This is a genomic window from Streptomyces sp. NPDC037290, assembly GCF_055603245.1.
Genome location: NZ_JBVJVZ010000009.1, coordinates 1 through 183,650 on the forward strand (window position 1 = coordinate 1; position 183,650 = coordinate 183,650).

Genomic DNA, 183,650 nt, shown 5'->3' on the forward strand with positions numbered 1-183,650 from the left:
GGTGCAGTCGAGCGCCGAGGTTGCCGAGTTTCGACATGGCTCAGGCCTCCTTCGGGTCGACAGAGCCGGCGGGACCGGCGGGACGGCGGGTGCGCCGCAGCGGCGGCTTGGCACCCAGGCTCTTGGGGTCGAGGCCGGACCACTTGTGGCCGTTCGCGAAGAACGGGCGGCGGGCGAGCAGCGTCATCAGCGGCTTGGTGAAGAAGAAGACGACGACCACGTCGAGCACGGTGGTCAGGCCGAGCGTGAACGCGAAGCCCTGGACCTTGCCGACCGTCACGATGAACAGCACGGCTGCGGCGAGGAACGACACGAAGTCGGAGACCAGGATGGTGCGCCGGGCGCGCGGCCAGGCCCGCTCCACGGCGGGGCGCAGCGAGCGGCCCTCGCGGATCTCGTCCCGGATGCGTTCGAAGTACACGATGAACGAGTCCGCGGTGATACCGATGGCCACGATGGCACCGCAGACGGCCGGCAGGTTCAGCGCGAAGTGGATGGCCGGGCCGAGCAGCGACATGATCACGTAGGTGAGGATCGCCGAGACCAGCAGCGAGGCCATCGCGACGACCGACAGACCGCGGTAGTAGACGACCAGGTAGATCACGACCAGGGCCAGGCCGATCGCGCCCGCGAGCAGACCGGCGTGCAGCTGCTCACCGCCGAGCGCGGCGGTGACGGTGGTGACGGACTGCTCCTGGAAGGACAGCGGCAGGGCGCCGTACGACAGCATGTTGGCCAGGTTCTGGGCGTCCTGCTGGGTGAAGCTGCCGGAGATCTCGGCCTGGCCGCCGGTGATCGCGTTCTGTACGAACGGGCTGGAGACGACCTCGCCGTCGAGGACGATGCCGAACTCGTTCTGCGGGCTCTGGTTCTTCGCCAGCTCGCCGGTGACGTCCGCGAACTTCTTGGCGCCGCTGGAGGTGAAGGTCATCTGGACCTGCCAGCCGGAGCCGTTCTGGGTGTCGAAGACGGCCTGCGCCTTCTTCACCTCGGTGCCGTCGACGGCGGCCGGGCCGAGCACGTACTTGTACCAGACCTTCTTGATCTGGCCGCAGGCGACCGTGGCGTCGCCGGGCTTGGCGGCGCCTCCGACCTTGGCCCGCGCGGCGGGGCTGGTGCAGTCCAGGGCCGCGTACTGGGCCTGGATCTTGGCGGCCGCGGCGTTGCCGGCGGCGGACCCGGACGGCGTGGCCGACGGCTTGGGGCTGCCGCTGGAGGACGCGCTCGGCGAGGGAGTGGAGCCGGCCTTCAGCGCGTCGCTGAAGGCGCGGCCCCGGGAGGTCGCCGAGCCCGTGGGGGACGGGGATCCCGAGGAGGTGGAGGACGCCTTCTCCTTGGAGGAGGCGCTGGAGGAGGGGCTCGTGCTCGGGTTCGGCGAGGAGCTGCCGCTGGAGGAGGCGCTCGGCGACGGGCTCTTCCCTGCGGGGACGCTGGGCTCGCTGGCCAGGACCGGGCGGAAGTACAGCTTGGCGGTGGTGCCGACCTGCTGCTGGGCCTCCTTGGAGTTGGTGCCCTTGGGGATGTTGACGATGATGTTGTCGTTCCCCTGGGTCTGCACCTCCGCCTCGGAGACACCGAGGCCGTTGACACGGCGGTTCATGATGTCGACCGCGGTGGCCATGTTGGCCGGATTGATCGCGGACCCCTGGTCGGCCTTCGCCTTGAGCGTGATGCTCGTGCCACCGGCGAGGTCGATGCCGAGACGCGGAGTCTTGTTCCCGGAGAGGAACATGCCTCCGGTGAGCGCCACGATGGCGATCAGGATGAGGGCCAGCGAGCGCCCTGGCTTGCTCTGGGCGCTCGCGCTCCGGCCCCTCTTAGGTGCTGCCACCTTCTCGTACTCCCTCTCGGGCCGCCCCACGCCGGTCGGGCGCGGTCGGCCATGACATGTGTCGGGCTGTTCCGTGCGGGAAACAGACGCCCGGTGGTGCGCGGGGCGTGATTATGCCGCCCAGCGCACCACCGGGGCGCGACTACTTCGCGTCGGAGTCGCCTTCGGTCTTCTTAGGCTCGTCCTCCGCCTTGGCCTCGGCGGCCTCGGCCGCGTCGGTGTCGTCCTCGGCAGCGTCCTTCTTACCGAGGTCGACGGCCTTGTCGTCGGAGGCGGCGGCAGCGGGCGAGTCGGACTCGTCGGTCTCGGTGAGGGAGGAGGCGTCGTCCGGGACGATGTCGGCGTCGGACTTCAGGTCGTGCTCGATGCCGTGGACGATGCGGTTGTACTCGTCGTCGGTGAGGACGGCGCCGATCGCGTTCTTGGCGAAGAGGAGGTCGACGCCCGGGCCGGCGTCGAGGAGGACCGTGTCCTCGTTGACCTCCTTGACCGTCGCGTACATCCCCCCGATCGTGCGGACACCGGAGCCGGGCTGCATCTCGTTCCGCATGTTGGCAGCCTGCTGCTGCTTCTTCTTGGCCGAGCGCGTCATCAGGAACATGGCCGCGATGAGCACGATGAAGGGGAGAAGGGTAAAGGCATTCACGGGACGGAATTTCCTTCGCGCGACCGCGACGGAGAGCGGCCTGTTGACGGGGGTGTGGTCGGCGCCGCCCGCAAGGGCGGCATCGGCGGAGTCTAAGCGAGTCCGCGTGCATGGAACAACGCTCAGCATGGCACCTGGGTTCCTGCTGGTGCCAATGCCTTGGCCGTCCCGTCCCCATCATGGCGCCGTCAGGTCCCGAACAGGTCCTGTTGTCCGTTCCCCCCGGTCGCCGAGCGGGGCGGGGTCAGGCCGAGGTGCGCCCAGGCGGCCGGCGTGGCGACCCGGCCGCGCGGGGTGCGGGCGAGCAGGCCCTCCCGGACGAGGAAGGGTTCGGCGACCTCCTCGACGGTCTCCCGCTCCTCCCCCACCGCGACGGCGAGCGTGGACAGGCCGACCGGACCGCCGCCGAAGAGCTTCAGCAGGGCCTGCAGGACGGCGCGGTCGAGGCGGTCGAGGCCGCGCGCGTCGACCTCGTAGACGGCGAGGGCCGCCGCGGCGATCTCGCGGGTGATCAGGCCGTCCGCCTTGACTTGGGCGTAGTCGCGGACGCGGCGCAGCAGGCGGTTGGCGATGCGGGGCGTGCCCCGGGAGCGGCCGGCGATCTCGGCGGCGCCGTCCGGGTCGATCTCGACGTCCAGCAGGTTCGCCGAGCGGTGGACGACCCGCTCCAGTTCGTGCGGTTCGTAGAACTCCATGTGCGCGGTGAAGCCGAAGCGGTCGCGCAGCGGGGGCGGCAGCAGGCCCGCGCGTGTGGTCGCGCCGACCAGGGTGAAGGGGGGCAGCTCCAGCGGGATGGCGGTGGCGCCGGGCCCCTTGCCGACGATGACGTCGACGCGGAAGTCCTCCATCGCCATGTACAGCATCTCCTCGGCGGGCCGGGACATGCGGTGGATCTCGTCGAGGAACAGCACCTCGCCCTCCTGCAGCGAGGAGAGGATCGCGGCGAGGTCGCCGGCGTGCTGGATGGCGGGGCCGGAGGTGATGCGGATGGGGGCGCCCATCTCGGCCGCGATGATCATCGACAGGGTCGTCTTGCCGAGGCCGGGCGCGCCGGAGAGCAGCACATGGTCGGCGGTGGCGCCACGCGCGCGTGCGGCCCGCAGGACGAGGTCGAGCTGTTCGCGGACCTTCTCCTGGCCGATGAACTCACCCAGGTCCTTGGGGCGCAGGGCGGCCTCGACGGCCTGATCCTCACGGTCGGCGACAGATCCCACCAGCCGCTCGGAGGCGGGGGTGCCGGTCGTGTCGTCGTCCCAGTTCATGTGGTGTGCCTCGATCGTCGTGGGGTCAGCGGGCGCGGTTCAGGGTCTGCAGGGCGGCCTTCAGCAGCTGTCCCACCTGCGGGGTGCCGCCCGCAGCCTCGGCCTGCGGCGTCACGGCGGCGACGGCCTCGTCGGCCTCGCGGGTGGCGTAGCCGAGGCCGATGAGGGCGGCGTGCAGCTGGTCGCGCCAGCCCTGGGTGACCGGGGCGCCGGCCGCGGGGGCGCCGACGGGTTCGCCGAGCCGGTCCTTCAGCTCCAGGAGCAGCTTCTGGGCGCCCTTCTTGCCGATGCCGGGCACGGCGGTGAGGGCCTTCTCGTCACTGGTGGCGACGGCGCGGCGCAGCGCGTCCGGGGTGTGCACGGCGAGCATGGCCTGGGCCAGGCGGGGGCCGACGCCGCTCGCGGTCTGCAGCAGCTCGAAGACCTGGCGCTCGTCGTCGTCGGCGAAGCCGTACAGGGTGAGGGAGTCCTCGCGGACGACGAGGGAGGTGTGCAGCTTGGCGGGCCGGCCCGTGCGGAGCGTGGACAGTGTGTTCGGCGTGCACTGGACGGCCATGCCGACACCGCCGACCTCGACGACCGCGGCGTCGGGGGCGAGCGCGGCGACCGTGCCGCTGACGAAGGCGATCATGCCGTACGGCCTTTCGTTGCGTTGACGGTGTGGCGGGCGACCGCCTGCTGGAGCCGGTTCTGGGCGGGGGCGCGCCAGATGTGGCAGATGGCGAGCGCGAGGGCGTCGGCGGCGTCGGCCGGCCTGGGCGGCGCGGAGAGCCTGAGCAGCCGGGTGACCATGGCGCCGACCTGCGCCTTGTCGGCACGGCCGCTGCCGGTGACGGCCGCCTTGACCTCGCTCGGGGTGTGCAGGGCGACCGGGATGCCGCGCCGGGCGGCGCACAGCATGGCGACGGCGCTGGCCTGGGCGGTGCCCATCACCGTGCGCACGTTGTGCTGGCTGAAGACGCGCTCCACGGCCACGATCTCGGGCCGGTGCTCGTCCAGCCACTGTTCGAGGCCCTGCTCGACGGCGAGGAGGCGGTGGCTGAGATCGGCGTCCACGGGTGTGCGGACGACACCGACCCCGAGCATGGTGAGCGGCCGGCCCGCGACCCCCTCGACCACGCCGACGCCACACCGGGTCAGCCCCGGGTCCACCCCCAGTACACGCACCGCGCCCCTCCCTCCGCCGACTCGCTCAGCTGTTTGTGCAGGCTATCGGTTGCCACTGACAACGCCGTGCACCGGCGCCCGGGACGGCGACGGGCCGACGGGGGTGTCCCGTCGGCCCGTGAGAACCTGCGAAGCCCGCGGCGTTACGCGTCGACCTTCTCCATGATCTCGTCGCTCACGTCGAAGTTGGCGAAGACGTTCTGCACGTCGTCGCTGTCCTCGAGCGCGTCGATCAGCTTGAAGATCTTCTTCGCGCCCTCCTCGTCCAGCTCGACCTGGACGGACGGCACGAAGCTGGACTCGGCGGAGTCGTAGTCGATGCCGGCCTCCTGGAGGGCGGTGCGGACCGCGACCAGGTCGGTGGCCTCGCTGATCACCTCGAAGGTCTCGCCGAGGTCGTTGACCTCCTCGGCGCCCGCGTCCAGGACGGCACCCAGGACGTCGTCCTCGGACAGCTCGCCCTTGGGGACGATGACGACGCCCTTGCGGCTGAACATGTACGACACCGAGCCCGGGTCGGCCATGTTGCCGCCGTTGCGCGTCATGGCGACGCGGACGTCGGAGGCGGCGCGGTTGCGGTTGTCGGTGAGGCACTCGATGAGCACCGCGACGCCGTTGGGGCCGTAGCCCTCGTACATGATCGTCTCGTAGTCGGCGCCGCCGGCCTCGAGGCCGCCGCCGCGCTTGATCGCGGAGTCGATGTTCTTGTTCGGGACCGACTGCTTCTTGGCCTTCTGGACGGCGTCGTAGAGCGTCGGGTTGCCGTCGAGGTCCACGCCGCCCATGCGCGCCGCGACCTCGATGTTCTTGATGAGCTTCGCGAAGAGCTTGCCGCGCTTGGCGTCGATCACGGCCTTCTTGTGCTTCGTCGTGGCCCATTTAGAGTGGCCGGACATCTGCCTGTCTCCTTCGCGTAACCCATCTCTGCAACGAACTCCAGAGATCCTACAAGGACTCCGGTGTCCGGTTGGCGCGCACCATGTCGACGAACAGGGAGTGCACGCGGTGGTCGCCGGTCAGTTCCGGGTGGAACGACGTGGCGAGCGCGTTGCCCTGGCGGACGGCGACGATGTGGCCGTCGTGCTCGGCGAGCACCTCGGCCCCGGCGCCGACGGACTCCACCCAGGGGGCGCGGATGAAGACGCCCTCCACAGGATCGCCCGGGACGCCCTGCACGTCGACCGCGGCCTCGAAGGACTCGTTCTGGCGGCCGAAGGCGTTGCGGCGCACGATCATGTCGATGCCGCCGATCGTCTCCTGGCCCGAGCGCGGGTCGAGGATCTTGTCGGCGAGCATGATCATGCCGGCGCAGGTGCCGTAGACGGGCATGCCCTCGCGCACGCGCGCGCGGAGGGGCTCCATCACGCCGAAGAGGACCGCCAGCTTGGAGATGGTGGTGGACTCGCCGCCGGGCAGCACGAGGCCGTCGACCTCGGCGAGTTCCTCGGGGCGCCGCACCGGCCTGGCCACGGCGTCGGCCGCGGCCAGGGCGATGAGGTGCTCCCGTACGTCGCCCTGGAGGGCCAGGACGCCTATGACAGGAGTGTTCATGGGGTGGTGTACCTGTGAGCCTGTGGTTACCAGCCGCGGTTCGCGTAGCGCTCGGCCTCGGGCAGGGTGTCGCAGTTGATGCCGACCATGGCCTCGCCGAGGTTGCGCGACGCGTCCGCGATGATCTTCGGGTCGTCGTAGAAGGTGGTGGCCTTCACGATGGCGGCGGCGCGCTTGGCCGGGTCGCCGGACTTGAAGATGCCGGAGCCGACGAACACGCCCTCGGCGCCGAGCTGGCGCATCAGGGCCGCGTCGGCCGGGGTGGCCACGCCGCCGGCGGAGAAGAGGACCACCGGGAGCTTGCCCAGCTCGGCGACCTCCTTGACCAGCTCGTACGGGGCGCGCAGCTCCTTGGCGGCGGCGTACAGCTCGTGGTTGTCGAAGCCGCGCAGCCTGGCGATCTCGTTCTTGATCTGGCGCAGGTGGCGGACGGCCTCCACGACGTTGCCGGTGCCGGCCTCGCCCTTGGAGCGGATCATCGCGGCGCCCTCGGCGATGCGGCGCAGGGCCTCGCCCAGGTTGGTGGCACCACACACGAACGGGGTGGTGAAGGCCCACTTGTCGGAGTGGTTGACCTCGTCGGCGGGGGTGAGGACCTCGGACTCGTCGATGTAGTCGACGCCGAGGGACTGCAGGACCTGGGCCTCGACGAAGTGGCCGATGCGGGACTTGGCCATGACCGGGATGGAGACGGCATCGATGATGCCCTCGATCATGTCCGGGTCCGACATACGGGCCACGCCGCCGTCCTTGCGGATGTCGGCCGGGACCCGCTCCAGGGCCATGACGGCGACGGCGCCCGCGTCCTCGGCGATCTTCGCCTGCTCCGGCGTGACGACGTCCATGATCACGCCGCCCTTGAGCTGCTCGGCCATGCCGCGCTTCACGCGGGCGGTGCCGGTCTCGGGAGCCTGGTTCTCAATGGTGGACACGGGTGACCTCACTGAAGTGAAAGAGGGTTTCTGCTCCGCCGAGGAAACGCGAGTGGACCAGGCCACAGCAAGGGCCAATGGCAAGCCGGTGGATCCTTTTCGCCGGGGAAGGGTCCTCCGGGAGTCAGGAGGCGCGTCGGGAGGCGAGTCAGGCGGCCCGCTCCACGAGGGCCGCGGGCGGCTCGTCGTCCATCTCGAAGGCCAGCGGGAAGGGGGCGTGACCGGCCAGCCGGAACCAGCGGACCTTGCGGTGTTCGCGGAGCCTGCGGGCCGCTCCCACGGCGTCGTTGTGGAAACGGCGGGCCATCGGGACCCGGCGGACGGCCTCGGCCAGCTCATGGGCCGCCTCCTCACCGCCCGGGGCCTCGCGCACGGCCTCCACCTGGGCCGGGTCCGCGAAGACCGCGCGCAGCGCCTGGCTCAGCTCGCTCTCGGCGACCTCCCGCTGCTCCTCCTCGGCCTGCCGGGCCGCGTGTGCGGCCTCGTACAGCACGATCGAGGCGGCCGGGTCCAGCACTCCCGAGGTGGCGAGTTCCTGTGCGACGGAGGCCCGGCGCAGCAGCTGCGCGTCGAGCGCGGCCCGTGCGGCGTCCATCCGCACGTGCAGCCGGTCCAGCCGCCCGGCCGTCCAGCTCAGGTAGACGCCGATCGCGACGAGTGCGACGAGGATCCAGATGAGGGTTGCGGTCACGCCGGAAGGCTATCGGCTGGGCGAAGGCGTCCCGCACGGCGATCCCGTGGGGCTCCGCGGCCTCCCGCCCGGTCCGGCGCCCCTCGATGGCTCCGCGTGGTGTCCGCTGCCAGGGCCCGCGCCGCGGCCGGTCTTCCGCGCGGGTGCTCCCGGGACGGCCCACTCCGGCGGAACGCACCGCTTACGCGATTCCCCCCGGCCGAGCACTCCGCGCGCACCTCGGCCGCGCGCACCTCGGCCCGGGCTCCGGCCCCGGGCACCCCTGTGCGGGCGCCACGGCACCGGCGCGACGTCGGTCGCCCTGCGCGTGGGTCGGTCCGCTGTCGACCCGGCCGCCGGTCAGAACCCGCGTGCGCCGGTCCCGCGAGCGTGGCACGGCCGGCGCCCACAGCCCTGCGGCGCCGACCCGACCGCGCGTGTCCGGCCTCAGTCCCGCGCCAGCCCGAACCGCGCCCGCAGCCCCGTCGTCCGCTCGTCCTCCGCGACGGCCGCCGCGCCGGCCGTCACCGTCTCGTAGACGGACAGGATGTCCGCGCCGACCGTCGACCAGTCGAACCGCCGCACGTGCGTGCTCCCCCGCTCGCGCAGTTCGGCGCGCCGCTCCGGGTCCTCCAGCAGCCGTACGGCCGCCTCGGCGAGCGCGTCGGCGTCCTCGTTGGCGAAGACCTCGCCGGCCTCGCCCTGGTCCAGGACCTGGACGAAGGCGTCCAGGTCGGAGGCGAGCACGGGCGCCCCCGCCGACATCGCCTCGACCAGGATGATGCCGAAGCTCTCGCCGCCGGTGTTGGGCGCGACGTACAGGTCGACGCTGCGCAGGAAGCGCGCCTTGTCCTCGTCGCTGATCATGCCGAGGAACTCGACCCGGGAGCGGAGCTCCCGGGGCAGGTCCTCGACGGCCGCCTCCTCGTCACCGCGGCCCGCGACCAGCAGGCGGGCCTGCGGACGGGCGGCGAGGATCTTCGGCAGGGCCTTCATCAGCACCGGCAGGCCCTTGCGGGGCTCGTCGATACGGCCGATGAACCCGACGGTGTCGCCCTGCCACTGCGGCCTGGGCTCGGCCTTGGCGAAGAAGTCGACATCGACGCCGTTGGGGATGACCACCGCGTCCCCGCCGAGGTGCTCGACCAGGGTGCGGCGGGCGTACTCGCTGACCGCGATCCGGGCGCTGATCTTCTCCAGGGCCGCCTGCAGGATGGAGTACGCGGCGATCATCGCGCGCGAACGCGGGTTGGACGTGTGGAAGGTGGCCACGATCGGGCCGGAGGCCGCCCAGCAGGTCAGCAGGCCCAGCGAGGGCGAGGTCGGCTCGTGGATGTGGACCACGTCGAAGGCGCCGTCGTGCAGCCAGCGCCGTACCCGCGCCGCCGACAGGAAGCCGAAGTTCAGCCGGGCCACCGAGCCGTTGTACGGCACCGGCACGGCGCGGCCCGCCGAGACGACGTACGGCGGCAGCGGGGTGTCGTCGTCGGCGGGGGCGAGGACCGAGACGTCGTGGCCGAGGCGGAGGAAGTACTCGGCGAGGTCGCGGATGTGGAACTGGACGCCGCCGGGCACGTCCCAGGAGTACGGGCAGACGATCCCGATTCTCACGAGGGTCCCTTCGCGGGGTCGAGGTCGGCGAGCCACAGCCGCTGGAGCATGTGCCAGTCCTCCGGATGGTCGGCGATCCCGGTGGCGAAGGCGTCGGCCAGCGCCTGTGTCATGACAGACGTCTTCTCGGCCCGGGTACCTGACTCTGGTACCTCGATCGGGGGGTGCACACGGCCCTGCATGACGGGCGAGGCGTCGTACCAGAGCGTGACCGGGAGCAGCAGCGCGCCCGTCTGCTGGGCGAGCAGGGCCGGCCCCGCGGGCATCCGGGCGGTCTCGCCGAAGAAGTCGACCTCGACGCCGGAGGCGGACAGGTCCCGGTCGGCGACCAGGCAGACCAGGCCGCCGTCGCGCAGCCGCCGGGCCAGGGTGCCGAAGGCGGAGCCGCCGCTGTGCGGCAGGACCTCCATGCCCAGGCCCTCGCGGTAGGCGACGAAACGGTCGTACAGCGTCTCGGGCTTCAGCCGCTCGGCGACCGTGGTGAACGGTGTCTCCAGCTTGGTGGTGACCCAGGCGCCGGCCAGGTCCCAGTTGGCGAGGTGCGGCAGGGCGAGGATCACGCCGTTGCCCGCGGCGAGGCCGTCGGTCAGGAAGTGGATGTCCTTGGGGTCGAACCCGGACTTCACGCGTTCGGCGCTCCAGGCCGGGAGCCGGAAGGACTCCATCCAGTAGCGCAGGTACGAGCGCATGCCCGCGCGGGAGAGTTCGGCGAGGCGCTCCGCGGTGGCGTCGGGCAGCACGCGCGCGTAGTTCGACTCCAGGCGCCGCACCCCCTTGCCGCGCCGCTTCCAGGCGAGGTCGGCGATGCTCTGCCCGAGGCGGACCGCGACGGGCTCGGGCAGCTTCTTGACGGTGCTCCAGCCGGCGCCGTAGAGGGCGTCGGTGAGCCGTTCGGCGGCGCTCACTGCGCGGCCTCGGCGTTCTGCTGGGCCGCCGCCTCGGCCTCGGCGGACTCGCGGCGGACCGTGACGACCCGCTGGATCAGCGTGACGAGGCTACCGACGGCGACGATCCACAAGGCGATCGGCAGCAGCCACTGGATGCCCGGCACACCGAACGTGTGCAGGCCGGAGAAACCGGCCGCGACCAGCGAGATCACCAGCCGCTCGGCGCGTTCGACGAGGCCGTTGACGGCGACCGGCAGGCCGATGGACTCGCCGCGCGCCTTGGTGTACGACACCACCTGGCCGCTGGCCAGGCAGAAGATCGAGACCGCGCACAGGACGTTGTTGTGCCCGTTGCCCGCGTACCAGAGCGCGAAGCCGCCGAAGATCGCGCCGTCGGCGACCCGGTCGAGCGTGGAGTCCAGGAAGGCGCCCCAGCGGCTGGTGCGGCCCAGCTGGCGGGCCATGTTGCCGTCGACCAGGTCGGAGAAGACGAACAGGGTGATCACGACCGTGCCCCAGAAGAACTCGCCCCGGGGGTAGAAGACCAGCGCTCCCGCGACCACACCGGCCGTGCCGATGAGCGTGACCGTGTCGGGGCTCACGCCCCGGCGGATGAGAAACGCGGCGAACGGCGTGAGGACACGCGTGAAGAATGCACGCGCGTACTTGTTCAGCATGGCCTTCCCGACGGTCGGTGTCGCCGCGGCCCTGGTGGCCTCCGGCTGGCCCATCGTAGCCACGCGTGCGCGTGCGTGACGGGCGGGCACCCGCAGCCCGTGAAGCGAACCGGCGCACGCCGCCACGCGCGGGCGCGCGGGACGTGATCGGCGTTCCCGGCTGTCGTTCGTATGGACGCAACGTGACGGGAGTGGAAAGCTCGAATAACCGCGGGCGTCGCCGGAGCCGCCAGTGCACGCGGGTCCCGCGTGTCCGCGCCCACAGTGACCTCACCGTGCACGGGAGGCAGGATCATGGGCGACAAGACTCAGACACACCACCCCGGGGCCGCCGGCAGGGCTCTGGAGGCCGACCAGCCCGCGTCCGTACGGAACGTGGTGCTGGTCGGCCACTCCGGTTCGGGCAAGACGACTCTGGTGGAGGCCCTCGCGCTGACCGCGGGGGCGGTGAACCGGGCGGGCCGCAAGGAGGACGGCGGCACCGTCTCGGACTACGACGAGATCGAGCACCGGCAGCAGCGCTCCGTACAGCTCTCCCTGGTGCCGGTCGAATGGGACAGCATCAAGATCAACCTGCTCGACACCCCCGGGTACGCCGACTTCGTCGGAGAGCTCAGGGCCGGTCTGCGCGCCGCGGACGCGGCCCTGTTCGTCGTCTCCGCCTCGGACGGCGTCGACGGATCGACCCGCATGGTCTGGGAGGAGTGCGCGGCCGTCGGCATGCCGCGCGCGATCGTGATCACGCACCTGGAGGCCGCGCGCGCGGACTTCGAGGAGATGACCCGGATCTGCGCGGAGGCCTTCGGCGGCGACGACCCCGACGCCGTGCTGCCGCTGTACCTGCCACTGCGCGGCCCCGAGGGCCCCGACGGGCACGCGCCCGTGACCGGACTGGTCGGGCTGCTGTCGCAGAAGCTGTTCGACTACTCGACCGGGGAGCGCAAGGAGTCCGAGCCCGGCGAGGACCAGCTGCCGGACATCGAGGAGGCCCGCAACCGGCTCATCGAGGGGATCATCGCCGAGAGCGAGGACGAGACCCTCATGGACCGCTATCTCGGCGGCGAGCAGGTCGACGTCAAGACGCTGATCCAGGACCTGGAGCGGGCCGTCGCCCGCGGCTCCTTCTTCCCCGTCCTGGCCGCCGCCCCCGCCGCCGAGGGCGCCAGACACGGGCTCGGCACGGTGGAACTGCTGGAGCTGGTCACCGGCGGGTTCCCGACCCCGTTCGAACACCCGCTGCCCGACGTCACGACCATCGGCGGAAAGCCGCGCGAGCTGAAACCGTGCGACACCGCAGGTCCGCTCGTCGCCGAGGTCGTCAAGACGTCCTCGGACCCCTATGTCGGCCGGGTCTCCCTGGTCCGGGTCTTCTCCGGCACCCTGCGCCCCGACCAGACGGTGCACGTCTCGGGGCACGGGCTGGCCGACCGCGGCCACGAGGACCACGACGTCGACGAGAAGGTCGGCGCCCTGTCCATGCCGTTCGGCAAACAGCAGCGTCCGGTGACGCACGCCGTCGCCGGTGACCTGGTGTGCGTGGCCAAGCTCGGGCGGGCCGAGACCGGGGACACGCTCTCCGCGAAGGACGATCCGCTGCTGATGGAGCCCTGGCGGATGCCCGACCCGCTGCTGCCGCTCGCCATCCAGGCACACAGCAAGGCCGACGAGGACAAGCTCTCGCAGGGCCTATCCCGGCTGGTGGCCGAGGACCCCACGATGCGCCTGGAGCAGAACCAGGACACCCACCAGGTGGTCCTGTGGTGCCTGGGCGAGGCGCACGCGGACGTCGCCCTGGAACGGCTGCGCAGCCGCTACGGCGTCCAGGTCGACGTCGTCCCGCACAAGGTATCCCTGCGGGAGACGTTCGCGCACAGGGCCACCGGGCGCGGGCGGCACGTGAAGCAGTCCGGCGGGCACGGGCAGTACGCCATCTGCGAGATCGAGGTGGAGCCCCTGCCGGGCGGCTCGGGCATCGAGTTCGTGGACAAGGTGGTCGGCGGCGCCGTACCGCGCCAGTTCATCCCGTCCGTGGAGAAGGGCGTGCGGGCGCAGGCCGCCAAGGGCGTCGCCGCCGGGTATCCGCTCGTGGACGTACGGGTCACGCTGCTGGACGGCAAGGCGCACTCGGTGGACTCCTCCGACGCCGCCTTCCAGACCGCGGGCGCGCTGGCGCTGCGCGAGGCCGCGGCGGACACGAGGATCCATCTGCTGGAGCCGGTGGCCGAGGTGTCCGTCCTGGTCGGCGACGACTACGTGGGCGCCGTCATGAGTGATCTGTCCAGCCGGCGCGGCCGGGTGCTGGGCACCGAGCAGGTGGGCTCCGGGCGCACCCTGATCAAGGCGGAGGTACCCGAGTTCGAGATCGGCCGGTACGCGGTCGACCTGCGCTCGCTGTCGCACGGCACGGCCCGTTTCGACCGCTCCTACGCCCGGCACGAGCCGATGCCGCCGCAGATCGCCGAGCGGATCCGTGAACAGGCGGGCGACAACCCGTAGCTGACGGAGGGTCACCGGGCGCACAACCCGGCGCACGGGCGGGCGGCTTCGGCCGTCCGCCCGCGCACTGTCGGTGCCGGCGGATACGCTGATCACAACGAGGGCCTGTTCAACAGGTGTGCGGAGCGAGGAAGTCGGGAAGTCCGCAGAAGACGCCGGCGGCGATGGGGGCGGGAATGTCGTTGGGAACGGAGTGGGACGGGCCCCAGGTGCCCGTCTCGGGCGACGGGAGTCAGGCGGCGACCTCCGCGCTGGCCTCCGCGGCATACCGGGACAGCCCGATCGAGGAGATCAAGAAAGCCGACAACGAATGGCACCAGTCGACCGTCAAGGCCGGCAGGATCGGGCTGCTCAGGCCCAATCTCGGTGAGGCCTTCTCCCGGGCCGTGGTCGCCCGGATGCTCGCTCCCGGCCGCAAGCCGCTCATCCAGTCCTTCGGCTCCGAGCCCCAGTTCGTGGTCGAGCACTGCCTCGCGGCCAACAACATCCGCCGGGAGCGCGACAACCGCCTGACCGCCGTGACAGTTCTGTGCGGGGTGCTCTTCCTGCCCGGGCTGCTCGTCTGGCTGCTCGTCTTCCAGCTGCGCACGTTCGTGGCCAAGCGTGACGACAGGCGGGCCGGGACGCTCGCCACCGTGCTGCTCCTCGGTGTGGGTGTGCTGGCCGCGCTGTTCCTGCTCAAGATGCCGTTCAGCGGATTCTGGGCGTGGTACGCACGGGCCTGCGTGGTCCTTCCCGTGCTCGGCTGGGTCTGGGCCAAGCGGATCTGCGACCGCACGGCGAGGGACCTGCGGGACCGCTGGGGCGGGCTGCTGTCGGGTACCAGCGTCGGTGCCAAGGTCCCCGAGGCCGTGCCCCGGGGACCGAACCAGACGGCGGCGGAGGAGCTGCGTCAGTCGCTGGCCCGGCTCAGCGCCGAGCAGCAGTCCAACTCGGTCTTCTACGCCGGTCCCAAGGGCATACTCGGCATGGGCACCCGCTGGGGTTCCTGGCAGCTCGCCGAGGATCTGGTGGCCGCCGACCCGACCCGGGAGATCCACCCCTTCCGCAGCTGGGACGTCATACGCGCGATCCACGACCAGCTCGCCCTGCTGGAGCGCGGCCCGCTGAACACCGGCGGCTTCCCGAAGCCGTCGATACGGCACTGGATCGTCACCCCGATCGGCGAGAAGGCCGCGGAGGTCGCCCGGCCCGGCGGCACCGACGTCGAGGCCTTCCAGGTGAAGCCGCACGCGATACAGGAGATCTGCAACAAGCAGCAGTTCGGCAGCGGCGACCGGCACTACCTGGGCGTGCAGTGGACGCTGTGGGACGGGCAGCTGGTCCTCACCATGCTGATCACGGTGACGGTGCTGCACGAGACGCTGCGGATCGAGGTCACCGGGCACGCGCTGGGCCCGGTGAACCCGCTGTTCACCTCCAAGCCGGAGCCGCCGAGCAAGGAGGTCGCCAAGTCCCTCAAGCCCTGGGAGACCCGGAAGGTGATGCTGCCGCTGGTCACCACGGACGAGGTGGTGCGGCTCGCCGCGCGGGCCCCGCTGACCTGGTACCCGCCGCTGCTCAACTGGCTCGGCGGCTCGCTGGTCCTGCCGGAGCCGTTCGGTCTGCGGCACGCCTGGGCCGACCAGCCGTGGCGGCACCGCTTCATGGCCGACGACGCGCTGCGCGCGGCCACGCCGGTGCTGCGGGTGGTGCACTCGGCGGCGCTCAGGGTGCTGGAGGAGAACGGCGTGAACACGGAGAAGTTCGGCACGCGGTCGGGCATCCTCAGCGGTCTGGTGCAGGACCCGACGCCGAGGAAGGCCGACCTCTACGACGCGTGAGCGGTGCCCTCGGCGGAGGGCACCCCCGGAGGACCTACGCCGGCCACGCCTCCGCCAGCATCTTCCTGGTGTCGGCCAGGAGCTGCGGCAGCACCTTCGTGTGGCCCACGACCGGCATGAAGTTCGTGTCGCCGCCCCAGCGCGGGACGATGTGCTGGTGGAGGTGGGCGGCGATACCGGCGCCCGCGACCGTGCCCTGGTTCATGCCGATGTTGAAGCCGTGCGCGCCGGAGGCGGTGCGCAGGGCGGTCATCGCCTGCTTGGTCAGCTCCGCCAGCTCGGCGGTCTCCGGTCCGGTCAGCCCGGTGTAGTCGGCGACGTGCCGGTAGGGCACGGTCATCAGGTGGCCGCCGTTGTACGGGTAGAGGTTGAGGACGGCGTACACGTGCTCACCGCGCCGGACGATCAGTCCGTCCTCGTCGGACTTGGCCGGTATCGAGCAGAAGGGACAGCCGTCGTCGGCCCCCGGACCGGTGGGCTTGTTCTCGCCCTGGATGTACGCCATCCGGTGGGGCGTCCACAGGCGCTGGAACGCGTCCTGCGTCCCCACTCCGATCTGCTGCTCCGGCTCACTCGTCATGCTAGGCAGCATATGGCTTCGCCCGTTCGCGACGTGTCGCCGGGGCAGCGGGAAAGGGAGCACCGGCCAAGCTTGGGCGGTGGACGACGACAGCCGTACGCGGCGCTGGAAACGCTGGGAGGGACGCGCCGCGCTGCCGCTCGGCATCGCGTCGCTGGTCTACCTCGCCGGCTACGCGACGCATGTGCTGGTGCGGGGGCTGCCCCTGGCCGTGGACGACGTCCTGCGCGCGATCATCGGGGCCGCCTGGGCGGTGTTCGTCGTCGACTACGCGGTGCACTGGCGGCTGAGCGGCCGTGGGCTCGGCTTCGTGACCCGGCACTGGCTGGACACACTCGTCATGCTGCTGCCGTTGCTGTGGCCGGTGCGCATCGTGCGGCTGTACGACGTGCTCCGGCGGCGGCGCGGCGGGCCCCGCCTCGCGTTGCACGCGCGCGTGATGCTCTACGCCGGCCTGTCCACGGCGCTGCTCGGTTTCTCCGGCGCCCTCGCGGTGTACCAGGCGGAGCGTGGCGCGCCCCACGCCACGATCCGGACGTTCGGTGACTCGGTCTGGTGGACCTGCGCCACCCTGACGACGGTCGGCTACGGCGACGTGACCCCGGTGACAGCCCTGGGCCGGGTCATCGCGGTGGGGATGATGGCCTGCGGTCTCGCGCTGCTCGGCGTGATCACCGGCTCGTTCTCCTCGCTGCTGCTGCAGCGGTTCGCCCGGGGCACGGACGAGGAAGGGCCCCCGGAGGGCTGATGCCCGGGGGCCCTTCGGGCTGGTGCGGGTCAGACCTGGGTCCGCTCCTCCACCACCTTGGCGATCTTCGCGATGGCCTCGTCGACCGGAATGCCGTTCTCCTGGGAGCCGTCGCGGTAGCGGAAGGAGACCGAGCCGTTCGACATGTCCTCGTCGCCCGCGATGACCATGAAGGGCACCTTCTGCTTCTGGGCGTTGCGGATCTTCTTCTGCATACGGTCCGAGGAGGAGTCCACCTCGACGCGCAGGCCCTTCTTCCGGGCCGCCGCCGCGAACTTCTCCAGGTACTCCACGTGCGCGTCGCCGATCGGGATGCCGAGCGCCTGCACGGGGGCCAGCCACGCCGGGAAGGCACCCGCGTAGTGCTCGAGCAGCACCGCGAAGAAGCGCTCGATGGAGCCGAACAGCGCGCGGTGGATCATGACCGGGCGCTGCTTGGAGCCGTCCGGGCCGGTGTACTCCAGGTTGAAGCGCTCGGGCAGGTTGAAGTCGAGCTGGATGGTCGACATCTGCCAGGTCCGGCCGATCGCGTCCTTGGCCTGGACGGAGATCTTCGGGCCGTAGAAGGCGGCGCCGCCCGGGTCGGGCACGAGGGGCAGGCCCTGCTTCTCGGCGACCTGACGCAGGGTCTCGGTCGCCTCCTCCCAGACCTCGTCGGAGCCGACGAACTTCTCCGGGTCCTTGGTGGACAGCTCCAGGTAGAAGTCGGTCAGGCCGTAGTCGCGCAGCAGGCCGAGGACGAAGGTGAGCGTCTTGTCCAGTTCCTCGGACATCTGCTCACGGGTGCAGTAGATGTGCGCGTCGTCCTGCGTGAAGCCTCGGGCGCGGGTCAGGCCGTGCACGACGCCCGACTTCTCGTACCGGTACACGGTCCCGAACTCGAAGAGGCGCAGCGGCAGTTCGCGGTAGGAGCGGCCACGCGCGTCGAAGATCAGGTTGTGCATCGGGCAGTTCATGGGCTTGAGGTAGTAGTCCACGCCCTCGTCGAGCTGCATGGGCGGGTACATGCCCTCGGCGTACCAGTCCAGGTGCCCGGACGTCTCGAAGAGCTTCCCCTTCGTGGCGTGCGGGGTGTAGACGAACTCGTAGCCCTCTTCCTCGTGGCGGCGGCGCGAGTAGTCCTCCATGACCCGGCGGACGATGCCGCCCTTGGGGTGGAACACGGCGAGGCCGGAGCCGATCTGCTCCGGGATGGAGAAGAGGTCCAGCTCGCTGCCGAGCTTGCGGTGGTCGCGCTTCTCGGCCTCGGCGAGGAAGTCCAGGTACGCCTTCAGCTCGTCCTTGGAGGGCCAGGCGGTGCCGTAGATGCGCTGCAGCATCGGGTTCTTCTCGCTGCCGCGCCAGTAGGCGGCCGCGTTGCGCATCAGCTTGAACGCCGGGATGAGGCGGGTGGAGGGCAGGTGCGGACCGCGGCAGAGGTCCTTCCAGCACAGCTCGCCGGTCTTGGCGTCCAGGTTGTCGTAGATCGTCAGCTCGCCGGCGCCGACCTCGACGTCCGCGCCGTCGTCGTGGGAGGCCGAGCCCTTGAGGCCGATCAGCTCCAGCTTGTACGGCTCGGCGGCCAGCTCCTCGCGGGCGGCCTCGTCGGTGACGACACGGCGGGAGAAGCGCTGGCCCCGCTTCTGGATCTCCTGCATCTTCTTCTCGATGGCCTTGAGATCCTCGGGCGTGAACGGCTTCTCGACGTCGAAGTCGTAGTAGAAGCCGTCCTTGACGGGCGGGCCGATGCCCAGCTTGGCCTCGGGGAACAGCTCCTGCACGGCCTGCGCCATGACGTGCGCGGTGGAGTGGCGCAGGATGTTGAGGCCGTCCTCGGACGAGATCTCGACGCCCTCGACCTCGTCACCGTCGGCCGGTTCGTACGCGAGGTCCTTCAGCTCGCCGCCCACGCGCGCCGCGATGATCGAGCGCTCGCCCGCGAAGAGGTCGGCGGCCGTAGTGCCCGTCGTCACCACGCGTTCTTCCCGCTCGGAATCGCGTTGGATGATCACACGGACGTCTGACACCGGTCTCTCCTGACTGAAGGTGGGGTGCGGCGCCATACCAGGAGCGCGCGCACAGGCGATCGTACCGACCCGACGGCACCGACCGCGAAACGGTCACCCTCAGTCCGCTTCCCCTTACTCCCCCGTCCCCTTCCTCCCGCTCCCTCAGTCGCCCTCCCCGTAGGACTCCCCGCAGGCCTCCTCGAAGAAGTCGAGGTTCTCCTGGAGGGCCTTCATCAGCCGGTCGCGCTCGGCGTCGTCCACCTGCACGGGTACGATCCCGGAGGCGCCGGTGAGCCGGCGGAAGCCGCCCCGGCGTTCCAGCCTGCCGTGCACGCGCACCGGCAGTCCGACAAGGTGGGCGTGGCCGGCGATGTGGTAGTCCTCCTCGTCCAGGGTGACGCGGACGTGCGGCACCTCGGCGCCCGCGAGGACGCGCAGCCGTACCGTGCCCTCGCCGCCGGGCCCGGAGCGGCGCATACGGACGACGGCTCCGGTGATACGGACGGGGACGGAGGGCTCCTCGCGCACATAGCGGGCGGCGGCCTCGCGCAGGACGGGCAGGTCTCCGGGCGAGAACTCGACGGGTTCAGCGGAGGGGGCGCAGCCCTCGGGGACGCCCGCGCCGGGTGCCCAGGCGACGGCGATCCGGGCGCCCTCGGTGCCCCTCACCAGCGCGGCCAGCGCCTCGGTCAGTTCGCGGCTGACCCCGGCCTCGACCGCGCCGTCGAAGGCGTCCATGCCGCCGGTGGCCCGCTGGTAGTCGATGGCCTCGCGGGCGGCGTACAGGGCCTGGTGCAGGCGGACGGCGAGGGGGCGGCCGGTGGGCACGGGCACGAACGCGGTGAGGTGGCGGTCCTCGGCCGCGGGGCCGACGAGGACCTCCTCCAGCAGTGCGCCGGCGGCGCGCCGGTGGCGGGCGCCGTAGTAACCGGCACGCGCGCGTGTGGCGAGCGCGGCGGCGAGGAGCATCTGCCGGGCGGCGCCGCGCAGTTGCTCGTCGGCCGTCCAGGGCGCGGCGCCGACGGGTCCGCTCGGGGTGTCCCGCCACCAGCGGATCTCGTCGCTGGGCACGGCGAGGGAGATCAGCACCTCGCGCGCGGTGGGGGTGTCGCTGCGGGCGAGGGCGTCGAGGGCCTCGCCGAGCAGGTCGTCGCTGTCCGGGAAGGCCCGGTTCTCCGGCACGAGGAGGCTGGTCCCGCCGCCGCCCGGGCCGGGCGGGGTCCAGCGGCCGTACCGGCCCGCCGCTCCCCCGCGGCGCTGCCAGCCGTGCCGGTGCAGCAGGGCGCCGAGCACCGCGGGATCGACCTCGGCGGGCTCCGGGGGCCGGTTCCAGGGCAGGTCGTCGGGATGCGGCCGGGCCTGGCGCGGCAGTTCCTCGTACGGACGGCTCCTCATGGCCTGCCTCCCGTCCCGACCCGCGTCATGATCTCGCAGAGCGCCCGGTCGTCGAAGATGCGCGAGGTCGGGATCCGCACGGTGGTCCGGTGCCGGCCGGTGATGGAGTGGCCGGCCAGGTTGACCCAGTAGCAGCAGTGCCTGAGGTCGAGCCGGTCGTGACTGGCGCGCAGCCAGTCGTCCTGCGAGCGCGGGACGAGCATGACGACCAGGATCTTGTGCACCGAGACGGGTGTGCGGGCGAGCTTGCGCAGGTGGTCGTTGTCGAGGGTGAAGGAGAACGAACGCCCCGGGGGGTTGGGTGCGACCTGGTACGTGGCCTTCAGCTGCACCTTGATCGTGACCTCGTCGTCGACGGTGTGTCCGGGCGCGCTGTGGCTGACGTGCCAGTCGATGCCGTTGTCCGGGAAGGGCTGGGACAGCGAGCAGCCGGCCGCGGCGGCGACCACGTGCAGATAGCCGACCTGCAGTGTCTCCATGCAGGCGGTGGTGGCGAGCGTGCCGCGGAGGGGGCCCGTGCGATCGGGCAGCAGCCCGCTCCGCTCGGGCTGCGCAATGGCCATGACCAACAGCCTTCCAAGCCAAGAGTTTCCCCGTTGAGGGCCGCTGAACTGCAAAGACCCGTACTCCTGTTGTCTCCTTGCGGCGTACGGCGCAAACGGCCCGGGTATCACCAAACGGGCAGAAGACGGAACGTCACCTGCCGCAGGTGAACGAGGAGTTGGGTTGGGATGACGTACTGGTACGAGGGGCCGCTGGCCGCCTTCGACACGGAGACGACGGGCGTGGACGTCGAGACCGACCGGATCGTGTCGGCCGCCGTCGTCGTCCAGGACGCGCCGGGCACCCGGCCCCGGGTCACCCGCTGGCTGGTGAACCCGGGTGTCCCGGTGCCCGAGGAGGCCACGGCGGTGCACGGGCTGACGGAGGAGCACCTGCAGCGCAACGGCCGCTGGCCGGCGCCGGTGATGTACGAGATAGCCGAGCAGCTGGCGGAGCACGCGGCGATGGGCCGCCCGCTGGTGGTGATGAACGCGCCGTTCGATCTGACGCTGCTGGACCGGGAGTTGCGCCGGCACCGGGCGTCCTCACTGGACCGCTGGTTCGAGGCGACGCCGCTGCGGGTGCTGGACCCGCGGGTGCTGGACAAGCACCTGGACCGGTACCGCAAGGGCCGTCGCACGCTGACCGACCTGTGCGCGCACTACGAGGTGACGCTGCAGGGCGCGCACGACGCGGCGGCGGACGCGCTGGCCGCCCTGGACGTCGTACGGGCGCTGGGCCGCCGTTTCGCGACCCGGCTCGAGCGCCTGACCCCCGCCGAACTGCACACGCTCCAGGCCAACTGGCACGCGGCGCAGGCACGCGGTCTTCAGGCGTGGTTCGCGCGCAGCGGCTCGGAGGAGATCGTCAGCACGGACTGGCCACTCAGGCCGGAGCTGCCGGCCGCGGCGTAAGGGCGGGGCGGGGTGCGACGTCAAAAGAGCCGGTCCGCTGGTGCGGACCGGCCCTTTCCCGGTGGGCGATACTGGGTTCGAACCAGTGACCTCTTCGGTGTGAACGAAGCGCTCTCCCACTGAGCTAATCGCCCGGGAACGCACTGAACAATACAGGTCCCGGCGCCCTTCGTTCAAACCGCTTCCAGGTACCGCAGCAGTCCGCGCCGTCCGGACCGCATCATCAGCCGGTGGTTGGCGCGGAAGAGCGGGCGGCCGGGCAGGGCGAGCCGGCGGAGCAGCGGCTTGCGCACGTCCACTTCCTGGTCGTAGCGGGCCAGGGTGCCGGAACCGGCGGCCGTGACCGTCCAGCGCGCCCGGCCCTCGATGTCACCGGACAGGGTGACCTCCAGCACACCCGCCCCGGGGTCGTGGCGGGTCCGGCGTGCGGTGAAGGTCATGTCGTACGGCAGGACGGACCGGATGGTGAGGACGCCGGTCGTCTCGTCCAGCCGGCTCACCGACCGCACCTGCGGCCACCAGCGGGGATAGTCCTCGGGCCGTTCCAGGACCGCGTACACGGCGGTGGGCGGCGCGGGCAGGGACCACAGGCTGCGGAAGCGGTAGTGGGTCCAGTCCATGGTGCGAGTCTGCCGTGCGGGGGCACCCACACGTGCATACATCTGAGTACGCGTACTCATGTGCCGTGCCGCGCGCCCGGGCAGACTCGGGGGGGCGAGCGCCGCCGCCCGTGCGACGGCGCTCCCCCAGCTCGGCCTGCACGGCGGCGTAGGCGTCGGACGGTGAAGTCGTCCACACGGCGGTAGCCGTCGGCCCACCACCCCGTCAGGTCGGCCCGGTCGAAGCCGAGTCCGTCCCTGGTGAAGAAGGCCCTGCCGTTCTGGCGGAGGTAGAGGTCGTGGTCGTCCCAGGTCCAGCCCCGTGCGGCTCGACGCCGGCCTTCCGGAACACCTTCTTGTCGACGACGAGCGCCATGGTGTGGGAACCGACGGGAATTCCGAGCTGTTTTCCGTCGACCTCGCCGGCCCTTCGTCACGCCGTCCCGGAAGTGATCCGGGGTCAGATTGCCTGCTCGCACCTGGGACTTGAGGTCGAGATGAATTCCTCGCTTGTCGTACTTCCGGAGAAAGGTGACGGCATTTTGGAAAACATCCGGGGGATTTCCGCCGGCGGCCCGGGTCTGGAAGTCCGTCTTCACCTTGATCTTCGGGTACTTCTTCCCGAAGAGGGCGATGGTCTGGTTGATCCTCTTGGCCCGCTCCTCGACATCCCACCATGAGTAACGGATCGTCACGGTCCCGTCCCCGGAGTCGTTTCAAGTAAGCGCTTGCTGGCACCAGTTACGGCGGGACCGGGGGCGGGCTGTACACACCCGGCAGACCCACGGCTCCGAACACGTCGGGCCTGCAGAGCGGGGGCGGCGGCGATCGCGGCGCCCCGGTCGTGGCCGACGACCCCCGCGGACTCCCCCCGGAGGGGCACGGCGCGGTATCCGGCGGCCCCGGGCTTGCTCCGCCCGGCTGCGTGCCATGGCATGACGGTCGCCGCGGCGATGTTCGTGCGTCCGGTCCGCTGCCCACGAGGCTTGTCGCCGGTGCCGCGAAGCGCGCCTGAGCGGACGCCCGCGCCACAGACTCGGAGCCGGGCGGTAGCCCCGAGCCGCTTCGGACACCGGGGGCGCCTGAGACCCGCACAGCGGGATCGCCTCGCATCGGGACCACAGGGCCAGAACCCCCGCCCCCGACCCCGCATACGCCGACGGCCCACCTGCTGGTCTGCAGGTGGGCCGTTGGGCCGGGTGGGCGATACTGGGTTCGAACCAGTGACCTCTTCGGTGTGAACGAAGCGCTCTCCCACTGAGCTAATCGCCCGGGCGCAGGAAGAACATTACCCCATGTCAGGGCGTGCTTCCGACCAGGCCCGGCGGCGGAGCCGGATCACTGATCCTCGATCTTCCACGGCATGACGAGGCCGAACCTCCACACGTAGGACCCCACCAGCGCGGCCACGACCACCAGGCCGATCGCGGTCAGCGTGATGTTGCGGCGGCGCACCCTGGGGTCGAGGGCCCGTTGGGCCGCCTCGGTGACCTTGCGTTTGGTCCAGCGGAGCACGAGCTGCGCCCAGACGAACTCGGTCGCCCAGATCGCCATGCCGCCGAAGATCACCACCCAGCCGGGGCCCGGCAGCGGCAGCATGACGATCCCGGCGACGACGACCGCCAGGCCGATCACGAAGACGCCCACCTGCCAGCTCAGGTGCAGCAACCGGCGGGCCTTGACGAATTCCGGCGCCCGGGAGCCGAGCCCGCCGTCCTCACGCCCGGGTTCCTGCCCGGCTTCCCGATGATCCGCCTTCGCCTTGTCCCCTGCCACGGCGACCTCGCCCGGCTCGTCACTCCCCGTATTCATACAGACAAACCCTACCGGAGTGAATCCAGTCACCGGAATGGACGTAGGTCTCGTACGAGTTCTCGGCCGGAAGAGTTACGTAAAGGCACGCAAAACCCTCAGAGGGGTTTACAACGGCACCGTAGGTGGCATGTCGATTTCGCCGACGTGCGAATCCCCGAGCGCACACTGAGCGAAAGGCCCTGGCGCTTATGAACACCACGGTCAGCTGCGAGCTGCACCTGCGCCTCGTTGTGTCGAGCGAGTCCTCCCTGCCTGTCCCCGCAGGCCTGCGGTACGACACGGCCGACCCCTACGCCGTGCACGCCACCTTCCACACCGGAGCCGAGGAGACCGTCGAGTGGGTGTTCGCCCGCGACCTCCTCGCCGAGGGGCTTCACCGGCCCACCGGCACCGGCGACGTCCGCGTCTGGCCCTCCCGCAGTCATGGCCAGGGCGTCGTGTGCATCGCCCTGAGCTCCCCGGAGGGGGAGGCCCTGCTCGAGGCCCCGGCGCGGGCCCTGGAGTCCTTCCTGAAGCGAACCGACGCCGCCGTGCCGCCCGGCACGGAACACCGGCACTTCGATCTGGATCAGGAGCTCTCGCACATCCTGGCGGAGAGCTAGGTCGCGGCCCTCGAAAGCAGCCCGGCGCCGTCCACTCGGGGAGACGGCTCGGGCCAAGACAACCGCATACGGCACAGGCCGGCGCCGTCACCGTGAGCGACACACGGGACGGCGTCGGCCTGTGCGCGTGCGCCACGCCGCGGGAACCGGCGCGGGCACGGCGGCGTTCCACGGGCAAGCGACTCGGGCGCGGGACGGTGCGGCGGCACGGGTTGTCGCTACCATCGGCCAGCATCGGCGGGCGTCCGCCCGACCCCCAGGCCAGGGAGCAAAACGTGCTGATCACCCACGACACCCGGTGCGCCCTCGACACCGTGGTCGATCTGGTGAACACCGTGCCGGAGGACGACGCGGCGGCCGACGGACTGCCCAATGTCCCGGCTCTCGCGGATTTCGTACGAAACCACGAGATCAGCGATGTCGGCGTGCTGTCGGAGTTCGACCTCTCGGCGGTGCGCAGGGTCCGGGGGCGCTTCGCGGCGATCTTCGCCGCCCCGGACGCCCGCTCCGCCGCGGGGCTGATCAACGAGCTGGTCGCGGCTGCGGGGACCACTCCGCGCCTGACGGACCACGACGGCTACGACTGGCATGTGCACTACTTCGCCCCCGGCGCCTCCGTGGCCGACCATCTCGCCGCCGACTGCGGGATGGCGCTCGCCTTCTTCGTGGTGGCCGGCGAGCAGGAGCGGCTGCGACGCTGCGAGGCACCGGACTGCCGGCGCGCCTTCGTCGACCTCTCCCGCAACCGCTCACGCCGCTACTGCGACAGCCGCACCTGCGGCAACCGGCTGCACGTGGCCGCCTACCGCGCCCGGCGCAAGGAAGCGACGGGGTGATCGCCCGGGAGACGCCGTGGCGGTTCCTGCCGTGGGCCGGGTGCGGGTCCGCCCCTGGGCTCGGGGCGACGTCGGTCCCGGCGGGTGGCGCCGGGACGGACGCGTACGGCTCACAGCAACAGCAGGTCGTGCAGCGCAGCCATGAGGAGCAGACACCCGATCACCGCAAGGAAGATCATCAGCGGTGGCTGGGATAGGGCGAAGAGGCACCCGCGCGGCTCGTCCTTCGGCGGCGCGGCCTCGCTCTCTGTGTCCAGCATCTCGCGCCGATGATGGCGCAGAACAGATCCCCTGTGCGATCAACACGCTCGTCGTATGCGGGAGTTGCCGCATTCCGCGCCGTCTCGTCCGACTTGATTCGGCTTGTGAACGGTTCCGGACCTCCATGCGACACTCTGTGTCGTTTCAGCGCGAGGGCAGCTGCGGGGTCGTAGCCACCCCGCAGCCGGGTCCCGTCGTCATATGCCGTGCTTCTTGAGGATGGCCTCGATGTCGCTGAGGTCGTCGGCGGAGCTGGTGGCGCGCGGGGCGGTGGCGGACCCGGTCGCGGGCCGGGTGCCCGCGCCCAACGAGGGCACGGAGGCCCCCGGAGCCACCACCTCGACCCCGTCGCCCCGGGCCGCTCTGCGCTCGGCGCGGGTGCCGCCGCGGCGGCGTTCGACCGCCCGGCTGCCCGCGAACAGGAGCCAGGCCGCGCCCAGCACACCGAAGCCCGCCCAGGCGGTGGGGCTGAAGGCGGTGTCGGCGAGCCAGCCGACGACCCCGGTCATCACCAGGCCGACCGGCACCAGCGAACAGGCCGCGATGCGGGCCGCCGTGAGGAAGCGCTTGCGGTAGGCCGTGACCACCGCGATGCCCAGGCCCGCCGCGGACACGGCGGAGCAGACGGTCTCGGCAATCATCCGGTCCTCCTGGCGGCTGGGTCGGGTGGAAGGCGCAGTTCTCGGATGCGGCACGCCGGCACGGCACGCCGCCCACGTCCCCTCCATCCTGCACCGCCTCGTCCTCGCGACGCCACGCTCGCGCGGGACATCAGGGACATCTCCGGGTCGCCTCCTCCTGGGGTGCCGGTGCGGCCCCCGCACCTGCCACCCGGGCCAGGACGGCCGTACCGTCCCGATTGGGTCACCCGCGTCCGGCCTGGAAGACTGGTCGTCATGAGCGACTCCTCCCCCGCAGGCACCGACGCCCTCGTTCTGGACGTCTGGTGCGAACTGCAGTGCCCCGACTGCCGCACCGCCCTGGACGACGTCCGCGCCCTGCGCGCCCGCTACGGCGACCGGCTGGAGCTGCGGCTGCGGCACTTCCCGCTGGAGAAGCACAAGCACGCCTTCGCCGCCGCACAGGCCGCCGAGGAGGCGTGGGAGCAGGGCAAGGGGTGGCCGTACGTGGAGGCGGTGCTGGCGCGGGTCGAGGAGCTGGACCGCAAGGGCGAATCCTTCCTGGTCGAGGTCGCCCGTGAACTCGGGCTCGACGCCGAGGAGTTCGACACCGCGCTGATCGACGGCCGGCACATCCTGATCGTGGACGCCGACCAGGCCGAGGGCAAGGCCATCGGTGTGACCGGCACCCCGACGTACGTCATCGGCGGCGAACGCCTCGACGGCGGCAAGAGCCAGGAGGGGCTGCGCGGGCGCGTCGAGGAGATCGCCGACCGGCTTCTGGGCGAGCAGGACGCCTGAGCCCCCGGGGCCCCTGGCCCTACAGCAGGGACTTGGCGAGGGAGCGTTCCGTGGTCTCGTAACCGAGCGACTCGTACAGCCGCTCGGCCGGGGTGTTGCCCGCGAACACATTGAGACCGAGGACCGGCCGGCCGGCCTCGATCGCCTGGCGCTCGGCGAGCAGCATGAGCGCGCGACCGTGGCCCCGGCCGCGGTGGGCCGGGTCGGCCGCGACGTCGAAGACGAAGGCCTCGCCGTCCCGCAGGGCCACCCACAGGGTGCCCACCCGGACCCCTTCGTGCTCCAGGACGCTGAAGCGCATGCCGTCGGTGCTGAGCCCGTGCGGCAGCAGTCGTTCGTGGTCGCTGCGGGACTTGGCGTGGGCCGCGTCCTCGGGGAGGCCGCGCTCGATCCACATGCGTGCGTACTGCTCGCGCTCGTACTCCTGCCAGGCGTCGAAATCCGCCTGGGTCATGGGTCGCGCGCTGCTGCCCGGCGGCAGCTCGGGCGGGGCGGTACCGAGGCGTTTCTCCATGTTGCGGTTGCGCAGGGTGTAGCCCAGGGCGCCGAAGAGCCGCAGGGCGATGTCGGCGGAGGCGGGGACGCGGATCTCGATCTGGGCGCAGCCCCAGCCGCGCGCCACCTCCTCGGCGGCGAGCGCGGCCACCGTGCCCCGGCCGCGCCGCCGGTCGGGCTCGGCGATCCACAGATCGATGACGCGGGCCGCCGAGTCGCCGAGGGACGGCGAGGTGCCGAGGTGGATCTCGCCCACGGGGCGGCTGTTCACGCACACCTGGTAGCGGCGGGAACGGGTGCCGTCGGCGTTGCGCTGGAGCGGCTCGACCGGCCGCAGGGTCGTGGTCATCACAGGTGTTCTACCCGCAGCCGACCACCCAGTCAGCCCGTTTTACGGCGCGCCCCGCCTCAGTCCCGGGCTCGGACCTCGCTCAGGGGTCCAGGTCCTGTCCGGACCGCTCGTCGAAGATCCGCATGGCCTTGGCGGTGACCGGGCCGGGGGTGCGGGGCAGCTCGCGCTCGTCGACCCGGTGCACGGCCTGGACGTCCCGCAGGGTCGAGGTGAGGAAGACCTCGTCCGCGCGCTGCAGCACGTCCAGCGGCAGGTCGGTCTCCTTGGCGGCCGTCCACTCGACGGCCAGTGCGCGGGTGATGCCGGCGAGGCAGCCGGAGGCGACCGGCGGGGTGTGGATCTCGCCGTCCAGGACGACGAAGACGTTCGACCCGGTGCCCTCGCAGAGCTGTCCGACCGTGTTGCCGAACAGCGCTTCCGAGGCACCGCGTTCATGGGCGCGGGCGAGCGCGACGACGTTCTCGGCGTACGAGGTGGTCTTCAGGCCGGTCAGCGCGCCGCGCTCGTTGCGGCTCCACGGGACGGTGATCACGGCGGTGGTGTCCGGGCGGCGGGTGGTCTCGCCGAGGGCGACGACCAGGGTCGGGCCGTGCTCGCCGCGGTCGGAACCGAGCGGGCCGTGGCCCCCGGTGTAGGTGATCCGCAGCCGGCCGAGCGGCATCGGGTTCGCCTCCAGGACGGCCGCGCAGGCCTCCCGCACCTCGTCCTCGTCGGGGTCGGGCAGACCGAGGCCCCGGGCCGAGCGGGTCAGCCGGTCCACGTGCCGGGTGAGCGCGAACGGCTTCCCGTGGACCGCCTTCACCGTCTCGAAGACGCCGTCTCCGACCGTGAGCCCGTGGTCGAAGACCGAAACGCGGGCGGACTCGACGTCCCGCAGCCCGCCGTCCAGCCAGATCCTCATGAGTACACGCCTCCACTTGCCTCGTACGCCCCCGACGCCACCGCGAGCAGCCGGGACGCCTTCAGCTCGGTCTCCCGCCACTCGCCCTCGGGGTCCGATCCCCAGGTGATGCCGGCGCCGGTGCCGAACCGCAGCACCGCCGTACCGTCGTCGGGGCGGTCGATCCAGAAGGTGCGGATGCCCACGGCCAGCTCGCCCACGCCCCGGTCGGCGTCGACCCAGCCGATGCCGCCGCAGTACGGCCCGCGCGGGGCGGTCTCCAGGGCCTCGATGATCCGCAGGGCGCTCGACTTCGGTGCGCCGGTCACCGAGCCGGGCGGGAAGGCCGCCGTGAGGAGGTCCGGCCAGCCGGCCGCGTCCCGCAGCTCGCCGCGGACGGTGGAGACCAGGTGGACCAGGCCCGGGTGCTTCTCGACGGCGCACAGGTCCGGGACGGTCACGCTCCCGGTCGTACAGACCCGCCCGAGGTCGTTGCGGACCAGGTCCACGATCATCACGTTCTCGGCGTAGTCCTTCTCCAGGAGGTCCGCCTCCGTGCGGCCGGTGCCCTTGATGGGCCCCGACTCCACGACCCGGCCGTCCCGGCGCAGGAACAGCTCGGGTGAGGCGGTGGCGATCTCCACGCCGTGTTCCGGCAGCCGGACCGTCCCGGCGTACGGCGCCGGGTTGCCGCGAGCCAGCAGGGCGGTCAGGGCGTCGACGTCGGCGTCCCGGGCCACCGGCGCGCTGAGCACCCGGCAGAGATTGGCCTGGTAGACCTCGCCGGCCGCTATGTGCGCGCGGATCCGGCGGACGGCCGCCGTGTACGCGGCCCGGTCCAGGGACGAGGTCCAGTCCTCCACCGCCGGGCCCCGCCAGCCGCCCGGCGCCGGCGCGGGAACGGGCCGCTCGCGTACGTCCGCGAAGCGGGCGCAGGTCAGCCGGCCCTCGAAGTCCGCGCAGACGGCCCAGAAGCCGGTGGCGTCCAGGGCGGCGGGATCGCTGGTGACGTCGAGGAGGCCGGTGGCGACGCGGTCGCCGAAGCGGGCCAGAGCAGGGAGCCGGGAAGCGTGGTGGAGCACGTGGTCGAGTCTAGGGCGGGTGTCCGGGAGGTGGCCCGGGGATGACCCTGAGGGGGCCTGACCACGTCGTCCGCCGGAGCCACCGCAGCACGCTGCGCAAACGCGTTTTTGTACTGGCCCGGGAATCCGCTAGAGTTCAACACGTCGCCGGGACGCGGAAGCGGACCGAAACGACAAGCGGACGTAGCTCAGTTGGTAGAGCGCAACCTTGCCAAGGTTGAGGTCGCGAGTTCGAGCCTCGTCGTCCGCTCGAAGGAAGAAGGGGTCCTCCCGATCCCCTACACTCCTGGTGGAGTGGCCGAGAGGCGAGGCAACGGCCTGCAAAGCCGTCTACACGGGTTCAAATCCCGTCTCCACCTCCAAGGACGATTAGCTCAGCGGGAGAGCGCTTCCCTGACACGGAAGAGGTCACTGGTTCAATCCCAGTATCGTCCACTGGATCTTCTCGCAAGATCCACGGGTCTTCTCGAAGATCCCCACCCGCGCGATTAGCTCAGCGGGAGAGCGCTTCCCTGACACGGAAGAGGTCACTGGTTCAATCCCAGTATCGCGCACCGACTGTGACCCTCGGTTCACGGTCCGCGGACGATTAGCTCAGCGGGAGAGCGCTTCCCTGACACGGAAGAGGTCACTGGTTCAATCCCAGTATCGTCCACACAGCAGGGAGCCCCCGGCCGTCTCGTACGGCCGGGGGCTTCTTCGTGCCCCGGTGGGCTCAGCTGGAGAAGAGCATGTGGGCCCAGCTCTTGTGGCCGTGGTGGCCGTAGTACCCGTGGCCACCGTGATGGCCACCGTGGTGGCCGCCGTGCGGGGCGCCCCAGGCGGGCGCGGACGGGGCCGGGTACGCCTGCGGGGCGGCGGGCGGGGCCGGCGGGACGGGCTTGGACCACTGGGACTCCAGCTGGGTCAGTGCCTCCAGCTCGCCGTAGTCCAGGAAGATGCCCCGGCAGCCGCTGCACTGCTCGATCTGTACGCCGCTGCGGTTGTAGGTGTTCATCGGGGCGTGGCACTTCGGACAGTGCATGGTCGGCTCAACTCCTCGCCGGTCGGTCCTGCTTCGTGGTTCCCCAGGACAGACTCCGTCCGGCCCCGGTCGGTTGCAGCCTAGTCCGTGTCCGTGTCCGTGTCTGCGGGCGTCAACTGGTGTGGAATCGGGGCCATTCGGGCACATGCGTCGACGACCGCCTCTTCCACCTCGTCCAGCGGACGGCCGGCCGCGAGCGCCTTGGCGAGGGCGAGGGCGGCCGTCTGCACGGTCAGCGCGCGGGCCGGGACGTCCAGGGCGGCCCAGGGGTCGCCGGCCGCGGGTACGGCCGGCCCGCCGGAGCGCCGGTACGCGCCGAGGAAGCGGGCCCAGGCGTCGGGCGGGAGGAGGCCGCAGGCGTACCAGGCGGCCGGGCGGGCGAGGTCCCAGGCGGGGACGCCCGTCCCCAGGTCGTCGACGTCGATCAGCCGCCAGCGGCCGTCCGGGGCCGGGTGGCGGACGAGCTGGCCGAGATGCAGGTCGCCGTGGCAGAGGGCGGGGGTGCCGGGCATGGGTGCCTCGGCGCGGGCCCAGGCGGGGAGGGCGGCCCAGGCGGCGAGGACCGGACCGGCCGCGGGGTGGGGCTCGGCCCGCAGGGCCGTGTGCAGCCGGGCGACGGCGCGGGCCGCTTTGACGGGGCCGCGCATCGGAGGCAGCCCGTCGGGCGGGGCCGTGCGGTGCAGGCGGGCGAGGAGCGTGGCGGTGGCCTCCCAGGGGGCGGCGTCCGGGTCCTCGGGGTCCACGGGGGCGCCGTACGGCCAGAAGGTCACCAGGCGGTCCTGCAAGGGGGCCGGGGCCGGGGTGAGCGGGGCGAGGAGGACGTCCGGGAGCCGGGCGGCCACGGCGAGGCGGAGGGCCAGCTCGGTGGGATCGGTACCGGGGGCGTGGGCCTTCGCGACGACGTCGGCGTGCCGTACGACGGTGGCGTCGGGGCGCTCGGCGAGGGGGGCGGCGGGGCGGCCGCAGGCACACGGGGCTCCACCGGCGTCCGGGTGGGCGGCGGCTGCGGCCTTCGCGGTGAGCGCGGGGAGGAGGGTCACGGGGGCCTCGGTGGTCGGGGTGTCCGGGTGAGCGTACGCGGGTCGGGTGGGGCGCTTCCCGGGTACGGTGTGCCGTGCCGGGGGCCGATGCCGGGCGGGCGCCGCCTCAGGTGGGCGAGACCCGTCAGCCGACGGCACCGCAGCTCCCCGGGCGCGCCGGGATCGCGCGACCAGCCACGCCCGCACCCCGCGCTCCGGGACATGCCGCAGATCCGCGTTCCCGCCGTACAAACGGCGCATGCCGGCGCAGCTCCCCAGCTGCGCCGGCATTTGTGCCGTCCGCCGCACCCCCGTCCCCACGGGGTTTCCTGGATGGATGTCCCCGCCCGGACCGCTCTTCCGGGCCTGGGGTCGCCGCTCAGCGCCCCAGCATCGCACCCACGGACGACGCCTGTGTGGCCACCGTCTCCCAGCCGTCGAAGACGAGCAGGAGCAGGGCCGCCAGGGGAAGGGCCATGAGCGTCGCCACCAAGGGGTGGCGGCGGCCCGTCCGGCGTGCTGCGAACGCCGGGCGTCGCGGTGCCGTGTGGGCCATGGTCCCTCTCCTGACCTGTGGTTGTCGTCGGCAGCGGCGGGTGTCTGACCTCGGGGGACGAGTGCTGCACCCGCCGCTTGACCTCAAATCTAGGCGTGGGGCGTGCGCCGGGCGTCATGCCCTCGTACCGATTGCCGGGCCTCCCGGAGGATGAGCCATGACCGGGGAAGTACTCCCCTGGGTGGAGACGCGGGTCCGGGTCTCGGGGTCTTCCCGGAGGGGGCGTCCACTGTGTCCGGTCATTTCCGACGCGTCCAGCGGGCGAAAGGAGTGACTTCGATCACTTTGGCCGGGCGTGGGAGGTGTGGTGGCTGCGGGGCGCGTTCCGTCCCGCGGCCGGGCCCCGTGTGGACCCCACGTGTCCGTCGGGCGGGGGCGCGGCTCGGCATCTCCTGCCCACCGGGACCCTCAACGCCCGTGCGTCCGAGCCCGGTTGAGGACGGGTACTGCTCAAGGCCCCCGCATGCGCCGACTTCCTGACCGCGTATCACCTCGCGCCGGCGGCCGGCACAATCCGTCGGCGCCGGAGGGCGCGGCCTCTGCGCGCAGGCGGCCGTGGAAACGTAAGCTGTGCCACGTCACAGGGACCGGGCAGCGGGGATGAACATGGCGATGATGCGCCTGAGGCGCGAGGACCCGCGCGTCGTCGGCTCGTTCAGGCTTCACCGACGGCTCGGCGCGGGCGGGATGGGCGTGGTCTACCTCGGCTCCGACAAGAAGGGGCAGCGGGTCGCCCTGAAGGTGATCCGGCCCGATCTCGCGGAGGATCAGGAGTTCCGGTCGCGGTTCGCCCGTGAGGTCTCGGCGGCCCGGCGGATCAGGGGTGGCTGCACGGCCCGGCTGGTCGCCGCGGACCTTGAGGCGGAGCGGCCCTGGTTCGCCACGCAGTACGTCCCCGGTCCCTCCCTGCACGACAAGGTCGCCGACGAGGGCCCGCTCGGCGCGGCCGACGCCGCGGCGATCGGCGCGGCGCTGTCCGAGGGGCTGGTCGCCGTGCACGAGGCCGGTGTCGTCCACCGTGACCTCAAGCCCTCCAACATCCTGCTGTCCCCCAAGGGGCCGCGGATCATCGACTTCGGCATCGCCTGGGCCACCGGGGCCTCCACCCTCACGCACGTCGGTACGGCGGTCGGCTCCCCCGGCTTCCTCGCGCCCGAGCAGGTGCGCGGTGCGGCCGTCACCCCGGCGACGGACGTGTTCTCGCTGGGCGCGACCCTCGCCTACGCCTCCACCGGAGACTCGCCCTTCGGGCAGGGAAGTTCCGAGGTGATGCTGTACCGGGTCGTGCACGAGGAACCGCACCTGCACGGCGTACCGGACGCGCTCGCCCCACTGGTCCGGGCCTGCCTGGCGAAGGACCCCGACGAGCGGCCCAGCACGCTGCAGCTGTCGCTGCGGCTGAAGGAAATCGCCGCGCGTGAGGCACAGGGTGTGGCCGAGGTACGGCCGCCCGCGCCACGCGCCGCGGAGGCGGACCGGCCCACCGGGCGGCTCGTCGACACCTACCCCGAGCAGCAGCGCACCCAGCGGCGCACGTCGCCCGGCACGCCGGTGCCGCGCGGCGGCGCCCCCTCCCGGGCCGGTGCACCGGCGCGGGGCGGGGCGGCCCCGCGACCCGGCAGCGCTGCGGGTGCCCCCGCCCGGGCGGGCTCGGCGCGCCCGACCCCGCCGCCGCGCGGCGGCCGGCGCTCGGGCGGCGGAAGCCGTCCCGCTCCGCGCAACGGTTCCGGGCGGCCCGCGCAGCGGACGACGGGCGGCGGGCGGCGGCTGGCCAACCCCCGGCTGCTGCGCCAGCGGCTGTTCGTGTTCGTGGTGGTGACGCTGCTCGTGGCGCTCGGCATCGCGGTGGCGCAGGGCTGCCAGGGTCCGGCACGCGGGCTCGGCGACGACAGCGGCCGGCAGCAGCACGCGCAGCCGGACTACCGGCCGACGGGCGCCGACCGGCCGACGCCCGACCAGCCCGAGTCGACGCTGAGCCACGACTTCGGAAACTGACGGGACCGGCGGTCCGCCCACCAGGAAACGGCCCGCCCTTCAGGAGGCGGCGGGGACTCCGGCCGGCACGCTGCAGCTGTCGCTGCGTCGGAACGCGGCCTGGCTCTCGGGAGGCGGGAGATCAGGGCTGGGGGCGGCCGCCGGCCACCGCGTAGAAGGCGACCGCCGCGGCCGCGCCCACGTTGAGGGAGTCGACGCCGTGGGACATCGGGATGCGAACCCACTCGTCGGCGGCGACCAGGGCCTGGGTGGACAGTCCGTCGCCCTCGGCACCGAGCATCAGGGCCACCCGGTCCATCGTGTGCGGGGCGGCCTCGTCGAGGGAGCGGGCCTTGTCGTCCGGGGTGAGCGCGAGCAGGGTGAAGCCGGCCTCGCGCACCTGGTCCAGGCCCTTCGGCCAGGTCTCCAGACGGGCGTACGGCACCGAGAACACCGCGCCCATGGACACCTTGACGCTGCGCCGGTACAGCGGGTCGGCGCAGTCGGGCGACAACAGGACCGCGTCCATGCCGAGCGCGGCCGCCGAGCGGAAGATCGCACCGATGTTGGTGTGGTCGTTGACCGACTCCATGACCACGACCCGGCGGGCCGAGCGGAGCAGCTCGGCGGCCGTCGGCAGCGGCTTGCGCTGCATGGAGGCGAGCGCGCCGCGGTGCACGTGGTACCCGGTGACCTGCTCGGCGAGTTCGGGGCTCACGGCGTAGACCGGCGCGGGGAGTTCGTCGATGACGTCGCGCATGACGTCGATCCACTTGGCCGAGAGCAGCATGGAGCGCATCTCGTAGCCCGCGTCCTTGGCCCTGCGGATGACCTTCTCGCCCTCGGCGATGAACAGGCCCTCGGCCGGCTCGCGCTTGCGGCGCAGTTCGACGTCGGTCAGGCCCGTGTAGTCGCGCAGGCGCGGGTCGTCGGGATCCTCAACGGTGATGAGATCGGCCACAGGGTGATACTGCCTTCTCCTGGGTGTGCTGCCAACGGCTCGGAAGGGGTTGTGTTACCCCGGGTTACGCGTGATCAAGAGCCGGCCATCACTCCGTGGGCGCCGGGCCGACCTTCACGACCTCGCCGATGACGATGACCGCCGGGGGCTTCACGTCCTCGGCGCGTACCGTCTCGGCGACCGTGGCGAGCGTGGCGTCGACACGCCGCTGCGCGGCCGTCGTACCCTCCTGGACCAGCGCGACGGGGGTCTGCGGCGACCTGCCGTGCGCGACGAGCGTCTCGGCGATCTTCCCGATCTTGTCGACGCCCATGAGGACCACGAGCGTGCCGGTCAGCTTGGCGAGGGACGGCCAGTCCACCAGGGAACGCTCGTCGTCAGGGGCCACATGGCCGCTGACGACGGTGAACTCATGGGCGACCCCGCGGTGGGTGACCGGGATGCCGGCCGCGCCCGGAACCGAGATCGAGCTGGAGATGCCGGGCACCACCGTGCAGGCGATGCCCGCCTCGGCGAGGGCCTGCAGCTCCTCCATGCCACGGCCGAAGACGTAGGGGTCGCCGCCCTTGAGCCGGACGACCGACTTGCCCTGCTTGGCGTGCTCGATGAGCGCGTTGTTGATGGCCTCCTGGGCCATGAAACGGCCGTACGGGATCTTCGCCGCGTCGATCACCTCGACGTGCGGCGGGAGTTCGGCGAGCAGGTCGCGCGGGCCGAGCCGGTCGGCGATGACGACGTCCGCCTCGGCGAGCAGCCGACGGCCGCGGACGGTGATCAGGTCGGGGTCGCCGGGGCCGCCGCCGACCAGGGCGACGCCGGGGGTGCGGGTGCGATGGTGGCGCGCGACCAGAGTGCCGTCGCGCAGGCCCTCGACCACCGCGTCGCGGATGGCGGCGGTGTGCCGGGGGTCGCGACCGCGCGCGTCCGTGGTGAGTACGGCGACGGTGACGCCCTCGCTGTGACCGGTCGCGGGGGTCCAGGCCGTGGCCCGGTCGGCGTCGTCCGAGCGGACGCACCAGACGCGGTTCCGCTCCGCTTCGGCGGAGGCGGCGGTGTTGGCGCCGGGGTCACTGGTGGCGATCAGGGCGTACCAGGCCTCGGCGAGGTCGCCTTCGGCGTACGGCCGCCGCTCCCACGTGATCTCGCCCGCGTCCGCCATGGCCTCCACGGAGGGGGTGGCCTCCGGGGACACGAGAACGACGTCCGCGCCCGCCGCGATCAGGGCCGGGAGGCGGCGCTGGGCCACCTGCCCGCCGCCGAGGACGACCACGCGGCGGCCGGAGAGGCGGAGGCCTACGGGGTAGGCGGGGTGTTCGGCCATGAGGGGCGGCTCCTGTGTGGGCGGCGGTGCGATAGCCCTGACGTGCGGATTTTAGGCGGCGCGGGGTGTTGGCGGAGCAGGTGTCCAGTGGATGGGCGTCGTGGCCGGGTGCGGGCCGCGGGCGGTTGTGCCCACCCGTTCCGCCTGGGGGCACCTCCCAGGCCCTTGAGGCACTGGGGGCGGAACGCCCGCCCGCAAACGCGGCACACCGGCGAGGGGGCCCGGCACTGTCGTCCCGGAACCCCCTCTCCCGGCGGCTACTTCTCGGTCACCCCCGCCGAGTCGAACGTCGCCACCTCGTGCATCGCCCGCGCCGTGCTCTGCACCAGCGGAAGCGCCAGCAGCGCGCCGGTGCCCTCGCCCAGGCGCAGGTCGAGGTCGACCAGCGGGCGCAGGCCCAGCTTGTTGAGGGCGGCCACGTGCCCCGGCTCGGCGCTGCGGTGACCGGCGATGCAGGCCGCGAGGACCTCGGGGGCGATGGCGCGGGCCACGAGGGCCGCGGCTCCGGCGCTGACGCCGTCCAGGATCACCGGCGTACGCAGCGACGCACCGCCCAGGAGCAGGCCGACCATGGCCGCGTGCTCGAAACCGCCGATCGCGGCGAGAACGCCGATGGGGTCGGCCGGGTCCGGCTGGTGGAGGTCGAGGGCGCGGCGGACGACCTCGGTCTTGCGGGCCAGGGTCTCGTCGTTGATGCCCGTGCCGCGGCCGGTCACCTCCGCCGGGTCGGCGCCGGTGAAGACGGAGATCAGCGCGGCGGACGCGGTGGTGTTGGCGATGCCCATCTCACCGGTGAGCAGGGCCTTGTTACCGGCCGCCACCAGGTCGCGGGCGGTCTCGATGCCCACCTCGATGGCCGCCTTGCACTCCTCGCGGGTCATCGCGGGGCCGGTGGTCATGTCGGACGTACCGCCGCGGATCTTGCGGGGCAGCAGGCCGGGGGTGGCGGGCAGGTCGGCGGCCACGCCCACGTCCACGACGCACACCTCGGCACCGACCTGGTTCGCGAAGGCGTTGCAGACCGCTCCCCCGCCGAGGAAGTTGGCCACCATCTGGGCGGTGACCTCCTGCGGCCAGGGGGTGACGCCCTGGGCGTGCACGCCGTGGTCGCCGGCGAAGATGGCGACGGCTGCGGGCTCCGGGATCGGCGGCGGGCACTGCCGGGACAGCCCGGACAGCTGCGCGGAGATGATCTCCAGCATGCCGAGCGCGCCGGCCGGCTTGGTCATGCGCTTCTGGCGCTCCCAGGCCTCACCGAGGGCCTTGGCGTCGAGCGGGCGGATCTGTGCGACGGTCTCGGCAAGCAGGTCGTGGGGTTCCTCTCCGGGCAGGGCGCGGCGGCCGTACGTCTCCTCGTGCACCACCCAGGACAGGGGGCGTCGCTTGGACCAGCCGGCCTGCATCAGCTCCGGCTCGTCCGGGAACTCGTCGACGTACCCGACACACAGGTAGGCGACGACCTCCAGGTGCTCGGGCAGACCGAGCGCGCGGACCATCTCCCGCTCGTCGAAGAAGCTGACCCAGCCGACGCCGAGGCCTTCGGCGCGGGCGGCGAGCCAGAGGTTCTCCACCGCGAGCGCCGAGGAGTAGGGCGCCATCTGCGGCTGGGTGTGACGGCCGAGGGTGTGCCGGCCGCCGCGGGTGGGGTCTGCGGTGACGACGATGTTGACCGGGGTGTCGAGGATGGCCTCGATCTTCAGTTCCTTGAACTGCTTGGCCCGGCCCTTCGGCAGCGACTTGGCGTAGGCCTCGCGCTGGCGCATCGCCAGTTCGTGCATCGTCCGCCGGGTGTCGGCGGAGCGGATGACGACGAAGTCCCAGGGCTGCGAGTGGCCCACGGAGGGCGCCGTGTGGGCGGCCTCCAGGACGCGCAGCAGCACCTCGTGCGGGATGGGGTCGCTGCGGAAGCCGTTGCGGATGTCGCGGCGCTCGCGCATGACCTTCAGGACGGCGTCACGCTCGGCGTCGGCGTAGCCGGGCGCGGCGGGGCCGGTGGAACGTGCTGCTTCGGCCATCTCGGCCGTGCCCTCTTCTTCCTGGTCGTCTGCAGCGGTCGGCAGGTCCGCCGCGCTCTGTGCGACATCGCGGGCCGGCTCCGCGTCCGACGCCGGTACCTGGGCCGGCTCGCCCTCGCGCGGCGCCGGCACCATGGCCACCGGCTCCGGTGCGCCCCCCAGGGGAAGGACCAGGGGCTGCGGCGGGGTCGGCGCCAGGTGCGGGGTGGTGGGCACCTGGCCCTCGACCGGCACGAACTGCCCGAGCGGCTGCTCCGGGTGCGCCTCCGGCAGGGCGTCGGACGGCAGCGGTCCGCCCTGCCCGGCCTGCTCGGTGGGGGCCGTCGGCCCGGGCGCCACCGGCTGCACGACGGAACCGTCGACGGGGTCGGCCGGCGCGGAGGCGGCCTCGGCGGGCTGGGTCTGCGGGCCGGCGGGTGCGCCGGGCCCGGTGGCGGGGGCCACCGCGGCGGCGGCCTGGGGGGCGGCGTCCTGGCCGGCCGGCCCGGGCTGGGCCTGCGCGGCGACGGCGCCCTCGGCCTGCGGCACGACAGCGGCCGGGGCCTGCGGGGTGCCGGGCACGGCCGCTGCGCCGGGCGTGGCGGGCTCGGTCAGCTGGGGGCCCTGGGCCGGGTAGGTCTGCGGCTCGGGTGCGTCCGCGCCGGCCGGCGCCGGTACGGCGTCCTCGCCGGGAGAGGCAGCGGGAGCCTCGGCAGCCGGCGCCTGCGCCGCGGGGGCCGGGATACCGGTCTCGGGCGTCGGCTCGGGGTTCGCGACGACCGCGGGAGCGGGGGCCGGTTCGGCCGCGGCGGCGGGCGCGGGCTGTGCGACGGCAGGGGGCTGGGCCTCCACCGGACCGAACTGCGGCTCCGCCGCGGCGGGCTGAGCCTCCGTCGGGCCGGACCGGGGCTCCCCGGCGACGGGACCGTTCGAGTCGGGCTGCGCGGGAGCCGGGGACTGGGCCGGAACGGCCTGCGGAGCGACCTGCGCCATGTCCGACGCCTCCGCCGCAGGAAGGGTGTTCACACTCTCAGCGGCACCGTCGGCGGCCGGCGCCTCCTGCACCTGCGGCACACCCCCGCCCTCGCCCGGCTGTACGGCCTCCGGCAGCTGAGCGACCTCAGTCGGCTGCACGGCCTCCGGCAGCTGAGCGACCTCGGACGGCTGTAGGGCCTCCGACGGCTGAGCGACCTCAGTCGGCTGCACGGCCTCCGACGGCTGTACGGCCCCCGGCGGCTGAGCGGCCCCGGACGGCGGTACCGCCTCGCCCGGCTGCTCCCCCTCGGCCACGTGAGCCACCTCAGGGGCCTGGACCTCTGCCTCCTGGACGGGGACGGCACCCTGTTCGGCGGGATGCGCGGGCGCCTCCTGCACGGGAGCGGTCCGAGCCGCGGCCACGTCCGCCTCCTCGGCGGGGGCCGGCGTGGGCTCGGCAACGGCCGGTCCGGGCTCCGCCACGGGAACCTCGGCCACGGGCACCCCGTCACCGGCGACGCCGGTCCCGGCGGCATGACCGCTGTCCACGGCGGCCGTACCGTCGACGGGCTGCGCACCCTGTCCGTCCTCGGCAGAGACCTGGTGAGCACCCTCCGGCCCGGGAGCCGTGTACACCCCGTCGTGGCCGTGCACGGGCTGTACGCCGTCGTGGCCGTACACCACCGGCGCGGTGTCCGGTGCCTGGGCGGCCGCCTGGTCGGCGAGGCGGGCGACGGCGGCCTGGGCGGCGCCGGCCGGTTCGGCCTGGGCGGTGGTGTCCGAGGCAGCGGCGGCAGGGTCAACCGTTTCGGCAGCCGGGGCCTCCGTGCCGTCCTGGGCCACGGCGGGGGCGGCGGGTGCGGCGCCCCAGGGGGCCGCGCTCTGCGGGGCCATGTCGTGCAGCGGCTGCGCGTCGAGGTACTCGGGGCCGGGCGCGGGGGGACCCGGCTGCCGTACCGGCGCGCCGGCCGGGCCGCGGTCGGCGAGGGAGCGGACCGGGCTGGCGGCGGCGTTGGGGATCGGCGGGCCGAGGTGCAGCGGGCGGCGCGGCGTCTGCTGCGCGGCCGACTGCTCCTGCGGGGCCGAGAGGATGGGCGACGGCGGCACGGAGGCCGGGGCCGGGTTCGGCAGGCGGACGCCGCTGAGGTCGACGGAGCCGCTGTCCCGGCCGGCCGTCTCGTGCGGACCCGGCTCGTGGACGGCCTCGAGGACCGGTTCCGGGGCGGGTGGCGGCACCTCGTTGCCCCACGCGCCCTGGGCACCCGGCAGCAGCAGGTCTTCGTCCTCGGAGAGGTAGGTGTACGCACCGTGCGCGGCAACGCCCGGCTGCTCCACCATGCCTGCGCTCTCCGGCTGCCCCTCGGCCGGGACCTGGCCGGTGTCGGTCATGCGTACCCCTCGCCCATCGGTTAGTGCTCCTACGACCAGCTCACCCGGAACGGCGCACCGACCGCCCGTAGTGAAGAACGAGCGTCCGTGCCCAGCGGCACGAACGACCCGCCGGAAAAGGCGACAAAGCCATTCAGTGGCATTGTCCCGGCCGTTCCGCCGTCGCGACAGCATGATCCGCGACAGCCCGCTGTGGACTGCGCCACGTTGCGCGTCCTCCGGTTCCGCAGTACCACACCCAGCCCAAAACGGGCGCGCTTTCCGGACATTGACGAACGAAGTTCCGGGCCGCCCGGTGTGGCACAACGATCGGCCAGCCTACCGCGCGCGGTACGACAAAGGGATCACGGGGCGCGGTCGGGGAGGATGCCGCTGAGCAGGAACGCGACGTTCCGCTCGGTCTCGGTCCAGGCGCGGGTGTCGAGTTCGACGGACTGCACCAGGGCGCACTCGACGCGGTAGCCGTGCTCGGTCAGGTCGCGGCCGACCAGTTCGGCCGCGTCGCGGGTCGCCGCGTGCGTGACGATGCGCTGCGGACGCCGGTCGGCGACCGCCGAGACGACGGCCGCTCCCCCGCCGCCGACCCGGACGACGTCCGGCTCGGGGAGGTTCTCCAGGATGTGCGGGGCGGTGCCCTGGACCACTTGGAGCTGGACGCCGAACCGGCGCGCGGCCGTCTCGGTCCGGGCGCAGGCCCGCGGGTCCCGGTCGACGGCGATGACGGCCGCCCCGGCGCGCGCGGCCTCGGCGGCGAACGCGCCGGATCCGCAGCCGATGTCCCAGACGAGGTCGCCGACACGGGGGCCGAGGCGGGCCAGTTGGGCGGCGCGCAGCAGTTCCGTCTCGCCCTCGCCGAGGCCGCCGCCGCGCCCGTCGCCGTAGGTCTCGTCGGGTTGCACCCAGCCGCGCGGTCCGGCGCCCGGGTCGCGTCCGGCTGTCCAGCCTCCGCCCTCCCCCGCGCCGGCCGGGCCGGCCGGGCCGCCGATGACGATGACGACGTTGGGGTCGCGCCAGGTGTGGTCGGCGGCCTTGTCGGAGGTGACGACGGTGACCTGCTCGCGTTCGGTGCCCAGCTCCTCGCAGATGACGAACGTCCGGTGCACACCCTCCAGCAGCAGCCCCAGCTCGGCGGGGCCCGCGCCCGGTGCCGTGAGCACGGCGACCTTCGTGTGGGCGCGGCAGACGTTCACGGCCCGGCGCAGGGTGCGCGGGTGGGCGACGACCACCTGGGCGTCGTCCCAGGGCATGCCGGCGCGGGCGAAGGCGGCGGCCACGGAGGAGACGGCCGGGACGACCTCGACCTCCAGGCCGAACTCCGGTGCGCGCAGGGTGCGTACGACGCCGAAGAATCCGGGGTCGCCGTCGGCGAACACCACCGCGGTGCCGCGGTGGGCGGCGATCCGGCGGGCGGCGAGCGCGACGCTGCCCAGACGGACGCGTTCGGCGGCGGGCGGGACCTCGGGCAACGCCAGGTGGTGGGCGGCGCCCGCCACGAGCGTGGCGGCGCCGAGGGCGGCGCGTGCCGCCGCGGTCAGCGGCGAGCCGTCCCAACCGATCACCGTGACCCGGTCGGCCATCGTCGTCTCTCCAGGTCTTCGCAGGTCGTCAGGCGGATGGGCCCTTGTGCGGACTCCGTGAGGGTACCTGGTGACGCGGGAGGGCTCAGTTCCAGTCCGGGTACGACGTGAAACCTTGCGTGTCGGCCAGCTGCTCGCCGGCCCCGGCCAGGTCCTCCGGCAGCAGGCTCCAGACGATGACATCGGTGCGGACGTCCGCCCACGTGCCCTCGCCCGTCCTGCTGCGCGCTATCCAGGCGCCGCGCAGGACGCCCTCGCTGATGCAGCCGATCTTCTGGGCGACCTGCTGGGAGGCGGTGTTGTCGGCGGCGGTGCGCAGTTCGAGGCGCTCGAACCTCTGGTCGCGGAAGAGCCACTGGGCGGTGGCGAGCGCCGCCTCGGAGGCATAGCCCTCGCCGCGGGCCCAGGGAGCGATGACGTAGGCGATCTCACTGGAACGGACGCGCCAGTTGGTGTTCTGCAGGTGCACGATGCCGACCAGGCGCTGGGTGAGGAACTCGTCGACCGCGAAGACGATGCCGCGGCCCTCGGCCCGCTCGGCGGGGGCGAGCTCGGTGATCCACTGCCGGGCGTCGGCCTCGGTGTAGGGCTGGGGGGCGGAGGTCCAGGTGGTGACCAGTTCGTCGTTCATCATGTCGGCGAAGGCCTCGATGTCGGACTCCTCGAAGGGGCGCAGGACCAACCGCTCCGTGCTGATGGAGACGTTGGGAAAGGTGCCAGTCATGCGCCGCTCCGTAACTTCGGAAAAACCTTCAGGGCCTGCTGAACTGCCCAGCATGCAGCATGAAACCACCCAGCCGCACGAGGGGGTCCACCCCGGGTGATGGAGTGGACCCCGTGCGTCGCGAATCGCGGTGGGTGTCAGAAGGACGCGATGACAGAGCCCTGGTACTTGTCCTCGATGAACTTCTTGACCTCGGGCGAGACGAGCAGCTTGGCGAGCTTCTTGACCCGCGGGTCCTTCTCGTTGCCCTTCTTCACGGCGAGGAAGTTGGCGTACGGGTTGTCCTTGGCGGACTCCAGGACGAGCGCCTGCTTGGCGGGCTTGAGACCGGCGGAGATGGCGTAGTTGCCGTTCACGACGGCGGCGTCCACGTCGTCCAGGGAGCGCGGGGTCTGGGCCGCCTCGACCTCCTTGAACCTGAGGTTCCTGGGGTTCTTGGCGATGTCCTGCGGGGTGGCTTCGTTGCCGGCGCCGGCCTTGAGGGTGATGAGCCCGCGTGCGGCGAGCAGCTTCAGCGCGCGGGCCTCGTTGACGGCGTCGTTCGGGACGGCGATGGTCGCACCGCTCTTCAGGGCGTCGGCCTTCTTGACCTTGTGGGAGTACAGGCCGAGCGGCTCCAGGTGCACCGTGACGACGGGCACGATGTGGGTGCCGCGCTTCTTGTTGAAGTCGTCCAGGTACGGCTGGTTCTGGAAGTAGTTGGCGTCCACCGAGCCGTCCTCGGTCGCCGTGTTCGGCGTGATGTAGTCGGTGAACTCCTTGACCTCCAGGTCGAGCCCCGCCTTCTTCGCCAGGTTCTTCTTGACGAAGTCCAGGATCTCGGCGTGCGGGGTCGGGCTCGCGGCGACGACCAGCGGGCCGCTGTAGTCGGCGGAGGAGGAGTCCTTGCCGGAGCCGCAGGCGGTCAGCCCGAAGGTGAGGGCTCCGGCGGCGAGGACGGCGGTGGTGAGCTTGGCGGTGTTACGCACGAAAAGTGCCTTTCCTTAAGGGTGGTGCGACCCCGTGTATGGGTGAACGGGGAGTTCGGGGGTGCCGTACGGAACGGTGTTACGCGACCTTGCCGACGTCGGCGGCGGCGGGCTCCGTGGCCTTCAGCAGGCGGAGCTTCGGCGCCGGGCCGGAGCGGCCGCCGCGGCTGTGCAGGGAGCGGGCCGCGAGGTCGCCGGCGAACTGGATCAGGGAGATCACGACGGCGAGGATCGCGACGGTGATCCACATGAGCTCGGTCTCGAAGCGCTGGTAGCCGTAGCGGACGGCGAGGTCGCCGAGGCCGCCGCCGCCGACCGTGCCGGCCATGGCGGAGTAGCCGATGAGCGCGATGATCGTGGTGGTGGTGCTGGCGATCAGGGAGGGCAGGGCCTCGGGGACGAGGACCTTGCGGACGATCGTCCAGGTGTTGCCGCCCATGGACTGCACGGCCTCGACGAGACCGTTGTCCACTTCGCGGACGGCCGTCTCGACCAGCCGGGCGAAGAACGGGATGCCGCCGATGGCGAGCGGCACGATCGCGGCGGTCGTACCGATCGTCGTCCCGGTGACCCAGCGCGTGAAGCTCATCAGCGCGACCATCAGGATGATGAACGGCATGGACCGGCCGACGTTCACGATCTGGCCGGTCACCTTGTTGGCGAGGAGGTTCTGCAGCAGACCGCCCCGGTCCGTGAGGACGAGGAGGAGGCCGAGCGGAAGGCCGGCGGCGACGGCGATCAGGGTGGACCAGAGCACCATCTGGAAGGTCTCGGTACACGCCTGCGACAGCAGCGGCTGCATCTCGGACCAGGTCACTTGGCACCTTCCTTCACCAGCAGGGCCTCCTGGCCCACCACGTCGATCTGCAGTCCCCGTTCACGCAGGAAACCGATCGGCACCACGTTGTCCTCGTAGCGGCCGGGCAGTTCGATGCGCATGCGGCCGATCTGGAGGCCGCCGACGGTGTCGATGGCGGCGCCGAGGATCGAGATGTCGACGTTGTAGGTGCGCGCGAGCTGCGAGATGACCGGCTGGGTGGCGGCCTCGCCGTGGAAGGTGACGTCGAGGACGGTGCGGTCGGCGTCCGTGCGCTCACCGCTCACCGGGAACAGCGCGGCGGCCAGCTCGGAGCCCGGGGTGGCCAGCAGCTCGCTGACCGTGCCGGACTCCACGATCCGGCCCCTGTCCATGAGGGCGGCGGAGTCGCAGACCGCCTTCACGACGTCCATCTCGTGCGTGATGAGCAGGACGGTCAGGCCGAGCTGCCGGTTCAGGTCGCGCAGCAGCTGGAGGATGGACCGGGTCGTCTCGGGGTCGAGGGCGCTGGTGGCCTCGTCGGAGAGCAGGACCTTGGGGTCGCCGGCGAGGGCGCGGGCGATGCCGACGCGCTGCTTCTGTCCGCCGGAGAGCTGGGCGGGGTAGGCCTTGGCCTTGTCGGCGAGGCCGACCAGGTCGAGCAGCTCGGCCGCCTTGCGGGAGCGCTCCTTGCCGGACGTGCCGAGGATCTCCAGCGGCAGTTCGACGTTGTCCTGCACGGTCCGCGAGGACAGCAGGTTGAAGTGCTGGAAGACCATGCCGATGCGGCTGCGCGCCCGGCGCAGTTCCCTGCCGGCGCGGGGGCCGCGGCCGGCGAGGGCGGTGAGGTCCTGTCCGGCGACGGTCACGGTGCCGGAGGTGGGGCGCTCCAGCAGGTTGACGCAGCGGATGAGGGAGGACTTTCCGGCGCCGGACTGGCCGATGACGCCGTAGACCTCGCCTTCGCGTACGTGGAGATCGACGCCGTCGAGGGCTGTTACCTCACGGCCGCGGGAGCGGTAGACCTTGGTCAGGCCCGAGGTGGTGATCACAGGATTTCCGTCACTGTCGAGTGCGCGGGCGTGGGTGTGCCCGGGCACGGGTGCATGCGGTTCAGGCATGGGGAGTGGAGTTACGTCTCGTACGGGATGCGGCGCACGGACATGCCACGGCTCTCGCTTCGGGGCGCGAGGCTCAGCTGATGCGGGGGCCCTCTAGCAGGCGCACATTCGACACATCAGGCGACACATACAACGAGCACCGGGCGTCATGGTCGCCTCGGTCGCAAGGGTGCGGCAGCTCGTCGTGGTCATGCGATCAGTAAACCAGACGTACGGTCCTGACCGGCCGCCGCTGTCCGGATGGTGGACAGCGGCGGACAGTGCCGGGCGGTGCCTCAGCGGCGGACGGAGATCTCCACGCCCCCGTCGGTGACCAGTGCCGACAAGGCCGACAGGTCCCTCACCACCAGGTCGGCGTCCAGCTCCTCGGCGCGGTGGGTTGTGGCCAACACCACCGTGGTCATTCCGGCGGCGCGGCCCGCCTGGAGCCCGGCCGGGGCGTCCTCGAAGACGACACAGTGGGCCGGGTCGACGCCGAGCTGCCGGGCGGCGAGCAGGTAGGGCTCGGGGTCGGGCTTGCCGCGCGTGATGTCGTCGGCGGCGATCAGCGTCTTGGGCAGGATGCCGACGGCGTCCAGCCGGGCCTCGGCGAGCCGCCGGGTGGCGGAGGTGACGACGGCCCAGAGGTCGGCGGGCAGCGAGTCCAGGAAGTCCCGCGTGCCGGGCAGCAGCCGCACACCGCCATGGGGCACGTCGTCCACCTCCAGCTGCTCGACCCGGGCGACCGCCTCCGGCACCAGGCCGGCGGGCAGCAGGTCGGCGACTATCTCGACGGCGGGCCGGCCGTGCAGCGCCACGCGCCCGAACTCCTCGGCGGTGATCCCGTACTCCCGGGCCCAGCGGGTCCAGCAGCGCTCGACGGAGTCGAGGGAGGAGACGAGGGTGCCGTCGTTGTCGAACAGGAGGGCGTGCGCGTGGATCGTCATACCCCGACCCTACGACGTGGTCTAGACCCTCCGGTCCACGGGCGGGGTCGGCGGCCGGGGCCCGATTCCGCCGTAATAAGGTCACCGCATGCTCAATGCCCTGACGCTGGCGACCGGGGTCGCCGCGCTGTTGCTCGCCGCCTGGTGCGGCTGGGCCGCCTATCGCGACCAGCCGACCAAGGACTGGCACTTCATCGGCATGGCCGTGGTGTCGCTGCTGGCCGTGGTCCAGCTGGTGGTCGGGATCGTGCAGCTGGCGCGGGGCGAGAAGCCGGAGCAGGGCACGACGATCTTCGTGGCGTATCTGCTGGGCGCGTTCGCGTGCGTTCCGGCGGCGGGGTTCATGTCACTGGCCGAGCGGACCCGCTGGGGCTCGGTGACGGTGGCGGCCGGCGGTGTGGTGCTGGCCGTGCTGGAGGTGCGGCTCTATGACATCTGGGGAGGCTGAGGTGACGGCGGTGGAGGAGAAGCCGGCCCGGTTGATCAGCGGGCCGGGCATGCTGCTCGTCTGGTTCTACGGCGTGATGGTGGTCGGGGCGGTGTCGAGGTCGGCGTACCAGATCTCGACGGAGTTCGGCCGGGCGCCGCTCGCCTATGCGCTGTCGGCGGTGGCGGGCGTGGTGTACGGGTTCATCACGTACACGCTGATCCGGGGCGGGGAGGCCGCCCGGCGGGCCGCACTGGTGTGCTGCGCCGCCGAGCTCGCGGGCGTGCTGATCGTCGGTACGTGGACCCTGGTCGACCGCTCGGCCTTCCCCGACGCAACCGTGTGGTCGTACTACGGCGCGGGGTACGTCTTCATTCCGGTGCTGCTGCCGGTGTCCGCGATGTACTGGCTGCGGAAGGCGCGCAACACCGTCAGGCCGTAGCCGCGTACGTCCCCGTCTGCTTCTCCAGGATGATCAGCTCCACTCCGTCGTCGCCCCTGGAGCGGCCCACCGTTTCGTAGCCGGAGCGGCGGTACAGGCGGAGGTTGCCCTCGCTGCGGTGGCCGGTGAAGAGACGGAACCTGGTGGCGCCCCGCTCCTCGGCCAACGCCGCTTCGGCGGCGCGCAGCAGACGTGCTCCTATGCCGTGGCCCTGGAGGCGCGGGTGGACGCAGAGCTTGCCGATGGCTGCCGTGCCGTCCTCGGTGATCTTGCCGCGCACCGAGCCGACCACCTCGTCGCCGAGCCGGGCGACGAAGACGCAGTCGGAGACGACCTCCTCGCGGACGGAGTCCAGGGTTTGGACCAGCGGGTCGATGCGGTAGTTGCCGTACAGCGCCGCCTCGCTCTGGAAGCACAGGTACTGGAGCCTGAAGATCTGCTCCGCGTCCTGCTCGGTCGCCACCGAGATGGTCACGCTCATGCCCATGTGCGCATGCCTCCCGCTCACCTGATCACCTGTCGTCCCCCACTCCTATCCCCGCGCTTCACGGGAAGCAACCTCCGGCGTGAGCAATCGGCGCAGACAACCAAGACATCTGGAGCGTTCCGGGCCAAGGCTGCCCTGTGAGATACCCAACTCCCCCGCGATTTCCCGGTATGTCAGGTCCTTCGGCGAGAGCAGGGCCTCGATGAGCCGGGGGCAGCGGCCGGGCAGCCGGCGCACCGCGTCGCGCAGGGCGTGGTACCGGGCGGCCGTGAGGACGTACTGCTCGGGGTCGGTGCGGGCGTCGTCGGCCGGCTCGGTGCCGTACGGCCGTTCCCGGCGGCTGGTGCGGCGGCTGCGGCGGGCCTCGGCACGGACGGCCTTGCGCAGCCAGCCCTGCGGGTCCGGCGGCGGCCCGTCGGTCTCCAGGCGTTCCAGCAGGCGGAGCCAGACGGCCTGTTCCAGGTCGCCGGGCTCGCTCCCGGCGGCATATGCCTCGGCCGAGGCCTCGGCGGTGAGCAGCGGGTGCAGGGCGGCCACCAAGTCGTACGTCATATGCGGAACGACGTACCGCCCCGGGAGCAGGTTTCCGGGGCGGCACACAGACACCCGAACGGGTGCGGGAAGGACCGGTCGTTGACCGGGTCAGCCCGCGAGGAAGTCGGCGCGGGCGAGCAGCGCGGTATCGGCGTTGTCGGTGAAGACGCCGTCGATGCCGGTCGTGAAGTACGTCTTGAAGGCGCCGAAGGAGTCGCCGTAGGCGTCCGGCGCGCTGCCCCTGCGGTACTCGGCCGGGAGGAAGGGGTTCTCGTTGCGCATGGTGTAGGGGTGCAGGATCAGGCCCACCCGGTGCGCGTCGGCTACCAGGGTGCTCGGCTTGCCGAGGGTGCCGTCCGCGTTCTTGGGGATGACCAGGTCCAGGGTCGGGCCGATGCCCTGCGCGTAGCCGGCGATCTCCCGCAGGCCCTTGGGCGTGATCAGGTCGGCGACCGTGCGGGGGTCGCCCGAGGCGACGAAGTCGTAGGGGCGGCTGTCGGCCGTGGACAGCAGCACGACGAGCGGGTTGTCGACCAGCTGGTTCAGCTTCTGGATGCTGGTGGGTTCGAAGGACTGCAGGATGACAGGCGAGTTCCGGCCGTCCTTGCCGTACTTGCGCAGCAGCTTCGCGACCCGTTCCTCCAGGCCGAGGCCGAGCCGCCGGAAGTACGTCGGGTGCTTGGTCTCGGGGTAGACGAAGACCTGCTTGCCCCGCTTGCGGGTCTGCTCGTCCTGCCACTTCAGGACCTCTTCGAACGTGGGGATCTCCCAGCGCCCGTTGTAGAGGGTGTTGTGCGGCCGGTTGGCCGGGATGCGTTCGATCGCGCGCAGCGTCTTCAGCTCGGCGAGCGTGAAGTCCTCGGTGAACCAGCCGGTGGTGGAGACGCCGTCGACGACCTTGGTGGTCTTGCGGCCGGCGAACTCGGGGTGCGAGGCGACGTCCGTGGTGCCGCCGATCTCCGGTTCGTGCCGGCAGACGAGATGGCCGTCCCTGGTCGGCACCAGGTCCCCGGCCTCGACCACGTCGGCGCCCAGGTCCAGGGCCAGTTCGTACGAGCCGAAGGTGTGCTCGGGGCGGTAGCCGCTCGCACCCCGGTGGCCGATGATCGTGGGCACCGGCAGGCCCTTCAGCCCCCGGGCCCCCTGCCCGGCCGTCCGCGTCCCGGCGGCCTCGGCCACGCCCGGCAGCCCGAGGGCCGCCCCGCCCGCCCCGAACACCGCCGCGCCGAGGATCGCCCGCCGTCCGGTGCCCTGCGTCGTCTCGTTCGCCTGGTCGCTGCCCATCAGCGCCCTCCTGCCGTCCGTTCGTGAGTGCGAGCCGATCGTAGGGGCGTGGACATGACCGAAGGGAGTCCTGAGCCGGAACGGGTGGGTGATGCGCGATGTCCGGCGGGGGACGGCTCGTGACGGGCCGTCGCGGTGGGACGCCAGGGGACAGGCGTCCCACGCGATCTCCGTCACATCGTCTCCGGGAGGTTACGGCCCGTCCCCGGTACGTCACCGCAGGTAAACCCGCGTCAACTCTTCGTAAGACCTCGGTGAACCGGGCGTCCCCGATGTGCGCTCGCCCCGGGGCCGCGAGTAATGTCCTCACCTGCACAGACTCATATCGACCCCTCGGCATCGGAGGACCCGTTGTCCCGCTTCGCGCTCATCAAGGCAGTGCTCGGACCGATCATGCGCCTGATGTTCCGCCCACAGGTGGAAGGCGTGGAGCACATCCCGGGGGACGGCCCGGTCATTCTGGCCGGCAATCACCTCACGTTCATCGACTCGATCGTGCTGCCGGTGGTCACCAAGCGTCAGGTGTTCTTCATCGGCAAGGACGAGTACGTCACCGGCAAGGGCGTCAAGGGACGGCTGATGGCCTGGTTCTTCACGGGCGTCGGCATGATCCCGGTGGACCGGGACGGCGCGAGCGGCGGTGTGGCCGCGCTGATGACCGGGCGGCGCATCCTGGAGGAGGGGAAGATCTTCGGGATCTACCCCGAGGGCACCCGCTCGCCCGACGGCCGGCTGTACCGGGGGCGCACCGGGATCGCACGACTGACGCTGATGACCGGTGCGCCGGTGGTTCCCTTCGCGATGATCGGCACGGACAAGCTGCAGCCGGGCGGCCGGGGCATCCCGCGGCCCGGCCGGGTCACCGTCCGGTTCGGCGAGGCCATGGAGTTCTCGCGGTACGAGGGGATGGACCGGGACCGGTATGTGCTGCGGGCCGTGACCGACTCCGTGATGGCGGAGGTCATGCGGCTGTCCGGGCAGGAGTACGTGGACATGTACGCCACGAAGGCGAAGGCCGCCTGACACCCTCCCGTTCGGCCGGCTCGGCGTAGACGTCCGTCCGCCAGATGGAATCTGTGGCCGACACAGCGGACATTCGGCCGTATGCGTTGGTTATATGAGCACACAACATGTCTGATTCAGACATGTACAAACCTTCTCGGCGTACTCTGCTCCGCACTTCGATCGCCGCGGCCGGCGCGGGAATCCTGGCAGCCTGCACCGAATCCGGTGACGAGCCCAGCTCCGGCCCGCAACGCGCGAGCGGCACAGGGAAGTTCGTCCCGGCCGGGCCCAAGGGGTACGTCAACCCGTCGGATCCGGAGGTCCTCGCGGCCGAGCGCGAACGCGGGTCAGGTCCCGTGCGCAGCTTCAGGTTCACCGCTGAGGAGGTGAAACTGGAGCTGGGCGGGCGGTCCGTCCGGACCTGGGCCTACAACGAGGGGGTACCGGGCCCGCTGGTGCGTGTCGCCGCCGGCGACGTGCTCGACCTGACGCTCGCCAACCGGCTGCCCGTCACGACCACACTGCACTCCCACGGGGTGCGGCTGCGCTGCGACATGGACGGCGTTCCCGACCTGACCCAGCAGGCCATCAGCCCCGGGGCCGACTTCGGCTACCGCTTCACCGCCAAGCATCCGGGCACGTACCTGCTGCACTCACACGTCGGACTGCAGCCCGACCGCGCTCTGTACGCGCCGCTCATCGTCGACGACCCGAAGGAGTCCCTCTCCTACGACAAGGAGTGGGTCGTGGTCCTGGACGACTGGCTCGACGGCGTGGACGGCTCCACCCCCGAACAGGTCCTGAGCCAGCTCAAGCCCGGCGGCTCCATGGACATGGGGGGCATGGCCATGGGAAGCATGGACAAGAGCACCATGGACAAGGGAAACATGCCCATGGGTCCCGGCCACGGCAGTCCGGGCCCGGGCCTGCCGGCCGGGGTGCACCCGTCGCCGTCCAGGAAGTCCACGGGGCCCTCCCGGGTGCTGCGCAACTCCCACAGCCGCATCCTCCACGGCGAGGGCGGCAGCGTCGCGTACCCCTACTACCTGGCGAACGGACGCCTGCCCACCAGTCCCTCGGTGTTCCGCTGCCGCCCGGGTGACCGGATCCGGCTGCGCCTGATCAACGCCGGTTCCGAGACCGCCTTCCGGGTCGCGCTGGGGGACCACAGGATGACCGTCACACACACCGACGGCTACCCCGTGGAGCACAAGAAGACGGACGCCCTGCTCATCGGCATGGCGGAACGGTACGACGTGCTGGTCACCGCCCGGGACGGCGTCTTTCCCCTGGTCGCGGTCCCCGAAGGCAAGAAGGGCAGGGCCCTCGCCGTCCTGCGCACCGACAAGGGGAGCAAGGCCCTTCCCCCGGCCGACGTCAGCCCGGACGAACTGGACGGGGTGACCGTCCCCGCGCACCGCCTCGTGCCGCACGGCTCCGTGGCCCTGGACGACCGTGATCCCGACCGCGAGATGCGCATCAGGATCACGGGCAGCATGGCGAAGTTCGACTGGGGCTTCGACCACCAGGCCTACTCCGAGCGGCAGCGCCACCCCGTCCACGCCGGTGAACGGGTGCGGCTCACCCTCATCAACGCCACCGACATGTGGCATCCGATGCATCTGCACGGGCACACCTTCGCGCTGGCCGGTCTGGGCTCCGTGGGCGCGCGCAAGGACACCGCCATCGTGCTGCCGCACCGGAAGCTGGTCGTCGATTTCGACGCCGACAATCCCGGCCTGTGGATGCTGCACTGTCACAACCAGTACCACTCGGAGAGCGGGATGATGACGGTGCTCGGCTACAAGCGGTGATGTCCGGGGCCGCCCCTGGGCGGTCGGCTCACCCGGCGCTTTCCAGTCGCTGGCCCCTCAGCAGGAACCACGCCGCCGCTGCCGTCACCAGCAGGACCGCTGCTCCCGCGCCCGAGGCCAGTTGGAGGCCGTGGACGAACGAGGCGCGGGCCGCGTCGAGCATCTGTTCCGCGGCGTGCGGCGGCATGTGCGCCGACGCCTCCGTCGCCGCGCCCAGTGACTCGTGGGCCGCGGCAGGGGTGCCGGCCGGGCCGGCGAAGTCGCGGTAGACACCCGTCACGATGGAGCCCAGCAGGGCGATGCCGAGAGCCGCGCCGAGTTCGTACGCCGTCTCGGAGACCGCCGAGGCGGCGCCCGCCTGGTCCTTGGGGACGCTGGAGAGGATGACGTCCGCGGTGACCGTGAAGGAGAAGCCCGCGCCGATGCCCACGACCAGGAGAGCGGCGCCGAGGGCCGGGTAACCGGTGGACCGGCCGAGCGTCGTCAGCGCGGCCAGCGCCAGGCCGACGGCCGCCAGACCGCCCGACACCACCGCCCGTACCGAGAAGCGGCGGGGCGCGCGGCCCGCGACGAGGCCGGCCGCCACCGCGCCGACGGCGGCGGGCAGTTCGGCGAGGCCCGCCTCGAACGGGCGCCTGCCCTGGACGAGTTGCAGGTACTGGGAGAGGAAGAACACCAGGCCGGACATGCCGAGCACGGTCAGCAGGTCGGCGAGGACCGCCCCGCTGAAGCCGCGGCGCCTGAACAGCCGCATGTCCAGCAGCGGGGCCGGCATGGTGAGCTGACGGTGGACGAAGCCGTAGAGCGCGGCGGCGCCCAGCAGACCCGCGGCGAGCGTGGCCGGGGTGAGGCCGTGGGTGGCGACCTCCTTGACCGCGTAGACGACGGCGATCATGCCGACCAGCGACAGGACGACGCTGATCAGGTCCCAGGGGCCGGGATTCGGGTTGCGGGACTCGGGCAGGGTGCGGATGCCGACCAGGACCAGCACCGCCATCACGGGCAGGTTGATCAGGAAGACCGAGCCCCACCAGAAGTGTTCGAGGAGGAAGCCGCCGGTGATCGGGCCGACGGCCGTGCCGGCGGAGGCCGTCGCGCCCCAGATGCCGACGGCGAGGCTGCGCTCGCGCGCGTCGTGGAAGATGTTGCGGATCAGGGCGAGGGTCGCGGGCATCAGGGTCGCGCCCGCGACACCGAGCAGGGCCCGCGCCAGGATCATCAGTTCGGGAGTCGTCGCGTAGGCGTTCAGGACGGACAGCGCGCCGAACGCCGTGGCGCCACCGAGCAGGATCCGCTTGCGGCCGATGCGGTCGCCGAGGCTGCCCATGGAGACCAGCAGACCGGCGATGACGAAGGAGTAGACGTCACCGATCCACAGGAGCTGGGTGCCGGAGGGGTCCAGGTCTTCGCTGATGTACGGGGTGGCCAGACCGAGGACGGTGGCATCGACGGCCACCAGCAGCACGGCCAGGACGAGGACGGAGAGCGCGAGCCAGCGGCCCGGGCGCGTCACCGCCTCCGTCGTCGCGGCCGGCTGCAGGGTGCTGGTCATGATTCCTCTCTTCGCAGAGCACCGCCGAGCAACAGCTCGGCGATCATGGTCGGGAAGTCGCGGGCGGCCACGCGGCCGTCCAGGGTGGCCCAGGCGCCCGAGGCGATCAGGCCGTACAGCGCCTCGGTGAGCCAGACCGGGGTGAGGTCGATACGGAACTCGCCGGTCTGTTGTCCGCGCTGGAACAGGGCGCCGATCCGGGCGTCGAGCCGCTGCCAGCCGTCGTGCTGCCGCTCGCCCTCCCACAGCTGGTTCTCGCCGTAGAGGAAGGCGAGCAGCCCGGCGGCCGGCTGGATCTCCCGGAGGAGCCGGCGTACGGCGTCGGCCGCCGCCCCCTCCTCCGGCCGGGCCCGGTCCAGCGCGGCGTCGCACTCGGCGATGCCGAGCGACTCCAGGGCCCGTACGAGCGCGTCCCGGCCGGCGAAGTGGCGGTGCAGCGTGGCCCGGCTGATCCCGGCGGCCTTGGCGACCTCGTCCATGGTCGCGGTGGAACGGCGGGTCAGCAGGGCGGCGGCGCTGCGCAGCACCTGGTCACGGTCGAGAGCCATGAGACAAGGGTAACCCAAGTGAGACACTTATGTCTCACAAGGGGCATGAGTGACTCATCGTCGCTGCCCAGCGCGATGCGCGTCAGTGCCAGGGCAGCTGCCCGCGCCGCTCCCAGTAGGCCCGCGGCTCCTCCGCCAGCGCGGCGAGACGGGTCAGCTGGTCGGCGTCGAAGTCGACGGCGGGAGCGTGGAGGTTGGAGACCAGCTGGGTGACGGTCGCGGCGCCGGAGAGGACGACGGTGACCCAGGGCCGGCGCAGGATCCAGGCGAGGGCCACGGCGTCGCAGCCGAGGGAGGTCTGCTCGGCGACGGCCCGCAGCGCCTCCGGTGCGTGCGGCGCGGCCAGCCGGCCGTTGGCCATGCCCTCCTTCACGATCACCGTGAGCCCGGCGTCGTGCGCCTCGGCGAGTGCGGGTGCCGCCGAGGTCTCCAGCACGTTGTACGTCGACTGGACGGTACGGAACAGCGGCTCGCCGTCGACGGTCACGGCGAGCGCGGCGCGTACGGCGTCGGCCTGGGCGGGGCCGCTGGTGGAGAAGCCGATGGTCAGGCCCTGGGCGGCGGCCTCGGCGAGCCGTGCGTGCAGGTCCTTGTCGGTGAGCGCCGGACTGTCCGGGGTCACCGAGTGGATCTGGTAGAGGTCGAGCCGGTCGCCGAGCAGCGCGTCGGTCTCGGCGCGCTGCCGCTCGTACGTGGCGAGGCTGTGGTCCTTGACCTCGTGCTGTTCGGCGTCGGTGGTCCAGCCGGCGGTGTAGGTGTAGCCCCATTTGCTGCCGACGACCACGTCGTCGACGTCGGGGCGGGCGTTCAGCCAGTCGGCGAGGAACTCCTCCGAACGCCCGTAGGAGCGGGCCACGTCGAAGTACCGCACACCCTGGGCGTAGGCGGCGTCGAGGAGTTCGTGTGTGCGCTCCCGGAGGGAGCCGACGGTGCGCTCGGCCGGGAGGTCGTCCTCGCGGCCGAGGTTGATGTAGCCCGGCCGGCCCACCGCGGCCAGTCCGAGTCCGATGTGCGCGGTGGGCGTGGTCGCGGTGGCCAGACGGCTGAACGGCATGCGGACTCCCTGCACGATCGGCGGACCGGGAACCCGCACCAATCTACCGGCGCCCCCTGGATTCAGCCCGTGCTGACGCAGCGCGGCACGAAGGAGGGGTCGGCAGGTCCCTTCCTGTTCAGGGCGTTGAGCACCCACTGTTCGACCAGCGGTGACTTCGGCGCCTGGTCGTGCTCGGTGGTGTCGAGCGGGCAGCGGTCCTGGAGCAGCACGTTGGTCACATAGGAGGCGGGGCCGTCCAGGAAGGCGCTGGTGTACGGGAGCACGACCTCGTCGTGCGTGGTGGCGATCACCGTGTAGTCGGGGCCGGCCGGGGCCTCCGGATCGGAGTTGAGCTTCTTCAGGAAGTCGGACCCGGCGGTCTGGTCGACGCAGGAGGGGCAGACCGTGGCGCCGGCCGCCAGCGCCAAGGGGTTGGAGGTGCCGTGGTTGGAGGGGACGATGCCGACGAGGTCGTCGACCTTGGTCGCGCCACCGAGGAACTTGACGTAGTAGCGGGGCATCGTGCCGCCCTGGCTGTGGCCGACGATGTCGACCTTCCTGGCGCCGGTCGCACCGAGCACCGCGTTCACGAAGTCACGCAGCTCCGCCGCCGAGTCGGCGACCGGGGCGGTCTCCAGGTCGCCGTACTCGAACGAGAAGACGCAGTAGCCGGCGTCGGCGAGCGCGGGTGACAGGGTCAGCCAGTTCTCGTACGAGGTCTTGAACGTGCCGTTCACGAGAACGACGGGCTGCGGGTGGGCCGAGTCCGCCTTGCACGACCAGTTGCCGGCACCCGGTGGCGGGGTGTCGGCCGCGCCGGCGGGGGCCGTGATCCCGAGGGCGCAGAGTGCGGCCACCGCGGTGACGGCGAGAAGGCGGGCGGTTCGTCTGGTTCGTCCTCGGCGCATGACGTCCCTTTCATGCTCGGCGGTGATCGACCGACGTTCGGCAATGCCGACCGGGTAACCGGAATGGTTACCTCCGAGTAGGGACAGGTCAAGGTTTCGGCCACTGACCGAATCCCATCTGTTATCGAACGGTCCGGACAGCGAGAAGGGCCCGGACGAGGTGTCCGGGCCCTTCGGCCTGTCGCGCCGCCCGCGGTCTGAGGCCTGTCCGGCGGATCAGGCCGGCTCCGGGCAACGGCGCCGGGTCGGCGCAGGCGAGCGGGGCGTGGTGCGTCCATCTGCAAGGCGGAGGAGGGCGCCGACGCGGAGCGTCGGGGCCGACGACAACGCCGCAGATGGGCGTGCCATGCCCCGCGACTCCGGCATGATCCGCCGGACAGGCCCTAGCCCTGCTTGGCCGTCGCCCAGGCGTGCTGTGCCGCGACGTCCGCCTTGACCTCCGCGAGCTGGACGGCGACCGCGCTCGGGGCCGTGCCGCCGCGGCCGTTGCGGGAGGCGAGGGCGCCCGGGACGTTGAGGACCGTGCGTACCTCGGGCGTGAGGTGGGCGGAGATCTTCGCGAACTGCTCGTCCGTGAGGTCGTCCAGTTCCTTGCCCTCGGCCTCGGCGACCTTCACGCACTCCCCCGCGACCTCGTGCGCCACGCGGAACGGCACGCCCTGCTTGACCAGCCACTCGGCGATGTCGGTGGCGAGCGAGAAGCCGGCCGGGGCCAGCTCCTCCATGCGCTCGCGGTGGACCGTGAGCGTCGCGATCATGCCAGTGAACGCCGGGAGCAGGATCTCCAGCTGGTCGCAGGAGTCGAAGACCGGCTCCTTGTCCTCCTGGAGGTCGCGGTTGTAGGCGAGGGGCAGGGCCTTCAGCGTCGCCATCAGACCCGTCAGGTTGCCGATCAGACGGCCGGACTTGCCGCGGGCCAGCTCGGCGATGTCCGGGTTCTTCTTCTGCGGCATGATCGACGAACCCGTGGAGAACGCGTCGTGCAGGGTCACGAAGGAGAACTCCTTCGTGTTCCAGATGATGATCTCCTCGGCGATCCGGGAGATGTTCACGCCGATCATGGCGGTGATGAAGGTGAACTCGGCGACGAAGTCACGGGAGGCCGTGCCGTCGATGGAGTTGCCGACGCTGCCGTGCTCGAAGCCGAGGTCCTGCGCGACGGCCTCCGGGTCCAGGCCCAGGGAGGAGCCGGCGAGGGCCCCGGAGCCGTACGGCGACACGGCCGTCCGCTCGTCCCACTGGCGCAGGCGCTCCGCGTCCCGGGACAGGGCCTGCACATGGGCGAGGACGTGGTGGGCGAAGAGGACCGGCTGCGCGTGCTGGAGGTGGGTGCGGCCGGGCATCGCGACGTCCGGGTGGGCCTCGGCGAGGCCGATCAGGGCATCCTGGAGCCCGGCGATCAGGCCGCCGATCGTCCGGGCGTGGTCCCTGAGGTACATCCGGAAGAGGGTCGCCACCTGGTCGTTCCTGGACCGGCCGGCACGCAGCTTGCCGCCGAGGTCGGGGCCGAGGCGCTCCAGCAGGCCACGCTCCAGGGCGGTGTGCACGTCCTCGTCGGCGATGGTTCCGACGAAGGCGCCGGACGCGACGTCGGCCTCGAGCTGGTCGAGCCCGGCGATCATGCGGGTCAGCTCGTCCTCGGTGAGCAGCCCCGCCTTGTGCAGGACGCGCGCGTGGGCACGCGAGCCGGCGATGTCGTAGGGCGCGAGCCGCCAGTCGAAGTGGACGGACGCGGACAGCTTGGCCAGGGCCTCGGCGGGACCGTCGGCGAAACGGGCGCCCCAGAGCCGTACGTCACCGCTGTTGCTGCTCACTTGCGCTGCTCCTAGGGAGGGTGTGGGTGTGGGAACCGTACGCACCGTACTCACGCGAGGTCGCGCCTGGCGGCGATCTTCGACGACAGGCTGTAGATGTCGATGAAGCCCTTGGCGGCGGACTGGTCGAAGGTGTCGCCGGTGTCGTACGTGGCGAGGTCGAAGTCGTAGAGCGACTCCTGCGAGCGGCGGCCGGTGACGACCGCGCGACCGGCGTGCAGGGTCATCCGGATGTCGCCGGACACATGCCGACTGGCCTCGTCGACGAAGCCGTCGAGGGCGCGCTTGAGCGGGGAGAACCACTGGCCGTCGTAGACGAGTTCGCCCCAGCGCTGCTCGACCTGCCGCTTGTAGCGGGCGAGTTCGCGCTCGACGGTGACGTTCTCCAGCTCCTGGTGGGCGGTGATCAGTGCGATCGCGCCCGGGGCCTCGTACACCTCGCGGGACTTGATGCCGACGAGGCGGTCCTCGACCATGTCGATCCGGCCGATGCCCTGGGCGCCGGCGCGGTCGTTGAGCTGCTCGATGGCCTGCAGGACGGTGACGGGCCTGCCGTCGATCGCGACCGGGACGCCCTCCTCGAAGGTGATGACCACCTCGTCGGGCTCGTGCGGCGCGGCCGGGTCGGCGGTGTACTCGTAGACGTCCTCGATCGGGGCGTTCCAGATGTCCTCCAGGAAGCCCGTCTCGACGGCGCGTCCGAAGACGTTCTGGTCGATGGAGTACGGGGACTTCCTGGTGGTGGCGATCGGGAGCTGCCTGGCCTCGCAGAAGGCGATCGCCTTGTCCCGGGTCATCGCGTAGTCCCGGACGGGGGCGATGCACCGCAGGTGGGGGGCGAGAGCGGCGATACCGGCCTCGAAGCGGACCTGGTCGTTGCCCTTGCCGGTGCAGCCGTGGGCGACGGTGGTGGCGCCGTGCCTCTTCGCGGCGGCGGCCAGGTGCTTGACGATCACGGGCCGGGACAGGGCCGAAACCAGCGGGTAGCGGTCCATGTAGAGGGCGTTGGCCTTGATCGCCGGGAGGCAGTACTCCTCGGCGAACTCGTCCCTGGCGTCGGCCACCTCGGCGTCGACGGCACCGCAGGCGAGGGCGCGCTTGCGGATGACGTCCAGGTCCTCGCCGCCCTGGCCGACGTCCACCGCGACGGCGATGACCTCGGCGCCCGTCTCCTCCGCGATCCAGCCGATGGCGACGGAGGTGTCCAGACCGCCCGAATAGGCGAGTGCGACGCGCTCGGTCACGGGTTTCTCCTCACACTGCACGTGCTGTCATGCATGAGTATGCAGAACTCTGCATGATTCGTCAATGAAGGGGGAGGTGAACGGATGAAACCGCTTTCCCGTACTCATCTCCGAACGCAGGCGCCGCGTTGTCCAGACGTCGACCCGATCCGAGTGAGGCATCCGTATGTCCAGGGCTCTTCCGAAGTACGACAAGCGTCGCGTGGCGCTCATCGGCGGTGCCGCCGCCGTGCTGCTGTCCGGCGCGGTGATCGCCGGCACGGCCCTCGCCGGGACACCGGCCAAGAGCGACGGCGTCGCTCAGGCCCGCACCCTGGCGAGCCCCGGCACGATCAGCTGCCCGGACGTCGCCTCCAGGCTGCCCGCCGTCCCCGCCTCCGCCAGGGCCGAGGTCGACCGCAACCTCACCCTCCTCCAGACCCAGATCCAGGAAGCCGACAAGCGTCTGCGAAACACCGTCGGCCAGGGCGGACCCAACTTCGTCAACAACGCCATCCTCGGACCCCTCAAGGACAAACGCGCCTCCACCCTCGACCGCATCGCCCTCGCCATCGGCCGAACCACCACCAAGCCCACCGGACTCGGCTCCCTGGCCGCCTGCACCCTGAACACGAGCGGTGCCGGCGTGGCGGGCGGCGGTGCCGGCACACCGAGCACGGCCGCGGCCCAGCAGTCGGGCACCGCCCCGACGGCGGGGGCCGGCAGCACCGGCGGGCACACCGGCGTGGGCAGGATCAGCTGCCCGGACGTCGCCTCCAGGCTGCCCGCCGTCCCCGCCTCCGCCAGGGCCGAGGTCGACCGCAACCTCACCCTCCTCCAGACCCAGATCCAGGAAGCCGACAAGCGTCTGCGAAACACCGTCGGCCAGGGCGGACCCAACTTCGTCAACAACGCCATCCTCGGACCCCTCAAGGACAAACGCGCCTCCACCCTCGACCGCATCGCCCTCGCCATCGGCCGAACCACCACCAAGCCCACCGGACTCGCCTCCCTGGCCGCCTGCACCCTGAACACGAGCGGTGCCGGCGTGGCGGGCGGCGGTGCCGGCACACCGAGCACGGCCGCGGCCCAGCAGTCGGGCACCGCCCCGACGGCGGGGGCCGGCAGCACCGGCGGGCACACCGGCGTGGGCACGATCAGCTGCCCGGACGTCGCCTCCAGGCTGCCCGCCGTCCCCGCCTCCGCCAGGGCCGAGGTCGACCGCAACCTCACCCTCCTCCAGACCCAGATCCAGGAAGCCGACAAGCGTCTGCGAAACACCGTCGGCCAGGGCGGACCCAACTTCGTCAACAACGCCATCCTCGGACCCCTCAAGGACAAACGCGCCTCCACCCTCGACCGCATCGCCCTCGCCATCGGCCGCACCACCACCAAGCCCACCGGACTCGCCTCCCTGGCCGCCTGCACCCTCACCAAGTGACGTGACACGTGGCCGTGGCCGCCCCGACGAGCACCGGCGGGGCGGCCACGGCAGTTCCTCGGACAGGCGAACGAGTTGCGTCGATAATCGCTGGCCATGGGAAAGACCTATGAACGCATCGACGGCAGGCTCCGGACGTTCATCGAGGAGCAGCCCCTCTTCTTCACCGCGACCGCCCCGCTGTCCGGCGACGGCACGGTCAACCTCTCCCCCAAAGGCCTCAAGGGCTCCTTCGCCGTCATCGACGAACTGACCGTGGCATACCTGGACTTCGCCGGGTCCAATGCCGAGACGGTCGCGCACCTCAGGGAGAACGGCCGGATCACCCTGATGTGGTGCGCCTTCCAGGGGCCGCCGAACATCGTGCGCGTGCACGGCCGGGGCGAGCCTGTCTTTCGCGACGACCCGCGCTTCAAGGAGCTGCTCATCCACTTCCCGGAAATCGACCCGCGCCCGCACGGGCTGCGCGCGGTCATCGTCGTGCACGCGGAACGGGTCCGGGACACCTGCGGGTACGCCGTCCCCTACATGGCGTACGAGGACGAACGTGATCTGCACGGAAGGCGTTTCGCGCGGGAGGACGACGCCTCGCTGAGCGCGTACTTCGAGAAGAAGGAGCACATCGCGACGAGCCTGGACGGACTACCCGGGCTGCCGTTGCCGCTCCCTCCGTCTACCGTCTGAGCCATGCGCCCCAGTGCCGTGCTCGCCCTCGTGTCCGCGTCCGCGTTCGCCCTGCTCGGCCTCACGCCGGGCACCGGGTCCGAGCCGCTGCCCGCGCGGATGGCGGACACCGGTGGTGGCAGCCAGCTGATCACGGCTCAGGCACCGGACACCGGCTCGACGTCGGGGACGCTGACCTGGTGGGACCTGAAGGACGGACAGTGGGTCGAGGCGGGCTCCGCACCGGCACGGTTCGGGGCGAACGGGCTGGTGGAGGGCACCGCCCGCACCCAGGGGACGGATACGACGCCGACCGGGTTGTACGGCCTTCCGTTCGGCTTCGGCACCAAGGCGGCGCCGAGCGGGACGAGCGTCGAGTACCGCCCGGTGAAGGACAGCTCGTGGTGGTGCCAGGACAACGACTCCACGTCGTACAACCGCTGGGTGGATCCGTTGCCGGCCGACTGCCGGGCGTCGGAGTCCGAGCACCTCGTCTCCTACTCCACGCAGTACGCGTACGCGCTCGTGATCGGGTTCAACTACGACCAGCCCGTGCGGGGGCGCGGCGCCGGCATCTTCCTGCATGTCAACGGGAGTGCGGCCACCGCCGGTTGTGTCTCGGTGCCAGAGGACGCGATGGAGCGGATCCTGCGGTGGGTGGAGCCGGGGAAGCGGCCGCACATGGCCATGGGGACCGTGGACGGAGTCACCGCGCTCACCCGGTACTGACGCCCGCGCGGCGCAGCCGCCCGCAGGCCCGGCCCTGCGCGCCTTCAGGTCGGCAGGCGGACCGTGAACCGCGTGGAACCCGGTCTGCTCGCCATGTCCACGCTCCCCCCGTGTGCCTCCACCACCGCCGCCACGATCGACAGGCCCAGGCCCGCCCCGCCCCCGGGGGCGTCCGCTCGGCGGCGGTGTTCCGCCCGGGTGAAGCGTTCGAAGACGTCGGGCCGGACGGCCTCGGGGACGCCGGGGCCGTCGTCGTGGACGGAGAGGAGGGCCGAGTCGGGGCCGGTCTCCAGGGTGACCGTGACCTTGGTGCCCACGGGTGTGTGCACACGCGCGTTGGCCAGCAGGTTGGCCAGCACCTGGTGGAGGCGGTGGGCGTCGCCCGGGACCGTCACCGGGTCCTCGGGCAGGTCCAGGGCCCAGTGGTGGTCGGTGCCGGTGGCGCGGGCGTCGGTGACTGCGTCCAGGACCAGGTGGGTCAGGTCGACCGGCTGCCGCTCCAGCGGGCGGCCCGCGTCGAGCCGGGCCAGCAGCAGGAGGTCGTCGACCATCTCGCCCATACGGGCGGACTCGGCCGTGATGCGCTGCAGCGCGCGGGTCACCTCCGGTGGTACCGGACCCGGATGCAGCAGGGCCAGTTCGGCGTGGCCGCGCACGGAGGCGACCGGGGTGCGCAGCTCGTGGCTGGCGTCGGCGGCGAAGCGGCGCAGCCGCTCCTCGCTCGCGTGCCGCTTGGTCAGCGCGCCCTCGACATGGCCGAGCATGCGGTTGAAGGCGGCGGCCATCTGGCCGACCTCGCCGTGCGGGTCGGGTTCCGGGGCCCGGGGCGGCAGCGCCACCTCGCCGCTGGCCAGCGGGAGCTCGCTGACCCGGCCGGCGGTGGCGGCGACCCGGCTGAGCGGCCGCAGCGACCAGCGCACCCAGAAGGCCCCGGCCACGCCGGTCACCACCAGCGCCAGGCCGAAGACGCTCGCGGCGACCAGCTCCAGCCGGTGGACGGTCGCCTGGACCGGCTCCAGCGGCAGGCCGACGATCAGCACGTCCCCGTCCCGGCCGGCGGAGGCGATGACGCGGTAGTCGTCCAGGGCGGAGAGTTCGACGGTGTGGGGCCGGCCGTCGACCGGTACCCGGGCCAGGCGTTCGCCGTCCCGTGCCGTCAGGTCGACGCCCAGGTCGGCGGACGGGTCGCCGCCCCGGATGAGGCCCTTGTTGGTGACCGTGCCGTTCAGCAGGCGCGCGCCGAAGGTGCCGGTGGCCATCCGGCGGGTGTCGCCGTGCTCGTCGCCGTCGTGGTCGTCGGGCAGTGTGCCGTTGTGTTCCAGGCTCTCCGGGAACCGGGTGCCGACCTGGGCGAGCTGCTCGTCCAGGCGCTGGGTGAGGAAGCCGTTCAGCTCGACGACCGCCGCCAGGCCCACCGCCGCGCAGCTGACCGCCAGCAGCACCACCAGACCGGCGGTGAGGCGGGCGCGCAGGGTGCGGGGGCGGGGCAGCCGGGACAGGCGGGCACGGAGGTTAGGGCGGGTCACCTGGTCACCGGTTTCAGGATGTAGCCGGCTCCGCGCACCGTGTGGATCATGGGCTCACGGCCCGCGTCGACCTTCTTGCGCAGATAGGAGATGTACAGCTCCACGACATGGGCCCGGCCGCCGAAGTCGTACGACCACACCCGGTCGAGAATCTGCGCCTTGCTGAGCACGCGGCGGGGGTTGCGCATGAGGAAGCGGAGGAGTTCGAACTCCGTCGGGGAGAGTTCGATCAGTTCGCCGGCCCGGGTGACCTCGCGGGCCTCCTCGTCCATCACCAGGTCGCCCACCGTCAGGCGTGGGCCCTCCTCCTGCTGCCGGGCCATGCCGGCGCGGCGCAGCAGGCCGCGCAGCCGGGCCACGACCTCTTCCAGGCTGAAGGGCTTGGTGACGTAGTCGTCGCCGCCCGCCGTGATGCCCGCGATCCGGTCCTCGACCGCGTCCCGGGCCGTGAGGAAGAGCACACAGACGTCCGGACTCACCTCGCGCAGGCGGCGCAGCACGGCGAAGCCGTCGGTGTCCGGGAGCATCACGTCCAGGACGACGGCGTCGGGCAGCAGCCCCCGCGCGGTGGTCAGGGCCGAGGCGCCGTCGCCGGCCGCGCGCACCTGCCAGCCCTCGTAGCGCAGGGCGCCGGTGAGCACCTCCGCGAGGTCGGGGTCGTCGTCGACGACGAGGACGCGCAGCGGGGTGCCGTCGGGTCGGGTGAGGGCCGGGCGGCCGGAACGGGTGGTGTTCATCGCGCCTACCAGCATCACCCAGGTGGCGGGGTGGGACGTACCGCCCGCCCTCTGAGTTTTCTCTGAGTGCGCTCTCCCGTCCGCTGAACGCCGGCTGAGGACCACCTCTGAGTCCGCTCTGAAAGTGCCTGGTCAGAAGGTCGCTCAGAGGTCGCTCAGAGCTTCGCCCCGCACAGTGGCCCGGTACGGCCGACGAAGGGACAGCGAGTGATGACCACTGTGGATGCGCGGCGGGCGGCCTCGCCCGTGCCCGTGACCGCACGGCGCTCCCCCGCGGGGCCCGTGCTGGCCGTGCTGTGGGCCGGGGCGGCGGCCGTGGTCGCGCTCTGGTGGGCGGACACCGGCTCCGTGGTCGCTGCGGCGGGCTGGCTGACCGGAGCCGGGCGGATCGCCGGGCTGCTGTGCGGGTACACCTGCGCGGTGCTCGTCGGCCTGATGGCGCGGGTGCCGCTGCTGGAGAGGCGGATCGGCTCGGACCGGGTGGCCCGCTGGCACGCGATGGCGGGCCGGTACACGGTCTGCCTGCTCGTCGCCCACGTCGTGCTGATCCTCGCCGGGTACGCGGCCCAGGACCGGGCCCCGCTGTGGCACGAGACGGTGACGGTCGTCCTGGACTACCCGGACATGCTCAAGGCCACCGCCGGCACGGTGGTCCTCTTCGCGGTCGGCATCACCTCGGCCCGGGCCGTGCGCCGCCGGACCAGCCACGAGTTCTGGTACTACGTCCACCTGCTGACGTACGCGGCCGTCTTCCTGGCCTTCTTCCACCAGCTGACGCTGGGGAACGAGTTCCACGGCAAGCCGGTCGCGACCGGCGTCTGGTACGCCCTGTACCTGGGGGTCGCGGCCCTGGTGCTGTGGTACCGGATCCTCGCCCCCGTGCGGCTCAACCGACGCCACCAGTTGCGTGTGGACTCGGTGCACAAGGAGGCACCCGGTGTGCACTCGGTCGTCGTGCACGGCCGGCACCTCGACGAACTCGGCGCGCTGCCGGGCCAGTTCTTCCGCTGGCGGTTCCTCGGCGAGGGCCTGGGCCGGACGTCGACGCCGTACTCCCTGTCGGCACCGCCGCGCCCGGACCGCCTGCGCATCACGGTCAAGGCGCTCGGCGACCACAGCGCGGCCGTCGCCCGGCTGCGGCCGGGCACCCGGGTGTGGGCGGAGGGCCCGTACGGCGCGCTGACCGCCGACCGGGCCACCGGCCGGCGCTCCCTGCTGATCGCGGCCGGCGTCGGGGTCACCCCGCTGCGCGCGCTGTTCGAGACGCTGCCCGGCGAGGTCGCCCTGCTGTACCGGGCGCGCGGCGTCGAGGACCTGGCCCTGGGCGGCGAGCTGGAGGCGATCGCCCGCCGGCGTGGCGCGCAGGTGCTGTACGCGCTGAACGGTCCCCGGGGCGAGCGCCCGTCGCTCACCGCTCAGTCGCTGCGCGCGACCTTCCCGGGGCTGCGGGACCACGATGTCTACCTGTGCGGGCCGCACGGGTTCGCGCGGGACGTGTACGAGGCGCTCCGGGCGGCCGGGGTGCCGGACCGCCGTATCCACCACGAGTCGTTCGAACTGTGAGGCAGTACACGTGCACGCACTGAAGAAGAACCGCCCGCTCCGTCGCGTGGTGCTGGCGAGCGCCGCGACCGTCTCCACGATGGTGCTGCTGCTGTCGCTGAAGCCGCACACGAGCCCGGGGCTGGCCTCCGCCGACACCAACTCGCCTGTGGCGTCGAGCGGTTCGGCCGCCCCGAACGGCTCCGCCGCGGCCCCGGAGAAGAGCGTCGGCAAGACCGTCACCGGCGGCACCGTCCAGACCCGCTGGGGCCCGGTCCAGGTGCGCGCGACGATCGAGAGCGGGAAGCTGACGGACGTGACGGCGCTGCAGTACCCGCAGGACAACCCGCGCGACCAGGAGATCAACAGCTACGCCCTGCCCCAGCTGCGGCGCGAGGCGCTCGCCGCGCAGAGCGCGGACATCGACACGGTGTCGGGCGCCACGTACACCAGCACCGGGTACAAGCAGTCCCTCCAGTCGGCGCTCGACTCCGCAGGACGGTGAGGCGGGCCTCTGAACACTCAGCGCATGCGGCACGTATCTGTGGGCCAACGGTCAAGTCCCGACGGAGGAACCGTGACCACCACGCTCGCAGGCGGACGTGCCGCCCGCCGACAGACGATGCGCCGCATCCGCCCGCGCCGCAGCCCGGCCGTTCCGCTGCTGCTCGCCGTCTGGGCGGGTGCGGCGGCCGTGCTGTGGCTCTGGTGGCACAACACGCCGTCCATCGCCGACGACAACAGCAGGATCCTCAACGCGGGCCGTATCACAGGCCTGCTGGCCGGCTATCTGATGGCGCTGGTCGTGCTGCAGATGGCGCGCGTACCGGCGCTGGAGCGGCGGGTCGGCTCCGACCGGGTGGCCCGCTGGCACGCGATGAGCGGCCGCTACACGCTGTGCCTGATCGTGGCGCACGTGTTCCTCACCATGTGGGGGTACGCGCTCCAGGCGGGCAAGTCGCTCGGCGACATCGTGCAGCAGACCATCGACTCCATCAACCAGCTGCCCGACATGGGCAAGGCGGCCATCGGCACCGGCCTGTTCGTGCTCATCGGGCTGTCGTCCATCGGCGGGATCCGCCGCCGGATGCCGTACGACACCTGGTACCACGTCCATCTGATGACGTACGCGGCGGTGTTCCTGACGTTCTGGCACCAGATCACCACCGGCAACGACTTCGCGGTCGAGCCCGCCGCCAAGACCTTCTGGTACGGCCTGTACGGCGCGGTCACCGCGCTGGTCCTCTGGTACCGGATCATCACCCCGGTCCGGCTGAACCTGCGGCACCGGATGCGCGTGGAGGCGGTCATCGAGGAGACGCCGGGCATCGTGTCGGTGCTGATCGGCGGGCGGAGGCTGCACCGGATGGGCGCGGAGGCGGGGCAGTTCTTCCGCTGGCGGTTCCTCGCCCCCGGGATGCGCTTCAGCTCGCACCCGTACTCGCTGTCGGCGGCACCCCGCCCGGACATGCTGCGGATCACGGTGAAGGCGATCGGTGACCACAGCGCCCGGCTGCGGGAGCTGTCGCCGGGCACCCGGGTGTGGGCGGAGGGCCCGTACGGGGCGATGACCGCGCAGCGCCGCAGCCGGGGCAAGGTGCTGCTCGTCGCGGGCGGGGTCGGCATCACGCCGATGCGCGCCCTGTTCGAGACGCTGCCAGGCGCGGCCGGTGACATCACCCTGCTCTACCGCGCCAACAGCACCCAGGACCTGGCGCTGTGGGACGAGCTGGCGAAGATCGCCGACGAGCGGGGCGCCCGGCTGATGTACGCGGTGAACAGCCCGGAGGGCGAGCGGCCGGACATCTCCGCGGAGAACCTCCAGCGCAAGATCCCGGACATCGACCGGCACGACGTGTTCATGTGCGGCCCGGCCGGGTTCGCGCAGTCGGTGTACGAGGCACTGCGCGGCGCGGGGGTCCCCGCCCGCCGCATCCACCACGAGTCGTTCGAGATGTGAGCAGGAGCTGCGAAGCGATGAGGAAGAGTCACCCGATCCGGCGGGTCGTCCTGGCCACGGCCGCCACCGTGTCCGGTGTCGTACTGCTGCTGTCGCTGAAGCTGGCCTCCGATCCGGCCTCGGCGTCGGCGGTGGGCGCGGCGCCGTCGCAGGGCGCGGCGGCACAGCAGTCACCGCAGGGCGGCACCCAGGGCGGCGCACAGGCCTCCACCGGCTCCGGCACGGTGACCGGCGACGCGACGCAGACGCAGTACGGGACCGTGCAGGTACGGCTGACCGTCGCCGGCGGCAAGGTCACCCGGGCGGAGGCGGTCCAGGCGCCCAAGGGCGGCCTCAGCGACCAGAAGACCGCCCTGGCCGTGCCCAAGCTCAACCAGGAGGCCGTCGCGGCGCAGAGCGCGCAGATCGACTCGGTGTCGGGGGCGACGTACACGAGCGCGGGGTACAAGAAGTCGCTGCAGTCCGCGCTGGACAAGGTGAAGTCGGCGCCGTCGTCGCACACCGGATCCTCGGGGGCCGCGCAGGCGCGCACCGTCACCGGGAAGGTCGCGCAGACCCAGTACGGTCCCGTCCAGGTGCGCGTCACCGTCGCCGGCGGCAAGGTCACCCAGGCGGCGGCGGTACAGGCGCCCAAGGGCGGCCTCAGCGACCAGAAGACGGCCATGGCGGTCCCGAAGCTCAACCAGGAGGCCGTGGCGGCCGGGAACGCGGACATCGACGCCGTCTCCGGCGCCACCTACACCAGCACCGGTTACAAGCAGTCGCTGCAGTCCGCGCTGGACCAGGCCGGTGGCTGACACGATGACCGGGCCGGCCGAGGCTCCCGCCGCGGTGCGTCATGCGGAGGAGGTCATGGGGACCGTCTTCTCCTTCGACGTCCGCGGCGGGGATCCGCGTGCGGTACGGGAGGCGCTCGCCGCGGCGGTCGCCTCACTGCACCGGGCGGACGCGGTCTTCAGCACCTACCGGGAGGACAGCGAGATCTCGCGGCTGGCCCGCGGTGAGCTGACCGTGGCGCGGTGCGCGCCCGAGGTGGCCGAGGTGCTGGACCTCGCGGCGGAGGCGGAACGGACGAGCGACGGCTGGTTCAGCCCGCGCTACCGGGGCGCGCTGGATCCCACCGGCATCGTCAAGGGCTGGGCGGCGGAGCGGGCCGCGCGGCTGCTGGCGGCGGTGGCGGGGGTGCGCGGGGTCAGCGTGAACGGGGGCGGGGACGTGCAGCTTCTGGGCGCGCCGGAGCCGCACCGGCCGTGGCGTGTGGGCGTGTCCGATCCGTTGCGCCCGGGCGGTCTCGCGGCGGTGATCTCGGCCGCGGGAACGGACGAACTGTCGGTGGCGACGTCCGGCACGGCCGAGCGCGGCGCGCACATCGTGGACCCGCGCACGGGCCGGCCGGCGGTCACGGACCTGGTGTCCGTGACGGTGGTGGGACCGCGGCTGACCTGGGTGGACTGCTGGGCCACGGCGGCGTTCGCGATGGGTTCGCGGGCGGGCCTGGCGTGGCTGGAGTCGCTGCCGGACGTCGAGGCCCTGCTGATCACGGCCGGGGACGAGGTGCGGTGCACCGGGGGGCTGGCCGCACGCCTGGGTTGAAGAACGAACTTTTTTCCCGAAACGGCCATCCCGTGTCCGCTCTGGCACGTATCCCATGTGCAGCAGATTTCCGGGAGGAACGTAATGGCTATCTTCAGCAGTCTCATGCCGGCCATGCGCCGCGGCCACGGCCATGACGACGACTCGTCGGGGCATGGGGACGACCACGATCACGGACACGGTCACGACCACGACCACGGACATGACCACGGCCACGACCACGGCGGCCACGACCACGGCGGACACGGCGGACACGGCGGCTACTGATCGCAACCAGAGGCTGAGCGGACCGGGAACCGGAGGACCCGGTCCGCTCAGCCGAACCCCGAGGAACGCATCCCATGGCGCACGTGCTGCGGCGTCTGCTGGCGGTGGGCGAGGGCTCCGACGCCGTCGTCGCGGCCGCACCCGCTCTCTCGCCGCGTGAGGTGTTCCGGCGGTTCTGGCCCTACACACGCGGCGGCCGCCGCTGGCTCGTACCCCTCCTGCTCTTCAGCCTGTTCGGCCCGGCCGTCGACGCCGCCGAGATCTGGCTGTTCAAGTCCGTCGTGGACGGCGTGCTCGTCCCCCGCGACCTGCGGCCGCTGGAGTGGATCGCACCGGCCTACCTGGGGCTCATCCTCTGCTCCGGGGTGCTGGGGTTCGCCGACGACGTGACGTCCACCTGGGTCGGCGAGCGCTTCCTGCTGTCGCTGCGCTGCGATGTGTTCCGGCACGTCCAGGGGCTGTCGCTCGGCTTCTTCGAGCGCCGGCGGCTCGGGGACGTGCTGTCCCGCGTGACGGGGGACGTCGACGCGGTCGAGACGTTCCTGCTCTCCGGGGTGGCGGACGTCCTCTACTACGTCATCTGCCTCGGGGTCTATCTGGGCCTGCTGTTCTATCTGCGCTGGGACCTGACCCTGCTCGCCCTCGCCATCGTGCCGCTGTTCTGGGCCGCCGCCCGGCACTTCTCGCGGCTGATCAAGGCGGCGTCGCGGGAGCGCAGGCGCCGCAGCGGCTCGCTCAGCGCGGTCGCCGAGGAGGCGCTCGGCAACGTCGCCCTGGTGCAGGCGTACAACCGGCAGGGCTGGGAGGCGCGCCGGTTCGAGCGGGAGGGCGTCGGCAGGTTCCGGGCGGCGATGGCCTCGGCGCGGATCCGGGCCGTGTACGCGCCCGTCGTCGAGATCATCGAGGTGACCGGCGGCCTCGCGGTGATGGGGCTCGGCACCTGGAAGCTGGCCCAGGGTCAGCTGACGCTGGGCGGACTGCTGGTCTTCCTGGCGCTGATCGGCAAGCTCTACGGCCCCGTCCACGGCCTGTCCGGCCTCGGCACCAGCCTCTACGCGGCCTCCGCGTCGGCCGAACGGATCATCGAGCTGCTGGACCAGCGGCCGCAGGTGGCTGATCCACCGGGCGCCCCGCGGATCGGCCGGGCGCGGGGCGAGGTGCGGTTCGACGGCGTCTCGTTCCGCTATCCCGGCACCGCCTCGTGGGCGCTGTCGGACGTCTCCTTCCACGTGGCGCCCGGCGAGACCCTGGCGCTGGTCGGGGCGAGCGGGGCAGGCAAGTCCACGGTCGCCAAACTCCAGTTGCGCTTCTACGACCCCGACCGGGGCGCCGTCCTGCTCGACGGAACCGACCTGCGGGAGCTGCGTCCGACCGACGTGCGGGAGAACACCGCCGTGGTGCTCCAGGAGACGCTCGTCTTCCACGGCACCGTGCGGGAGAACATCGCCTACGGCCGGCCGGAGGCGAGCGAGGCGGACATCGTCGCGGCGGCGCGGGCCGCCGACGCCCACGAGTTCATCGAGCGGCTCCCGGAGGGCTACGACACGCTGGTCGGCCAGCGCGGCAGGACGCTGTCCGGCGGCCAGTGCCAGCGTCTGGCGATCGCCCGCGCGATGATCAGGGACGCGCCCGTGCTGCTGCTGGACGAGCCGACCACGGGGCTCGACGCCCGGTCCGGTCTGCGGATCATGGATCCGCTGCGCCGGCTCATGGCCGGGCGGACCACCGTCGTCATCTCGCACAACCTGCTGACCGTCCGCGACGCCACGCGCATCGTGGTGCTCGACCACGGGCGGGTCGTGGAGCACGGCGCCCATGCCGATCTGCTGCGCGTCGAGGGGACGTACGCCCGGCTGCACCGGCTCAGTGCGGGCGCGGTGCTGTCATGAGCGGTCCCGCCCTGGTGCCGGGCACGCAGCCGGCGCCGGGGTACGAGATCCTCGCGCACCTGGCCCGCACCGGCTGGCAGGACGTCTACGACGCCTGGAGCGAGGAACGGGCCTGCCGCTGTGTGATCAAGGTGGTGCGGCCGGACCGGCGGGACGAGGCGTGGCTGGGCGAGCGCCTGCTGCGCGAGGGCCGGTGGCTGCGGGAGTTCAGCCATCCCCATCTGGTCCGGGGCTACGACGTCTTCGTGTCACCGGAGCCGCTCGTCGTGCTGGAGACGCTGACCGGTGAGACGCTGTCCCACCTCATGGACCGGTTGCGGCGCCGCCCGGCCGCGGCGGACGTGGCGCTGCTCGGTGTGCAGCTGTGTTCCGCGACCCACTACCTGCACCGCCGGGGCCTGCTGCACCTGGACCTCAAGCCGTCCAACGTGGTGGTGGAGCGCGGCCATGCGAAGGTGCTCGACCTGAGCCTCGCGCGACCGCCCGGCCCGGCGCCCCCGGGACTGGGCACGCGCCGCTATCTGGCCCCGGAGCAGGGCCGTGGCGGTCCGCTCACGGCCGCCGCCGACGTGTGGGGCATCGGCGTCACGTTGTTCGAGGTCGCGTGCGGCGATGTGCCGTTCGGCCGCGGCGGGACCGGGTCCGGGAACGAGGGCGGGGCGGAGGACGGCGCCCCCGGCGGCCCGGACGACCGGTATCCGCAGACCGAGCGGACGGCCCCGCCGGTCGGCTCCCGGCGCCGGCTGCCGCCGGCCCTCGCCGCCGCCGTCGACGCCTGCCTGCGGACCGACCCGGCGTCCCGGCCCGCGCTCGCCGAACTCGCCGCCTCCCTGGCGGCGACGCTGCCCCCGGCACGCCGTCCGTGAACCGGGCGGGCCGTGTCTCAGGTGCCCTGCGGCTCGACCACCTGGCCCTTCTCCAGATCGGCCGTGGCGAGGACGGTGCCGTCGGGAGACGTCAGCCGGGCGCGCAGGACGGCCGAGAGGTCGCCGGGAGCCCCCACGCCCCAGTCGCCGCGGCCGGCGCGCACGGAGAAGTTCCCGATGTGGACCATGCTGCCGTCCGAACGCTCCAGAAGACAGGCGACCGTTCCGGTGTAGGAGCTGCGGCGCCCGGCGAGATCGACGGACATGAAGATCCAGCCGGGGCTTCCGGGGTGGGCGTAGATCTCGCCGACCGACCGGCCGCTGGCCGCGATCATGTCACCCATCAGCATGGGCTCGGACGTGATGGCGGGCGCGGTCGCCGTGACCTCCTGGACGGCGGTGCCGACCGCCCAGCCGGCGAATCCGACGGCGACCGCGAGCGTGGTGGCGACCGCCGCGAGCCGCAGCCGGGCGCGGCGGGCACGGCCACGGAAGTTCCGGGGCGAACGGCCGGACGCGCGTACGGGTCCGGGGCCCTCCTGCGCCGTCGCCTGCTGGGCCAGCCTGCGCGCCACCCGCGCCTCGAAGCCGGGAGGCGGGTCGCTGCCCGGCAGCAGGCCGATCAGCCGGTCGCCGACGAGGGTGAGTTGCCGGACGTACTCCCGGCAGTCCGCGCACCGGTCCAGATGGGCGACCGCCTCGGCCCGCTCGCTGCCGCACAGCACACCCAGCGCGAGCTCGGCGCCGATCTCCCGCAGCTTCTCGCAGTTCGGGTCACTGGACATGGTCGCCTCGCTGCGGAGACGCGAGGGTGGTGCGCAGTTTCGCCATCGCGGCCCTGACCCGGGTCTTGGCGGTGCCCAGCGGGATCCCCTCCCGCTCGGCGATCTGATGGGCCGTCAGTCCGTAGATACCCGCCATCACCAGTGCCCGAGCCTGTTCCCGTGGCAGCTGTGCCACGGCAGTGCGCAGCTGGGAGGAGGCCTCGTCGGCCAGGGCCCACCGCTCGGGGGTCTCGGTGACGACGTCGAGGAGGGCGTCGAGGTCCTCGGACGCCATCGGCTCGGTGCGCCGGGCGCGGACGGCGTCGACGGCCAGGTTGTGCGCGATGGTCGTCAGCCAGGTGGCGACCGAGCCCCGGCGCGAGTCGTAGATCTGGGCATGCCGCCACGCCCGCTCGAACGTCAGCTGGGCGACGTCCTCGGCGAGTTGCTGATCACGCGTGACCGCCATGGCGACTCCGAAGACCCGGTGCTGGAACCTCCGCACGAAAACCACCGCGAGTTCCGGATCACCGGTGGCCAGCCCGGACAGCAGAGCCTCGTCCGGGAGGCGGCTCACGGGGAACCGGAATCCCGACACACCTCTGTATACGGTCGAGGGCCGCCACGGGATTGCCCGCCCGCTTTCCCGCCCGCCTTCCCGCCCGCCGCGGAAGATCACATTCCCATTCTGCGCCGACCGGCAGGCCGCCGCATGCGGGGTCAGTGACCGTTCTGCGCCAGCCGCAGCAGATGGTCCGCCAGGGCCTGTCCCCCGGCCGGGTCCCGGCTGATCAGCAGCAGCGTGTCATCGCCGGCGATGGTGCCCAGGATGTCGTGCAGCTCGGCCTGGTCGATGGCGGAGGCCAGGAACTGGGCGGCACCCGGCGGGGTGCGCAGGACCACCAGGTTGGCGGAGGCCTCGGCGGAGATCAGCAGTTCCTGGGACAGGCGCCGCATCCGCTCCTCCTTCGCCGACTCGCCCAGCGGAGCGCGCGGGGTGCGGAAACCGCCCTCGCTCGGCACCGCGTAGATCAGCTCGCCGTCGGTGTTGCGGATCTTCACCGCGTTCAGCTCGTCGAGGTCGCGGGAGAGCGTCGCCTGGGTGACGCTCAGCCCGTCGTCGGCGAGCAGCTTGGCCAGCTGGCTCTGCGAGCGCACCGCCTGCCGGTTGAGGATGTCCACGATCCGGCGGTGCCGAGCGGTACGGGTCTGCGGCACGGCCGGTCCGGCACCCGCCTGCTCGTGGTCCTGCGCCTGGCTCATCGTCGTCTCATTCTCCGGATCGTCCGACCCCATCCACTGGGTTCGCTGCGTCGAGGATTCCGGGCAGCGCCTGGAGGAAGGCACCCGCCTCGTCGTCGCGGAGGTTCAACGGCGGCATGAGCCGTACGACGTCGGGGGCGGGCGCGTTCACCAGGAACCCGGCCTCCTGGGCCGCCTGCTGCACCTGCTGCGCGCGCGGCCCGGTGAGCACGATACCCAGGAGCAGCCCGGCGCCCCGCACATAATCGATCAACGGGTGGCCAAGGCCCTCGATTCCCTCCCGCAGCTTCTCGCTCTGCCGCTTGACGTTCTCGAGCAGTCCCTCGTTCGCGATGGTGTCGAGGACGGCGAGTCCGGCGGCGCAGGCGACCGGGTTGCCGCCGAAGGTGGTGCCGTGCTGACCGGGCTGGAGCAGTTCGGCGGCCCGGCCGAAGGCCACGGTGGCGCCGAGCGGCAGTCCGCCGCCGAGCTGCTTGGCGAGCGTGACGACATCGGGCAGGACGCCCTCGTGGGCCTGGTACTCGAACCAGGTGCCGGTGCGGCCGACACCGGTCTGCACCTCGTCCAGCACCAGCAGGGCGCCGGTGGCGGCGGTGATGGCGCGGGCGGCCTTCAGATAGCCGGCCGGCGGCACGACGACGCCGTTCTCGCCCTGGACCGGCTCGATGATCACCAGGGTGGTCTCCTCGGTGACCGCCGCCGCCAGTGCCTGGGCGTCGCCGTAGGGCACGTGGGTGACGTCGCCGGGCAGCGGCCGGAACGGGTCCTGCTTGGCGGGCTGGCCGGTGAGCGCGAGGGCGCCCATGGTGCGGCCGTGGAAGCCACCGGTGGTGGCGACCAGGTGGGTGCGCCCGGTGAGCCGGCCGATCTTGAAGGCGGCCTCGTTCGCCTCGGCGCCGGAGTTGCAGAAGAAGACGCGGCCCTCCCGTCCGAAGAGCTGGAGCAGCCGCTCGGCGAGGGCGACCGTGGGTTCGGCCATGAAGAAGTTGGAGATGTGGCCGAGGGACGCGATCTGCTCGCTGACGGCCGCCACGATCGCCGGGTGGGCGTGACCGAGGGCGTTGGTCGCGATACCGCCGACGAAGTCGTGGTACTCCCGGCCCTCGGCGTCCCACACCTTCACGCCCTGGCCGCGCACGAGAGGCAGGCGCGGGGTGCCGTAGTTGTTCATGAGCGCGCCCTGCCAGCGCTCGGTCAGCTCCTGGTTGCTCATGACTCCCCCTGTTCGTCGGGCACGACCATGGTTCCGATGCCTTCGTCGGTGAAGATCTCCAGCAGGATCGAGTGCTGGACCCTGCCGTCGATGACCCGGGCGGTGGTGACACCGTTGCGCACGGCGTGCAGGCAGCCCTCCATCTTCGGCACCATGCCGGAGCTCAGCTCCGGCAGCAGCTTCTCCAGTTGTGAAGCGGTGAGACGGCTGATCACCTCGTCGGAGTTCGGCCAGTCCTCGTAGAGGCCCTCGACGTCGGTGAGGACCATGAGGGTCTCGGCGCCCAGTGCCGCAGCGAGTGCCGCAGCTGCCGTATCAGCATTGACGTTGTAGACATGTCCGTCGTCCTGGGAGCGGGCGATCGAGGAGACGACCGGGATACGGCCGTCGGCGAGCAGCGCCTCGATGGCGCCCGTGTCGATCGCGGTGATCTCGCCGACCCGGCCGATGTCGACCAGTTCGCCGTCGATCTCGGGCTGGTGCCTGGTGGCCGTGATGGTGTGCGCGTCCTCGCCGGTCAGGCCGACGGCGAGCGGCCCGTGCTGGTTGAGCAGACCGACCAGCTCCCGCTGCACCTGCCCGGCGAGCACCATCCGTACGACGTCCATGGCGTCCTCGGTGGTGACGCGCAGGCCCGCCTTGAACTCGCTGACGATGCCGTGCCGGTCGAGTGCCGCGCTGATCTGCGGACCGCCGCCGTGGACCACGACCGGCCTGAGGCCGGCGTGCCTGAGGAAGACGACGTCCTGGGCGAAGGCCGCCTTCAGCTCCTCGTTCACCATGGCGTTGCCGCCGAACTTGATGACGACGATCTTGCCGTGGTGCCGGGTCAGCCAGGGCAGCGCCTCGATGAGGATCTGGGCTTTCGGCAGGGCCGTGTGCTTGCGGGTGCTCATGACGAGTAGGCGCTGTTCTCGTGGACGTAGTCGGCGGTGAGGTCGTTGGTCCAGATGGTGGCTGTCTCGGAGCCGGCGGCGAGGTCGGCGACGATGTGCACCTCGCGGTAGCGCATGTCGACCTTCTCGCGGTCCTCGCCGACGCTGCCGTTCTTGCACACCCACACGCCGTTGATGGCGACGTTGAGCCGGTCCGGCTCGAAGGCGGCCCTGGTGGTGCCGATGGCGGAGAGCACGCGGCCCCAGTTGGGGTCCTCGCCGTGGATCGCGCACTTGAGGAGGTTGTTGCGGGCGATGGAGCGGCCCACCTCGACGGCGTCCTCCTCGCTCGCCGCGCCCACCACCTCGACCTTGATGTCCTTGCTGGCGCCCTCGGCGTCCCCGATGAGCTGCCGGCCGAGGTCGCCGCAGACCTGCGTCACGGCCTCGGCGAACTCGGCGTACCGCGGGGTGACACCGGAGGAACCGGAGGCCAGCAGCAGCACGGTGTCGTTGGTGGACATGCAGCCGTCGGAGTCGACCCGGTCGAAGGTGACCTTGGTGGCGGCGCGCAGGGCCTTGTCGAGCACCTCGCCGTCCAGGTCGGCGTCGGTGGTGAGCACGACCAGCATGGTGGCGAGACCCGGGGCGAGCATGCCCGCGCCCTTCGCCATGCCGCCGACGGTCCAGCCGTCCTTGCTGACGACGGACGTCTTGTGGACGGTGTCGGTGGTCTTGATGGCGATGGCGGCCTTCTCACCGCCGTGCTCGGACAGCTGTGCGGCGGCCGTCTCGACGCCGGGGAGCAGCTTGTCCATGGGCAGCAGGACGCCGATGAGCCCGGTGGAGCAGACGGCGACCTCGATGGCGCCCCGCCCGAGCACCTCGGCCACCTTCTCGGCGGTGGCGTGGGTGTCCTGGAAGCCCTTGGGGCCCGTACAGGCGTTGGCGCCCCCGGAGTTGAGGACGACCGCGGAGACCTGGCCGCTCTTGAGGACCTGCTCGGACCACAGGACCGGCGCGGCCTTCACACGGTTGGAGGTGAAGACGCCCGCGGCGGCACGGCGCGGCCCGTTGTTGACCACGAGGGCCAGGTCGGGGTTGCCGTTCTCCTTGATCCCGGCGGCGATGCCCGCCGCCGTGAATCCCTTGGCTGCCGTGACGCTCACGGTGCGACTCCGATCGTGGAAAGCCCGGTGGTCTCGGGAAGACCCAGGGCGATGTTCATGCTCTGGACGGCACCGCCCGCGGTGCCCTTGGTCAGGTTGTCGATGGCGCTGATCGCGATGATGCGGCCCACGGACTCGTCGTACGCGACCTGCACCTGAACGGCGTTGGAACCGTAGACGGACGCCGTCGCGGGCCACTGGCCCTCGGGCAGGAGCCGGACGAAGGGCTCGTCGGCGTAGGCCTTCTCGTAGGCGGCGCGCACGGAGTCCGCCGTGACCCCCTCGACGGCGGACGCGCTGCACGTGGCGAGGATCCCGCGCGGCATCGGCGCGAGCGTCGGCGTGAAGGAGACCTTCACGGACTCCCCGGCGACCCCGCTGAGGTTCTGGATCATCTCGGGGGTGTGCCGGTGGCCGCCGCCGACGCCGTACGGCGACATGGAGCCCATGACCTCGCTGCCGAGCAGGTTCGGCTTGGGTGCCTTGCCGGCGCCGGAGGTGCCGGAGGCGGCGACGATCACGGCCTCGGGCTCGGCGAGTGCGGCGGCGTAGGCCGGGAAGAGGGCGAGGGTGACGGCGGTGGGGTAGCAACCGGGCACCGCGATGCGCCTGGACCCCGTGAGCAGGGCGCGGGCACCGGGAAGTTCGGGCAGGCCGTAGGGCCAGGTACCGGCGTGCTCGGAGCCGTAGAACGTCTCCCAGTCGGCCGGGTCCTTCAGCCGGAAGTCGGCGCCCATGTCGACCACGAGGACGTCCGGGCCGAGCTGCTCGGCGACGGCGGCGGACTGCCCGTGCGGCAGTGCGAGGAAGACGACGTCGTGCCCGGCGAGCGCGTCGGCCGTGGTCTCGGTCAGCACGCGGTCGGCCAGCGGCAGCAGGTGCGGCTGGAGCGCGCCGAGCCGCTGGCCGGCGTTGGAGTTTCCGGTCAGGGCACCGATCTCGACCTCGGGATGCGCGAGGAGCAGGCGCAGCACCTCTCCGCCCGCGTATCCGCTCGCCCCGGCCACCGCCGCACGTACCGCCATGTCCATCCTCCTCGTGATGGCATGACTATACGTAGCGCTGCAGTTTTATGCAACGGCTATCCGCTCTTGCGGGCCGCGTAGGCGCGGGCGGCCCGGACCCGGTTGCCGCACTTGGTCGTGCACCAGCGGCGGGCGCCGTGGGAGCGCAGGAACCAGCGGGCGCAGCCCTGGGCGGCGCACTCGGTGAGCTGGCCGGCGTCCGCGCCGGTGAGCAGGTCGGTGGCGTCCTCGGCGAGCAGCGAGAGGGCGGCGGCGGCCGGGTTTCCGGTGTCGGGGAGGTCGGCGCGCCGGGGGCCGTCGTCGGCCCAGGCGAGCCGCGGGGTGGCGGGCGCGGCGGCGAGGGCGGCGTTGAGGGCGTCCAGGGCGCCGGCGGGCGGGTGCGCCCCCGCGGCGCGGGCCTCGAAAAGGACGCGCAGTGCCTCGCGGAGGGCGCGCAGCCGTCCGGACTGCCTGCCGTTCAGCTCCACCCGGTCGGGCAGCAGCTCGCGCCGGACGAGCCACAGGTGCGCGGCCTCGGTGTCGTCCAGCAGGTCGATCTGCCCGTGACTGACCGTGAAGCGCGTGTTGACCAGCGCCAGCGAGACATACCGGTCCTCGCCCGGGACCGGGAGCTGGTGCAGGTGGACGGGGGTCTCATGAGCCACGGCCCTCATGGTAATCCTTGCGGTTCTCCGTGAGGAGGGCATACCGTTCCTCACGGAGAACATCTGGAAAAACCGTGAGATGAATCGTGAGAGGTGAGCCGTCGTGGCCTTCGACGTGCACGCGCTGCGCAAGGACTTCCCGATCCTGGAGCGGACCCTGGACGGCGGCACCCCGCTCGTCTACCTGGACTCCGGGGCCACCACCCAGAAGCCGCTCCAGGTCCTCGACGCCGAGCGGGACTTCTACCTGCACCACAACGCCGCCGTGCACCGCGGCGCGCACCAGCTCGCGGGCGAGGCGACGGAGGCGTACGAGCAGGCCCGGCACACCATCGCCCGGTTCATCGGCGCCGCCGACGACGAGGTGGTCTTCACCCGCAACACCACCGAGGGCATCAACCTCGTCGCCTACGCGCTGGGCAACGCCGGCCGGCTCGGCCCCGGTGACCGGATAGTGGTGACGGAGATGGAGCACCACGCGAACCTGGTCCCCTGGCAGCAGCTCGCCGAGCGGACCGGGGCCCGGCTCGACTGGTTCGGGCTCACCGACGAGGGCCGGCTCGACCTGTCCCGGGCCGATGAGCTGCTGGACGAGGACACCAAGGTGCTCGCGCTCAGCCACCAGTCCAACGTGCTCGGCACGATCAACCCGGTCCGCGAACTCGCCGACCGCGCCCACGCCTTCGGCACCGTGGTGGTCGTGGACGCCGCCCAGTCCGTGCCGCACCGCCCACTCGACGTGACGGAGCTCGGCGCGGACTTCCTCGCCTTCTCCGGGCACAAGATGCTCGGCCCGAACGGCGTCGGCGTCCTGTGGGGCCGAGCGGACCTCCTCGCCGGCCTGCCGCCGTTCCTCACCGGTGGTTCGATGATCGAGATCGTGGAGATGGACCGCACCACCTTCCTGCCGCCGCCGCAGCGGTTCGAGGCGGGCGTGCCGATGACCTCGCAGGCGGTGGGGCTCGCCGCGGCGGTGCGGTACCTGGAGCGGCTCGGCATGGCGGAGGTGGCGGCGCACGAGGACGCGCTCACCGCCCGCGCCCTCGAACTGCTCACCGAGGTCCCGGGCGTCCGGATCGTCGGCCCCACCGAGCTCACCGACCGCGGCTCGGCCGTCTCCTTCACGGTCGACGGGATCCACCCGCACGACGTGGGCCAGGTACTGGACGAGCGGGGCGTGGCCGTCCGTGTGGGCCACCACTGCGCCCGGCCGCTCGCGAAGCGGTACGGCGTCCCGGCGACGACCCGGGCGAGCTTCTACGTCTACAACACGCCGGCCGAGGTGGACGCGCTGGTGGAGGGCGTACGGGCAGCTCAGACGTACTTCGGGGGCTGATCGCGGACCGGCCTTGACCTGGAGCGCGCTCCAGGTTCTACCGTTCTTGTCATGACCAGCGGACAGCCTCTCCCGCAGGACCGGGAACCGTCGTTGACCATCGCCCAGGTCGCCCAGCGCACGGGCCTCAGCCACGACACGCTGCGCTACTACGAGAAGGCCGGCCTGATCGAGCGGGTCGGCCGGACCACCGGCAACCAGCGGCGGTACGACACGGCCGACCTGGCCTGGCTGGAGTTCCTGCTGCGGCTGCGCGAGACCGGCATGTCGATCGCCGACATGCAGCGCTTCGCGGGGCTTCGGGCACAGGGGGACGCGACGGTCGCCGACCGGCTGGCGATGCTCCGTGAGCACCGCGCCGAACTGGCCGACCGCATCCGGGCGCTCCGGCGCAACGCGTCCGCGCTGGACGACAAGATCACACACTACGAAGGGCTGCTCCACGACGGGCGGCCGGGAACGGACGAGTCGGCATGAGCGAGAGCACCATCCGTGAAGAGCGTTTCGCGCACGGCCTGGAGGTCCTGAACAGGGTCGACGGCGAGGCCGGGCAGCGGGTCGTGGACTCGCTCGCCGACATCAGCCCCGAGCTGGGCCACCAGATCGTCACCTGGGCCTTCGGGGAGATCTACGACCGGCCCGCGCTCGCCCCGCGCGACCGTCAGCTGGTCACCCTGGGCATGCTCACCGCGCTCGGCGGCTGCGAGGCCCAGCTGGACGTGCACGTCAACGCCGCGCTCAACGTGGGGCTCACACCCGAGCAGATCACGGAGGCACTGCTGCACTCCGCCGTCTACTGCGGCATACCCAAGGCGCTGAACGCCACCTTCGCCGCGAAGAAGGTCTTCGCCGAGCGCGGGCTGCTGCCGCTCGGACAGCAGCCCGCGGACGAGGTTCCGGCTACTTCTGCCTGATCGTGAGGAGCGGACGGGGCGGACGGGGGCACGCTCTAAGCTCGATGGCGGGCGACGACGAAAGGCACCGTGATGGGCTTCTGGCCGGTGGCCGACGTACTGGCCCATCTCGCCGGCCGCTGGCGCGTGGAGCGGGCCGTGCGGGATCTGGCGAGGGGGGACGTGGGGACCTTCTCAGGGGTGACCGTCTTCACGCCGCTGGACGACGGCGGCCTGCTGCACGACGAGTCCGGCACCTTCACCTGGCAGGGCGTGGCGCGCCCGGCGACCCGCACCCTGCGCTTCCTGCCGGGACCCACTTTGGGCACGGCCGACGTGCGGTTCGCGGACGGGCGGCCCTTCCACCGGCTGGACCTGACCTCGGGGCGGTACGTCGCCGATCACCCGTGCGCGGCGGACCTCTACCGGGGCGAGTTCACCGTCCGGGACGCCGACCACTGGCGCACGGTGTGGCGGGTCGGCGGCCCGGCGAAGGATCTGGTGCTGACCACGGACTACGTACGCGAGGGCTGAGCGCAGACACCGTCGAGGCGGAGGTTCCAGCGGCCCGCGCGGCCGGTGACGGTGGACGTGGACAGCGGGCGCACGTCGATGTTCCAGTAGGTCGCGGGCGGCGCCTTCAGGGCGTAGACCAGGGCCGCGCGGATCACGGCGGGCTCGGCGACGGCGACGATCCGGCCGGCGTCGTCCGCGGGGCGGGTGTCCAGCCAGCCGCCGACCCGGGAGATGAAGGCCAGCAGGGGCTCGCCGCCGTGCGGGGTGGCGCGCGGGTCGGCGAGCCAGGCGTCCACCGCCTCCGGCTCCCGGGCCATCGCCTCGCCCAGGGTCATCCCGCGCCAGCGGCCCATGTCGCAGTCCCGCAGGGCCAGTTGGACCAGCGGGGCGTAGCCCAGCGCGTCGCCGGTGGCCCGGCTGCGCGGGGTCGGCGAGCAGTAGCGCAGCTCCGCCGCCGCCAGCGGCAGCAGGTCCCCGGCGGCACGCTGCACCTCGTCCCAGCCGGCCTGGTCCAGCGGCCGGTCGTCGTCGAAGCGCTCCGCGAGCAGGGGGGCGCTGCGCGCGGCGGCGACGAACGTCACCCTCAGTGGCATGCGGTGATGGTGAGCCGTGGGTGAGTGCAGGTCAAGGGCTGCAGCCTGTGAGTTACGGCCGGTGCGCAGCCGCTCACCGCAGCGGGCCGCCTACCCGAAGAAGTGGATCATCCATTGCTCGGGGCGGTCCAGCGGCCGGAAGCCCACCTTCGCGTACACCCCCTGGGCGTCCTGGGTGGCCAGCAGCACGCGGCGCAGGCCGTACGGCGCCAGGTGGTCGCGGATTCGGCCGACGAAGGCCGTGCCGACGCCCTTGCCGCGCACCGAGGGGTCGACGTACACATCGGCGAGCCAGGCGAACAGCGCCTGGTCGGTCACCACGCGGGCGTACGCCACCTGGTCCCCCGAGGCCCGGTCGTACACCCCGAAGTTCAGTGAGGCCGCCATCGCGCGTTCGTGCTGCTCGCGGGGCCGGCCGAGCGCCCAGTAGGCGTCGGCCGACAGCCAGCCGTGGACACGCTCGACGTCGACGCGGGCGGTGTCGGCGGAGAACTCGTAGCCGTCGGGGAGGGCGGGTGTGTCGCTCATGGGCCGGATCCTCACAGGCCCAGGGCACGGGCGTCGACCGGATTACCCGGCGCCGCGCCCTGGAACACCTCGTCACAGGCCGTCCGCAGCCGACGTACCCCTTCCGTGATCTCCCCGGTGCCGGCGACGGACGCGAAGCTCAGGCGGAGGTGGGCGGCGGGCGGTTCGGCGCTGAAGTAGGGGCGGCCGGGGGTGAGGGCGACGCCCGTGCGCAGGGCGGCCGGGGTCAGCGCGGAGTCGTCGGTGCCGTCGGGCAGGCGGAGCCAGAGGTGGTACCCGCCGGACGGGATGTGCGACAGGGTGAGTTCGGGCAGGTGCGCGGTGAGCGCGGCCGTCATGGCGTCGCGGCGGGTCTTCAACTCGGCCGACAGGTTCCGCAGATGGCGGGGCCAGGCCGGGGAGCCGACCAGTTCCAGGGCCGCCTCCTGCAGCGGCCGTGGGACGAAGAAGCTGTCCACGACCTGGATGGCGCGCAGGCGTTCCAGCACCGGACCGCGCGCGGCCAGGGCGCTCACGCGGAAGCTGGGGGAGGTCGCCTTGGTGAGCGAACCGACGTGCACGACGACGCCGTCCGGGTCGTCGGCGGCCAGTGGCCGGGGCAACGGGCCCGCGTCGGCGTGCACGAGACGCCGCACGAAGTCGTCCTCGATGACGAACGCGCCGGCTTCGCGGGCGATGCGCAGCACCTCGGCGCGCCGGCCGGGGGCCAGTACGGCACCGGTCGGGTTCTGGAACAGCGGCTGGCAGACGAACACCCGGGCACCGCTGGCCCGGAAGGCGTCCGCGAGCAGGTCGGGGCGTACGCCGTCGGGGTCGACGGGCACCGGTACGGGGCGCAGTCCGGCGGCGCGGGCGAGGGCCAGCATCCCGGGGTAGGTGGGCGACTCGACGAGGACCGGGGCGCCGGGCTGGGCGAGCGCGCGCAGGGCGGTGGCCAGCGCGGACTGGCCGCCCGCCGCGATCAGCACCTCGGCGGCCGTGACGGACCCGCCGATCTCGCGCGCGAACCAGTCCCGCAGCTCCGGCAGCCCCTCCAGCGGCGGCCTCCCCCAGGCGCCCGGCCGCCGTCCGGCCCGGGCCAGGGCCGCCGCCATGGCCCGCTCGGGCTGGAGCGAGGGATGCGGATAGCCGCCGTTGAACTCCAGCACACCGGGCGGCGGTGCGGCCAGCGACACGGTGACCCCCGACGCGTCGACCGTGCGCGGTACGAGTTCGGCCGTGCCGTCGGCGCTCAGCGCGACCTCCTGCCAGGAGGTGTCCCCGGCCGCGGCCTGCGGGGCGCGCGGTCCGGCCCGGAACGCACCGGCTCCGGGGCGGGTGACCACCAGCCCCTCCGCGGCCAGTTGGGCGAGGGCACGCGAGACGGTCACCGGACTCACGTGGAACTGCTCGACCAGTGCCCTGCTCGACGGGAGCTTTCCACCGGGAGAGTAGCGGTCGAGGTCCCGCCGAAGGCGTTCCGCCAGTTCAGTGACGCTGCTACGCTGGTGCATGAGAACACAGAGTAGCGCTACTGCCCCGAGTCGGATAGCGGTCACCGCTCCCCGCGAGCGCCGGGGCCTCGGCACCGGCCTCGCCGCCCTCGGCGTCGCCTCCTTCTCCCTGACCTTCCCGGCCACCGCCTGGGGCCTGGAGGGATTCGGACCCTGGTCGCTGGTGGCCGTGCGCTGCGTCCTCGCCGCGCTCGTCGCGGGCGGCTGTCTCCTCGCCCTCCGGGTTCCGCTGCCCGGTCGCCGGCATCTGCCGGGCCTCGCCGTGGTCGCCGCCGGTGTGGTGCTCGGCTTCCCGATGCTGACCACGCTCGCGCTGCAGACCTCCACCACCGCGCACGCCGCGGTCGTGGTGGGTCTGCTGCCGCTGACCACCGCCGTGTTCTCGGCCCTGCGCACCGGCAGCCGTCCCTCGCGCCGGTTCTGGCTGGCCGCGCTGGCGGGGGCCGCCGCCGTGGTCGCCTTCACCGTGCTCCAGAGCGGCGGCGCGCTCACCGTCGCCGACGGCTTTCTGTTCGCGGCCCTGCTGGTGTGCGCGGCCGGGTACACCGAGGGCGGCCGGCTGGCCCGGGTCATGCCGGGCTGGCAGGTCATCGGCTGGGCGCTGGTGCTGTGCCTGCCGCTGAGCGTGCCCGCCGCCGCGGTGGCGCTGGCGTACGAGCCCGTGCGGCTCACCGCGCACGGCATCGCGGGTGTGCTGTGGGTGGCGCTCGGCTCGCAGTTCGCCGGCCTGGTCGTCTGGTATCGCGGAATGGCGGCCATCGGCATCCCGCGGGCCAGCCAGTTGCAGTTGGCCCAGCCCCTGCTCACACTGGTGTGGTCGGCGCTGCTCCTGGGCGAGCACTTCACCGCGGCCGCTCCGGTGACCGCCGTAGCCGTGCTCGTGTGCATCGCCGTCACACAGCGGTCGTGATCCCGAGGAGGGCCTGCAGATGCGTGCAACGAAGGGCGACCACCTCATCCAGCACGGCAGGGTGGTCGGCCAACACGACCAGGAATCCGAAGTAGTCGAAGTACTGGGTGCCGAGGGCAGCCCGCCCTACCGCGTCAAGTTCAAGGACGGGCACGAAGCGATCATGTCCCCCGGACCCGACTGCCAGGTCAAGCACCGGGACGAGCCGGCGATGGATCAACGGGGAGGCTTCGCCGACCGGCCGTAGTGATCGGCGATCACGCGTGACATCGCCCCGACCGGGTCGGCCGCCACGTCCCTGGCGGCGAAGAACACATGCCCGCGCACCTGCGGGTAGCGGGCGGCGAGGGTGAGGTGCCGGGACAGCTCGACCGGGTCCTGCCAGGCCGAGGGCTGCCCGGCGGCACCCGCCTTGTACAGGGCCTCGCCGAGGTACAGGTGCGTCCTGGTGCCCTCGGCCACCGACGCCCACCAGTCGACCAGCTTCGCGTAGTCGGCGTCCGCGAAGCCGATGTTCCAGTACAGCTGCGGCACGACGTAGTCGATCCAGCCCCCGCGCACCCAGCTGCGGGTGTCCGCGTACAGGTCGTCGTACGTCTGCACGCCCGCCCGGGTGTCCGAGCCGCGCGGGTCGGCCGAGGCGTTGCGCCACACCCCGAAGGGGCTGATCCCGAACCGGGTACCGGGCCGGACCCGGGCGATACCGGCGGACATCTCCTTCACCAGCTTGTCGACGTTGTCCCGCCGCCAGGCGGCCCGGCTGGAGAAGTCGCCGCCGTACCGGTCGTAGGCGTCGTCGTCGTCGAAGGTCTGCCCGGCGACCGGGTAGGGGTAGAAGTAGTCGTCGAAGTGGACGGCGTCGACGGGGTACCTGGCGAGGGCGTCGAGCATCGCCTGCTGGACGAAGGCGCGGACCTCCGGCAGGCCCGGGTCGTAGTAGAGCTTCCCGCCGTACACCACCACCCAGTCGGGGTGTGCGCGGGCGGGATGCGAGGCGGCGAGCCGGCCGGGATCGGCGTGGTTCGCGACCCGGTACGGATTGAACCAGGCGTGCAGCTCCAGACCGCGCAGATGGGCCTCGTGCACCGCGGTGCCCAGCGGGTCCCAGCCGGGGTCGCGGCCCTGGGTGCCCGTGAGGTACGCGGACCAGGGCTCGTACGGTGACGGCCACAGGGCGTCGGCGGTGGGCCGCACCTGCAGGATCACCGTGTTGAGCCGGTCGCGGGCCGCCCTGTCGAGGTGGGCGAGCAGTTCCTTGCGCTGGTCCGCCGCGGTGAGACCGGGCCGGGACGGCCAGTCCCGGTTGGACACCGTGGCGATCCACACGCCGCGCAGCCCGGCGGACGCGCGCGGCCCGCGATCGGCTGCCGCCGCCGCGCCCGGCGCCATGACCAGCGGCGACAGCGCCGCCAGGGTGAAGGCCCGCCGTGAGAGCCGTCCCATCGCACATCCCCGTACACTCCGGATCCGCTCCGTCACGGATCGTTCCGCGCCCCAGGATGCCCCCACCCGGGCGATCGATCATCGATACTTGGCGGTAACGTGCACGATCGGAGCAGGCGCCGAACCCGGAGGTCCTGCCGAGCGAGCCGGAGAAGCGAAGGGGACGATGTGACCGACATCGAACGCGTCGGAGTCGTGGGCTGCGGCCAGATGGGCGCCGGCATCGCCGAGGTGTGCGCCCGCGCCGGACTGGACGTGAAGGTGGCCGAGACCACCGGCGAGGCCCTGGAGATCGGCCGTACCCGGCTGTTCAACTCCCTGGCCAAGGCCGCCGAGCGCGGCAAGATCAGCGAGGAGGAGCGGGACGCCACGCTGGCACGGCTGAGCTTCACCACGGACCTCGGCGAGTTCGCCGACCGCGACCTGGTGATCGAGGCCGTCGTGGAGAGCGAGCCGGTGAAGACGGAGATCTTCCAGGTGCTCGACCAGGTGGTCACCCGCCCGGACGCGATCCTCGCCTCCAACACCTCCTCGATCCCGCTGGTGAAGCTGGCGGTCGCCACCTCCCGCCCGGACCACGTCGTCGGCATCCACTTCTTCAACCCGGCCCCCGTGCAGAAGCTGGTCGAGCTGATCCCGGCGCTCACCACCTCCGAGGGCACCCTCAGCCGCGCCCAGGTCTTCGCCGAGAAGCTGCTCGGCAAGCACGCCATCCGGGCCCAGGACCGCTCCGGCTTCGTGGTCAACGCGCTGCTCGTGCCGTACCTGCTCTCCGCGATCCGGATGTTCGAGTCGGGCATCGCCAGCCGCGAGGACATCGACAACGGCATGGAGATGGGCTGCGCCCACCCGATGGGCCCGCTGAAGCTGTCCGACCTGATCGGCCTGGACACCATCGTCTCCATCGCGGGCTCGATGTACGCCGAGTACAAGGAGCCGCTGTACGCCGCTCCCCCGCTGCTCCAGCGCATGGTCGAGGCGGGCCGGCTGGGCCGGAAGACCGGCTCGGGCTTCTACACCTACGGCTGATCACACAGAGCTACGCCTTACGGGCCCGGCACCGCACGCGGTGCCGGGCCTGTCCGTTTCACACACCGTGTGCGCTCCGGGCACGCATATGCCCCTCGCACACGCTCCCCACGCGCCCACCAGGCGAGTTGACTCATCATGCGCATGCAAGGGATGCGGAACCACCCATTTCGACCACCGAAAGGAGCGGACCCGTGACCGCCGATCCGGAGCATCCCGTGGTCCAGGGAGAACTCGCAGAGTTACGACGCCGCCTCGACGTCGCCTACGCCAGGGTCGAGGGCGGGCTCGCGTTGCTCAGCCACCGCACCGAGGAGACCGCCAAGGACCTGGACGAGCTGAACTCCCGCATGGTCTCGCTGGAACACGCACGCTGGCCGCTGCCCTCCCTCGCCGCGCTCACCGCCCTCGGAGCGCTCGTCGTGACGGTCTGGCAGGCGCTGGCCGCCCACTAGACAAGGGCCCTAGCCCTCGGCGAGCCTGAGGTGGTGCAGCAGGAGTAACGCGGCCGCCATGTTGGCGGCCGGGACCTCCCCACGGGCGATCAGGTCGGGGACGAGTTTGAGGGAAACCCATTCCCGGCGGTCCGACTCGAAGTCGTCCACGGGATGCCCGACGTACTCGCCCCGGTCGGACCAGTAGATGTGGTGCCGGGCGTCGGTGAGGCCGTTGGACGGCTCCACGCTCATGAGGTGGTGCAGGGGCCCCGGCCGCCAGCCGGTCTCCTCCTCCAGTTCCCTGGCGGCCGCGCTCGCGATGTCCTCGCCGTCCTCCACGACGCCCGCGGCCAGTTCCCATCCCCAGCTGTCGGTGATGAACCGGTGCCGCCACAGCAGCAGCACCTCGTTGGCCTCGTTGACGACCGTGGCCACGGCCACGGGCCGCAGCCGGATCAGGAAGTGGTCGAGGTGCCGGCCGTCCGGCAGCTCGACATCCGCGAGATTGACGCTGAACCAGCGGTTCGCATACACAGTTTGTTCGTTCTGTTTCGTCCACTGCACGGTTCTGCCACCTTCCACCGAGTAAGTGGCAATATCGCAGCAGGGACTGTGCACCTACAGTGGGCCTACAGCGGTACGCGCAGTGCCCCGTCGATGAGTTCGGCGGCCTCGGCTGTCCCGGCCGAGCCACAGCGCACCAGGTGCTCGCGTACCGCGCGGAGTCTGTCGCGCAGCCGCTGGGACTCCATCCCGCGGGCCTGCTCGGCCATCTGCACGGCGGTGGCCACCGCCTTGTCGGCGTTTCCCTGGCGCAGCTCGATGGTGCTCAGCATGGCCAGCCGGTGCACCCGCCCCCGGTCGTGCGCGGGGTTGTCGACCGCCGCCGCGGCGTGCTCCCGGGCGGCGGCCAGCTCGCCGAGGCTCAACAGGGCCTCGGCCACCTGCACATTGACGAGCCCCGGCTGGACATAGCCGGTCTCGTCCGGCTCGTACCCGCGCCGGATGTGTTCGGCGGCGGTCTCCGCACGCCGGATGCATGACAGGGCGCTGCTCGAGTCGCCGAGGTGTGCGTACGCCTTGGCCTGCATGGCGTACAGGTCCGAGGCGAGCGCCGGGGTGATGTGCCGGCCGGCGGCCCGCAGGGCGGCCTCGGCGAAGGCGACGGCCTGCCGGTACTCCCGCATGAACAGCGCCTGGTTGACCAGCAGGGCTATCACATAGGCGCCAAGTCCCCGGTCGCCGCTGGCCTTTGCCAGCCTGAGCGCCTGGTGGAAGTAGCGCTGCGCGAGACCGTGCGCGTCGGAGTCGTACGCGCAGATGCCCGCGATCGCCACCAGTCCACCGGTCGCACGGTGCAGTTGGCGTCCGGTGGCGTCGGTGTAGCTGCCGCGCAGCAGTGGCGCCGCCTCGGCGTTGAGGAAACCGACGATGCGGGTGCGGGTCGCGATGCCGCCGGCCTTGCGGTACATCTGCTCGTAGTGCGCCCGCGCGGCCCGCAGCATCTCGATGTCCGCCGCGGTGACCCGGTGCCGGCCGCCACGCGAGACGTCCACGTCCTCGGGCGGGTTCTCCCACTCCCACACCGGCATGACGGCCGGGGTCCCGGTGACGGCGGGGGCGCCCAGCACATGCGGCCGCTGCTGTTCGTCGGAGCGCCACAGGGCGGTGGCCCGCTCCACGAAGCCGTTCAGTGAACCGGCGTGCGGGGTGCTGGGCTCGCCGGGCACGCCCAGTCCGATGTCGTCGAGGGTGACCGGACGGTGGAGACGGGCGGCCAGCACCTCGCAGATCAGGTCGGGCACCTGGCCGCGCGGCCGCTGGCCCTTCAACCAGCGCGCCACGGCGGTGTGTTCGTACCGGAGCGCCAGGCCCCGTCTGCGGCCCGCCTGGTTGACGTGGGCGGCGAGGCCGGCGTGCGAGATCCCCGCCTCGTCCAGGATCGCGTCGAGCAGAGTGTTGGGCTGCATGGGATGCCCCCCGAGTGGCCTGGTGCGGTTCAGCGTAGTGGCTCCGCCTTCACACGGGGTGTGAACGGAGTGCTCGCATCCGCGCTGTACACGCGGTGTCGCTCAGCGTGTTCAGCCGGTTGACTGAGGGTCCTCGCAAGAGGTTGGCCAAGCCGCCGGCTCCCCCTCGAAATGCGGCGGCTTGGCCGGGCGGAGGGCGACCCCGGGTGTGCTGCTAGCGGTGCGTCGTCGGCTGCGGGTCCGTGGGGGCCCGTCGCGCGGTGCCCCGCGCCCCCGGTGGGTTCGGCCGCGCCTTGGCCCGGTCGTTCCGCAGGACCAGCAGTGCGATGTCATCCGCGGGTCTGCCGGACGTGTGGTGCAGGAGCGCCGTGAACAGGGTGCGCAGGACCGCCTGAGGGGAGGCCGGCTGGTCCCGTACGGACTCGCTCAGCGTCGCCGGCAGCGAGAAGAACCGCCCCTGGCTGTCCCTCGCGTCCTCCACGCCGTCCGTGAAGAGGACCAGGGACTCACTCCTCGACAGACGACCGCAGGCCTGGACCTCCAGCTCGGCCGGGAGCGGGAACGGGCCCAGCGGCGGGAGCGGATCGGCACGCGTCAACGGCTCGACCCGCGCGCCGCTGATCCGGTACGGCCAGGGATGACCACAGTTCAGGGCCCGCAGGCCGCCCTCCCTGTCGATCTCCAGGAGCAGGACGGTGACGAACTCCTCGGCGACCGGGTGGTCGGGGTCCGGGCCGCCGTGCGCGGGGTGTTCGGCGCGGGCGCGGTCACGCAGGTGCCGGGCGAGGGCGCGCTCCAGCCGGCGCAGGACGTCGCCGAGTTCGGCCTCGTCGTGGGCCGCCTCGCGGAAGCTGCCGAGTACGGCGGCGACCGTACCGAGAGCCGCGAGACCGTGCCCGCGTACGTCCCCCATCACCACCCGCACCCCGTGCTCGGTGGCGATCGCCTCGTACAGGTCGCCGCCGACGCACGCGCCCCGCTCCGCGGACAGCTGGGCGGCGGCGAGGAGCAGTCCGTCGAGGCGTGGCGGCAGCGGACGCAGGACGACGCTCTGCGCGACCCGCGCCACCCGGCGGGCCTGCCGCAGCTCCCGCAGCAGCGCGCGGCGGACGTGGAGTATCAGCCCGACACCGACGGCAAAGAACACGGCGCTGGTGACGATGCGCGCGCCGAGCCCGTTCTGCTGCGCGAGCGGACAGCCGTACTTGTAGCCGACCGCCAGGGCTCCCCAGGCCAGGCTCAGTACGGCTCCCCGCGCGGTGGGTGCCCGCGCCTTGATGCGGATCATGACTCTGGTCCCCCATGTGGGCCCTGACAGAGCAGACGGACCGGCCCCGAAAGGCCGGTCCGATTCTGTCGACGCCATGGCACGGAAGGACCAGATCGCCCCCCATTCCCACCCGAACGAGTGAGAACACCGAGGCCAACCTGCATTTATGCGGCTGACGGCGAGGACGAGCGCCCCGACGGGGCGACTAGCCGCGAAGCACCGCTCCCGTCCGCTCGCCCGCGAGGGCGACTGCCGCATCCCGAGCAGCCGACGCCTCGTCCACCGTCAGCGTCCGGTCACCCGCGCGGAAGCGCAACGCATACGCCAGCGACTTCTTCCCGTCCCCCAGCTGCTCCGCGTTCTCGTACACGTCGAACAGCCGGATGGACTCCAGAAGCTCACCGGCGCCTTCCCGCAGCGCCGCCTCGACCTCGGCGGCCGGAACGGGCAGGTCGACCACGAGGGCGACATCCTGCGTCGCGACCGGGAACGTGGAGATCCGCGGCGCCTGCGGAGCACCGTCGCCCGCCGCCTCCACCGCGTCCAGGTTCAGCTCCGCCGCACAGGTGCGCTCGGGCAGCCCCAGGGACTTCACGACACGCGGGTGCAGTTCTCCCGCGTGGCCCACGACCGTCTCCGCGCCGTCGGCGAGAACCACCAGCTCGGCGCAGCGGCCGGGGTGCCAGGGACCGTACTGTCCCTTGCGCACGACCAGCTCGGCACCGGCCTCGCGTGCGACGGCACGCGCCGCCTCGACGGCGTCGGCCCACCCGGCCGGACGGCCCTTGCCCCACCAGCCGGCCCGCTCGCGGGCGCCGGTGAGGACGACGGCCACGTGCCGCGGCTGCTCGGGCAGCACGGCGTTCAGCCCGGCGAGCTCGTCATCGGTGGGACGCCGGTCGACGGGCAGGTGCCCGGCGACACCCTGCGCCTCGCGGGGGTGGAACACCAGCCCGGTCTCGAACAGCGCCAGGTCGTGCGAGCCCCGCCCGTCGTTGCGCCGCAGGGCACCGAGCAGACCCGGCAGCAGCGTCGTACGCAGCGCGGGCTCCTCGTCGCTGAGCGGGTTGACCAGCTTGACGACACGGCGGGCCGGGTCGTCGGGCTCCAGACCGAGCTGGTCGAAGACCTGCTCGCTGACGAAGGGGTAGTTCGGCGCCTCGACGTACCCCGCTCCGGCCAGCGCGCGGCCGACCCGGCGGTGCAGCCGCTGGCGGTGGGTCAGGCCACGGCCCGAGGGGAGCTTGGGCAGCGTGGAGGGCAGGTTCTCGTAGCCCTCGAGGCGGATGACCTCTTCGGCCACGTCGTTCGGGTCGGCCAGGTCGGGGCGCCAGGACGGGACGGTGACGATCAGTTCGTCCTGCCCGTACACGTCGCAGCCGACCTCCTGGAGGCGGCGGACGACCGTCTCACGGCCGTAGTCGACGCCCGCCACCTTGTCCGGGTGGTTGGCCGGCAGGGTGATGGTGTGCGGGGCCGAGGGTGCGACGACCTCGGTGACACCGGCCTCGGCCGTGCCGCCCGCGAGCAGCACCAGCAGGTCCACGGTGCGCTGCGCGGCGGCCGCGGCGGCCTGCGGGTCGACGCCGCGCTCGAAGCGGCGGGACGCCTCGGACAGCAGCTTGTGCCGGCGCGCCGTGCGGGCGATGGAGACGGCGTCGAAGTGGGCCGCCTCGATCACCACGTCGGTCGTGCCGTTGACCCCGTCCTCGGTGACCTCGTGGTCGGCGATCTCCGTGTTGGCGCCGCCCATCACGCCGGCGAGGCCGATCGGGCCGCGGTCGTCGGTGATGACCAGGTCCTCGGCGTGCAGCCTCCGCTCCACGCCGTCGAGGGTGACGAGCTTCTCGCCCTCCCGGGCGCGGCGCACCCCGATGGTGCCCTGGACCAGGGACCGGTCGTAGGCGTGCAGCGGCTGGCCCAGCTCCATCATCACGTAGTTCGTGACGTCGACGGCGAGCGAGATCGGGCGCATGCCGACCTTCTGCAGCCGGCGCTGCAGCCAGATCGGGGAACGGGCCTCGGGGCGCAGGCCGGTGACCGTCCGGGCGGTGAAGCGGTCGCAGCCGAACGGCTCGGAGACCTGCACCGGGTAGCCGAAGGCGTTCGGGGCCGGTACGTCGATCAGGGCCGGGTCGCGCAGCGGCAGTCCGTAGGCGATGGCGGTCTCGCGTGCGACGCCGCGGATGGACAGGCAGTCACCGCGGTTGGCGGTGACGGCGATGTCCAGGACCTCGTCCACGAGCTCCAGCAGCTCGATGGCGTCCTTGCCGACCTCGGTCTCCGGCGGCAGCACGATGATGCCGTGGGTGCCGTCGTCGCCCATGCCCAGCTCGTCGGTGGAGCAGATCATGCCGTGGGACGTCTTGCCGTAGGTCTTGCGGGCGGCGATGGAGAAGCCGCCGGGCAGCGTGGCGCCGGGCAGGACCACGACGACCTTGTCGCCGACCTGGAAGTTGCGGGCGCCGCAGACGATCTCCTGGGGCTCACCGGTGCCGTTGGCCTGGCCGACGTCGACGGTGCAGAAGCGGATCGGCTTCTTGAAGCCCTCCAGCTCCTCGATGGTCAGCACCTGGCCGACGACCAGCGGGCCCTTGAGGTCGGCGCCGAGCTGTTCGACGGTCTCGACCTCCAGGCCGGCCGAGACGAGCTTCTCCTGGACGTCACGGCCGGTTTCCGTCGCCGGCAGGTCGACGTACTCCCGCAGCCAAGAAAGCGGGACCCGCATCAGATCTCCATCCCGAACGGCCGGGTGAACCGGACGTCACCCTCGACCATGTCTCGCATGTCCTCGACGTTGTGGCGGAACATCAGCATCCGCTCGATGCCGAACCCGAACGCGAAGCCGCTGTACTTCTCCGGGTCGACGCCGCAGGCGGTGAGCACCCGCGGGTTGACCATGCCGCAGCCGCCCAGCTCGATCCAGCCCTCGCTGGAGCAGGTGCGGCAGGGCCGGTCGGGGTTGCCGACGGACTCGCCCTTGCAGACGTAGCAGAGCATGTCCATCTCGGCGCTCGGCTCGGTGAAGGGGAAGAAGTTCGGCCGCAGCCGGGTCTTCATGCCCTCGCCGAACAGGGACTGGACCATGTGGTCCAGGGTGCCCTTGAGGTCGGCCATGGTCAGGCCCTCGTCCACGGCGAGCAGCTCGACCTGGCGGAAGACCGGGGTGTGCGTGGCGTCCAGCTCGTCGGTGCGGTAGACGACGCCGGGGCAGATCACGTAGACCGGCAGCTCGCGCTCCAGCAGCGAGCGGACCTGCACCGGCGAGGTGTGTGTGCGCAGCACGACGCCGGACTCGGTGCCACCGTCCGGGCCCTGCACGAAGAAGGTGTCGGCCTCGCCGCGGGCCGGGTGGTCCGGGCCGATGTTCAGGGCGTCGAAGTTGAACCACTCCGCCTCGGCCTGCGGGCCCTCGGCCACCTCGTAGCCCATGGCCACGAAGATGTCCTCGATGCGGTCCGAGAGCGTGGTCAGCGGATGCCGGGCACCGGCCGGGACGCGGTCGTAGGGCAGCGTGACGTCGACGTCCTCCTCCACCAGCACGCGGGCGTCGCGCTCGGCCTCCAGCTCGGCCTGGCGGGCGGCGAGGGCCTTGTTCACGGCGCCGCGGGCCATGCCGACGCGTTTGCCGGCCTCGGCCTTGGCGTGCGGGGGCAGGGCGCCGATCTCGCGGTTGGCGAGGGCCAGCGGGGAGGCCGGGCCGGTCTGCGCGATCTTGGCCTCGTGGAGCGCGTCGAGGGAGCTCGCGGCGGCGAAGGCGGCGAGCGCCTCGTCCCGCATGCGCTCGATCTCTTCCGGTTTCAACGCCTCGACCTCGACTGGGTCGTACGACTTATTGGGTGCCGACATCTCTTCCCGTGCTTCCGATTGGCTGGCGGATGGTCCCCGTCACCGGCTCGTGGACAGTGCGTCATGGTCTTCGGGACACAAAGGTGCCAAAGGTCGAGTCTAACGGGGCTGAGGTAGACGAAGAGCCCGTGGGCCGTCAGGCGAGATACGCCGGGACCGCCACGGGCAACGTAAATCGGAACTCGGCGCCGCCGCCGGGGGCGCGGCCGACCGTGATGGTGCCGCCGTGGGCCTCGACGATGCCCTTGACGATGTACAGCCCAAGTCCCGTGCCACCGCGCTTGCTGCCCCGCCAGAAGCGGGTGAAGACGCGGTTCATGGATTCCTCCGGGATGCCGGGCCCCTCGTCGCTCACGGTGACCGAGGTGCCGGTTTCCTCGCCCTCGCGCGGGGATGCGCAGGGCGTGACGTCAATGGTGACGGTTCCGTCGCCGTGCCGCACGGCATTTTCGATCAGGTTGCTGAGCACCTGGTCGATCTTGTCGGGGTCGGCCCACAGGGCGGGCAGCGGCTGTTCGATGCGCAGCAGGAAGCGGCCCGCGGACTGGCCGGCGGCGACGTAGGCCTGGATGTGCCGGGAGACGGCGGCCCCGATGTCGACCGGCTGGCGGCGCACCTCCAAGCGCCCGGAGTCGATCCGCGAGATGTCGAGCAGCTCGGCGATGAGCCGGGTCACGCGGTCGGCGTCGGCGTCGACGGTCTCCAGCATCAGCCGCTTCTGGTCGTCGGTGAAGCGTTCCCACTTGGCGAGGAGCGTGGCCGTGAAGCCCTTCACGGAGGTGAGCGGCGAGCGCAGTTCATGGGCGACCGTCGCGATCAGTTCGGCATGGCTGCGCTCGGTGCGGCGGCGGGCCTCGGTGTCCCGCAGTGAGACGAGGACCTGCCGCACCGGCCCGAGGGGTTCGGCCCGCACGTACCTGGCCGAGACGAGGATCTCCCGGCCGCCGGGCAGCAGCAGGTTGCGCTCCGGCTGCCGCGTCCGGATCGCGAGCCCGCCGTAGGGGTCGGTGAGCTGCCACCAGCGGCGGCCCTCCAGATCCTCCAACGGCAGCGCCTTCTCCAGGGGCTGCCCGAGGGCGTCGGCGGCGCGTTGCGTGGTGATGCGGGCGGCGGCGGCGTTGAAGCAGACCACGCGGCCGTGCTCGTCGGCGACGACGAGGCCGTCGGGCAGCTGGTCGGGGTTCAGGCCCGTGTGATCGCCCTGCCGGGGCACGGGCGTGCGCCGCGCGTCCCGGCCCTCCGGCGCGGCGCTCGTGCCGGCCACACTCATCCCCGTACCCCACCTCTCAGACGGCGCAGGGCCCCGAGCTGGTCACCCTACTAGCTCTCGGTGACGGAGCGGCACCCTCCGGAGGCGCGCTGTGCACGGGCCGATGCGTAGAGACATACGGCGGCGGCCGTGGCGAGGTTCAGGCTCTCCGCCCTGCCGTGGATGGGCACGCGGACCACGGCGTCGGCGAGCGCACGGGTCTCCTCGGGGAGCCCCCAGGCCTCGTTGCCGAACACCCAGGCGGTGGGTCCCCCCATGGTCCCCTTGTCGAGTTCGCCGTCGAGGTCGTCGGTCCCCGCGCCGTCGGCGGCAAGGATCCGCACCCCGGCGTCCTTCAGCCCCTCGACGGCCCGCTCGACGGGGACGCCCACGGCGACCGGCAGATGGAAGTGGGAGCCCACCGAGGCGCGTACGGCCTTGGGGTTGTACAGGTCGACGGAGGCGTCGGTGAGGATCACGGCCTCGGCGCCCGCGGCGTCGGCACACCGCAGGACGGTCCCGGCGTTCCCGGGGTCGCGCACGTGGGCGAGCACGGCGACGAGCCTGGGCCGGGCGGCGAGGATCTGCTCGAAGGGCGTGTCGAGGAAGCGGCACACACCGACGAGCCCCTGCGGCGTGACGGTGGTGGAGATGTCGGCGATCACCTCCTCGGACGCGAGATGCACCCGGGCGCCCGCGTCCCGCGCGGCCCCGACGATGTCGGCGTACCGCTCCGCGGCCTCGACGGTGGCGAACAGCTCGACGAGGGTGGGCGTGCCGTCGACCCGATGCCCGGCCGCCTCCCGGACGGCCTGCGGCCCCTCCGCGAGGAACAGCCGGTCCTTGCCCCGGAAGTTCCGCTTGGCCAGCCGCCGGGCGGCGGCGACGCGTGCGGAGCGGGGGGAGATCAGCTCGGGGCTGGGCATCCTGTTCTTCACCTTCGAGGAAGTCTTCACTTTGTGGTGCCGGCAGGGTGAGCGCCCCCAGGGGCGCGGGGAACTGCGCGACCGGCCACGACGCACCCGCAGGCGACGACCGCCGATGGCCCCCCAACAGCAGGACCCGCAAGCCATACAGCCTGCGGGTCCTTCAGTGAGCGTCGGCCGAAAGCCGGCGCGGCGTCACGCAGCCTTGGGCGCGTTGACGTCCGACGGCAGCGCCTTCTGCGCGACCTCGACGAGCGCGGCGAACGCGTTGGCGTCGTTCACGGCCAGCTCGGCCAGGATCTTGCGGTCGACCTCGACGTTCGCGGCCTTCAGACCCTGGATGAAGCGGTTGTAGGTGATGCCGTTGGCGCGGGCAGCGGCGTTGATGCGCTGGATCCACAGCTGACGGAAGTCGCCCTTGCGCTTCTTGCGGTCGTTGTAGTTGTAGACCAGCGAGTGGGTGACCTGCTCCTTGGCCTTGCGGTACAGGCGCGAGCGCTGACCGCGGTAGCCGGAAGCCTGCTCGAGGATCGCCCGGCGCTTCTTGTGGGCGTTGACTGCCCGCTTGACGCGTGCCACTTGTTAACTCCTTGTAGCGGGGTCGTGGGGGTACTCACACGACCCGGAATCGATTCGGTCCCGGTCCAGACGCACGGCGCTCAGGCGCCGCCGCGTCACTTGCCGAGAAGCTTCTTGATCTTCGCGGCGTCGCCCGGGGCCATCTCGGCGTTGCCGGTGAGGCGACGCGTGACGCGGGACGACTTGTGCTCGAGCAGGTGGCGCTTGCCGGCGCGCTCGCGGAGCACCTTGCCGGAGCCGGTGACCTTGAAGCGCTTGCTGGCACCGCTGTGCGACTTGTTCTTCGGCATAGCGCCGTTCTCTCCTCGTCGGTGGCGCTCCGGTGCCCGGTCGTGAAACCGGGCACGGTGGAGCGTCGTTCTTCTTTCGGTTACATCCTCGGGGACGTGAGTCCCCCGGGATCACGCCTCGGCAGGCTCCTCGGCGGGCGCCTCAGCCTCGGCAGGGTTCTGCGACTTGCCGGGGTTCGCCTTCGCGTCGGCCTTGCGGGCCTCCTGCGCCTGACGGGCCTCGGCCATCGCCTCGGTCTTCTTCTTGTGCGGACCGAGAACCATGATCATGTTCCGGCCGTCCTGCTTCGGGTTCGACTCGACGAAACCGAGGTCCTGGACGTCCTCCGCGAGACGCTGCAGCAGTCGGTAGCCCAGCTCGGGCCGGGACTGCTCGCGACCACGGAACATGATCGTGATCTTGACCTTGTCGCCCTGCTTGAGGAACCGGACGACGTGACCCTTCTTGGTGTCATAGTCGTGCGGGTCGATCTTCGGCCGGAGCTTCATCTCCTTGATGACCGTGTGCGCCTGGTTCTTGCGCGCCTCACGGGCCTTCATGGCCGACTCGTACTTGAACTTCCCGTAGTCCATGAGCTTGCACACGGGCGGACGGGCGTTCGCCGCGACCTCGACCAGGTCCAGGTCGTACTCCTGCGCAAGCTCCAGTGCCTTCGCGAGCGGCACGATGCCGACCTGCTCGCCACTGGGACCGACAAGTCGCACCTCGGGAACGCGAATCCGGTCGTTGATGCGGGGCTCGGCGCTGATGGATCCTCCTCGGTAGCACCACACGGCGGTCTGGCGGACAGCCGCGTAACGTCTTTGTTCGTAAGACCTAACCGCGCCGACGCACAAAAAATGCCCCGGACGATCACAGGCGGGGCTCCAATGGCTACCGGAGCACCGCCGCGGTGACCGCGGGGCGCAGTTCGGGCGACTCCATCGTCCGTACGGAACGATGGTGGCCGCCTGACCGGGTGACCCGCCGTCCCCAAGGACGGTCAGGTGGGAGATCGGAGCCTCCACTTGTGGGCTGGCCCGCTCTGTTGTTCACAGGGCTGTCCAGCCGGTCGTCACACAAGGTTAGCAGGACCGCTGGGGAAGGGCTAATCGAAGGGCGTGAGCGTCCACCGCTTATCGTGTGGGGCATGAGTGAGACCCCTCCTGAGAACCCCGACTTCGACGCGATGACCCGGGACATCGCCGAGGTCCCCGCCGTCGAGGTGATCGTGACGGTCGCCGTCAACCTGATGAGCGCCGCCGCCGTCAAGCTCGGGCTGAGCGAGGAGGGCGAGAAGTACAAGGACCTGGACGAGGCCCGCAAGCTGATCACCGCGCTCGCCGGTCTGCTGGACGCGAGCGTGACCGAGATCAGCTCCTTCCACGCCGCCCCGCTGCGCGACGGCCTGAAGTCGCTGCAGCTGGCGTTCCGCGAGGCGTCGATCGTCCCAGACGAGCCGGGCCAGGGGCCGGGCGAGAAGTACACCGGCGCGGTCTACGGCTGAGCCGTCCCGCGGAAGCTATCCCTTCACGTACAGGGGCTCGCCCGGAGGCGTGGTCCCGGCCGGCAGCAGTGCCAGGTCGAGGCCGCGCACCAGGCGGGCCCTCAGTGTTTCGTCGGCGGCGAGCCGTCCGGCGACCGCACGGGCGGCCTCGGCGGGCGCCGCGGCCGGGTCCAGGACGAGGGCGAGGGTGCCGTCGGCCTGTCCGGGCCCGAGGTGGGCACGCAGCACGGCGGGCTCCGCCGCCACGGCCGTACGCACCGCCTCGATCACCGCCGGGTCGGCGAGCGGGTCGGTGCTGGTGCGGCCCTCGGCGAGGGCGAGCAGCGCCGGGCCGGTCAGCTCGAAGGGCACCGGTCCCGCGAGGTCCAGCACGACCGTGTCGGCCTTCTCGTGGGCGGCGGCCTGGAGCGCCTGGTGCAGGGGTACGGCGACCGGGCGGGCCTCCGGGTCCCAGCGGGCGAGGGAGTCGGTGGAGGTGAAGGCGGGCAGGGCGGTGCGCCGGCCGGCCTTCAGGGTGGGTACGGCCATGTCGCTGGTCTTCTCGCGACGCAGCCCGTTCTCGTCCTCCTCCACCTCACCGAGCACGGCGACGACGGGAACGAGCAGGCGGGCGCCCTTCAGCGCCTCGAGGACGGGCCCGAGGGCGCTGCGGTCCTCGGCCCAGGCGGCCAGCGCGGCGCTCAGCCGGGGGTCGACGGAGCCGTCGTCGTCGGAGAAGCCGGGGTCGGGAATGTTCTTGTTCGCCACGGTCACCGACCCTATAGGCACGTCATCGGCCCTGAGGACGGGAGCCTTCACAGAAGTCTCAGCGTTCCCTGAGCCCCGTCCCATGTGCGTCCAACGGGGCGCACCCCGCAGGTCCGGCGATGTACCGGATCTCCGGGTAGCGCCGCGAGGCACCCCGCAGCAGCTGCCCGGGTCGGGACGGCCGCGCAGCGGGAGATACAGCCGGGCACTCCCCGGACGCCCTCAGGCCGTCGCCCTGCGGCCCCGCCACAGAACGACGCCCGCCACCAGGAGGACCCCGCCGGCGCCGCCGGCCAGCGGGCCCGCCCAGTCGGAGGTGGAGGAGGTGGCTCTGAGGCCGTCCGGACCGGCACCGAAGTACTTCTCGCCGTACGACGTCGCACGCAGGCTCTGCGGCCTCAGGCGGCCGGCCGCCTTCAGCGCCGCCGCCGGGTCGATCATGCCGAAGCCGCGGGAGTCGTCCCGGCCGCCGACCGGTGCGTCCCGGGCCGTGTCCTCCAGGAGCGTCTTGATCTGGGCCGGGCTCAGGTCCGGGTGGGCGGCCTTGATCAGCGCGGCCGCGCCGGAGACGAAGGCGGACGCGGCCGAGGTGCCCCAGCCCTCGTAGTACTTGTGGTCGGGATCGGCGATGACCACGCCCACGCCGGGCGCGCTGACCGCCGCGTACCAGCGGCGGGTCGAGAAGGAGGCGCGGGTGCCGAAGCGGTCGACGGCGGTCGCGGCGATGACACCGGGGTAGGCGGCCGGGTAGGAGACGTGGTCGCCCTTGTCGCCGCCGTTGCCCGCGGAGGCCACGACCACCACGCCCTTCTTCAGGGCGTACTGCACGGCCTCGTCCTCGCTCGGCTCGGGGTGCGCGGAGTTCGAGTCGTCACCGAGGGAGAGGTTGATGACGTCGGCGCCGTGGTCGGCGGCCCAGCGGATGCCGTCGGCAAGGGCGCTGCCACGGCTGGTACGGGCCTTGGCGCGGGCGGGGTCGCCGTCCTCCAGGATCACGCGCACCGGCAGGATCTTTGCCTCGGGAGCGACGCCCATCACTCCGGCGGTGTCGCCCGGGCCGTGGCCGTGCCCGGCGATGATGCCGGCCATGGCCGTGCCGTGCCGGGCCCAGGTGCGGTCGCCGGGCCCCGCGCCGAAGCCGATCATGTCCTTGGCGGGCAGGACGTTGCCGGCGAGGTCGGGGTGGTCGGCCTCGACGCCGGTGTCCAGGACGGCGACGGTGACACCGCGGCCCTTGGTGGTCTGCCACGCCTCGTCCAGGTTCAGTGCCGACAGGGCCCACTGCTGGGCGCGGATGCCGTCGGCGTGGGCCGCGGTGGACGGCAGCAGGGCGAGGGCACCGGCGAGCAGCAGGCCGGCCGCCGCCCTGGTGCGGTCCACGCGGCGGTGGCCGCATATCGATCGCCTCATGAAGGTTGCTCCGTGGCCGTGCCGATGCTCTGGCGCAGGCGCCGCTCGATGCGGTCGGCCAGGCCCTGGGCCTCGTTGCCGAGACCGGCCTGGGCCGGTGCGGTGGTGGCACCCGCGCCGACCGCGTCGGCGGCGGGCTGGGGCGCGTCGACGCCGCGGCCGTCGGCCCAGCCGGAGACGGCGTAGGCGACGACGGGCGCGTCGGTGAGGACGGAGATGGTCCAGGAGGCGCGCTGCCGGTCGCCGAAGCCGGCCGCGGCGGTGCCCTTGGCCGCGTACGGGCGGGGCATCAGATCGGTGCGCCGGTCCAGGCGCTCGGTGCGGAAGCGGTGGGCGAGCGCGGACATCGCGGCGGGGTCGGCTTTCGTGAACAGCAGGCCGACGGTGGTGACGTAGCTCTGGGTGGCGTCGGTGTAGGTGACGCGCAGCAGCCGCTGGCAGCCGACGGGGGCGAGGACCTTCCGCAGCAGCGGGTCGAAGGCGTGGGCGCAGCCGCTGTCCGGGGCCACGGCGATCCTGGTCCAGGTGCGGTCGGCGCCGCCGGGTCCGGCACCGGTGCCCTGGACCACGGTCGGGAACAGCTGGTCGACGGGCACGTTGCGCCAGAGCGTCCCGGCGGTGGCGAAGTGGTCGCCGGACGCGTCGTCCCCGTCCTCGCCGGTGAGCCAACTCCCGGTCACGGCACCGCCGATGAGACCGAGGCCCAGCACGAGACAGGCGGCGGCCACGGCGGTGCGGCGCCCCACCGGATGCCGGGCCGGCTCGGTGAACGCCTCGGGCTCGGCGAACGACACGAAGGGCCGCGCGGCCGCACCGGAATTCCAGGACAGCGCCGGGTCCGGCCCCGCCGGTCCCGTGGACCGTGCCGGGTCGACGGGGTGGGCGGGCGCCAGGGGACTCCAGGCACCCGTCCCCGTGGAGCCACGGGGAGAGGTCGCGGCGGCGCCACGGCGCTCACCACGGCGCGCGGCGGGCAAGGGCGCGGCGCCCGAACCCCTGGGTTCCGCGGAGTCGGTGACCGGCCGGAGCCGGGTCGTGGTCTCCGAAGCGGTGATCGGCCGCAGCCGGGTCGTCGTCTCGGTGGAGGACTCCGCCGGCTCCCGTCCCAGGCGGCGGGCCGCACGCGCCGTACTCGGTGGCGCGTCGGGGAACCGGGCCGAGGCCGGCGGCGGAGGCGGGCTCACGGGCTCGGTGCCCTCGGGCACGACGGGGGACCGCCTGCCCGCACCGGCAGCGCCCCCGAAGGTCTCGTCCGAGGGCCGCCCCGCGCGCACGGACCGCCCGGCGGACGGCCGACCGGCACCCCCCGGGCCGGACGGCCGGTCCTCGGGCGCGCCGCCACCGGCGGAGGACGAGCCGCTGCCCCCGGACCGCCCAGCGGAAACCGAACCCTCCCCCGCAGAACCAGCCCTGGCCGAGCCACTCGCACGCCCCGGGCCACCGGCCGGGGACACACCGTCACCCGCGGACGCCCGGGCAGAAGCGGAGCTCTCCCCCGAGCCGTCGCGCGTGGCATCGGGGGCCGTGGACCGGTTCTGCCGCGCCGCGGTCCCGGCGGGCGGGCGGGGCGGCCGGGGGGTGAAGACCGACGGCTCGTCGTCGGAGTCCTCGGGGTGTGCCGTGTGGGGCGCGCGGGGCGGAGGCAGGTGGGGCGGCGCCGTCGGCCGCGGGGGTGTGTCCTGCGCGGGCGGCTGGGCGCTGGTGCCGGCCGGGCGGCCGGGCGGAGTCGAGGGGCGCGGAGGGACCGGGGCGTGGCGCGCTTCCGTGCTCATGCACCCCCCGTTTCCTCGTGCCCGGGCCGTCCTCACGTACGCGGGCCGCTGCGCTGCTCGGCCGCACCCGGTGCGGAAGCTCCGTTCCGGGCACGCATACCCGTACGGCCGGACCGGCATCCCGGTTCAGGTGAAGCGGCCGGAGGCGTTCCGTCGTACGTGCGCGTCACTCTACGGGTTGTCCGGGCCGGAATCAGAACCAGTCCGGGCCGCCGGGGTATCTGCCCGGAACGTCCCCCTACCCTGCGGTAATCCTGTCTGGCAGGCTTCCGTCATGACTGCGCGTGCCGCTGATCGGGCCCGTTACGACCGGGCCACCGCCCATCTCGACGCCCCTTACGCGATCGTGGACCTGGACGCCTTCGACGCCAACGCGGCCGATCTCGTCCGCCGTGCCGCCGGCAAGCCGGTCCGGGTCGCCAGCAAGTCCGTGCGCTGCCGTGCCCTGCTGGAGCGGGTCCTGGCCAGGGACGGCTTCCGGGGCATCATGTCGTTCACCCTCGCCGAGTCGCTGTGGCTCGCGCGTTCCGGGTTCGACGACGTCCTGCTCGCCTATCCGTCCGCCGACCGGGCCGGTTTCGCGGAGCTGACCGCCGATCCCAAGCTCGCCGGTGCGGTGACCGTGATGGTGGACGATCCGGCGCACCTCGACGTGATCGACGCCGCACGTGACGGCGGACGCGAAGAGGTGCGTGTCTGCCTGGAGTTGGACACCTCGCTGAAGCTGCTCGGAGGGCGGGTCCGGGTCGGGGCGCGCCGTTCTCCGCTGCACTCCCCCGGCCAACTCGCCGAGCTGGCCCGCTCGGTGGCCCGGCGGCCGGGCTTCCGGCTGGTCGGCGTCATGGCGTACGAAGGGCACATCGCGGGCGTCGGGGACGCGGTGGCCGCACGGCCGCTGCGGTCCCGGGCCATCCGGCTGATGCAGGCGGCCGCCCGACGGGAACTGGCCGAACGGCGGGCGGCGGTCGTGCGCGCGGTACGGGCCGTCGTCCCCGGCCTGGAGTTCGTCAACGGCGGCGGCACGGGCAGTGTGCAGCACACCGCCGCCGAGGACGCCGTGACGGAGGTAGCGGCCGGTTCGGGGCTGTACGTGCCCCGGCTCTTCGACAACTACACGTCGTTCAGCGGCCGTCCGGCGGCCCTGTTCGCCCAGCCCGTCGTACGGCGGCCGGGGGTCGGGGTCGTCACCGTGCTGGGCGGTGGCTATCCGGCCTCCGGCGCCGCCGGCCCGGACCGGCTGCCGGTGCCGTACCTGCCGCAGGGGCTGAGGTACGACCCCCAGGAAGGTCCCGGCGAGGTGCAGACGCCGCTGCTCGGCTCGCCCGCCGACGACCTCCTCATCGGCGACAAGGTGTGGTTCCGGCACGCCAAGGCGGGCGAGCTGTGCGAGCGGTTCGACGCCCTCCACCTGATCGAGGGGGACACGGTCACCGCGACCGTGCCCACCTACCGCGGTGAGGGGCGCACGTTCCTCTGACGGGGTGCGTCCTACAGCGGCGTGACGTACGCGCCCGCGATGCCGCCGTCCACCAGGAAGTCGGTGGCGTTGACGAAGGAGGAGTCGTCGCTGGCCAGGAAGGCGACGGCGGCGGCGATCTCCTCGGCCTCGGCGAACCGGCCGACCGGGATGTGCACCAGGCGGCGCGCCGCCCGCTCCGGGTCCTTGGCGAACAGCTCCTGCAGCAGCGGGGTGTTGACCGGGCCCGGGCACAGGGCGTTGACCCGGATGCCCTCCCGCGCGAACTGCACGCCCAGCTCCCGGGACATGGCGAGGACGCCACCCTTGGAGGCGGTGTACGAGATCTGTGACGTCGCCGCTCCCATCCTCGCCACGAAGGACGCCGTGTTGATGATGGAGCCCTTGCCCTGGCGGCGCATGTAGGGGATGGCGGCCTTGCAGCACAGGTAGACGGAGGTGAGGTTGACCTCCTGGACCCGCTTCCAGGCCTCCAGGCCGGTCTCCAGGATGGAGTCGTCGTCGGGCGGCGAGATGCCGGCGTTGTTGAAGGCGACGTCGACACTGCCGTAGGTGTCGTACGCCGTCCTGAACAGCGCCTCGACCTGCTCGGGGTCGGTGACGTCGACCTTCACGAAGAGCCCGCCGACCTCGTCGGCGACGGCCTTGCCGCGGGCCTCGTCCACGTCGGCGCAGACCACGTGGGCGCCTTCGGAGGCGAGCCGGCGGGCGGTGGCGAGGCCGATGCCGCTGCCGGCTCCGGTGACGACGGCGGTACGGCCGACCAGGCGGCGGCAAACAGATTCTGCGGTCACTGTGCGGGGCCCTCCGTGCTGGGGGAGACGTTGCTGATGAAGACGTTCTTGGTCTCGGTGAAGGCGGTCAGGGCGTCGGGGCCGAGTTCACGGCCGAGGCCGGACTGCTTGTAGCCGCCGAACGGGGTCCAGTAGCGGACGCTGGAGTGGGAGTTGACGGACAAGTTGCCGGCGCGCACGGCCTGGGAGACGCGCAGGGCGCGGCCGAGGTCCCGGGTCCACAGGGAGCCGGAGAGGCCGTAGGGGGTGTCGTTGGCGAGGCGGATCGCGTCCTCCTCGTCGGTGAAGGGGAGCAGGACGGCGACGGGTCCGAAGATCTCCTCGCGGGCTGCCGGGCTGTCGTGCCGCTCGCCGGTGAGGACCGTCGGCGGGAACCAGAAGCCGGGGCCGTCGGGGGCGTTGCCGCGCAGCGCGGGGGCGCCCTCGGGAACGTACGACCGTACGCGGTCCAGCTGTTGACCGGAGATCAGGGGGCCCATCTGCGTCTTCTCGTCGGCCGGGTCGCCCACGACGACGGCGGCGAGGGCGTCGGCGAGGAACGCGCGGGCCTCATCCAGCACCGTCTCCTGGACGAGGATGCGGGTGCGGGCGCAGCAGTCCTGGCCGGAGTTGTCCAGGAAGGAGAAGGGGTCGAGGGCGGTGGTGAGGTCGGCGTCGGCGAAGACGATGTTGGGGCTCTTGCCGCCGAGTTCGAGGGTGACCGGCTTGACCAGGCGGGCGCAGCGCTCCATGACCTCGCGGCCGGTGCGGGTGGAGCCCGTGAACACGATCTTCGCGACGTCCGGGTGGTCGACCAGGGCGCGTCCGGCGGTGTGGCCGTACCCGGGCAGCACCTGGAAGACGTGCTCGGGCAGGCCCGCCTGGAGGGCGAGCTCGGCGAGGCGGAGCGCGGTGAGCGGGGTGGTCTCGGCGGGCTTGAGGACGACCGCGTTGCCGGCCGCGAGCGCCGGGAAGGAGCCCCAGGCGGCGATCGGCATGGGGAAGTTCCAGGGCGCGATCACGCCCACCACGCCCAGGGGTTCCTGGAAGGTGACGTTCCAGCCGCCGGGCACCGGGATCTGCTTGCCGAGCAGGCGCTCCGCCCCACCGGCCGCGTACAGCAGCAGGTCACGGGCGTTGCCGGCCTCCCAGCGGGCGTTGCCGACGGTGTGGCCGGCCTCGCGGACCTCCAGCTGGGCGAGTTCCTCGAGGTGCGCGTCGACGGTGTCGGCGAAGCGGCGCAGCAGCCGGGCCCGGTCGGCGGGGGCGAGGGCGGCCCACCCGGTCTGGGCGCGCGCGGCCCGTGCGACGGCGGCGGCCACGTCCTCCGCGCTCGCGGCGGGGACCGTGGCGACGACCTCTTCCGTGGCGGGGTTGAGGACCTTCAACTCTGCTGAGTCGGACACGGATTGACCTTTCACAGGCGTTCGAAGGAGCGGCGCAGCTCCCAGTCGGTGACCGCGGCGTCGAAGGCCTCCAGCTCGACGCGCGCCATGTTGCGGTAGTGCGCGACGACCTCGTCACCGAAGGCAGCCTTGGCGATGGGGCTGTTCTCCCACAGCTCTGCGGCCTCGCGCAGAGTCGTCGGCACGTGCTCGAAGCCCGCGGTGTAGGCGTTGCCGGGGCAGGGCTCGGGCAGCTCCAGCTTCTGCTCGATGCCGTACAGGCCGGCCGCGACGAGTCCGGCGACGGCCAGGTACGGGTTGACGTCCCCGCCGGGCAGGCGGTTCTCGAAGCGCAGGGAGCGGCCGTGGCCGACCACGCGCAGGGCGCAGGTGCGGTTGTCGTGGCCCCAGGCGACGGCGGTGGGGGCGAAGGAGCCCGGCTGGAACCGCTTGTAGGAGTTGATGTTGGGGGCGTAGAGGAGCGAGAAGTCACGCAGGGCGGCGAGCTGTCCGGCGAGGAAGTGCCGCATGACGTCCGACATGCCGCCTTCGCCGTCCCCCGCCATGGCGTTGTTGCCGTCGCTGTCGGCGAGCGAGAGGTGGATGTGACAGGAGTTGCCCTCGCGCTCGTTGTACTTGGCCATGAAGGTGATCGAGACGCCGTCCTGGGCCGCGATCTCCTTGGCGCCGGTCTTGTAGAGGGCGTGCTGGTCGCAGGTGACGAGGGCCTCGTCGTAGCGGAAGGCGATCTCGTGCTGGCCGGGGTTGCACTCGCCCTTGGCGGACTCGACGGTGAGGCCGGCGCCGGCCATGTCGTTGCGCAGCCGGCGCAGCAGGGGCTCGATGCGGCCGGTGCCGAGGATGGAGTAGTCGATGTTGTACTGGTTGGCGGGGGTCAGGCCCCGGTAGCCCGCGTCCCAGGCCTGTTCGTAGCTGTCCTTGAAGACGATGAACTCCAGCTCGGTGCCCACCTGGGCGGTGTAGCCGAGATCGGCGAGTCGCTCCAGCTGGCGGCGCAGGATCTGGCGGGGAGCGGCGACGACCGGGGAGCCGTCGTTCCACGCGAGGTCCGCGACGAGCAGGGCGGTGCCCGGGTGCCAGGGGATGCGGCGCAGGGTGGTGAGGTCCGGGTGCATGGCGAAGTCGCCGTAGCCGCGCTCCCAGGACGACATCGCATAGCCGTCGACGGTGTTCATCTCGGTGTCGACGGCGAGGAGGTAGTTGCAGCCCTCGGTGCCGTGGTGCAGGACCTCGTCGAGGAAGAAGCGGGCGGCGAACCGCTTGCCCTGGAGACGCCCTTGCATATCGGGGAAGGCCAGGACGACAGTGTCGATCTCACCGCTCGCGACGAGGGCGTGCAGTTCCTCGACGCTGAGCGGGGGTGTGCGGTCTGCCACGGGAGAGCCTCCTTCGGCGCCTTCGCGCTTTTTCGGCCGGGCCGGGAGCCATAAGGTATTGCTCAGAACCATTGCTTGGGAAGGGGGTACGGCCGGATGTCCTGGGAGAGCGGGACTCAGGGGGTGGGTGACCGGCTCGCTCCGGTGCTGCGGCCGGTGCGGGCGGGCAACGGCTTCGAGGAGGCGCTGGAGCAGATACTGCAGGTCGTGCGGCTCGGCCTGGTGCCGGGCGGCGAGCGGCTGCCGGCCGAACGGGAGTTGGCGGAGCGGCTCGGGATCAGCCGGGTGACGCTGCGCGAGGTGCTGAAGGTGCTCCAGGACCAGGGGCTGGTGGAGGCGCGGCGCGGGCGCTACGGCGGAACGTACGTGCTGCCGCGCACGGACGCCGGCGGCGAGGACGAGTTGCGGCGCCGTATCGCCGAGGTCGACATCGAGGACGTACTCCGCTTCCGTGAGGTCCTCGAGGTGGGCGCGGCGGGGCTGTGCGCGGCGCACGGCCTGACCGGGGAGCAGTCGGACCGGCTGCGCGAGGCCCTGGACCGCACGCACGAGGCCCCGCTCGCGGACTACCGGCGGGCGGACACGCTGCTGCACCTGACACTGGCCGAGCTGTGCGGATCCCCCTCCCTGACCGCGCAGTACGCGGCGGTGCGGGCCACGGTGAACGATCTGCTCGACTGCATCCCGCTGCTCGTGCGCAACCTGGAGCACTCACAGCGCCAGCACACCGCGCTGGTGGAGGCGGTGCTGGACGGGGACGCGGACGGCGCGCGGGAGATGATGCGCGAGCACTGCGCGGGTACGGCGGCGCTGTTGCGGGGTTTCCTGACGTGACCGGTTCTGCAAAGGTGTGGATGTGAACCTTTGGGTGACTGGGAGGGCGGCGTGACCGGACGGCCGTTGATCGGTGTGAGCACGTATCTGGAGACCGGGGCCCGCTGGGGCGTGTGGGAACTGGAGGCGGCCCTGCTGCCCGCCGCCTACCCGCGGCTGGTGCAGCGGGCCGGCGGGCTGACCGCCCTGCTGCCCCCGGACACGCCCGAGCGGGCCGCGGCGACCGTGGCCCGGCTCGACGGGCTGGTGATCGCGGGCGGCCCGGACGTGGACCCCGCCCGGTACGGCGCCGAGCGCGACCCCCGTACGGGCCCGCCCGCCACGGCCCGCGACGCCTGGGAACTGGCCCTGATCGAGGCCGCCTTGGAGGCGGGGACGCCCGTGCTGGGCGTCTGCCGGGGCATGCAGCTGCTGAACGTGGCGCTCGGCGGAACGCTGGTGCAGCACCTGGAGGGACACGCGGAGGTGGTCGGCGTGTTCGGCGGTCACCCGGTGAAGCCGGTGCCGGGGAGCCTGTACGCCGCGATCGTCCCGGAGGAGACAACGGTGCCCACCTACCACCACCAGGCCGTGGACCGGCTCGGCGCGGGACTGGTGCCGTCGGCCCACGCGGCGGACGGCACGGTGGAGGCGGTCGAGCTGCCGGCCGACCGGGGCTGGGTGCTGGGCGTGCAGTGGCACCCCGAGATGGGCGAGGACCTGCGCGTGATGCGGGCACTCGTCGCCGCCGCGAGCTGAACGGCACCACACCGCCGGCCGCAGCTGCCCCACCGGACGGCGCACGGATGGCAGGTGGTCGACCCACGGGCCGAACAGGACCGGGTGCCGGACGAGCACCGCGGCGGCGACGAACGCCCGCATCACTCAACGGCGCGACACCGCCGGCCGGGGCTGCCGCGGGCTGAACGGCACGGCGCCGCCGGCCGTCACCGCGGGCGGTCCCCCGGGCCTTCAGGTCCTCGGGCCCCGGGCGGCACAGGTGGCCGTGGTGGGTGCCCGCAAGCGCCGGCAGGCGATGGCGTGCCCGCTCAGCCCCGGGTCAGCGACAGCAACTCCCGGGCCGGTCCCGTCGGGCGGTGTCCCGTCGGCCAGACCGCCCGCAGTTCGCGGCGCAGCGTGACGCCCTGCACCGGGATGCTGACCAGGCGCCGCATCGACAGTTCCTCCCCGACCGCCAGCTCGCTGAGGACCGAGGGTCCCGCGCCGCTGACGGCCGACGCCTTGACGGCCGTGGTGGAGGACAGCTCGATCAGAGGGCGCGCGAGGCCGCCGAGCGCCGCGTCCAGGACCTGGCGGGTGCCGGAGCCGCGCTCACGGAGGATCAGCGGGGTGGCCGCCAGTTCGTCCGCCGTCAGGGGACGCCGGCGGCGGGCCCACGGGTGTCCGGGCGCCGTGACGACGACCAGCCGGTCGTGGGCGATGACGGCGCAGTCCAGGCCCGTAGGGACCGTCAGCCCCTCCACGAAGCCGAGGTCCGCCTCGCCGCCGAGCAACAGCTCGGCGACCTTCGCCGAGTTGCCGGCGAGCAGGGACACCGCCGTGTCGGGGCGCTCGGCGTGCAGCGCGAGGAGCCAGCCGGGCAGCAGATACTCGGCGATGGTCATGCTCGCCGCGACCCTGAGGCGCGAGTCCCGCCGGTCCCGCAGCGCCCGCGCCCCCACGTCGAAGGCCGCCGCCGCCTCCACGACCCGGCGGGCCCAGTCCGTGACCAGGGCGCCGGCGTCGGTGAGCCGGGAACCGCGCGGTGAGCGGTCGACCAGGGCCACGCCGAGCTGCCGTTCCATGGAGCGGATCCGGCTGCTCGCGGCGGGCTGGGTGATGCCGACCTCGCGCGCCGCCGCGCCGAGACTGCCCAGCCGCGCCACCGCCAGCAGCAGTTCCAGTGCGGCCAGGTCCGGCACCCGGTGTGCCAGTGATTCCGTGCGGTCCCGCTGCCCCTGCACCTCGCTCATAAGACCAGCTTATGTCCCCATAGACGGGAACCTCCTGGTCAGGGCCGGGCGATGACGGGACCGTAGAGGCGTGGTCACCGTAGCCCAGCCCCTCTCCGTCACCCCCGTCCACCGCGCGCCCAGGGTTCGCCATCTCGGCCCCAACTGGTACGCCTCCGTCATGGGCACCGCCATCCTCGGCTCAGCCGGTGTGGCGCTGCCCGTGCGGGGGCCGGGGTGGCGCGACCTCTTCGAGGCGGCCTGGGCCCTGTCCCTGATCATGCTCGTGGCCCTGCTGGCGGCCCGGACCCTGCACTGGACCCACCACCGCGACCAGGCCCGCGCCGATCTCCTCAACCCCGCCAAGGCCCCCTTCTACGGCTGCCTGTCCATGGCGCTGCTGTCGGTCGGCGGCGGCGCCCTGACGGCCGGGCGGGCGCTGATCGGCACCGAAACGGCCGTCGCCCTGGACACCGTGCTGTTCACCACCGGGACGGCGGTGGGGCTCACGGCCGCCGTGACGGTGCCGTACCTCATGGCCGTACGGCAGCGCGCAGAGCTCTCGCAGGCCACCCCCGTCTGGCTGTTGCCGCTGGTCGCACCCATGGTGTCGGCCGCGCTCGGCCCGCTGCTGGTGCCCCATCTGCCACCGGGTGAGCCCCGCGAGATCCTGCTGCTGGCCTGCTTCGCACTGTTCGGGCTGAGCCTGCTCGCGACGCTGCTGATGCTGTCGCCGGTCTTCGCCCGGCTGGTCACCTCCGGCCCGCTGCCGCTCGCGCTCACCCCGACCCTGTTCCTGGTGCTGGGCCCGCTCGGGCAGTCCACCACCGCGGTCGCGAGGATCGCGGACACGGCTCCCGGGGTCGTACCGGCGCCGTACGACCGTGGCCTCGGCGTCCTCGCCGTGCTGTACGGAGTGCCCGTCATGGGGTTCGCGCTGCTGTGGCTGGCGCTGGCGACCGCGCACGTGGTGCGGGCCCGCCGCCGGGGCATGGGCTTCGCGATGACCTGGTGGGCGTTCACCTTCCCGCTGGGCACCTGTGTCACCGGCGCCGCGGCCCTCGCCCGGCACACCGGCCTCGCGGTCTACGACGGGCTGGCCCTCGGGCTGTACGCCGTTCTCGCCGTCGCCTGGTCGGCGGCCGCCGCCGGCACCGTGCGCGGGCTGCTCAGCGGCGAGCTGCTCGCAGCGCCCCCGCCAGCACCCGCGGCGCCTCGCTCAGGGACGGGCCGTACCAGGTCAGGTGCCGTCCGCTGACCAGGGCGCAGGGCAGCCCGGGGAAGCACTCCGGGCCGTCGCCGGCGGTGAAGCGGTAGGGCTCGTCGGGGAGGACCACCAGGTCCGGTGCCCTCGCGCGCAGTTCCTCCAGCGGCACGCGGGGGTAGCGCTCGGGGTGGCCCGCGTAGAGGTGGTCGACGCCCAGCCGGGCCAGGACGTCGCCCGCGAAGGTGTCCCGGCCGAGGACCATCCAGGGCCGGCGCCAGACCGGTACGACCGCCGTCCTGCGCTCACCCGGCCGCGGCAGGGACGCCCAGGCCGCCTCCGCCTCGGCCAGCCAGTCGGGCCGGTCCGGGGCGCCGCAGGCGGCGAGCACCCGGGCCAGCTCAGCGAAGGCCTGCGGCACGGTCCGCACCTCGGTGACCAGCACGTCTAGACCCGCCGCACGCAGCGCGTCGAGGTCCGGGGCGCGGTTCTCCTCCTCGTTGGCGATCACCAGGTCGGGCGCGAGGGCGAGGATGCGGTCGATCGCGGGGTTCTTCGTGCCGCCGATCCGGGGGACGTCGAGGTCCGCCGGGTGGGTGCACCAGTCCGTGACTGCGACGAGGGCTCCGGGAAGCGTCACGGCCACGGCCTCGGTGAGGGAGGGGACCAGGGAGACGAGCCGCACTATGCGACTCCGGACGACCGGCGAGACGGCCGGCGGCCCGTCACGCCCCTCACGGCCTCCCGTAGCACTCTCAGCGCGTCCTGTCCTGAACGGCCTCGATGTGTTCGGCGACCGCCACCACGACGACCCGCGTGTCCGGCACCGTCGCCCGCCACCGGTGCCGGACCCCGCCCGTCAGGTACAGCGTGTCGCCGCGGCCGAGGCGGTACGCGCGACCCTCGGCCTCGATCTCCACCGCGCCGTCGGCGACGTACATCAGCTCGTCGTTGCGGTGCTGGAACTCACGGCCGGCGTCGTGGTCGCCGGTGTACTCGGAGGCGTGCAGCTGGTGGTGGCCGCGCACCAGGGTGCGGGTGCGGGGCTTGAAGTCGTCCGGGTCGACGGGGTCGGCGCGGACAACGTCCACGCTGGCCGCGGGGTCGGCGGCGGCCAGGAGTTCGACGGCCGTGGTACGCAGGGCGTCGGCCAGTTTCTCCAGCGAGGTGCGGCTGGGGCGGGCCCGGTCGTTCTCGACCTGGCTGAGGAAGGGCACCGACAGGCCGGTGCGCTCCGCCACGACCGCGAGGGTCAGCTCCAGGGCCCGGCGGCGCCGCCGGACAGCCGCGCCCACCCGCACGGGCTGCTCTTTGTGGTCGCCCATCGCTCCGGCTCCCTCCCTCGCTCGTCGTGCCGCTGTCCGGGTGCCCGGGTCGGGGCCGGCCCCTTCTGATGACTTCTCTGCACCCTACGCATGTTCGGCAAACCGTTTCACGCCGCTGTCACATCCCCGACATGCAGTGAAGCCCCACCCTCACGGTTCGCGCCAGGGTGGCGGGGGCTCGGGATCCCTGGGGACGGAGTACCCACCGGGGGTGAATATGCCGACCAGCTGGGCCTGGCGGCTCCGCATGGGCCCACGCCCGTCACGCACAGTGATTGGCTGAATTCCTACCGTGCTCGAAGGGGCCGCGAGGGGCGGGCCCGCCGAACGCTCTGCGGCGCACGGCGGCGCCCGCCCCCCGGGTGGCGGTCCGGGCCGGTCAGGTCACCCGGCCGCCTGGCTCTGTGCGTTCTTCCTGGCGACCGGCGCCCACTTGTCGACCAGGCCGGGGTTCTTCCGCAGCCACGCGCGGACGGCGTCCTGCTCCTTGCCCTTCCCCGCCTTCTGGATCTGCGACTCCAGACCCGTGAGCTGCTTCTCGGTCATGGAGAAGTCCTTCAGCCACCGGCCGACCTGCGGGTTGTCCTCGGCGAAGCCCTTGCGGGCCAGGGTGTGCACGCCGTCGCCCCTGCCCCAGGCGCCCCGGGGGTCCTTGAGCTTCTTCAGGTCGTAGTCGCTGTAGGCCCAGTGCGGGGACCAGAGGGTGACGACGACCGGCTGCTTCCTGGCAAAGGCCCGCTTGAGCTCGGCGAGCATGGCCGGTGTGGAGCCGTCGATGACGTCGTACGCGCCCTGCAGGCCGTACTCCTTGAGGACCTTGCTCTTGAGCAGGCCCATCATGCCCGCGCTGGGTTCGATGCCGACGATCTTCCCGCCGAACTCGGAGGCGTGGTGCTTCAGGTCCGCCAGGGAGTTCACGTCCTTGACATACGAGGGGACGGTCAGCTCCAGGGAGGTGGGCCCGTACCACTTTCCGAGGTCGTCGAGCTGCTTGCCGTACTTCCTCCAGTACTCGGCGTGGGTCGTGGGCAGCCAGGAGTCGGTCTCGAAGTCCAGCTGGCCGGTGGCGAGGCCGGTGTAGAGGGGGCCGGCCGCGTACTGGGTGGTGCTGACCTTGAAGCCGCGCTCCTGAAGGATCTCCTTCCAGAGGAAGGTGGAGGCGACGCCCTCGTCCCAGGGGATGTAGCCGATCTTGATCTCCTTGCCCTTGCCGATGTCCGTGCCGGAGGCCTCGGAGGTGCCGGCGGAGGGTCCGAAGACGCCCGTGCCGCCCGCGACCAGGGCGAGGACGACCACGCCGACGACGGCGACGGCCGGACGCGGGCGGTACGACCACACGCGCGTGGGGGCCTTCGCCGCCGCCCTGCGGCCCAGCGGGGAGAGCTGCGTGCCGAGCGCTCCGGTGATCCGGTCCAGGTAGATGGCGAGGACGACGATGCCGACGCCCGCCTCGAAGCCGTAGCCGATGTCGAGCTGGCCGATGGCCTCGTTCACGGCGCCGCCGAGGCCGCCGGTGCCGACCATGCCGGCGATGACGACCATGGACAGGCCCAGCATGATCACCTGATTGACGCCGGCCATGATGGTCGGCAGCGCGAGCGGCAGCTGGACCCGCCACAGGATGTCGCGCGGCGTGGTGCCGAACGCCTCGGCGGCCTCGACCAGTTCGGCGTCGACCTGGCGGATGCCCAGTTCGGTCATGCGCACGCCCGGGGCGAGGGCGAAGATCAGGGTGGCGACGACACCGGCGGCGGTGCCCAGGCCGAAGAACAGCATGGCCGGGATCAGCAGGACCATCGACGGCATCGTCTGGAGCAGGTCCAGGACGGGCCGTACGGCCGCGCTGACGGTCTTGGAACGGGCCGCCCAGATGCCCAGCGGGAGGGAGATCACCAGGGCGATCACGGTGGCCACGAGGACCAGGGCGAGCGTGGACATGGCCCGGTCCCACAGGTCGAGCGAGTCGACCAGCGCGAATCCGGCGAAGGCGAGGACACCGGCGGTGAGGCCGCGCAGCCACCAGGCGATGACGGCGAGGATGCCCGCCATCAGCAGCGGCTGGGGAGCGCCGAGTACGGCGTCGATGCCGTTGTACATGCCCTCCATGACGGCCTTGACGGCGTCGAAGAGCCAGGAGAGGTGGTCGACCAGCCAGTTGACGCCGGAGTCGACCCAGTCGCCGAGGTGGATCCTAGGCACGGCTGATCACCTTCCCGTCCGGATTGTCACAGGGGACGGGGCCGCCCGTCTCGTCGCCGAGGAAGCCGACCAGCCGCTGCCGCGGAACGACACCGATGACGCGGTTCGCCTCGTCCACGACCGAGACGCGGTGCGACAGCCGGGCGCTGATCGCGCACAGCTGCGTGAACGGTGTCTCGCGGGTCGCGGTCTCGCAGGCGCACAGGGGGGCGTCGGCCGTGACCGAGGTGTCCATGAGGGCGCCCGCCGTCAGCACACGGGAGCGGTCGACGTCCTGGATGAAGGAGGCGACGTAGTCGTTCGCCGGGCGCAGCAGGATGTCCTCGGCGGTGCCGGTCTGCACGATGCGGCCGTCGCGCATGACAGCGACGCGGTCGCCCAGGCGCATGGCCTCGTTGAGGTCGTGGGTGATGAAGACGATGGTCTTCTTCAGGGTCTTCTGCAGCTCCAGCAGCTGGTCCTGCATGTCGCGGCGGATCAGCGGATCCAGGGCGCTGAAGGACTCGTCCATCAGGAGCAGGTCGGCGTCGGTGGCGAGGGCGCGGGCGAGACCGACGCGCTGCTGCATGCCGCCGGACAGCTCGTCGGGCCAGGACTTCTCCCAGCCGGCCAGGCCGCACAGGGCGAGCGCCTCGTCGGCGCGACGCTCGCGCTCGGCGCGGGGCACGCCCTGCACTTCCAGGCCGTAGGCGGCGTTGTCGCGGACGCTGCGGTGCGGGAACAGCGCGAAGTGCTGGAAGACCATGCTGATCTTTTTCGACCGCAGCTCGCGCAGTGCGCGGCCGGTGAGCGCGGTCAGGTCCTGTCCGTCGAAGCGGACGCTGCCCGCGGTCGGTTCCAGCAGGCCGTTGAGCATGCGCAGCAGGGTGGACTTGCCGGAGCCCGACAGGCCCATGACGACGAAGATCTCACCGGCCTCGACGCGGAACGAGGCGTCGATCACGGCGGCGGTGGTGCCGTCGGCGCGCAGCTCCTCCCTGTCGGCGCCCTGCCGCAGGCGCTCCACCGCGTCGTCCGGTCGTCTGCCGAACACCTTGAACAGGTGCTCGGCCTCAAGCCTCGATTGCACGCGTACCTCTCGTCTCGGCGGTCAGAACAGAGGCCGCGCCTGCCCAGGTCAAGGGGAGGCAAACCCGCACGTGGCCGGGCTCACGGCGATGCGCACCACGCAACGCGTTCCGGCGCGGAGGGTGGCTGTCGGTGGCGTGCGGCATGATGCGAGCGTGACCGGACGACTCATGCTGCTCGACACCGCATCGCTGTACTTCCGCGCCTACTTCGGCGTCCCGGACTCCGTGAAGGCCCCGGACGGCACGCCCGTGAACGCCGTGCGCGGGCTGCTGGACTTCATCGACCGGCTGGTCAGGGACCACCGGCCGGAGCACCTGGTGGCCTGCATGGACGCCGACTGGCGGCCGCGCTGGCGGGTGGCCCTCATCCCCACCTACAAGGCGCACCGGGTCGCCGAGGAACACGAGGGCGCGCCGGACGAGGAGGAGGTGCCGGACACCCTCTCCCCGCAGGTGCCGGTCATCGAGGAGGTACTGGACGCGCTCGGCATCGCCCGGGTCGGCGTCGCGGAGTACGAGGCGGACGACGTGATCGGCACGTTCACGGCGCACGCCAAGGGCCCGGTGGACATCGTCACCGGCGACCGCGACCTGTACCAGCTGGTGGACGACGCGCGCGGGATCCGGGTGCTGTACCCGCTGAAGGGCGTGGGCACGCTGCAGCTGACCGACGAGGCGGTGCTGCGCGAGAAGTATGGCGTCGACGGGCGCGGGTACGCGGATCTGGCGCTGCTGCGCGGCGACCCGAGCGACGGCCTGCCGGGTGTGGCCGGGATCGGCGAGAAGACGGCCGCGAAGCTGCTCGCCGAGTTCGGCGACCTGGCCGGGATCATGGCGGCCGTGGACGACCCGCGGGCGAAGCTCACGCCGTCGCAGCGCAAGCGGCTCACCGAGGCCCGGCCGTACGTCGCGGTCGCGCCGAAGGTGGTGCGGGTGGCCGGTGACGTGCCGCTGCCGGACGTCGACACCACCCTGCCGCACGTGCCGCGCGACCCGGCGGCGCTGGAGCAGCTGGCCGCGCGGTGGGGGCTCGGCGGCTCCCTGCAGCGGCTGCTGACCACGCTCGCCGAGTGATCCGGTTGGGAATGTTCCGGCAAAGGTCTCTCATCCGGCGCTCAGGAAAGAGGTGTTGACTCGGAGCGAGGTGCTAACTTAGGTAAACCTAACCATTCCCCAGGAGGTCGTGATGGCAGAGCGTCCGGGACGAAAGCCGCGCAAGGCCCGTATCGCCCATGTGATCCGTACCGAGCGCCTGACCCCGTACATGCAGCGGGTGGTGCTCGGCGGCGAGGGCCTGGCCGACTTCGCGGCGGACACCTGCACCGACCACTATGTGAAGCTGCTCTTCGGCCCCGAGGGCGTGACCTACCCCGAGCCCTTCGACCTGGAGCGGATCCGTGCCGAGTTCCCGCGGGAGCAGTGGCCGGTGACCCGGACGTACACCGTGCGCGCCTGGGATCCCGAACACCGGGAGCTGACCTTGGACTTCGTCGTCCACGGCGACGAGGGCCTGGCCGGACCGTGGGCCACCCGGGTGCAGCCGGGCGAGACCGTGCGCTTCATGGGCCCCGGCGGCGCCTACGCCCCCGACCCGGCCGCCGACTGGCATCTGTTCGCCGGTGACGAGAGCGCGCTGCCCGCGATCGCGCGATCCCTGGAGGCGCTGCCCGCCGGCGCCCGCGCCCACGCCTTCGTGGAGGTGTCCGGCCCGGGCGAGGAGCAGAAGATCGACTCCGAGGTGGAGGTCGTCTGGCTGCACCGCGGGGACCGGCCGGTCGGCGAGGCACTCGTGGAGGCCGTGCGCGCCCTGGAGTTCCCGCAGGGCCGGGTGCACGCGTTCGTGCACGGCGAGGCGGGGTTCGTGAAGGAACTGCGCCGGCTGCTGCGGGTCGAGCTGGACGTCCCGCGCGAGGACCTGTCGATCTCCGGCTACTGGCGCCTCGGGCACAACGAGGACGGCTGGCAGGCCTCCAAGCGGGACTGGAACGCCCGTGTCGAGGCCGAGCAGGAGAGCGGCGCGGCGGCGGCCTGAGCGTTCGTCAGGGCGCCGTCTCGTTGATCTTGCCGAACGGGATGTGCACGCTGGGCGTGGTCCGTGACGTGCTCTGCAGGTGCGTCACCTGGTCGTCGAAGAAGATGTGCGGGTCCAGCACCCTCATGACCGCGCCCTTGTCGATGCCACCGAGGAAGAAGGCGTCGTTGACCCGGACGCCCCACTGCTTGAGGCTGTTGACGGCGCGCTCGTGGGCGGGGGCGTTGCGCGCGGTCACGATGGAGACACGGACCCGGACCGCGTAGTCCGGATCGCCCTTCCGCCGCTCCTCCTCACGCCGCTGTATCCGGTTCACCCCGGCGAGGAAGTCCCGCAGCGGACCGGGGTCGTGCGGGGTCGCCGCGTTACGGGCCTCGTGTGCGCGGAACTCCTCCAGCCCGTCGGCCTGGTACACCCGCTCGGCGGCGTCACTGGCGAGCACCCCGTCGAAGTCGAACGCGATCCGCAGCTCGCGGTCGGCGAGGTCGTCCGGGTACGCCGCCCCCAGGACGTGTCCCGCGGGCAGTCCGGCGGCGACGGCCTCCCGCACGTCGTCACCGTCCGCGGAAAGGAACAGCGACATGTTCAGCGCGGGCATGAACTTGTACGGGGACCGGCCCTGCGTGAAGACGGCCCGGCTGATCGCGAGCCCGTGTGCCTGGATCGACCGCATGACCCGCAGACCGGTGTCCGGGTCGTTGCGGGACAGGATGATGACCTCGACGAGCGGATCTCCCGGCGCGCCGAGGTCGTTCAGCGACAGCAGCCTGCGGATGAACGCGAAGGCGACCCCGGGCCGCAGCGTGTCGTCCAGGTGCTCCTCCTGGTGCGCCCGGTAGGTCTCCTCGCCCTGCTCACGGAAGACCGCGTCCGACTCCCGCAGGTCGAACAGGGCGCTGGAGGCGACACCGACGACGAGTCGGTTCGCGAGATCGTAGGCCGGCATGCCCTACATCCTCACATCGGCCCGTACGCGTGCGTGGAGGTGCATGTCGTGCCAGCCGTCGGGGTGGAGCAGGGCGCTGCGCTTGGTGCCCTCCAGGGCGAAGCCGGCCTTCACGGCGACGCGGCAGGATGCCGCGTTGGCGACGGCGTGCAGGAGTTCGAGGCGGTGGAAGCCGATCTCCTCGAACGCCCAGCGGGACAGGGCGGTGGTGGCCCGCAGCGCGACACCCCGCCCGCGGGCCCGGGCCACCGTCCAGTACGCGACCTCGGCACAGCCGTCGCCCAGCACGATCTCACGCAGCGCGACCCGCCCCAGCAGTTCCCCGGTGTCCGCGTCCACCACCGCCCACTGGGCCTGGCGCTCGCCCTCCCAGTCGCTCTGCCACCGTGTGATCCACTCGGCGACCTCCTCCTCGGAGTCGGCCGACCTGATGTGCCACTGGTGCATCAACGGATCCTGGAAGGCGGCGTGTACGGCGGGCGCATCCTCGGCCCGCCACGGGCGCAGCAGCAGACCGTCGCCGGGAAGGGCGGGCTGGGGCGTGCGGGCGAGGGTCCCGGCGGGCACGACCGGGCTGGTGAGATACGGCATGACCCTCATCCTGTCGGCCGCGGGGGCGGCGGCGCACCCGCTTTCCGCCTCGTACCCTTGACCCCGATGAGACGCCGTACCCCTGCCCCGCCCGCCCCGCTCCCCCAGATCGACGGTGTCGACCCGGTGCGGGTGCGGCTGCCGCACGACGGGACGTGGGCCACCGTGCGGGAGCACCTGGTGGCGCGGCTGACGGGGGCCCCGCCCGGGATGGTCGAGTCGATGTTCGGCGCGGGGCGGGTCGTCGGCGCCGACGGGCGTGCGGTGGCACCGGATGCGCCGTACGTGCCGGGGATGTTCGTCTGGTTCCACCGCGAGCTGCCCGCGGAGGTGCCGGTGCCGTTCCCGGTGGAGGTGGTGTACCGGGACGACCACGTCGTCGTGGCCGACAAGCCGCACTTCCTCGCCACGACCCCGCGCGGCACGCACGTGGCCGAGACCGTGCTGGCCCGGCTGCGCCGCGAGCTGGGCATACCGACGCTGACCGCCGCCCACCGGCTGGACCGGCTGACGGCGGGGCTGGTGCTGTTCACCGTGCGCCCCGAGGAGCGCGGCGCGTACCAGTCCCTCTTCGCGGCCCGGCGGGTGCGCAAGGAGTACGAGGCGGTCGCCCCCTACGACCCCACGCTGGTGCTTCCCCGGACCGTGCGCAGCCGGATCGTGAAGGAGCGCGGGGTGCCGGCGGCCCGGGAAGTCGAGGGCGAGCCGAACGCCGAGACCTGGGTGGAGCCGGCCGGGCACCGGGGCGCGCTCGCCCGGTACCGGCTCGTCCCGGCGACCGGGCAGACCCATCAGCTGCGGGTGCATCTGAACGCGCTCGGCGTGCCCATCCTCGGCGATCCGCTGTATCCGGAGGTGACCGCCCCGGTGCCGGCCGGTGACTTCCGGCGCCCGCTGCAACTGCTCGCCCGGAGACTGGAGTTCACCGACCCGGTCACCGGCACGGAGCACACGTTCGTCAGCAGACGTGCGCTCCGCGCCTGGTCGTCCTACGAGGCCTGGGCCGGCGGAAGCTGAGCGGAGCGGTTCGTCACTCGCCCCGCCACCAGTGCAGCAGCCGCCGCCAGAGGCCACGCGGCCGGGCCGGTTCCGGTGCCGGCTGGTAGGGCTGGGGCACGGCGGGCGCCGGCTCGGCGGCCGGGGCCCGCTGGGCGGTGCGCGGCGGCCCGTCCTGCCGGGTGGAGAACTGCGACGGGACGGCCAGGGGCCGGGGCGGGCCGTCGACGTCCTGCTGCGGCTTCGGCTCGAAGCGCACGGGCAGCGACACCAGGTGCCGGGAGGCGATGGACGAACGCCAGCGCAACTCCTCCTCCGCACAGTCGAGCTGGATGTCGGGCAGCCGCATCAGCAGCGCGTCGACGCCGACGTCGGCGATGGCACGGCCGATGTCCTGACCGGGGCACTCGTGCGGTCCGCCGCCGAACGCGAGGTGGGAGCGGTTGCCCTGCATGCTCGCGGACAGGTCCGGGCGGATGCGCGGGTCGAGGTTGCCCGGCGCGGGCGCGAAGAGCAGGCCGTCGCCCTTGCGGATGCGCTGTCCGCCCAGCTCGGTGTCCTGCTTGGCGTAGTAGCCGAGGACGGTGCTGAACGGCGGCTCGTCCCACAGGGACTGCTCGATCGCCTCCGGCACGGTCATCTGGCCGCCGCTGAGCTGGGCGCGGAAGCCCGGCTCGGTGAGGACCATGCGCAGCGCGTTGGCGAGGAGGTTCGCGGTGGCCTCGTAGGCCGCGAAGAGGACGAGCCGCAGGTGCTCGCGGACCTCGTCGTCGCTGAGTCCGGCCGGGTGGGTGACGAGATGGCTGGTGAAGTCGTCCTCGGGCCGGGCGCGGCGCCGGGTGGTGAGCCGGCTGAGCGCGTCCATGACGTAGGCGTGGCTCTGGATGGCGGTCTCGGTGCCCTTCAGGGCGTCCCGCGCGGCCTGCACCATCCGGTCGTTGTACTCCTCGGCCATGCCGAGGATCTCGCACATGACGGCCATCGGCAGATGCTCGGCGAACTGGGAGACCAGGTCGGCCCGGCCGCGTTCGCAGAAGCTGTTGACCAGGCCCTGGGTGTAGCGGCCGATGTGGCGGCGCATGCTGCGGTGGTCGATGGTCCCCATGGCCGCGGTGACCGCCGCGCGCAGCCGCTGGTGCTCGTCGCCCTCGGCGTGCGAGCAGATCGGCTGCCAGGCGATGTGCGGCATGAGCGGGTGGTCGGGCTTGACCATGCCGTCGGCCAGCGGGCTCCAGATCCGGCTGTCACGGGTGTAGAGGGAGGGACTGCGCACCAGGTGCAGGTTCTCGGCGTGTCCGAGGACCACCCACATGGGGACGTCGTCGTGGAGCAGTACGGGCGCCACGGAGCCGTACTGCTCCCGCAGCCGCTCGTAGAGGTCGCCCAGGTCCTGCGCGTCGGGGCCGTAGAGCCGCCGCAGGCCGCCGGGACCGAGGCCGTGCGCGGGGCAGCCCGGCGGCGGGAGGGGGGTGGGGTCGGTGTCGGTCAGGGAGGTGGGTTCAGACGTCACGGTGTCGCTCCGGAACGGAAAGGGTGTGGGGGTCGGTCGGCTGCGGGTCAGGTGAGGGCGCCGGTCAGGGCGATCGAGTGCAGGAAGCGCGTCAGGGTCATCAGGACGTCCTTGCTGGAGGCCCGGCGGCGTACGTCGCACTCGATGATCGGGATCTCCGGGGTCAGGTCGAGCGCGGTGCGCAGTTCCTCGATCGGGTAGCGGGGCGCGTCGGGGAAGGTGTTGACGGCGACGACGAAGGGCACGCCGCGTTCCTCCAGCCGGCCCATGACGTCGAAGCTGACCTCCAGACGACGGGTGTCGACGAGGACCACCGCGCCGAGGGCGCCCTCGAACAGGCCGTTCCACAGGAACCAGAAGCGCTCCTGGCCGGGGGTGCCGAAGAGGTAGAGCACCAGCTTGTCGGTGATGCTGATGCGGCCGAAGTCCATGGCCACGGTGGTGGCGGTCTTGGATTCGGAGCCGTAGTTGTCGTCCACGCCGATACCGGCCTGGGTCATGGTCTCTTCGGTGGTCAGCGGTCTGATGTCGCTGACGGAGCCGACCATGGTGGTCTTGCCGACACCGAAGCCGCCCACGATCACGATCTTCACCGCGGCCTGGGCCGTGTGCGGCAGATGGTCCTCGGTGCGTGGGCCGGGGATGGTGTCAGAGCCGTTGAAGTCCATGCATCACCGCTTCGAGGAGTGAACGGTCGGGTACGGCCCGACGGACGACCGGGGCGCGCACCTGCACCAGTTCGGCCGTGATCAGCTCGGTGATCAGGACGGTCATCGCGCTGAACGGCAGGTTCAGGTAGGCCGACAGCTCGGCCACGGACAGGGGGTTGGCACAGAGCCGCAGGACGGCGGCCTGCTCCGGGGAGGCGGCCGGCTGGGGCGCGTCGCGCGCCACGATCAAGGTCACCAGGTCGAGTTCGGCGCGTGCGCCGTCCTCGGATCCGGCGACGGTGTACAGCCGCTCGGGGTTCTTGGGCTCGGCCTCGCCGTCCTCCGGTGGGGGTGCGGGCGGCTTGGGAGGCGGTGGGGGCTTCGGCTCACGCCGTTTGCGTCGTGGAGGAGTCATACGGTCTGCCCGTTCCGCCGGGGCGGACTGGTGAGGTGGGCGCCGATCCGTACGACGAGGTCGCGCATCATGCCGCTCATCCGGCCCGGTTCGCAGGTCACGTCGGCGAGTACGGCGAGGTAGGCGTTGTCGCCGGCGTTCATCAGGTAGAAGTAGCCGCCCTCGATCTCGAAGACGACGACCTTCATGTCACCGGCGCCGGGGAGCTCCTTGATGATGGCGCCGGCGAGGCTCTGCACGCCCGCGCAGGCGGCGGCCACCCGGTCGGCGGCGTCGGGGTCGCCGCCGTAGCGGGCGATGCGCAGTCCGTCTGCGGAGAGGACCACGATCATCTCGATGCCCGGCACGCCGTCATTGAGCTGCTTGAGCATCCAGTCGATGTTGCCTCGCTGCTGGATCACGTGAGGTCCCTCTCGTCGTCGGCCTCGGGGGCGCCCTCGACGGGCTCGTCCGCGTAGTCGTGGAGTAGGTGTACGTACTTTTCCGGGTGCCGCGTGAAGTCGGTCAGTTCGGGCCCGGTGGCGTCCTCGGGCATGCCCTTGCGCAGGCCGTTCCAGAAGTCCTCGATGCCCTGGCCGATCGGCCGCTCCCTGAGCTTCTTGATCTCGGGGTCCAGCTCGGGCTCGCGCTTCGGTTCGGACCTGGTCTGCGACCAGATGGTGGGCCTGCCCTCGCGCTCGGCCCGCTCGACCTCCGCCGCTTCGGCGAGGCGCTGGCTCAGCGGGGTCTTCATCCGGCTGCGGCGCTGTGGCAGTCCGCCCGCCGTCCACTCGGTGACCTCGGGTACGTCGTCCTCCATGGTGATCCCGGCGGGGATCTTCGGGCTGGTGGGACGGCGCCTCTTCGGCGGGCGCTTGGGACCCTCCACGGCGCCGAGCGCGGGCACGGGCGCGCCGGTGGCGCCGATGCCGTGGGCGGCCCCGACACCGGGTTCGGTGGTGGTCATGACGCGCGGCACGATGAGGATCGCGCGGACGCCGCCGTAGGCGGAGGCGCGCAGCGAGACCTCCATGTCGAAGAACTTGCACAGCCGGCCGACGACGGCGAGGCCCAGACGCGGGTTCTCGCCCAGGTTGTGGGCGTCGTCGCCGTTCTTGGCGTCCTCGATCATCTGCTCGATGCGGGCGCGGGACTCCTCGCTGAGGCTGACACCCGCGTCCTCGATCTCGATGGCGATGCCGGCCTGCACCTCGGCGGCGGTGACGTGCACCTTGGTCGAGGGCGGCGAGTAGCGGGTGGCGTTGTCGAGGAGTTCGGCGGCGGCGTGGATGACCGGCTCGACCGCGGTGCCCTTGATGTTGATGTTGACGATCGAGTTCAGCTCGATACGGCGGTACTCGAGGATGCGCGACATGGCGCCGCGCAGGGTGCTGTAGAGGGAGACCGGCAGGGGCCACTGGCGGCCGGGGCGGCCGCCGCCGAGGACGGCGATGGTGTCGGCGAGGCGGCCGATCAGCGAGGTGCCGTGGTCGATGCGCAGCAGGTCGTCGAAGACCTCGGGATTGCGGCCGTGGTCCTCCTCCATCTCCCGCAGTTCGTTGGACTGCTGGTGGACGATGGCCTGGACACGGCGGGCGATGCTCACGAAGGAGCGCTCGGTGGCGTCGCGCATGTTGATCTCGTGGTCGGCGCCGCGCAGCGCGACACGGAACATCTCGCGGTAGATCTCGGGCAGGACGCGCAGTTCGGGGTCCGCGTCGTAGGCCTGGACCAGCACGTCGCGCAGCGGCAGTCCGGCGCGCAGCAGCTGCAGGCCGTACGGGATGACGTCGGTGGCGAAGCGCGCGATCAGCTGGTCATGGGCGGCGAGCCGGTGCTCCAGATACGCGGTGTGACGGGCGTACTCGGCCTGATGCTCGCGCAGCCTGCGCCCTCGGCGGGCGGCCTCCGCGCCCGTGGCGAGGACCAGCAGCAGGGCCAGTGCCCCGAGCACGCCGACGGCGATCCGGGCCGAGGCGGGCGCCAGGGCGACGGCGGCGCCGGTCGCGGCGGCCATCAATATGGCGGGCGGCAACAGCACGCGCGCATAGGGACGTTCACGGCCGCCGGGAGGCTTCTGAACACTCACCATGGATGCCTTCTGAGACGAATCGGCTGGGTGTCGGGGGAGCTTTTGGGGGGAAGGTTCATGGAACTGTCGGGATCTGTCGCACGTTTGGGAACAAGCGCACGAATTGCCTCAACTCGGTGCGCCGCGGGCGAGCTTAGTCCGACCGGATCATCGCCGTGTCATATTCGGCAAGCACCTGAAATCACCCCGACAGCAGGAGTACTCTCGGCTTATTTACACGCTGGGCTGCCATTCGAACACGTTCGGTCACGATGTACGGGCATACGAAAGTGACTCACCGTAATAAGTGAAAGGGGGGGCCGAAAACGGCCCCCCTCCGGCACCCGGCAGGTGCAGGTCACCCCACCGACGAGTAGGCGACCACACCCCGCAGCAACTGGTCCACGGCCTTGCGCGCGGCCTTGGCCACGGTCGAGCCCTCCGCGGGAGCCGCCGCGGAGATCTGGCCCAGCACGTCGATGACCTGCTTGCACCACCGCACGAAGTCCCCCGCGGGCATGTCCGCCTCGCGCAGCACCTCGTCGAGCGCCGTGCCGGAGGCCCACATGTAGGCGGCCCAGGCGAAGCCGAGATCCGGTTCCCGCTGTCCGACGCCCTCGGTCTGGTTGATCCGGAAATCCTCCTCCAGGCCGTCGAGCCGGCCCCAGATCCGGACCATCTCACCGAGCGCGGCCTTCGCCTTGCCCGAGGGCAGCTTGGGTGCCATCGCGTCGTCGCCGACGCGTGCCTCGTACACCAACGCCGATACGCACGCGGCGAGTTCGGCCGGGCTGAGTCCCTCCCAGACCCGCTCGCGCAGGCACTCGCTGGCCAGCAGGTCGAGTTCGCCGTAGAGCCGGGCGAGGCGCTTGCCGTGCTCGGTGACCTCGTCGGCGCGCAGATAGTCCAGCTCGGTCAGCAGGGCCACGATCCGGTCGAAGGTGCGCGCGATGGTGTTCGTACGGCCCTCGATGCGGCGCTCCAGCTGCGAGGTGTCCCTGAGCAGCCGGTGGTAGCGCTCGGCCCAACGGGCGTGGTCCTCACGGTCGTCGCAACCGTGGCAGGGGTGCGCCCGGATCGCGGTCCGCAGCCGGGCGATCTCGCGGTCGTCGGCGGCCTGCGAGCGCTTCTTGCGGGCCCGCTCCGGAGGGATGTGCCCGGCTTTGGTGCGCAGCGCGGAGGCGAGGTCGCGGCGGGACTGCGGCGAGCGCGGGTTGAAGGACTTCGGGATCCGCATCCGGTCCAGCGGTTCGACCGGCACCGGGAAGTCCATCGACGCCAGCCGCTTGACCTGCCGCTCGGCGGTCAGCACCAGCGGGCGCGGGCCGTCGTGGTGGTCGAAGCCGCGGTGGCCGTTGGAACGGCCGGCGGGCAGACCGGGATCGAGTACCAGCGCCAGACCGGCGTACTTGCCGGTGGGCACGTGGATGACGTCGCCCGGCTTGAGCTTCTCCAGGGCGACGGCGGCCTCGGCGCGCCGCTGGTTCGCGCCCTGCCGGGCCAGTTCGGTCTCCCGGTCCTTCAGCTCGCGGCGCAGCCGCGCGTACTCCTCGAAGTCGCCGAGGTGGCACGTCATGGAGGCCTTGTAGCCGGACAGGCCCTCCTCGTTGCGCTGGACCTGGCGGGAGATCCCGACGACCGACTTGTCGGCCTGGAACTGCGCGAAGGAGGTCTCCAGCAGCTCCCGCGAGCGGTGCCGGCCGAACTGCTCGACCAGGTTGACCGCCATGTTGTACGACGGCTTGAAGCTGGAGCGCAGCGGGTACGTGCGGGTGCCCGCGAGACCGGCGAGGTGCTCGGGGCTCATCCCGCGCTGCCACAGCACGACGGCGTGGCCCTCGATGTCGATGCCCCGGCGTCCCGCACGGCCCGTCAACTGGGTGTACTCGCCCGGCGTGATGTCGGCGTGCTGCTCGCCGTTCCACTTGACGAGCTTCTCCAACACCACCGAGCGGGCGGGCATGTTGATGCCGAGGGCGAGGGTCTCGGTCGCGAACACCGCCTTGACCAGGCCGCGTACGAACAGTTCCTCGACGACCTCCTTGAAGGTCGGCAGCATGCCCGCGTGGTGGGCGGCGATGCCCCGCTCCAGGCCCTCCAGCCATTCGTAGTAGCCGAGGACGTGCAGGTCCTCGGTCGCGATGTGGGCCGTGCGCTCCTCGACGAGGGCGCGGACCCGGTCCCGCGCCTCCTCGTCGTTGAGCCTCAGGCCCGCGTACAGGCACTGCTGGACGGCGGCCTCGCAGGCGGCGCGGCTGAAGATGAAGGTGATGGCCGGCAGCAGGCCCTCGGAGTCCAGGCGCTCGATGACCTCGGGCCGGCCCGGAGTCCACACCCGCGAACGCTGTCTGCGCTCGCGCTCCCGGTCGGCCTCGCGCATCGCCCGGCCGCGCCTGCGGTCCTGGTACGACGGTCTCGTCGCCTCCATCCGGGCCAGGCGGGTGAGGTCGGGGTTGACGGCCTTCTTGTGGCCCTCGCCCTCCTCGAACAGGTCGTACATCCTCCGCCCCGCGAGCACGTGCTGGAACAGCGGCACGGGCCGGTGCTCGGAGACGATCACCTCGGTGTCGCCGCGGACGGTGTCGAGCCAGTCACCGAACTCCTCGGCGTTGGACACGGTCGCCGACAGCGACACCAGGGTCACCGACTCGGGCAGGTGGATGATCACCTCTTCCCAGACGGCGCCGCGGAAGCGGTCGGAGAGGTAGTGCACCTCGTCCATGACCACGTAGCCGAGGCCGAGGAGGGTCTGAGAGCCGGCATAGAGCATGTTCCGCAGGACCTCGGTGGTCATCACGACCACCGGAGCCTCGGAGTTCACGCTGTTGTCGCCGGTCAGCAGGCCGACCTTCTGGGTGCCGTAGCGGCGGCACAGGTCGGCGTACTTCTGGTTGGACAGCGCCTTGATGGGTGTCGTGTAGAAACACTTCTTGCCCTGTTCGAGGGCGAGGTGGACGGCGAACTCGCCCACGATCGTCTTGCCCGAGCCGGTGGGGGCGGCCACCAGTACGCCCTTCCCCGCCTCGAGTGCCTGGCAGGCCTCGATCTGGAAGGGGTCGAGGCCGAAGTCGTACATCTCGCGGAAGGACGCGAGCGCGGTGGCCTGCTCGGCTGCCCGCCTGCGGGCTGCCGCGTACCGCTCGGCCGGTGAGAGGTCCTCTGTCATCGTGCTTTCGAGCGTACCGGGCCCCACTGACAACAGGACGATCATTATCCGGAACGTGGGCTGATCGACCAGGACGGACCGGCACACGCCGATGCCCCCGCCCAGCCGGGCGGGGGCATCGTGTGCGCTGGGGACGAGACCGGCTCAGGTCACGTCGTCGTAGCCGTTGACCCGGTCCGGGCTCGCCTGCTCGGGCAGGGCCCGGCTCGCGGGGACGGGCTCGATATCGCCGATGTCCTCGGGGGTGAGGTCAAGCTCGGAGGCCTCGTCGTCGTCGGGACCCTCCGCCTCGCGGCGGCGCTTGCGCTTGTCGTTCGCCAGCGAGAACAGCACCGCGCCGAAGTACAGCACCCAGATCGGCCCGGCGAGGGCCAGCATGGACAGCGGGTCGGTGCTCGGCGTGGCCACGGCCGCGAAGACCGTGATGCCGAGGATCATCCCGCGCCACCAGCCGAGCATGCGCTGGCCGCTCAGTACCCCGGTGAGATTGAGCATGATCAGCAGCAGCGGCAGCTCGAAGGAGAGACCGAAGACGATCACCATGCGCGTGACCAGCTGGAGCAGGTCGTCCAGTGGCAGCAGGTTCTTGATGTTGCCGTTCGGCGTGAAGTCGATCAGCACCTTCGCGGTGGTCGGCAGCACCTTGTACGCGAAGAAGGCGCCCGCGAAGAACAGCGGGGCGCCGGTGAAGACGAAGGCGTAGGCGTACTTCTTCTCGTGCCGGTGCAGGCCCGGCGCGACGAACGCCCACAGCTGGTAGAGCCAGATCGGCGACGCGGTCACGACGCCCGCCATCAGCGAGACCTGCAGGGCCAGCGTGAACGGGGCGAGGAGCCCGTTGATGGTGATCTCCGCACACTGGTGCTTGCCCGAGGACTTCGCCAGTTGTTCGAAGGTCTCTGCGCAACCGACCGAGTCGAGGATCGGCTTGGTCAGGAAGTTGATGATGTCGTTGTAGAAGAAGGCGGCGACGATCGTCACGACGACGATGGCCAGCAGCGCCTTGGCGAGCCGGTTGCGGAGCTCACGAAGGTGATCCGCAAGAGGCATCCGCCCCTCGGGATCCTTCTCCTTCTTGCGGGCAGACTTGAGCAACCCACGTCCTCATCTCGTGCGGCGGGCCGGGAACTTCCGGGCCCGCGTCAGCGCTGGGTGGTGTCCGTCGGCTCGTTGACCGGGCGCGAGCTGGTCACGTCGCCGGGGGCCGCCTGGATGGTGCGCTGGGCCGGAGGCTGCTCGTTGGAGGCGGGCGCCTGGGCGGAGGCGTTGGACTCCTCCTTCATCGCCTTGGCCTCGCTCTTGAGGATCCGCGCGGACTTGCCGAGCGAGCGGGCCATGTCCGGAAGCTTCTTCGCGCCGAACAGCAGGACGATGACGACGAGGATGAGAATGATCTCGGGGGCTCCGAGCCTTCCGAACATAAGTCTTTACCTTCTCACCGAGGCGGCTGGGGTGGGATGCTGTCCGACCAGTCGGACATGTGTCCGATGGTCGTGCTGCCAGCGATCGTAACGCTCAGGGGTAAACGTGAGGCAATCCCCGTGCGTACTCCCGGTCCACGGTGCGGGCCTCGTTCTCCACACCGCGACAAGCAGCGTACCTGGCGCAATGGTCGGCGTGACAGGGCGAAGTGCCACAAAGCGCGTGCGTCGCGGGGCTCACAGGCGTCCGCCTGCTCTCACCGGGCGTCCACGGCCCCGGCCGCGCTGACGGCCGCCCGCTCCAGGTCCTCCGCCGCCCTGTTGATCCGGCGCGCCGAGTCCGTGACCTGCTGGCCGAGGCGCCGCGCCTGCACAAAGACCCGGACGGCGAGCACCCCCAGCACTGCGAGACCCAGGAAACCCAGCGCTACCGCGAACATCGGCCAGAACATGACGTCGAGCCTAGACGGTGGAGTGCAGCCGGAGCGTGCTGACCCCGCCGCCGGTGAGCAGCGCGACGATGCGTTCCCCGGCGGGCTTGCGAACGGCGGCGCCGCAGTCGGGGCAGGTGAAGGAGTAGAACGTCGTCCGGCTGGTGGCGCCGATGGCGAGGCGCAGCGCGCTCGCGGCGAGCTCGAAGCGGCCCCGGCAGTCCGGGCAGCCCGCCTTGAACACCACGGGGGCCACTCTTCTCATCCCGGCGAAGGCGGCCGCCACCGTCATCTCACCCGCACGCTCGCTCACAGGCCTCGCTCCCTCTCCTGTCGTTCGCCAAGGCGCCGCTGGAAGTGCCACACGGTCTGCCGTCCCGCGTCTCACGGCGCAGCCGGACGCAGCCCCGCGCCCCCTGGGCACGGCCTCACTGCCCGGAGCCGGCCGGCTGCGCCACGTCATACGCCGCCAGGGCCTCCCGGGCCGCCCTGCGGGCGCTGTCGGCCAGCTCCGGCGGGGAGACGATCCGGCCGTCGCGGCCGAGCCGCAGCGCCAGCCGGCGCAGAGAGGCCGGATCGGGGGTGCGCAGAGTGATACGCAGCCCGCCCTCGGGAAGCTCATCGGCGCTGTCGTGGGGGTAGTACTCGGCCACCCAGCGACCGCCCGGGCCGACCTCCACGACGACCTCAGGGTCCTCGGCGGCCGGCTGCACCAGGGCCTCGGAGAGGTCCCGCAGCTCTATCTCGGGCGGTGCGGACGGCTCGTCCAGGATCCTGATCTCCGCGACCCGGTCGAGCCGGAAGGTACGCCGGGCCTCGGAGCGGCGGCACCAGGCCTCCACATAGGTGTGACCGACGCTGACCAGGCGGATGGGATCGATCTCCCGCTCGGTGACCTCGTCACGGGCCGGGGAGTAGTAGCGGATCCACAGCCGGCGGCGCTCGGAGATCGCCCGGTCCACGTCGGCGAAGACGCCGCCCTCGGACTCGAAGGTCACCGACAGCCGCGCGCTGGCGCCGGCGGCCTCACCCGCGGCGGCCTCCACCTTGGCGGTGGCCCGCAGCAGTGCCTGCCGGTCGCCCTCGCGCAGGCCCGGCAGGGTCGCCACCGCGCGGGCGGCCACCAGCAGGGCCGTGGCCTCGTCGGCGGCGAGCCGCAGCGGCTCGGCCGCCTCCTCGCCGAGCGCGGCCGGATTGTGCCACCAGATGCGCTCGCCGTCGGTGTCGATGTCCAGCAGATCGCCGCCGCGGAAGCTGGTGCCGCACATCGGCAGCAGATCGAGGTCGGCGACCAGCTCGTCCTCGGTGATGCCGAAGGCGCGCGCCACGTCCGCGATCCGCGCGCCGGGACGCTCCCTGAGATAGGTCACCAGGGAGAGCATCCGCCGGGTCTGGTCGATGGCGTTCACGGGCCTGACCGGTTTTCCTGCCACAGTCCTGCTCCCCCTCTCAGCCCTTGGCCACGGCACGCAGCCGGTCCACCACGTCCGCGCGCAGCTCGGCCGGCTCCAGGACCACCACGTCCGGCCCGAACTCCACCAGCCAGGCGTCCAGGCCGTGCCCATACGGAATCTCCAACTCGTCCCAGCCGTCGCCGAGTTCCCGGACCTGGGTGGCCTTCGCCCGAAGGGGGTAACCGGCTCCGGAGCGCAGCCGGATCAGGGCCGTACCGTCGGCGATCTCGCCCGCCCAGCTCGCCACGGTCTCGCGCACCGTGACGACGTCGGGCACCGGAGCGGTGAAGCCCGTACCGCGCGAGCGCACCCGGCCGGTGATCCGGGACAGCCGGAAGACCCGCTCGGCGCCCCGGTCCCGGTCGAATCCGGCCAGGTACCAGTGGCCGCGCCAGCACTCCAGCGCCCACGGCTCCACATGCCGGGGTTCGGGGTGGACGGCGGAGGCCTTGCGGTAGTCGAAGACGACCGGGCGGCGGTCCCGGCAGGCCAGCATCAGGGGCTCGAAGGCGGCCTCGTGCACCGGGATCCGGGGTTCCAGCGCACCGTGCGCCTCATAGGGGTCGACGTCCTCGGGGAGTCCCGCGGCGCGCAGCTTCTGCAGGGCTCCGCTGGCGGCACCGGCGAGCCGGGCCTGCTGCCACACCTTCGCGGCCAGGCCGAGCGCCGCGGCCTCCTCGGCGTCCAGGGTGATGGGCGGCAGGCGGTTGCTGTCGCGGCGCGCGAGATAGCCGGTCTCGCCGTCCAGGTTCTCGACGGTCTCGATGACCAGGCCCAGCTCGCGCAGGTCGTCCTTGTCCCGCTCGAACATCCGGTTGAAGGAGTCGTCGGAGCCGGCCGCGCCCCGTTCGGGCCTGGCGGCCTCCACGTAGGCCTCGATGGAATCGCGCAGCTCGCGCTTGCTGAGCGGCCGCCGTGTGCCGAGCAGACACAGCGCGAGGTTCATCAGCCGCTCAGCCTTGGCAATGGCCATCGACGCCCTTCGCCTTTCCTCTGGTGCTTACGAGCGATGACCGTACCGCTCCGCAGTGCGGTGGCAAAGCCGAGGGCCCATGCCCGAGCAGGCATGGGCCCCAGGTGATCGGATCCGGTCGGACCCGGCCGGTCCGTGAGAGGTGGACCAGGCCGGCCCGATCCGGTGCGGACCGGCCGGGATCAGACGCCGAGCAGGTCCACCACGAAGATCAGCGTCTCGCCCGGCTTGATCGCCGGGGTCGGGCTCTGGTCGCCGTAGGCGAGGTGGGCGGGGATGGTCAGCTGGCGGCGGCCGCCGACCTTCATGCCCTGCACACCCCGGTCCCAGCCGGCGATGACACGGCCGGCACCCAGCGGGAAGCGGAACGGGGCGCCCCGGTTCCAGCTGGCGTCGAACTCCTCGCCGGTGCTGAAGGAGACACCCACATAGTGGACGGTGACGGTCTGGCCCGCCTGCGCCACCGGCCCGTCGCCCTCCCAGATGTCCTTGATCTCGAGGTCCGCCGGGGGCTGGCCGCCCGGGAAGTCGATCTCGGGCTTCTCGATGCTCACGTCAAAAGCTCCTGCTTGTGTACGACACGAAACGCGGACAGTCTTTCATCTCCGCAGGCCCGCCGCCCGCCGCCCGCCACGGACACCGCCCGCTACATCGCCGCGAGGATGTCCACCGTGAACACCAGCGTCGCACCCTTCTTGACCACACCACCGCTCGGCGGGGTGTTGCCGTAGCCCAGCTCCGGCGGCACCACGACCAGCACCCGGCTGCCGACCTTCTTCCCGGTCAGCCCCTGCGCCAGACCCTTGACCGCCTGCTGCATCTGCTCCAGCGAGAACTCGGCGAGCCGGCCCGAACCGTACGTCCGCTGGAACGTCTTGCCGCCGTCCCACACCAGCCCCTGGAACTGGCACAGCACCGCCTGGTCCGCCCTCAGCTCCGGGCCGTCACCCTCCAGGACATAGGTCGAGACCAGCTTCTTCGGCGGGGCCGTCTTCGGAACGGTCACGGTGGGCACGTTGCCGTCCGTGTTGGTGGCCACCTTGGGCAGCGCGGCGTCGCTCTGCGCGACCGGCTTGCCCTTGACCGAACTCTTCGAGTTGAACGAATCGATCACATCGATGACGAACACCAGCGTGTCCGTGCCCTTGATGCCCGCCCGCGAGTCACCCGACTTGCCGTAGCCCCAGGTGGGCGGCACCGCGATCGCGACACGGCTGCCGACCTTCCTGCCCGCCAGCGCATACCGCCAGCCGTCGATGACGCTGCCCTGGGCCAACTGCAGCACCAGCGGCCGCTTCTTGTCGTAGGAGTTGTCGAAGACCTTGCCGGTGTCCCAGATCTGACCCAGGTAGTTCGCCTGGACGAAGTCGTTCTCCGCGATCGTACGACCACTGCCCGCGATCAGCGTCTTCACCGCCAGGTTCTTCGACGGCTCACCCGCCCCCTTGGCCACGGTCGGCTTCTCACCGAACTTCGTGCCCGCCGTGATCGCCGGCAGCGGCCCCTCCACGATCTTCGGCGGAGGCGGCGCGGACACCGACGGCGACGGCGAGGCACTCGGCTTGCTGGAGGCGGACTTGCCGTCACCACAACCGGCGACAGTGACCAGTCCTGCGGGTACGGCGGCAAGGAGGAGGGAGCGTCGGCGCACGGAAGAGCCTCGTAATCGGTCGATCCTGTGATGGCGTGCGCGCAACTCTACGGCGTGAGAAGGGCGCCGTACGGGAAACGTACGACGCCCGTGTGGCGTTCCGGCACTTCACACCCGAAACGCTTGACTCACCCGCTTTCCCCTACATTCCGGCGATCAGCTTCTCCACCCGGTCGTCCACAGAACGGAACGGGTCCTTGCACAACACCGTGCGCTGCGCCTGGTCGTTGAGCTTCAGATGCACCCAGTCGACCGTGAAGTCCCTGCGCTGTTCCTGTGCCCGCCGGATGAAGTCACCGCGCAGCCGCGCACGAGTGGTCTGCGGCGGAACCGACTTGCCCTCGAAGATCTTCAAGTCGTTGCAGACCCGGGCCGCCTGACCCTTCTTCTCCAGCAGGTAGTACAGGCCACGACGGCGGTGGATGTCGTGGTAGGCGAGGTCTATCTGCGCGACCCGCGGATGCGACATGGTCATGTTGTTCTTGGCCCGGTACCGCTCGATGAGCTTGTACTTCATCACCCAGTCGATCTCGGTGGCGATCCGGTCGAGTTCCTCCGCCTCGATCGCGTCCAGCGTGCGGCCCCACAGCTCCAGCACCTGCGCGACCGTGCCCGTGCGGATACCGCGACGGTCGCAGAAGTCCACGGCCTTGTCGAAGTACTCGCGCTGCACTTCCAGGGCCGACGCCTCCCGCCCGCTGGCGAGACGCACCTTGCGGCGGCCGGTGATGTCATGGCTGACCTCACGGATCGCCCGGATCGGGTTCTCCAGGGTCAGGTCACGCATCACCGTGCCGGCCTCGATCATGCGCAGCACCAGGTCCGTGGCACCGACCTTGAGCAGCATCGTCGTCTCGGACATGTTCGAGTCACCGACGATGACGTGCAGCCGGCGGTAACGCTCCGCGTCCGCGTGCGGCTCGTCACGGGTGTTGATGATGGGCCTCGAGCGGGTCGTCGCCGACGACACACCCTCCCAGATGTGCTCCGCGCGCTGGCTGACGCAGTACACCGCGCCACGCGGCGTCTGCAGCACCTTCCCCGCCCCGCACAGCAGCTGCCGCGTCACCAGGAAGGGGATGAGGATGTCCGCGAGCCGGGAGAACTCCCCGTGCCGGGCCACCAGATAGTTCTCGTGGCAGCCGTAGGAGTTGCCCGCCGAGTCGGTGTTGTTCTTGAACAGGTAGACGTCGCCCGCGATTCCCTCCTCGTGCAGGCGTCGCTCCGCGTCCACCAGGAGTCCCTCGAGAATGCGCTCGCCGGCCTTGTCGTGGGTGACCAGTTCGATCACGTTGTCACATTCGGGTGTCGCGTATTCCGGATGTGAGCCCACGTCGAGATAGAGCCGGGCGCCGTTTCGCAGAAAGACATTGCTGCTGCGGCCCCATGACACGACACGGCGGAAGAGGTACCGCGCCACCTCGTCAGGAGACAGGCGCCGCTGTCCCCTGAACGTGCACGTGACGCCGTACTCGTTCTCCAGCCCGAAAATGCGGCGGTCCATGACTGAACATTACGCCCGATCCCCTGAGCTGAAACGGGGTTCGACAGCACGATTTGGATCATTTTCCGATGAAGACGCAACGACCCCGCCCCGCGCGGGAGCTGCGAGGACCCGCCCGGTGGCGAGCAGCACCAGCAGCGACACCGCCCCCGCCGCACCCGGAACCGCGAAACCCCACACCGTGCCACCGGCCTGGACCACGGGCCCCGCCACCCCCGTCCCCACCGAGGCACCCACCGTGAACGTCGTCACAAGCCAGGAGAAAGCCTCGGTGACCGTCCCGCTCGGCGCATGCCGGTCCACGATGATGAACGCACAGGCGATACACGGCGCCAGGAACACCCCCGAGACCACCGCCAGCAACACCATCGCCACCGCACCCGGCGTCATCGTCAACGGCAGATAACACACCGCCAGAAGCGCCACCAGCACCCGCAGTCGCCGCTCGGGCACCCCGGCCCACCGACGAGCCCCGTACACCGTGCCACCGGCCAGCGCACCCAGACCGAGCCCCGCCATCATCCAGCCGTAGACCGCGTCCCCACCGTGACCGTCCGCGTACGACACCGACGCGACCGTGATCGAACCCAGCGCGATGCCGATGAACAGGAACGCACCGAGCAGCACCAGCAGACCCGGCGAACGCAGGGCACCCAGCCAGTGCGCCTCACGCGGAGCCGACCGCCACGCGCGCGAAGGCGGCGACACCACCACCGACAGGGCCCCCAGCACCCCGAGCAGATTGAGCACCAGCAGGGCGGCACGCTCGTCCCACACGGACACGCACAACGTGACCAGCAGCGGCCCGACGGTGAACATGACCTCCTGCGCGATCGCGTCCATCGCGTACGCCGTGTGCACCTGCTCCTCGCGGCGCAGCACCGACGGCCACAGCGCCCGCAGCCCCCCTTCCAGCGGCGGAGTGAACAGACCGGCCGCCGCCACCGCGGCGTACGCGAGCGGCAGCGGATCGGTGCCGGAAAACGCGAAGAGCGTCATCGAAGCCGCCGCGAGAACGGCCGCGGGCAACTGCACCCGCGGCTGGCCGTACAGGTCGACCAGCCGCCCCAGCACCGGCTGGCCGACGGCGTTGGCCACGCCGTACACGGCCGCGAGAGCACCCGCGAGGCTGTACGTGCCACCCTCGGCCCGGACGAAGAGCACCAGGGCAATCGCGGCGGTCGCGTTGGGCAGCCGGCCCACCAGCGTGCCGGTGAGCAGCCGCAGCGCGTACCGCGCCCGGAGTATCTCCAGATATCCCGTGGCCATGTGCGGCCCTCCAGCCTCAGGTTTTACGTATAACGTCCCTCCTCATACGTACCATGTGCGCTGTTCGGACGTCCAGACGAAGGGTCAGCCCCACAGTGGCACGCAGCAGCACGCGCCCGACCAGCCGGGACGTCGCCCAGGCAGCCGGGGTCTCCCAGGCCGCGGTCTCCCTCGTCCTCGGCGACAAATGGCGCGGCCGCGTCTCCGCGACCACCGCCGAACGCGTCCGCGAAGCCGCACGCGACCTCGGCTACCGGCCCAACCTCGCCGCCCGCAACCTCCGCCTCGGCCACACCCGGACCGTCCTGCTCGTTGTCCCCGCCCTCACCACGGAGTTCTTCGCCGGCGTCTACACCGGCGCCGCACGCGTCGCCGCCGAAAACGGCTTCGGCGTCGTCCTCTACCCCTCTCCCGAAGGCATCGGCCCCGCCCGCGACCCCTTCGCCTCCGCACAGGCCGCCCTCGACGGCGTCATCGCCTCCTCCATGGCCGCCGACGCCCTCACCGCCATCCGCGGCGACCAGCTCCCCCTCGTCATGCTCGACAGCGACCCCACAGGCAACCTCGGCGCCGCCACCGTCAACCTCGACATCACCGACGGCATCCGCCAGGTCGCCCGACACCTGCTCGGCCTCGGCCACCGCCACATCCTGCACCTGGCCGCCGACGTCCCCTCCTGGACCTTCGAGATCCGCGCACGCGAACTGGCGCAGTGCATGGCCGCCACACCGGGCACACAGATGCGTACGGCCCGGGCCCCGATCTCCATCGAAGGCGCCCTGGCCGCCACCGAGACCGCACTCACCGCCCCGGGACTCCGGCCCACCGCCATCGTCTGCGACGACGACAAACTCGCCGCCGGCGCCTACAAGGCCCTGCGCCGCCTCGGCCTGCGCGTACCCGACGACGTGTCCGTCACCGGCGTCGACGACCTCGGCCTCGCCACCGCCATCGACCCCGAACTGACGACGGTACGACTCGACGCCGAGCTCTTCGGCGAACGCGGCATGCGAGCCCTCCTCGCCGTCCTGGACGACCGGGAACCCGAAAGCGGGGACATCCCGGTCCACCTCGTCGTCCGCGGCTCCACGGCCCCACCACGCGCCACCTAGACAGGCCCTGGGCCACCCCGCCGGAACGCCGTGCGCCCCGGCCGGAACAACGGCCGGGGCACACACGACAGGCAGGCGAGACGCGTCACTCCTCCTCGGAGCTGTCCTCCTCGGCACTCTCCGCCCCAGTCCCCGCACCGTCCGCCGCCAGCAGACGCGACAACTGACGGCCCACGATGCGCCTGAACTTCCGCTTCTGCGGACGCGTACGATCCAGCACCGCGACCTCCAGACGCTCCGCGGGAATCTCCCGCTCGCTGCCGTTCGTGTCACGGGACAACGCCTGCACCGCCAGCTTCAGCGCCTCCGCGAGGCTCATACCGTCACGGTGACGCTGATCCAGGAAGCTGCTGATCTGCTCCGCGTTACCGCCCACCGCGACCGAACCGTGCTCGTCCACGATCGAACCGTCATGCGGCAGCCGATAGATCTGGTCACCCTCCGGTGTCTCCCCCACCTCCGCCACGACCAGCTCCACCTCGTACGGCTTCTCGGCCGCCGAGGAGAAGATCGTGCCGAGCGTCTGGGCGTAGACGTTGGCGAGACCACGCGCCGTCACGTCGTCCCGGTCGTAGGTGTAGCCACGCAGATCGGCATAGCGCACACCGCCGATCCGCAGGTTCTCGTACTCGTTGTACTTACCGGCGGCCGCGAAACCGATCCGGTCGTAGATCTCGCTGAACTTGTGCAGCGCCCGGGACGGGTTCTCACCGACGAACACGATGCCGTCGGCATACTGCATGACCACCAGACTGCGGCCACGGGCGATGCCCTTCCGGGCGTACTCCGCCCGGTCGGCCATGGCCTGCTGAGGTGAGACATAGAACGGCGTCGACACCGGTTATCCGTCCCTTTCTGTCATGGTCACTGGATCACCTTGATAAGAACCGGGGCCCGCGCTCAGAGCAGGGCGGCCTTGGGGCCGTCGGGCTCCTCCAGGCGCCGCTGCAGCACCGCCCGCGCAAGCTCGGAGGACTCGTCCTCCGTGAGCCGACGGAAACCGTCCTCGGTGATCACGGTGATGATCGGGTAGATCCGGCGGGCGACATCGGGACCACCGGTCGCCGAGTCGTCGTCAGCCGCGTCATAGAGGGCCTGCACCACCAGGGTGGTCGCCTGCTCCTCGGTCAGGTCGCCACGGAACAGCTTCTTCATCGCACCACGCGCGAAGATCGAGCCGGAACCCGTCGCCGCGAAGTTGTGCTCCTCGCTGCGGCCACCCGTGACGTCGTAGGAGAAGATGCGGCCCCTCTCGCGGTCGACGTCATAGCCGGCGAAGAGCGGCACCACGGCCAGCCCCTGCATGGCCATGCCCAGGTTCGACCGGATCATGGTCGACAGCCGGTTCGCCTTGCCCTCCAGCGACAGCTGCGCACCCTCGACCTTCTCGAAGTGCTCCAGCTCCAGCTGGAAGAGCTTCACCATCTCCACGGCGAGACCGGCGGTGCCGGCGATACCGACGGCGGAGTACTCGTCCGCCGGGAACACCTTCTCGATGTCCCGCTGAGCGATGACGTTGCCCATCGTGGCCCGGCGGTCACCGGCGAGCACCACGCCGCCGGGGAAGGTCACGGCGACGATGGTCGTGCCGTGCGGCGCCTCGATCACCCCCTGTGTGGGCGGCAGCTGCCGGTTGCCGGGCAGCAGCTCGGGCTGGTGCTCGGACAGGAAGTCCATGAAGGAGGAGGACCCAGGCGTCAGGAAGGCAGCTGGTAGACGCCCGGTGCCACGAGTATTGGCTTCCACGAGTTTCCTTCCAGATAGGCAGCGGCCCGGCGCACGGCGTCCGGGTTGTCACCCAACTTGCCGATGGCCGAGTTGCAGTTGAAGCACAGTACGCCTCGGACCCTACCCGTCTTGTGGCAGTGATCCACATGCACGGGCGGGGCTTGCAGGCAGATCGCGCACAGGCCCCGCTGAGAAGCGATCATCGCGTCACGCTCGGCTTCGGTGAGGCCGTAGTTGCGTTTCAGGTGATGCGCTCCCCCTCGGCTGCGCGGCACGCCTTGCAGCGCGTTGCGAGCCCGTCCGAGCGGTCGAGTTCCGGTGCCATTCGCTGTGCGGCTTGACCTCGCCGCACATCCGGCACAGCTTGTGCCCGACCGGGACATCGACCTTCTCCCGGACCGGCTTCCCGACGGCCTCCCGGCGGCGCCGGTAGTGCGCGGCGCTGTACTCCGCCACGCAATCCCGGCAGTACACCTGGAGGCCGTCACGTCGATTCCTGTCGCGCGCGAAGGCGGCAATAGGCAGCTCCCGCCCGCATTTCCCGCACTCCTTCGCGTTCGGTTCTTCTGCCACCCGACTCCCCCGCCACCTTCACTTCGAAGGCAGTGCGACCGATTTTCCTTTACTCCCCACCTTTTTGCACGAAGGACCTCACGAAATCCTCGGCGTTCTCCTCGAGTACGTCATCGATTTCGTCCAGGACCGAGTCCACGTCGTCCGACAACTTCTCGTGCCGTTCCTTGAGGTCCTCCGAAGCCTGCGCGTCCTGCGCCTGCTCCTCGACCTCTTCGGTGGACCGCGTCGCCTTCTGCTGGCCGCCGCCGGTGTCCTTGGTCGCCATAACCCTCACCCCGCTCAGTTCGCCTGCCGATCGGTGATGATCAGACCCTACAAGCCGGGTCCGACATCGGCCCCGCAGTTTCCACAACGTGCGGGGGCCACCTCGATGATTCCCGGGCGGGAGGATTTCCACCCTGCCCGCCCGGGGCGGTACGAGTACCCGCTGATCCCGCCGTTGATCGCGCTCAGCCGCCCGACAGGACCCTGACCAGGTCTTCCGCCGTGCGGCAGCGGTCCAACAGCTCCTTGACGTGATTTCGCGTTCCGCGTAGCGGTTCCAGGGTTGGGACGCGCTGGAGCGAGTCCCGGCCGGGGAGGTCGAAGATGACCGAGTCCCAGCTCGCCGCCGCCACGTCGTCGGCGTACTGCTCCAGGCAGCGGCCGCGGAAGTACGCGCGTGTGTCCTCCGGCGGCTTCGTGCGGGCCCTGTCGACCTCGGACTCGCCCAGCAGGCGCTTGATGCGGCCGCGGGCCGCGAGGCGGTTGTAGAGGCCTTTCTCGGCGCGTACGTCGGCGTACTGGAGGTCGACGAGGTGGAGGCGGGCGGCGTCCCAGTCGAGGCTGTCGCGGCGCCGGTAGCCCTCCATCAGTTCGCGTTTGGCGACCCAGTCCAGTTCGCCGGCGAGGCTCATGGGGTCGTTCTCCAGCCTGCCGAGGGTGTCCTCCCAGCGGGAGAGGACGTCCTTGGTCTGGTCGTCGGCGTCCGCCCCGTAGCGTTCCTCGACGTACTTCCGTGCCAGTTCGTAGTACTCCATCTGGAGCTGGACGGCGGTGAGCGTGCGGCCGCTGCGGAGGGTGACGAGGCGCTTGAGTGAGGGGTCGTGGGAGACCTGGTGCAGGGTCCGCACGGGCTGGTCGACCGCCAGGTCCACCGCGATGAAGCCGTCCTCGATCATGGACAGCACCAGGGCAGTGGTGCCGAGCTTGAGGTACGTCGAGATCTCCGAGAGGTTCGCGTCGCCGATGATCACGTGGAGGCGGCGGTACTTCTCGGCGTCGGCGTGGGGTTCGTCCCGGGTGTTGATGATGGGGCGTTTGAGCGTGGTCTCCAGGCCGACCTCGACTTCGAAGTAGTCGGCGCGCTGGCTGAGCTGGAAGCCGTGTTCGTGGCCGTCCTGGCCGATGCCGACGCGGCCGGCGCCGGCGAAGACCTGGCGGGAGACGAAGAAGGGGGTGAGGTGCCGCACGATGTCCGAGAAGGGGGTTTCCCGCTTCATCAGGTAGTTCTCGTGCGTGCCGTAGCTGGCGCCCTTGTTGTCGGTGTTGTTCTTGTAGAGGTGGATGGGCTGGGCGCCGGGGAGCTGGGCGGCTCGTTCGGCGGCTTCGGCCATGATCCGTTCGCCGGCCTTGTCCCAGAGGACGGCGTCGCGGGGGTTGGTGACTTCGGGGGCGCTGTATTCGGGGTGGGCGTGGTCGACGTAGAGCCGTGCGCCGTTGGTGAGGATCACGTTGGCGAGGCCGATGTCCTCGTCGGTGAGCTGGCTGGCGTCGGCGGCCTCCCGGGCGAGGTCGAAGCCTCGCGCGTCCCGTAGCGGGTTCTCCTCCTCGAAGTCCCAGCGGGCCCGGCGGGCCCGGTGCATCGCCGCCGCGTAGGCGTTGACGATCTGGGATGAGGTGAGCATGGCATTGGCGTTGGGGTGGCCGGGGACGGAGATGCCGTACTCCGTCTCGATGCCCATTACTCGCCGTACGGTCATGCGGCCCTCCTTGCCCGGCGGCACCCTCGGTCGTGGGCGCCGCTCACGTACCGCTGGCGCTCCGGTGCGTGTGCGGTGCCCGTCCCCGCACTGCGCGACTCGGCGGTAGGAACGAGCCTAGAACGCCTTTGCGCTGGTGGGGAGATCATTTGCGTCATTGCCTGCTCCGGTCGTGGCCTGAAAAACGCAAGGGCTGCGGGTACCCGGTGAGGGCACCCGCAGCCGCCCTGCTCGTTACAGGTACTGACCGGTGTTCGCCACCGTGTCGATGGAGCGTCCGGTGTCCGCGCCCTGCTTTCCTGTGATGAGGGTACGGATGTAGACGATCCGTTCGCCCTTCTTTCCGGAGATGCGGGCCCAGTCGTCGGGGTTGGTGGTGTTGGGCAGGTCTTCGTTCTCCTTGAACTCGTCCACGCAGGCCTGGAGGAGGTGGGAGACGCGGAGGCCCTTCTGGCTCTTTTCGAGGAAGTCCTTGATCGCCATCTTCTTGGCGCGTCCGACGATGTTCTCGATCATGGCGCCGGAGTTGAAGTCCTTGAAGTAGAGGACTTCCTTGTCGCCGTTGGCGTAGGTGACTTCCAGGAAGCGGTTCTCCTCGGATTCGGCGTACATCTGTTCGACGGCCGTCTGGATCATGCTCTGGACGGTGGTGGCCTTGTCGCCGCCGTGTTCGCCGAGGTCGTCGGCGTGCAGCGGGAGGCGTTCGGTGAGGTACTTGCCGAAGATGTCCTTGGCGGCCTCGGCGTCGGGACGCTCGATCTTGATCTTCACGTCGAGCCGGCCGGGGCGCAGGATGGCGGGGTCGATCATGTCCTCGCGGTTGGAGGCGCCGATGACGACCACGTTCTGCAGGCCTTCGACGCCGTCGATCTCGGCGAGCAGCTGCGGGACGATGGTGTTCTCCACGTCGGAGCTGACGCCGGAGCCGCGGGTGCGGAAGAGGGACTCCATCTCGTCGAAGAAGACGATGACGGGGGTGCCCTCGCTGGCCTTCTCACGGGCACGCTGGAAGACGAGGCGGATCTGCCGCTCGGTCTCGCCGACGTACTTGTTGAGGAGCTCGGGGCCCTTGATGTTGAGGAAGAAGCTCTTGCCGGCGGCCTGGCCGGTCACCTCGGCGACCTTCTTGGCGAGTGAGTTCGCGACGGCCTTGGCGATGAGTGTCTTTCCGCAGCCGGGGGGGCCGTAGAGCAGGACGCCCTTGGGCGGGCGCAGCTCGTGCTCTCTGAACAGGTCGGGGTAGAGGTAGGGCAGCTCGACCGCGTCGCGGATGGCTTCGATCTGGTTGCCGAGGCCGCCGATCTGCTCGTAACCGATGTCGGGGACCTCTTCGAGGACGAGTTCTTCGACCTCGCTCTTGGGGACGACCTCGTAGACGTAGCCGGAGCGGGGTTCGAGCAGCAGGGCGTCGCCGGGGCGGATGGTGACGTCCAGCAGCGGCTCGGCGAGCCGTACCACCCGTTCCTCGTCGGTGTGCCCCAGTACGAGGGCGCGTTCGCCGTCCTCGAGGATTTCCTTGAGGGTGACGATGTCGCCGACGCTCTCGAACTCCATGGCCTCGACCACGTTGAGCGCTTCGTTGAGCATGACTTCCTGGCCGCGCCGCAGGTCGTCGAGGTCGACGCTGGGGCTGACGTTCACCCGCAGTTTGCGGCCGCCGGTGAAGATGTCGGCGGTGCCGTCCTCGTTGGCCTGCAGGAAGCAGCCGAAGCCGGCCGGCGGCTGGGCGAGCCGGTCGACCTCTTCCTTGAGGGCCACGATCTGGTCGCGGGCCTCGCGGAGGGTGTTGGCCAGCCGTTCGTTCTGGGCGGACACGCCGGCCAGGTTGGTCTGCAGCTCGACGATCCGCTCTTCGAGAATCCTCGTGTGTCGCGGAGAGTCGGCGAGCTTGCGTCGCAGGACGGCGATCTCCTGCTCAAGGTAAGCGATCTGCCCGGCCGGGTCGTCGGACCCTCGTCCCGGGCGGATGCCGCGGTTCATGTCGTCGTCGTGGGCTGCCACGGTCCTCACCTCCTCCAAGGGGAGCTGGACGCTTCCAGACCCTACCTGGGTGGGTGTCGATTGAAACCCCTAGATCACCAAGACTGTCAAGGTGTGTCGTCGGTCACCCGGTGCGCTCTCCCTCGCACGGAGGGGATACCCACTCAACGTGATGTGGAAGCAGCTTGTTCCAGGCATTGCGTGGTCAAAACCCTTCCGTACTGGCCGGAGTTGTCCGGTCGGGCCGGTGGTCCGGTGAGTGGGCAGCACTCGGGGCGCTCGCGCGTTCATCACGCAGAGCGACGGGCCGGGCGGGCGGTGTCACGGTCGGCCCGGCTGGAAGTGGTTGGTGCCGGGGCGGTGGCACCGTTGTTGTGGTCCGGCGCTGCTACCCGATGGTGCCAGGGGGGAAACCCGTGGCGGTGGAGCGTGGGTGGAATGCGGGCGGGGGTAGGGTCGAGGGTGTTCAACAGCCGCTGGTGCGGACCCGGCTGGCCCCTCGGGTGCCGGCTTCCGCCCGGCGTACCGACGGCAGGAGAGGTGACCGTGCAGCAGGAGGCCCCGGGCGGGGAGGCGCTGGAGGTCTGGATCGATCAGGATCTGTGTACCGGCGACGGGATCTGCGCCCAGTACGCCCCTGAGGTGTTCGAGCTGGACATCGACGGGCTGGCCTATGTGAAGGGCGCGGACGAGGAGCTGCTGCAGGCCGTGGGGGCGACGGTGCCGGTGCCGTTGCCGTTGCTCACGGATGTGGTGGATTCGGCGAGGGAGTGCCCCGGTGAGTGCATTCATGTGCGCCGGGTTTCGGACAGGGTCGAGGTGTACGGGCCCGACGCGGAGTGAGTCCGGCCGGGCCCGGTGTCAGACGCTGTGGGCGTCGGCGGGGGTGGAGCGGACGAACGCGCTGCCGTTCCACTGCCATGTGACCGGGGTCTTCAGGTCGGGGCAGCAGTTGGGGACGGCGTCGGAGGAGTAGCCGAGCAGGGTGGCGCCGACGGTCCGCGCGTGCACGGAGAAGCCGGTGACGGTGAGCCGGTCCTTGGGGTCGACGAGGGTGGCGACGACGCGTGGTGTGCCGCTGTCGCTGGAGCGGGTGAGGACGTAGACGGCGTCGGGCGGGGTGCCCATGGCGGAGTCGCAGTGCACGACCGCGACGGTCTCCGGTTTTCCGTCGCCGTCCAGGTCTCCGGCGGCCTTCTTGGCGACCACCGCTTTGACGGGTCCGCACTGGAGCGGGAAGTCCACGCCGGTGGTGCCGGGTGGTGCGACGGCGGCGGGGGCGGACTTGGCGTGTGTGCCGGTGGTGGACTGGGCGGCCGTGGCCGATCCGGGCTGTACGACGGAGGAGAGGGCCACGACGCCGGCGACGGCTGTGGCGGTGGCGACCCAGTGGATGGGCCGGGTCTGGGCGTGGGCGAGCTCCGGAACGGCGGATTGCTGCACTAGGAGTGTCTCCTGTGAGGGCTGTGCCGGTGGGGTGGGTGGCCAGCATGGTGCCACACGTCACAGTGCGGGGGAACGGCGGGGTCCGGGATTCCCGCAGGCGGGGAGCCCGCGTGGGGTGCGGGTGTGGGAGCCGTGGGCGCGCGGGGAGTCCTGGTGTGGTGTCAACGCGCGAGCGCCGTGGCCGAGTTCCCGTGTGTGCGGGGAAACTCGGGCACGGCGCCCTTGTGTTGTGCTCTGTGCGTGGTGCTCAGCGCGGTGTGCTCGGTGGCGGGTGGGTCAGCGGCCGGCGCCGCCGTCGGCGTTGGGTCCGGCGTAGTCCTCGCCGTAGGCGCCCTTGGCGGGGCGGCGGCGGCGCATGGGCGGCTCGACTCCGTCGGCGAGGCGGCGGGCGGTGAGCAGGAAGCCGGTGTGGCCGATCATGCGGTGGTCGGGGCGGACGGCCAGGCCCTCGATGTGCCAGTTGCGGATCATCGTCTCCCAGGCGGTCGGCTCGTTGAAGCAGCCGATCTCCCGGATGGACTCCACGGTCCGGGCGAGCTGGGTGGTGGTGGCCACGTAGCAGCACAGGATGCCGCCGGGGACGAGTGCCTTGGAGACGGCCTCCAGGCATTCCCAGGGGGCGAGCATGTCGAGGATGACGCGGTCGACGTCGGTGTCGGACAGGTTGTCCTGGAGATCGCCGACGGTGAGCTGCCAGGCGGGGTGCGGGCCGCCGAAGTAGCGCTCCACGTTCTGCTGGGCGATCTCGGCGAAGTCCTCGCGGCGCTCGTAGGAGTGCAGCATGCCCTGGTCGCCGATGGCGCGCAGCAGGAAGCTGCTGAGCGAGCCGGAGCCGACGCCGGCCTCGACGACGCGTGCGCCGGGGAAGATGTCGGCGAAGGCGAGGATCTGCCCCGCGTCCTTCGGGTAGACGACGGCTGCCCCTCGGGGCATGGACAGGACGTAGTCGGGGAGCAGGGGGCGCAGCGCGAGGTAGGCGACGTTGCCGGTGGTGCGGACAACGCTGCCCTCGGGAGCGCCGATCAGTTCGTCGTGCGGGAAGGAACCCTTGTGGGTGTGGAAGTTCTTCCCGGCTTCGAGCGTGAACGTGTAGTGGCGGCCCTTGGGGTCGGTCAGCTGTACCTGGTCCCCGACCTTGAAGGGCCCGCGCCTGCGGGCGGCACCGGTCGGTTCGGACATGTGACCAGCGTACCGGTTCCCGTCCGGGGGTTTGGCCGACGGCGAGGCGGGGGGCGGCGGTCCGTTCCACACGGGGTCATGAGGCGGGCCTTGCCATCGCCCTGACGAAGGCTCGTTCCACGTCCGCCGCGGACAGGACGCCGTAGATCTCGCCGGTCTCCTCGACGACGAGGTATTCGGTGGCGGGGGTGGCGCGCAGGACGTCGAGGAGCTCTTCTCCGGCGAGCTCGGCGGAGACGCGCATGCCCTCGGTCAGGTCCTGGGCGAGGCCGCTGACGGGGACCCAGGGGCGGCGGTGTTCGGGTACGCCGACGATGGCGGACTCGCGGACCAGGGAGAGGGGGTTGCCGTGGGCGTCGACGACGACCAGGGCGCGGGCGCCGGCGGCGTTGGCGCGGCGCAGGGCCTCCGAGAGCGGGGTGTCGGTCTGGACGGGTACGGCGCGGCGGGTGAGGGTGCGGGCGCGCAGGTCGGGGAGGTGTTCGCGCAGGCGGGCCATGCGCAGGCTGTTGCCGGCGCCGGTCCAGATGATCGCGGCGAGGATGGCGGCGAGCAGGGCGTCGGTGACGGTGTTCATGCCGCCCGTGTCCGTGGTGTCGCCGCCGAGGGCGCCGGACTGGTTGAGCAGGGGCAGGCCGATCAGGACGGCGACGGCGAGGGCGCGGCCGACCCAGGCCGCGGCGACCGTGCCGCTCATGGGTTTGCCGGTGATCTTCCAGACGACGGCGCGGAGCATGCGGCCGCCGTCGAGGGGCAGGCCGGGGAGGAAGTTGAAGATCGCCACGATGAGGTTGGAGACCATCAGGCCGGCCAGCAGGACGCCGGGGACGGTGCCGGGTTGGACGGGCTTCATGGCGAGGTAGAACAGCCCGGCGAGGACGAGGGAGAGCAGCGGTCCGACGAAGGCGAGGATGAATTCCCGGCCCGGGGTCTCGGCTTCCTTCTCGATTTCGGAGACGCCGCCGAAGAACTGCAGCTGGATGCGGCGGACGGGGAGCTGGAAGCGGATCGCGGCGACCGTGTGGGCCAGCTCGTGGACCAGGACGGAGGCGTAGAAGGCGACGGCGAAGAACAGGGAGACCAGGTAGCGGGCGGCGCCGAGCTCGGGCAGCACACGGTCGAGCTGGCCGCCGAAGACCCAGGTGATCAGGGCGGCGACGAGGAACCAGCTCGGCGCGACGTACACCGGCACGCCGAACGGCCGTCCCATGAGGATGCCGCCGCCGGGCTCCTTGGGCCGCGCCTGCGGCGGCTCCCCCTTGGCGATACCGGAGTGGGCGAGCGCCCGGTGGTCGGGGTGCGTGTCGCGCGCGGTGCCGGTAGCGGGGCTCGCGCCGTCGGCCACCGGACCGTCGGCGGTGCCCGCGGCCTCCGTGGCGTCGCTCGTCTCCTCCGCGTCGGCGTCGGCGTCGGCGTCGCCGGGGGCGGTCGTACCGGCGGTGTCCGCGGGGCCGGCCGCAGCGGCTCGGGGCGCCGGGGGTTCCTGGGGCTCCGGGCCGGCGTGATGGGTGGGGTCGGTCGTCGGGGCCGTAGGACCCGCGGGGTGCTCGGCCGGCTCGTCGTTGCCGGACCGCGGCTGCCCGCTCCCGCCGCTCACGTCCACGGTGTCCCCTCGTTCGAAGCGTCTTCCGTACCTGCCGGACGGAAGGGTCTCCGGTCGATGGTATGCGGCGGTGGTGACGCGTTTCGCCCCGGCACCCCTTGTGTTTGCCGCACGGTCGGGTGGCCCGGGCGGGCGGGGACCGGGTCACTGTCAGTGGTGGGCCGTAAGGTCTGTGGACATGGACAGCAGCATCGAGGACGCGGGAGCCCTGCCGGGCCGCGCCGAGCAGACGGATCCGGCGGCGGCGCCCACGGCCCCCACCGCCGAGGCGGGTGGTGGCGAGCGTGTTGCCATGGCGCCCACGTCGTTGTCGCCGTCCCGGGCCGGTGATTTCATGCAGTGTCCGCTGCTGTACCGGTTCCGGGTGATCGACCGGCTCCCGGAGAAGCCGAGCGCGGCGGCGACGCGGGGCACGTTGGTGCACGCCGTGCTGGAGCGGCTGTTCGACGCGCCGGCGGCGGAGCGGACCGCTCCGCGGGCCAAGGCGTTGATCCCGGGTCAGTGGGACCGGCTGCGGGAGAGCAGGCCGGAGGTCACGGAGCTGTTCGCGGACGACCCGGAGGGCGAGCGGCTGGCCGGTTGGCTGGCGGAGGCCGAGCGGCTCGTCGAGCGCTGGTTCACGCTGGAGGACCCGACGCGGCTGGAGCCGGCCGAGCGTGAGCTGTTCGTGGAGGCCGAGCTGGATTCGGGGCTGCGGCTGCGCGGGATCATCGACCGGGTGGACGTGGCGCCGACCGGTGAGGTGCGGATCGTCGACTACAAGACGGGGAAGGCGCCGCGGCCGGAGTACTCCGAGGGCGCCCTGTTCCAGATGAAGTTCTACGCCCTGGTGGTGTGGCGGTTGAAGCGGGTCGTGCCGCGGCGGCTGCAGCTGGTGTACCTGGGCAGCGGGGATGTGCTGACGTACGACCCGGTCCCCGCCGATCTGGAGCGGGTCGAGCGCAAGCTGCACGCGCTGTGGGAGGCCATCAGGCAGGCGACGGAGACCGGGGAGTGGCGGCCGCGCCCGACCAAGTTGTGCGGCTGGTGCGATCACCAGGCGCACTGCCCGGAGTTCGGCGGCACTCCCCCGCCGTATCCGCTGGCGGTGCGGGCGGCCGAGCCCGGGACCGGGTGAAGCGGAGATCCCGGGCAGGGCAGAATGGGCCGGGACTAGCGAAGGAGTGTCACGTGGCCATCCGTGTCCTACTGGTCGACGACCAGCCCCTGCTGCGTACGGGTTTCCGGATGATCCTGGAGGCCGAGCAGGACATCGCGGTCGTGGGCGAGGCCGGTGACGGCCTGCAGGCCCTCGATCAGGTACGGGCCCTGCAGCCGGATGTCGTGCTGATGGACATCCGTATGCCGCGCATGGACGGGGTGGAGGCGACCCGGCAGATCACCGGGCCGGGGCGGGACGGGCCGGCGAAGGTGCTGGTGCTGACCACGTTCGACCTGGACGAGTACGTGGTGGAGGCGCTGCGTGCCGGGGCGAGCGGCTTCCTGCTGAAGGACGCGCCGGCGAACGAGCTGGTGCAGGCGATCCGGGTCGTCGCGGGCGGTGAGGCGATGCTGGCGCCGAGCATCACGCGCCGGCTGCTGGACAAGTACGCCGGGCATCTGCCGTCCGGTGAGGAGCCGGTGCCGGACACGCTGAACACCCTCACCGACCGTGAGGTGGAGGTGCTGAAGCTGGTGGCGCGCGGTCTGTCGAACGCGGAGATCGCCGCTGACCTGTTCGTCAGTGAGACCACCGTCAAGACGCACGTGGGGCATGTGCTGACCAAGCTGGGTCTCAGGGACCGGGTGCAGGCGGCGGTGTACGCGTACGAGAGCGGACTGGTGCGGCCCGGCGCGCAGTAGCGCACAGCACGCCGTGCGACCCGTGCGGTACGGCGGCGAAGGGCGCCCCTCCCCCGTGGAGAAGGGCGCCCTTCGTGTCGGCGGCGTCAACCGGCGTCAGCTCTTGCTGAGTTCCCAGAACCGGAACACGGTGGAGGCGTCCAGGCAGTACTCCAGGCCGTAGACGCCGTCGCGGACGACCGCGTACTGCTTGGCCTGCCAGACCGGCAGGACGGGCAGTTCGGCGGCGACGATGTTCTGCAGCTGTCCGAAGTCCTTGTCGGTGGCGGCCCGGTCGCTCTGCGCGGCGGTGCCGGGCATGAGCGTGCCGGTGATGGTGCGGTTGCTGTAGTTGTTGTCCAGCACGTTGCCCTTGCCGAAGAACGGAGCCGTGAAGTTGTCGGCGTCCGGGTAGTCCGGCACCCAGCCCTTCACGTAGACGCCGTACTTGCCGGCGGCGATGTCCTTCTCGTACTGGTCGAAGGCGACGGACTTGACGTCGGCGTCGAACAGGCCGCTGGCGTTGAGCTGGCCGGCGATGGCCCTGAGCTCGTCGTCGGTGGCGGGGCCGTAGCGCGACGGCGTGGACCGCAGGGTGAGTCTGACCTTGCCGGTGATGCCGTCGGCACGCAGAGCGGCGGCGGCCTTGGCCCGGGAGGGGCGGGCGCCGTAGGTGTCGAAGAAGGCCGTGTTGTGGCCGACGATGCCCGCCGGGATGATCGAGTACAGCGGGGTGGCGGTGCCCTGGTAGACGTTCTTGATGAGGGCGTCGCGGTCCAGCAGGTAGGCCATGGCCTTGCGGACGCCGAGCTTCCCGGCGACCGGGTCCTTCATGTTGAAGACCAGGTGCTGGACCTCGGCGCTGGTGCCCTCGATGACGTCGATGCCCTTGCTGCCGTCCTGCTGGTCGAGGCCGGCGATGTCGGAGGCGGACAGGCCTCGGTAGGCGATGTCGATGGTGCCGTCGGTGAGGGACTTCTTCAGGGCGGTGCGGTCGCCGTGGAAGAACTTCAGGGTGACGCCGGAGTTCTTGACCTTGGCGGTGCCCTTGTAGTTGCCGTTGACGGAGAAGACCGCCTGGTCCTTGTCGAACGAGTCCAGCTTGTAGGGGCCGGAGCCGACGGCCTGGTGGTCGGTGCGCAGGCCGCCCGCGTCGTACTGGCGGTGGTCGACGATGGAGCCGGCGCCGGAGGCGATCTTGCTGGGGAAGGTGGCGTCGGAGGACTTGAGGTGGAAGACGACCGTCTTCGCGTCCGGGGTGTCGATGCTGCCCAGCATCGGGAACATGATCGCGGGCCCCGCGGGGTCGTTGATCTTCAGCATGCGGTCGAAGGAGAACTTCACGTCCTTCGAGGTGAGGGCGTCACCGTTGCTGAACTTCAGGCCGTCCTTGAGCGTGCACCGGTAGACCGTGGCGCGGGAGTCGGTGAAGGAACACACCTTCGCGAGTTCCGGCTGTGGTTCGGTGCCGCCCTTGGGGAAGCTGAGCAGCGACTGGAAGACGTTGTCGAACAACAGCCAGGAGCCGGGGTCGTAGCCGGATGCCGGGTCCGTGGCGAGGACGTCGTCGGACATCCCCATCACCACGGAGGAGCCGGTACCCCCGGAATCACCGGACTCCGAGCCGCAGCCGGTCAACAGGCCGGAGGCCAGCCCCGCCACGATGGGCAGGACTGGCCACTGGTTGCGCATGTTCACTTGAAATGTGCCTTGTCGTCGGTTCGTCACCCCGGAGCCACCGTCCTGGCCCGGGTTGTCCGGGGCAGCCGTCCCTGGCCCCCGGACGAGAGAGCCGTCAGCCGCTCACACCGCGACCGAGCTCCCACAACTGAAGCGTCGAGGAGGAGTTGAGGGCGTAGGCGACACCAGTGATGTCGTCCCGCGCGGCGACGTACTGCTTACCTTGCCACAGCGGCAGGACGGGGACATCCTCGGCGACGGTGTCCTGGATCTCCGTCAGGCTCTTGCCGGCGTTGAGACGGTTGGCCTCGCGGCGGGACTGGGGGATCAGGGTGCGCTGGATGGTGCTGTTGGAGTAAGGCGAGCCGAGGAAGTTGTCCTTGTCGAGGAAGGGCGCGATGAAGTTGTCGGCGTCGGGGAAGTCGGGGAACCAGCCCATGCCGTAGACGTCGTACTGGCCCTTCTGCTCGGCCGGGCGGAAGGTGTCCCAGGTGTGACCCTGGATCGAGGCGTCGAACAGGCCGCTGTTGTTGAGCTGCTGCTGCAGGACCTCGAACTCCTTCTTCGTGGCGGAGCCGTAGTGGTCGGTGGTGTAGTGCAGGGTCAGCTTGACCGGGGTGGTGATGCCGGCCTTGGTCAGCAGGTCCTTGGCCTTGGCGACGCTGGGGTTGCCGTACTTGTTGAAGAACGAGTTGGAGTGGCCGGTGATGGTGGCCGGGACCAGCGAGTACAGCGGCTCGGCCTGGGTGCCGTAGACCTTGGAGATGAGGGCCGCGCGGTCGATGAGCTGGGCCATGGCCTGGCGTACGGCCTTGGACTTCACGGTCGGCGCGTTGGTGTTGAAGGCCAGGTAGCGGATTTCCAGGCCCGGCATGTCGACCAGGTCGGCGTTGCTGTCGGTGCCGGCGTCCAGCTTCTGGATCTGGGCGGGCGACATGGTGCGGGTCATGACGTCGATGTCACCCTTGTCGATGGCGGCGCCCATGGCGTCGGCGTCGCTGAAGGAGCGCAGTTCGACCTTGTCGTTGTTCACCGTCACGGCACCCTTGTAGTTGGGGTTCTTGGTGAAGGTGGCGGTGGTGATCGCGTTGCCGCTGACGTCGGCGTGGAAGGTGTACGGGCCCGAGCCGTCGACGTCGAAGCCGTCGCGCAGCTTGCCCTTCTGGTAGTCCTTCGGGTTGATGATGCCCGCGACCGGGGTGGACAGCTTGTACGGGAAGGTGGCGTCGGCGGTCTTGAGGTGGAAGATGACCTCGCGGTCGCCCTGCGTCTCGATGGTGTCGAGGGTGTTCAGCAGGGAGGACACACCGCTGCTCGACTTGATGCGCAGGGCGCGCTCGATGGAGAACTTGACGTCCTGGGCGGTCACCGGGTCGCCGCTCGCGAACTTCAGGCCGTCGCGGAGCTTGCACGCGTAGCGTTCGCTGCCGCTGTCGGTGAAGGAGCAGCTCTCGGCGGCGTCCGGGACGGGGTCGCCCTCGCCCTTGGGCTGTGCCATCAGCGTCTGCACGGTCTGGCGCAGGATGTTCCAGGTGCCGACGTCGTAGGCGTAGGCCGGGTCGAGGGGCGCCGGAGCGTCGCTGGTGGCGGTGAACCGGTCCGTGGTGCCCACGACGATGGCGTCGCCGCTCTTGCTCCCGCTGTCGGATCCGCCGCACGCGGCGAGAACCGGGGTGAGCAGGCCGGCCACCGCCGGCAGCACCAAAGTCTTGCGGTTCATGCGGGAGTTTCTCCAGAGCTCTTCGGGTCCGTGTATCCGGCATGCATGGGTGGTGCGGCGGTTCACGGGGGATGCGGCGATGTTCTCGCGACGAGATTAGTCCGCGCCCGCAGGAGGGTTCACGGCCCCGTGAGTTGACCGCCCATCACGCAGTGAAACCAGGTGCGGACACACCGAAAACCCGACAGCGGCAGGATTAGTGCAGCTTCCCACCAATCAGGACACAAAGACCCGCCGATCCGGGTCCAGTGGGGTTACTCAGCACACGTGGCCCGACTTGTCGAGCGCACCGAGAGTGGGGAACGTCACACTTTCAACTGTACGGCGAGTCAGTGGAATTCGACTCGGGAGCACCGCCCGGAATTCCACTCGGGTGTACTTCCCTGGAAATTTGTCCACCTGGGCCAATGGACATGGCACGCAGTGTCAACAGCTAGCGCATTTCCGTCATCAGGCCGCGCAGAAATGCCAGGTCGACCTCTTCCAGCGAGGTCACCACGGTGCGTCCCTCGGCCGGGGTGATGGGGGCGACGGAGGGTACGGCGACGACGCGGCAGCCCGCGGCCTCGGCGGCGGCGACGCCGGTCGCGGTGTCCTCGACCACCGCGCATCGGTCCGGGTCCGCGCCGAGCCCCGCGGCGGCGAGCAGATAGGGGTCGGGGAAGGGCTTGGTGCGCGTGACCTCGTCGCCCGCGACGGACAGGGCGAAGTGGTGCGGGCCGAGCACGCTCAGCACACGGTCGATGATGCGCCGGTGGGAGGCCGAGACCAGGGCCGTCGGGATGGCGTGCTCGTGGAGTTCGGCCAGCAGGCGGGCGGCGCCCGGCATCAGCGGCAGGGCACGGTCGATGCGGTCCTCGAAGGCCTCGTTGAGCAGCACGGTGAGTTCGGCGAGGGTGATGTCGGCGCCGGTGACCTCGATGAGGAAGGAGGCACTGCGGGTCATGGGTCCGCCGACGACGACGTGCCGCCAGGAGTCGTCCAGCCTGTGGCCGAGGCCGGCGAAGATCTCGACCTCGACGTCCCACCAGAAGCCCTCGGTGTCCACCAGGGTGCCGTCCATGTCGAGGAGCACGGCCTGCAGGGCTGACCCTTCCGCCGTACGGGTTCCGAGCGCGGGGACCGTGCTGGTCATCCGGGCGCACCTCCTTGAGGGACGAGCAGGCCGGTTCCCGGACAGGGAACCGGCCTGTGGTGGATCGACCAGTGTACGACTGTCGTGCCGGAAGCGCCTCGTTTATCACTCGCGCCCGGGGGTATCCCTGGAAACACCCCCGGCGCAGCCCAGAGGGCCTTTGGCATGCCGGGGCGGGGGCGCCCCGAAGGGGCGCGGCGAACTGCGCGACCAGCCACGCGCCCACCCGCGGTCGCACACGGCCTGACGCGACCCCTCGGGTGGGCGACCCGGCCGATCCCCCGGAGGGCTCAGCGGGCGTTGAAGTACTTCGCCTCCGGATGGTGGATCACGATCGCGTCCGTGGACTGCTCGGGGTGCAGCTGGAACTCCTCGGACAGGTGGACGCCGATCCGCTCCGGCCGCAGCAGGTCCGCGATCTTGGCGCGGTCCTCCAGGTCGGGGCAGGCGCCGTAGCCGAGGGAGAAGCGGGCGCCCCGGTACTTCAGGGCGAACATGTCCTCGATGTCGGCCGGGTCCTCACCGCCGAAGCCGAGTTCGGCGCGGACCCGGGCGTGCCAGTACTCGGCGAGCGCCTCGGCCAACTGGACGGACAGGCCGTGCAGTTCGAGGTAGTCGCGGTAGGAGTTGGCCTCGAAGAGCTTCGCGGTCTCCTCGCCGATGCGGGAGCCGACGGTGACGACCTGGAGGCCGACCACGTCGGTCTCGCCGGACTCCTGCGGGCGGAAGAAGTCGGCCAGGCACAGCCTGCGGCCGCGGCGCTGGCGCGGGAAGGTGAACCGGGTGCGCTCGTTGCCGTGCTCGTCCAGGATGATCAGGTCGTCGTCCTTGGAGACGCAGGGGAAGTAGCCGTAGACGACGGCCGCTTCGAGCAGGTTCTCCGTCTGGAGCCGGTCCAGCAGGCCGCGCAGCCGCGGGCGGCCCTCGGTCTCCGCCAGTTCCTCGTACGACGGTCCCTCGCCGGTGCGGGCCTGCTTCAGCCCCCACTGGCCCTTGAACAGCGCGCCCTCGTCGAGCCAGCTCGCGTACTCCTTGAGCTGGATGCCCTTGACGATCCGGGTGTCCCAGAACGGCGGGGCCGGCACGGGGTTGTCGATGGCCACGTCGGAGCGGACGTGGCCCTCCTCCGGCCGTTCCTCGACCTCGGTGGCGGCCGCCGCGCGGACCCGGCGCTGCCTCAGCTCGGGCAGTTTGGCCCCGGGTACGCCCCGCTTGACGCCGATGAGGGCGTCCATCAGGCGCAGTCCCTCGAAGGCGTCGCGGGCGTAGCGGACCTCGCCCTCGTAGATCTCGTGCAGGTCCTGCTCGACATAGGCCCGGGTCAGGGCCGCTCCGCCCAGGATGACCGGGAAGCGGGCGGCGAGGCCGCGCTGGTTCAGCTCCTCCAGGTTCTCCTTCATGATCACGGTGGACTTCACCAGCAGCCCGGACATGCCGATCACGTCGGCCCGGTGCTCCTCGGCCGCCTCCAGGATCGCGGAGACGGGCTGCTTGATGCCCAGGTTGACCACGTTGTAGCCGTTGTTCGACAGGATGATGTCGACCAGGTTCTTGCCGATGTCGTGCACGTCGCCGCGCACGGTCGCGAGGACGATCGTGCCCTTGCCCTCGGCGTCCGACTTCTCCATGTGGGGTTCGAGGTGGGCGACGGCCGCCTTCATGACCTCGGCCGACTGCAGGACGAACGGCAGCTGCATCTGGCCGGAGCCGAACAGGTCACCGACGACCTTCATGCCGTCCAGCAGGGTGTCGTTGACGATGTCCAGGGCGGGCCGCTCGGCGAGGGCGAGGTCCAGGTCGGCTTCCAGGCCGTTGCGTTCGCCGTCGATGATGCGGCGCTTGAGGCGCTCCTCCAGCGGCAGCGCGGCCAGTTCCTCGGCCTTGCCCGCCTTCAGGGACTTCGCCGTGGCGCCCTCGAAGAGCTGCATGAGCTTCTGGAGGGGGTCGTACCCCTCGCTGCGGCGGTCGTGGATCAGGTCGAGGGCGGTGGTGACCTCTTCCTCGCTGAACCGCGCGATCGGCAGGATCTTGGAGGCGTGCACGATCGCCGAGTCCAGGCCCGCCTTCACGCACTCGTCGAGGAAGACGGAGTTGAGCAGGATGCGGGCGGCCGGGTTGAGGCCGAAGGAGATGTTGGACAGGCCGAGGGTGGTCTGCACGGCCGGGTGGCGCCGCTTCAGCTCCCGGATGGCCTCGATGGTGGCGATGCCGTCCTTGCGGGACTCCTCCTGACCGGTGCAGATGGTGAAGGTCAGGGTGTCGATGAGGATGTCGTCCTCGCGGATGCCCCAGTTCCCGGTCAGGTCGGCGATCAGCCGTTCGGCGATCTCGACCTTCTTCTCGGGGGTGCGGGCCTGGCCCTCCTCGTCGATGGTCAGCGCGATCAGGGCGGCGCCGTGCTCCCGGGCCAGCCGGGTGACCTTGGCGAAGCGGGAGTCGGGGCCGGCGCCGTCCTCGTAGTTCACGGAGTTGATCACCGCTCGGCCGCCGAGCTTCTCCAGGCCCGCCCGGATGACGTCGACCTCGGTGGAGTCCAGCACGATCGGCAGGGTGGAGGCGGTGGCGAAGCGGCCGGCGAGTTCCTCCATGTCGGCGACGCCGTCGCGGCCGACGTAGTCGACGCACAGGTCGAGCATGTGCGCGCCCTCGCGGATCTGCTCCCGCGCCATCTCCACGCAGTCGTCCCAGCGGCCCTGGAGCATGGCCTCGCGGAATTTCTTGGAGCCGTTGGCGTTCGTGCGCTCGCCGATGGCCAGGTACGAGGTGTCCTGGCGGAACGGGACCGTCTGGTAGAGGGAGGCGGCGCCGGGCTCCGGGCGCGGGTCGCGGGCGGGCGGGGTGAGGCCCTGGACCCGCTCGACGACCTGGCGCAGGTGCTCGGGGGTGGTGCCGCAGCAGCCGCCGATGAGGGAGAGGCCGTACTCGCGTACGAAGGTCTCCTGGGCGTCGGCCAGCTCGGGTGCGGTCAGCGGGTAGTGGGCGCCGTCCCTGCCGAGGACGGGCAGGCCCGCGTTGGGCATGCAGGACAGCGGGATGCGGGCGTTGCGGGCGAGGTAGCGCAGGTGCTCGCTCATCTCGGCCGGGCCGGTGGCGCAGTTCAGGCCGATCATGTCGATGCCGAGCGGCTCCAGGGCGGTGAGGGCCGCGCCGATCTCGGAGCCGAGCAGCATGGTGCCGGTGGTCTCGACGGTGACGGAGACGATGACCGGCAGGTCCAGTCCGAGGGCCTCGAGGCCGCGGCGGGCGCCGAGGACGGCGGCCTTGGTCTGCAGCAGGTCCTGGGTGGTCTCCACGAGCAGGGCGTCGGCTCCGCCGCTGACCAGGCCCTCGGCGTTGCGCTGGTAGGCGTCGCGCAGGGTGGTGTACGGGGCGTGGCCGAGCGTGGGCAGCTTGGTGCCGGGGCCCATGGAGCCCAGCACCCAGCGGGGGCGGCCGTCCTTCGCGGTGAACTCGTCGGCGACCTCGCGGGCGACCCGGGCGCCGGCCTCGGACAGCTCGTGGACGCGGTCGGAGATGTCGTACTCGCCGAGGGCGGAGTGGTTGGCCCCGAAGGTGTTGGTCTCGACGCAGTCGACGCCCACGGCGAAGTAGGCCTCGTGGACGGAGCGGACGATGTCGGGGCGGGTGAGGTTGAGGATCTCGTTGCAGCCCTCTAGCTGCTGGAAGTCCTCGAGCGTGGGTTCCTGGGCCTGGAGCATGGTGCCCATGGCTCCGTCGGCGACCACCACGCGGGTGGCGAGCGCCTGGCGGAGCGCGGACGCACGGGTCCGGCTGTCGGCGGAAGGGGACGGCGGCAACGAGGCCATGAAGGGGCTCCCTAGATGCGACGGCTGTCGGCTATACGGCTTCCCTGGCAGGCGGGGATGCCGCACGGCGTCAGAGTAACCGGGAGTGGGCTTGGATGGGCAGCGGCGTCCACGGGGCGGACGCGGGTGGCCCGTGTGCCACCGCCAGGCCACGTGTGATGTAACAGGTGCCGTCCGACCATTAGCGGGAGGTCGGCATGGACCGGTAGTGTTCGACATTGCCGAACGCCGGGTAGGGAGACGTACGGCGGTGTACGACAGGTGTCGGCATCGGTGGACGGTACTGACGGCGTTCGACGGCAGTCGAAGGGGACGGAGGCAGGACGGCGATGGCACGGAACATCCAGTCGCTCGAACGGGCGGCCGCGATGCTGCGGCTGCTCGCGGGCGGCGAGCGACGGCTCGGCCTGTCGGACATCGCCTCGTCACTGGGCCTCGCCAAGGGCACCGCCCACGGGATTCTGCGCACCCTCCAGCAGGAGGGGTTCGTGGAGCAGGACGACACCTCCGGGCGCTATCAGCTGGGCGCGGAACTGCTGCGGCTGGGCACCACGTACCTGGACGTGCACGAGTTGCGGGCGCGGGCCCTGGTGTGGACCGACGACCTGGCCCGGTCCAGCGGGGAGAGCGTGTACCTGGGTGTCCTGCACCAGCAGGGCGTGCTGATCGTCCACCACGTCTTCCGGCCGGACGACAGCCGGCAGGTGCTGGAGATCGGCGCCATGCAGCCGCTGCACTCCACCGCGCTCGGCAAGGTGCTCTCGGCGTACGACCCGGTGGCGCACAGCGAGGCGCTGGAGGCCGACCGCAAGCCCTTCACGGACCGCACGGTGTGCGACATGGACGACTTCGAGCACCTTCTCGACATGACACGCGCGCGTGGGTACGCGGCCGACGTCGAGGAGACCTGGGAGGGGGTGGCGTCCGTCGCCGCACCCATCCACGACCGGCGCCGCATGCCCGTGGGCGCGGTCGGTATCACCGGCGCCGTGGAACGGCTGTGCCGGGACGGTGAGCTGCGTCCGGAGCTGATCGCGGCGGTGCGCGACTGCGCCCGTGCGGTGTCCAGGGATCTGGGCGCGGGACGGTTCTGAGCCGCTGCGCGGCTCCCTCGGGGACGAACCGGGACGTCGGGCGGCGTTCCGGTTGCCGCCATACCCTGAAATGGACATATCGACTCAAACCCATATGTCGGCGTGCGAAGAGTGATAACCGGCAGCGATCAATAACGATCCTGTTTTCGATAACAGAACCCTTGACGCATGCGTAACGCCGAAGCAAGACTCCCGTCCATCGGTCGGCATTGTCGAACACCTACCGGCAATACGCGCTAGAGTGTGACAACGCCAAGGGCCGGCAATTCGCTCTCACCCCCGAGGGCGGCAGAACCACCGGAGGGACCCGGGGTTCGGCTATCCCTGGACGAAGGACAAAGGAGTCGCGGGTGTCCAGCTCCGACATCTTCATCGGCGAGACCATCGGTACCGCCATACTCATCCTGCTCGGCGGCGGCGTCTGCGCGGCCGTCACACTGAAGGCCTCCAAGGCCCGTAACGCCGGTTGGCTCGCCATCGCCTTCGGGTGGGGCTTCGCCGTCATGACGGCCGTGTACATCTCCGGACCGCTCTCCGGTGCGCACCTCAACCCGGCCGTCACCGTCGCACTCGCCATCAAGAACAGCGACTGGACCAACGTTCCGGTCTACTTCGCCGGGCAGCTGCTCGGCGCGATGATCGGCGCGACCCTGGTGTGGGTCGCCTACTACGGCCAGTTCCACGCCCACCTGACCGACAAGGAGATCGTCGGCGGTCCGGGGGCACAGGCCACCACGGCCAAGGCGGTCGAGGCCCAGGAGAAGGGCGCCGGCCCGGTCCTCGGCATCTTCTCCACCGGCCCGGAGATCCGGAACGCGGCACAGAACCTCGCCACCGAGATCATCGGCACGGTCGTGCTCATCCTGGCGGTCCTCACACAGGGCCTGAACGACAAGGGCAACGGCCTCGGCATCCTCGGCGGTCTGATCACCTCGTTCGTGGTGGTGTCGATCGGTCTGTCCCTCGGCGGCCCGACGGGCTACGCGATCAACCCGGCCCGTGACCTGGGCCCGCGCATCGTGCACGCGCTGCTGCCGCTGCCCAACAAGGGCGGTTCCGACTGGGCTTACGCCTGGGTCCCGGTGGTCGGTCCGCTGATCGGCGGCGCGATCGCTGCGGGCATATACAACGTCGCCTTCGCTTAGACATCACCTCCAAGCACGCGCCGTACGTACAGCCCCCTCACCACGGATCTTTCAGGAGCACACAGTGACCGACGCCCACACCGCAGGCCCGTTCATCGCCGCGATCGACCAGGGCACGACCTCCTCGCGCTGCATCGTCTTCGACAAGGACGGCCGGATCGTCTCCGTCGACCAGAAGGAGCACGAGCAGATCTTCCCGAAGCCGGGCTGGGTCGAGCACAACGCCAACGAGATCTGGACCAACGTCCAGGAAGTCGTCGCCGGGGCCATCGCCAAGGCGGGCATCACCCGCGACGACATCAAGGCCATCGGCATCACCAACCAGCGCGAGACCACCGTGCTGTGGGACAAGAACACCGGTGAGCCCGTCCACAACGCCCTTGTCTGGCAGGACACCCGCACCGACGCGCTCTGCCGGGAGCTCGGCCGCAACGTGGGCCAGGACCGCTTCCGCCGTGAGACCGGCCTGCCGCTCGCGTCGTACTTCTCCGGTCCCAAGGCCCGCTGGCTGCTCGACAACGTCGAGGGCCTGCGGGAGCGCGCCGAGGCGGGCGACATCCTCTTCGGCACGATGGACACCTGGGTCATCTGGAACCTGACCGGCGGTGTCAACGGCGGCAAGCACGTCACCGACGTGACCAATGCCTCCCGCACCCTCCTCATGAACCTGCACACGATGCAGTGGGACGACAAGATCGCCGAGTCGATCGGCGTGCCGCTGCAGATCCTGCCCGAGATCCGGTCCTCGGCCGAGGTCTACGGCGAGGTCACCGGCGGCAAGCTCGGCGAGCTGCTCGGCGGCATCCCGGTCGCCTCCGCGCTCGGCGACCAGCAGGCGGCCCTGTTCGGCCAGTGCTGCTACTCCGAGGGCGAGACCAAGTCCACCTACGGCACCGGCACCTTCATGGTGATGAACACCGGTGACAAGATCATCAACTCCTACGCCGGTCTGCTGACCACGGTCGGTTACAAGATCGGCGACCAGCCGACGGTCTACGCCCTGGAGGGCTCGATCGCCGTCACCGGCTCGCTGGTGCAGTGGATGCGCGACCAGATGGGCCTGATCTCCACCGCCGCCGAGATCGAGACCCTCGCACTGTCGGTCGAGGACAACGGCGGTGCCTACTTCGTGCCGGCCTTCTCCGGTCTGTTCGCCCCGCACTGGCGCTCCGACGCCCGCGGTGTGATCGCCGGTCTGACCCGGTACGTCACCAAGGCGCACCTCGCGCGCGCCGTCCTCGAGGCCACCGCCTGGCAGACGCGGGAGATCGCCGACGCCATGGTCAAGGACTCCGGTGACGAGCTGGTGACCCTCAAGGTCGACGGCGGCATGACCGCCAACAACCTGCTGATGCAGACCCTCGCCGACGTCCTGGACGCACCCGTGGTGCGCCCCATGGTCGCCGAGACCACCTGCCTCGGCGCCGCCTACGCCGCCGGCCTCGCCGTCGGCTTCTGGTCCAGCACCGACGAACTGCGCGCCAACTGGCGCCGGGCCGCCGAATGGACCCCCCGCATGGACGCGGACACCCGCGACCGTGAGTACAAGAACTGGCTCAAGGCCGTCGAGCGGACCATGGGCTGGATCGAGGACGAGAGCTGAGCGGCTCCCCCAGCTCAGCCATCTCTGACGAGGAGTAAGTACCCGACATGACCAGTCAGTCCACCCTGCAGACCGTGCCTGCCCTGGGGACGCACCCGGCCTCCGGCTCCAACCCGAGCCGAGCCGAGACCAGGGAGCAGCTCTCCAAGGCGTCGTACGACCTTCTGGTGATCGGCGGCGGCATCCTGGGCATCTCCACCGCCTGGCACGCCGCGCAGTCCGGCCTGAGGGTGGCTCTGGTCGACGCCGGCGACTTCGCCGGCGCCACCTCCTCCGCCTCCTCCAAGCTGCTCCACGGCGGTCTGCGCTACCTGCAGACCGGCGCGGTGAAGCTGGTGGCGGAGAACCACTTCGAGCGCCGTGCGGTCTCCCGCCAGGTGGCCCCCCACCTGGCGAACCCGCTCACCTTCTACCTCCCCGTGTACAAGGGCGGGCCGCACGGCGCGGCGAAGCTCGGCGCGGGCGTCTTCGCCTACTCCGCGCTCTCCGCGTTCGGTGACGGCGTCGGCCACCTGCTCTCCCCCGCCAAGGCGGCGCAGGACGTGCCCGAGCTGCGCACCGAGAACCTCAAGGCCGTGGCCGTGTACGGCGACGACCAGATGAACGACGCGCGCATGGCGCTGATGACGGTCCGTGCGGCCGTCGAGGCGGGCGCGGTCGTCCTCAACCACGCTGAGGTCGCCGGCCTGCGCTTCACCAACGGCCGGGTCACGGGCGCCGAGCTCAAGGACCGCCTGTCCGGCGAGGAGTTCGGGGTCAACGCCCGTCTCGTGCTGAACGCGACCGGCCCCTGGGTCGACCACCTGCGCAGGATGGAGGACCCGAACGCGGCACCGTCCATCCGCCTGTCCAAGGGCGCGCACCTGGTCCTCAAGCGCACCTCCCCCTGGAAGGCGGCGCTCGCGACCCCCATCGACAAGTACCGCATCACCTTCGCCCTCCCCTGGGAGGACATGCTGCTGCTCGGCACCACCGACGAGGAGTTCCAGGGCGACCCGGCGGACGTGTCCGTCACCGAGAAGGACATAGCCCAGATCCTGGACGAGGCCGCGTTCTCCGTCCGGGACCAGCAGCTCCAGCGCGACCTGATCACCTACGCCTTCGCCGGTCTGCGGGTGCTGCCGGGCGGTCCCGGCGACACCGCCAAGGCCAAGCGCGAGACCGTGGTGACCGAGGGCAGGGGCGGCATGCTGTCCGTCGCGGGCGGCAAGTGGACCACCTTCCGGCACATCGGCCGTACGGTCATGCAGAAGCTGGAGGCGCTGCCCGGCCACCCGCTCGGCGACGACTTCGAGCCGATCTCCTCGCTGCCGAAGAAGCTGCCGCTGCCCGGCGTCGCCAACCCGCGCGCGGTCGCCCACCGCCTGCTGGTGGACCACCCGGCACCCGGCCCGCGCATGGCCGCCGACACGGCCAAGCACCTGGCCACCCACTACGGCTCGCTGGCGTTCGACATCGCCCGGATCGCCAACGAGAGCCCCGAGCTGGCCGAGCGCGTCCACCCGGACGCCCCGGAGATCTGGGCGCAGGTCGTGTGGGCGCGTGACCACGAGTGGGCCGAGACGGCGGACGACGTGCTGCGCCGCCGTACGACGCTGACCATCCGGGGGCTCGCCACCGACGACGTCCGCGCGAAGGTGCAGGACGTGCTCGACAAGAAGTAGGCCCCGGTGGCGGCCGGTCCACTCCCCTGACCGGGACCGGCCGCCGCCGCAGCGCCGGACCCCGCCGCACCGGGTCCGGTCCCGCGCGAGGGCCGGCTCCCGCCGATGGAGCCGCCCCTCCCGCGTGCCGTCGCCCGCATAATGTGCTGAGACATCCGATGTCTGGGTCATTCGGCAGGCGACAGGAGACCGGTCATGGCAGTCACCGACGAGGCGATCGAGAAGATCAAGAACATGATCGTCTCCGGTGCGCTGCGCCCCGGGGACCGGTTGCCCAAGGAGAGCGAGCTGGCCGCCGAACTGGGCCTGTCCCGCAACTCGCTGCGGGAGGCCGTACGGGCCCTGTCGCTGATCCGGATCCTGGACGTGCGCCAGGGCGACGGCACGTACGTCACCAGCCTCGATCCGCAACTGCTGCTGGAGGCGATGAGTTTCGTCGTCGACTTCCACCGCGACGACACCGTCCTGGAGTTCCTCGCGGTGCGCCGGATCCTGGAGCCTGCCGCGACGGCGATGGCGGCCTCCCGGATCGGCGAGCGGCAACTGGACGCGCTGTCCGCCCAGTTGGACGCGCTGGGCGAGGAACCCTCGGTGGAGGAACTGGTCGCGGCCGACCTGGAGTTCCATCGCGGCATCGTGCGCGGCTCCGGCAACTCGGTGCTGTGCTCGCTGCTGGACGGCCTGTCGGGCCCGACCACGCGGGCCCGTATCTGGCGGGGACTCACCCAGGAGGACGCGGTCGGCCGCACCCTGCGCGAGCACCGCGCGATCCTGGCCGCGCTGCGCGACCGGGACGCGGAGGCGGCCCGCTCCTGGGCCACCGTGCACATCGCGAGCGTGGAGCAGTGGCTGCGCAGCACGCTGTGAAACGCCTGTACGCAACGGTCCCGGCTCCCTGCCGATGGGGTGTTCCACGGTGGCGAACGGGGCAGTGATCCGTTCACTCCCCCACGCAAGGGGGCTGCGGGCGCCCCCGCCGGACGCCGTAAGGTTGGTGAGTCAAGCGAGGGCACGTCGGAAGGAGGCACTGGGTGATCGAGCTGGAGGGGGTTCCCGAGCTGATCGACCCAGTCATGGTGGCCGCGTTCGAGGGCTGGAACGATGCCGGCGACGCCGCCTCCACGGCGGTCGCGCACCTGGAACGCGAGTGGAAGGGCGAGGTGTTCGCGGCGCTGGACGCCGAGGACTACTACGACTTCCAGGTGAACCGGCCCACGGTGTTCATGGACGGCGGAGTGCGCAAGATCACTTGGCCGACGACCCGGCTGTCCGTGGTCCGCGTCGGCGGTGACAAGCCGCGCGACCTGGTGCTGGTCCGCGGGATCGAACCGTCCATGCGCTGGCGCTCGTTCTGCAACGAGCTGCTCGCCTTCGCGCATGAGCTGGGCGTGGAGCTGGTGGTCATCCTGGGTGCCCTGCTGGGTGACACCCCGCACACGCGTCCGGTGCCGGTCAGCGGGGTGACGTCGGACCCGGAGCTGGCCCAGCGCATGGATCTGGAGGAGACCAAGTACGAGGGTCCCACGGGGATCGTCGGCGTCCTGCAGGAGGCGTGCACGCACGCCGGCGTCCCGGCGGTGTCGCTGTGGGCGGCCGTACCGCACTACGTCTCGCAGCCGCCCAACCCGAAGGCCACGCTGGCGCTGCTCAACCGCCTCGAGGACCTGCTGGACCTGCGCATCCCGCAGGGCGAGCTGCCCGAGGACGCGCGCGCCTGGCAGGTCGGTGTGGACCAGCTGGCCGCCGAGGACAGCGAGGTCGCCGAGTACGTCCAGACGCTGGAGGAGGCCCGGGACACCGCGGAGCTGCCGGAGGCGTCGGGTGAGGCGATCGCCCGCGAGTTCGAGCGGTACCTGCGGCGCCGGGACGTGGGCCCCCCGGGCGGCAAGCAGAGGCCTCCGGCCGGTGGCGGTGGCTCCAGGGAGGACGACGACGAGGACAGCCCGGAAGGCTGAGGCAGGCAGAAGGGGCGCTCCCCTCGGGAAGCGCCCCTTCTCCGTGCTGCCGTCGCGCAGTTTCCCGCGCCCCTCGGGGCGCTCCTGCTGGAGGGCGTCTAGAGGGCTACGCCCAGCAGTGCGTCCACCACCCGCGTGACCAGGCCGGGAGCGCCCGTGTCCGTGCCGCCCTCCTGCTCCTGCCGGGCCGCCCAGCGGTCCACGGCGGCGAGCGCGGCGGGGGCGTCGAGGTCGTTCGCGAGGGCCTCGCGGACCTCCTCGACCAGGGCGTCGGCGGACGGGCCGTCGGGACGGGAGACGGCTGCGCGCCAGCGGCCGAGGCGGGCCACGGCGTCCCGCAGGACCTCGTCGGTCCACTCCCAGTCGGCGCGGTAGTGGTGGGCGAGCAGCGCGAGGCGGATGGCGGCCGGGTCGACGCCGTCGCGACGCAGCTTCGAGACGAAGACCAGGTTGCCCTTGGACTTGGACATCTTCTCGCCGTGCAGGGCGACCATCCCGGCGTGGACGTAGGCCTTGGCCATGGGGAACTCGCCGGTGAGCACCTGGGCGTGCGAGGCACCCATCTCGTGGTGCGGGAAGGCGAGGTCGGAGCCGCCGCCCTGGACGTCGAAGCCCATGCCGAAGTGGTCGAGGGCGATGGCCACGCACTCGATGTGCCAGCCGGGCCGGCCCGGGCCGAGGGAGCGGCCGTCCCAGCTGGGCTCGCCCTCGCGGGCCGCCATCCACAGCATCGGGTCGACGGGGTTCTTCTTGCCCGGGCGGTCCGGGTCGCCGCCGCGCTCGGCGGACAGCAGCCGCATGGCGGCCGCGTCCAGGTTCGAGACCTTGCCGAAGTTCGGGTCGGACTCGACGGAGAAGTAGATGTCGCCCTCCAGCTCGTAGGCCGCGCCGAGATCACGCAGCCGCTCGACGAGCGGGACGATGCCGGGTATCGCCTCGACGGCGCCTATGTAGTGCTGGGGCGGGAGCAGCCGCAGGGCGGTCATGTCCTCGCGGAAGAGGGCCGTCTGCTGCTCGGCGAGGGCGACCCAGTCGACGCCGTCCCGCTCCGCGCGCTCCAGCAGCGGGTCGTCGACGTCGGTGACGTTCTGGACGTAGTGGACCTGCCGCTTGGTGTCGAGCCACACGCGCTGAACGAGGTCGAACGCGTTGTAGGTCGCCGCGTGCCCCATGTGGGTGGCGTCGTACGGCGTGATGCCGCAGACATAGATACGGGCGACGGGACCGGGGTCGAGGGTGACGAGGCCGCCGGTCGCGGTGTCGTGGATCCTCAGGTCGCGGCCCTGACCAGGCAGGGCGGGGACCTCGGAAGCGGGCCAGGCATGCATGTACATGAGCCTAACCGGCCACGAGCTGCGTATACGAACGGGATCGCACCGGATGGCCGGATAGGCCCTCTTGCGCATCGGCGCCTGGTGTGCCCTGGCCGCTCACACGGGGGGCCAGGGAATGGCCGGCCACTCCCCGCTCGGCTCCGGGTGCACCCCCGTGGTGAGCAGCGCGTCGACACGCGCGCGTGTGGCGTCGATCTCGGCCGGGGTGACCAGTGCGGCCAGCCGCCCGCCCAGGGGACCGCCGAGGGCCTCCCGCAGTGCCGTGAGGACGTCGACGGCCTCCGGGGTCAGTGGCTCCCCCGCCCAGCCCCACAGCAGCGTGCGCAGCTTGTTCTCGGTGTTGAAGGTGACGCCGTGGTCGATGCCGTAGAGCCGGCCGTCGGAGGTGGGAAGCAGGTGGCCGCCCTTGCGGTCGGCGTTGTTGATCACCACGTCGAGGACCGCGAGCCGGCGCAGCCGTTCGTCGTCGGCGTGCACGAGGAGCGCGGTGCGGCCCTCGCCGACCTCGGCGAGGCCGATCGCCTTCCAGCCCGGCTCCGGTTCCTCGGCGTCGACCAGGGCGAGCAGCTCGGCGTCGGTCAGGACGTCGATCCACAGCTGGCACATGCCCTCGCCGTACGGCCCGTCGCGCAGCACGGTCGGCGGGACGAGCCCCCAGCCCGTGGCCTCGGAGACCTCGTAGGCGGCCACCTCGCGGCCGGCCAGGGTGCCGTCGGGGAAGTCCCACAGGGGGCGCTCCCCGGCCACCGGCTTGTAGATGCAGGACGCTTCCCGGCCGTCGAGGGCGACGGTGCAGAACAGCGCGGCGTTGGACGCCTCGCGGATCCGGCCGCGCACGGTCAGCTCACCGTGCGTGAGCAGCTCCGCGGCGGCCGCGTCGGCCGCCGCGTCGACGGGCGTCACGCTCCGCGGCGGTATCCGTTCTGGCGCGGACATACATGTCCTTCCGGATCGAGCGGGAGGCTGCACAGCGGGCACGGCGGCCGCCCGGCGTTGACGACGTCGAGGGCGCGCTTGGCGAAGGCCCGGGCCTGCGCGCCGGTCAGCCGGACCCGCAGCATCGGGGGCCCGTTCTCCTCGTCCTGGAGCAGCCGCTCCTCGGCCTCGGCGAGGTCTTCCTCGGTGTCGGCGTCCAGCTCCACCAGAGCCTGCGCCTCGACGATCATGCGCTGTTCCTCGCCGTCCCAGGCCAGCGCCATGGTACCGACGCGGAACTCCTCCTCGACGGGGGTCTCCAGCGGGGCGGTGTCGGCGATCTCGGTGGGCGCCATGGCGGGGACGGAGGCGCTGCCGCCACTACGCCGCACGACCTCGTCGAGCAGTTCGTCCATGCGCTCGGCGAGCGCGGCCACCTGCGTCTTCTCCAGAGCCACGCTGGTCACCCGGGAGCCTGCGGTGGCCTGGAGGAAGAACGTACGGCGCCCGGGCAGTCCGACCGTGCCGGCCACGAAGCGGTCCGGCGGGTCGTAGAGGAACACCTGACGGGACACGTCCTGTCTCCATGGGGAGTGAGTCGGAGAGGGGGTTCGAGAGTTTCACTGGTGCGGGCGGTGCGGAGGGGCGAGTGTGCGGACCGCTTCACCCTACTGCGGCCGACGATCACGGTGCGCCCGCACCACCCCCGACGGGTGCGTCGCCCTCACCAGGTTCCTCGCGGGGGGCGAGCGAAGCGAAATCGCCGGTGTCGCCGAGGCGAACGAGAAACGGCCGCAGGCGGGTGTAGCGGATCGCGGTGACGGAACACGGTTCCACGGAGATCCGCTGGAAGAGGTCGAGGTGGAGTCCGAGGGCATCGGCGACCAGGGACTTGATGATGTCACCGTGGGAGCACATGAGGTAGACGGCGTCGGCGCCGTGGTCGCGCTCCACGCGCGCGTTCCACTCGCGTACGGCCTCGGCGGCGCGGGTCTGCATGGCACGCATGGACTCGCCGCCCGGGAAGGCGGCGGCCGACGGGTGGGCCTGGACGACCTCCATCAGCGGCTCGTCCTTGAGCTCGGCGAGCTTGCGGCCGGACCAGTCGCCGTAGTGGCACTCCCCGATCCGCTCGTCGGTGTGGGAACGCAGGCCGGGGCGGGCCTCGAGGAGCGGCCGTACGGTCTCCTGGCAGCGCTGGAGGGGGCTGGTGACGACCTCGGAGACCGGCAGTGCGGCGAGCCGTGCGGGCAGCGCGGCGGCCTGGGCGGCGCCGCGCTCGTCCAGGGCGACGCCTGGCGTCCACCCGGCGAGCACCCCGGAAGTGTTGGCGGTGGAACGTCCGTGCCTGACGAGGATCAGCGTGGGCATGCGGCCCAGGGTAGGCGTATCAGCAACTGCACCGGTGAACGGGCGAAGGGAGAATGCGCTCCGTGATCGTCGACTGTGCGATTTACCGGCATGGGCACCGTACGGAGGGCCCGGAGGACCTGTCCGACGCGCTCGGGGAGGCGCGGGCGGCGGGCGGTTTCGTCTGGATCGGCCTGTACGAGCCGTCCGAGCGGGAGTTCGACCTGGTCACCCGGGAGTTCGGGCTGCATCCGCTGGCGGTCGAGGACGCGCTCAAGGCGCATCAGCGGCCCAAGCTGGAGGTGTACGACGACTCGCTGTTCATGGTCCTGAAGCCGGTGGTGTACGAGCCGCAGAGCGACACCGTCTCGGCCGGCGAGATCATGCTCTTCGTCGGGGACAGCTTCGTGGTCACCGTCCGCCACGGCGAGGGCTCGCCGCTGGCCGCCGTACGGCGGCGGCTGGAGGAGGAGCCGGAGATGCTCGACAAGGGCCCGACCGCCGTGCTGTACGCGGTCGCCGACGCCGTCGTCGACCACTACCTGGAGGTGGCGACGGAGCTGGGGACCGATCTGGAGGAGCTGGAGGCGGAGGTGTTCCAGCCGGAGGGCGGGGGTTCGCGCCACACCGCGTCGCGGATCTACGGCTTCAAACGGCAGGTCCTGGAGTTCCGCCGGGCCACCGGCCCGCTGGCGCTGCCGCTGACCCGGCTGGCGGGCACGGGACAGTTCGGCGGCTCGGTGCCGTTCGTCCACGACAAGGCGCGCCCGTTCTTCCGGGACGTGAGCGACCACCTCATGCGGGTGAACGAGTCCGTGGAGGCCCTGGACCGGCTGGTGTCGGACATCCTGTCGGCGCATCTGGCGCAGATGAGCGTGCGGCAGAACGACGACATGCGGAAGATCTCCGGGTGGGCGGCGATGGCGGCGGTCCCCACGATGATCGCGGGGATCTACGGCATGAACTTCGACCACATGCCGGAGCTGCACTGGCTGTGGTCGTATCCGGCGGTGATCCTGGCCATGGCCGCACTGGAGGTGCTGCTGTACCGGCTGTTCAAGCGGCGCGGCTGGCTGTGAGGCCCGCTCCGCCCGGGGCTCAGGCGAACTCGGGGGCGGGGGTGGCGGAGCCGCCGAGGGCGTCGCGGCGCCGGGGCATGCGGAGGCTGACCATGCGGCGCCAGCCGCCGAGTCGCTCATAGGCGTAGACCGCGTGGATGCCGGCCGCGAGCAGCGCGCACCTGGCCGTGGACCAGCCCAGGATGCGTCCCATGCGGGCCATCACGGCGAGGCTGACGTCCCGGTGGACGCGGATCTCGGCGAGGGCGCACTCGCGCAGGCTGCGCCGGATCAGCCGGCCGTGCCCGTGGGCGGCGAACCGCAGCAGTTGCTCGTGGGTGTAGGCGAGGTGGTTGTCCTCGTCGTGGGAGATCACGCGTACCGCCCGGCCGATCTCGGGATGGCCGGCGAAGTGCCGGCCGAGCGTCAGCATCTGGTCGGCGGCGCGCTGTTCGGTGACGCGGCTGTGGGCGAGGTAGACGATGATGTCCCGCACCGTGAGCGGCTCGTCGCGCCTGAGCCTGTCGTGGGCGAGGCCGGTGCCGCGCCGCTCCAGGAGCATCGTGTAGTGGGTCTCGGGCGGTACGGGGACGGGGGTGAGCCCCCGCTTCCTCATCAGCGCCTGGAAAATGCGTCCGTGCTTGTCCTCGTCGGCGCCGTGGCGGGCGATCTTCGGGGCCAGCGCGCGTTCGCTCTGCGGCACGAGCGTGGCGATCCGTCCGTTCTCCCAGCCGCCCTGGAACTCCCCGCCGGCGGCGATGGAGCAGAAGAGCCGGAACGCCTCGTCGTAGTCGAGGATCTCCTGGAACAGACTCTTGGCCGAAAGCATAAAAAGAGTGAAAGGTGCACGGACGGGGCGTGCAACAGCTGTGTTCGTCCGCTCCGCCGAAAGGATGACACCTCCGTCGTAACCGTGCGGCGCCCGGCGCGTTGTTCCCGGTGACGGCCGTGGCGGGGAAGACCCCCGAGCCCCCACCACGGCCGCTGAAGCCCCTAGGCCAGACCGGCGCGCTCCAGGGCCTCGTGGCCGGCCCGCAGGGAGGCGAGCCGCTCCTCGAGCGTGAAGCCCGCCGGGGAGAGGCTGAGCGTGGTGACACCGGCCTCGGCGTAGGCCTTCATCCGGTCGGCGATCCGGTCCACGGAGCCCAGCAGTGTCGTCTTGTCGATGAGGTCCTGCGGGACCGCGGCCGCGGCGCCCTGCTTGTCGCCGGACAGGTACTTCTGCTGGATCTCGGCGGCTTCCTTCTCGTAGCCCATGCGCTGGGCGAGCTGGTTGTAGAAGTTCTGCTTGGCGCTGCCCATGCCGCCGACGTACAGCGCGGTGTACGGCCGGAAGGTGTCCGCGAGCCGGGCCACGTCCTTGTCGTCGCCGACGGCGATGGGCAGGGTCGGGCAGACGTCGAACCCGTCGAGGGTCCTGCCGGCCTTCTCACGCCCCGCGCGCAGGTACTTCAGGGTGGTGTCCTCGAGGTGGTCGGCGGCGGGGAAGATCAGCAGGGCGCCGTCGGCGATCTCGCCGGTCTGCTCCAGGTTCTTCGGGCCGATCGCGGCGATGTACAGCGGGATGTGCTCGCGCTGCGGGTGCACGGTCAGCTTGATCGGCTTGCCCGGGCCGCCGGGCAGCGGCAGCGTCCAGTGCTCGCCCTCGTACGTCAGCCGCTCGCGCGTCATGGCCCTGCGCACGATCTCCACGTACTCACGGGTGCGGGCGAGCGGCTTGTCGAACTTGACGCCGTACCAGCCCTCGGAGACCTGCGGTCCGGACACCCCGAGCCCGAGCCGGAACCGCCCTGCGGACAGCGAGTCGAGCGTCGCGGCCGTCATCGCGGTCATCGCGGGCTGGCGGGCCGGGATCTGGAAGATGGCCGAGCCGACGTCGATGCGCTCGGTCTGCGCGGCGACCCAGGACAGGACCGTCGCCGCGTCGGAGCCGTAGGCCTCGGCGGCCCAGCACAGCGAGAAGCCCAGCCGGTCGGCCTCCTGCGCCACGGCCAGATTGTCCCCGTCCATACCGGCACCCCAGTAGCCGAGGTTGATCCCGAGCTGCATGGCCGAATCCCCTTACCCATGAGTAACGTCGTTGTCGGTGGTGACCCTAGCGTCCCCCGCGCCCCTTAGGGAGCGGCAGCGCCGTCGGCTGCCCACCACGCGGGATCCCGCAGCCGGCCCCCGTTATCCACAGGCAACCCACCGCACCGCCTCTGGCCAGTAATCTCGCGCACATGGAGCAGAGGCATCTCGGCCGTACCGGCCTGCGCGTGTCCCGGATCGGACTCGGCACCCTCACCTGGGGCCGGGACACCGATGAGCACGACGCCGCGGACATGCTGAAGGCGTTCTGGGAGGCCGGCGGCACCCTCGTCGACACCGCGGACGTGTACGGCGACGGGGAGGCGGAGTATCTGCTCGGGCGGCTGATGGACGGTCTGGTGCCGCGCCGGGACATGGTGATCTCCACCAAGGCGGGCAGCGTGCCCGATCCCGACCGCCGCGTCGACGGCTCCCGCGGCCATCTGCTCGCCGCCCTCGACGCGTCCCTGGCCCGGCTGGGCACGGACTACGTCGACCTGTGGCACATCCACGCCTACGACCCCGGCACCCCCCTGGAGGAGACGCTCCAGGCCCTGGACACAGCGGTGAGCAGCGGCCGTGCCCGCTACGCCGGCGTCTCCAACTTCTGCGGCTGGCAGCTCGCCAAGGCGGCCACCTGGCAGCTCGCGGCGCCGGGCCTGCGCACCCGGCTGGCCGGCACACAGCTGGAGTACTCGCTGCTGCAACGCGGAGCGGAGCGCGAGGTGCTGCCCGCCGCGCTCGACCTCGGCGTGGGCCTGCTGCCCTCCTCCCCGCTCGGCCGGGGCGTGCTGACCGGCAAGTACCGGCACACCACTCCCCCGGACTCGCGCGGCGCCTCCGAGCACCTGGCCCCGTTCGTGGAGCCGTATCTGGACGACACCGCGACCCGCATCGTGGACGCGGTGACGACCGCCGCCGACGGGCTCGCGGTGACCCCGCTCCAGGTCGCCCTCGCCTGGGTGCGGGACCGGCCCGGCGTGGCCGCGCCGATCGTCGGCGCGCGCACCGCACAGCAGCTCACGGCGGCGTTGTCAGTGGAGGCCCTTAGTCTTCCTGACGAGATCTGCCGGGCGCTGGACGATGTGTCGGCGCCCGTGCACCGCTATCCCGATCACGACTGGAGCACGCTGTGAGCACGGAGCCGGAGACCACGGAGGACGCCGGGCCGGGGACGCCGGACACACCCGGGACCCCGGCCCGGGACACCTCGCCCGGGGACAGCGGTGCGAACGACGCCGACAGCAGCGGCGCGGACGAGGCCGAAGGCAGCGCGGTCACCGACGAGAGCGGCGGCGACGCGGACGGCGAGGGCAAGGACGCGGGTCAGTTGTCCGAGGCGGAGGCCGAGTTGGCCGCGCAGCGGATCGAGCGGGAGCGGATCGAGCGGCGCAAGGCCGAGAAGTCGGGCCCGATCCAGAGCGGCACCAAGCTCAGCGGCAAGGCCGCCGACCTGCTCGCGGCGGTGCGGGCCGTGGAGAGCGGCGAGAAGCCGGCGGCCACGGTGTTCACCGAGCCCGCGCCGGCACCGCGGCGCCCGGCCCCGGAGCCCGTGAGCCGGCCGCGGCCCGCGCCCGCCCCGGCCGCCGCCCCCGCCAGCCCGGCACCGGAGACGGTGGAGGGCGTCCGCCGGGTGCTGGCCGAGGGCGGCGCGCCCGAGGCCCTCGCCGCCCAGGTGGCCGCGGCTCTCGGCGAGGGCGCCGACGCGGCGCTGCGCGCGGACCCCTGGCAGCTGCTGCGGATCAGCGGTGTACGGCCCGACCAGGCCGACGGCTTCGCACGCGCGCTGCTCGGCGCCGCCTGCGGTCCGGACGACGAACGGCGGGGCCGCGCGGTCACGGCGTGGCTGCTGGAGCAGGCGGCCCTGGCCGGGCACACCGCGCTGGAACTGCCCGTGCTCACCGCGGCGCTGGCCCGGCAGAGCGTGCCGGACCCGGACGCGGCGGTGCAGAGCACGCTCGCGGAGGGCGAGGCCCTGGCGTTCCAGGACGCGCTGGAGGACACCGGTGCGCCCACGCCCCAGGACACCGACGAGGAGCGGGAGCGCCCGGTGCGCGTCCTCGTCGGCCTGGAGCGGTACGCGCTGGCCGAGGAGAGTCTCGCCGACGCCCTGGCCCGGCTGGTCAACTCGTTGTCCAAGGAGACCGAGCGGCCCTGGCAGTCGGCCGCCGAGTCGGTCTCCGGCGGGGCCGCCGAGCTGGCTCGCGCGGCCGCCGGGCACGGTCTGGTGCTGCACACCGGCGGGGAGGCGGCCCGCGCCGAACCGGCCGCGCTGCTCGGGGCCGCGCGCGCCGCGGGCCTGCGGGCCTTCGCCGTCTGCCACACGCCCGACGGCCGTGACCGCTTCGCCGCACTGCCGGGCGCCGGCCCGGCGGAGCAGGGCGTGGGCACGGTCGCCGGCCTGCTGTCCGGCGCCGAGGGACCGGGCCGGGACGCTGGCGGCGCGCTGGAACTCGACCTGCTGATCGTGCTGGACGCGCCGCAACTCGACGTGGAGAGCGCCGCGGTGCTGGTGGAGTCGCTGCCCGACGGGGCCCGGCTGGTGCTCAGCGGCGACCCGGCGGTGCTGTGGTCGGCCGGTCCGGGAGAGGTCTTCGCCGACCTGCTCGCCGCCCGCGCCTGCCCGCAGATCGCCTCCCGCCTTCCCGACCCGGGCCCGCTCGGCGAGCTGGTCTCCGGCATCGGCGTCGGCGAGCTGGCCCAGGTCGCCGCCCCGGGCAAGGAGATCGTCATCGTTCCGGTGCGGGACGCGGGAGAGGCCGTGCACCGGACGGTCCAGCTGGTCGCGGACTCGGTGCCACGGGCGATCGGTGTCCCGGCCGACCAGACCGTGGTGATCACTCCGGGGCACGGTGGCGCCGCGGGCACCCGTGCCCTCAATGCGGCGCTCAAGGAACGCCTCAACCCCGGCCCCGGCCGCTTCGGCGGCTTCGACCCGGGCGACCGGGTCGCCTACTCCCCCGCTGCGGGCCGTACGGTGCCGGGCGTGGTGGTGAAGGCCGACGCGGACGGACTGCACCTGTCGTGCGCGGGCACCCCCGTGGTCGTACCGCGCGAGCGGGTGGAGGGCGCCGTGCGGCACGGCTGGGCGCTGACCGCGCATCAGGCGGTGGGCGCGCGCTGGCCGGCGGTGGTCGTGGTGCTGCCCGGCGATGCGGCGCAGGCACTCAGCAGGCCCTGGGTGTACACGGCGTTCGGCCGGGCGGAGCGGCATCTGTCCGTGGTCCACGGTGTGGAGCAGGCCCTGGCGAAGGCGGTGGCCGAGATCCCGGCCAAGCCCCGCACGACCCGCTTGCAGACGCTGCTGCGGGTGTGAGGCTCGTTCCGTCGTAGCTGTGACCAGCCACGACGGCGGATCCGGGGGTCCCCCACGCCCATGGGGCAGTGGGGGAGGTGCCGTACCGGCCTCAGGTTCGACGGCACCGCCGGTGCACGCTCACTTCTCGGTGTCCAGCGGCTCCAGACCCTCGTCCTCGACGAACTCGAGATCCTCGTCCTCGTCCACTTCCTCGTCGTCGGCCTCGTCGTCGGCCTCTTCGTCGAACACGGCGCTGACATCGAACCGGCACACGACCTGCTGCGGATCGACGTGCTCGAACGGTGTCTCCAGCCACTCCCCGGCCTCGGGCGTCTCGTCCGCCGCGGTGACCCAGAGCGTGGAGTCGCCCTCCTCCAGGCCGAACTCCTTGTGCCGGGACGCGATCTCGTCCGGTTCGAACTCGCCGAACAGGATGCCCAGCGCCCCCGGCACCGTACCGGCCGCGTCCTCGGCGAGACCGCCGGCGGCCGAGTACTCCGCCGCCTCGACCCGCTGGGCCTGGGCCAGCAGCCGCTGGGGTTCGGCCACGGCGTAGTCGCGGCGGATCAGCACGCTGATCGCGTGGGGTTCCTCGGGGCCCGCGTACGGCGGCAGCTCCTCCGCACCGGGGATCTCGAAGGGCGTGACCTCGTCATAGCGGTCGTAGAGCAGCTCGTCGTACACCTCGGCGGCCGCGGCCAGCTGGTTGAACGCCTCCAGGACGGCCGGGTCGTCCTCCCCCGACCTGCGTTCGACCGCGGCCAGATGACGGTCGAGCGCGGTCTTGACCGCCTCGGCGGCGGCGCGTACCTCGGCAGCGGTGGGCTGCGCAGCATCAGACATAGTGCAGACGCTATCCGTACCGGGCCCCAGCCCGCACAATAGATGCGATGCCGGAATACGAATTTGTCGACGTGTACGTGCCTCGCGGGGTGTCCCGCAAGGAGGCCACACGTCTGCTGACGGACCATGCCGAGTACGGACACTGGGAGTTGGACCGACTGAGCCTGCTGCGTGACGGCAGCCGCAGGGTGCGGTTGCGCCGGCGGATCATCCGCCAGGTGCGTGCCACGTGGTGAGGCCGGCGAACTGAACCGGAGCGGGCCCCGTCTGACCTGGCGGGGCCCGCTCCGTTCACTGTGCTCCGTACCCGGCGGCTCCGGCTACGACGTGGCCCGCGCCTTGCGGTAGAGCACCGCGCCCGCGAGCAGCGCGCCCGCGCCGACCGGCAGCACGAGGTCCAGCGGCAGCTCGCTGCCGGTGTGCGCGAGCTGGGCGTTGGTCAGCGGCTGGGTGGAGCGGCCGCCGTGCTGCGTGACCTGGGTGGACCCATGGGGCCCGTGGGGCGTGTGACCGCCGCGGCCGGGCGGGGTCGACGGGCTTCCCGGGTGACCGGGATGGCCCGGCTGACCGGGGTGTCCCGGCTGACCCGGGTGCCCTGGCTGGCCCGGGTTGCCCGGCTTTCCGGGCGGGTTGCCGGAGCCGCCGCCCGGCGGCTGGCTGTGGTTGCCGCCGCCTGAGTTGGTGCAGTCGTTGCCGTGCGTGGCGTTGCCGACTCCGATGACGTTCACGCTGTTGCCGCAGACGTTCACCGGAGCGTCGATCGGCACCTGCACCGTGTTGCCGGAACCGACGCCCGGCGAGCCGCCGGTGTGGCCGCCCGCGTGCGAGCCGCCGGAACCCTGGTGGTTGGTGCAGTCGTTGCCGTGCGTGGCGTTGCCGACTCCGATGACGTTCACGCTGTTGCCGCAGACGTTCACCGGAGCGTCGATCGGCACCTGCACCGTGTTGCCGGAACCGACGCCCGGCGAGCCGCCGGTGTGGCCGCCCGCGTGCGAGCCGCCGGAACCGCCGTGTCCCCCCGAAGCGCCGCCGTGATTGGCGCATGTGTTGCCCGCGGACGGGTTGAGCAGTCCGACGACGTTCACGGTGTTGCCGCAGACGTTCACCGGAGCGTGCACCGGCACCTGCACCGTGTTGCCGGACAGTACGCCGGGTGAGCGGCCGGCGGCGCCGGCCGCGCCCGCGTCGGCGTGGGCATAGCCGCTCGCTGCGGCGATCACACCGGTGGCCGCCGCCATCGTCATCAGGCCCTTGCGGGTGCCCTGTCGCATTCTGATTTTCCCCTGCCTTCGATCCTGCTGTGCCTCGCGGTTGCGTTGCGAACCTCGCGGATCGTGTCTCCGCGCAAGAGGCCGGTCGGCCCCGGAGCGCATGGCGCGCGCTCCGGGGCCGACGGCTCAAAAATGACGCCCCCCTCAGGAGGTCGTCGTCACTTGTTGACGCAGGTGTTGCCGAAGGCGGGGTTCAGGAGCCCGATCACGTTGACCGTGTTGCCGCAGACGTTCACCGGGACGTGCACGGGCACCTGAATGACATTGCCGGAGACGACGCCCGGCGAGTGCACGGCGGCACCCTGAGCTCCGGAGTCTGCGACGGCGAGGCCCGCGCCCGCGAGAACCAGCCCACCGGTGGCAGCCGCAGCAGCGACGACCTTCTTGATCATTATTCCTCCTTGTTGGCAATACGACTCCAAGGCGCGGAGTCACATCACCTGTAACGAGGAGGAACTAATGAAGCTACGAACCGATCGTCGCATTCACCCGTTCCAGGCGATCTCGTACGGGCGCCCGAATACCTGGGCCCAGGGCCTCACGAGGCGTCGATGAAGCGGTCCAGCACGCGCACCCCGAACTGCAGCCCGTCGACCGGCACCCGCTCGTCGACGCCGTGGAACATGCCGGCGAAGTCCAGCTCCGGCGGCAGCTTCAGCGGGGCGAAGCCGAAGCCGCGGATGCCGAGGTCGTCGAAGGACTTGGCGTCCGTACCGCCGGAGAGCATGTACGGGATCGCCTTCGCGGTCGGGTCCTCGGCGAGCAGCGCGGACTGCATGGCCTCCACCAGCGCCCCGTCGAAGCTGGTCTCGACCGCCTTGTCGGCGTGCACGTCCTCGCGGCGGACGTTCGGTCCGAGCAGCCGGTCGAGGTCCGCGAGGAACTCCTCCTCGTGACCGGGCAGGAACCGTCCGTCGATGTGTGCGGTGGCCTCGCCGGGGATGACGTTGACCTTGTAGCCGGCGTTCAGCTGGGTCGGGTTGGCGGTGTTGCTCAGGGTCGCGCCGATCAGCTTGGCGATGCCGCCGAGCCTGGCGAGGGTGGACTCCATGTCCTCCGGGTCCAGCTCGGTGCCGAGCGCGTCGCCCAGTTCGTCGAGGAAGGCCCGGGTGGTCTTGGTGACCCGCACCGGGAACCTGTGCCGGCCGACCCGGGCGACGGCCTCGGACAGCTCGGTGATGGCGTTGTCCCGGTGGATCATCGAGCCGTGCCCGGCGGTGCCGGCCACGGTCAGCTTCATCCAGTGCATGCCCTTCTCGGCCGTCTGGATCAGATAGAGCCGGCGCTGCTCGTTCACGGTGAAGGAGAAGCCGCCGACCTCGCTGATCGCCTCGGTGACGCCCTCGAACAGCTCGGGGTGGTGGTCGACCAGGTGGCGGGCGCCGTACGTGCCGCCGGCCTCCTCGTCGGCGAGGAAGGCGACCACGACGTCCCGCGGGGGCCGCCGCCCGCTCCGGAGCCGGTCGCGCACGACCGCGAGGGTCATGGCGTCCATGTCCTTCATGTCGACGGCGCCACGCCCCCACACGCACCCGTCGGCGACCTCACCGGAGAACGGGTGGTGGGTCCAGTCACCGGCATTGGCCGGTACGACGTCCAGGTGGCCGTGGATGAGCAGCGCGGGCCGGGACGGGTCCTCCCCCTCGATGCGGGCCACCGTCGAGGCGCGGCCGGGGTGCGACTCGAAGATCTTCGGCTCGAGCCCGACCTCGGCGAGCTTCTCGGCGACCCACTCGGCGGCCGCCCGCTCGCCCGGGCCGGAGTGGTCGCCGTAGTTGCTGGTGTCGAACCGGATCAGCTCGCGGCAGAGGTCCACGACCTCGTCCTCGCCGGTGACGCCCCTGGCCGTGTCCGTCTCGCTCACGTGCTTCCTCCCGCGCTGTCGCTGCTGGTGGTCCTCCTCATCCTCCCTCTCCCCCGCCCGCCGCCCAAGACCGGTCCCGGCCCGTCACACGCCGTTCACGCGCGACCGCCCCGCGGGGGCGGGGGGTGATCAGCCACCCTCGAAAGCCTGGTAATGTTTCCTTCGTCGCCGCGAGGGAAACCCCGCCGAAAGGGTCCCGCGCACGACAGACACCTTGTCCGGGTGGCGGAATGGCAGACGCGCTAGCTTGAGGTGCTAGTGCCCTTTATCGGGCGTGGGGGTTCAAGTCCCCCCTCGGACACCAGCAGGAGCCCCACTTCGGTGGGGCTCTTTTGCGTCACCGGGCGATCAGGGAGAGGGGCGAGGATGCGGGGTCGCAGGAAGCCGCCCGTCGCCCCTCTTCCCCAGCGGGACGGGATCGATGCCGTA

171 protein-coding genes, 8 tRNA genes and 3 pseudogenes are annotated in these 183,650 nt (G+C 71.7%); 59 read left to right on the forward strand and 123 right to left on the reverse strand.

Annotated elements, in window-relative coordinates:
• Positions 1–40 precede the first annotated feature (40 nt).
• From secD to pgsA, 12 genes are all read right to left on the reverse strand, one after another.
• Entirely contained in the window at positions 41–1,831 is a 1,791-nt protein-coding gene (gene secD / locus ACZ7HQ_RS27895; protein ID WP_470995349.1) for a protein translocase subunit SecD, read from the reverse strand.
• A 142-nt stretch (positions 1,832–1,973) separates the two neighbouring features.
• Entirely contained in the window at positions 1,974–2,477 is a 504-nt protein-coding gene (yajC, locus tag ACZ7HQ_RS27900) for a preprotein translocase subunit YajC (protein ID WP_470995352.1), read from the reverse strand.
• 188 nt (positions 2,478–2,665) lie between these two features.
• Positions 2,666–3,739: a Holliday junction branch migration DNA helicase RuvB gene (gene ruvB / locus ACZ7HQ_RS27905; protein ID WP_470995355.1), complete on the reverse strand. Its 1,074-nt coding sequence runs from the start codon at positions 3,737–3,739 to the stop codon at positions 2,666–2,668.
• 25 nt (positions 3,740–3,764) lie between these two features.
• Positions 3,765–4,370, reverse strand: a complete 606-nt coding sequence (gene ruvA / locus ACZ7HQ_RS27910) for a Holliday junction branch migration protein RuvA (RefSeq protein WP_470995358.1) — start codon at positions 4,368–4,370, stop codon at positions 3,765–3,767.
• Positions 4,367–4,906 carry a crossover junction endodeoxyribonuclease RuvC gene (ruvC, locus tag ACZ7HQ_RS27915; protein WP_470995361.1) on the reverse strand — a complete coding sequence of 180 codons (540 nt, stop codon included), beginning with the start codon at positions 4,904–4,906 and terminating at the stop codon, positions 4,367–4,369. The genes ruvA and ruvC overlap by 4 nt, the downstream gene beginning before the upstream one ends.
• 143 nt (positions 4,907–5,049) lie before the next feature.
• On the reverse strand, positions 5,050–5,802 hold the full coding sequence (locus tag ACZ7HQ_RS27920; RefSeq protein WP_361692804.1) for a YebC/PmpR family DNA-binding transcriptional regulator: 753 nt from the start codon (positions 5,800–5,802) through the stop codon (positions 5,050–5,052).
• Between the two features lie 49 nt (positions 5,803–5,851).
• Entirely contained in the window at positions 5,852–6,457 is a 606-nt protein-coding gene (gene pdxT, locus ACZ7HQ_RS27925; protein WP_470995363.1) for a pyridoxal 5'-phosphate synthase glutaminase subunit PdxT, read from the reverse strand.
• Positions 6,458–6,483: 26 nt separating this feature from the next.
• A complete protein-coding gene (gene pdxS, locus ACZ7HQ_RS27930) occupies positions 6,484–7,389 on the reverse strand; it encodes a pyridoxal 5'-phosphate synthase lyase subunit PdxS (protein WP_030644670.1) in 906 nt (301 codons plus the stop codon).
• A gap of 148 nt (positions 7,390–7,537) precedes the next feature.
• Positions 7,538–8,080 (reverse strand): LemA family protein, encoded by a 543-nt coding sequence (locus tag ACZ7HQ_RS27935; RefSeq protein WP_470995366.1) that lies wholly within the window; start codon positions 8,078–8,080, stop codon positions 7,538–7,540.
• A 426-nt stretch (positions 8,081–8,506) separates the two neighbouring features.
• Complete coding sequence (locus ACZ7HQ_RS27940) at positions 8,507–9,670, reverse strand: glycosyltransferase family 4 protein (RefSeq protein WP_470995369.1); 1,164 nt, start codon at positions 9,668–9,670, stop codon at positions 8,507–8,509.
• The gene (locus ACZ7HQ_RS27945; RefSeq protein WP_470995371.1) at positions 9,667–10,575 is read right to left on the reverse strand and encodes a phosphatidylinositol mannoside acyltransferase; all 909 of its coding nucleotides are present in this window, start codon (positions 10,573–10,575) and stop codon (positions 9,667–9,669) included. Before ACZ7HQ_RS27945 ends, ACZ7HQ_RS27940 begins: the two co-directional genes overlap by 4 nt.
• A complete protein-coding gene (pgsA, locus tag ACZ7HQ_RS27950) occupies positions 10,572–11,288 on the reverse strand; it encodes a phosphatidylinositol phosphate synthase (RefSeq protein WP_470996159.1) in 717 nt (238 codons plus the stop codon). Before pgsA ends, ACZ7HQ_RS27945 begins: the two co-directional genes overlap by 4 nt.
• Before the next feature lie 240 nt (positions 11,289–11,528).
• Between pgsA and ACZ7HQ_RS27955 the strand changes: the two genes are divergently transcribed.
• Both ACZ7HQ_RS27955 and ACZ7HQ_RS27960 read left to right on the forward strand, forming a co-directional pair.
• Positions 11,529–13,730: an elongation factor G-like protein EF-G2 gene (locus ACZ7HQ_RS27955; RefSeq protein ID WP_470995374.1), complete on the forward strand. Its 2,202-nt coding sequence runs from the start codon at positions 11,529–11,531 to the stop codon at positions 13,728–13,730.
• Positions 13,731–13,906: 176 nt separating this feature from the next.
• Positions 13,907–15,553, forward strand: coding sequence for a hypothetical protein (locus ACZ7HQ_RS27960; protein WP_470995377.1), 1,647 nt, complete (start codon positions 13,907–13,909; stop codon positions 15,551–15,553).
• Between the two features lie 34 nt (positions 15,554–15,587).
• Here ACZ7HQ_RS27960 and ACZ7HQ_RS27965 read toward each other — a convergent pair whose 3' ends face one another.
• Positions 15,588–16,145: an HIT family protein gene (locus ACZ7HQ_RS27965; RefSeq protein ID WP_470995380.1), complete on the reverse strand. Its 558-nt coding sequence runs from the start codon at positions 16,143–16,145 to the stop codon at positions 15,588–15,590.
• A gap of 67 nt (positions 16,146–16,212) precedes the next feature.
• Here ACZ7HQ_RS27965 and ACZ7HQ_RS27970 point away from each other — a divergent pair, with 67 nt between their 5' ends.
• Positions 16,213–16,881 carry a potassium channel family protein gene (locus tag ACZ7HQ_RS27970; RefSeq protein WP_470995383.1) on the forward strand — a complete coding sequence of 223 codons (669 nt, stop codon included), beginning with the start codon at positions 16,213–16,215 and terminating at the stop codon, positions 16,879–16,881.
• 29 nt (positions 16,882–16,910) lie between these two features.
• On the opposite strand, the gene thrS is transcribed toward ACZ7HQ_RS27970, so the two are convergent.
• The 3 genes from thrS to ACZ7HQ_RS27985 form a co-directional block, all read right to left on the reverse strand.
• Positions 16,911–18,887: a threonine--tRNA ligase gene (gene thrS / locus ACZ7HQ_RS27975; protein ID WP_470995386.1), complete on the reverse strand. Its 1,977-nt coding sequence runs from the start codon at positions 18,885–18,887 to the stop codon at positions 16,911–16,913.
• Positions 18,888–19,031: 144 nt separating this feature from the next.
• Positions 19,032–20,264 carry a hypothetical protein gene (locus tag ACZ7HQ_RS27980; protein WP_470995389.1) on the reverse strand — a complete coding sequence of 411 codons (1,233 nt, stop codon included), beginning with the start codon at positions 20,262–20,264 and terminating at the stop codon, positions 19,032–19,034.
• Positions 20,261–20,827, reverse strand: coding sequence for a DUF4365 domain-containing protein (locus ACZ7HQ_RS27985; RefSeq protein WP_470995392.1), 567 nt, complete (start codon positions 20,825–20,827; stop codon positions 20,261–20,263). The genes ACZ7HQ_RS27980 and ACZ7HQ_RS27985 overlap by 4 nt, the downstream gene beginning before the upstream one ends.
• Positions 20,828–20,995: 168 nt before the next feature.
• Here ACZ7HQ_RS27985 and ACZ7HQ_RS27990 point away from each other — a divergent pair, with 168 nt between their 5' ends.
• Positions 20,996–21,721 (forward strand): exonuclease domain-containing protein, encoded by a 726-nt coding sequence (locus ACZ7HQ_RS27990; protein ID WP_470995395.1) that lies wholly within the window; start codon positions 20,996–20,998, stop codon positions 21,719–21,721.
• Between the two features lie 62 nt (positions 21,722–21,783).
• Here ACZ7HQ_RS27990 and ACZ7HQ_RS27995 read toward each other — a convergent pair.
• From ACZ7HQ_RS27995 to ACZ7HQ_RS28015, 5 genes and pseudogenes are all read right to left on the reverse strand, one after another.
• Positions 21,784–21,855: transfer RNA gene (locus ACZ7HQ_RS27995), tRNA-Val, on the reverse strand.
• A gap of 39 nt (positions 21,856–21,894) precedes the next feature.
• On the reverse strand, positions 21,895–22,341 hold the full coding sequence (locus ACZ7HQ_RS28000) for an SRPBCC family protein (RefSeq protein ID WP_470995397.1): 447 nt from the start codon (positions 22,339–22,341) through the stop codon (positions 21,895–21,897).
• A gap of 173 nt (positions 22,342–22,514) precedes the next feature.
• Positions 22,515–23,030 (reverse strand): annotated as a pseudogene (locus tag ACZ7HQ_RS28005) (ABC transporter substrate-binding protein); the annotation flags it as partial.
• A 490-nt stretch (positions 23,031–23,520) separates the two neighbouring features.
• A tRNA-Val gene (locus ACZ7HQ_RS28010) sits at positions 23,521–23,592 on the reverse strand.
• Positions 23,593–23,658: 66 nt separating this feature from the next.
• Positions 23,659–24,132, reverse strand: coding sequence for a TIGR02611 family protein (locus tag ACZ7HQ_RS28015; RefSeq protein ID WP_470995400.1), 474 nt, complete (start codon positions 24,130–24,132; stop codon positions 23,659–23,661).
• Between the two features lie 191 nt (positions 24,133–24,323).
• Here ACZ7HQ_RS28015 and ACZ7HQ_RS28020 point away from each other — a divergent pair, with 191 nt between their 5' ends.
• Together ACZ7HQ_RS28020 and ACZ7HQ_RS28025 are read left to right on the forward strand one after the other, a co-directional pair.
• Positions 24,324–24,737, forward strand: coding sequence for an SsgA family sporulation/cell division regulator (locus ACZ7HQ_RS28020; RefSeq protein ID WP_004002642.1), 414 nt, complete (start codon positions 24,324–24,326; stop codon positions 24,735–24,737).
• Between the two features lie 275 nt (positions 24,738–25,012).
• Positions 25,013–25,573 (forward strand): CGNR zinc finger domain-containing protein, encoded by a 561-nt coding sequence (locus ACZ7HQ_RS28025; RefSeq protein ID WP_470995402.1) that lies wholly within the window; start codon positions 25,013–25,015, stop codon positions 25,571–25,573.
• 110 nt (positions 25,574–25,683) lie between these two features.
• On the opposite strand, the gene ACZ7HQ_RS28030 is transcribed toward ACZ7HQ_RS28025, so the two are convergent.
• Positions 25,684–25,833, reverse strand: a complete 150-nt coding sequence (locus ACZ7HQ_RS28030; protein ID WP_023552049.1) for a hypothetical protein — start codon at positions 25,831–25,833, stop codon at positions 25,684–25,686.
• 198 nt (positions 25,834–26,031) lie between these two features.
• Positions 26,032–26,475, reverse strand: a complete 444-nt coding sequence (locus ACZ7HQ_RS28035; RefSeq protein WP_470995405.1) for a hypothetical protein — start codon at positions 26,473–26,475, stop codon at positions 26,032–26,034.
• Between the two features lie 255 nt (positions 26,476–26,730).
• Here ACZ7HQ_RS28035 and ACZ7HQ_RS28040 point away from each other — a divergent pair, with 255 nt between their 5' ends.
• Positions 26,731–27,255 carry a DsbA family protein gene (locus ACZ7HQ_RS28040; protein WP_470995408.1) on the forward strand — a complete coding sequence of 175 codons (525 nt, stop codon included), beginning with the start codon at positions 26,731–26,733 and terminating at the stop codon, positions 27,253–27,255.
• A 19-nt stretch (positions 27,256–27,274) separates the two neighbouring features.
• On the opposite strand, the gene ACZ7HQ_RS28045 is transcribed toward ACZ7HQ_RS28040, so the two are convergent.
• From ACZ7HQ_RS28045 to ACZ7HQ_RS28055, 3 genes are all read right to left on the reverse strand, one after another.
• Positions 27,275–28,099 (reverse strand): GNAT family N-acetyltransferase, encoded by an 825-nt coding sequence (locus tag ACZ7HQ_RS28045; protein WP_470995411.1) that lies wholly within the window; start codon positions 28,097–28,099, stop codon positions 27,275–27,277.
• Between the two features lie 82 nt (positions 28,100–28,181).
• Positions 28,182–29,003 (reverse strand): aminotransferase class IV, encoded by an 822-nt coding sequence (locus tag ACZ7HQ_RS28050; RefSeq protein WP_470995414.1) that lies wholly within the window; start codon positions 29,001–29,003, stop codon positions 28,182–28,184.
• Positions 29,000–30,064 (reverse strand): chorismate-binding protein, encoded by a 1,065-nt coding sequence (locus ACZ7HQ_RS28055; RefSeq protein WP_470995417.1) that lies wholly within the window; start codon positions 30,062–30,064, stop codon positions 29,000–29,002. The genes ACZ7HQ_RS28050 and ACZ7HQ_RS28055 overlap by 4 nt, the downstream gene beginning before the upstream one ends.
• Positions 30,065–30,241: 177 nt before the next feature.
• Between ACZ7HQ_RS28055 and ACZ7HQ_RS28060 the strand changes: the two genes are divergently transcribed.
• The 5 genes from ACZ7HQ_RS28060 (at position 30,242) to ACZ7HQ_RS28080 (ending at position 30,719) form a co-directional block, all read left to right on the forward strand.
• Positions 30,242–30,314: transfer RNA gene (locus ACZ7HQ_RS28060), tRNA-Gly, on the forward strand.
• A 38-nt stretch (positions 30,315–30,352) separates the two neighbouring features.
• Positions 30,353–30,426, forward strand: a tRNA-Cys gene (locus tag ACZ7HQ_RS28065).
• Between the two features lies 1 nt (position 30,427).
• A tRNA-Val gene (locus ACZ7HQ_RS28070) sits at positions 30,428–30,499 on the forward strand.
• A 47-nt stretch (positions 30,500–30,546) separates the two neighbouring features.
• Positions 30,547–30,618: transfer RNA gene (locus ACZ7HQ_RS28075), tRNA-Val, on the forward strand.
• Between the two features lie 29 nt (positions 30,619–30,647).
• A tRNA-Val gene (locus tag ACZ7HQ_RS28080) sits at positions 30,648–30,719 on the forward strand.
• Positions 30,720–30,779: 60 nt separating this feature from the next.
• Here the strand turns inward: ACZ7HQ_RS28080 and ACZ7HQ_RS28085 are convergent.
• The 3 genes from ACZ7HQ_RS28085 to ACZ7HQ_RS28095 all read right to left on the reverse strand — a co-directional run bounded on the left by ACZ7HQ_RS28085 (position 30,780) and on the right by ACZ7HQ_RS28095 (position 32,663).
• Entirely contained in the window at positions 30,780–31,088 is a 309-nt protein-coding gene (locus ACZ7HQ_RS28085; protein WP_470995420.1) for a TFIIB-type zinc ribbon-containing protein, read from the reverse strand.
• Between the two features lie 80 nt (positions 31,089–31,168).
• Positions 31,169–32,128 (reverse strand): phosphotransferase, encoded by a 960-nt coding sequence (locus ACZ7HQ_RS28090; protein WP_470995423.1) that lies wholly within the window; start codon positions 32,126–32,128, stop codon positions 31,169–31,171.
• A gap of 358 nt (positions 32,129–32,486) precedes the next feature.
• Positions 32,487–32,663: a hypothetical protein gene (locus ACZ7HQ_RS28095; protein WP_450866189.1), complete on the reverse strand. Its 177-nt coding sequence runs from the start codon at positions 32,661–32,663 to the stop codon at positions 32,487–32,489.
• 600 nt (positions 32,664–33,263) lie between these two features.
• On the opposite strand from ACZ7HQ_RS28095, the gene ACZ7HQ_RS28100 reads away from it, so the two are divergent.
• On the forward strand, positions 33,264–34,658 hold the full coding sequence (locus tag ACZ7HQ_RS28100; RefSeq protein ID WP_470995425.1) for a serine/threonine-protein kinase: 1,395 nt from the start codon (positions 33,264–33,266) through the stop codon (positions 34,656–34,658).
• Between the two features lie 121 nt (positions 34,659–34,779).
• On the opposite strand, the gene ACZ7HQ_RS28105 is transcribed toward ACZ7HQ_RS28100, so the two are convergent.
• From ACZ7HQ_RS28105 to ACZ7HQ_RS28145, 9 genes are all read right to left on the reverse strand, one after another.
• Positions 34,780–35,598, reverse strand: a complete 819-nt coding sequence (locus ACZ7HQ_RS28105; RefSeq protein WP_470995428.1) for a TrmH family RNA methyltransferase — start codon at positions 35,596–35,598, stop codon at positions 34,780–34,782.
• 88 nt (positions 35,599–35,686) lie between these two features.
• Complete coding sequence (gene cobA, locus ACZ7HQ_RS28110; RefSeq protein WP_470995431.1) at positions 35,687–36,919, reverse strand: uroporphyrinogen-III C-methyltransferase; 1,233 nt, start codon at positions 36,917–36,919, stop codon at positions 35,687–35,689.
• Positions 36,920–37,176: 257 nt separating this feature from the next.
• Entirely contained in the window at positions 37,177–41,277 is a 4,101-nt protein-coding gene (gene cobT / locus ACZ7HQ_RS28115; protein WP_470995434.1) for a nicotinate-nucleotide--dimethylbenzimidazole phosphoribosyltransferase, read from the reverse strand.
• Positions 41,278–41,621: 344 nt separating this feature from the next.
• Positions 41,622–42,854, reverse strand: coding sequence for a precorrin-6y C5,15-methyltransferase (decarboxylating) subunit CbiE (gene cbiE, locus ACZ7HQ_RS28120; protein WP_470995437.1), 1,233 nt, complete (start codon positions 42,852–42,854; stop codon positions 41,622–41,624).
• An 85-nt stretch (positions 42,855–42,939) separates the two neighbouring features.
• Positions 42,940–43,578 (reverse strand): GNAT family N-acetyltransferase, encoded by a 639-nt coding sequence (locus tag ACZ7HQ_RS28125; protein WP_470995440.1) that lies wholly within the window; start codon positions 43,576–43,578, stop codon positions 42,940–42,942.
• Between the two features lie 137 nt (positions 43,579–43,715).
• Positions 43,716–44,546 (reverse strand): MetQ/NlpA family ABC transporter substrate-binding protein, encoded by an 831-nt coding sequence (locus tag ACZ7HQ_RS28130; protein WP_470995442.1) that lies wholly within the window; start codon positions 44,544–44,546, stop codon positions 43,716–43,718.
• Between the two features lie 79 nt (positions 44,547–44,625).
• Positions 44,626–45,363, reverse strand: coding sequence for a methionine ABC transporter permease (locus ACZ7HQ_RS28135; RefSeq protein ID WP_470995445.1), 738 nt, complete (start codon positions 45,361–45,363; stop codon positions 44,626–44,628).
• On the reverse strand, positions 45,360–46,394 hold the full coding sequence (locus ACZ7HQ_RS28140) for a methionine ABC transporter ATP-binding protein (protein ID WP_470995447.1): 1,035 nt from the start codon (positions 46,392–46,394) through the stop codon (positions 45,360–45,362). The genes ACZ7HQ_RS28135 and ACZ7HQ_RS28140 overlap by 4 nt, the downstream gene beginning before the upstream one ends.
• Before the next feature lie 344 nt (positions 46,395–46,738).
• Positions 46,739–47,389: an HAD family hydrolase gene (locus tag ACZ7HQ_RS28145; RefSeq protein ID WP_470995450.1), complete on the reverse strand. Its 651-nt coding sequence runs from the start codon at positions 47,387–47,389 to the stop codon at positions 46,739–46,741.
• Positions 47,390–47,477: 88 nt separating this feature from the next.
• Between ACZ7HQ_RS28145 and ACZ7HQ_RS28150 the strand changes: the two genes are divergently transcribed.
• Both ACZ7HQ_RS28150 and ACZ7HQ_RS28155 read left to right on the forward strand, forming a co-directional pair.
• A complete protein-coding gene (locus tag ACZ7HQ_RS28150; protein ID WP_470995453.1) occupies positions 47,478–47,837 on the forward strand; it encodes a hypothetical protein in 360 nt (119 codons plus the stop codon).
• Positions 47,818–48,258: a hypothetical protein gene (locus ACZ7HQ_RS28155; protein WP_470995456.1), complete on the forward strand. Its 441-nt coding sequence runs from the start codon at positions 47,818–47,820 to the stop codon at positions 48,256–48,258. Before ACZ7HQ_RS28150 ends, ACZ7HQ_RS28155 begins: the two co-directional genes overlap by 20 nt.
• On the opposite strand, the gene ACZ7HQ_RS28160 is transcribed toward ACZ7HQ_RS28155, so the two are convergent.
• The 3 genes from ACZ7HQ_RS28160 to ACZ7HQ_RS28170 all read right to left on the reverse strand — a co-directional run bounded on the left by ACZ7HQ_RS28160 (position 48,248) and on the right by ACZ7HQ_RS28170 (position 50,563).
• Complete coding sequence (locus ACZ7HQ_RS28160; RefSeq protein ID WP_470996162.1) at positions 48,248–48,745, reverse strand: GNAT family N-acetyltransferase; 498 nt, start codon at positions 48,743–48,745, stop codon at positions 48,248–48,250. The genes ACZ7HQ_RS28155 and ACZ7HQ_RS28160 overlap by 11 nt on opposite strands.
• A 45-nt stretch (positions 48,746–48,790) precedes the next feature.
• Positions 48,791–49,297: an RNA polymerase sigma factor gene (locus ACZ7HQ_RS28165; protein ID WP_470995459.1), complete on the reverse strand. Its 507-nt coding sequence runs from the start codon at positions 49,295–49,297 to the stop codon at positions 48,791–48,793.
• Positions 49,298–49,387: 90 nt separating this feature from the next.
• A complete protein-coding gene (locus ACZ7HQ_RS28170; protein ID WP_470995462.1) occupies positions 49,388–50,563 on the reverse strand; it encodes a glycerophosphodiester phosphodiesterase in 1,176 nt (391 codons plus the stop codon).
• A gap of 351 nt (positions 50,564–50,914) precedes the next feature.
• Between ACZ7HQ_RS28170 and ACZ7HQ_RS28175 the strand changes: the two genes are divergently transcribed.
• A complete protein-coding gene (locus ACZ7HQ_RS28175) occupies positions 50,915–51,586 on the forward strand; it encodes a lysophospholipid acyltransferase family protein (RefSeq protein ID WP_470995465.1) in 672 nt (223 codons plus the stop codon).
• A gap of 122 nt (positions 51,587–51,708) precedes the next feature.
• Entirely contained in the window at positions 51,709–53,382 is a 1,674-nt protein-coding gene (locus tag ACZ7HQ_RS28180) for a multicopper oxidase family protein (protein ID WP_470995468.1), read from the forward strand.
• Positions 53,383–53,410: 28 nt separating this feature from the next.
• Here the strand turns inward: ACZ7HQ_RS28180 and ACZ7HQ_RS28185 are convergent, their stop codons facing one another.
• The 6 genes from ACZ7HQ_RS28185 to ACZ7HQ_RS28210 all read right to left on the reverse strand — a co-directional run bounded on the left by ACZ7HQ_RS28185 (position 53,411) and on the right by ACZ7HQ_RS28210 (position 60,484).
• On the reverse strand, positions 53,411–54,934 hold the full coding sequence (locus tag ACZ7HQ_RS28185) for an MFS transporter (RefSeq protein ID WP_470995471.1): 1,524 nt from the start codon (positions 54,932–54,934) through the stop codon (positions 53,411–53,413).
• Positions 54,931–55,482 carry a TetR/AcrR family transcriptional regulator gene (locus tag ACZ7HQ_RS28190; protein ID WP_470995474.1) on the reverse strand — a complete coding sequence of 184 codons (552 nt, stop codon included), beginning with the start codon at positions 55,480–55,482 and terminating at the stop codon, positions 54,931–54,933. Before ACZ7HQ_RS28190 ends, ACZ7HQ_RS28185 begins: the two co-directional genes overlap by 4 nt.
• 82 nt (positions 55,483–55,564) lie before the next feature.
• Positions 55,565–56,536: an aldo/keto reductase gene (locus tag ACZ7HQ_RS28195; protein ID WP_470995477.1), complete on the reverse strand. Its 972-nt coding sequence runs from the start codon at positions 56,534–56,536 to the stop codon at positions 55,565–55,567.
• A gap of 62 nt (positions 56,537–56,598) precedes the next feature.
• Entirely contained in the window at positions 56,599–57,426 is an 828-nt protein-coding gene (locus tag ACZ7HQ_RS28200) for an alpha/beta fold hydrolase (protein ID WP_470995479.1), read from the reverse strand.
• 383 nt (positions 57,427–57,809) lie between these two features.
• Positions 57,810–59,240, reverse strand: coding sequence for an argininosuccinate lyase (gene argH / locus ACZ7HQ_RS28205; RefSeq protein ID WP_470995482.1), 1,431 nt, complete (start codon positions 59,238–59,240; stop codon positions 57,810–57,812).
• Between the two features lie 50 nt (positions 59,241–59,290).
• Complete coding sequence (locus tag ACZ7HQ_RS28210) at positions 59,291–60,484, reverse strand: argininosuccinate synthase (protein ID WP_470995484.1); 1,194 nt, start codon at positions 60,482–60,484, stop codon at positions 59,291–59,293.
• 166 nt (positions 60,485–60,650) lie between these two features.
• On the opposite strand from ACZ7HQ_RS28210, the pseudogene ACZ7HQ_RS28215 reads away from it, so the two are divergent.
• From ACZ7HQ_RS28215 to ACZ7HQ_RS28225, 3 genes and pseudogenes are all read left to right on the forward strand, one after another.
• Positions 60,651–61,493: pseudogene (locus ACZ7HQ_RS28215) on the forward strand (hypothetical protein); the annotation flags it as partial.
• 507 nt (positions 61,494–62,000) lie between these two features.
• Positions 62,001–62,588 (forward strand): pyridoxamine 5'-phosphate oxidase family protein, encoded by a 588-nt coding sequence (locus tag ACZ7HQ_RS28220; RefSeq protein WP_470995487.1) that lies wholly within the window; start codon positions 62,001–62,003, stop codon positions 62,586–62,588.
• A gap of 3 nt (positions 62,589–62,591) precedes the next feature.
• Positions 62,592–63,296, forward strand: coding sequence for a L,D-transpeptidase family protein (locus ACZ7HQ_RS28225; RefSeq protein ID WP_470995490.1), 705 nt, complete (start codon positions 62,592–62,594; stop codon positions 63,294–63,296).
• A 44-nt stretch (positions 63,297–63,340) separates the two neighbouring features.
• On the opposite strand, the gene ACZ7HQ_RS28230 is transcribed toward ACZ7HQ_RS28225, so the two are convergent.
• Positions 63,341–64,822, reverse strand: a complete 1,482-nt coding sequence (locus ACZ7HQ_RS28230) for a sensor histidine kinase (RefSeq protein WP_470995493.1) — start codon at positions 64,820–64,822, stop codon at positions 63,341–63,343.
• Complete coding sequence (locus ACZ7HQ_RS28235) at positions 64,819–65,559, reverse strand: response regulator transcription factor (protein ID WP_470995496.1); 741 nt, start codon at positions 65,557–65,559, stop codon at positions 64,819–64,821. The genes ACZ7HQ_RS28230 and ACZ7HQ_RS28235 overlap by 4 nt, the downstream gene beginning before the upstream one ends.
• Positions 65,560–65,769: 210 nt before the next feature.
• Here ACZ7HQ_RS28235 and ACZ7HQ_RS28240 point away from each other — a divergent pair, with 210 nt between their 5' ends.
• The 8 genes from ACZ7HQ_RS28240 (at position 65,770) to ACZ7HQ_RS28275 (ending at position 73,676) form a co-directional block, all read left to right on the forward strand.
• Entirely contained in the window at positions 65,770–67,122 is a 1,353-nt protein-coding gene (locus ACZ7HQ_RS28240) for a ferredoxin reductase family protein (protein ID WP_470995499.1), read from the forward strand.
• A gap of 10 nt (positions 67,123–67,132) precedes the next feature.
• Positions 67,133–67,606: an FMN-binding protein gene (locus tag ACZ7HQ_RS28245; protein WP_470995502.1), complete on the forward strand. Its 474-nt coding sequence runs from the start codon at positions 67,133–67,135 to the stop codon at positions 67,604–67,606.
• A gap of 72 nt (positions 67,607–67,678) precedes the next feature.
• Positions 67,679–69,061 (forward strand): ferredoxin reductase family protein, encoded by a 1,383-nt coding sequence (locus ACZ7HQ_RS28250; protein WP_470995504.1) that lies wholly within the window; start codon positions 67,679–67,681, stop codon positions 69,059–69,061.
• Between the two features lie 17 nt (positions 69,062–69,078).
• Positions 69,079–69,858, forward strand: coding sequence for an FMN-binding protein (locus tag ACZ7HQ_RS28255; RefSeq protein ID WP_470995506.1), 780 nt, complete (start codon positions 69,079–69,081; stop codon positions 69,856–69,858).
• Positions 69,859–69,862: 4 nt separating this feature from the next.
• A complete protein-coding gene (locus ACZ7HQ_RS28260) occupies positions 69,863–70,654 on the forward strand; it encodes an FAD:protein FMN transferase (RefSeq protein ID WP_470996165.1) in 792 nt (263 codons plus the stop codon).
• A gap of 84 nt (positions 70,655–70,738) precedes the next feature.
• Positions 70,739–70,921, forward strand: a complete 183-nt coding sequence (locus ACZ7HQ_RS28265; protein ID WP_470995509.1) for a hypothetical protein — start codon at positions 70,739–70,741, stop codon at positions 70,919–70,921.
• Positions 70,922–70,995: 74 nt separating this feature from the next.
• A complete protein-coding gene (locus ACZ7HQ_RS28270) occupies positions 70,996–72,810 on the forward strand; it encodes an ABC transporter ATP-binding protein (protein WP_470995512.1) in 1,815 nt (604 codons plus the stop codon).
• Positions 72,807–73,676 (forward strand): serine/threonine-protein kinase, encoded by an 870-nt coding sequence (locus tag ACZ7HQ_RS28275; protein WP_470995514.1) that lies wholly within the window; start codon positions 72,807–72,809, stop codon positions 73,674–73,676. The genes ACZ7HQ_RS28270 and ACZ7HQ_RS28275 overlap by 4 nt, the downstream gene beginning before the upstream one ends.
• A 17-nt stretch (positions 73,677–73,693) precedes the next feature.
• Here ACZ7HQ_RS28275 and ACZ7HQ_RS28280 read toward each other — a convergent pair whose 3' ends face one another.
• From ACZ7HQ_RS28280 to ACZ7HQ_RS28315, 8 genes are all read right to left on the reverse strand, one after another.
• Entirely contained in the window at positions 73,694–74,461 is a 768-nt protein-coding gene (locus tag ACZ7HQ_RS28280) for a hypothetical protein (RefSeq protein ID WP_470995517.1), read from the reverse strand.
• Positions 74,451–75,038, reverse strand: coding sequence for an RNA polymerase sigma factor (locus ACZ7HQ_RS28285; protein ID WP_470995518.1), 588 nt, complete (start codon positions 75,036–75,038; stop codon positions 74,451–74,453). Before ACZ7HQ_RS28285 ends, ACZ7HQ_RS28280 begins: the two co-directional genes overlap by 11 nt.
• Before the next feature lie 122 nt (positions 75,039–75,160).
• Positions 75,161–75,703 carry an arginine repressor gene (locus ACZ7HQ_RS28290; protein ID WP_470995521.1) on the reverse strand — a complete coding sequence of 181 codons (543 nt, stop codon included), beginning with the start codon at positions 75,701–75,703 and terminating at the stop codon, positions 75,161–75,163.
• Between the two features lie 7 nt (positions 75,704–75,710).
• On the reverse strand, positions 75,711–76,916 hold the full coding sequence (locus ACZ7HQ_RS28295; RefSeq protein WP_470995524.1) for an acetylornithine transaminase: 1,206 nt from the start codon (positions 76,914–76,916) through the stop codon (positions 75,711–75,713).
• Positions 76,913–77,812, reverse strand: a complete 900-nt coding sequence (gene argB / locus ACZ7HQ_RS28300) for an acetylglutamate kinase (RefSeq protein WP_470995527.1) — start codon at positions 77,810–77,812, stop codon at positions 76,913–76,915. The genes ACZ7HQ_RS28295 and argB overlap by 4 nt, the downstream gene beginning before the upstream one ends.
• Complete coding sequence (gene argJ, locus ACZ7HQ_RS28305; RefSeq protein ID WP_470995530.1) at positions 77,809–78,960, reverse strand: bifunctional glutamate N-acetyltransferase/amino-acid acetyltransferase ArgJ; 1,152 nt, start codon at positions 78,958–78,960, stop codon at positions 77,809–77,811. The genes argB and argJ overlap by 4 nt, the downstream gene beginning before the upstream one ends.
• Positions 78,957–79,985 (reverse strand): N-acetyl-gamma-glutamyl-phosphate reductase, encoded by a 1,029-nt coding sequence (argC, locus tag ACZ7HQ_RS28310; protein ID WP_470995533.1) that lies wholly within the window; start codon positions 79,983–79,985, stop codon positions 78,957–78,959. The genes argJ and argC overlap by 4 nt, the downstream gene beginning before the upstream one ends.
• Before the next feature lie 56 nt (positions 79,986–80,041).
• On the reverse strand, positions 80,042–80,638 hold the full coding sequence (locus ACZ7HQ_RS28315) for an ABATE domain-containing protein (protein WP_470995536.1): 597 nt from the start codon (positions 80,636–80,638) through the stop codon (positions 80,042–80,044).
• A gap of 94 nt (positions 80,639–80,732) precedes the next feature.
• Here ACZ7HQ_RS28315 and ACZ7HQ_RS28320 point away from each other — a divergent pair, with 94 nt between their 5' ends.
• The 4 genes from ACZ7HQ_RS28320 to ACZ7HQ_RS28335 all read left to right on the forward strand — a co-directional run bounded on the left by ACZ7HQ_RS28320 (position 80,733) and on the right by ACZ7HQ_RS28335 (position 83,392).
• A complete protein-coding gene (locus ACZ7HQ_RS28320; protein WP_470995538.1) occupies positions 80,733–81,965 on the forward strand; it encodes a cysteine desulfurase in 1,233 nt (410 codons plus the stop codon).
• Between the two features lie 51 nt (positions 81,966–82,016).
• Positions 82,017–82,442, forward strand: coding sequence for a MerR family transcriptional regulator (locus ACZ7HQ_RS28325; RefSeq protein WP_470995541.1), 426 nt, complete (start codon positions 82,017–82,019; stop codon positions 82,440–82,442).
• Positions 82,439–82,879 (forward strand): carboxymuconolactone decarboxylase family protein, encoded by a 441-nt coding sequence (locus tag ACZ7HQ_RS28330; protein WP_470995544.1) that lies wholly within the window; start codon positions 82,439–82,441, stop codon positions 82,877–82,879. Before ACZ7HQ_RS28325 ends, ACZ7HQ_RS28330 begins: the two co-directional genes overlap by 4 nt.
• A gap of 72 nt (positions 82,880–82,951) precedes the next feature.
• Positions 82,952–83,392 (forward strand): DUF6314 family protein, encoded by a 441-nt coding sequence (locus tag ACZ7HQ_RS28335; protein ID WP_470996168.1) that lies wholly within the window; start codon positions 82,952–82,954, stop codon positions 83,390–83,392.
• Here the strand turns inward: ACZ7HQ_RS28335 and ACZ7HQ_RS28340 are convergent.
• From ACZ7HQ_RS28340 to ACZ7HQ_RS28350, 3 genes are all read right to left on the reverse strand, one after another.
• Positions 83,374–83,967 (reverse strand): histidine phosphatase family protein, encoded by a 594-nt coding sequence (locus ACZ7HQ_RS28340; RefSeq protein WP_470995547.1) that lies wholly within the window; start codon positions 83,965–83,967, stop codon positions 83,374–83,376. The two genes, ACZ7HQ_RS28335 and ACZ7HQ_RS28340, sit on opposite strands and share 19 nt — an antisense overlap.
• 90 nt (positions 83,968–84,057) lie before the next feature.
• The gene (locus ACZ7HQ_RS28345; RefSeq protein WP_470995549.1) at positions 84,058–84,495 is read right to left on the reverse strand and encodes a GNAT family N-acetyltransferase; all 438 of its coding nucleotides are present in this window, start codon (positions 84,493–84,495) and stop codon (positions 84,058–84,060) included.
• Between the two features lie 11 nt (positions 84,496–84,506).
• Positions 84,507–85,988 carry an aminotransferase-like domain-containing protein gene (locus ACZ7HQ_RS28350; protein WP_470995552.1) on the reverse strand — a complete coding sequence of 494 codons (1,482 nt, stop codon included), beginning with the start codon at positions 85,986–85,988 and terminating at the stop codon, positions 84,507–84,509.
• Here ACZ7HQ_RS28350 and ACZ7HQ_RS28355 point away from each other — a divergent pair.
• Entirely contained in the window at positions 85,987–86,898 is a 912-nt protein-coding gene (locus ACZ7HQ_RS28355) for a DMT family transporter (protein WP_470995555.1), read from the forward strand. The two genes, ACZ7HQ_RS28350 and ACZ7HQ_RS28355, sit on opposite strands and share 2 nt — an antisense overlap.
• 19 nt (positions 86,899–86,917) lie before the next feature.
• Positions 86,918–87,145, forward strand: a complete 228-nt coding sequence (locus ACZ7HQ_RS28360) for a DUF1918 domain-containing protein (RefSeq protein ID WP_470995557.1) — start codon at positions 86,918–86,920, stop codon at positions 87,143–87,145.
• On the opposite strand, the gene ACZ7HQ_RS28365 is transcribed toward ACZ7HQ_RS28360, so the two are convergent.
• Positions 87,115–88,341, reverse strand: a complete 1,227-nt coding sequence (locus ACZ7HQ_RS28365; protein WP_470995560.1) for a glycoside hydrolase family 10-like protein — start codon at positions 88,339–88,341, stop codon at positions 87,115–87,117. The two genes, ACZ7HQ_RS28360 and ACZ7HQ_RS28365, sit on opposite strands and share 31 nt — an antisense overlap.
• A 168-nt stretch (positions 88,342–88,509) precedes the next feature.
• On the opposite strand from ACZ7HQ_RS28365, the gene ACZ7HQ_RS28370 reads away from it, so the two are divergent.
• Both ACZ7HQ_RS28370 and ACZ7HQ_RS28375 read left to right on the forward strand, forming a co-directional pair.
• The gene (locus tag ACZ7HQ_RS28370; RefSeq protein WP_470995563.1) at positions 88,510–89,370 is read left to right on the forward strand and encodes a 3-hydroxybutyryl-CoA dehydrogenase; all 861 of its coding nucleotides are present in this window, start codon (positions 88,510–88,512) and stop codon (positions 89,368–89,370) included.
• Between the two features lie 194 nt (positions 89,371–89,564).
• Positions 89,565–89,825 carry a hypothetical protein gene (locus ACZ7HQ_RS28375; RefSeq protein ID WP_470995566.1) on the forward strand — a complete coding sequence of 87 codons (261 nt, stop codon included), beginning with the start codon at positions 89,565–89,567 and terminating at the stop codon, positions 89,823–89,825.
• 9 nt (positions 89,826–89,834) lie between these two features.
• On the opposite strand, the gene ACZ7HQ_RS28380 is transcribed toward ACZ7HQ_RS28375, so the two are convergent.
• The 10 genes from ACZ7HQ_RS28380 to infC form a co-directional block, all read right to left on the reverse strand.
• Positions 89,835–90,371, reverse strand: a complete 537-nt coding sequence (locus ACZ7HQ_RS28380) for an NUDIX hydrolase (protein WP_400138070.1) — start codon at positions 90,369–90,371, stop codon at positions 89,835–89,837.
• Between the two features lie 65 nt (positions 90,372–90,436).
• The gene (locus ACZ7HQ_RS28385; RefSeq protein ID WP_470995569.1) at positions 90,437–91,777 is read right to left on the reverse strand and encodes a transcriptional regulator; all 1,341 of its coding nucleotides are present in this window, start codon (positions 91,775–91,777) and stop codon (positions 90,437–90,439) included.
• A 214-nt stretch (positions 91,778–91,991) separates the two neighbouring features.
• On the reverse strand, positions 91,992–93,065 hold the full coding sequence (locus ACZ7HQ_RS28390; RefSeq protein ID WP_470995572.1) for a PP2C family protein-serine/threonine phosphatase: 1,074 nt from the start codon (positions 93,063–93,065) through the stop codon (positions 91,992–91,994).
• A gap of 187 nt (positions 93,066–93,252) precedes the next feature.
• On the reverse strand, positions 93,253–95,775 hold the full coding sequence (gene pheT, locus ACZ7HQ_RS28395) for a phenylalanine--tRNA ligase subunit beta (RefSeq protein WP_470995575.1): 2,523 nt from the start codon (positions 95,773–95,775) through the stop codon (positions 93,253–93,255).
• The gene (gene pheS / locus ACZ7HQ_RS28400) at positions 95,775–96,896 is read right to left on the reverse strand and encodes a phenylalanine--tRNA ligase subunit alpha (protein ID WP_470995578.1); all 1,122 of its coding nucleotides are present in this window, start codon (positions 96,894–96,896) and stop codon (positions 95,775–95,777) included. Before pheS ends, pheT begins: the two co-directional genes overlap by 1 nt.
• 136 nt (positions 96,897–97,032) lie before the next feature.
• Positions 97,033–98,166, reverse strand: coding sequence for a sensor histidine kinase (locus ACZ7HQ_RS28405; RefSeq protein ID WP_470995581.1), 1,134 nt, complete (start codon positions 98,164–98,166; stop codon positions 97,033–97,035).
• A gap of 50 nt (positions 98,167–98,216) precedes the next feature.
• Positions 98,217–99,071: a TrmH family RNA methyltransferase gene (locus ACZ7HQ_RS28410; RefSeq protein ID WP_470995584.1), complete on the reverse strand. Its 855-nt coding sequence runs from the start codon at positions 99,069–99,071 to the stop codon at positions 98,217–98,219.
• A gap of 195 nt (positions 99,072–99,266) precedes the next feature.
• Positions 99,267–99,650: a 50S ribosomal protein L20 gene (gene rplT / locus ACZ7HQ_RS28415; protein ID WP_006141703.1), complete on the reverse strand. Its 384-nt coding sequence runs from the start codon at positions 99,648–99,650 to the stop codon at positions 99,267–99,269.
• A 95-nt stretch (positions 99,651–99,745) separates the two neighbouring features.
• Entirely contained in the window at positions 99,746–99,940 is a 195-nt protein-coding gene (gene rpmI / locus ACZ7HQ_RS28420) for a 50S ribosomal protein L35 (protein WP_004933563.1), read from the reverse strand.
• 111 nt (positions 99,941–100,051) lie between these two features.
• Positions 100,052–100,714: a translation initiation factor IF-3 gene (infC, locus tag ACZ7HQ_RS28425; RefSeq protein ID WP_470995588.1), complete on the reverse strand. Its 663-nt coding sequence runs from the start codon at positions 100,712–100,714 to the stop codon at positions 100,052–100,054.
• 356 nt (positions 100,715–101,070) lie between these two features.
• Between infC and ACZ7HQ_RS28430 the strand changes: the two genes are divergently transcribed.
• Positions 101,071–101,427 carry a DUF1844 domain-containing protein gene (locus tag ACZ7HQ_RS28430; RefSeq protein WP_470995590.1) on the forward strand — a complete coding sequence of 119 codons (357 nt, stop codon included), beginning with the start codon at positions 101,071–101,073 and terminating at the stop codon, positions 101,425–101,427.
• 15 nt (positions 101,428–101,442) lie between these two features.
• On the opposite strand, the gene ACZ7HQ_RS28435 is transcribed toward ACZ7HQ_RS28430, so the two are convergent.
• The 3 genes from ACZ7HQ_RS28435 to ACZ7HQ_RS28445 form a co-directional block, all read right to left on the reverse strand.
• Complete coding sequence (locus ACZ7HQ_RS28435) at positions 101,443–102,174, reverse strand: SseB family protein (RefSeq protein ID WP_470995592.1); 732 nt, start codon at positions 102,172–102,174, stop codon at positions 101,443–101,445.
• A 222-nt stretch (positions 102,175–102,396) separates the two neighbouring features.
• On the reverse strand, positions 102,397–103,584 hold the full coding sequence (gene mycP, locus ACZ7HQ_RS28440) for a type VII secretion-associated serine protease mycosin (protein ID WP_470995594.1): 1,188 nt from the start codon (positions 103,582–103,584) through the stop codon (positions 102,397–102,399).
• On the reverse strand, positions 103,581–104,789 hold the full coding sequence (locus tag ACZ7HQ_RS28445; RefSeq protein ID WP_470995596.1) for a hypothetical protein: 1,209 nt from the start codon (positions 104,787–104,789) through the stop codon (positions 103,581–103,583). The genes mycP and ACZ7HQ_RS28445 overlap by 4 nt, the downstream gene beginning before the upstream one ends.
• 841 nt (positions 104,790–105,630) lie before the next feature.
• Here ACZ7HQ_RS28445 and ACZ7HQ_RS28450 point away from each other — a divergent pair.
• Complete coding sequence (locus tag ACZ7HQ_RS28450) at positions 105,631–106,833, forward strand: amino acid deaminase/aldolase (RefSeq protein ID WP_470995598.1); 1,203 nt, start codon at positions 105,631–105,633, stop codon at positions 106,831–106,833.
• Between the two features lie 11 nt (positions 106,834–106,844).
• On the opposite strand, the gene ACZ7HQ_RS28455 is transcribed toward ACZ7HQ_RS28450, so the two are convergent.
• Genes ACZ7HQ_RS28455 through ACZ7HQ_RS28465 form a run of 3 tightly spaced genes read right to left on the reverse strand, consistent with a single transcriptional unit; the run spans position 106,845 to position 110,388 of the window.
• Complete coding sequence (locus ACZ7HQ_RS28455) at positions 106,845–107,627, reverse strand: 3-oxoacyl-ACP reductase (protein WP_470995600.1); 783 nt, start codon at positions 107,625–107,627, stop codon at positions 106,845–106,847.
• Positions 107,624–109,012 (reverse strand): aldehyde dehydrogenase family protein, encoded by a 1,389-nt coding sequence (locus tag ACZ7HQ_RS28460; protein ID WP_470995602.1) that lies wholly within the window; start codon positions 109,010–109,012, stop codon positions 107,624–107,626. Before ACZ7HQ_RS28460 ends, ACZ7HQ_RS28455 begins: the two co-directional genes overlap by 4 nt.
• Positions 109,013–109,023: 11 nt before the next feature.
• Entirely contained in the window at positions 109,024–110,388 is a 1,365-nt protein-coding gene (locus ACZ7HQ_RS28465) for a glutamine synthetase family protein (protein WP_470995604.1), read from the reverse strand.
• A gap of 96 nt (positions 110,389–110,484) precedes the next feature.
• Here ACZ7HQ_RS28465 and ACZ7HQ_RS28470 point away from each other — a divergent pair, with 96 nt between their 5' ends.
• Complete coding sequence (locus ACZ7HQ_RS28470; RefSeq protein WP_470995606.1) at positions 110,485–111,222, forward strand: FadR/GntR family transcriptional regulator; 738 nt, start codon at positions 110,485–110,487, stop codon at positions 111,220–111,222.
• A gap of 51 nt (positions 111,223–111,273) precedes the next feature.
• Positions 111,274–111,960 carry a gamma-glutamyl-gamma-aminobutyrate hydrolase family protein gene (locus ACZ7HQ_RS28475; RefSeq protein ID WP_470995609.1) on the forward strand — a complete coding sequence of 229 codons (687 nt, stop codon included), beginning with the start codon at positions 111,274–111,276 and terminating at the stop codon, positions 111,958–111,960.
• A gap of 290 nt (positions 111,961–112,250) precedes the next feature.
• Here the strand turns inward: ACZ7HQ_RS28475 and ACZ7HQ_RS28480 are convergent, their stop codons facing one another.
• Positions 112,251–113,174 carry a LysR family transcriptional regulator gene (locus ACZ7HQ_RS28480; RefSeq protein ID WP_470995611.1) on the reverse strand — a complete coding sequence of 308 codons (924 nt, stop codon included), beginning with the start codon at positions 113,172–113,174 and terminating at the stop codon, positions 112,251–112,253.
• A gap of 70 nt (positions 113,175–113,244) precedes the next feature.
• Here ACZ7HQ_RS28480 and ACZ7HQ_RS28485 point away from each other — a divergent pair, with 70 nt between their 5' ends.
• Positions 113,245–114,411, forward strand: coding sequence for a TDT family transporter (locus ACZ7HQ_RS28485; RefSeq protein ID WP_470995614.1), 1,167 nt, complete (start codon positions 113,245–113,247; stop codon positions 114,409–114,411).
• On the opposite strand, the gene ACZ7HQ_RS28490 is transcribed toward ACZ7HQ_RS28485, so the two are convergent.
• From ACZ7HQ_RS28490 to ACZ7HQ_RS28505, 4 genes are all read right to left on the reverse strand, one after another.
• Entirely contained in the window at positions 114,323–115,042 is a 720-nt protein-coding gene (locus ACZ7HQ_RS28490; protein WP_470995617.1) for a helical backbone metal receptor, read from the reverse strand. The two genes, ACZ7HQ_RS28485 and ACZ7HQ_RS28490, sit on opposite strands and share 89 nt — an antisense overlap.
• Positions 115,043–115,112: 70 nt before the next feature.
• Positions 115,113–115,682 carry a helix-turn-helix domain-containing protein gene (locus ACZ7HQ_RS28495; RefSeq protein ID WP_470995620.1) on the reverse strand — a complete coding sequence of 190 codons (570 nt, stop codon included), beginning with the start codon at positions 115,680–115,682 and terminating at the stop codon, positions 115,113–115,115.
• Between the two features lie 384 nt (positions 115,683–116,066).
• The gene (locus ACZ7HQ_RS28500) at positions 116,067–117,881 is read right to left on the reverse strand and encodes an ABC transporter permease/substrate binding protein (RefSeq protein WP_470995623.1); all 1,815 of its coding nucleotides are present in this window, start codon (positions 117,879–117,881) and stop codon (positions 116,067–116,069) included.
• A complete protein-coding gene (locus tag ACZ7HQ_RS28505) occupies positions 117,874–118,950 on the reverse strand; it encodes a quaternary amine ABC transporter ATP-binding protein (protein ID WP_470995626.1) in 1,077 nt (358 codons plus the stop codon). Before ACZ7HQ_RS28505 ends, ACZ7HQ_RS28500 begins: the two co-directional genes overlap by 8 nt.
• Before the next feature lie 154 nt (positions 118,951–119,104).
• Here ACZ7HQ_RS28505 and ACZ7HQ_RS28510 point away from each other — a divergent pair, with 154 nt between their 5' ends.
• Both ACZ7HQ_RS28510 and ACZ7HQ_RS28515 read left to right on the forward strand, forming a co-directional pair.
• Positions 119,105–120,025, forward strand: coding sequence for a 5'-3' exonuclease (locus tag ACZ7HQ_RS28510; protein WP_470995629.1), 921 nt, complete (start codon positions 119,105–119,107; stop codon positions 120,023–120,025).
• A 112-nt stretch (positions 120,026–120,137) separates the two neighbouring features.
• On the forward strand, positions 120,138–120,983 hold the full coding sequence (locus ACZ7HQ_RS28515) for a siderophore-interacting protein (protein ID WP_470995632.1): 846 nt from the start codon (positions 120,138–120,140) through the stop codon (positions 120,981–120,983).
• A gap of 7 nt (positions 120,984–120,990) precedes the next feature.
• Here ACZ7HQ_RS28515 and ACZ7HQ_RS28520 read toward each other — a convergent pair whose 3' ends face one another.
• Complete coding sequence (locus ACZ7HQ_RS28520) at positions 120,991–121,929, reverse strand: 5'-nucleotidase (RefSeq protein ID WP_470995635.1); 939 nt, start codon at positions 121,927–121,929, stop codon at positions 120,991–120,993.
• 3 nt (positions 121,930–121,932) lie between these two features.
• Positions 121,933–122,520 (reverse strand): GNAT family N-acetyltransferase, encoded by a 588-nt coding sequence (locus tag ACZ7HQ_RS28525; RefSeq protein ID WP_470995638.1) that lies wholly within the window; start codon positions 122,518–122,520, stop codon positions 121,933–121,935.
• Positions 122,521–122,586: 66 nt separating this feature from the next.
• Between ACZ7HQ_RS28525 and ACZ7HQ_RS28530 the strand changes: the two genes are divergently transcribed.
• Positions 122,587–123,537: a pseudouridine synthase gene (locus tag ACZ7HQ_RS28530; RefSeq protein ID WP_470995640.1), complete on the forward strand. Its 951-nt coding sequence runs from the start codon at positions 122,587–122,589 to the stop codon at positions 123,535–123,537.
• A 13-nt stretch (positions 123,538–123,550) separates the two neighbouring features.
• On the opposite strand, the gene ACZ7HQ_RS28535 is transcribed toward ACZ7HQ_RS28530, so the two are convergent.
• From ACZ7HQ_RS28535 to ACZ7HQ_RS28610, 16 genes are all read right to left on the reverse strand, one after another.
• Positions 123,551–125,026: a cytochrome P450 gene (locus ACZ7HQ_RS28535; RefSeq protein WP_470995643.1), complete on the reverse strand. Its 1,476-nt coding sequence runs from the start codon at positions 125,024–125,026 to the stop codon at positions 123,551–123,553.
• A 47-nt stretch (positions 125,027–125,073) separates the two neighbouring features.
• Positions 125,074–125,694, reverse strand: coding sequence for a GTP-binding protein (locus tag ACZ7HQ_RS28540; RefSeq protein WP_470995646.1), 621 nt, complete (start codon positions 125,692–125,694; stop codon positions 125,074–125,076).
• Positions 125,675–126,091, reverse strand: coding sequence for a DUF742 domain-containing protein (locus tag ACZ7HQ_RS28545; protein WP_470995648.1), 417 nt, complete (start codon positions 126,089–126,091; stop codon positions 125,675–125,677). Before ACZ7HQ_RS28545 ends, ACZ7HQ_RS28540 begins: the two co-directional genes overlap by 20 nt.
• Complete coding sequence (locus ACZ7HQ_RS28550; RefSeq protein ID WP_470995651.1) at positions 126,088–126,492, reverse strand: roadblock/LC7 domain-containing protein; 405 nt, start codon at positions 126,490–126,492, stop codon at positions 126,088–126,090. Before ACZ7HQ_RS28550 ends, ACZ7HQ_RS28545 begins: the two co-directional genes overlap by 4 nt.
• Positions 126,489–128,162 (reverse strand): ATP-binding protein, encoded by a 1,674-nt coding sequence (locus ACZ7HQ_RS28555; RefSeq protein ID WP_470995654.1) that lies wholly within the window; start codon positions 128,160–128,162, stop codon positions 126,489–126,491. The genes ACZ7HQ_RS28550 and ACZ7HQ_RS28555 overlap by 4 nt, the downstream gene beginning before the upstream one ends.
• 337 nt (positions 128,163–128,499) lie before the next feature.
• Entirely contained in the window at positions 128,500–131,352 is a 2,853-nt protein-coding gene (locus ACZ7HQ_RS28560) for a DEAD/DEAH box helicase (RefSeq protein WP_470995657.1), read from the reverse strand.
• Between the two features lie 99 nt (positions 131,353–131,451).
• On the reverse strand, positions 131,452–132,402 hold the full coding sequence (gene tatC, locus ACZ7HQ_RS28565) for a twin-arginine translocase subunit TatC (protein ID WP_470995660.1): 951 nt from the start codon (positions 132,400–132,402) through the stop codon (positions 131,452–131,454).
• 47 nt (positions 132,403–132,449) lie between these two features.
• A complete protein-coding gene (gene tatA / locus ACZ7HQ_RS28570; RefSeq protein WP_470995663.1) occupies positions 132,450–132,728 on the reverse strand; it encodes a Sec-independent protein translocase subunit TatA in 279 nt (92 codons plus the stop codon).
• A gap of 257 nt (positions 132,729–132,985) precedes the next feature.
• Complete coding sequence (locus ACZ7HQ_RS28575) at positions 132,986–133,180, reverse strand: hypothetical protein (protein ID WP_470995666.1); 195 nt, start codon at positions 133,178–133,180, stop codon at positions 132,986–132,988.
• Between the two features lie 10 nt (positions 133,181–133,190).
• A complete protein-coding gene (locus tag ACZ7HQ_RS28580) occupies positions 133,191–133,451 on the reverse strand; it encodes a hypothetical protein (protein WP_470996171.1) in 261 nt (86 codons plus the stop codon).
• A gap of 136 nt (positions 133,452–133,587) precedes the next feature.
• A complete protein-coding gene (locus tag ACZ7HQ_RS28585) occupies positions 133,588–134,592 on the reverse strand; it encodes a helix-turn-helix transcriptional regulator (protein WP_470995669.1) in 1,005 nt (334 codons plus the stop codon).
• 16 nt (positions 134,593–134,608) lie between these two features.
• Positions 134,609–135,586, reverse strand: a complete 978-nt coding sequence (locus tag ACZ7HQ_RS28590; protein ID WP_470995672.1) for a helix-turn-helix transcriptional regulator — start codon at positions 135,584–135,586, stop codon at positions 134,609–134,611.
• 182 nt (positions 135,587–135,768) lie between these two features.
• Positions 135,769–136,140 (reverse strand): FKBP-type peptidyl-prolyl cis-trans isomerase, encoded by a 372-nt coding sequence (locus tag ACZ7HQ_RS28595; RefSeq protein ID WP_470995675.1) that lies wholly within the window; start codon positions 136,138–136,140, stop codon positions 135,769–135,771.
• 92 nt (positions 136,141–136,232) lie between these two features.
• The gene (locus ACZ7HQ_RS28600; RefSeq protein ID WP_470995678.1) at positions 136,233–137,237 is read right to left on the reverse strand and encodes an FKBP-type peptidyl-prolyl cis-trans isomerase; all 1,005 of its coding nucleotides are present in this window, start codon (positions 137,235–137,237) and stop codon (positions 136,233–136,235) included.
• A 142-nt stretch (positions 137,238–137,379) separates the two neighbouring features.
• Positions 137,380–138,741, reverse strand: a complete 1,362-nt coding sequence (gene pafA / locus ACZ7HQ_RS28605) for a Pup--protein ligase (RefSeq protein ID WP_351206618.1) — start codon at positions 138,739–138,741, stop codon at positions 137,380–137,382.
• 9 nt (positions 138,742–138,750) lie between these two features.
• The gene (locus tag ACZ7HQ_RS28610; RefSeq protein ID WP_470995681.1) at positions 138,751–140,010 is read right to left on the reverse strand and encodes an MFS transporter; all 1,260 of its coding nucleotides are present in this window, start codon (positions 140,008–140,010) and stop codon (positions 138,751–138,753) included.
• A 95-nt stretch (positions 140,011–140,105) separates the two neighbouring features.
• On the opposite strand from ACZ7HQ_RS28610, the gene ACZ7HQ_RS28615 reads away from it, so the two are divergent.
• On the forward strand, positions 140,106–141,122 hold the full coding sequence (locus tag ACZ7HQ_RS28615; RefSeq protein ID WP_470995683.1) for a LacI family DNA-binding transcriptional regulator: 1,017 nt from the start codon (positions 140,106–140,108) through the stop codon (positions 141,120–141,122).
• Between the two features lie 85 nt (positions 141,123–141,207).
• Here the strand turns inward: ACZ7HQ_RS28615 and prcA are convergent, their stop codons facing one another.
• The 6 genes and pseudogenes from prcA to arc form a co-directional block, all read right to left on the reverse strand.
• Positions 141,208–141,960: a proteasome subunit alpha gene (gene prcA / locus ACZ7HQ_RS28620; RefSeq protein ID WP_470995686.1), complete on the reverse strand. Its 753-nt coding sequence runs from the start codon at positions 141,958–141,960 to the stop codon at positions 141,208–141,210.
• Positions 141,961–142,022: 62 nt separating this feature from the next.
• Positions 142,023–142,868: a proteasome subunit beta gene (gene prcB, locus ACZ7HQ_RS28625; protein ID WP_470995690.1), complete on the reverse strand. Its 846-nt coding sequence runs from the start codon at positions 142,866–142,868 to the stop codon at positions 142,023–142,025.
• Positions 142,820–143,423: pseudogene (locus ACZ7HQ_RS28630) on the reverse strand (endonuclease VII domain-containing protein). The gene prcB and the pseudogene ACZ7HQ_RS28630 overlap by 49 nt, the downstream one beginning before the upstream one ends.
• A 49-nt stretch (positions 143,424–143,472) precedes the next feature.
• Complete coding sequence (locus ACZ7HQ_RS28635; protein ID WP_020939002.1) at positions 143,473–143,691, reverse strand: ubiquitin-like protein Pup; 219 nt, start codon at positions 143,689–143,691, stop codon at positions 143,473–143,475.
• A gap of 184 nt (positions 143,692–143,875) precedes the next feature.
• Complete coding sequence (dop, locus tag ACZ7HQ_RS28640; RefSeq protein ID WP_470995693.1) at positions 143,876–145,387, reverse strand: depupylase/deamidase Dop; 1,512 nt, start codon at positions 145,385–145,387, stop codon at positions 143,876–143,878.
• A 234-nt stretch (positions 145,388–145,621) separates the two neighbouring features.
• On the reverse strand, positions 145,622–147,388 hold the full coding sequence (gene arc / locus ACZ7HQ_RS28645) for a proteasome ATPase (protein WP_470995696.1): 1,767 nt from the start codon (positions 147,386–147,388) through the stop codon (positions 145,622–145,624).
• A 519-nt stretch (positions 147,389–147,907) separates the two neighbouring features.
• Here arc and ACZ7HQ_RS28650 point away from each other — a divergent pair.
• A complete protein-coding gene (locus tag ACZ7HQ_RS28650) occupies positions 147,908–148,210 on the forward strand; it encodes a ferredoxin (protein ID WP_470995698.1) in 303 nt (100 codons plus the stop codon).
• A gap of 18 nt (positions 148,211–148,228) precedes the next feature.
• Here the strand turns inward: ACZ7HQ_RS28650 and ACZ7HQ_RS28655 are convergent, their stop codons facing one another.
• From ACZ7HQ_RS28655 to ACZ7HQ_RS28665, 3 genes are all read right to left on the reverse strand, one after another.
• Entirely contained in the window at positions 148,229–148,810 is a 582-nt protein-coding gene (locus ACZ7HQ_RS28655) for a hypothetical protein (protein WP_470995701.1), read from the reverse strand.
• Positions 148,811–149,089: 279 nt separating this feature from the next.
• Complete coding sequence (locus ACZ7HQ_RS28660) at positions 149,090–149,992, reverse strand: tRNA (adenine-N1)-methyltransferase (RefSeq protein ID WP_351549202.1); 903 nt, start codon at positions 149,990–149,992, stop codon at positions 149,090–149,092.
• A gap of 76 nt (positions 149,993–150,068) precedes the next feature.
• Positions 150,069–151,595: a site-2 protease family protein gene (locus ACZ7HQ_RS28665; protein WP_470995704.1), complete on the reverse strand. Its 1,527-nt coding sequence runs from the start codon at positions 151,593–151,595 to the stop codon at positions 150,069–150,071.
• Positions 151,596–151,773: 178 nt separating this feature from the next.
• On the opposite strand from ACZ7HQ_RS28665, the gene ACZ7HQ_RS28670 reads away from it, so the two are divergent.
• Positions 151,774–152,712 (forward strand): RecB family exonuclease, encoded by a 939-nt coding sequence (locus tag ACZ7HQ_RS28670; RefSeq protein WP_470995707.1) that lies wholly within the window; start codon positions 151,774–151,776, stop codon positions 152,710–152,712.
• Positions 152,713–152,765: 53 nt separating this feature from the next.
• Positions 152,766–153,437 carry a response regulator gene (locus ACZ7HQ_RS28675; protein WP_470995710.1) on the forward strand — a complete coding sequence of 224 codons (672 nt, stop codon included), beginning with the start codon at positions 152,766–152,768 and terminating at the stop codon, positions 153,435–153,437.
• A gap of 96 nt (positions 153,438–153,533) precedes the next feature.
• Here the strand turns inward: ACZ7HQ_RS28675 and ACZ7HQ_RS28680 are convergent, their stop codons facing one another.
• From ACZ7HQ_RS28680 to metH, 4 genes are all read right to left on the reverse strand, one after another.
• Complete coding sequence (locus ACZ7HQ_RS28680) at positions 153,534–155,114, reverse strand: ABC transporter substrate-binding protein (RefSeq protein ID WP_470995713.1); 1,581 nt, start codon at positions 155,112–155,114, stop codon at positions 153,534–153,536.
• Positions 155,115–155,211: 97 nt separating this feature from the next.
• The gene (locus ACZ7HQ_RS28685) at positions 155,212–156,816 is read right to left on the reverse strand and encodes an ABC transporter substrate-binding protein (protein ID WP_470995716.1); all 1,605 of its coding nucleotides are present in this window, start codon (positions 156,814–156,816) and stop codon (positions 155,212–155,214) included.
• Positions 156,817–157,249: 433 nt separating this feature from the next.
• Positions 157,250–157,951 (reverse strand): HAD family hydrolase, encoded by a 702-nt coding sequence (locus tag ACZ7HQ_RS28690; RefSeq protein WP_470995719.1) that lies wholly within the window; start codon positions 157,949–157,951, stop codon positions 157,250–157,252.
• Positions 157,952–158,241: 290 nt separating this feature from the next.
• Positions 158,242–161,757: a methionine synthase gene (metH, locus tag ACZ7HQ_RS28695; RefSeq protein WP_470995722.1), complete on the reverse strand. Its 3,516-nt coding sequence runs from the start codon at positions 161,755–161,757 to the stop codon at positions 158,242–158,244.
• A 329-nt stretch (positions 161,758–162,086) separates the two neighbouring features.
• Between metH and ACZ7HQ_RS28700 the strand changes: the two genes are divergently transcribed.
• The 6 genes from ACZ7HQ_RS28700 to ACZ7HQ_RS28725 all read left to right on the forward strand — a co-directional run bounded on the left by ACZ7HQ_RS28700 (position 162,087) and on the right by ACZ7HQ_RS28725 (position 169,218).
• Positions 162,087–162,851 carry an IclR family transcriptional regulator gene (locus tag ACZ7HQ_RS28700; protein ID WP_470995725.1) on the forward strand — a complete coding sequence of 255 codons (765 nt, stop codon included), beginning with the start codon at positions 162,087–162,089 and terminating at the stop codon, positions 162,849–162,851.
• A gap of 350 nt (positions 162,852–163,201) precedes the next feature.
• Positions 163,202–163,996 carry an MIP/aquaporin family protein gene (locus ACZ7HQ_RS28705; protein WP_470995728.1) on the forward strand — a complete coding sequence of 265 codons (795 nt, stop codon included), beginning with the start codon at positions 163,202–163,204 and terminating at the stop codon, positions 163,994–163,996.
• Between the two features lie 64 nt (positions 163,997–164,060).
• Positions 164,061–165,599 (forward strand): glycerol kinase GlpK, encoded by a 1,539-nt coding sequence (glpK, locus tag ACZ7HQ_RS28710; protein ID WP_470995731.1) that lies wholly within the window; start codon positions 164,061–164,063, stop codon positions 165,597–165,599.
• Between the two features lie 47 nt (positions 165,600–165,646).
• Positions 165,647–167,263: a glycerol-3-phosphate dehydrogenase/oxidase gene (locus ACZ7HQ_RS28715; RefSeq protein ID WP_470995735.1), complete on the forward strand. Its 1,617-nt coding sequence runs from the start codon at positions 165,647–165,649 to the stop codon at positions 167,261–167,263.
• Positions 167,264–167,458: 195 nt separating this feature from the next.
• Entirely contained in the window at positions 167,459–168,130 is a 672-nt protein-coding gene (locus tag ACZ7HQ_RS28720) for a FadR/GntR family transcriptional regulator (protein ID WP_470995737.1), read from the forward strand.
• 164 nt (positions 168,131–168,294) lie between these two features.
• A complete protein-coding gene (locus ACZ7HQ_RS28725) occupies positions 168,295–169,218 on the forward strand; it encodes a PAC2 family protein (RefSeq protein ID WP_470995742.1) in 924 nt (307 codons plus the stop codon).
• Between the two features lie 98 nt (positions 169,219–169,316).
• Here ACZ7HQ_RS28725 and mshC read toward each other — a convergent pair whose 3' ends face one another.
• The 4 genes from mshC to ACZ7HQ_RS28745 form a co-directional block, all read right to left on the reverse strand.
• Positions 169,317–170,546, reverse strand: a complete 1,230-nt coding sequence (gene mshC / locus ACZ7HQ_RS28730; protein WP_470995745.1) for a cysteine--1-D-myo-inosityl 2-amino-2-deoxy-alpha-D-glucopyranoside ligase — start codon at positions 170,544–170,546, stop codon at positions 169,317–169,319.
• A gap of 102 nt (positions 170,547–170,648) precedes the next feature.
• A complete protein-coding gene (locus ACZ7HQ_RS28735; protein ID WP_470995748.1) occupies positions 170,649–171,488 on the reverse strand; it encodes an SCO1664 family protein in 840 nt (279 codons plus the stop codon).
• Positions 171,452–172,042 (reverse strand): DUF3090 domain-containing protein, encoded by a 591-nt coding sequence (locus ACZ7HQ_RS28740; protein ID WP_470995751.1) that lies wholly within the window; start codon positions 172,040–172,042, stop codon positions 171,452–171,454. Before ACZ7HQ_RS28740 ends, ACZ7HQ_RS28735 begins: the two co-directional genes overlap by 37 nt.
• A gap of 109 nt (positions 172,043–172,151) precedes the next feature.
• A complete protein-coding gene (locus ACZ7HQ_RS28745) occupies positions 172,152–172,838 on the reverse strand; it encodes a histidine phosphatase family protein (RefSeq protein ID WP_470995753.1) in 687 nt (228 codons plus the stop codon).
• Between the two features lie 62 nt (positions 172,839–172,900).
• On the opposite strand from ACZ7HQ_RS28745, the gene corA reads away from it, so the two are divergent.
• Entirely contained in the window at positions 172,901–173,896 is a 996-nt protein-coding gene (corA, locus tag ACZ7HQ_RS28750) for a magnesium/cobalt transporter CorA (protein ID WP_470995756.1), read from the forward strand.
• Between the two features lie 19 nt (positions 173,897–173,915).
• Here the strand turns inward: corA and ACZ7HQ_RS28755 are convergent, their stop codons facing one another.
• Positions 173,916–174,704 (reverse strand): ferritin-like domain-containing protein, encoded by a 789-nt coding sequence (locus tag ACZ7HQ_RS28755; protein ID WP_470995759.1) that lies wholly within the window; start codon positions 174,702–174,704, stop codon positions 173,916–173,918.
• A gap of 164 nt (positions 174,705–174,868) precedes the next feature.
• Positions 174,869–175,924, reverse strand: coding sequence for an LLM class F420-dependent oxidoreductase (locus ACZ7HQ_RS28760; RefSeq protein ID WP_470995762.1), 1,056 nt, complete (start codon positions 175,922–175,924; stop codon positions 174,869–174,871).
• A gap of 173 nt (positions 175,925–176,097) precedes the next feature.
• Between ACZ7HQ_RS28760 and ACZ7HQ_RS28765 the strand changes: the two genes are divergently transcribed.
• Both ACZ7HQ_RS28765 and ACZ7HQ_RS28770 read left to right on the forward strand, forming a co-directional pair.
• The gene (locus tag ACZ7HQ_RS28765; protein ID WP_470995765.1) at positions 176,098–177,081 is read left to right on the forward strand and encodes an aldo/keto reductase; all 984 of its coding nucleotides are present in this window, start codon (positions 176,098–176,100) and stop codon (positions 177,079–177,081) included.
• Positions 177,078–179,261, forward strand: a complete 2,184-nt coding sequence (locus tag ACZ7HQ_RS28770; RefSeq protein WP_470995768.1) for a helix-hairpin-helix domain-containing protein — start codon at positions 177,078–177,080, stop codon at positions 179,259–179,261. The genes ACZ7HQ_RS28765 and ACZ7HQ_RS28770 overlap by 4 nt, the downstream gene beginning before the upstream one ends.
• 120 nt (positions 179,262–179,381) lie before the next feature.
• Here ACZ7HQ_RS28770 and ACZ7HQ_RS28775 read toward each other — a convergent pair whose 3' ends face one another.
• The gene (locus ACZ7HQ_RS28775) at positions 179,382–180,086 is read right to left on the reverse strand and encodes a hypothetical protein (RefSeq protein ID WP_470995771.1); all 705 of its coding nucleotides are present in this window, start codon (positions 180,084–180,086) and stop codon (positions 179,382–179,384) included.
• A gap of 47 nt (positions 180,087–180,133) precedes the next feature.
• Between ACZ7HQ_RS28775 and ACZ7HQ_RS28780 the strand changes: the two genes are divergently transcribed.
• Entirely contained in the window at positions 180,134–180,322 is a 189-nt protein-coding gene (locus ACZ7HQ_RS28780; RefSeq protein ID WP_014671721.1) for a DUF5703 family protein, read from the forward strand.
• Between the two features lie 84 nt (positions 180,323–180,406).
• Here ACZ7HQ_RS28780 and ACZ7HQ_RS28785 read toward each other — a convergent pair whose 3' ends face one another.
• From ACZ7HQ_RS28785 to ACZ7HQ_RS28795, 3 genes are all read right to left on the reverse strand, one after another.
• Positions 180,407–181,357: a chaplin gene (locus ACZ7HQ_RS28785; RefSeq protein WP_470995774.1), complete on the reverse strand. Its 951-nt coding sequence runs from the start codon at positions 181,355–181,357 to the stop codon at positions 180,407–180,409.
• A gap of 158 nt (positions 181,358–181,515) precedes the next feature.
• Positions 181,516–181,749 carry a chaplin ChpH gene (gene chpH, locus ACZ7HQ_RS28790; protein WP_031162172.1) on the reverse strand — a complete coding sequence of 78 codons (234 nt, stop codon included), beginning with the start codon at positions 181,747–181,749 and terminating at the stop codon, positions 181,516–181,518.
• Positions 181,750–181,895: 146 nt separating this feature from the next.
• The gene (locus ACZ7HQ_RS28795) at positions 181,896–183,221 is read right to left on the reverse strand and encodes a M20/M25/M40 family metallo-hydrolase (RefSeq protein ID WP_470995777.1); all 1,326 of its coding nucleotides are present in this window, start codon (positions 183,219–183,221) and stop codon (positions 181,896–181,898) included.
• A 216-nt stretch (positions 183,222–183,437) separates the two neighbouring features.
• On the opposite strand from ACZ7HQ_RS28795, the gene ACZ7HQ_RS28800 reads away from it, so the two are divergent.
• A tRNA-Leu gene (locus ACZ7HQ_RS28800) sits at positions 183,438–183,525 on the forward strand.
• The last annotated feature ends 125 nt before the right edge of the window (positions 183,526–183,650 follow it).

Bases quoted from the DNA above. Each gene is read 5' to 3' on its own strand.
- ACZ7HQ_RS28470 (WP_470995606.1), top strand. From the start codon at position 110,485: ATGTCCTGGGAGAGCGGGACTCAGGGGGTGGGTGACCGGCTCGCTCCG.
- ACZ7HQ_RS28410 (WP_470995584.1), bottom strand. From the start codon at position 99,071: ATGCCCAGCCCCGAGCTGATCTCCCCCCGCTCCGCACGCGTCGCCGCC.
- ACZ7HQ_RS28185 (WP_470995471.1), bottom strand. From the start codon at position 54,934: ATGACCAGCACCCTGCAGCCGGCCGCGACGACGGAGGCGGTGACGCGC.
- mycP (WP_470995594.1), bottom strand. From the start codon at position 103,584: ATGAGGCGATCGATATGCGGCCACCGCCGCGTGGACCGCACCAGGGCG.
- ACZ7HQ_RS28145 (WP_470995450.1), bottom strand. From the start codon at position 47,389: ATGACGATCCACGCGCACGCCCTCCTGTTCGACAACGACGGCACCCTC.
- ACZ7HQ_RS28260 (WP_470996165.1), top strand. From the start codon at position 69,863: ATGACCGGGCCGGCCGAGGCTCCCGCCGCGGTGCGTCATGCGGAGGAG.
- ACZ7HQ_RS28170 (WP_470995462.1), bottom strand. From the start codon at position 50,563: ATGGGCAGCGACCAGGCGAACGAGACGACGCAGGGCACCGGACGGCGG.
- ACZ7HQ_RS28560 (WP_470995657.1), bottom strand. From the start codon at position 131,352: ATGATCGTCCTGTTGTCAGTGGGGCCCGGTACGCTCGAAAGCACGATG.
- ACZ7HQ_RS28220 (WP_470995487.1), top strand. From the start codon at position 62,001: ATGGGAAAGACCTATGAACGCATCGACGGCAGGCTCCGGACGTTCATC.
- metH (WP_470995722.1), bottom strand. From the start codon at position 161,757: ATGGCCTCGTTGCCGCCGTCCCCTTCCGCCGACAGCCGGACCCGTGCG.
- ACZ7HQ_RS28515 (WP_470995632.1), top strand. From the start codon at position 120,138: ATGGCAGAGCGTCCGGGACGAAAGCCGCGCAAGGCCCGTATCGCCCAT.
- ACZ7HQ_RS28765 (WP_470995765.1), top strand. From the start codon at position 176,098: ATGGAGCAGAGGCATCTCGGCCGTACCGGCCTGCGCGTGTCCCGGATC.
- ACZ7HQ_RS28150 (WP_470995453.1), top strand. From the start codon at position 47,478: ATGCTCAATGCCCTGACGCTGGCGACCGGGGTCGCCGCGCTGTTGCTC.
- ACZ7HQ_RS28040 (WP_470995408.1), top strand. From the start codon at position 26,731: ATGAGCGACTCCTCCCCCGCAGGCACCGACGCCCTCGTTCTGGACGTC.
- ACZ7HQ_RS28635 (WP_020939002.1), bottom strand. From the start codon at position 143,691: ATGGCGACCAAGGACACCGGCGGCGGCCAGCAGAAGGCGACGCGGTCC.
- ACZ7HQ_RS28405 (WP_470995581.1), bottom strand. From the start codon at position 98,166: ATGAGTGTGGCCGGCACGAGCGCCGCGCCGGAGGGCCGGGACGCGCGG.
- ACZ7HQ_RS28530 (WP_470995640.1), top strand. From the start codon at position 122,587: ATGAGACGCCGTACCCCTGCCCCGCCCGCCCCGCTCCCCCAGATCGAC.
- ACZ7HQ_RS28180 (WP_470995468.1), top strand. From the start codon at position 51,709: ATGTACAAACCTTCTCGGCGTACTCTGCTCCGCACTTCGATCGCCGCG.
- ACZ7HQ_RS28720 (WP_470995737.1), top strand. From the start codon at position 167,459: ATGGCAGTCACCGACGAGGCGATCGAGAAGATCAAGAACATGATCGTC.
- ACZ7HQ_RS28365 (WP_470995560.1), bottom strand. From the start codon at position 88,341: ATGGGACGGCTCTCACGGCGGGCCTTCACCCTGGCGGCGCTGTCGCCG.
- ACZ7HQ_RS27990 (WP_470995395.1), top strand. From the start codon at position 20,996: ATGACGTACTGGTACGAGGGGCCGCTGGCCGCCTTCGACACGGAGACG.
- ACZ7HQ_RS28385 (WP_470995569.1), bottom strand. From the start codon at position 91,777: ATGCAGCCCAACACTCTGCTCGACGCGATCCTGGACGAGGCGGGGATC.
- ACZ7HQ_RS28755 (WP_470995759.1), bottom strand. From the start codon at position 174,704: ATGCTTTCGGCCAAGAGTCTGTTCCAGGAGATCCTCGACTACGACGAG.
- ACZ7HQ_RS28035 (WP_470995405.1), bottom strand. From the start codon at position 26,475: ATGATTGCCGAGACCGTCTGCTCCGCCGTGTCCGCGGCGGGCCTGGGC.
- ACZ7HQ_RS28280 (WP_470995517.1), bottom strand. From the start codon at position 74,461: ATGTCCAGTGACCCGAACTGCGAGAAGCTGCGGGAGATCGGCGCCGAG.
- ACZ7HQ_RS28775 (WP_470995771.1), bottom strand. From the start codon at position 180,086: ATGTCTGATGCTGCGCAGCCCACCGCTGCCGAGGTACGCGCCGCCGCC.
- ACZ7HQ_RS28355 (WP_470995555.1), top strand. From the start codon at position 85,987: ATGAGAACACAGAGTAGCGCTACTGCCCCGAGTCGGATAGCGGTCACC.
- ACZ7HQ_RS28290 (WP_470995521.1), bottom strand. From the start codon at position 75,703: ATGAGCCAGGCGCAGGACCACGAGCAGGCGGGTGCCGGACCGGCCGTG.
- ACZ7HQ_RS28085 (WP_470995420.1), bottom strand. From the start codon at position 31,088: ATGCACTGTCCGAAGTGCCACGCCCCGATGAACACCTACAACCGCAGC.
- ACZ7HQ_RS28325 (WP_470995541.1), top strand. From the start codon at position 82,017: ATGACCAGCGGACAGCCTCTCCCGCAGGACCGGGAACCGTCGTTGACC.
- ACZ7HQ_RS28015 (WP_470995400.1), bottom strand. From the start codon at position 24,132: ATGAATACGGGGAGTGACGAGCCGGGCGAGGTCGCCGTGGCAGGGGAC.
- ACZ7HQ_RS28295 (WP_470995524.1), bottom strand. From the start codon at position 76,916: ATGAGCAACCAGGAGCTGACCGAGCGCTGGCAGGGCGCGCTCATGAAC.
- ACZ7HQ_RS28160 (WP_470996162.1), bottom strand. From the start codon at position 48,745: ATGGGCATGAGCGTGACCATCTCGGTGGCGACCGAGCAGGACGCGGAG.
- ACZ7HQ_RS28045 (WP_470995411.1), bottom strand. From the start codon at position 28,099: ATGACCACGACCCTGCGGCCGGTCGAGCCGCTCCAGCGCAACGCCGAC.
- ACZ7HQ_RS28350 (WP_470995552.1), bottom strand. From the start codon at position 85,988: ATGCACCAGCGTAGCAGCGTCACTGAACTGGCGGAACGCCTTCGGCGG.
- mshC (WP_470995745.1), bottom strand. From the start codon at position 170,546: ATGCATGCCTGGCCCGCTTCCGAGGTCCCCGCCCTGCCTGGTCAGGGC.
- ACZ7HQ_RS27960 (WP_470995377.1), top strand. From the start codon at position 13,907: ATGTCGTTGGGAACGGAGTGGGACGGGCCCCAGGTGCCCGTCTCGGGC.
- ACZ7HQ_RS28580 (WP_470996171.1), bottom strand. From the start codon at position 133,451: ATGACGGTGGCGGCCGCCTTCGCCGGGATGAGAAGAGTGGCCCCCGTG.
- ACZ7HQ_RS28700 (WP_470995725.1), top strand. From the start codon at position 162,087: ATGGCACGGAACATCCAGTCGCTCGAACGGGCGGCCGCGATGCTGCGG.
- pafA (WP_351206618.1), bottom strand. From the start codon at position 138,741: ATGGACCGCCGCATTTTCGGGCTGGAGAACGAGTACGGCGTCACGTGC.
- ACZ7HQ_RS28235 (WP_470995496.1), bottom strand. From the start codon at position 65,559: ATGAACACCACCCGTTCCGGCCGCCCGGCCCTCACCCGACCCGACGGC.
- ACZ7HQ_RS28340 (WP_470995547.1), bottom strand. From the start codon at position 83,967: ATGCCACTGAGGGTGACGTTCGTCGCCGCCGCGCGCAGCGCCCCCCTG.
- ACZ7HQ_RS28660 (WP_351549202.1), bottom strand. From the start codon at position 149,992: ATGTCCGAACCGACCGGTGCCGCCCGCAGGCGCGGGCCCTTCAAGGTC.
- pgsA (WP_470996159.1), bottom strand. From the start codon at position 11,288: ATGGGCCAGCCGGAGGCCACCAGGGCCGCGGCGACACCGACCGTCGGG.
- ruvA (WP_470995358.1), bottom strand. From the start codon at position 4,370: ATGATCGCCTTCGTCAGCGGCACGGTCGCCGCGCTCGCCCCCGACGCC.
- ACZ7HQ_RS28190 (WP_470995474.1), bottom strand. From the start codon at position 55,482: ATGGCTCTCGACCGTGACCAGGTGCTGCGCAGCGCCGCCGCCCTGCTG.
- ACZ7HQ_RS28200 (WP_470995479.1), bottom strand. From the start codon at position 57,426: ATGCGCCGAGGACGAACCAGACGAACCGCCCGCCTTCTCGCCGTCACC.
- ACZ7HQ_RS28555 (WP_470995654.1), bottom strand. From the start codon at position 128,162: ATGGTGAGTGTTCAGAAGCCTCCCGGCGGCCGTGAACGTCCCTATGCG.
- dop (WP_470995693.1), bottom strand. From the start codon at position 145,387: ATGACCGTACGGCGAGTAATGGGCATCGAGACGGAGTACGGCATCTCC.
- ACZ7HQ_RS28590 (WP_470995672.1), bottom strand. From the start codon at position 135,586: ATGGCCATTGCCAAGGCTGAGCGGCTGATGAACCTCGCGCTGTGTCTG.
- ACZ7HQ_RS28315 (WP_470995536.1), bottom strand. From the start codon at position 80,638: ATGAGGGCCGTGGCTCATGAGACCCCCGTCCACCTGCACCAGCTCCCG.
- ACZ7HQ_RS28195 (WP_470995477.1), bottom strand. From the start codon at position 56,536: ATGCCGTTCAGCCGTCTGGCCACCGCGACCACGCCCACCGCGCACATC.
- ACZ7HQ_RS28050 (WP_470995414.1), bottom strand. From the start codon at position 29,003: ATGAGGATCTGGCTGGACGGCGGGCTGCGGGACGTCGAGTCCGCCCGC.
- ACZ7HQ_RS28125 (WP_470995440.1), bottom strand. From the start codon at position 43,578: ATGACTGGCACCTTTCCCAACGTCTCCATCAGCACGGAGCGGTTGGTC.
- ACZ7HQ_RS27985 (WP_470995392.1), bottom strand. From the start codon at position 20,827: ATGGCCATTGCGCAGCCCGAGCGGAGCGGGCTGCTGCCCGATCGCACG.
- ACZ7HQ_RS28360 (WP_470995557.1), top strand. From the start codon at position 86,918: ATGCGTGCAACGAAGGGCGACCACCTCATCCAGCACGGCAGGGTGGTC.
- ACZ7HQ_RS28540 (WP_470995646.1), bottom strand. From the start codon at position 125,694: ATGGACTTCAACGGCTCTGACACCATCCCCGGCCCACGCACCGAGGAC.
- ACZ7HQ_RS28240 (WP_470995499.1), top strand. From the start codon at position 65,770: ATGACCACTGTGGATGCGCGGCGGGCGGCCTCGCCCGTGCCCGTGACC.
- pheS (WP_470995578.1), bottom strand. From the start codon at position 96,896: ATGTCGGCACCCAATAAGTCGTACGACCCAGTCGAGGTCGAGGCGTTG.
- ACZ7HQ_RS28165 (WP_470995459.1), bottom strand. From the start codon at position 49,297: ATGACGTACGACTTGGTGGCCGCCCTGCACCCGCTGCTCACCGCCGAG.
- ACZ7HQ_RS28430 (WP_470995590.1), top strand. From the start codon at position 101,071: ATGAGTGAGACCCCTCCTGAGAACCCCGACTTCGACGCGATGACCCGG.
- ACZ7HQ_RS28545 (WP_470995648.1), bottom strand. From the start codon at position 126,091: ATGACTCCTCCACGACGCAAACGGCGTGAGCCGAAGCCCCCACCGCCT.
- ACZ7HQ_RS28525 (WP_470995638.1), bottom strand. From the start codon at position 122,520: ATGCCGTATCTCACCAGCCCGGTCGTGCCCGCCGGGACCCTCGCCCGC.
- ACZ7HQ_RS28780 (WP_014671721.1), top strand. From the start codon at position 180,134: ATGCCGGAATACGAATTTGTCGACGTGTACGTGCCTCGCGGGGTGTCC.
- ACZ7HQ_RS28390 (WP_470995572.1), bottom strand. From the start codon at position 93,065: ATGATCCGCATCAAGGCGCGGGCACCCACCGCGCGGGGAGCCGTACTG.
- cbiE (WP_470995437.1), bottom strand. From the start codon at position 42,854: ATGGCCGACCGGGTCACGGTGATCGGTTGGGACGGCTCGCCGCTGACC.
- ACZ7HQ_RS28225 (WP_470995490.1), top strand. From the start codon at position 62,592: ATGCGCCCCAGTGCCGTGCTCGCCCTCGTGTCCGCGTCCGCGTTCGCC.
- ACZ7HQ_RS28670 (WP_470995707.1), top strand. From the start codon at position 151,774: ATGGACAGCAGCATCGAGGACGCGGGAGCCCTGCCGGGCCGCGCCGAG.
- ACZ7HQ_RS28690 (WP_470995719.1), bottom strand. From the start codon at position 157,951: ATGACCAGCACGGTCCCCGCGCTCGGAACCCGTACGGCGGAAGGGTCA.
- ACZ7HQ_RS28155 (WP_470995456.1), top strand. From the start codon at position 47,818: ATGACATCTGGGGAGGCTGAGGTGACGGCGGTGGAGGAGAAGCCGGCC.
- ACZ7HQ_RS28100 (WP_470995425.1), top strand. From the start codon at position 33,264: ATGAACATGGCGATGATGCGCCTGAGGCGCGAGGACCCGCGCGTCGTC.
- ACZ7HQ_RS27980 (WP_470995389.1), bottom strand. From the start codon at position 20,264: ATGAGGAGCCGTCCGTACGAGGAACTGCCGCGCCAGGCCCGGCCGCAT.
- argB (WP_470995527.1), bottom strand. From the start codon at position 77,812: ATGAGCACCCGCAAGCACACGGCCCTGCCGAAAGCCCAGATCCTCATC.
- ACZ7HQ_RS28495 (WP_470995620.1), bottom strand. From the start codon at position 115,682: ATGGGCGACCACAAAGAGCAGCCCGTGCGGGTGGGCGCGGCTGTCCGG.
- pdxT (WP_470995363.1), bottom strand. From the start codon at position 6,457: ATGAACACTCCTGTCATAGGCGTCCTGGCCCTCCAGGGCGACGTACGG.
- ACZ7HQ_RS28715 (WP_470995735.1), top strand. From the start codon at position 165,647: ATGACCAGTCAGTCCACCCTGCAGACCGTGCCTGCCCTGGGGACGCAC.
- ACZ7HQ_RS28575 (WP_470995666.1), bottom strand. From the start codon at position 133,180: ATGTTCTGGCCGATGTTCGCGGTAGCGCTGGGTTTCCTGGGTCTCGCA.
- ACZ7HQ_RS28760 (WP_470995762.1), bottom strand. From the start codon at position 175,924: ATGCAGCTCGGGATCAACCTCGGCTACTGGGGTGCCGGTATGGACGGG.
- ACZ7HQ_RS28330 (WP_470995544.1), top strand. From the start codon at position 82,439: ATGAGCGAGAGCACCATCCGTGAAGAGCGTTTCGCGCACGGCCTGGAG.
- ACZ7HQ_RS28255 (WP_470995506.1), top strand. From the start codon at position 69,079: ATGAGGAAGAGTCACCCGATCCGGCGGGTCGTCCTGGCCACGGCCGCC.
- ACZ7HQ_RS28095 (WP_450866189.1), bottom strand. From the start codon at position 32,663: ATGGCCCACACGGCACCGCGACGCCCGGCGTTCGCAGCACGCCGGACG.
- ACZ7HQ_RS28020 (WP_004002642.1), top strand. From the start codon at position 24,324: ATGAACACCACGGTCAGCTGCGAGCTGCACCTGCGCCTCGTTGTGTCG.
- ACZ7HQ_RS28450 (WP_470995598.1), top strand. From the start codon at position 105,631: ATGACTGCGCGTGCCGCTGATCGGGCCCGTTACGACCGGGCCACCGCC.
- ACZ7HQ_RS28265 (WP_470995509.1), top strand. From the start codon at position 70,739: ATGGCTATCTTCAGCAGTCTCATGCCGGCCATGCGCCGCGGCCACGGC.
- ACZ7HQ_RS27955 (WP_470995374.1), top strand. From the start codon at position 11,529: ATGGGCGACAAGACTCAGACACACCACCCCGGGGCCGCCGGCAGGGCT.
- rpmI (WP_004933563.1), bottom strand. From the start codon at position 99,940: ATGCCGAAGAACAAGTCGCACAGCGGTGCCAGCAAGCGCTTCAAGGTC.
- ACZ7HQ_RS28520 (WP_470995635.1), bottom strand. From the start codon at position 121,929: ATGCCGGCCTACGATCTCGCGAACCGACTCGTCGTCGGTGTCGCCTCC.
- tatA (WP_470995663.1), bottom strand. From the start codon at position 132,728: ATGTTCGGAAGGCTCGGAGCCCCCGAGATCATTCTCATCCTCGTCGTC.
- ACZ7HQ_RS28785 (WP_470995774.1), bottom strand. From the start codon at position 181,357: ATGCGACAGGGCACCCGCAAGGGCCTGATGACGATGGCGGCGGCCACC.
- ACZ7HQ_RS28735 (WP_470995748.1), bottom strand. From the start codon at position 171,488: ATGTCCGCGCCAGAACGGATACCGCCGCGGAGCGTGACGCCCGTCGAC.
- ACZ7HQ_RS27920 (WP_361692804.1), bottom strand. From the start codon at position 5,802: ATGTCCGGCCACTCTAAATGGGCCACGACGAAGCACAAGAAGGCCGTG.
- ACZ7HQ_RS28000 (WP_470995397.1), bottom strand. From the start codon at position 22,341: ATGGACTGGACCCACTACCGCTTCCGCAGCCTGTGGTCCCTGCCCGCG.
- ACZ7HQ_RS28275 (WP_470995514.1), top strand. From the start codon at position 72,807: ATGAGCGGTCCCGCCCTGGTGCCGGGCACGCAGCCGGCGCCGGGGTAC.
- ACZ7HQ_RS28685 (WP_470995716.1), bottom strand. From the start codon at position 156,816: ATGAACCGCAAGACTTTGGTGCTGCCGGCGGTGGCCGGCCTGCTCACC.
- ACZ7HQ_RS28335 (WP_470996168.1), top strand. From the start codon at position 82,952: ATGGGCTTCTGGCCGGTGGCCGACGTACTGGCCCATCTCGCCGGCCGC.
- argC (WP_470995533.1), bottom strand. From the start codon at position 79,985: ATGGCGGTACGTGCGGCGGTGGCCGGGGCGAGCGGATACGCGGGCGGA.
- ACZ7HQ_RS28745 (WP_470995753.1), bottom strand. From the start codon at position 172,838: ATGCCCACGCTGATCCTCGTCAGGCACGGACGTTCCACCGCCAACACT.
- ACZ7HQ_RS27965 (WP_470995380.1), bottom strand. From the start codon at position 16,145: ATGCTGCCTAGCATGACGAGTGAGCCGGAGCAGCAGATCGGAGTGGGG.
- ACZ7HQ_RS28610 (WP_470995681.1), bottom strand. From the start codon at position 140,010: ATGGCCACGGGATATCTGGAGATACTCCGGGCGCGGTACGCGCTGCGG.
- pheT (WP_470995575.1), bottom strand. From the start codon at position 95,775: ATGCGGGTCCCGCTTTCTTGGCTGCGGGAGTACGTCGACCTGCCGGCG.
- cobT (WP_470995434.1), bottom strand. From the start codon at position 41,277: ATGACCGACACCGGCCAGGTCCCGGCCGAGGGGCAGCCGGAGAGCGCA.
- ACZ7HQ_RS28345 (WP_470995549.1), bottom strand. From the start codon at position 84,495: ATGAGCGACACACCCGCCCTCCCCGACGGCTACGAGTTCTCCGCCGAC.
- ACZ7HQ_RS28030 (WP_023552049.1), bottom strand. From the start codon at position 25,833: ATGCTGGACACAGAGAGCGAGGCCGCGCCGCCGAAGGACGAGCCGCGC.
- cobA (WP_470995431.1), bottom strand. From the start codon at position 36,919: ATGGCCGAACACCCCGCCTACCCCGTAGGCCTCCGCCTCTCCGGCCGC.
- chpH (WP_031162172.1), bottom strand. From the start codon at position 181,749: ATGATCAAGAAGGTCGTCGCTGCTGCGGCTGCCACCGGTGGGCTGGTT.
- ruvB (WP_470995355.1), bottom strand. From the start codon at position 3,739: ATGAACTGGGACGACGACACGACCGGCACCCCCGCCTCCGAGCGGCTG.
- ACZ7HQ_RS28480 (WP_470995611.1), bottom strand. From the start codon at position 113,174: ATGAGCGAGGTGCAGGGGCAGCGGGACCGCACGGAATCACTGGCACAC.
- ACZ7HQ_RS28270 (WP_470995512.1), top strand. From the start codon at position 70,996: ATGGCGCACGTGCTGCGGCGTCTGCTGGCGGTGGGCGAGGGCTCCGAC.